The organism is Serratia sp. X10 (assembly GCF_017811775.1).
GTDB classification, from domain to species: Bacteria; Pseudomonadota; Gammaproteobacteria; order Enterobacterales; family Enterobacteriaceae; genus Serratia; species Serratia ureilytica.
Window position 1 is genome coordinate 740056 of sequence record NZ_JAEIOH010000002.1, and the last position, 226122, is coordinate 966177.

A 226122-nucleotide genomic window follows, 5' to 3' on the forward strand; every position below is an offset into this window, starting at 1 on the left:
TCTCCTTATAGTTCGTTTGGCGGTGAGTATAACATGTCGTTTGATAATGAGAATTGTTTGCTAATTGAGACGAAACCGCATGTGGGCTAGGCTTAAGGTTCACTCATCCTGAAAGGGGAGGCCATATGCCCTACCACAGCACGAACGACTTGCCGGACAACGTTAAGCATGTGTTGCCGGAACATGCACAGGCGATCTATAAAGAAGCGTTCAACAGCGCCTGGCAACAATACCGGGATCCCGATGAGCGGCGCGGTGATGACAGCCGGGAAGAGACGGCGCATAAGGTGGCCTGGGCGGCGGTCAAGCAAAGCTATCGCAAGGGCGACGACGAACGCTGGCATAAAAAGTAACGAATTATCACGCAGTAAAATCGCGCAGACATTATGTGGAGCCCGGCAATTAATATTATTGCTGCTCAGTACAAATACTTTTTCACTTTAACGCCGCTTTGTAACTTGATTGCACGTCAGGAAAAGAATAAGGTCATTCTTATAAGGCGCGGTGATTGAATTAATAAAAATCCGCAGCCGAAAATAAAACATCAAAGGTTCAGCAGTGGCGAGGGAAGGCGAGAAATCGTATTCCCGGGAGGTAATATAAGTGTTAACGCGAGATTTTCTGCAAAAAGCGGATTGCAAAACTGCATTCGGCGCTATTGAGGAGTCGTTGTTGCTGACGCCTGAACAGCGTGCAGCCTCGTTGGATTGCACCTTATCGCGCCGGCCGGATCACAGCCCCGTATGGATATTCGGTTACGGTTCGCTGATGTGGAACCCGGTTTTCGAATCGGAAGAAGTGCGGCCGGCCACGCTGCAGGGCTGGCACCGGGCGTTCTGCATGCGCTTGACCGCCGGGCGCGGCACGCTGCATCAGCCGGGGCGCATGCTGGCGTTGAAAGCCGGCGGCCACACCACGGGGCTGGCGTTTCGTTTGCCGGAAAGCAAGCTGCGTGAAGAGTTGGAGCTGCTTTGGAAGCGCGAAATGGTGACCGATTGTTACGTGCCCACCTGGTGCGAGCTGCAGTTGGATGGCGGTGAGAAGGTTACTGCGTTGGTGTTCGTGATGAACCCGCAGCATCCGCTGTTTGAAGAAGACACCAGCTACCAGGTGATCGCGCCATTGATCGCCAGCGCCAGCGGCCCGCTGGGCACCAACGCGCAATATCTGTTTGCGCTGGATAACGAGTTGAAACATCACGGCATGCAGGATGATTGCATCGGCGATCTGGTGCGCTGCGTACAGCAATGGCTGCAGCAGAACCGCACCGGCGGCATCGGCAGTGAGGCCACCGCCTGAGGCTGCTGCGGGAATGCGAACGGTGAGGGGCTCAGCATGCTGAGCCCTTTTTTATATCTAATGCCTATATTTAATAACTTTAATTTCCACAGCGATTGAAGGCATGTTTTTATTGTGGTTATCTATCCCGTTATTTTTAAAGTCATTAGCCGTTTTTTGTCAGTTTCCCACCCCACCTGCGAAGCAGAATGATCGACTTAGTATTAAATTGCATAAGTAAAGGTTATTTCTTATTTGTTCAGACTCGTCGGACTCCGTATCAATATGGCTAACGCTACTGGAAGAAACAGGGAGACGGGGATGAACTTTCAACAATTAAAAATTATTCGTGAATCGGCGCGCTGCAACTACAACCTGACTGAGGTCGCCAATACGTTATTTACCTCGCAGTCCGGCGTCAGTCGGCATATTCGCGAGCTGGAAGAAGAGCTGGGCATCGAAATATTCATTCGCCGCGGCAAACGGCTGCTGGGCATGACCGAACCCGGCAAAGAGCTGCTGGTGGTGGCGGAGCGCATTCTCAACGACGCCAACAACATCCGTCGCCTGGCGGACGTTTTCAGCAGCAACGACTCGGGGCAGCTGCATATCGCAACGACGCACACTCAGGCGCGTTACAGTCTGCCGGGAGTGATCAAAGAGTTTCGCGCGCTTTATCCGCGGGTGCGGGTGGTGCTCAATCAGGGCAGCCCTGAGGAGATCGTCTCGATGTTGGCCGCCGGAGAAGCCGATATCGGCATCGCCAGCGAACGGCTGATGAGTGACGAATCGCTGGCGGCGTTCCCTTACTACCGCTGGCATCACACCATCCTGGTGCCGGAAGGGCACGAGTTGACGCGTCAGCCGCAGGTGACGCTGGAGATGCTCAGCACCTTGCCGCTGATCACTTACCGCCAGGGCATTACCGGGCGCGCGAAGCTGGATGCGGCGTTCAAAGCGGCGGGCCTGACGCCGGACATCGCGCTCAGCGCGCAGGACTCCGACGTGATTAAAACCTACGTCGAGCTGGGGTTAGGCGTGGGCGTGCTGGCGGACATGTCGTATGAAAAAGAGCGCGATCGCGGGTTGGTCAGTCTCAACGCCGAGCATTTGTTTGAACCTAATACGGTATGGCTGGGCCTGAAACGCAGCCAGCTGCAGCGCAACTATGCTTGGCGCTTTATCCAACTGTGCAACCCGACGCTGTCGCTGACCGAAATAAAAGACAAGGTCTTCTCGTCGCAGCTGGACGCGGTGATTGATTACCAGATTTAACAGCGCGTCATTGCTCTGCCGGCTCGGATTGTTTTTGAGCTAATGCGGGATCAGTCGTCGGTACGTTCGATCAGATGACGTTTACTTTTTCTGAACGGGCCGATGGCTTCCCATTCCGGTAGTTCTTCGGGTGGACGAGGGTTGGCCATCTCCCAGCGATGGTACTGACGTAAAATCTCTATGGCGATGCGTTTTTGCTCTTGAATGGAGAGCGTCGGGTCGGTCAGATCCTTATTTTTCATTTTCGCTTCCTTTTTGCTCGTTATTTGTACGCACCTTATCACATTTGGCAGCGTATTTTTCCAGCGATTGTATGTACTTTTTTAGTGCGTTGAAGCTGGTTTTACATGTCATGGTACCGGGTATCACTTCAAAGGCTGCCTGACGGGTATACAGCGCCAACACGCGGTGATTAATGGCGTGGCTGATCAGCATGTCCGGCGGAGACGCCGGCGTCAGCCCCTGCTCTTGCAGGTTCAGGCCATACAGATACAGAGCCTGCAAGCAGTTGCGCAGCATATTGCCTTTCAGTGGATGTTGCGTTTCGCGCAAGGAGAAATTCTCCAGCGCGACAAGTTCGATAACGTTCTCCGCCTGGAGATAACGGCACAGACAAAAGCCTGCACGGCTCAGCGGGCTGGTTATTCGCCGGTAGACAAAAGCGAAACTTATGGGCATTTGAGCATGATATTTAAAGAGAGAGCGCCAATTTAACGTATGGCCGTTTTTTCTGCCTTTTTGCCAGCGCCGGTCTTGTACCGTCAGACGAGTCATAAAGAGATCCGACTCAAGCAGCACGCTGTTCATATCTGCCAATGTTTGCTCTATCGCTCTCTCATGTCGGAGTGAGAAGCCATTTTCTGATGGATGGTTTTCCATTTGCCCGTCCTTTGGGTGACCGAGCTCACGTTAATCACCCGATGAAACAGACTCAAACCTCGACTTTCATCGCTGCGAATCGCGCCGCAAAGACAATGGGCAATTGCTGTGAGGTGCCGAGAGAGTGCGATCGGCCGCGCAATCCTCGCTCTAATAATCAAAACCCCATCTATATACATAAAAAGAATATCTATAGTGATTTAAGTACCTTCAGCTGCCGATCGCGCTCGCATACACTCGCGAAATTATTATAAATTCCATCCGCTTGGAGAGTTTCAGATGAAAGCGCTCGTTCCTTCTTTGCTGTTTTTGGCCGTGGCGGCCAGCGTTGACGTACAGGCGGCGACGCCGGCCAACACGTTGGTGATCGCGCAGTCTATCGATGACGTGGTCAGCTTTGACCCGGCTCAGGGATTTGAGTTAACCACGGTGCAGTCGTTCAACAGCCTGTATCAACGTCTGATCCAGTCCGATCCGCACAATCCCGTCGATCTCAAACCGACCCTGGCCAGCCGTTGGCAGGCCGGCGCCGATAACCGCAGCCTGACCTTCAGCCTGCGCCCGGACGCCAAATTCGCCAGCGGCAACCCGCTGCGGCCGGAGGACGTGATCTTTTCGCTTTCACGGGTGGTGAAACTCAATCTCGAACCGTCGTTTATCCTGACGCAGCTGGGCTGGAACGCGAAGAACGTGGATCAACACCTGACCAAGGTGGATGACCATACGGTAAAAATCAGCTGGGATGAAAACGTCAGCCCGGCCTTCGTGCTCAGCCTGCTGTCGGCACCGGTATCCTCGATCGTCGACGCCAAAGAGGCGCTGGCGCACCAGCAGGGCGACGATCTGGGGCACCAATGGCTGAACAGCCACTCCGCCGGCAGCGGCCCTTACAAAATCCGCACCTACGTGCCGCACGAAGTGGTGGTGTTGGACGCGAACCCCGGCTCGCCGGAAGGGGCGCCGACGTTGAAAACCATCCTGATCAAAAACGTGCCCGATCCGGCCGCGCGCCGTTTGCTGATCGAGCAGGGCGATGCCGATATCGCCCGCAACCTGGGGGCGGACCAGATGGCGGCCCTGAAGGGCAAGGCGGGCGTCAAACCGTTGGCCATTCCTTACGCCTCGCTTTATTTCCTGCAGTTCAACGCCAAGGCGTCGCCGGCGCTCGGCAACCCGGCGTTTTGGGAGGCGGCGCGCTGGCTGTTCGATTACCAAGGCATCGCCGACGATCTGCTGAAAGGGCAGTTCCAGAGCCATCAGGCATTCCTGCCGGACGGTTATCTGGGGGCGCTCAAGGAGCAGCCATACAGCTTCAATCCGCAGAAAGCCAAAGAAATACTGGCCAAGGCGGGGCTGAGCAACGTCAGTTTCCGTCTGGACGTCAACAACCAGCCGCCGTACCTGGATATCGCCCAGGCGCTGCAGGCCAGTTTTGCTCAGGGCGGCGTGAAGGTCGAACTGGTGCCGGGCATCAGCTCGCAGGTCTCCACCAAGGTGAAAGCGCTTAACTACGATGCGACGCTGACCTCCTGGGGGCCGGATTACTTCGATCCCAACACCAACGCGGCCGCCTTTGCCTACAACCCGGAGGACGGCAGCAAGACGCTGGCCTGGCGAGCCAACTGGCAGATCCCGGCGCTGAGCAAGTTGACGCTGGCCGCCACAGCGGAAAACGACACCGCCAAACGGGTGGCCGACTATCAGCAACTGCAAAAACAGGTGCAGCAAAGCTCGCCGTTTGTCATCGGCCTGCAGGCGCGCAGCCTGATCGCGGTGCGTGACAACCTCAAGGGCTATGTGCAGGGCATCAACCCTGACATGGTGTTCTACAGCAAGGTCAGCAAGTAATGGCCGCTGAACTCTCCGCCTCCGCCGGGCTAGCCCGGCGGTATTGGCGCTGGGGCGGGCGGCTGCTCGGCGGCGTGCTGTCGCTGGCGTTAACGCTGCTCGGCCTGCTGCTGTTCACCTTTATGCTGTCGCACCTGGCGCCGATCGATCCGGCGCTGCAGGTGGCGGGCGATCACGCCAGCGAAGCCACCTATGCGCAGGTGCGTCATGACCTGGGGCTGGATCAGCCGCTGCCGGTGCAATTTTGGCGCTATCTGGTGCACCTGGCGCACGGCGATCTGGGCATTTCGCGCATTACCGCCCAGCCGGTGCTGAGCGATCTGTTGCGTACCTTCCCGGCGACGGTGGAACTGGCCACCTGCGCCATTATTCTCGGCGCGTTAGGCGGCATTACGCTGGCGTTCCTGGCGGTGCTCAAACCGGGGAGCTGGCTGGATAATGCGGCGCGGTTGCTGTCGCTGGTGGGTTATTCGGTGCCGATTTTCTGGTTGAGCCTGCTGGGGCTGCTGCTGTTCTACGCCACGCTGCACTGGTCGGCGGGGCCGGGGCGCCTGGATGACATTTACTTGTACAGCATGGAGCCGCGTACGGGTTTCGTGTTGATTGACAGCTGGCTGTCCGGCGATCGCGAGATGTTCAACAACGCCATCAGCCACCTGTGGCTGCCGGTCGTGGCGCTGGCGCTGCTGTCGATGGCGGGCATCACCCGGCTGCTGCGCGCGGCGATGCTGGAAGAGTGCAACAAGGAATACGTGACGCTGGCGCGCTCCAAAGGCGCCGGCCGCCTGCGGATTCTGCTGCGCCACGTGTTTCCCAACGTGCTGGGGACGCTGATCACCGTACTGTCTCTCTCCTATGCCAGCCTGCTGGAGGGCGCGGTATTGACCGAAACGGTGTTCGCCTGGCCCGGCGTCGGGCGCTATCTGACCTCGGCGCTGTTTGCCGCCGACACCCCGGCGATCCTCGGCGCCACGCTGCTGATCGGCACCTGTTTCGTGCTGTTGAATACCCTGGCCGATGCCTTGACCTATCTAGTGGATCCGCGAACCCGATGAGCCAATATCTCTCTGAACACGAACCGCAAAGCGAGCCGGCCGTCGGCTATCGCACCGGTCAGCGGCTGACCACGCTGACGCTCGGCGCGGCGCTGGTGGCGATCCTGATCGTCACCGCACTGCTGGCCCCGTGGCTGGCGCCTTTCGATCCCAATTTGCAGCATATCGAGCTGCGGCTGCTGCCGCCTTCCGCCACGCATTGGTTGGGCACCGACGGTTTCGGCCGCGACTTGCTCTCCCGCGTGATTTACGGCGCGCGGCCGACGCTGATTCTGGTGTCGCTGATTCTGGTGCTGACCATTCCTATCGGTCTGCTGGTGGGCATTTGCGCCGGTTATCTCGGCGGCTGGGCAGAACGCATTTTGATGCGTCTGACCGATATTTTCCTGTCGTTGCCGAGCCTGGTGATCGCGCTGGCGTTCGTGGCGGTGATGGGGCCGGGGCTGATGAACGGCGCGCTGGCGCTGGCACTGACCAGCTGGCCGGCCTTTGCCCGCCAGGCGCGGGCCGAAACGCTGGCGCTGCGCCGCAGCGATTATCTGGCGGCGGCGCGCATGCAGGGCATCAACGGGCTGCGGCTGATGGTCGGCCACATTTTACCTTTATGCCTGCCAAGCGCGGTGGTGCGCGCGGCGCTGAGCCTGGGTGGCATCATCCTGTCCGCCGCCGGCCTCGGGTTTCTCGGCATGGGCGTCGCGCCGCCGACCGCCGAATGGGGCTCGATGGTGGCCGAAGGCAGTAAAGTGATTTTCGATCAATGGTGGGTCGCCGCCGCACCGGGCGGGGCGATCCTGTTCGCCAGCCTGGCTTTTAACCTGCTGGGCGATGGCCTGCGCGATAAAATGGATCCTCGTCATGGGCACTGATAACACCTTATTGACCGTTGAACGTTTGGCGATCGGCTTGCCGGGGCCGCAGCCGGCGGCGCTGGTGAAGAATATTTCGTTCTGCATGGGGCGGGAGCGGTTGGCGCTGGTCGGTGAGTCCGGCTCCGGCAAATCGTTGACCGCGCGTGCGTTGATGGGGCTATTGCCGCTGCCGTTGCAGCTGCGGGCGCAGCGCCTGACGCTGGGCGACGAAGACTTGACGCGCCTGAGCGAGCGCCAGTGGAGCCGCCTGCGCGGCGACCGGGTGGCGATGGTGATGCAAGATCCCAAGCATGCGTTGAATCCCAATCAGCCGATAGGCCGTCAGGTGGAGGAGCCGCTGGTGTTGCATGCCAAGCTGAGCCGCGCCGAGCGGCGTGAGAAAGTGCTGGAGATGCTGGCGGCGGTGGGCTTGCCCGATCCGGTGGCGCTGTGTCGCCGCTATCCGCATCAGCTCTCCGGCGGGATGGGGCAGCGGGTGATGCTGGCCATCGCCCTGATCAACGATCCGCAGCTGCTGATTGCCGATGAACCCACCTCGGCGCTGGATCACCAGATGCGCGATCAGGTGCTGCAGCTGATAGAAAATCTGGTGGCGCAACGCAATATGGGGCTGATCCTGATCAGCCACGATCTGCAGCAGGTGGCGCACCACTGCGAGCGGGTACTGGTGATGTACAAAGGCGAGCTGTTGGATCAGCTGCCGGCAGCAGAGCTGGCGCAGGCCACGCACCCCTATACCCGCACGCTGTGGGCGTGTCGGCCGAGCCGCGAGACGCGCGGCAAGCCGCTGCCGGTGCTGGATCGCGCGTTGCTGGAGACATTGAAATGAGCGTGATTGCACTGGAGAACCTCAGCGTCAGCCATCGCCAGGGCTATGAACAGCGCACCGTGGTGCACGACGTTAACCTGCGTATCGAACCGGGCGAGTGCTTCGGCCTGGTGGGGCCTTCCGGCTGCGGCAAGTCCTCGCTGCTGTGGGTATTGGCCGGGCTGAACGACAGCTGGCGCGGCGGTTTTGAACTGCTCGGGCGGCGGCTGCAGCCGGGGCAGGCGTTTACCGGCGAACTGCGGCGTGAAGTGCAGATGGTGTTTCAGGATCCTTATGCTTCGCTTCACCCCAAGCACCGGCTGTTGCGCACGTTGTCGGAACCGCTCAACCTGCTGCAGGAAAGCGACATCGAACGCAAAATCAGCGCGGGCTTTCGCCAGGTAGGATTGGATCCGCGCCTGCTGGATCGCTATCCGCACCAGCTGTCGGGCGGCCAACGGCAGCGCGTGGCGATCGTGCGCGCCTTGCTGTTGCGGCCGAAGCTGCTGCTGCTGGATGAGCCGACCTCGGCGTTGGATATGTCGGTACAGGCGGAGATCCTCAACCTGCTCAACGAGCTGAAGCAGGCGGGCGATCTGACCCTGGTGCTGGTCAGCCACGATGCGAACGTCATCGATCACATGTGCGATCGCGCGGTAGCGATGGCGCACGGCCGTATCATCATTTAAACCTGTGCCCGCTAACGCGGCGGGCATATCCATCTTGGTAATAAATAAAGCAATTTATCGTCGTTCTTCTGTTAATTCTTACCCCCTACACTCGCAAAACAACGCAACCGCGTGATTGTGGAGAGTGTATCGATGAAACGGTTAATCCCAACCTTATTGTATGGCGCGCTGGCGACCGCTTTCGGCGCGCAGGCCGCCACCCCGCCGGATACCCTGGTGGTGGTCAGTTCGCTGGAGGGCATCATCAGCCTCGATCCGGCGGAGAGCTTTGAAACCGTCAGCTCGGCCAATCTGGTCAATCTCTATCAGCGCCTGGTGGCGCCGGATCGCGGTGCGCCGCAAAAGTTGGCGCCGGACGCCGCCGCCCGTTGGCAAGCGGGCGCCGATGGGCGCAGCCTGATCTTTACCCTGAAGCCGCAGCAACGTTTCGCTTCCGGCAATCCGCTGCGTCCCGAGGACGTGATTTACTCACTGGTGCGTGCGGTGAAGCTGAACAAGGCGCCGTCCTTTATTCTCGCTGAGTTTGGCTGGACGCCGGATAACGTCGAGCAGCAGCTGAAGAAGATCGGGGATAACCAGGTGCAGCTCAGTTGGTCGGCCAACATCGGTAGCGAGCTGGCGCTGCGGCTGCTGACGGCGAACGTGGCCTCGATCGTGGATGAGAAGCTGTTGAGCGAACACGCGCAGCAGGGGGACTTCGGGAACGCCTGGCTGCGCAACCATTCGGCCGGCGGCGGCCCGTATCGGGTGAATAACTATGTGCCGCATGAGGCGCTGCTGTTTGGCCGCAACGACTACGCGCCGTCGCCGGCCCGGTTGAAAACGGTGTTATTCAAGAACGTCAGCGACGCCGGCACCCGCCGTTTACTGTTGCTGAAGGGGGATGCCGACGTGGCCTACGATCTGGGCGCCGACCAGTTCGACTCGCTGCGCAAGGCGCCGGGCGTGCACATTGAGCAAGCCGATGCGCCCAAGGTGTATTACCTCGGTTTCAATACCGGCAGCAAAGACAACCCGGCGCTGGGCAATCCGGCGCTGTGGCAGGCGGCGCGCTGGCTGGTGGATTATCAGAGCATCGCCGAACGGTTGCTGAAAGGGCAATATCGCGTGCATCAGGCCTTCTTGCCGCAGGGATTGGACGGTGCGCTCAACGAGCGGCCGTTTAAGCTCGATGTGGACAAGGCCAAACAGATCCTGCGCGATGCCGGCATCGCTGAGGGCACAAGCATCAGCCTGATCGTCATCAACCAGCCGCCGTATACCGACATCGCGCAGGCGCTGCAGGCCAGCTTTGCGCAGGCTGGGCTGCGGCTGGACATTCATCCGGTGGTGGAGAGCGACCTGTGGGGCAAGATGCGCGGCCGCGATTTCCAGGCGATCTTCACCTATTGGGGCGCCGACTATCTGGATCCGAACACCAACGCCAGCGCCTTTGCCTATAATGTGCCGGGCGGGCCGAAGACCCTGGCCTGGCGCACCCAGTGGAGCATTCCCGCCATCAGCGCGGAAACGCGTGCGGCGGCTGCGGAAGGCGACAGCGCAGCGCGCAGCGCACGTTACGCCGCGCTGCAACGGGAACTGCAGGCCAGTTCGCCTTATGTGCTGGCGCTGCAGGGGCAAACGCTGGTGGCATTACGGGACAATGTTGAAGATGCCCGGGTGGATATCGCCAACAGCATGCTGTATCTGGATCGGGTGAATAAAACGCAGCCGTGAACGAAAAATGCCCCCTCGCCGCCGAGAGGAGAAGGGGGCCTGGCCGGTGTTAACGCGGCGAGCTCACCACGGCGTGCCGGCGAGATTCAGCTTATTGAGGATTGTCGGCAGGCTGTCGGTCACCAGCGCCTGCAGATCGCCGTACCAAAACTGCTGCACGCCGACCTGGTTGATATACAGATAGGACGCGATGCCCAGCGAGAAGCATAGCAACGTTAGCAGCACTCGGCTTACCGCGTCTTTCAGATTGCCGCATACCATCACCATAAAGATCAGCACGAAGATCATCATGTTGAATGAATAGCGGTTGGCCACCTCTTCAAAGCTGATGGTGGCGAAGAACACCGCGCAGTTATAAAGGAACATCAGGCGCACGGCATAGGCGGCTTGTACAAACTGAGGCGATGGCGTGCGGAACTTGTAGCGGGCGAATTGATACAGCGCCTCCACCACGCCGACGTACAGCAGCGTGATTTGGATTTTGCGCACCGGGTTATTACCGAAGTCGCCGCTGACGTAGGCTTCGGCGCGCGAGGCCACAAAGTCGTTGCCGACGACGGCGATCAGTTTAGGCATCAGCACCGCGCCGCCGAGGTAACAGGCGGCGAACAGCGCCAGCACCGGCAGGGTGCCCACGGTGCGCCAGCGCGCGGGCAGCAGCAGATAGGGCAGAAACAGGAAAGCGGAAAAATGGCTGAAGGACGCCATCACGATCCAGAGCAGCATGCGGCCGCGGTGCTGTTCCGACACGGCCAGCACCAGGAAAGAGAGCGCCAGCCCCTGCCGCAACAGGTTGCCGTACAGCCCCTGGAAATTGTACTGGCAGCAGAACAAAAACAGGATCACGGCAAAGTAAGTGCGCGACAGGCGGTAAACGCCCAGCGCCAGCAGCGAAAAGCTGATAAGGAAGAAGGCGGCGAATGCGCCATTACCGACGCCAAACCAGGTGGCAGTCAGTTTAAACAACAGGTGCGAGACAAAGTCGGTGCCGGAAAACTGCGCCAGCCAGTCCATCAGGCCGTAGCCGCTGTACTGCTGCATCTCAAGGTAGTAGTTCACCTTGTCGTTCATCACCGGCTCGAGGTTCTTCGTCGCCAGCGGCACCGCGGATATCACGGTCAGCAGCAGGAAGGCGGTGAGACTCAGCACGCGATCGGGTTGCTGGCGCAGCAGCATAAAGGCGGCGATCAAGCCGCTGCAAATCACCAACGATAAATAGGGGGCGAACCAAACGCCTGTGATGGCGACGGCGCCCAGCAGCAGCCATTGCACGGAAGAATGCGCCTGTTCGCTGTCGGGAAGGGCGGCGAGTGGCCTGACCGGGTTTTGCATGGGATGCTCCATGGCGTGATCCAGCTGGGGAACATAACACCGGGGTCTAAAGGGACACAGTGAGTTTTGGTGAAATAGGCAAAATTTCACCGGGTTATCATCCCTGGCCGGCAGCGGAAAAATGGCCGTCGGCGAGGCTGGGTAAAAACGGTGCGAAACGCGCAGAACCGCGTTCTGCCTCGATTTCATATGGGGTTGATGCTGTGAAATAAATGAAATTCCACTGCGGGCCAGGTGAACCGGGACCGGTCAGCAGGCATAGCCAGCCGGCCGCCGCTAACCCGATACCGAACGGTTGCGGCGTTCGCCAGGCACGGCGGTTGTGCAGGCCACGCGCCAACGCGACGCCCAATCCGAACGCCGCCGCCAGAAAGACCAGCAGCGGCAACATCGTCCAGCCGAGCCAGGCGCCCAGCGCCGCCAGCAGTTTGAAATCGCCCTGGCCGATGCCGTTACGCCGCCGCGTCAGCCGGTAGAGCGCATTGAGCAGCCATAACGCGCCGTAACCGGCGATGGCACCCAGCACGGCGTCTTCTAGCGGCGCCCAGCGAGCGTCAAGATTGCACAGCAGCCCGCCCCACAGCAGCGGCTGAGTCAGTCGATCCGGCAGCCACCGGTGGCGCCAGTCCAGCCAGGCCAGGGCGATCAGGATCGCTGTGGCCGGCGCTAACCCCCATCGAGGCGCTGCCGCCAGGCTCAGGGGCAGCGTCGCCAACGCCAGCCCCAGGGCCGTCAGCAGGGGCCCCTGAAGGCGCAACCTCTGCGGGCGGCCGTTGACGCCCTCCACGCGTTCCAGCCACGTGATGAGCGCGAAGGCAATCAGGCCCGCCGACAGCAGCGCGGTGAAAAACAGCGCGTGCCACAGTAAAGAAAGCAACATCCAGACTCCGTCAGGCGTAAAACAGACGGCTAAAATAACGGCAAAATGCTGATTTCATCAGGAGAAAACGCAGTTGGTTGTGAGGAATGCGCAGGCGTTCGCATCGCCAAGCTGCGTATTGCAGGGGTATACAATGCCCTGCGCGGTGGCGCGCAGCAGTGGCCGCTGCGCTTTTTATCGGCAAAATCGGCGCTAAAATGGCGTGAATTCAGCGGGCGACCGGAATGGGGCAGTAAACGGCATTCGGTGACGGCGTCACTCAGGCGTGATTGGGGTTTATCCTATTGTTTCTGCTCGTCAAGCCGTTAGGCTATGAGGATATAGGCGCCCCCGCCGGGCTGGGGGCGTGAGGTTTTTCAGCGCTGTCGCGGGAATGGCGGCGGCAAAGCAGTGGGTTGGCGTGCTCCAGGAAGGAGGGAAGCCAACGGTGTCATGAAAGACGTCATTCAGGCAGTACTCATCAAGACTAAAAAACGATCCTGGCGCCGACGCCAGACGGCGTGGCTGGCCGGGCCGCTGGTGTGGCTGGCCGGCGCGGCGCCCGCGTGTGCCGAATCCCCACCGGCGCCGGACAGCGTTATCTCTTCCGAACAGGCCGGCGCAGATCCGGCGGCGAACTTGCCCGAACTGGGCGGTGCGCCCGACGACGCCGCACGCGAGAAGCAGTGGGCCGAGATGGCCAAACAGCTCGGCGAAAAAGATCTGAACAACGTTTCACGTCAGCAGATGCGCAGCCGCGCTGAAGATTATTTGCTGGGCCAGGCGACCGACGCGCTGCAGCAACAGGCGCAAGAACTGTTGTCTCCGTTGGGAACCGCCCGGCTGTCGCTGAAGATGAACGGTGAGGGCGATTTTACCGGCAGCAACGGCCAGCTCTTCAGTCCGTTGTACGATGTCGACGGGTTGTTGACCTACAGCCAAATCGGCTGGCTGCAGCAAAGCGCTGGGGCGCTCGGCAATGTCGCACTGGGGCAACGCTGGATCGCCGGTGACTGGCTGCTGGGTTACAACACGGCGCTCGACAGCGATTTCGCCCGGCAACGCAATCGCGGCAGCGTGGGGGCGGAAGCCTGGGGGGACTACCTGCGTTTCTCCACCAACTATTACTATCCGCTGTCGGCGCTGTCGCAACAGCCCGGCGATGGGGTATTTTTCAGCCGTCCGGCGCGCGGTTACGACATCACGACGCAGGGCTATTTGCCGTTCTATCGCCAAATCGGCGGTTCGCTCAGCTATGAACAGTACCTGGGCGAGAATGTCGATCTGTTCGGCAGCGGCAAAAAACAGAACGATCCGCGCGCGATGCAGCTGGGGCTCAACTATACCCCGGTGCCGCTGGTGACGATGAAGGCGTTGCATAAGATTGGTGCGGGCGGGCAGAGCCAGGATCAGGTGGAATTGGCGCTGAGCTACCGGCTCGGGGTGCCGCTGGTCAAGCAGATTTCGCCGGAGTATGTGGCGCAGGCCAAGTCGCTGCGCGGCAGCCGCTACGATCCTGTCGAACGTAAAAACGTGCCGGTGCTGGAGTTCCGCCAGCGCAAGACGCTGCAGGTGTTCCTGGCCACACCGCCGTGGAGCCTGCAGGCGGGGGAAACCGTGCCGCTGGTGTTGGAAATCAAGGCGTTGCGCGGGATTTCTCACGTCAGCTGGCAGGGGGATACGCAGGCGCTGAGCCTGACGCCGCCGCACAATGCCAACGACCCGCAGGGCTGGACGGCGATCGTGCCGCCGTGGGATGACACCCCGGGCGCCGCCAACAGCTATCGGCTGTCGGTCACGCTGGAGGACGACAAACAGCAGCGCGTGACGTCCAACTGGATAGAACTGAAAGTGGCGCCGCCGCTGACGGCGACCGCCGGTGATGAAGCGGATCAGCTGCCGATCCAAACCCTGACGCCGCCGCCGATCCCGGCGCAAACCGGGCCGCTGTACGGCGACGATTAACCGTTTTTACCCTGCAGCACCCACACGGCGGCCTCGACGCGGGATTTAAGCTTCATCTTTTTCAGCAGGTGTTTGACGTGTACCTTGACGGTGCTTTCAGTGATGGTCAGGCGGCGGGCGATAAGCTTGTTCGGCAGCCCCTGGGCGATCAGCTTCAGGATATCCCGTTCGCGCGGCGTCAGTTGCTGAATATCGCGCTCGGCGCTTGGGCGGTTTTCCCGCAGGCTGGCGGCGAGGATCGGCGTCAGCGTTTCGCTGAGCACCATCTGTCCGGCCGCCGCCTGATGCAGCGCCTTCAGCAGATCCTCCGGCTCCATGTCTTTCAGCAGATAGCCGTCGGCGCCGCGCTTGAGCGCGCTGACGACGTCGTCTTCATGGTTGGATACGCTGAATACCACGATGCGCCCCGACAGGTCGGTCTGGCGCAGGCGATCCAGCGTTTCCAGCCCGTTGATGCCGGGCATGTTCAGGTCGAGCAGGATCAGATCCGGATCGTGCTGCTCCGCCAGCGCGACCCCTTGTTCACCGTTGCTGGCCTCGGCGATGACCTGCAGGCGAGCGTCCATGCCGATCAGCTGTTTTACGCCGTTGCGCAGCATGGGGTGGTCGTCAATCAGTAAGATGGTGGCGGCGGTTTCTGTCGTCATGATGTCTCCGTTAGTCGATGGCGTGGTTATCCGGCGTGAAGCTGACCCGCACCTCGGTGCCGCCGCCGCTGCGCGGTAAAATGTCGCAGCGGCCGTGCAGGCTCTTGGCGCGATCGCGCATGATGATCAAGCCGTAATGGTCGGGGCGAGAGGTCTCGGCCGGCAGGCCGCGTCCGTTGTCGCATACGCTCAGGGTCACTTCGCCGCGTTTATTGATGACCTGAATGCTTACCTCGCTGGCAGCGGCATGCTTAAGGATGTTGCTGAGCGCCTCGCGGGCGATCTGCAGCAGGTGTATGGCCTGATAGGCCGGCACCGTGCGCGGCCCCAGCTGATAATCGAGGCTGATGGTCAGGCCCAGTTTGGGGTTGAACTCCGCCACCGTCGATTGCAGCGCCGCCAGCAGACCCGGTTCGGTCAACTGCAGCCGGAAGGTGGTCAGCAGTTCGCGCAGTTGGCGATAAGCGCCGTTCAGCTCTTCACGCATCTGTTGCACCAGCGCCTGGCTGGCGGAAGAGAGCGTTTCCCCCTGCATCTGCAGACAGGCGATCTGCATTTTCAGGCACGAGAGCGATTGGGCGATGGAGTCGTGCAGCTCGCGGGCGATCGCCGCCCGCTCCTCCATCAGCATCAGCTGCTGCTGGTGGTCGACCTGACGTTCGATGGCCAGCACGCTGGTCAGCTGTTCCACCAGGGTATTGATCAGTTGGCGATGTTCATCGTTCAGCGGTTGCTGCGGCGCATGTTGCGCTACGATCACGCCGTAGTCGCCGAGCTTGTCGCTCAGGCTCCAGCTCAGCGACGGATTGTTGGGATGCTGGCGGTCACTGTCGTTCAGGCAGGCGCTGCACACCGGGTTATGGCAATGCTCCGGCCTTAGCGGTTGGTTGCCGCTCAGCTGCAGCAGCGGTTCCCGGCTGTCGTTTTCATACAGCCGTACCTGAATGGCGCGCAGCGGCGTCAGGGTTTGCAATTGGTTGAGCAGCGGCGTCAGGCGACTGCACAGCGGCTCGTTGGCGTGCAGCTGGCGGCTGGCGCGATAGAGGAAGCTCAGCACCTGATTTTTCTGCTGCAGGTCGGCGGTCTTCTCGGCCACGCGCTGCTCCAGCCCGCTGTAGGTGGCCGACAGCTCGTCGGACATGGTGTTCAACGCGCCGCCGAGCGACGCCATTTCATCCTGATGGCCGCGCTGCGCAAAGCGGCGGCTAAAATCGCCGCGGCCTACCGCCAAGGCCATCTCCACCAGTTGCCGCCAGGGATGCAGCAACCGGCGCCGCAGGTAGTAGGTGGTGCCGATCAACAGCAGCAGCGTCAGCGCGATAAAACCGGCCTGCACCAGCGTCACCATCAGCAGGCGGCGTTCGGTTTGCCTGTCGATATCCGACACCAGCTTATCCAACAACCGCACGAAGTGCGCGACCTGGGGCGAGGCGTCGGCCGGCTGCTGCGCGCTGCGCAGGCGAGGTTGCAGCGTCTGTTGCCAATAGTCGCGCAGGGCGTTGAAAGGCTGCGTCAACCCTTCCTGCTCCACCGAACGCTGCAGGTCGGGGCTGTTTTCGTCGCGCTCCAGTTCCCGGATCAGCGCTTCGTGCCGTTCATCCAGCGGCACCTGCGCCAGCAGCCGGTAGCTTTGCATGCGCAGCGAGCCGGCCTTGTTGATGGCGTGCGCGTTGCCCTGAATGCTTTGCGACATCCAGGCGGAAATCCCCATGCCGGCCACGCCCAGCATGCCCGACAGCAACATCAGCAGGGCGACCTGATTCACGATCGAAAGCGGGGCCAACAGGCGTTTCATAAGTGCGGATTCCTGGCGTTTGGCGCCGCTGAAGCTCAGGGGCGAAGGCGGCGATGGGGCTAAACAAGTCACGATTCAGCCGTATTTTTGATTATCCCTGCGCATAACCCCATACCTCGAATGAAGTACCCATTAGTTTCCAGGGGGGCGTTGAGACGGCAAGAAAACAAAAGTGATAGTGATTAGTTTGTTGATTTAAATAGATTTAATTTTTGGTTAGGGCGTACCCCTAAGGGGATGAGGGCGCCATTTCCGCCGCCAACTACTTGCATGCGGGTTGATATACATCAACTTTGCCGTCGGGGCCGCCCCCTAGGGTGTGCGGAATGATCCCCCGTGTCTGAGGTTTTTATGTCGCAACTTGCAACGCCTTCATCAAAGAAAACCGGTACGCTGATTCAGGACTGGCGCCCTGAAGACAGCGCTTTTTGGCAGCAGCGTGGCCAGCGCATCGCCACCCGCAACCTGTGGATTTCCATTCCCTGTCTGCTGCTGGCCTTTTGCGTCTGGATGCTGTTCAGCGCCGTTGCGGTTAACCTGAACAAGGTCGGCTTCAATTTTACCACCGACCAGCTGTTTCTTCTGACGGCGCTGCCGTCGGTCTCGGGCGCCATTTTGCGCGTACCGTATTCCTTCGTGATCCCGCTGTTTGGCGGCCGTCGCTGGACCGCCATCAGCACCTGTTTCCTGCTGGTGCCCTGCCTGTGGCTCGGGTTTGCGGTGCAGGACAGCAGTACGCCGTACAGCGTGTTCGTCATTATTTCCCTGCTGTGCGGTTTCGCCGGCGCCAACTTTGCCTCCAGTATGGCCAACATCAGCTTCTTCTTCCCGAAAGCGCGTCAGGGCGGGGCGTTGGGGCTCAACGGCGGGTTGGGCAATCTGGGCGTCAGCGTCATGCAGCTGGTCGCGCCGCTGGCGATTTCCTTCAGCCTGTTCGGCCTGTTTGGCGGCACGGCGCAAAACCAGGTGGAGGGGGGCCAGCTGTGGCTGGAAAACGCCGCCTGGATCTGGGTGCCATTCCTGCTGGTCGGCACGTTGGCGGCCTGGTTCGGCATGAACGATCTGGCGGCGGCCAAGGCATCGCTGCGTCAGCAACTGCCGGTGCTCAAGCGTGGGCATCTGTGGATGCTGAGCCTGCTGTATCTCGCGACCTTTGGCTCTTTCATCGGTTTCTCCGCCGGCTTCGCCATGCTGTCGAAGACGCAATTCCCCGACGTGGTGATCCTGCATTACGCGTTTTTCGGGCCGTTCCTGGGGGCGCTGGCGCGGCCGGTCGGCGGCGCGTTGTCTGACCGTTTCGGCGGTGTGCGGGTAACGTTGATCAACTTTGTGGTCATGGCCGTTTTTGCCGCGCTGTTGTTCCTGACCTTGCCGAGTGCGGGCGAGGGCGGGTCGTTCATCGCCTTCTACGGTATCTTTATGGTGCTGTTCCTCACTGCGGGGCTGGGTAGCGGATCGACTTTCCAAATGATCGCCGTTATTTTCCGCAAAATTACCGTCGATCGCGTTAAAGCGGCCGGCGGCAGCGATGAAAGCGCGCAGCGTGAGGCGGTAACCGATTCCGCCGCCGCGTTAGGCTTTATCTCGGCGATTGGCGCCGCCGGCGGCTTCTTCATTCCGCAGGCTTTTGGCACCTCACTGGCGCTGACCGGTTCACCTGCGGGCGCGATGAAAGTGTTCCTGGTGTTTTACATTTTGTGCGTCGTGATCACCTGGGCGGTGTATGGCCGCAAGAAAAAAGCCTGAGTGTCAAACGACTTTCTCTATCCCTCCCGACAGGGGAGGGATATTTCGTTCATACCGAAAGTTCTCTCTTCTCCTCCTCAGTGAAATTTTCTGCCTTTAGGTAAAATTCTCACCCCCGCTTGCCGTTTTTTTCTTTTTTTATAGTTATATCTCTCAATGTATGAATCCTTTCTCACAAAAGGTTTATATTATTCACGCGGTTTTTTCGTTTTGTTGAGCGTGTTCTTACTATTAAACAATTAATGCTTTTTCCAGCGTTTAAATGAAATTGCTTAGGAGAATACCTAATTGATGTGCGTATTATAAAATCAGCAATAGGGTTTTGTCTTAGATGCTGCGCCCGTTGGATGGAATGAAAGCCGGAGTTAAATCAGATAACTCTCATTCTGTTTTTTCCGTCTTTTTGTAGTCTATCTGACGTTCAGATTAGGTGGAAAAACAGAATGAATTCAGGGCGCGGAATGAAATTTCACAATTTCATTCGATTAACAATCAAGCAGCGCCGTTAGTTTTTTCTTTCTAAATCAAAGAGGTGCTAGTTTGAATTTTACGGTAGCCAGGAAAGAAATCCATGTTGCCAACAGGGAAATAGAGTCGTTTGGATAAACGGAACATCCTGAATAAGGCTTAATGTAAAAAATGAAATCAGAAAATTTTTATAAAAGCCAATATCCGATGAATGCAACCTGTTGAGTTTACATTTAATTTCTTGAACATTTTTTGATATTTCTATACAAAGTGTGCAGGACAGGCACGCTAAGGAAATTAAAAGTGAATCTTGATAAAAGAATAAAGATTAGGAATCTCGATGTTCTGACTCCTGCCGGGGAGAAATTCCGTCTGCGTTGGAAGGAGTATCAAATTCTTTCGCTGCTTGTCGCCAGATCCCCCGAGCTGGTTACCCGAACGGAAATTATAGAAAATATCTGGAAAGGAACCTATTGTTCAGATTCGACGATAAATCAAACAATTAAATCCATTCGTCAGAAAATTAGCGATTCGGAACACACGCTTATCAGAACCATTCCACGCTTGGGTTACAAGGTGGAAAATCAAGCGGCTTTTCACTTTATATCTGAAGATGAAGACTACGCCGATGATGATATATTAAACGGAAACAATGATATTGACGTTGATATTCAAGCGGAACTTTCTGAAAGTGAAAATGAATCGCCTGTAGCCAACGACGAGAAAATAGTTAAGCCGCGCAAATCGACCCTCGTTTCTGCGCCTGTTGCGGCGATGGATTCCTCTCAAGATCCGGCACATGAAAAGAAGTCGGTATCCGTGCGCCGCTTTTTCAGCGTGCCTGCCAGTCGCGTGGTGAAATACCTGACGGTGTTCGCCTCGTTACTGGTTATTTCACATTTTTCATATGTCCTGGGCAACCAAACCCGTCCGCCGGTGATCAATGATATTCAGAACAACACGCGCGTGGTGTTGACGCTGACGCTGAATAATCCCCATACCAACAGCCCGCAAACTTTGTTCTGTCTGTACCAGGGAGAGAACATGGATCAGGCCACCATCGAATGTGTCGATCCTAAGCAAGGCCAGCTGAAATTGCCGGTAAAATATGAGACCTCTTCCTCCACCGGTAAAGGTCGGATTAATCTCATATTGCCGAATAAAACCTTGCAATATCAAGTTGCTTACGATGTTAAAAATTAGCGCTGAATGAGGTTTTATCTATAGCGATAATTTTACATTTGATGAAATCTTTTATTTCATTATTTGTTATTTGAAAGCCAGGTTCGATTTGTCCAGTCTGGAACTCATTACCTAACGCGTATTAGCGCCTGTCCCAATCGGGTGACGGGAATAATGAGAACCTGCTGAGTGACAAATTATGGATAAGCGTAAAGTAGCTATTATCGGGGGTTCCGGTTTTATCGGAACACGCCTGGCGAAACGTCTCAGTAAGCGCGATGATCTGACATTGGTCATCGTCGATAAGCAACCCAGTGCACATTTTCCATCCCTTTATCAGTATGGCGATGTGACTCAACCCCAGACGTTGCAAGGACCGCTGGCGGGTTGTGACGCCATCATTAATCTGGCGGCGGAGCATCAGGACAATGTCGATCCCATTTCGCTCTATTATCAGGTCAATGTCGAAGGCGCACGTCATGTCTGCATGACCGCCTCTGCATTGAATATCCGCCAAATCATTTTCACCTCCTCGGTCGCCGTTTACGGGTTCGTCAAGCAGGAAACCGGCGAAGAAGGGCGTTTCGAACCTTTCAACCATTACGGCAAGTCCAAGCTCGAGGCGGAATATGTTTATGAGGCCTGGCGCAAGGCAGACGCCGCAAATAAATTGACCATCATCCGTCCGACGGTGGTGTTCGGCGAAGGCAACCGCGGCAACGTGTATAACCTGTTCCGCCAGATCGCCAGCGGCCGTTTCGTGATGATTGGCAGCGGCAATAATATGAAGTCGATGGCTTACGTCGAGAATATTGCTGCACGGCTGGAGCATGCGTTGGATCAGCAGTCCAGTTATCAGGTCAGCAACTATGTCGATAAACCGGACTTTACGATGAATCAGCTGGTCGACGTTATTTCCTCTTCATTGGGCAGAGAAAATAAGACGATTCGCATTCCTTACGCCTTGGGAATATGCGGTGCAACCGCATTGGATGTCGTGAGTAAAATAAGTCGCAAGAAATTCCCAATCAGTCGCGTCAGAGTGCAGAAATTCTGCGCCAGAACGCAATTTAAAAGCAATGTGCAGAATAATTTCGTGGCGCCGGTCGAACTTGATTTGGCAATCGAAAGAACCATTAAACATGAGTTTTCTGATAGATAACTTAATCGCACGCTGACGTTATTTCGATATTTTCGCTGACAAGCGGATAAATCTGCATTTTCAGGATTAGTGCATGCTGACTTATATCCTGGCCGGATCAATTTTGTTTTTGTTAATAGCGCATTGGGAGCTGTAACTCAAGGGCGGTAGCGTGCTTATTCGCTGGAGGAACGATGTTATATCAACTGAGCGTGATATTTGTGCTGGCGGTGGCGTGGGTGCTTATTGCCCGCCGCGCCGCCTTGGTGGTGGGGTTAGTGGATAAGCCCAATGCGCGCAAGCAACATCTGGGGCATATTCCGCTGGTCGGCGGCATCGCCGTGTACCTGACGCTGATGCTGATGACGCTGTGGCAACCCGCCTGGCTGCCCGAAAGCACGATCTACCTGCTGTGCATAACGGCGCTGGTGGTGTTGGGCGTGCTGGATGACCGCTTTGATCTGCCCGTGGCGCCGCGCGTCATGGTGCAGGGAGGGATCGCGCTGGCGATGATGCTGGCGGCAGGGATGCAACTCTCCTCGCTGGGTTATGTCTGGGGGCATCAGGAAGTGATGCTCGGCTATGGTGCGTTGCTGCTCACGCCGCTGGCGGTATGGGGAGCGATCAATGCCTACAACATGGTGGATGGCATCGACGGGCAGTTGGGCGCTTTGTCCTGCGTCACCTTCGTCGCGCTGGCCATCGTGTTCGGGCTGGGCGGCCGGGAAGACCTGGCGCTGTGGTGTCTGGGCATGATCGCCGCTCTGGCGGCTTATCTGCTGTTCAACCTGAGTCTGTTCGGTGCGCGCAGCAAGATCTTTATGGGGGACGCCGGCAGCATGGTGATCGGCTTCAGCGTGCTGTGGCTGGTGTTGCTGGCGACCCAGGGACCGCAGGCGGTGATGCGCCCGGTTACCGCGCTGTGGCTGATCGCCATTCCTCTGATGGACATGATGACGGTGATGGTGCGCCGCCTGCTGCGCCGCCAAAGCCCATTCAAAGCGGGGCGCGATCATTTGCACCATATTCTGATGCGTCGCGGACTGAATGCGCGCCAGGCGCTGGCGATGAGCACCATGCTGGCGGTGACGCTGGCCTGCATCGGCATCTGCAGCGAAGTGCTGAAACTGCAAGAGAGTTTGATGCTGGTGGCGTTTCTGCTCTGTTTTTGCGGCTATTTTGCCCTGTTGCGCGAGCCCCGTCAGGCGACGGTGTTCAGCGATAATCCGACCGTCGGCCGTTAATCCCCTTACGGGCTGCGGCGGCAGCCCGTTTATCACGGTACTTCCATGAATTTTCATTTGCCTCTTTTGATGCCGTTGGCCTTTACCTCCGTGCTGTTGAGCGGGTGTACGGTGATTCCCGGCTCACATTTACCTACCAGCGGAAAAGCCGTCGTCGTGCAGCAAGACGACGGTTTCGATTTGAATAATCAGGTACAGGTCTACCGCATGTCGCCGATGTTGCTGCAGAAAATGCGGCGCGTAGAACCGGTCGCCCGGCCGAACCCGGCGCTGGATCAGCGGCTGCAGAACTATCAATACCGTATCGGCGTCGGCGACGTGTTGAACGTCACCGTCTGGGATCACCCTGAGCTGACTACGCCGGCCGGGCAGTACCGCAGCGCCAGCGACACCGGTAACTGGGTCCATGCCGATGGCACGATTTTTTATCCCTATATCGGGCGAGTGGCGGTGGTGGGCAAAACCGTCACCGAAGTGCGCAGCCTGATCGCCGGCCGTCTGGCGCAGTATGTGGAAAGTCCGCAGGTGGATGTCAGCATCGCCGCTTTCCGTTCGCAGAAGGCTTATGTGACCGGTGAGGTGAAAACCTCCGGCCAGCAGGCGATCACCAACGTGCCGCTGACCATTCTGGATGCGATCAACGCCGCCGGCGGCCTGACGGAGAACGCCGACTGGCGCAACGTGGTGTTGACCCATCAGGGCAAGGATCGGGCTATCTCGCTGCAGGCGCTGATGCAGCGCGGCGACATCAGTCAGAACGCGTTGCTGCAGCCGGGTGACATCCTTTACGTCCCGCGCAATGACGAACTGAAAGTGTTCGTGATGGGCGAAGTGGGCAAGCAAGCGACGCTGAAGATGGATCGCAGCGGCATGACGTTGACCGAGGCCCTCGGCTCTTCCGAAGGGATCAGCCAGACGGTCGCGGATGCGACCGGGGTATTCGTGATCCGGCCGAGCGGCGGCAAAACGCCGCAGCGGCTGGCGACGCTGTATCAGTTCGATCTTTCCGACGCCAGCGCGCTGGCGATGGGCGCTGAATTTCAGCTGCAACCTTACGACGTCGTGTACGTCACTGCGGCGCCGGTCGCGCGCTGGAACCGTTTGATCAGCCAGCTGGTGCCGACCATCAGCAGCTTTAACGATCTCAGCGAGGCTACCTTGCGCGTGCGCAACTGGTAAATCCGCAGGATGAATAAGGAACAGAAGATGAAGAACAATGCGCTGTCCGTGATGGTGGCCGAACAAGATGAAAAGCTGGAGTGGGAGCGTCTGGTAGGGCCGCTTTGGGATAACCGCTGGCGGATCGCCGTCGTGACCGGCGTGGCCGGCGCGCTGGGTGTCGCCTATGCCCTGTTGGCGACCCCGGTGTATCAGGCCACGGCGGTGGTGCAGGTGGAGAAACAGCTGTCCGGCGACTCGCTGCTGCGCGAAACGCTGGACAGCTCTATGGGGCAGAATTCGGCGACGCAGGATGAAGTGACGCTGGCCAAGTCGCGCTACGTGCTCGGTAAAACGGTGGATGCCCTTGGTCTGACGGTGCGCGTCGAGCCGGACTATTTCCCGGTATTCGGTAAAGGTTTTGCCCGACTGAGCGGCGAAAAGGCGCCGGTGCTGGACATCACCACGTTGACGACGCCGCCGGAAATGGAGGGCGAAGCGCTGACGCTGACGGTGCGCGATGGGCAGCATTACGAGCTGAGCCATGACGGCGCCAAATTGTTCAGCGGCGCGGTCGGGCAGCCGGTGGCGCAGGGCGGATGGAACATGGCCGTCTCGGCGCTGGACGCGGCGCCGGGCGCCAGCTTCACGGTGGTCAAAGTCGCGCGTCAAAAAGCGGTAGACGATCTGCGCAAAAACCTTGACGTGGTGCCGGGCGGTAAAGACAGCGGCATCATGACCTTTACGCTGCCGAGCGAAGATCCGCTGCGCGCCGAGGCGGTGCTAAAGAACATCACCGACAACTACCTGCAGCAGAACGTGGATCGCAAAACGGAAGAGGCGCAGCGAATGCTGGCGTTCCTGCAAGAGCAACTGCCGCAAACGCAAACCTCGCTTAACAACGCCGAAACCCAGCTCAATCAGTTCCGTCAGCAAAACGACTCGGTGGATCTGTCGCTGGAAGCCAAATCGGTGTTGGACACGCAGGTGCAGCTCGAAGCGCAGCTCAATGAACTGACCTTCAAGGAAGCGGAGATCTCCAAACTCTATACCCGTGCGCACCCGGCTTACCGGGCGCTGCTGGAAAAGCGCGCCACGCTGGAAGCGGAAAAGGCGCGGCTGGGCAAACAGGTGCAGACGCTGCCGAAAATGCAGCAGGAGATCCTGCGTCTCACCCGAGATGTGCAGGTGGATCAGCAGGTTTACATGCAGCTGATGAACAAGCAGCAGGAGCTGAGCATTAGCAAGGCCGGTACGGTAGGCAACGTGCGCATCATCGATGAAGCGGAAACCGCCATTCGGCCGATCCAGCCGCAAAAGATGCTGATCGTGCTGTTGGCGCTGCTGCTGGGCGCCGGGGGCGCCGCCGCGGTGGTGCTGTTGCGTGCGGCCTTCCACCGCGGCATCAATGATATCGATACGCTGGAGAAGCGGGGCATCAACGTCTACGCCACCGTGCCGCTGTCGCCGTGGCAGGTGAAGCGCAACCGCGAGCAGCGTCATCTGTTGCCCAAATCCGGCGGCCGGCGCCTGCCGATCCTGGCGGTGGCCGAGCCGACGGATCTGTCGGTGGAGGCAATCCGCAGCCTGCGCACCAGCCTGCATTTCGCCATGCTGGAAGCCAAAAACAATATTCTGATGGTCTCCGGCGCCAGCCCGGAAAGCGGCAAGAGCTTCACCAGTACCAACCTGGCGGTGGTAGTGGCGCAGGCCGGGCAGCGGGTGTTGCTGATCGACGCGGATATGCGCAAAGGCTTTCTGCATCGCTGGCTGGCCGAGGATGGACATCGCGGTTTGTCCGACATGCTGGTGGGCGACGTGATGGCGGAACAGGCGGTGCGAAAAACCGCCATCGCCAACCTGGACTTCGTGCCGCGCGGCCAGGTGCCGCCGAATCCGTCCGAACTGCTGATGCATCGCCGCTTCGCCGACTTCCTGCGCTGGGCCGGGCAAAACTACGATCTGGTGCTGATCGATACGCCGCCGATTCTGGCGGTGACGGATGCGGCGATCGTCGGTCATCACGCCGGCACCTCGCTGCTGGTGGTGCGTTTTGAAGTGAACACCGTCAAGCAGATCGAAACCAGCATGCGCCGTTTCGAACAGAATGGGGTGGCGATCAAAGGCGTGATTCTCAACGGCATGGTGAAAAAATCCGCCGCTGATGCGGGTTACTACGCCTTCGCCTATCCGAGCCATCAGGAAGAAAAGGTGCCGTAAGCGCATGAAAGCGATGCTGATGAACTCTTTGTGGTTAATGCTGGAGCGGGTATCGCTGAGTCTGTCGGGGATTTTCGTTTCGGTGTACGTCGCGCGCTATCTCGGGCCGGCGCAATACGGTTTGATTAACTACTTGCTGTCGGTGATCGCCATCGCCGTGCCGCTGGTGCAGCTGGGGGCGGACGCGGTGCTGTTCAACCGCGTCGCCAAACGGCGCCGGAGCGGCATGCGGCTGATGCTGGCTTCGATGCGCATCCGCCGCCAGCTGTTTGCGCTGATCGCGCTGCCGCTGATGGCCTGGACGCTGTTGACGCAGGATCGCACCAACCAAATCATGATGCTGCTGATGTTGATCAGCGCGTATTTCTCCGTGCAGGACGTCTACAAAATCTATTACGACGCGCTGCTGAAGTCGAAGTTGAACACGTTGATCAACAACGTCGCGCTGTTGCTGTCGATCGTGATGCGGCTCGGCCTGGTGTACGCGCAATTGCCGCTGGTGTGGTTTGCGCTGCCCTATGTGCTGAGCAGCCTGCTGCCTTATGCGGTGCGCTGGGTGCTGTTCCGTCGCGAGCAGGCGCAGATGCCGGCGATCAGCGGCAGACACAAACGGCGCTACGGCCGCTACCTGTTCAGCGTCGGCTTGCCGCTGGCGATCTCCAGCCTGTCGATCGTCATTTATACGCGCATCGATCAGATCATGCTGGGCAACTATTTGGGAGAACACAGCGTCGGGCTTTACAGCGCCGCCATCACGCTGAGCCAGGGGTGGGTATTCGTGCCCATCGCGCTGATCATGTCGATGATGCCAGGCGTGGCGAATGCCGGTTCGGAGCAGGAACAAGAGGCGCGCATTCGCCAGCTGTATCTGATGGTGCTGGTGCTTTCGATGCCAGTGATCGCGGTACTGTCGCTGTTTCCGCAGCAGATAGTCGCGCTGATGTTCGGCGAAAGTTACCGGCAAACGGCGACCATTTTGGCGCTGTGCTCGGTGACATCGCTGTTCTCGGTGATGGGAACGGTGTCTTACCGCGCCATCGTGCTGTTCAGCGGCTATCGGTTCATCGCCATCAAAATGCCGCTGGCGGCGTTGGCCAACGTGGTGATGAATTTCATCCTGATCCCGCGTTACGGGATCATGGGCGCGGCGATATCGACGCTGATCACGGAGTTTATTTCATTCTTTGTGCTCAACAGTTTTTTCAGAGGAGGAAAAATTACGCGTTTGCAGGTGACTTGCTATCGGTGTTTTCCGCAATTAATAGGGAAGGTACGAGAAATATATGTTAAATAATCTGGTGAAAGGGTTATACCGACGTATGCCCGATGCAATATATCATCAGTTAAAATACGCAATGTTTTTCCGCAAGGTGCCGCATCTGGCTCATCCGGTTGGGTACAGCGAAAAACTGATGCGTAGGAAAGTTTATCCACTGGCGATATATACGCAGCTATCCGATAAATATCGGGTGAGAGAGTATATCGAACAGCTATGGGGTAAAGAGTATTTGATCGATCTTTACGCGCACGGCAAAGAGTTTACGGAAGAGATGTATCAGCAGTTGCCCGAGTCGTTTGTGATTAAAGCCAACCATGGCAGTGGGTATAACAAGTTGGTATTTGATAAAAGCCAAACCGGTTATAACGAACTGCGGGTGTTGACCAACAGTTGGCTGCGGCAAAGTTTTTATCAGGTTTATCGCGAGCGGCATTATAAAGATATTCCACCTTGCATCATGGTGGAAAGAATGCTGATCGACGAAGGGCAAATACCGAACGACATCAAGATCCACTGTTTTAATCTTGACGGTGAGGTGCGCTTCTTTATTCAGATCGATTATCAGCGCTTTATCGATCATCGCCGCGATTTCTTTGATGCGGACTGGAACCGCACCGAGATCCGCATGGGCGTGCCGAACAGCGACGTGCCGATGCCGCGCCCCAGCGGGCTCAAGGAGATGCTGCGGCTGGCGCGCCAGGTGGCGGAACAATTCTCGTACGTACGCGTCGATTTTTATCAGGTGCAGGATCGCATTTATTTTGGCGAGCTGACTTTCACCCCGGGGGCCGGATTACAACGGCTGATGCCAGAAACAATTGAACAAGAATGGGGAGGGTATTTTCATACGTAGCTGAAACAGGCCGTTGGCTGCGCGTACTCGACCCGAGGCGGGGGGATAACCGGGCAGGGATATGCTGCGATAACAAACTTTTTCTCTGGCATCAGGCTGTACTCGCCAGTTGATAATAGCTTTTGAGGTATTAAATGGACTTATCAATTGTTATTCCCGCTTTTAATAATTCAAATCATCTCGCCGCCACGCTGGCGCGCATGACCCATTATTGCGCCGGTTTTGATTATGAAATCATCGTGGTCGATTATTCATCGGAAGCCGGTGAGTCGGAAAAGATACACGGACTGTTGGCGGCGAATCATCGCGCCCGGCTGCATGAAAGCCGGGTGCGCGGCAATATCGCCATCGCCTGCAATATCGGTTTTCGCCTGGCGCGTTCTGAGGTGGTTTTTTTTCTGGAACCGGAAGATATGTTTGGCACCAATTATATCATCCGGCGCTTGAGACGGCATGAGGACACGCGGATCGATATCGTGTTCGGCAATTACACCACGGTCAACGACAAGAACGTGCGCAGCTACGTGTTTAATTATCAAGAGGGCGTGGCCGGGGAAGATTTCTTATTTATCGAGATGGGAGATATTCGCACCTCGACCATCAGCGTACGCAAGAAACAAGACCGGCGTTTTTTATTTCCGGAGTTTCTGGCCCGTTACCAGGACTGGGGGTTTTTGGTCAACGCCACCAACCTGGGCGCACGGGTGGTTCACGATCAGGGCGGTGGGGTGTTCATCCGCTGCGGCGATGAGGATCTGAACCGCTGCCGATTGAACATCGACGCCAGCGAACGCTTTATCGACACCTATCTGCAGGCCAGCGGCCGCTATATCAGCGGCTTTGCCAGTAAACACCTGCTGGCTTCGCTGTACAGCGAAGATCTGCAGGCTTTCAACTACTACTCATCGCGCATGGAGCGCCACACCCTGAGCGGCAAATTCAAGGCGATCAAGCTGTATGGCGACTGTCTGGCCAGGCTGGGACTGTTTCCATTGGGGGGGAGGCTGCTGCGCACGGCCCGCGAGGGATTACGGAGGTGACATGCAACCGCGGAAAATCGCAATTGTAATCGAAGACATCGGCGGCAAAGGCGGCACCGAACGGGTGGCCAGCAGCCTGGCCAATGCGCTGACCACCCGCTTCGGCCACCAGGTCGAACTGATATCCATCTGCGGGGATCGGGCGTTCTATCCGCTGGAGACGGCGGTGACGCTGCGCTTCATGCGCGGCAAGACGCTGCTCTGGCCGTGGCGCCTGGCGCTGTCCTTACGCCGCGGCCGCTATGACGCCATCATCACCGTCTCGATGGGGAAACTCTCGGTGATCATGGTGCCTTACCTGCGGCTGTTATGTCCCGGCAGCCGGTTGGTGCTGAGTGAACATGTCAGTTTCCACCAGTATCCGTGGCCGATGAAGTGGCTGAAGGTGCTGATCTACCGGCTGGGCGATCGCACCGTGCTGCTGACGCAAAAAGATCTGGCGAATATCGGCCGCTGGGTGCCCGCCCGCAAATGTCGGGTGATTGAGAACGTGTCGCCGTTTCCGCTGCGGGCGCCGCATCCGGAACAGCAACGGCCGGTGGCGCTGGCGGTCGGCCGACTGTGCCACCAGAAAGGCTTCGACCGGCTGATCGCCGCCTGGCGACAGGTGGCGCAGCAGGCGCCGGAGTGGCGGCTGCACATCGTCGGCGATGGCCCGGATCGGGCGGCATTGCAACGGCAGATCGCCGATTACGGGCTCGACGATCGGGTGCAGCTGCTGCCGGCCACCGCCGATATCGCCGGGCATTACCGGCAGGCGAGCCTGTTGCTGATGACCTCTCGCTACGAAGGCCTGCCGATGGTGCTGATCGAAGCCATGAGCTTCGGCCTGCCGCTGGTGGCTTTCGACTGTCTGACCGGCCCGGCGGAGCTGATCGACGATCGCGAAAACGGTTATCTGGTGGCGGACGGCGACGTCGACACCTTCAGTCAGCGCGTCCTGGCGCTGATCGGCGACGGCGAACTGCGTCGCCGCTTCTCCCACCGTGCGTTGGAAAAGGCGCAGCGGTTTGTGCCTGAACGTATTTACCCCCAGTGGCAAGAGCTTATCGTCTGAGGTAATCATCATGGAAAAAGTGTCCGTCATTATGCCGGCTTATAACGCCGCCGGTTTTATCCGCGAGTCGATCCTTGGCGTATTGAATCAAACTTATCAGGACTACCACCTGTATGTGATTGACGACGCCTCCACCGACAACACCGCCGAGGTGGTCAAGCCGTTCATTCACGATCGGCTGACCTACATCCGCAATAACGTCAATCAGGGGGTGGCCGAAACGCGCAACATCGCCATTGAGGCGGCGCGCGGCGACTACATCGCGTTTTGCGACAGCGACGATGTTTGGCACCCGAATAAGCTGGCCCGCCAGGTCGGCATCCTTAAAACCCAGCGTTACGACGTGGTCTGCTCGCACTATTACACCTTTGAGAATGACCTGGCGCAGGTGAAAAATTACCGCGGCGCCGGGGAGATCATCGCCTACCGCGACATGTTGAAAAGCAACTGGATCGGCAACCTGACCGGCATGTACAACCAGCGTCGGGTCGGCAAGGTCTACCAGCGCAAGGTCGGGCATGAAGACTACGTGATGTGGCTGTCTATTCTGGAGCGCGCGCGCAATCGCCTGGCGTACTGCATTCCGGAGCCGCTGGCGTTTTACCGGCTGTCCGCCAATTCGCTGTCCGGCAACAAGATCCGCGCGGCGGACTGGCAGTGGCAGATCTACCGTCGTCATCTGGGGCTCTCTTATCAAAAATCCTGCTACCTGTTCTTCTCCTACCTGTACAGCGCGGTGATGAAAAGACAATGACCAGCAAAATCTTGAACGCAGCCTGCGTGCTGATCGGATGCGGGCTGGCGGCTCAGGCCGGGGCGGCGGGCTGCGAGACCAATCTGCTGACCAACCCCGGCTTTGAGCAGGGACAGACGGGCTGGTCGCTGCCGCCGGCCAAGGTGGTCTCCGGCGGCCGCAGCGGCCGCGCCAGCCTGTACTACAGCAATCCTGACCCGGCGGAGTATCACCAGATGCTGCAAACGCTGCAGGTGAAAGCAGGGCAGACGATCGCGTTCGGCGTGTGGGTGCGCGGCGATAACCTGCGCGGCAAAGGCGATCAACCGGGCGCCGGGGTGTACGTCGAAAGCTATGACGCCAAGGGGCGCCACCTGGCCGGCAGCTACCCGCAAGGCCTGCTGGGCAGCAGCGGTTGGCAGCCGGTGGAGGGCAGCTTCACCGTGCCGGCAGAGGCCACCACCACCGTACTGGGGCTGTATATGCGCAAGGGCACTGCCGGCAACGCCTGGTTCGACGATGCTTACGTCTGCAGCCAGCCGACGGCGCCGGCGTTGTATCAGATGCGCGCCGGTGGGCAATCGGCCTCCAGCCTGATCGAAGTGCAGCAGCCTCAGGAAGTGCAGGTGGAAAGTACGCTGCTCGATAGCCAACGCACCGCCGTGCGGCAGGAGAGCCGCCGCTACCATGTCGCCGAGCGTCAGCGCGTAGAGTTCTCGCTGCCGGCCAACCTGGCCGCCGGCGAGTACCGCCTGCAGCAGCAGGTGACGGACGTGGCGTCGAAGCACAGCCGGAGCAGCGAAATGCCGGTCAGCATCGGCGAGGCGCCGCCGAAAGTGGCGCTGGACGAGCAGGGCTATACGCTGCGGCAGGGCAAGCGCTTCTTTCCGCTGGGCATCTACATGTACGGCAACATGGCGACCGATGAACATCTGGCGCGCATCCGCGACGCCGGTTTCAACACCGTGCTGAATTACAACTACGGCACAGGGCGCGACCCGTACGCCTATTTCCGCAAAACGCAGCAGTACGGGCTGCAGGTGATTTTCTCGCTGAAGGATTTCTACCCCGGCCTCGACTCTGCGCCGAAAACGCGCCTGAGCTACCCGCAGCTGACGGCGTCTTATGTGGAGAAGTTTAAAACTCAGCCGAACCTGCTCGCCTGGTACATCAACGATGAGCTGGCGCCGAAGTACGCGCCGCAGATAGAGCAGATGCATCTGCAGGTGAAGCAACAAGACCCTGACCATCTGACCTTTCAGGCGCTGAATCAGACCGGCGCGCTCAACGCCTATTTCAACAGTTCCGACGTGTTGGCCAGCGATCCGTATCCGGTCGGACGCGATGCCGATATGACGCGCACGCTGGAATACTCGCGCCTGACGGTGCAGGTGGCGCGTCAGGCGAAGGGCGCCTGGCTGGTGATGCAGATCATGGATCACGCCGCCTATGAGCCGCACCGCAAACCGCGCCAGCCGAGCGAAGCGGAGATCCGCAACCAGGCCTGGCTGGGGCTGATCGGCGGCGTCAAAGGGCTGCTGTTCTACTCCTATACCGACCTGTTCTACAAGCGCCGCAGCGGCGATTTCAACCAACAGGAATTCGACGGTATCTGGCAAGGGGTTGCCCGCGTGGCGCAACAGATCGACAGCTTCACGCCGTACCTGCTCTCGGGCGAAAGCGCGACGTTGTCCGGCAACAACACCGCCGTACCGGCGCGGCTGTTTATCGACGGCGAGCGCGGCCTGGTGCTGATCGCCAACCCGTACTATCGGCCGATGGCCGCCCGTTTTGACCTGCCGCCCGGCTGGCGCTGGCAGGGGCAGCCGCAGATCGACGCCAAATTGCCCGCGGTGGGCAGCAGCGCGCTGTGGGTGCAACGAGACACTAATCAATAAGGATACCCGTTCATGACTATCACGCTAAGCCTGATCGTCCCGGTGTATAAGGTGGAAGCCTACATCGAAGCGTGCCTGGAGTCGGTGCTGAGTCAATTGCCCGACTGGGCGGAAGTGATCCTCGTCGATGACGGCAGCCCGGACGGCTCCATCGCCGTCGCGCAAGAGGTGCTGTGCCGTTATCCGGCGTTGAAAACGCAGGTTAGCATCCTGCGCCAGGATAACCAGGGGTTGAGCGCCGCGCGCAACGCCGGGATCGCCCATGCCGAAGGCGAATATCTCGGTTTTCTGGACTCCGACGACGTGCTGTTGCCGGGCTATTTCAGCATTTTGGGGCGCCTGCTGGCGGATAACCCGCAGGTGGAGATCGTGGCGTTCAACGCCCAGCGCTTCTCGCGGCTGAAAAACGGCAAGATAGAACCGGATAGCCTGATGGCGATCGTGCCCGGCAACGCCGCGCCACAGGAGCGCGAGCCGCATATGGCGCTGCTGGCGGACAGTTTTAACCGCAGCCTGTGGTACGCCTGGGCGCGGATTTATCACCGTTCGCTGTTCAACGACGCCGCGTTTCCGGCGGGGCGCAACTTCGAGGATATCCAGCTGATCCCGCAGCTTTATCTGAAAGCGAACCGCATCGTGGTGTGCGATACGCCGTTGGTAGGATACCGCGCTAACCCCAACGGCATCACGCGCGCGCCGAAGCGGCGGGATTTGGACGATCTCGATTACGCCATCGAGCGCGCTGACAGCGGGCGTCGCCGCGAGGGGGGGAAGGGATTCCACTCGGTGCTGTTCGTCACCACGCTGAAGGCGCGCCTGCTGGTCGGGCTGGATTTCTTCGGCCTGCGCGACGCGCTGCGGGAAACCGCCGAGCTGAAACGGCGTTATGCCCGGCTGCGGGCGGAGGAGCGGCAAATGCTCAGCCGCAAGAACCGCCTGTTCTACCGCAGTCCGCTGGTCTACTACCTGATGGCCAGTCTCTACAACCGTTTCGGGTGAATCTGACCGTGCCCGAACGACGATAAACCCGCGTGGAAACCCATTATGAGTATCAAAGTCAGCGTCATTATTCCGACCTATGGCCGCAGCGAACTGCTGGCGCGCGCCATCGACAGCGTCCTGGCGCAAACCCATCAGCCGGTGGAGATCGTGGTGGTGGACGATAATCCGCCGGACCATCCGCAGCGCCAGGCCACCCGCGAACGGCTGGCCGGCTATATTGCCGCCGGGCAGATCGTCTATTGCCCGCGCGCGCGCAACGGCGGTGGGGCGCGCGCGCGCAACAGCGGCATCCTGCGCGCCACCGGGGAATACCTCACTTTTCTGGACGACGACGATTATTACCACCCGGAGAAGATCGCTCGTCAGCTGGCCTTTATGCAGCGCGGCGATTACCCCGTCAGCCTGTGCGATATGGATATTCTGCAGGACGGCCAAATCAGCGCCGAGCGCTATTACCGCGCCCGCTGCGACGGCCTGGAGGACTTCATGCTGGCCGGCGTCGCTTACACGCCGATGATCATGCTGCGCCGCGAGGCGGCGATCGCGGTGCGTGGGTTCTTCAATACCCCGCGTTATCAGGATCATATCTTCATTTATCGCCTGCTGGCGGCGGGCATGCGCATCGGTACGTTGCACGAGCGCCTGGCGGTGCATAACGATCACGACGGTGAGCGTATTACCTCCAGCCCGAAAGGCATCATCGGCTATCACAACAAAATGCAGTTCGAGCGCCGGTTGATGCCGCAGATTTCGCCGCGGGCGCGCAAGGTGATGCGGCTGCGCCACACCTGCATCACGTCGCGCATCATCACCGACAGCCGAAGCCGTCTCGGCGGCGTGCTGCACGGCATGAAGGGCATCATCTACGTCAACAGCGGGGTGATGGCCGGCGTTTACATGAAGAATATTCTGCGCAACGTCTTCTTCCGCGGCGTCCCTTTCTGAAACCTGACGCGGGGTTTTCCCCCGCGTCCTACCCCCAAATACCCCGTCTTGCCTCCCGCCCGTTCGCCTTTATCTTGAAATTCTGATTTATTCGTTTTAATTCAATCAATTAATCCTATTTCTCACTCCTATACTTTGGTGGTATTTCCCGCCCGGCGCGCGCGTCGCCGCCCGCTTTCTCTTGATCGCAATCAATTTGCCGTCGGTTGGCCGTCAGTAGGCTGGCGGCAGATTGAGCATGTCTTCTTATAACGACAAGAGCCTTCAGGAGCATTCCGGATGAGCAAATTTTTAGACCGTTTCCGCTATTTCAAGCAGTTGGCGGAGCCTTTTTCTGGCGATCACGGCCAGACCTTGAACACCAACCGCGACTGGGAAGACGGCTACCGCAGCCGTTGGCAGCATGACAAAGTGGTGCGTTCCACCCACGGCGTGAACTGCACCGGTTCCTGCAGTTGGAAGATCTACGTGAAGAATGGTCTGGTGACCTGGGAAACCCAGCAAACCGACTATCCGCGCACCCGCCCCGATCTGCCCAACCATGAACCGCGCGGCTGCCCGCGCGGCGCCAGCTACTCCTGGTACCTGTACAGCGCCAACCGGCTGAAATACCCGCTGATGCGCAAGCGGCTGCTCAAACTGTGGCGCGAGGCGAAAACGCAGCACAGCGATCCGGTCGAGGCCTGGGGATCGATCGTCGGCGATGCGGAAAAAGCCAAAAGCTACAAGGTGGCGCGCGGCCGCGGCGGTTTCGTCCGCTCCAGCTGGCAAGAGGTCAATGAACTGATCGCCGCCGCCAACGTCTATACCGCCAAAACCTTCGGCCCTGACCGCATTATCGGCTTCTCGCCGATCCCGGCGATGTCGATGGTGTCCTACGCCGCCGGTGCCCGCTACCTGTCGCTGATCGGCGGCGCCTGCCTGAGCTTCTACGACTGGTATTGCGATTTGCCGCCGGCTTCGCCGATGACCTGGGGCGAGCAGACCGACGTGCCGGAGTCCGCCGACTGGTACAACTCCTCCTACATCATCGCCTGGGGCTCCAATGTGCCGCAGACGCGCACCCCGGACGCCCACTTCTTTACCGAAGTGCGCTACAAGGGCACCAAAACCGTGGCGGTGACGCCGGACTACGCCGAAGTCGCCAAGCTGTGCGACCACTGGCTGAATCCGAAGCAGGGCACCGACAGCGCGATGGCGCTGGCGATGGGCCACGTGATGCTGAAAGAGTTCCATCTCGATCGCGAAGTCGGCTACTTCCGCGACTACGTGCGCCGCTATACCGACATGCCGATGCTGGTGCTGCTGGAACCGCGTGAAGGCGGCCATTACGCCGCCGGTCGCCTGCTGCGCGCCGCCGATCTGGTGGACGGATTGGGCCAGGAAAACAATCCCGAGTGGAAAACCGTTGCTATCGACGGCCGCAGCGGCGATCTGGTGGCGCCGCAGGGCTCCATCGGTTTCCGCTGGGGCGAGAAGGGCAAGTGGAACCTGGAGCAGCGCGAAGGCAAGTCGCAACAGGAAGTCGAGCTGCAGCTCAGTCTGCTGGGCATGCATGACGACGTTGCCGAGGTGGGCTTCCCGTACTTCGGCGGCGCCGACAGCGAACATTTCAACAGCGTGGCGCTGGACGAGATCCTGCTGCACAAGCTGCCGGTGAAACGCCTGCGGCTGGCGGACGGCAGCGAAGCATTGGTGACCAGCGTGTATGACCTGCTGCTTGCCAACTACGGCCTCGAGCGCGGGCTGGGCGACGCCAACTGCGCCGCCGACTATGACGAGGTCAAGGCTTACAGCCCGGCCTGGGCCGAGCAGATCACCGGCGTGTCGCGCCACAACATCATCCGCATTGCCCGCGAGTTCGCGGAAAACGCCGAGAAGACCCACGGCCGTTCGATGATCATCGTCGGCGCCGGCGTCAACCACTGGTATCACATGGACATGACCTACCGCGGCCTGATCAATATGCTGATCTTCTGCGGTTGCGTCGGCCAGAGCGGCGGCGGCTGGGCGCACTACGTCGGCCAGGAAAAACTGCGGCCGCAAACCGGCTGGCTGCCGCTGGCGTTCGGCCTTGACTGGCAACGGCCGCCGCGCCACATGAACAGCACCTCGTTCTTCTACAACCATTCCAGCCAATGGCGCTATGAAACCGTCAGCACCGATGAGCTGCTGTCGCCGCTGGCGGACAAATCGCGCTTCGGCGGCAGCCTGATCGACTTCAACGTGCGCGCGGAGCGCATGGGCTGGCTGCCGTCGGCGCCGCAGCTGGGCGCTAACCCGCTGCGCCTGGCGGAGCAGGCCCGTGCCGCCGGCCAGTCGCCGGTCGAGTTCACCGTTGACAGCCTGAAGAGCGGCGCGCTGGGCTTTGCCGCCGAGCAGCCGGACAATCCGCAGAATTTCCCGCGTAACCTGTTCGTCTGGCGCTCCAACCTGCTGGGCTCTTCCGGCAAGGGCCATGAATACATGCTCAAATACCTGTTGGGCACCGAGAACGGTATCCAGGGGAAAGATCTCGGCCAGCAGGGCGGCGTGAAGCCGCAGGAAGTGGAATGGCGCGAACAGGGCGGCGAAGGCAAACTGGATCTGGTGGTGACGCTCGATTTCCGCATGTCGAGCACCTGCCTGTATTCCGACGTGGTGCTGCCGACCGCCACCTGGTACGAAAAAGACGACATGAACACCTCCGACATGCACCCGTTCATTCATCCGCTGTCGGCGGCGGTCGATCCGGCCTGGGATTCGAAGAGCGACTGGGAAATCTACAAGGGCATCGCCAAAGCCTTCTCCGAGGTGTGCGTCGGCCATCTGGGCCAGGAAACCGACGTGGTGACCTTGCCTATTCAGCACGACTCCGCCGCCGAGCTGGCGCAGCCTTACGGCGTGCAGGACTGGAAGAAAGGCGAGTGCGAACTGATCCCCGGCAAAACCGCGCCGCACATCATCGCGGTGGAGCGCGATTATCCGGCCACCTACGAGCGCTTTACCTCCCTGGGGCCGTTGATGGACAAACTGGGCAACGGCGGCAAAGGCATCAGCTGGAACACCCAGACCGAGGTCGATTTCCTCAAGCAGCTTAACTACGTCAAGGCCGACGGCCCGGCGGCGGGGCGGCCGAAGATCGAGAGCGCGATAGACGCGGCGGAAGTGATCCTGTCGCTGGCGCCGGAAACCAACGGCCAGGTGGCGGTGAAAGCCTGGGAAGCGCTGAGCAACGTCACCGGCCGCGATCATCGGCATCTGGCGCTGAACAAGGAAGACGAGAAAATTCGTTTCCGCGACATTCAGGCGCAGCCGCGCAAAATCATCTCCAGCCCAACCTGGTCCGGCCTGGAAGACGAACATGTCTCCTATAACGCCTGCTACACCAACGTGCACGAGCTGATCCCGTGGCGCACCCTCAGCGGCCGTCAGCAGCTGTATCAGGATCACGAGTGGATGCGCGCCTTCGGCGAAAGCCTGCTGGCGTACAGGCCGCCGATCGACACCCGCGCCGCGCAGCCGCTGCTCAACAGCAAACCGAACGGCAACAAGGAGAAGGCGCTGAACTTCCTGACGCCGCACCAGAAGTGGGGCATCCACTCCACCTACAGCGACAACCTGCTGATGCTGACGCTGTCGCGCGGCGGCCCGATCGTCTGGCTGAGCGAAGACGACGCCAAAGATCTGGGCATCGCGGACAACGACTGGATCGAGGCCTTCAACGCCAACGGCGCGCTGACGGCGCGCGCGGTGGTCAGCCAGCGTATCCCGGCGGGGATGACCATGATGTACCACGCGCAGGAGCGCATCGTGAATCTGCCTGGCTCGGAGATCACCAGCCAACGCGGCGGCATCCACAACTCGGTGACCCGCGCCTGTCCGAAGCCGACCCACATGATCGGCGGCTATGCGCAGCTGGCCTACGGCTTCAACTACTACGGCACCGTCGGCTCCAACCGCGACGAGTTCGTGGTGGTGCGCAAGATGAACCGTATTGATTGGTTGGACGATGAAGGCAACGACTACGCGCAGGGCAGTCAGCAGGAGAACAACAAATGAAAATTCGTTCGCAAGTCGGCATGGTGCTGAATCTGGACAAGTGCATCGGTTGCCACACCTGTTCGGTCACCTGCAAGAACGTCTGGACCAGCCGCGAAGGCATGGAATACGCCTGGTTCAACAACGTGGAAAGCAAACCCGGCGTCGGCTATCCGCACGCCTGGGAAGATCAGGAGAAGTGGAAGGGCGGTTGGATCCGTAAAATCAACGGTAAGCTGGAGCCGCGCATGGGCAGCCGCGTCGGCGTGCTGGCGAAAATCTTCGCCAACCCGGACGTGCCGGCGCTGGACGACTACTACGAGCCGTTCGATTACGACTACCAGCATCTGCACACCGCCAAACAGGGCAAACACCAGCCGGTGGCGCGCCCGCGCTCGGTGATCACCGGCCAGCGCATGAACAAGATCGAAAGCGGCCCGAACTGGGAAGAGATCCTCGGCGGGGAATTTGAAAAGCGCTCGCAGGACAAGAACTTCGATAACCTGCAGAAGGCGATGTACGGCCAGTTCGAAAACACCTTCATGATGTATTTGCCGCGCCTGTGCGAGCACTGCCTCAATCCGGCCTGCGTCGCCACCTGCCCGAGCGGGGCGATCTACAAGCGCGGCGAAGACGGCATCGTGCTGATCGATCAGGACAAGTGTCGCGGTTGGCGCATGTGTCTGACCGGCTGCCCGTACAAGAAAATCTACTTCAACTGGAAGAGCGGCAAGTCCGAGAAGTGCATCTTCTGCTACCCGCGCATCGAAGCCGGGCAGCCGACCGTCTGTTCGGAAACCTGCGTCGGCCGCATCCGCTATCTCGGCGTGCTGTTGTACGACGCCGATCGCATCGAGCAGGCGGCGGCGGTGGAAAACGACAAGGATCTGTACCAGAGCCAGCTCGATATTTTCCTCGATCCGCATGACCCGAAGGTGATTGCTCAGGCGCTGGCGGACGGCGTGCCGCAGGGCGTCATTGAAGCCGCTCAGCAGTCGCCGGTGTACAAAATGGCGATGGACTGGAAACTGGCGCTGCCGCTGCACCCGGAATACCGCACGCTGCCGATGGTGTGGTACGTGCCGCCGTTGTCGCCGATTCAGTCGGCCGCCGACGCCGGCGAGCTGGCGCACAGCGGCGTATTGCCGGACGTCGAGAGCCTGCGCATTCCGGTGCAGTATCTGGCGAACCTGCTGACCGCCGGCGATACCGAGCCGGTGCTGCTGGCGCTGAAACGCATGCTGGCGATGCGCCACTACAAACGGGCGGAAACCGTCGACGGCGTGGTGGACACCAGCGCGCTGGAGCAGGTCGGTCTGAGCGAAGCGCAGGCGCAGGAGATGTATCGCTACCTGGCGATCGCCAACTATGAAGATCGCTTTGTGGTGCCGTCGAGCCACCGCGAACTGGCGCGCGAAGCCTTCCCGGAAAGCAAAGGCTGCGGTTTCAGCTTCGGCGACGGCTGCCACGGCAGCGACGGCAAGTTCAATCTGTTCAACAGCCGCCGTATCGACGCCATTGACGTGACCGCGAAAACCGCGCGGCCGGAGGATGCCTCATGATCAGTCTGAAAGTGATCGCCCGCCTGCTGGATTACCCGGAGCAGGCGCTGTTTGACCATCAGCAGGCGCTGATTGAAGCGCTGGAACCGGCCAGCGAGCTGGATCTGCACCACAGCGCGTTGCTGATTCTGTTTATCCGCCGCCTGTGCGCGCGCCCGTTGCTGGACGCGCAGGCCGACTATTGCGAGCTGTTCGATCGCGGCCGCGCCACCTCGCTGTTGCTGTTTGAGCATGTGCACGGCGAGTCGCGCGATCGCGGCCAGGCGATGGTTGACCTGATGGCGCAGTACCGCGCCGCCGGGCTGGAGATCGCCAGCCGCGAGCTGCCGGATTTCCTGCCGCTGTATCTGGAGTATCTGGCCAGCCGCAGCGCGGCGCAGGCGCGGGAAGGGCTGCAGGACATTGCGCCGATCCTGGCGCTGTTGGGCGCGCGCTTGCAGCAGCGCGAAAGCCCGTATGCGGTGCTGTTCGATCTGCTGTTGGCGCTGTCCGGCAGCGATGCGCAGGCGCAGGCGCTGAAGACGCAGGTGGCGCAAGAGGCGCGCGACGATACGCCGCAGGCGCTGGATGCGGTGTGGGAAGAGGAGCAGGTCAAGTTTCTCGGCGAGCAGGGCTGTGCCTCCGCCCAGCAGACGGCGCACCAGCGGCGCTTCGCTGGCGCGGTGGCGCCACAGTATCTGGACCTGACGGATGCGTTAACCGGAACCAAAGGACGCTAATCATGCAATTTTTGAATCAGTTCTTCTTCGACATCTATCCTTATCTGGCCGGCGCGGTGTTCCTGATCGGCAGCTGGCTGCGCTACGACTACGGGCAGTACAGCTGGCGCGCCGGCTCCAGCCAGATGCTGGATAAAAAGGGCATGCGGCTGGCGTCCAACCTGTTCCACATCGGCATTATCGGCATCTTCGCGGGCCACTTCCTCGGCATGCTGACGCCGCACTGGATGTATGAGGCCTTCCTGCCGATCGACGTGAAGCAGAAGCTGGCGATGATCGCCGGCGGCGCCTGCGGCCTGATGACGCTGATCGGCGGCGCGCTGCTGCTGAAGCGCCGGTTGACCAACCCGCGGGTGCGCGCCACCAGCAGCGTCGCCGACATCCTGATCCTGACATTGCTGGTGGTGCAGGTGTGCCTGGGGTTGCTGACCATTCCGTTCTCCGCCCAGCATATGGACGGCAGCGAAATGATGAAGCTGGTGGCCTGGGCGCAGGCGGTCGTGACCTTCCACGCCGGCGCTTCTGCGCACCTGGAAGGCGTGGCGCTGATCTTCAAGCTGCATATGGTGCTGGGCATGACGCTGTTCGTGCTGTTCCCGTTCTGCCGCCTGGTGCATATCTGGAGTGCGCCGGTAGAGTACCTGACCCGCCGTTACCAGCTGGTGCGCAACCGCCGCTGAGCCTGACCCCGCCGCCGCCGATCGCCAGCGGCGGCGCTATTCCGATAATTCCCCCGCCGTCTGCCCATTCTCGTCGCCTTGTCGTAAACTCACTATCTCAGTTATGTTACGTTTATGCTTCCGCCGACGGACGTCGGCCTGTGGTAGCCGATAACAAGAGATACCGCCTTGATGAAAGGCATTTTGGGACATAAAAACCGGGGATGATCCGTGTGGCCTTCGCGCCGTACGGGGGAATCGCTTTATGGATAGTCAGGTTAATCAATAACAATAATGACCACACAATTACGCTCACCCGAGCTGCTGCCTCTGAAAATCATCGCCACCGGGGCCGCGTTGCCGCCTAACCGCGTGGCGTCCTCTGCGCTCGACGCTCGGCTGGGGAAACCGGCCGGCTACGTTGAAAAACGCTCGGGCATCGTTTACCGCTATCACGCCGCCGACGATGCCAGCCAGGCCGAACTCGCCGCCGCCGCGCTGCAAGATGCGCTGGCTCGCCGCGCCATTCCGGCAGACTCGATCGATCTGCTGATCTCCGCCTCGGCGATTTCGGTGCAGGCGCTGCCGTGCACCGCCGCGCACATTCTCAAGGTGGCGGGACTGGCGCCGGGCACGCCGGGCTTCGACATCAACAGCAGCTGCGTCAGCTTTATCTCTGCGCTACAGGTGGCGGCGGGGCTGCTGAACGCCGGAACGTATCGACGCATCGCCATCGTCTCGGCGGATCTCGCTTCACGCGGCATCGACTGGCAGCACGAAGAGTCGTCGCTGATCTTCGGCGACGGCGCGGCCTGCGCCATCGTGGAGCGCGGCGACGGCGCCAGCGGCATCCTCGCCAGCCTGGTGGAAACCTACCCCGCCGGCAGCGAACTGTGCGAGATCCGCGCCGGCGGCACGCGTCGCAACCCGCGCGCCGGCATGTGTGAGCAAGACTTCCTGTTTCATATGCAGGGCAAGCCGCTGTTCCGCCAGGCGTCGGCGTTGATTGAGGGTTACCTCGATCGGCTGTTGAGCGCCAGCGGCCTGACTCTGGCGCAGATCGCCACCGTGGTGCCGCATCAGGCCAGCCATCTGTCGCTCGAACATATGCGCAAACGGCTGCACGTCTCCAGCGAGGCGCTGGTCGATATCTACCGCCATCATGGTAATCAGGTGGCGGCGTCTATCCCGACGGCGCTGCATGCCGCCGTGACCACCGGGCGCTTCAACCCCGGTCAGCCGGTGATGCTGATCGGCACCGCCGCCGGGCTGGCGCTGGCCGGCATGGTGTTGCTGCCATGAGGGTGCTGGTCACCGGGGCGACCAGCGGGCTGGGACGCAACGCGGCGCAGTGGTTGCTGGAGGCCGGACATCAGGTGCGCGCCACCGGCCGCGATGAACGGGCCGGCGAAGCGTTGCGTCAGCTGGGCGCCGAGTTTTGCGCGCTCGATCTGGCGCAGGCCACGCCGCAGCAGTGTCGGGAGCTGGTGACCGGCTGCGAATGGGTCTGGCACTGTGCGGCCAAGTCTTCGCCCTGGGGCGGCAAAGCGGAGTTTCACCGCATCAACGCCGCGGCGACGGAGAAGCTGGCGGAGGCGGCCGGGCGCTGCGGCGTGCGGCGCTTCGTGCATATCTCCACACCGGCAATCTACTTCGATTTTCAGCCGCATTACGATCTTGACGAGGGTTACCGCGCCCGGCGCTTCGCCAATCACTATGCCGCCAGCAAGTATGCGGCCGAGCAGCGCCTGTTGGCGCAGGCGAAGATCTATCCGCAAACCACCTACATTATGCTGCGGCCGCGCGGCCTGTTTGGCCCGCACGATCGGGTGATCGTGCCGCGGCTATTACAGCAGCTCGAACACGACCGCGGGGTATTGCGTTTGCCCGGCGGCGGACAGGCGCTGCTGGATCTGACCTTCGCCCCCAACGTGGTGCATGCGATGGATCTGGCCAGCCGGCAACGCGGATTGCCGTCCGGTGCCGTGTACAACATCACCAACCACCAACCGCAGCGGCTGGCGGAGATGCTGGATGCGTTGCTACGTCAGGAACTGGGGCTGAGTTATCGGCTGCAGGCCGTGTCCTATCCGCTGCTGCATACGCTGGCCGGCGGCATGGAGCTGTGGGCGGCGCTGAGCGGCAAGGAACCGCTGTTGACGCGCTACAGCGTGGCGGCGGTGCATTTTGACATGACGCTGAGCCAGACCCGTGCGATCGAAGAGTTGGGTTACCGGCCGCGTTATTCGATGGAAGAGGGCATTCGTCTGACCGGCGAGTGGCTGCGGCGGCAAGGAGGCGGGCAGCATGGCTAAGGTCACCGTTTTTGAAGTGGGCTATTGTACGCATATCGGCTGCATGGCGCTGCGCGGCGCCGGATTCCGGGTGTGCAAATTCCCGGCGCGCGCCTATCTGCTGGAGGTGGGGGAGCGCCGCTGGCTGTGGGATACCGGCTACGCGCGTTATTTTCAGCAGCACACGCAGTCGGGGCTGTTCAGCCTTTACCGCCGCATGACGCCGGTCTATTTCGATCCGACCGAGTCGTTGGCGCATCAACTGCGCGAAGCCGGTTACGCCGAGGGGGATATTCAGGCGCTGATCGTCTCGCATTTTCACGCCGATCACATCGCCGGGCTGCAGGATTTCAGCCAACTCGACTTTATTTGCTCCGGCGAGGGCTGGCAGCAAACCCGTGGGCTGCGCGGTTTCGCGGCGCTGAAGCGCGCCTTTATTCCCGGCCTGATCCCGGCGGATTTCGAGAGCCGTCTGCAGTTTATGGAGTCTTTTCCTGCGGTGGCGTTGCCCGCGCTGTTGGCGCCGTTCGATCGCGGTTACGCGCTGCCGGGCAGTGAAGGGCAGATCGTGCTGGTGCCGTTGCCGGGGCATGCGGCCGGCCATATAGGTGCCTTTATCCTCACCGACGCAGGCTGGACGCTGCTGGCCAGCGACGCCGCCTGGTCGCCGCAGAGTTATCAGACGCTGCGCGGGCCTTCGCGCCTGGCCAATCTGGTGATGGACGACGCGACGGCTTACACCCGCACCCTGGAGCGGCTCAACCAGCTGTGGGCGGGCGGCCAGGTCAACATTTTGCTGTGCCATGAGGGGGACCTGTGATCCCCTTCATGACCCTTTGGCACTATTTCCGCGCCCGGCGCCTGCGCTTTGGCGATCGTGCGGCGCTGGAGGCGCATCAGGCCCGACAGCTTGAGGGTTTTGCCCGCCGGGTGCTGAGCAAGAGTCCCTATTTTCAAGGCTTCAGCCGCCGGCCGTTCGCCGAATGGCCGCAGATGGACAAGGCGCTGATGATGGCGCAGTTCGACCGCATGAACACCGCCGGGCTGCGGCGCGATGCGGTGCTGGCCTGCGCGCAGCGCAGCGAGGCGGATCGCGATTTCACGCCGAAGATCGGGCGCTACAGCGTCGGATTGTCGTCCGGCACTTCCGGGCAGCGCGGCGTGTTTGTCGTCAGCCCGCGCGAACAGCAGGTGTGGGCCGGCGGCATGCTGGCGAAAATGCTGCCGGACGGGCTGTCGGCGGGCGAGCGCGTCGCGCTGTTTCTGCGCGCGGATAATAATCTCTATCACAGCGTGAACAACCGTTGGCTGAGCCTGGCGTTTTACGATTTGCTCGCGCCGTTCAGCGGCCACTTGCCGGCATTGGAACGGCAGGCGCCCAGCATCATCGTGGCCCCGGCGCAGGTGCTGCGCGCATTGGCGTTGGCGGTGCTGGCCGGGCAGGTGACGCTGCCGGTCAAAAAAGTGATCTCGGTCGCCGAGGTGCTTGAAGAACAGGATCGCCGCCTGCTGCTGCAGGTGTTTCCGGCGGTCGGCGAAGTGTATCAGGCTACCGAGGGGTTCCTCGCCGCCACCTGCGCGCACGGCACCTTGCACCTGAACGAGGAGTTTTTGCATATCGAGCCGCAGTGGATCGACGAACTGCGCTTCACGCCGCTGATCACCGACTTCACCCGCAGTACGCAGCCGATCGTGCGCTATCGGCTGGACGATGTATTGGTGCTGCGCAAGGAACCCTGCCCATGCGGGCAACCGACGCGGGCGATCGCCCGTATCGAGGGGCGGCGCGACGATCAGCTGATGCTGCCCGATGCGCAGCGGCAACCGCAGGCGGTGTTCGCCGATGCCTGCAGCCGAACGATCGCCAATGCGTTGCCGCTGACCAGCGATTACCGCCTGATCCAGCATGGCGAACGGCGGTTGGAGCTGATTGCCGATTGCAGCCCGGCGGCGTTGGCGCACTGTCAGGCGCAGCTGATGGCGCTGTTCGCTCGTCAGGGCATCGCCACCGATCGCCTCGAATGGCGGTTGACGGCGCAAGCGGTGCTGCCGCAGTTCGATCGCAAGCGGCGGCGCATCGTGCGCCGGGCGGAGGAGTCATGAAAAGCGCACTGTTCAGGCTATGGCACATGCTGCTGGGGTGGGGCACGGTCGGCGTGGTGTATAGCCTGACCGATCGCCTGCAGGGGGCGGGTACCCTGTTGCCGCCGTCGGCGCTTGATCGGGCGATCCCGTTCAGCCCCACGGCCATCTGGCTCTATCTGTCGTTCTTCCTCATCGTCCCGGCGGGCTATCTGCTGGCGCCGCTGCCGCGCATCAAATGGCTGACGCTGGCGATGCAGCTTACCGCGCTGGGCGCCGGGGCGGTTTATCTGCTGTGGCCGACCACCATGGCCTATCCGCAGAACGATGGCGTCGGGATCAGCGCGCAACTGCTGGCGGCGTTAACCCGGGTGGACTCACCGCAAAACTGCCTGCCTTCGTTGCATATGGCGCTGACGGTGCTGGCGGTGTGGGCGCTGAGCGACGGCGAATGCAAAGTGCGCACGGCGCTGTGGATGCTGTGGGGCGTGGCGATCGCGTTCTCGATTCTGCAACTGCGTCGGCATTTGTTTATCGATTTGGCCGGCGGCGCGCTGCTGGCGCTGTTCGCCGGCTGGCTGGCCCTGCGCATGAAAACCCTGCGCCGGCGCGTCGTTAAAGGAGAAATGGGATGAGCGATCTGGCATTGCCGATAGTGTTCATGCTGTTCATCGTGGTGGCCGAGGCGGTGGCGCTGCAGTGGGGGCGTCGCGAGCCGGTCAACTGGCACGATCTGGTGTTCAACCTGAATTCCGGCCATATCATGCTGTGGTTGTTCCGCGGGTTGGAGATCACCTGCTACGGCTACGTGGCCGCGCATTTCAGCCTGGGGTTGCTGGATGCCTGGCCGCCGCTGCTGATGTGGCTGTTCGCCCTGCTGGCGTGGGACTTCGGTTTCTACTGGCTGCACCGTCTGCACCATCGTTTCCGCCTGCTGTGGGCGGTGCACGTGGTGCACCATCAGGGCGAGCACTTTAATCTGTCGCTGGGGGTGCGCAACTCCTGGTATTCGTCGCTGACGTCGATCCCGTTCTTTTTGCTGCTGGCGCTGGCGGGGGTACCGCTGTCGGTGTTCGTTGTGGTCTCTATTTTTCATTACAGCATTCAGCTGTTTAACCACAATGCGCTGACGCCGAAGCTCGGCGTGCTGGAAAAAATCCTGGTCACGCCGGCGCATCATCGGGTGCATCACGTCAAGGACATGGCGTATTCCAATAAGAACTTCGGCGGCAGCTTTATCTTCTGGGACAAGCTGTTCGGCACCTTTTGCCCGGCATTGCCGAGCACGCCGTTCAGCTATGGCGTCGGCGGCGACAGGCCGTCCGCCAACCCGTTCTGGGCGAGCAATCTGCCGTTCCTGCGCTATTTGCGCCTGGCATGGCGCCCGGCGCCGGGCCGGCCACGCGAGCGCCGTTCGGCGCTCAGCGTCTTCAGCGGCGCCATGCTGTTGTTCTCGCTGGTGGTCGGTTACGTCTATCAATACGGTTACGGCTATAGCGACATCAGCTGGCCGCAAATGGCGCTGTTGGCGCTGCTGGCGTTGGGATCGGTGGCGCTGGGCGGCATGACGGAAGGGCGGCGGTGGGCGAGTGCCGTCTGGCTGCTGATCGCGCTGGGCATGCCGCTGCTGTTTATCGGCTATCTCGGTTGGCCGCAGCGCTATTGGCATATCGCCATGGCCGCCGTGGCGTTGCATGCCCTGTGCGTCGCGTTGGGCTGGGGAAGAGTAGCCGCACCGGCCGCCGTGGAGGAACCGCATGGCTGAATCATTGCCGCCGCTGCGTTTTCCCGCCGATGGCGAACAGGCCTTCCACCGCGATCTTAAGCGCGCGGCCCACGCCTGTCTGGCGGGCGATCATCGCTATGCCGATGCCGCGCGATTGGCCAAGGCCGCGCTGTTGCTGGCGTTGTGCGTCGGGTTTTACGCGCTGAGCCTGCTGCAGCATCAGCCCTGGGCGTTTTTCCTCTGCTATTTCCTGTTCGTGACCATGGGCATGCTGCTCAATGTCAACGTCAACCACGATGCTTCGCATAACGCTTTCCTGCGTGCGCCCTGGGCCAATCGGCTGGTGGGGCGGTTGGTGACGCTGCCGCTGGGCGTCGATCCGGACTACTGGCGCACGCGGCATGTGGATTACCACCACGTTTACGCCAACGTCGAACACTACGATCTGGATACCGAAGAGAACGGCTTTTTCCGCCAGACGCCGTTTCAGCGCTGGCGGCCCCATATGCGCTATCAGCATCTGTACTGGCCGCTGATCGCCGCGCTCTCGCTGCCCTATATCGCCTGGATTTTCGATTGGTCCGATCGGCTCGATAAAACGCCGCTGCGGGAAAAACGCGTGCTGGCGGGGCGCGGCGGTTGGGCGCTGTTCGTGCTGTGCAAGCTCGCGCATCTGGCGCTGGTGCTGGTGGTGCCGCTGGTCGTGGGCCACTTGCACGGCATCGGCTGGGGCTGGGTGTTGCTGGCTTACGCGCTCAGCCAGATGTGCGCCTCGCTGCTGGTGGTGTTCTTGCTGTTGGGCACCCATTGGGCGCAGGCCGAGTTTTACCCGGCGCCGACGGGCGACAGCATGCCGCACGGCTGGTATCGGCACAACTTCGCCACCGCCTGCGACTGGCAGCCCGAACCGCACTGGCTGGAGCATCTGACCGGCGGGCTGAACTATCACCTGACGCATCACCTGTTCCCCGGCTGGAATCACCGGCATTACCCAGCGCTGGCCGCCGCGGTGGCGGAAGTGGCGCAGCGGCACGGCATGGCGTACCGCTGCATCGGCTATCGCGAACTGCTGGCGCAACAACAGCGCTTCTTGCGCCGGATGGGACAGCCATGAAACCGCTGCGTCCGTTAGCCTATCGGCGCGACGACAACGGGTTGCACCGCGCGCTGATGCAGGCCGCCCAGCATTATCTGGCGACCCACGGCGATCACCGTTTCGCCGACGGCGGCATGCTGGCGAAGGTCGCGCTGCTGCTGGCGCTGTGCGGCCTGTGTTACGGGCTGAGCCTGCAGCAGCATAACGGCTGGGCGTTTTTCGCCTGCTACTTCGGTTTTATCTTTATCGGCATGTTCCTGACGGTGAACGTGGTGCACGATGCCTCGCACAACGCCTTTTTCCGCCGCCCCTGGGCCAACCGCTGGCTGAACGCACTGGTGAGCGTGCCGCTGGGGCTGGATCCCGACTGCTGGCGCGTGCGGCATGTGTTGTTCCACCATGCCCATAACAACATCGAACATTACGATCCCGATATCGACGCCAACGGCGTGCTGCGGCAAACGCCGTTCCAGCGCTGGCGACCCTTTATGCGCGCGCAGCGTTACTATTGGCCGTTGGTGGCGGCGCTGACTTTTCCGTACTACATCTGGCTGTTCGATTGGTTGGACAGGGCGGGCCGCACCCGCGTGGCGGCGCGCATGGCGCAGCAGGGCGTACGCGGCTGGATCGGGTTTCTGGCGGGGAAGGCGGCGCACCTGCTGCTGGCGCTGGCGATCCCATGTTGGCTGTTGCCGCCGGCGATCGGCATCGGGCAAATTCTGCTGGTCTATTTACTGAGCCAGATGCTTTCTTCATTGCTGTTCGTGATGTTGATCATCGGCACCCACTGGGCCAAGGCCAACTTTTATCAGGCACCGGCGCAGGGCGCGATGCCGCACGGTTGGTATCACCACGTGTTCGCCACCACGTTCGACTGGCAGACTCGGCCGCGCTGGCTGGGTTATTGGCTGGGCGGGGCGAATCTGCATTTGACGCATCATCTGTTTCCGCACTGGAGCCACCGCCATTACCCGGCGTTGAGCCGCATTATCGGCGAGGTGGCGCCGCGTTTCGGCATCGACTATCGCCTGCTGGAGCTGGAGGAGCTGTTGCGTCTGCAGCAACGCTTCCTCAGCGCGATGGGCCGCAAGCCGCACTAGCGTTGCATGCGAATTGTGCGAGGCGTTACGCAGTTCACTAATTGAACGACATTTGGCGTTCCAGTAGACTTTCCCTCGGTGAATCAACGACCACAGGAGGTGGAGCATGCGGAGTTTACCTATTCGGTTATCCAATGAAATCGACGACAGTCTGAACGATATCGCCCGGCGTCACGGGATGGCCAAAACCGACGTCATACGCCTGGTGTTTGCTTTAATGACGATTGCCGACCGTGAGTGGATGAAACAGGATGGTTCCCGCCTCGGTATCGTGCGTGAAAGCGACGAGGGGCTGGAGGCGGTCGCCGTGGTGGTGGGGATCTTTCCATGAAGCCGCAAAATGAGCGCCCGCAGCTCGATGCTGAAAGGTTGTATTTGGATCCGTCGTTGGTCTTCGACGAAATGGAGCGGTTGCGCCTGGCGCGCCAGGTACTGTGCGGGATATTCGCGGTCAGCGTGGGCGTATTCGCCGCCCACGCGTATTGGGACAAAAACGAAGCGCTCGGTCAAGTGTTCGAGCTGGTGAAGATCGGCGCCTTGCCGCTGGTCACGCTGGTGGTCTCTTTTTACTTTCCCAACAGCGCGTCCAGATAAGGCGTCACGTCAATGTGACTTCATGCCCGCCGCGGTCATCAGCAGGCGGAACAGCGAGGCAACCACGAACAGCCCCAGCACGCTGGCGCTCCAGATGATCACCAGCCAACCGATGCGTTTCCACCAGGGCGCCGGAGCGGCGGCTGCCGTTTTATCTTGCATAGCGTCCTCCTTCCTCAGTGATAGCCGTGTTCATGGCTGATCTTGCCGCGGAACACGTAGTAGCTCCAGAAGGTGTAGACCAGAATGATTGGGATGATGAACAGCGCGCCGACCAGCATAAAGCCGAGGCTCTGCGGCGGCGCGGCGGCGTCCCACAGGCTGATGGCCGGCGGGATCAGGTGCGGCCAGATACTGATGCCGAGCCCGCTCAGGCCGAGGAACACCAGCAGCAGCGTCAGCATGAACGGCGAGTAGTGCGCGCCGCGTTTCACTCCGCGCCGGATCCCCCAGGCGCTGAGCAGCACCAGCACCGGCACCGGCAGCAGCCAGAACAGGTTCGGCAGCGTAAACCAGCGCGCGGCGATTTCGGGGTGCGCGATCGGCGTCCAGATGCTGACCGCAGCCAGCACCAGCAGCAGGATGGCCAGCAGCGGCGTCGCCAGGTGATACATGCGCGCCTGCAGGTCACCGGCGGTTTTCATCACCAGCCAGGTACAGCCGAGCAGGGCGTAGGTCACCACCAGCCCCAGCCCGCAGAACAGCGCGAACGGCGTCAGCCAGTCCAGTGCGCCGCCGGCGTAGGTGCGGCCTTCGACCGGGAAGCCGTTGATCACGGCGCCCACCACCACACCCTGGCTGAAGGTGGCGAAGAGAGAGCCCCAGATGAACGCCTTGTCCCAGATATGGCGCTTCTCCGGCGTGGCCTTGAAGCGAAACTCGAAGGCCACGCCGCGGAAAATCAGCCCGATCAGCATCAACGTCAGCGGGATCGCCAGCGCGTCGAGGATCACCGAGTAGGCCAGCGGGAAGGCGCCAAACAGCGCCGCGCCGCCCAGCACCAGCCAGGTTTCATTGCCGTCCCACACCGGGGCGACGGTGTTCATCATCAGATCGCGGTCGTCGCTTGCTTTCACCCACGGAAACAGGATGCCGATGCCCAAATCGAAACCGTCCATCACCACGTACATCATGGTGCTGAACACGATGATGACAAACCAAATCAGCGGAAGATCGATGCCCATGTTCAGCTCCTGTCGTCCAGAGTGTCGTTGACCGCGGACAGCGGACGCGCCGGGCGGCCCTCGGTATTGTCTTCTTGGTGTTCATGCGGCTGCGGCCCTTTGCGGATCAGGCGCATCATGTAGGAGTAGCCCACGCCGAACACCGAGCAGTAGACGATGATAAACGCCAGCAGGCTGATGCTCATGTGCAGATCGCCATGCGCGGATACCGCATCCTTGGTGCGCAGCAGGCCGTACACCACCCACGGCTGGCGGCCGATCTCGGTGGTGAACCAGCCCGCCAGCAGCGCCAGCAGCCCGGAAGGACCCATCCACAGGATGAAGTACAGGAACGGACGCGACTGATAGAGCCCGCCGCGCCAGCGCAGCCACAGGCTCCAGACCCCGGCCAGGATCATCAGCATGCCCAGCCCGACCATGATGCGGAACGACCAGAACACCACGGTGGAGTTGGGGCGATCTTCCGGCGGGAACGATTTGAGCGCCGGCACCTGCTCGGTCAGGCTGTGCGTCAGGATCAGGCTGCCGAGGTAGGGCACCTCCAGCTTGAAGCGGGTCTCTTCACGCTGCATGTCCGGCCAACCGACCAGGATCAGCGGCGTGGCTTCGCCCGGCGGGTTTTCCCAGTGGCCTTCGATGGCGGCGATCTTCGCCGGCTGATGTTTTAGCGTATTCAGGCCGTGCGCATCGCCGATCAGCGCCTGCACCGGCGCGACGATCAGCGCCATCCACATCGCCATCGACAGCATCTTGCGCATCGCCGGCGTATCGCGGCCGCGCAGCAAGTGCCAGGCGGCGGACGCGCCGACGAAGAACGCCGAGGAGAGGAAGGCGGCGGTGGACATGTGCAACAGGCGGTACGGGAAGGACGGGTTGAAGATCACCTTCAGCCAGTCGACCGGCACCACCTGGCCATTGATGATTTCATGCCCCTGCGGCGTCTGCATCCAGCTGTTGGAGGCCAGGATCCAGAAGGTGGAGATCAGCGTGCCGAGCGCCACCATGCAGGTGGCGAAGAAGTGCAGCCCTGGGCCGACGCGGTTCCAGCCGAACAGCATCACGCCGAGGAAACCGGCTTCGAGGAAGAAGGCGGTCAGCACTTCATAAGTCAGCAGCGGCCCGGTAATGCTGCCGGCGAACTCGGAGAAGAAGCTCCAGTTGGTGCCGAACTGGTAAGCCATCACCAGCCCGGATACCACGCCCATGCCGAAGTTAACGGCGAAAATCTTTGACCAGAAATGATAAAGCTCACGATAGGCTTCATTGTGCGTTTTCAACCATAATCCTTCCAGCACCGCCAGGTAGCTGGCTAAACCGATGGTGATGGCGGGGAAAATGATATGGAAAGACACGGTGAAGGCGAACTGTATTCTGGCGAGTTCCAGTGCATCAAGACCCAGCATGGCGCCTCCTAGGGTTGAACATAAATTAACCTCTTGAGTATAGCTGTCATTTTTATGTGAAATACTTGGCGTTAAGTTAAGCACGGAGTACAGTACCTATAATAGTGACAGTTATTTTACTTTTTCATATAACAGTTAATGGTTATGACCCGATACGAGCAGCTTGCGCAGCAGATTAGAGAACAGATCCAGAACCGGGTGTGGCGGGCGGGCGACAAGCTGCCTTCGCTGCGCGAGAGCGGCAAACGCGCCGGATTGAGCCTGATGACGGTGGTGCAGTCTTATCAACTGCTGGAGAGCCAGGGGTGGATCGTCGCCCGGCCGCAGTCGGGCTACTATGTGGCGGCGCGTCCGCAGCCGCTGCCGCAGCCTTCGCGCGGCGAGAAACTGCTGCTGAGCGAGCAGGTGGACATCAACGCCTTTATTTTCGACGTGCTGCAGGCCTGCAAGGATCCGGACATCGTGCCTTTCGGTTCGGCATTTCCCGACGCCACGCTGTTCGCCCAGCCGAAGCTGGCGCGGGCGCTGAGCAGCGTAGCGCGCAAGTTCACGCCGCACAGTTCGCTGGTCAACCTGCCGCCGGGCAACGACGCGCTGCGGCGGCACATTGCCCAACGTTATGCGCTGAGCGGCATGCAGGTCGCGCCGGACGAGATCGTCATCACCGCCGGGGCGATGGAGTCGCTCAGCCTCAGCCTGCAGGCGGTGACCCAACCGGGCGACTATGTGGCGATCGAGTCGCCGGCGTTTTACGGCGCGCTGCAGGCGCTGGAACGGCTGCGGCTGAAGGCGGTGGCGATCGCCACGCATCCGCAGGACGGCATCGATCTGGACGCGTTGCAGCAGGCGGTGGAGCAGTATCCGATCAAAGCCTGCTGGCTGATGACCCACTTCCAGAACCCGCAGGGCGCCACCCTGCCGGAGGCCAACAAGCAGCGTCTGGTGGCGCTGCTGCGCGAACGGCAGATCTCGCTGATCGAAGACGACGTCTACGGCGAGCTGTACTTCAGCGCCGAACGGCCGCTGCCGGCGAAGGCGCTCGACAGCGGCGGCCAGATCCTGCACTGCTCGTCATTTTCCAAATGTCTGGCGCCGGGCTTTCGCGTCGGCTGGGTGGCGGCGGGGCGTTATGCGCAACAGATCCAGCGTTTGCAGCTGATGAGCACCGTTTCCACCAGCGTGCCGACCCAGATGGCGCTGGCGGATTATCTGTTGCACGGCGGCTACGACACCCATCTGCGGCGCCTGCGCCGCCTGCTGGCCCAGCGCCAAAGCGCAATGCGTCAGGCGATCGCCCACCATTTCCCGCCGACGGTGAAAGTCAGTCAGCCTGACGGTGGGTATTTCCTGTGGCTGGAACTCGATCCGGCGCTGTCGTCGATGGAGCTGTACCGGCGCGCACTCGCACGGGGCATCAGCATCGCGCCGGGGCGCATGTTCACCACCGGCGACCATTTCAACCACTGCTTCCGTCTCAACGCCTCGTTTGAATGGAATGACCGCTTTGAAGAGGCGATAAAAACCTTAGCCAAACTTATCCGGGGGCTGACATCGGCAGGCTGAACCGCACTTTGTTCAACGCTTCGCCCCAGAAAAATTCATAATGCTTTTTTCGGCAATGGAATGCCGGTTTCGTTGTTAGACAGCCCTCCAGCCGCCCATTACTCTGCGATAAATTTTGTCACATTTTTATCAACGGGTAGACGAGGGGCAGTGGGTGAGTGGAATAAAAAATAAGCTAAACAAACTGTTGCGCTATCGGCTGACGCCGCTGGCGTTGGTCTGCGCGCTGGGATTGAGCGCCGCCGCGCAGGCGGAAACGCTGGCCGAAGGCATTACGCCGGCCAGCGACGCCGCTCGTGTGCCGGCCGCCGCCAAACTGCGCAAAGATACCGTCGTGGCGGGCATCTCGGAGCCGCAGGGAATTTTCAACCCATATCTGTTCACCAACGGCTGGGACGAGAACGTGACCGACGTGATCTTCAGCCGGCTGATCGGCCTGGACAGCCAGGGCAAACCGGAAGGGCGCCTGGCGGAGTCCTGGCAGGTCAGCCCCGATAATCTGACCTACACCATCAAGCTGCGGCCGAATCTGGTCTACAGCGACGGCTCGCCGCTGAAGGCCGACGATATCGCCTTTACCCTGACGCTGCTGCACGACCCGGCCTATGACGGCGATACCGATATCACGCCGGCGCACATTCAGGGCGGCGCCGAGTATAAAAACGGCACCGCGGCCGGCATCAGCGGGCTGAAGGTGATCGACGATCGCACCATTCAGATCGTCACCACCCAACCGGGCGCGACTACGTTGCAACTGATTGGCGGGCCGGTATTGTCGCGGGCTTACTACGGCAAAGACTATCAGCGCGGCAAGCTCGACGGCGTGCGCGCCTTGAACGGCAAGCCGCTCGGCAACGGCCCCTACATTTACGACAAGTACGTGCCGGGGCAGGAAATCCGCTTCCACGCCAACCCGAACTTCTACCTCGGCCCGCCGCCGATGGCGCGCTTTATCTATCGCGTCACCAACCCGGCCACCAACTTCCAGCTGTTCCAGACCGGTGAGACCGACTACGACGCCTTTACCGCCAAGCCGGACGATATCGAACAGCTCAAGCTGCTCGGCTTCGCCAATATCAACCTTTACAGCTCGAGTGATTACAGCCGGGTTGATTTCAACCTCAGACGCCCGGCGCTGCAGGACAAGCGGGTGCGTCAGGCGCTGATCTACGGCCTCGATCGACAAAAACTGATCGCCGTGGTGTACCAGGGGTACGGCAAGGTCGCCAACCAGCCGATTTCGCCGATCTCCTGGGCTTACGACGCCAACGGCATCAATCCTTACGCTTACGATCTCGATAAGGCCAAAAAGCTGTTGGACGAGGCGGGCTGGCAGGTGGGCGCTGACGGCATCCGGCAGAAAGACGGTAAAAAGCTGGAGCTGACGCTGCTGGTGACCAAAAAACTGATCAACGACGCGCTGGTGCCGATCGCCAAGGATAACTACCGCCGGCTCGGCGTGGTGCTGAAACCGCAGGTATTGGATTTCAACGCGCTGCTGGCGCAGCGCAAGGCGGGCAATTACGACCTGGCGTCTCTCAGCACCAGCACGCTGAACGATCCGCACGACGGCGTACGCGACTTCATCAGCCGCGAGAGCGAGACCGGCTATCACAACCCGCAGGTGGATGCGCTAATCGCCAAAGCCAATGCCACGCTGGATATCGCGCAGCGTAAGCCGCTGTACCATCAGCTGTATCAGGTGCTGGCGGACGATCCGCCGGTGATCCTGCTCGGCAACCGCGAAATCTTGAGCGCCAGCAGCGCGCGCGTCACCGGCTTTAAACCGGATATCTACAACGGACTGGTCGGCAGCCTGCCGAACGTCAAACCGGCGCCGTAACGCCCCGATGCCGCCGCACCATTCCGGGCGGCGGCGATGGAATTCGCGATGAGAAATTTTATCCTGCGCCGTTTGTTGCAGACGATCCCGATGCTGTTGCTGGCTTCATTGCTGATTTTTTGCATCTTCGCCCTGGCGCCCGGCGACTTTATCGACGGCAATATCAACCTGACCGCACAACGCGCCGCCGAGCTGCGGGCGCTGTATGGGTTGGATCAGCCCTTGTTCAGCCGTTACCTGCATTGGCTTGGCCGGCTGTTGCAGGGCGATCTCGGCTTCTCGCTGCAGTATCAGATCCCGGTCAGCACGCTGCTGAACCAATACATCTGGAACTCGTTCCTGCTGGCGGCGGTGGCGATGGTGCTGTATTGGGGCATCGCGCTGGCGGTGGGGGTGATCTCGGCGATGAAACCCTATTCGCTGTTCGATCATCTGATCACCGTGGCGGTGTTCGCCGCCATGTCGTTTCCCACGTTTTTCCTTTGCCTGTTGCTGATCAAATGGTTCGCCGTCGATCTGCACTGGTTGCCGGCGGGCGGCATGCTGCGCACCGGCAGTGAGGCGAGCGGGTTGGCCTGGGCGCTGGAGGTGGCGGCGCACCTGCTGCTGCCGGTGCTGGCACTGGTGATGCTGCAGGCCGGCAGCCTGACGCGCTATTTTCGCGCCAGCATGCTGGAGGTGATCCGCATGGACTATATCCGCACCGCGCGCGCCAAAGGGCTCAGGGAAAAAACGGTGATCTTCAAACACGCGCTGCGCAATGCGCTGTTGCCGATCATCACCCTGCTGGGGTTCGAGCTGCCGGGATTGTTCTCCGGCGCGCTGATCACCGAAAAAATCTTCAACTGGCCGGGTGCCGGGCATATCCATATCGATTCGCTGGCGGCGCGCGATTATCCGGTATTGATGGGGTTCACGCTGTTTCTGGCGGCGCTGACCATTCTCGGCAATCTGCTGGCGGACATTCTGTACGCCTATGCCGATCCACGCATTCGCTTGAGGTAATACGATGTGGGTTACGCTGTTTTTCGGCCGCCGTCGCCGCTGGCGACAGGCGCAGCTGCCGGCGCTGGCGCAGCTGTCTCCGCCGCCCGCCGCGCAGGCTTGGCGCCGTCTGCGCCGCCACCGGCCGGCGATGATCTCGCTGGCGCTGCTGGTGCTGTTGGCGCTGCTGTGCCTGATTGGGCCGTCGCTGTCGCCGTGGCCTGACGACGCCGGCGATGTGCTGAACATCAATCAGGCGCCGAGCGGCGCGCATTGGTTGGGCACCGACTTTCTCGGCCGCGATATTTGCACCCGGCTGCTGCTGGCGGGGCGAATATCGCTGACCATCGGCCTGGTGTCGATGCTGCTGTCGGTGACGCTGGGCTACGTGCTGGGGGCGTTCGCCGGTTATCTGGGGGGCGTGGCGGATCGGCTGATCATGCGCTTCGCCGATCTGCTGATGACCATTCCCGGCCTGCCGCTGCTGATCATCATGGGGGCGATGCTGACCGAACTCGACGTGTCGCCGGACTACCGTATCTACATGGTGATGATCATGCTGAGCCTGCTGGGCTGGCCGTCGCTGGCGCGGCTGGTGCGCGGCCAGATCCTGTCGCTGCGCGAGCGGGATTTCATGCTGGCCACCGAAGTGCTGGGGCTCTCCATTCGGCGGCGCCTCTTCGGCCATCTGTTGCCTAATACCGTGCCGATTTTGGTGGTGGTCGCCACCATGGCGGTGGCCAACGCCATCCTCAGCGAGTCGGCGTTGAGCTACCTTGGGCTGGGCGTGGTGCCGCCGACGCCGTCGTGGGGCAACATGATGGACGCCGCCAATAGCCTGATCGACTTTCAGCGCCGTCCCTGGCTGTGGATGCCGCCGGGGCTGGCGATCTTCGTCACCGTGGTGGCGATCAATATCTTGGGCGACGGCCTGCGGGACGCGCTCGATCCGAAAATGAGCGGGGTAAAACGATGAGTCAACCGCTGGTGGCGTTCGACCGACTGTCGGTGTCGTTTCATGGCGAGCAGGGGCCGGTGCGGGCGGTGCAGCAGGTCAGCCTTGAACTGCAGGCCGGGCAAACGCTGGGGATCGTCGGCGAATCGGGCTGCGGCAAAAGCGTGACCGCCATGGCGCTGATGGGGCTGTTGCCGCAGCCGCTGGCGCAGGTAGACGGCGGTGAGATTCGCTTTGAAGGGCAAAACCTGCTGTCGCTGCGGGCACCCAAGATGGCGGATCTGCGCGGCAACCGGCTGGCGATGATCTTTCAAGAGCCGATGAGCGCGCTGAATCCGGTGTTGACCCTCGGCGAACAGCTGGTGGAGCCGCTGATCAGGCACTTGCTTCTGTCGCCGAAAGCGGCCTGGCGTCAGGCAATTCAAAGCTTGACGGAAGTGGGGTTGGCGCGCGCGGAGGCGCTGATGCGCTGCTACCCGCATCAGCTTTCCGGCGGTATGCTGCAGCGCGTGATGATCGCCATGGCGATCGGATGCCGGCCGGCGCTGCTGATCGCCGACGAACCGACTACGGCGCTCGACGTCACGGTGCAGGCGCAGATCCTGGCGTTGCTGCGCGAGCAGAGCCGGCGACACAACATGGCGATGATCTTGATCACCCACGATCTCGGGGTGATCGCCCAGATGGCCGATCGGCTGGCGGTGATGTACGCCGGGCGCGTCGTCGAGCAGGGAACAACCCGGGAAGTGCTGGACGAGCCGAGGCATCCCTATACGCAGGGGCTGATCGCCTCGCGGCCGGTGCCGGGGCAGCGGCGACGCCGCTTGTACTCCATTCCCGGTCAGGTGCCGGATCTGGCGCGGCTGCCGGAGCATTGCGCTTTCGCCGAGCGCTGCGCGCAGGCTACCGCGCGCTGCCGCGACGGCATTCCGCCGCTGTACGGCTCCCGTCAGCGTCAGTCCGCCTGTTTTCTCAATGCCGGAGGGCATCCGTATGTCGACTGAACCTTTGGTGGAGGTGAAGGGGTTAAAGAAATATTTCCCGCTGCGCGACGGGCTGTTCGGGCGTACCACCGGCCAACTGAAGGCGGTGGATGATGTCAGCTTCAGCATTCGCAAGGGCCGCATTTTCGGGCTGGTGGGCGAGTCCGGCAGCGGCAAAACCACCGTTGGCCGCACGCTGCTCGGCCTGCACGACAAAACCGCCGGCGAGGTGCTGTTCAAAGGTCAGGCGTTGGACGGCCTGAGCAAGGACGCGTTGCGCGCCCTGCGGCCGAAAATGCAGCTGGTGTTTCAGGATCCTTACAGCTCGCTGAATCCGCGTCTGCGCGTGGGCGACGCCATTGGGGAAGCGCTGTTGCAACACGGCCTGGCGAGCAAGGCGGAACTGCGCGAACGGGTGCTCGATACCCTGGCGATCTGCGGGTTGTCCTCACAGCATTACGGGCGGTTTCCGCATGAGTTTTCCGGCGGCCAGCGGCAGCGTATCGGCATTGCGCGCGCGTTGATCCTGCAACCGGAATTTATCGTCGCCGATGAGCCGATATCGGCGCTCGACGTGTCGATTCAGGCGCAGATCATCAATCTGTTTTCCGATTTACAGGAGCGGCAGGGGGTGACGCTGCTGTTTATCTCGCACGATCTCGGCGTGGTGGAGCATCTGTGCCAGGATGTGGCGGTGATGTATTTGGGGCAGATCGTTGAGAGCGCCGATCGCGATGCGCTGTTCCGCCAACCGCTGCATCCCTACACGCAGGCCTTGTTGGCGGCGGTGCCGACGCTGGATGCGCAACGCGCGCCGTCGTGGGTGGCCGGCGGCGAGCCGCCGAGCCCCGCTAACCCGCCGCGCGGCTGCCGTTTCCATCCCCGCTGCCCGCTGGCCACGGCGCAGTGCCGCGAACAGGCGCCGCAGCTGCGCAGCGTGGCGCCCGGTCATCAGGTGGCTTGCCACCTGGTCGGTTAGCGTCAGGACAGGTAGTGTTTCAACGCGCGCCCGGCCTGGTGGATCGCCGAATGCACCGCCGGGACGTGGGCGAGCGGGTTCAACAGGCCGTAGTCGTGGATTAGCCCGTTGTAGCGGGTAGAGGTGACCTCGACGCCGGCGGCGTCGAGCAGGCGCGCGTAAGCTTCGCCCTCATCGCGCAGCACGTCCAGCTCGGCGGTCTGCACCAGCGCCGGCGGCAAGCCCCGCAGCTGTTCCGGCGTAGCGTTGAGCGGCGAGGCGTAGATGTCTTTGCGCTGCGCCTTATCGGGCGCATAGCTGTCCCAAAACCACTTCATCATATTGCGGGTCAGGAAATGGCCTTCGGCGAATTGATGATAGGAATCGGTATCAAAATGGGCGTGCGTAACGGGCCACAGCAGGATCTGGCAACGCAATGCCGGTAGGCCTTTCTCTTTGGCCATCAGGCTGACCACCGCCGCCATATTGCCGCCGACGCTGTTGCCGACCACCGCCAGCCGTGAACCGTCGACGTTGATTTTTTCGCCATATTCGGCCACCCATTCCGTGGCGGCGTAAGCCAGATTGATCGCCTGCGGATAGTGCGCTTCCGGTGAGCGGGGGTAGTTGACGAACACCGCCGCCGCGCCGGAGCTGTAAACCAGATCGCGCACCAGCCGTTCATGGGTGGGAAAATCGCCCAGCACCCAGCCGCCGCCGTGAAAGAACATGAATACCGGCAATGTCTCCTTAACCCTGGCCGGTCGCACCAGCTGCAGCAGAATATCCTGGCCTTCTACGTGAATGGTTTTCTCGCTGATCTCCACCTCGCGCAGCGGCACGTCTACGCTGCGCTGCGCCGCTTCCAAAACTCTGCGCGCCTCTTTGGGCTTCATCTGCTCCATGGGTTTACCGCCGGCGGCATTCAGCGTCTCGAGAAACGCGCGGATGTCGTGTTGGGCGTGCGGCTGGCTGAGATCGACGGTTTTCTTGGGCATGGTGGCTCCTTGTGCGTAGAAGAGAAGGGGCGGTCAGGATCACAGTGTAGTCGTTGGCGCATAAAGCGGGAGCCGCGGCCGGCGGCGATCGGCGCGGTTTGTTTTCCGGGGCGCTGCCGATGGAATCGGCGCTTCGTCGCCGCATTGCCCGATCCTGGCGCAGCGCTGCACCGCATTGGGGCAAAAAGTGTGATGGCGAGCAAATCGGATGAAATTATTTTTGCGAGCGTGATCAGAAATCCTGAAGTTTTTCGCAATTGAATAGGATTTCGCGAGCAATGATGATTTTAGGCCTTATTTTTTAATTTATGCATTGCAAATGCATATAAAATGAATAAATATGCATTATAAGCCGTTGTTTTAACGTAAAAAATAGCAAAATCCGGCAAAAATCCCGTTTTGGCACGATAGCTGCTCTACACTCTTTATCAAACGACATGTATTTTAACTGCTCGTTAACATTTACTCCCCGCTCAGGGACCGGATAAGCGCCATAAATAGTGAAAAACCGATTTTATGTAACAGATTTGTTTCTAAATCAGCGGTGAGAGACAGCATTTTCTCCGCCGGGAAAGTCGGTTTTGAACAGCGGTTTTTTTGCATTGTGGCGGCCTAGCCGGGCTTGCGCGGTCCTTACAGTCAAAATTCAGCCTTTGCTGAGATTATGAGGTCACTATGGAACAGCCAATCGCAGTTACCCGCCAGTCTTTCGATGACTGGATGGTCCCGGTTTATGCCCCTGCCGATTTTATTCTGGTGCGGGGGGAAGGATCGCAGGTGTGGGATCAACAGGGTAAGTCTTACATCGATTTTGCCGGCGGCATCGCGGTTAACGCGTTGGGCCATGCGCACCCGGCGGTCAAGGCGGCGCTGGTGGAGCAGGCGGGCAAACTGTGGCATCTGGGCAATGGCTATACCAACGAACCGGTGCTGCGCCTGGCCAAAAAACTGATCGACGCCACGTTCGCCGACAAGGTGTTTTTCTGTAACTCGGGCGCAGAAGCCAACGAAGCGGCGCTGAAACTGGCGCGCAAACATGCGCACGACCAGCACGGCGCCGGTAAAGATCAGATTGTGGCGTTCAACAACGCGTTCCACGGCCGTACGCTGTTTACCGTGTCCGCCGGCGGCCAGCCAAAATATTCGCAGGACTTTGCGCCGCTGCCGGGCGGCATCACCCATACGCCGTATAACGATCTGGCCGCGGCGGCCGAGCTTATCAACGATCGCACCTGCGCGGTGATCGTCGAGCCTATCCAGGGCGAAGGCGGTGTGCTGCCGGCGGAAGCCAGTTTCCTGCAGGGGCTGCGTGAACTGTGCGATCGCCATAACGCGCTGCTGATCTTCGACGAAGTGCAGACCGGCGTCGGCCGCACCGGCCACCTGTATGCCTATATGCAGTACGGCGTGGTGCCGGACGTGCTGACCACCGCGAAAGCGCTGGGCGGCGGCTTCCCGATCGGCGCGATGCTGACCACCGATGCGCTGGCGAAAACGCTGGGCGTCGGCACTCACGGCACCACCTACGGTGGCAACCCGCTGGCGACGGCGGTGGCGGGGGAAGTGTTCTCCATCATCAATACCCCGGAAGTGCTGGAAGGCGTCAAGCAGCGCCACCAGTGGTTCATCGACGGGTTGAACGACATCAACCGTCAGTATCCGATCTTCGCCGAGATTCGCGGCGGCGGTTTGCTGATCGGCTGCCAACTGAAGAAAGACTATGCCGGCAAAGCGAAGCAGATCACCCAATTGGCCAACGAAGAAGGCGTTATCGCGCTGATCGCCGGCCCGGACGTGGTGCGTTTCACGCCGTCGCTGATCATCCCTGAGCAGGATGTGAAAGAGGGGCTGGCGCGATTCGCGCGCGCCGTGGCGCGCATTTGCAGCTAATCAGCGGGCTGCGCCTTCATCGGCGCAGCCTGATTCAGAAGAGGTTCGCATTATGATGATTATTCGCCCTATAGAGCGCCGCGATTTGGCGGATTTGCTGACGCTTGCCGGCAAATCCGGTATCGGTCTCACGTCGCTGCCGCAAAATGAAGATACCCTGTCGGCACGCATTGAGCGGGCGTTAAAAACCTGGCAAGGCGAACTTCCGCAAAGTGACCAGTGTTATTTGTTCGTGTTGGAAGACAGCGAGCGCCGGCAGGCGGTGGGGGTCTGCGCGATCGAAGTGGCCGTCGGCCTGGCGGAACCCTGGTACAGCTTCCGCGTCGGCACGCAGGTGCACGCGTCCAAACAGCTGAACGTCTATAAATCGGTGCCGACGCTGTTCCTCAGCAACGACCATACCGGGCATTCGGAACTGTGCACGCTGTTCCTCGATCCGGACTATCGTCACGGCGAGAACGGCAAGCTGCTGTCGAAGGTGCGTTTCCTGTTTATCGCCGCGTTCCGTGAACGCTTCTCCCGCCGTCTGATCGCCGAGATGCGCGGTTTCTCCGATGAAAACGGCCGTTCGCCGTTCTGGGAGAGCGTCGGCCACCGTTTCTTCTCCATCGAGTTCGCCAAGGCGGACTACCTGAGCGGCACCGGACAAAAGGCGTTTATCGCCGAACTGATGCCGAAACATCCGCTGTATGTCGATTTCCTGGCCGAAGACGCGCAGAAGGTGATCGGTGAAGTGCACCCGCAAACCCTGCCGGCGCGCCGCCTGCTGGAGGCGGAAGGCCTGAGCTATCAGGGCTACGTCGATATCTTCGACGGTGGCCCGACGCTGGAAGCCGAAATCGACCACATCCGTGCGGTGAAGCAGAGCCGCCTGGTCAAAGTGGTGCTGGATGACACGCCGATGCGCGCCGATGCGCCGGTCCATCTGGTCGCCAACGACAACTATCAGAATTATCGCGCACTGCTGGTCAATGCCGATCTGTATGACGATCGCCTGCATATCAACGCCGCCACCGCGGCGGCGCTGGGCGTCGAGCAGGGCAGCCCGGTGCGGGTACTCCCCCTTATTGCACAGGAGAAAGCATGATGTCCCATCCTGCACTGTTGATTAACGGCGTCTGGCGGCAGGGCCGCGGCGCGGAGTTCGGCAAGGCCGATCCGGTCGGCAATCAGCCGCTGTGGCGCGCCAACGCCGCCGACGCTGATGACGTCGCCGCCGCCTGCGAAGCCGCGCGCGCCGCATTCCCCGGCTGGGCGCGTACGCCGTTCGAGCAGCGCGAACAGCTGGTGAAACGCTTCGCCGCTTTGCTGGAAGAACATAAACAGTCGCTGGCGGAAACCATCAGCCGCGAGACCGGCAAACCGCGCTGGGAAACCCTGACCGAAATTCAGGCGATGATCGGCAAGGTGGGCATTTCACTGCAGGCCTATCAGGCGCGCACCGGTTTTAGCCAGACGGCGATGGCCGACGGCGCTTCGGTGCTGCGCCATCGCCCGCACGGCGTGCTGGCGGTGTTCGGGCCTTACAACTTCCCCGGCCATCTGCCGAACGGCCATATCGTGCCGGCGCTGCTGGCCGGAAACTGCGTGGTGTTCAAGCCGAGCGAACTGACGCCGCTGACCGCCGAGGAGACCCTGAAGCTGTGGCTGAAGGCCGGTCTGCCGGACGGGGTGATCAATCTGGTGCAGGGCGGCCGGGAAACCGGCGAGGCGCTGGCCGCCAGTGCGGATATCGACGGCCTGTTGTTCACCGGCAGCGCCGGCACCGGTTACCACCTGCATCGCCAATTGGCGGGGCAGCCGGAGAAGATCCTGGCGCTGGAGATGGGCGGCAACAACGCGCTGATCGTCGATGGTTTCGAGGATCGCGACGCGGCGGTCAACCTGGCTATCCAGTCGGCGTTTATCTCCGCCGGCCAACGCTGCACCTGTTCACGCCGCATTTTGGTGAAGCAGGGGGCGGAAGGCGACGCCTTTATCGCGCGTTTGGTTCAGGTGGCGGGCGAGCTGCGCGTCGGCCGTTGGGATGCCGAACCGCAGCCGTTCATGGGCGGCGTAGTGTCGGCGGCCGCGGCGGAAAACATGCTGAAAGCGCAGCAGCGCTTGCTGGCGCTGGGCGGAAAATCGCTGCTGGCCATGCGTCTGCTGGAGCCGGGCAGTTCGCTGCTCAGCCCGGGCATCATCGAGCTGACCGGCGTGGCCGGCGTGCCGGACGAAGAGTATTTCGGGCCGTTGACCACGATCGTGCGTTACCGCGATTTCGACGAGGCCCTGCGGCTCGCCAACCAGACGCGCTACGGCCTGTCGGTGGGATTGGTCTCGCCGCAGCGTGAGCTGTTCGAGAGGCTGCTGTTGGAAGCACGCGCCGGCATCGTCAACTGGAACAAGCCGTTGACCGGAGCGTCCAGCGCGGCGCCGTTCGGCGGCGTGGGGGCTTCCGGCAACCATCGCCCAAGCGCCTTCTATGCGGCGGACTATTGCGCCTGGCCGATGGCGTCGCTGGAAAGCGAAAGCCTGTCGCTGCCGGCGACGCTCTCGCCGGGCTTGTCGTTCCGTTAATCGTCTGCGGCGGCGTTATGGCGTCGCCGCAGGCCATCCCCAGGGGATAGCCATGTCAGGATATGAAGTCAATTTCGACGGTTTGGTGGGGCCGACGCACCACTATGCCGGGCTGTCGTTCGGTAACGAGGCCTCTACGCAGCATCAAAACAGCGTATCGAACCCGAAGCTGGCGGCGAAGCAAGGTCTGCTGAAAATGAAGGCGCTGGCCGATCTCGGTTTTCAGCAAGGGGTCTTGCCGCCGCAGGAGCGGCCACATTTGCCGATGCTGCGTCGCCTGGGCTTCAGCGGCAGCGATGAGGCGGTGCTGGCGCAGGCGATGCGTCAATCGCCGCGATTGCTGTCAGCGCTCAGCTCGGCGTCCTGCATGTGGACCGCCAATGCGGCCACGGTGTCCCCCTCGGCGGACAGCGCAGACGGCAAGGTGCATTTCACCGCCGCCAACCTGAACAATAAATTCCACCGCGCCATTGAAGCGGAAACGACCACCGACGTTTTGCGGGCGATGTTTAACGACGACCGGCATTTCGCCCACCATGAAGCGCTGCCGCAGGTGGCGTTGTTCGGGGACGAAGGGGCGGCCAACCATAACCGGCTGGGCGGCGATTATGCCAGGCGCAGCGTGCAGGTGTTCGTTTACGGTCGCCAGGAGTTTGGCGGCGAAACGGCGCCGGCGCGTTATCCTGCGCGCCAGACGCGCGAAGCCGGTGAGGCGATCGCTCGCCTGCACCAATTGGACGAGCAGCATACGGTCTTCGTGCAGCAAAACCCGGCGGTGATCGACCAGGGCGTGTTCCATAACGACGTGATTGCGGTCAGCAACCAGAACGTGCTGTTCCACCACCAGCAGGCGTTTTACCGCCAGCAACAGGCGCTGGATGAAGTGCGCCGCAAGATGGCGACGCTGGACAGCGAGCTGGTGGCGATCGAAGTGCCGACGGAGCGCGTCTCGGTGGCGGACGCGGTGGCGACTTATCTGTTCAACAGCCAAATTCTCACCAAGCCGAACGGCAAGATGATGATCGTGGTGCCGGAAGAGTCGCGCCAGCATGCCGGCGTGTGGCGTTATCTGAACGAGATGGTCGGCAGCGGCGGCCCGATCGATGAAATCCGCGTGTTCGATCTGCGCGAAAGCATGCGCAACGGCGGCGGCCCGGCCTGCCTGAGGTTGCGGGTGGCGCTCAACGATCAAGAGCTGCGGGCGGTGAACCCGCGCGTCATGATGAACGATCGGCTGTTCGCGACGTTGAACGAGTGGGTGGATCGCCATTACCGCGATCGCCTGACGCAGGATGACCTGGCCGATCCACTGCTGCTGCGCGAAGGGCGCGAGGCGTTGGATTCGCTGACGTCGATCCTCGGTCTCGGGTCCATCTATCCGTTCCAACGTTAAGGGAGGCTGCATGATCGATCTACTGCCCCTGACGCTGGAGGGGAAAGAACCCGCCGAATGGCAGGGCGAAACGCCGCAGCTGCGCTGGCGTTGGCTGGGGGAAGGGGTGTTGGAGCTCACGCCGCGGCAGCGTTATCGCCAGGCGTTGGTGGTGTCGGCGGGCGTACACGGCAACGAAACCGCGCCGATTGAACTGCTCAATCAGTTAATCGCCGATCTGTTGAGCGGCCGCTTGCCGCTGGCGGTGCGGCTGTTGGTGGTACTGGGCAACCCGGCGGCGATGCGGGCGGGCAAGCGCTATCTGCACAGCGACATGAACCGTATGTTCGGCGGCCGCTACCGCAACTTCGCCGCCAGCGGGGAAACCGCGCGCGCCCAGCAGTTGGAGCGCACGCTCGCCGCCTTTTTTGATGGCGAACAGGCGGCGCGTTTCCATTACGATCTGCACACCGCCATTCGCGAGTCGCATTTGCCGCGCTTTGGCATTTTGCCCTTCCAGAAGCATCCGTACAGTGAACCGATGCTAAAGCTGCTGGATGCCGCCGATCTGGATGCGCTGGTGGTACACAGCGCGCCGGGCGGGACTTTTAGCCACTATTCCAGCGAGCATCTCAATGCGGCGAGCTGTACGCTCGAGCTGGGCAAGGCGCGGCCGTTCGGCAGCAACGATCTGCAGCAGTTCGCCGCCATCGATCGCGCTCTGCGGGCGGCGGTCAGCGAGGGGCCGTTGCCGCAGCGCGCGGGCGAGGCGATCCGGGTATTCCGTGTGATGCACTCGTTGATCAAACACAGCGAGGATTTCAAGCTGCATCTGGATGATGACACCGCCAACTTCACCGAGTTGAAACCGGGGATGTTGCTGTGCGAGCAGCCGCAGGAGGAGTATCGCGTTGGCCAAGAGGGTGCGTGGATACTGTTTCCTAACCCCACTGTGGCGCTGGGCCTGCGCGCTGGCATGCTGTTAAGCGAAGTTTCCCGTTCTACGTTGTATTGATTTATCCTCGGCGGCGCCGTCAGCGCGCTGCCGTTTATTCCTTTCATTATTTTAATCTGCTATTTCCCGCTATTTAAATGGCCATACATCGAATTTTATTCGTCCCATAGGGATTTCTTTACGTGAATGAATAAAGGCCGTATTCAGCCGTTATCGGAAAGCCTTAATTGCCTGGTGACTTTGTTAAGATAAAAATGTGAAATAAGTAACGTTTTTAATAACCATGCTAATCTTGTTGTTACTTTTGAATCGTGCAGAAAGCACGCAAAACGAAACCAAAATGCACTAAATTGGTGCGTTGCACCGTTTTGGTTATAAGTTATGTGATAAAAATTTCTTATATTCAATGGGTTATCCGTTCTCTTTTTTGAAATATATGGTTACAAATAAACATGCTTTCTCCTCGTTGTTTCATGAACTTTTTGATTTTAAGTTTTGATTCATGATGCTAATGTCACATCACCCCAGCATTAGGGGAGCTCATAAAATACCAAAAGATAAAATCACAGCCCAAATTATAAATTGGGCGTGACGGGCAGGGTTCTAATTATAATATCTAGGAAAATAAATGATGAAACGCAGTGTATTAGCCTTAGCTGTCGCCCTCGGGGCGGTCACCTCCTTCGCCAACGCGGCTGAAATCTACAATAAAGATGGCAATAAACTCGACCTGTACGGCCGCGTTTCGGCCAAACACGTTTTCAGTAAAGATAAAAGTGAAGACGGAGATAAAACGTATGTTCGTCTGGGCTTTAAAGGCGAAACCCAGATCAACGATCAGTTGACCGGTTACGGCCAGTGGGAATACAACGTTCAGGCCAACCACGATGAAGCGCAGGGCACCACCGGCACCAAAACCCGTCTGGGCTTCGCCGGCCTGAAGTTCGCCAACTATGGCTCGTTCGACTACGGCCGTAACTACGGCGTGGTGTACGACGCCGAAGCTTATACCGACATGCTGCCGGAATTCGGCGGCGACTCCTACAGCTACACCGACAACTTCATGACCGCGCGCTCCAACGGCCTGGCGACCTACCGCAACCGTGACTTCTTCGGTTTGGTGGAAGGCCTGAACCTGGCGTTGCAGTATCAGGGCAAAAACAACGAAGACAAGCGCAGCGTAACCAAGCAAAACGGCGACGGTTACGGCATGTCTCTGGACTATCAGGACATCGGCGGCAGCGGCATCGGCGTTGCGGCGGCGTTCTCCGACTCCAGCCGCACCGGCGATCAGAAAGCGTTGCAGTACGGTAAAGGCGACAAGGCCACCGCCTGGACCACCGCAATCAAATATGACGCCAACCAGGTCTATCTGGCGGCCATGTATGCCGATACCCGCAACATGACGCCGATCAGCGTCAATGGCACTTCCGGCTTCGCCAACAAAACGCAGAACTTCGAAGTTGTGGCCCAGTACCAGTTCGAAAACGGTCTGCGTCCGTCTCTGGCCTACGTGCAGTCGAAAGGCAAGGATATTGAAGGGATTGGCGACGTCGATCTGGTGAAATACGTGGAAGTGGGCGCGACTTACTACTTCAACAAGAACATGTACACCTACGTCGACTACAAGATCAACCAGTTGAACGACGACAACAAACTGAAGCTGAACACCGACGACATCGTTGCCGTCAACCTGACCTACCGCTTCTAAGCTGCAATTCCATTACCCTCATCCTGTGTCGGGATCGGTAATCAGGCAGGGCGCAAGCCCTGCCTTCGTTTGTATCGCGCGCTCAGCCTTTTGGCGCCAACCCCACCAGCTCGATGGCTGAACGCAGCGCGGCAAACCGCTGCTGATCCTGCTCTCGCTCTATCTCTGTCACCAGCTGCGAAAGAATATTGCCGCCGGATACCTTTTTATGGTTTTTGATTAACTGCAATACTGCGTCGCCTAACGCCAGGCTAACGTTGCGCAGCAGAATTTCATATTGCTCGTTGGAATGAGCCGATGCTGACATGACCTTTCTCTGTCTTTCTTCTTCGGGAGCCGCAATTTAACAAAACAGCGGCCTTATGCCTCGGAGGAAAACGCCGTTTCCGATGAAATCAGAAATTCCTCAGCATCAGGCGGGGGGATCAAAAATCCGAGTATTCGCTGGCCGGCAACCAGAAGCCGTCAATAAATTCTTCCATGGGATAACAGCCGGCGTGACGCAGGTTCTGTTCCTTCATCGCCACCAGGCATTGCGGTTCGTCGCGCAATATGTCCACCACCATTTCACTGCAGCCGCCATCCAGATAACAGACAAACATCACCAATGCGTACATCTTGCAGCCTCCTTCGTCGAGCCGCCTTGTCTGCAACAGTGTAGGTAAAAAAGCGCGATTTTTCAGCATCATTGCGCGATTAAACGCCAACGAGGCGCCGCAGACGGCACTTTCGGAATTCTCCAGCCGTTTCTGGGGGCGAGAGCGGATGGCAGATCCTTTTGACGATGCTAAGCTTAACAAGCCTTACATCAACGCATCAGTGCAACCATCAAAAGGAGTGAATATGGGCTTGTTTAACTTTGTCAAAGAAGCGGGCGAAAAACTGTGGGACACAGTCACCGGCAATGCCTCCGCCGAAGATCAAAGCGCCAAACTCAAGGAGCATCTCGATAAGAGCGGCCTGCCGGGCACCGACAAAGTCGATGTGCAGGTGGTCGATGGGAAAGCGGTGGTGACCGGCGATGCCGTCAGCCAGGAGCTGAAAGAGAAGATTCTGGTGGCGATCGGCAACGTAGCGGGCATCAGCGGTGTGGAAGACAAGGTGGCGGTAGCGCAATCCGACGCCGAGAGCCGCTTCTATACCGTGAAGAAGGGCGATACGCTGAGCGCAATCTCCAAAGAGATGTACGGTAACGCCAATCTCTACAACAAAATTTTCGAAGCCAACAAGCCGATGCTGTCGAGCCCGGACAAGATCTATCCGGGACAGGTGCTGCGTATCCCGCAATAACGCCTCTGTCTCCCCTGGCCCGGCGATGTGCCGGGCTTTTTTTGCCTTCGCTATAAGCATCTCTTATTTCCCTTCCCCCTAAATAAAAGTTACACATACCGTGTGCCTGCGCTCGCCGGCCCGCGGCGGCGGTGTTGACCCTGGGGGGGAAAGTTGGTAGCGTCATGGCCCGGTTGCGGACTGAGCAGCCGAAGGGGGATTTCGCTCCTCCATTCTGAGGGGGTGTCTTGCCCCATCAAACAGCAATGCAGCAGTTGAACGAGTGAAAGCCGATTTAGTGAAACAGCAGCGTAACGCCTTGACGGATAAAAACTACAGAGAAACCTTGGGTGATGCGCAATTTGCGATCGTCGTTTTGGCGATTGCGTCCTGCTCACTGATCATTTTTACGTTGGCGGTCACGCTGTGGCTGACCTGACGTCATTAACTAGGGGAGAGAAAATGGAGCCCAATCTCCACGATGAAACCAAACTGTTGGCGATTATCGGCCTGCTGGTTTCTGTACTGCTGGTCGTGTCGATTCTCTTCGGAGTGACTTATTTCTCCGATCTCAGGCATGCCCACGACGATATCGATATTAAAAGCTGCTACATCAAAACACCTTAATCCGCGTGAGCGCGGCTTAGCGTCGTCGCTCTCCAGGGGGCGTTGTCCTGTGCTAAGCTGGGGCGATTATCCTTGGCGAATCGGCGCCATTCAGGAGGTCTTTGCGATGAGTCAGTCACGTCCTGCGCATTTTTCACCCTCACGCGAGTGCCCTGTCGTTGACGGCGCGCGCCAGATCCAACGCATTGCCGTGCGCAATGCCGAAGTGGGCGGTATTCCTATCAACCGCGCGTTGCCAACCCGGGAGCGGCGCACCGTCGGCGCCTGGTGTTTTCTCGATCACGCCGGCCCGACGGTATTCAACGGCACCGCGCCCGGCATGGATGTAGGGCCGCATCCGCACACCGGTCTGCAAACCTTTACCTGGATGATCGAGGGTGAGGTGCTGCACCGCGATAGCCTCGGCAGCGAACAGTTGATCCGGCCGGGGCAGGTCAACCTGATGACCGCAGGGCACGGCATCGCGCATACGGAACAGTCGGTGGGCGAGGACCGACGGCTGCACGCCGCACAATTGTGGATTGCGTTGCCGGCCGAATATGCCGACATGGCACCGCGATTCGATCATTATCCCGATTTGCCGCAGTGGCGGAATAACGGCGTGAATCACCGTTTGCTGGTCGGGGAATTTGGCGCTTATCGTTCACCGGTGTTTACTCTTTCGCCATTAATCGCCATTGATATGGAATGGCAAGAGGCGGCGACGGCGCAATTGCCGCTGCGCGATGATTATGAAATCGGCTTTTTGCCCCTAATTGGTGCATTTGAACTTAATGGTGAAACATTTTCACCTGACGCATTCGCCTATTTAGGCATGGGTAATAACTCTATTGAGTTAAATGCAGAGAAGGGCAGCCGGGGATTATTAATCGGTGGAGCGCCGTTAAATGAAGAGATCCTTATCTGGTGGAACTTCGTTGGCCATACCAAAGCGGAAATTATTCAGGCTCAGCGCGAGTGGGAGCAGGAAACGGATCGTTTTCCGGCGGTCAGCGGTTATTCCGGTGAGCGCATGGCCGCGCCACGCCTGCCGTGGAGCGAAGTTTGATAGCGTTAGGATATAATCACCGAGATTATTCGACTTATTTCGCTCTAATAACGCGCAATAAATGTGATCGCGGCTCCAGCTTCACGACAATATAAAGTTTCTCAACGAAATAGTGATCTGACGCATATAATGATAAATAGAAGAAGATTAGGATAATCCTCAGGAAGTCAGGTTGTCTCCCGTTAGTCTGATGTCAGTGAGGTCATTATGAGCCAAGTTCTTTATCGTGCAAGACTGTCCCATGTCGTGGTTGCCACGGCGCTGTTTTGGGTCTCTGTCGCGGCATTGTTGGTTGCCGTATTACACTAACCTCAAAAAATGACTCCTGCATAAACCCGCTTCGGCGGGTTTTTTTATCTTGGATGCTGAGCGATATTCATCCATCACTTATACTTGACGGCATTCCCATTTCGCTATTTGGATAATCATGAAGCTCTTTGCCGACATTGTTCTGCTGCTTATCGCGGCGCTCCACCTTTATATCCTGGTATTGGAAATGTTCCTGTGGCGCGCGCCGATCGGCAGGCGAGCATTCGGGACGACGGCAGAGTTCGCCGCAGCCACGCGGGTCTTGGCCGCCAACCAGGGGCTGTACAACGGTTTTCTGGCGCTGGGCCTGGTATGGGGCTATTGGCGTGAAGATGTGGCGCTGCAGCTGTTCTTTCTCGGCTGCGTGCTGGCGGCCGGCGTGTTCGGCGGGCTGACCGCCAGCCGCAAGATCCTGTGGGTGCAGGCGTTGCCGGCCGCGATCGCGCTGCTGGCGGTCTGGGGCGCGCGTTAACCCGCCGGTTGACGGCGGGCGAAAATCAGGCGGATTTTTGGTGAATGACGTGCAGCGGCGGATCGATGTGCAGATCGACGCTCAGATCCTGGCGGAAATCGTAAGGCGTGATATTAAAACGCTTTCTGAACATGTAGGTGAAGTGGGACTGTGAGCCGAAGCCAAAGTCCAGGGCGATATCGAAAATCGACGCTTCACTGCTGCGCAGTTGATAGACCGCGCCGGCCAGACGGCGTTCACGAATGTATTTGCCCAGCGAAATCCCTGTCGCTTCTTTGAACAGCTTCTGCATATGCCACAGCGAGTAGCCGGAGTACTCGGCCAGCTCTTCGAGATGGATCACTCGTCCGAGGTGAGTTTCGACCCATTTGCTGAGGGCGCAGACCAATGAGAGATGGTGTTCTTGTATCATCAGTGCGTCAGTGTGAGATCTACATAGCGGTGAAGTATACACAACTTGCCGCCGCGGACAAAAAACGCCGCCGATAACGGGGCATGATTCGGAAAAACCGTTGAACCGCCGCTTGTCAGCTGAAAGGAAAAACGGCTAATCTGAGACTGTCGCCGCCGCGGTGGGTGACGCGGAGAAGACCGCAGCAAGAACCGCCAAAACAGAGTCAGCCGTAACAACTCAACGTTGATGGGGTGATCGCATGTTAATGACAGTGATTATTACTCTGGTTGTAATCGTGGGCGTCGGCGCTTTTATGGCGACGCCGGTGATGAGCATGAAAAATGCGGAAGGTGTGGGAGGTGAAGAACCGTGAGAGCAAGCAGAGATGCACGCCGCAGAGCGGGGTGAGCGCTAATCGGGAAAGCCTGGGCCAGAAACCCGGGCTTTTTGTTGCCTGGCGGCTTAAACGTTTTTACGCTCGACGGTTTCCTCTCCCCAATAAAGCTGGTCGGCGGTGGTTTTGGCAAAAGCCTTTTCCAGCGCTTCATCGCTGCCTTCTTCCCAGATCTTCTGCGCCAACACTTCATCGTTGCCTGCCAGTTCAAAAATAGCTTCGGCAATTTCCACCGAAGTTTCACGCACTGTTGCCCAGGATTTCACATTGTGATTCGCCATAACTATCTCCTGTTGGTTGTGGCTTAGGTTACGGATGTTTTTATCACCGTCATGCTGCAAGTATAGGCTAATCTGCCGCGGGCTTTTGCCCGGCGGTGCGCAGAACGGGGAAAAAGGCGGGGAGGGCGGGCAATGGCGCAGGCGGCATGCTATTCTGTGCGGCGTTTGAATCAAGAGGGAAAGTTATTATGTCTGACATGCTGAGCAACGAGCAGGAATTGGCTTCCGATCTGGTCGCTTGCCAACTGGTCATTAAACAGATTCTGGACGTTATCGACGTGATTGCGCCGACCGAAGTGCGCGACAAGATGGCGGGCCAGCTCAAAAGCATCGATTTCTCCACGCATCCCGCCGGCGCCGATCCGGTGACCCGCAGAGCGATTGACAAGGCGATTGCGCTGATCGAGTTGAAGTTTACCCGCAATTGAGGCGGAGCCGCCGCAGAGCGACGGCGTCGGGCGGTGGCGGTTAATCCACCACCGTTTCGATTTTCTTGAACAGCGGGCAGTCGGCCACGCCGATGAAACCGTTGTCGCCATTGACGTACTGGGCGATCGCCACGTTGCGCGCCGTCAGGTATTTGCACTGCAATCCCAATCCGCCGACGTTCTTATTGCTGCCGATCAGCACGCCGTAGCCCGAGATCAAAAAGCCGCCGTAAATGACCGCCAATACCAGTACCCACTTAATCAGTCTGCTCATTGCGTTTCCTCGTTATCCCTGAGGGTTCATCTAGCCACGGCGCCAGCGCGAGGGCAAGGGTAACAGTCTGAAAACCGGGCGATAGCCAGAAATCTAAACGACAAGTTAAACTTCGTTTAACTTTGCTGTGATAACATGCGCGATAGACCATCCTGATAACAATGAGGCTGCTAAATTTGTTGCGAAAAAAAATCCTCGTGATAATGACGGCCGTCGCTGCCTGCCTGTTTTTCTACCTGTTGGCGCTGGACAGTTATTGCGACGATGGTGGAAATTTTGCGCTGGGCATCTGTTCGGTGACGCGCTTCGTACCCTGGTAAGCAATTTTTGGCAGGGATGTTCGCCCGGCCGCCGCGAGTGTTAAGATGGCGGCCTGAATTTCGCAGTAGATAGGGTTGTCCATGTACGATTTAGGTTTTGGCCAGAACGGCCTGTTGTCGTTGGCACTCGCCGCCGTGGCGTTGCTGGTGGGGCTCTGGGTTTGGTTCCTGGTGAACCGCGCCAGCGTGCGCGCCAACGAGCAGATTCGCCTGCTGCAGGAAATTGCCGAGCAGCAACGTCAACAAACGGCGCTGTTGAAGCGTTTGGCGCACAGCGCTCGCGCCGACGGCGGCGAGGCTGATGACGACGATCTCAGCCCCGCGCTGGATTTCAAAGGTTTTATCCCCGAACGTTGAACACTATGCCCCGGCCGGCGCTGCGCCGCCGGGGCGCTTCAGTAAAACACCATGCCCTGATACGGTTTTTCCCGGCATGCCGCCAGGCGGCTGGCCAGATCGCCGGCATGGATCTCCAACTGATGTCCATCAGGATCGAGAAAATAGAGCGACTCGCCCTCGCTGCGATTGCTTTTCCACTCTTCTGCGCCGCTCTGGCGCAGCCGCTCGCTGACCCGTTCAATGTGTTCCGGCGCGACGCTGAAGGCGTAATGGGTGTAATCACGCGCCCGTGGTGGCGTGCGGGCCTCATCCAACGACAGGCACAGCCACAACGCCCCCAACGACAGATAGGCGCCGCCTTGCCAGCGGGCGTGAGGGGTGAACCCCAACAGGTGACGGTAAAAATCGAAGCTGCGATCGAGATCGCTGACGGCGAGCGTCAGGTGGTTGAGGCCGGTCAACATGCGTGCGTTTCCTGGGCGCAAAACAGACGAAAAGTGTACGCAGAAGGGGAGAAAAGTTAAAGGGGGCGAAACATTAGTGCAGATAATGTGAAAACCGGCGGCGCTGTCATAAAACTGTCTTACAGACATCGTAATGTAGCGCGAACCTTACAAAAGATGGATAAAGCCGATGATTAAATGGTACGAAGAAAGCGATGCCGAAGTGAACCGCAGCATTGCGCTGCTGACCGGGGAGAACCCGGACAAGTGGTATCCCTACGGCGGTGTGAAAGGTAAAGATTACTGCAAGAATCCCTCCGACGCCTGGCCGATCATTTGCGCCAACAAAATCAGTCTGAACCCCGACAACCACAGCGACAGCCCACAGTGGCAGGCGCGCATGAGCACCCAGGGCGGTGAATGGCAGGCCGACAGCGCCAGCCCGCTGCGCGCGGCGATGATCTGTTTTCTGATGAGCCGACAGGCTAACTGATTCGCAAAAATACCGGTGATTGGTAAGAGTTTCTCCTTTTTCTAATAACAGAGCTGTCGTTGGCGGAGGCTGTTTATGAAGCGCATTATCAAAGGTGATAAAAACTTGTCTCATCTGGTGATTGCCCATGCGGCGATCGATCGTCATGCCGAAAGCTTCGGCCAGCGCCGTCAGGGCTGGCCCTCGACCTATCTGATAAAATATCAAAACGATCGCGTGGCGGTGGAAGTGGTTACGCGTCGCCAATCTTATGTCGCCACGCTGATGATCGGCGCGCGCAATCTGACCAAACTGTGCGGTATGCCTGGCTAAACGCCGCCGTTACCCGCTCCCGCGCAGTAAAAAATCGCGCTCCGTTCTGCCGTCTCGGGGCGCTATTCCTTGATGCTCACGGGGTTAAGTGTTAAAAAGCCGCCCGCAGATACATTTATTGATTGGTGAAATCTTGGCCGATAACGGCAAGGAGGTACGCCATATGAGGATAAGATGGGCGGTCAGCATCAGGATACCCCGCTAAAACGCGGATTAAAAAACAGACACATACAGCTTATTGCCCTCGGGGGCGCCATCGGCACCGGTTTATTTCTCGGCATTGCGCAAACCATTAAAATGGCCGGCCCCGCCGTGCTGTTGGGCTACGCCATCGGCGGTTTTATCGCGTTTTTGATCATGCGCCAGCTGGGCGAAATGGTGGTGGAGGAGCCGGTCGCCGGATCTTTCAGTCACTTTGCCTATAAATATTGGGGTGATTTCGCCGGCTTCCTTTCCGGCTGGAACTACTGGGCGATGTTCATTCTGGTCGGCATGGCGGAATTGACCGCCGTCGGCATCTACATTCAGTACTGGTGGCCAGAGATCCCCACCTGGGCGTCCGCCGCGCTGTTCTTTGTGTTGATCAATCTGATCAACCTGGTGAACGTGCGCCTGTACGGCGAAACCGAGTTTTGGTTCGCCATCATCAAGGTGGTGGCGATTGTCGGCATGATCGTGTTTGGCGCCTGGCTGTTGGCCAGCGGCAACGGCGGGCCACAGGCCAGCATCACCAACCTGTGGCAGCAGGGCGGCTTTATGCCGCACGGCTTCTCGGGGCTGGTGATGGCGATGGCGGTGATCATGTTCTCGTTCGGCGGGCTGGAGATGGTGGGCATCACCGCGGCGGAAGCCGCCGATCCGCGTCGCAGCATTCCTAAAGCGACCAATCAGGTGGTGTACCGTATTCTGATTTTCTATATCGGTTCGCTGACCGTACTGCTCTCGCTTTATCCGTGGGGGCAAGTGGTAGAGGGCGGCAGCCCGTTCGTGCTGATCTTCCATGCGCTGAACAGCAATCTGGTGGCGACGGTGCTCAACGTGGTGGTGCTGACCGCCGCATTGTCGGTCTACAACAGCGGCGTTTACGCCAACAGCCGCATGTTGTTCGGGCTGGCCAGCCAGGGCAATGCGCCGAAAGCGCTGACGCGCGTCAACAAGCGCGGCGTGCCGGTGCTGTCCATCGCACTGTCGGCGCTGATTACCTCGATCGGCGTGCTGATCAACTATCTGATGCCTGGCAAAGCGTTTGAGCTGCTGATGGCGCTGGTAGTGTCCACCCTGGTGATCAACTGGGTGATGATCTGCCTGGCGCACCTGAAATTCCGTGCGGCGAAGAACCGTCAGGGCGTCATTCCAAGCTTTAAGGCGCTGTGGTATCCGTTCGGCAACTATCTGTGCCTGGCGTTCCTCGGCCTGATTTTGGTGATTATGTATTTCAGCGAAGGGATCCGCATTTCGGTGTTGCTGATGCCGGTGTGGGTTGCAGTGCTGTGGGGCGGGTTCATGCTGACGCGCCGCAAAGGCGCCAAGCGTTAATCTGCGCGCGGAGGCGTATTGCGCCTCCGCGCTCTTCTCGTCAGCTGCGCGGCATAAAGGCGCGCCCCTCACCGTCACCCCGTCCCAGCAGTTTCCGGCACAGCAGCAGCAGGGTGCTGATGACGTCGATGGTCACCACGCTGAGCATCAGCAGGGTCAGCATGAAGAACCCGAGCAGCGAACCGCCAAGCAGCACCAGCGGTGCAGGCACGCGCACGCGGCGCAGCTTCATGGCGAAATACATTTTCCAGTATTGCTTCTGCGCCAGCAGCGCGCTGCGAATACGGCGCCCCAGGCCTGCGCCTGATTTGCGGGATGTCGAACGACTCATAACTTCTCCTTTTCTGTATGCCCTACAAGTCAATCACAAAGTTCTTAAGAGAGTCTTAACGGGCTCTTGGCGGCCCTGGCTGTCTCACCGAAGTGAGACAACAGCATACGGCAAAAGCTCCCTCAATGCAGCGCACGGCTGACGAAGTGCGAGCTTCATCGGGTTTGTTACACTGAAAGTCATGCCCGTGCAGGGCGCTGAGGGTCGGGAGAAGACGCTGGATGAAAAGAATCAACCGTTATTACGACGCGGCCAAGGCGCATCACACGCCGGAGGGATTTCGCAACCCGGAACCTTCGCGGCGTCAGGAGGGGGATCTTCAACGTTGGCAAGATGAGCGCAAGCGCCAGGGGTTGCCCAAGCCGCCGCAGCAGGGCTACGCGCAATTTACCGAACGCTGGTGGCAGCCGGCCGATCTCAGCGGCAGTGGCGACAGCGTCTGGTGGTTGGGGCATGCCTCGATGCTGCTGCGGTTGAGCGGGCGCTATATTCTGATCGATCCGGCGTTGTCCGAACGCGCATCGCCGCTGAGCTTTTACGGCCCGAAGCGCAGAACGCCGCCGCCGCTGACGGTGGAGCAACTGCCGGCGGTGGATGCGGTGCTGATCTCGCATAACCATTATGACCACCTTGACAGGCGCACGGTGCGGCAATTGGCGCGGCGTTTCCCTCAGGCCGAGTTCATCGTGCCGCTCGGCTTGAAGCGCTGGTTCCGCCGTTATCGGCTGAAGGTGCATGAGCTGGACTGGTGGCAGAGTCTGCCGTTGGGCGAGCTGACGGTCTACGCCACGCCGGCGCGGCACTGGAGCATGCGCACGCTGTGGGATCGCAATCGCTCGCTGTGGTGCGGCTGGGTGATCCACCATCCGGCGCTGCGGTTTTATTTTTCCGGCGACAGCGGCTATTCGGAACGGCTGGCGGAGATCGGTCAACGGCTGGGGCCGTTCGACGTGGCGGCGCTGCCCATCGGCGCCTATGCGCCGCGCTGGTTTATGCAGGAGCAGCATATGGATCCGCAGCAGTCGGTGACGCTGTACCGTCAACTGAATCAGCCGCGCGCCATTCCCATTCATTGGGGGGTGTTCGAATTGGCGGATGAATCGCTGGACGAGCCGCCGCAGCAGTTGAACCTGGCGTTGAGTGAGGCGGGGCTGGAGCAGCATCAATTCCATCCGCTGAAGATTGGCGAGCGCATCGCGTTGCAGGACTCACCGTCTGCGTTACCTCATCATCCGGCGGCGCTGCGGGATGAATAAAACCAACGGTTTGAAAGCGCGGCTGTAATTAGCCGAATTGATAAGCGCGGGTGGTGATTCAAATAACCCCCTTGTTTTCAGGATTTAATTCAACGTTGAACTTTCGTTATTGATAAGACTATTCCGGCTATTGAGGTTAATGATATTCGGATTATTTATGATGAACCCACCGGCAAGCGGGAGAGGTGCCGGCGCTTTGCATGTTTATGCATCCGTTGTGCAGAGCGGATGCGTCACCGCTGGCCCGTGCGCCGTGCTCGCCCGCGCCGTTTGGCGGCAGGGCTGAAAGCCGATGATGAATGGGCTTTCCGGCGGTAAATGGTCGGAGGAGCGATGAATAAATTGGCCCCCGTTCATCGATATTCAAATGTTGCATATCAAATTCCATAAAGATTCAAATTTTTTAACGCTATAAGCGGCAAAAAAGCGGAAATGACGAGACAGATAGGCGTCAATACGATGAAAGTTTTGTTAAAATGCCAGCAGAATGCGGGGTCTGGCGCAGTGATTTCGGCAAGCAGAAAATAGCCGATGCTTCAACATCTTTTGGCCTATTTAAGCAAATGTGGCTCTCGACCGTTTCAAATATGTGCGACATGTCGTTCAGTGATTAAAAATGGCTTGCCATCGCATACAGAGTATGTGATAACGCATCTGGGTAAAACGAGGTACAGTTCTGTATATGTGTGGCATTTTCAGTAAAGAAGTTCTGAGTAAAGACGTTAGCGTTGAATACCGCTTCTCTGCCGATCCTTATCTTAGTGCCTCAAGCAGTAACGACTCTAGTTTGTCTATGTAACGCCTACGGGCGGTTTAAACAATCCAAAGGAAATACTCAAGATGGCAAAGATCAAAGGTCAAGTTAAGTGGTTCAACGAGTCTAAAGGTTTCGGTTTCATCACCCCGGCTGACGGCAGCAAAGACGTGTTCGTACACTTCTCTGCAATCCAGGGTAACGGCTTCAAAACCCTGGCTGAAGGCCAGAACGTTGAGTTCGAAATCCAAGATGGCCAGAAAGGCCCATCTGCAGTAAACGTTACTGCTATCTAATCAGCGTCAGCTGTACAAAAAGCCCGCCTTCGCGCGGGCTTTTTCGTTTCCGTCATTCGGCGACGATGACGATGCCGGCGTACTGGTTGCGGCCTTTAATGCCCGGATGCGTCGGATCCTGTGCGCGCCGATGGCTGTTGCGGCGATAGCTGGTGTATTTGAAGCGCTGCGGCCGCTGCGGATCGACGTCCGGCGTGCAGATAGTGCAACTGCCTGAGCGGTCAACGGCGGCGAAGCCGAGCGTCGTCAGCTTGTATTCGGCGATCGCGGCCAGATCCAGATGCCGATAGTGCGGGCTGATCAGCGTAGCGGGCAGCGGCAGAAGCTGTTTAAAGTTTTCCACCAGCGCTTCGTCAACTTCGTAACAGCACGGGCCGGCGGCGGGGCCGATGGAGGCCACCCAATCGGCGGTGTCGCCGTCCTGGCGAATGCGGGCCGCCATCTGTTCCAGAATACCGTCCAGCAACCCGCGCCAGCCGGCGTGTACCGCCGCGATGGCGCCGCCGTCACGACGGCTGAACAGCACCGGCAGGCAATCCGCCGTCAGCACGCTGAGCAGAATGCCGGGCTGGCGCGTGTAGAAGCCATCGGCTTCACCGCACGCCTGAGCCGGTTGCAGCACATCGACGATGCGGGTGCCATGCACCTGCTTCTTTTCCGGCAATGTGGCGCTGTAGGGCAGCAGATGCCCTGGCAGCAGCGCGAGTTTACTGCCGAAGCCGTGCTGAATGTGGGGCACCGCATCGAGCAGCGCGGAACGATCGCTCATAAATTATTTTCACCTGCGTGAGAAAACAGACTCTCAGTGTAGCCAGCTTTTTCCCCGCTTGGCCAGGTGTTGTTGGCGATGAAAGCGAGCGGGGATGCGCCTTGCATCAAACCGGCACCTTCTTTAGACTAGCCGCGCCCTGTCTCTCTGGAAGCCCATTCATGTCTTATCAATGTCCCCTGTGTCATCAGCCGCTGCATTTTTCATCTCAACAATGGCGTTGCGACAGCAATCATCAGTTCGATCAGGCCAAAGAGGGCTACGTCAATCTGCTGCCGGTACAGCACAAGCGATCGAAACAGCCGGGAGACAGCGCGGAAATGATGCAGGCGCGGCGCGCGTTTCTCGACGGTGGGTATTATCAGCCGCTGCAAGCGCAGGTGGCCGAGTGGCTGGATGTGGCGCTGGCGGCCGATGCTGGCGCGTTATTGGACATAGGCTGTGGGGAAGGGTATTACACCGCCGCCGTGGCCTCACGGCTGGCCCAGGGGCGCAATATGGCGGTCTACGGGCTGGACGTCGCGAAGGTGGCGATCCGCTATGCCGCCAAACGTTATCCGGCGGTCTCGTTCTGCGTCGCCTCCAGCCACCGTTTGCCGTTCGCCGACGGGGCGCTGGATGCGGTCTTGCGCATCTACGCCCCTTGCAAGGCGCAGGAGCTGGCGCGGGTGGTGAAGCCGGGCGGCGTGGTGGTGACGGTTTCGCCGGGCCCGCGTCATCTGTACCAGCTGAAAGAGCGGGTGTACCAGCAGGTGCAGCTGCATGCCGAACAGGACGAACAGTTCGATGGGTTCGACTGCGAGCGCAAAGAGGCGCTGGCCTATACGATGACCTTGCCGGGCGCGCAGGCCGCCAACCTGCTGCAGATGACGCCGTTCGCCTGGCGCGCCACGCCGGAGGTGCAACAGCGGTTGGTCGAGGGCGGGGAGTTTGTGTGCGAGACGGATTTCGTCCTGGCGCTGTACCGACGTCGCGCTTAAAAAGCGCGGCGTCCAGAAACAAAAAAACCTGCCGCGGCAGGTTTTTTTGCAGTTCGGTCGCCTCAGGCCAGGTAGCCGAGGTGTTCCAGCAGGATGTTGACGCCGATACCTATCAGCACCACGCCGCCGAGGATCTCGGCGCGTTTGCCGAGCAGCGGGCCGATAAAGCGGCCGATCATCATGCCCAGCGTCGCCATGATCATGGTGGCGCAGCCGATGGCCATCGCGGTGTGCACGATATTCACCTGCAGGAAGGCCAGGCCGACGCCGATCGCCATGGCGTCGAGGCTGGTGGCGATGGCGGTGGCGACCAATAACCAGAAACCATGGCGTTTGACCTTCTCTTCTTCGTCGGGCCTGTTGCGCACCCCTTCGACGATCATGCGCATGCCGAGAATGAACAGCAGCGAGAAGGCGACCCAGTGGTCCCATTCCATGATGTATTGGCTGGCGAACAGGCCGATGGCCCACCCGATGAGCGGGGTGATCGCTTCCACCACGCCGAAGATCAGGCCGGTGCGGATCGCTTCGCGAAAACGGGGTTGATGCAGGCTGGCGCCTTTGCCGATCGAAGCGGCGAAAGCATCCATGGACATGCCGAAAGCGAGAATAAGCGTTGCTGAAAGGTTCATGTGAAATAGCCTCGGCCGGGTGGCTCCATATACACGTAACCCACCCCCAACCAAACGACGGAGTTACGTGTCTATGGTCTCGCCAACCTTACCTGGCTGCCCGCACCACGTTTCATACGGCGAAACGAGTATGTTGATACGGGCGTTCCTGGTATTTATTCTCCAGAAACCGGCTACTCCCCAATGACGGCGCAACCATACCATATTATTTCAGCCATCGACAACCTTATTTTTTGCCAATATCGGTTCTTAATTGAGACTTGTTTTCATTAATCTGAGTTCATGCGGGAATATAATGTAGCCGGGGGTAACAATGTTGCGGAAATAATAGTCAGAAAGGAATTGGCGCTGCCGATTAATTGTCCATAAGCAGCGCGGGGTTTGAGCGATAACGGAATGGGTTTATTTTTTATTCATTGATTATCAACGAAAAAGTGATAAATCCTCTCCAGGTCGTCCAGGTGAGTTACCTGAACCAACAGCCGGCGCTGTTCCAGGTCGATGGCCAGAATGCCATCCTCCGATAAATTCATGGCTTTAATGCGGTTATATTCGACAAACACATTGGCGAAGAAAAAACCGTGCGCTTTAAACACCATCTTGGGCGAGCGAATATAAGCGATATAGATGGCGAGCAGCGCCAAAGAAATAAGCAGGTAAGTGGTTAATGCCGCGCCGTTGGTGGTGACGTTGCGGTAAATCAGAATGGCGATCAGGCCGACGAAAATCAGGCTGTCGAGCCGGTTTCGGCGTTTAAGCGGCACTTTGAGCCGCGTTTTGCCTTTCAGCAGATCCATGCCGAATTCGTCGTACAGCGAATACAGCAACAGCAGGGCGATGAACAGCATCAGTACGCCGTCGGTCAGTGACATCTCTTGCTCCACACATAAAAAAACCGGGGGTTGCCCCCCGGCCGTTCCGAACGATTACAGGCCCAGCAGGCCAATCCAATAGCCAAAGATACCGATGACGAAGAAGCCGATGATGATCCACAGCGCGTTGACTTTCTTGCGCAGCAGCCACATGCAGGCGAAGGTCAACAGCAGCGGCACCAGGCCCGGCATCAGCTGGTCGAGGATAGTCTGCACCGTGGTGACGTTGGTATGCCCGGTCTGGTCGGTTATCTTGGACACCACCAGCGGGATATTCACGTGCGTCCACTTGTTGACCAGCGCCCCCATCACAAACAGGCCGAGAATGGACGCTCCTTCCGTCAGTTTTTGCAGGAAGCCGCCGCCCATGTCGTTGACGATATCCACCCCTTTACGGTAACCGTAGGCCACGCCGTAGTAGCGGGTCAGTAGGCGCACCAGGTTGAACAGCACGAAGAACAGGATCGGTCCGAGCAGGCTGCCGCTCATGGCGATGCCGGCGCCGAGCGCGGCGAACACCGGCCGCACGGTGCCCCAGAAGATCGGGTCACCGACGCCTGCCAGCGGCCCCATCAAACCGACCTTGATGCCGTTGATCGCGCCGTCGTCGATCGGTGCGCCGTTGGCGCGTTGCTCTTCCATCGCCATGGTCACGCCGAGTACCGGCGCCGCCACGTAAGGGTGCGTGTTGAAGAACTCGAGATGGCGTTTGATCGCCTGTTTGCGATCGTCATTGTTTTCCGGATACAGGCGACGGATCACCGGCACCATCGAGAAGCAAAAACCCAGCGCCTGCATGCGTTCGAAGTTCCATGACCCCTGGAACAGGTTAGAGCGCAGGAATACGCCGCGAATGTCGGCCGGCGTGAGTTTCTTTTGAGCAGTTGTATCAACCATTTCTCTCACCTATTCCTAGTCGAGTTCGTTATCGAGATCGTTCGCGTTAGCCGGGCCGGCCTGGACAACCTGAGATTTGTTGTATTTCGGGCTGAGCTGGATATACAGCACGGCCATCACCACGCCGATGACGCCGAGCGCCACCAGGTTGAAGTTGGTGAAGGCGGCGGTAACGAAACCGAGATAGAAGAACGGCATCAGGTAGCCGGCGCGCATCATGTTAATCACCATTGCGTAACCGACCACGACGATCATGCCGCCGGCGATGTTCAGGCCGCTGGTGACCACTTCCGGGATCGAGTTGAGCAGGGCGTGTACCCCGGCGGTGCCGACCGAAATGGCGACGATGACCGCAGGGATGGCGATACGCATCGCCTGCAGCAGCAGGGCGCCGATATGGATCCAGGTGATGGCGCGCAGGCTGCCGCGCTCCGCCGCGCTGTCCGCCGCGTGCTGGAAGGCCACGGTGAGGGTGCGCACGATGATGGTCAGCACCTGGCCGGCCGCCGCCAGCGGAATGGCCAGCGCGATACCGGCGCCGACGCTCTGCCCACCGGCGATGACCAAAATGGTCGAGATGATGGACGCCAGGGCAGCATCCGGCGCGACCGCCGCACCGATGTTCATCCAGCCGAGGGCGATCATTTCCAGCGTACCGCCGATGATGATGCCGGTTTTCATGTCGCCGAGGATGAAGCCGATAAGGGTACAGGCGACCAGCGGGCGGTGGAACTGGAACTCGTCGAGGACGGAACCCATCCCGGCGATACAGGCAACGATAAATATCAGCACAATCTGAAGAGTGGTGATCTCCATTGCACTTCTCCTATGACCAAAAAAGCTCTGAGTAAAATAATCAGCGGCTGGCGCCACTAATTGAGTTTGTTAATCAGGTCCATCATTTTTAGCCGGCTGTCGGACGAGACCTTACGCACCTCCAGCTCGATACCGCGGTCGTTCAGCTTCTTAAACGCTTCGATATCTTTTTCATCGACGGAAACGGCGTTGTTCACCTGGGTTTTTCCCTGACGGAACGCCATGCCGCCGATATTGACGGATTTAATCTCCACGCCGCCTTCCACCAGACGCCAAACGTCGGTCGGGTTGGTGAATAACAGCATCACGCGATCGTTGGCGTATTTCGGGTTGTTCCAGACGCGGATGGCCTTCGCCACGTCCACCACGTGAGCGGTGACGCCCGGCGGGGCAACCTGGGTCAACAAGGTCTTGCGCACATGGTCGGCGGCGACCTCATCGCTGACGACGATGATGCGGCTGACGTTGGTCTCTTTGGTCCAGCGGGTGGCGACCTGGCCGTGGATTAAGCGATCGTCGATACGCGCCAGGCCGATTTTCATGTGATCGTTCGGCCCCAACGGCGCCTGAGGAGCAGCGGCTTTCGGGGCGGGTGCTGCGGGTTTTGCGGGTTCTTCTTGCGGTTTTTTCAGCGCTTTCACGCCTTCACGGCCGGTTTCCAACGCCAGCGCCACCAGTTCATCGAAAGCGGGGTTATCGTCCCGCGCCATGAAGGTTTCCACCAGCATCGGAATGTTGACCCCGGTGACGACCTCATAGTTGTCTTTATCGACCGCAATGCGGCTGGCGGCGTTGAACGGGCTGCCGCCCCAGGTATCCACCAGGAACAGCACGCCGCCGCTGGTATCCAATCCACTGATTTTTTCGTTGTACTTGACGATTAACGTTTCGGCATTCTCACCGGGAACGAAGTCTATAAAGGCGACGTTGTCCTGCTCGCCCAATAGCATCTCCGCCGTTTTCAGCAGTTGTTCCGCTGCAGCCCCGTGTGTGCCGATGATAATAGCTATTGCCACTCGCTACCTCCTCGTTGAACTCCAGGCACGGTGTGTATCGTTCTTCCGTGCCGTCTTGGCAGTCACTTCCGCGGTTCAGATACATTATGGTAGAAAAAAAGAAACGCACGCCTAACATTTCTCACGCAGTTTCAAATGCCTGTGCGCGATACTTCACGAACGCGTCATTTATTTTAGTGAGTGAAAAAATATTTTTTGTGACGCTGCTCCGCTATTGAATGCTCGGATAAATCTTAACGGTCGTGGGCGAGATGACAGGGCGCAACCTTAAACCGCCGTTGAAAAAGCCGCTTTGTCCGCCAGAAAAATCCTGATACAGTAATTTCCTCTTTCATCACTAAGGAGTGAAGGGCCTCAGCCCTCCCTATGGACTGTCACCGAAGTTACTGTTTTTCCAGGTTTCACCCGCCACCTGCTGGCGTTACATATGCTGTTCGGCCGCTCGGCCACCACCCGGTAATCCCATCCCGTCACCTTGCTATTGTCGACTGCGCCCATGCAGCGGCGGCATCGTCACGTCTGAGCCTCCTGCGCTCATTCCCACTTTTCTCTGGAGTCTGATATGGAATTTTTAATGGACCCCTCTATTTGGGCGGGGTTGCTTACGCTGGTAGTGCTGGAAATCGTGCTGGGCATCGACAACCTGGTGTTCATTGCCATTTTGGCCGACAAGCTGCCGCCGAAGCAGCGTGATAAAGCGCGCATCATCGGCCTGTCGCTGGCACTGCTGATGCGTTTGGGCCTGTTGTCGGTGATCTCCTGGATGGTGACGCTGACCACGCCGCTGTTCAGCGTCGGCGATTTCAGCTTCTCGGGCCGCGATCTTATCCTGCTGTTCGGCGGGGTGTTCCTGTTGTTCAAAGCCACCATGGAGCTGCATGAACGGCTGGAAGGGCAGACGCACCAGGACGGCGCCAACCGCGGTTACGCCAAGTTCTGGGCGGTGGTGGTGCAGATCGTCATCCTCGACGCGGTGTTCTCGCTCGATGCGGTGATTACCGCCGTGGGCATGGTGAACGATCTGCCGGTGATGATGGCGGCGGTGGTGATCGCGATGGCGGTGATGCTGTTGGCGTCCAAACCGTTGACTAACTTCGTTAACGCGCATCCGACCATTGTGGTGCTGTGCCTGAGCTTCCTGCTGATGATCGGCCTGAGCCTGATCGCCGAAGGCTTCGGCTTGCATATTCCTAAAGGCTATCTGTACGCCGCGATCGGCTTCTCGATCCTGATTGAATTGTTCAACCAGATCGCGCGTCGCAACTTCATCAAGCATCAGGCGCGTCGCCCGATGCGCGAGCGCACCGCGGAAGCGATCATGCGCCTGATGGGGCAGCAGCGCGCGCAGCAGACGGACGATGCGGTCGCCTTGCCGCGGGATGAAACCTTTGCGGAGGAAGAGCGTTATATGATCAGCGGCGTGCTGACGCTGGCCTCGCGCTCATTGCGCAGCGTGATGACGCCGCGCACCGAGATTTCCTGGGTCGATTGCGAGCGCTCTCGCGAAGAGGTGCGCGAACAGTTGCTGGACACGCCGCACAGTCTGTTCCCGGTGTGCCGCGATTCGGTGGATGAGATTGTCGGCGTGGTGCGCGCCAAGGATCTGCTGGTGGCGCTGGAGCAGGGTGAAGATATCGCCGAGTTCGCCGCCCGCACGCCGCCGATCGTGGTGCCGGAAACCATGGACGTCATCAAGCTGTTGGCGGTGCTGCGTCGCGCCAAAGGGCGTCTGGTGGTGGTCACCAACGAGTTCGGCGTCGTGCAGGGGCTGGTGACGCCGCTGGACGTGCTGGAAGCGATTGCCGGTGAATTCCCGGACGAAGATGAAACCCCGGACATCGTGGCGGAAGGCGACGGCTGGCTGGTGAAGGGCGGGACCGACCTGCACTCGCTGGAACAGGCGCTGGCCTGCGATGACCTGGTGAGCCCAACCGCGGACTACGCCACCCTGGCGGGGCTGCTGTTGGCCCACTACGGCCAGATGCCGGTGGTGGGGGATACTATCGAGCTGAACCACCTGCGTTTCGATATCGTCGACGTCTCCGAATACCGCATCGAACTGGTGCGTGTCACCCGCGTCGTCGTTGACGAGCCGACGCAGTCGTAACCCGTTCGCCGGAGGCTCAGGCCTCCGGCGGATCCTCTTGTGCATGCCTGACGCGTGATTCGTACTGCTGCAACCACAACGGGAAAACGTGGATCGGCATCGGTTTGGCGAAATAATACCCCTGCAGGGCATTGACCTCGCGTGAGCGCAGGTAGTCAGCCTGTTCCGCCGTTTCTACCCCTTCAGCCACCAACTTCAGCTTCAGCCGCTGCGCCAGCGTAATGATGGTGTCGGTCACCGTGGCGTTTACCGCGTCGGTGCCGATGGCTGCGGTAAACCCGCGGTCGATCTTCAACACGTCCGGGCTGAGGTTTTTCAGGTAGCTCAGCGAACTGTGGCCGGTGCCGAAATCGTCGATGGCCAGCATGATACCCATGTCTTTCAGCGTCCGGATCTGGTCATGCTGGATGGCCGACAGCGCGGTGCGTTCGGTCAGCTCCAGCATCAGTGACGGCATCGGGTGCGCCGGCAGCCAAATCTGGCGGATATCGTCGATGATGTTGAGCGTTTTAAAATGTTCGGCCGCGACGTTGATGCTGATGTAGAACGACGGCCGCGGCGGGAACAGCTGCAGATTTTCCGTCACGGTGTTCATCAGATAGCGGGTCAGCGGAATGATCAGCTCATGCTGCTCGGCCAGCGGGATAAACACGTCGGGCGAAATCCACCCCTGCCGTTTCTTTTTCCAACGCAGCAGCATCTCGACGCCGGCGCAGCGGCCGGTATCGCTGTGAATGATCGGTTGGCAGTAAACGCGGAACTCCCGGTGGGTAATGGCATGACCGATGTGATAAGACAGGCTCATGCGGTTAGCGGTGAGCAGGTAGACCACATAGGCCGCCAGCAGGCTGATCAACAGCGCCAGAGGAATATGGCGCGGCAGTGCGGAAAACGCCAGCATGCCGACCTGCGGGCCGAACAGCGAAATCGAGAACGGGTATCGCTCGGAACCGGCGGTGTAACGCAGATCGTTGGTCAGGGTGTCACGGCGCAGGATTTCACGGCGTCCGTATTCCAGGCTGCTGTCGGCTACGTTCAGCACCATTCGCTGAACATAAGGCTCCTGCGGTTCGAGTAAAAAGTTCGATAACAGCTCGATATTGAAGACATGCAGCACGCCGCTGGTTCTATCGCCGGGGGAGGGTGTCCACATCACCAACGTGGGCAGTCCTTTGCTCACCGCCAACGAAGGGCGCAGCGCCAGCTTGACGTTGCTGTTGACGAAAATCGGCAGCACGGCGGCCAACTGATAATGACGGGCGCCAAACAGGCTGGAGCAGTAGATGATGCCATTTTTTACCAGCAGCATGGCGCGCAGCGCCTGATTTTGCGCGGCGCGAAAGCGCAGGGTCGATGAGACGTTCTCGCAGGGTTGTTCCAGCATGTCCATACTGCGTTCCGCCTGCAGCTGCGCGGGGGACAGCAGTTGGTCAATCTTGCCGACGGTGCGGGTGGCCAACGTTTGCTGGCTCTGCTCGATGCTTTTGACCTCTTGATAGTAACGGGTATACAGCGATACCAACAGAATAGCCACGCCCACCGCTCCGGCCAGCAGCCAACGGTAGTAACGATATTGGGACGCGGCGAGGTGGGTCATCAACATCCGGTAAATCCTTGTTCGGTAATCCAGCTCCGAGTCACGGTCAGGCTATAGATCCTTAAGTTGCGCTCGGCTAATTCTAGCCTGAGGTTATACAAGATTGATGGTAACTCAGTAAATTATTTCGATTTGGCAAAACAGAAGGTCAATTTGCAGGCTAACCGCCGGATCGATGAGAAAAATGCAGGATTTTTTCTGGTGACATTGTCACAAAAACGTTCAATGAATTGATTACCCATAAAAAACCCCGCCGGATGGCGGGGTTGTCGGTCAGTCGCATTGCACCTTGATAGCCAGGCCGCCGCGTGATGTTTCTCGATACTTGGCGTTCATGTCTTTGCCGGTTTCATACATGGTCTCGATCACCTTATCCAGCGAAACGCGCGGTTCGCTGGTGCGGCGCAGAGCCATGCGTGCGGCATTGATCGCCTTGACCGAGGCGATGGCGTTGCGCTCGATGCACGGCACCTGTACCTGGCCGGCGACCGGATCGCAGGTCAGACCCAGGTTGTGTTCCATGCCGATTTCCGCCGCCACGCATACCTGCTCAGGGCTGCCGCCCAGCAGTTCGGCCAGGCCGGCCGCCGCCATGGAGCAGGCAACGCCGACTTCACCCTGACAGCCGACTTCGGCGCCGGAAATGGAGGCGTTCATCTTGTACAGCGCGCCGATGGCGCCCGCCGCCATAAAGTAGCGGATATAGATGTCCGGGCTGACGGACTCGATGAAGTGATCGTAGTAAGCCAGCACGGCAGGCACGATGCCGCAGGCGCCGTTGGTCGGCGCGGTGACGACGCGGCCGCCGGCGGCGTTTTCTTCGTTAACCGCCAGCGCGAACATGTTGACCCAGTCGATCACGTTCATCGGATCGTTGGACAGCTTGTCCGACGCCACCAGCATGCGGCGCAGCGCGGAGGCACGGCGCGGCACGCGCAGCGGGCCCGGCAGCACGCCTTCGGTGTTCAGACCGCGATCGATACAGGCGCGCATGGTTTGCCAGACGTTACCGAAGTAGGTGTCGATCTCTTGCTTGCTGTGCAGCGCCAGTTCGTTCTGCATCACCATGCCGGACAGCGACAGCCCGGTATCGCGACAGTGGTCGAGCATTTCGCGCGCGGAATTGAACGGATAAGGCATTTGCAGTTCTTGCTCGGCGGCCTTGCCGAAGTTCTCTTCATCGACGATGAAGCCGCCGCCGATAGAGTAATAGGTCTTGCTGTACACTTCTTTATCGCCGGCGAAGGCGTGGACCTGCATGCCGTTTTCGTGCAGCGGCAGGTTGTCGCTGCGGAAGACCATGCCGCCGTCGCGCGGGAAATCGACTTCATGCAGGCCGTTGGCCAGCATCAGGCGTTGACGTTGTTCTACATCGCGAATAAAACCCGGAATGCTATCGATATCGACGGTGTCCGGCATGTTGCCGGCCAGGCCGAGAATGATAGCGATATCGGTATGGTGACCTTTGCCGGTCAATGAGAGTGAGCCGTAAACGTCTACGGCAACACGCGTGATAGAAGGCATCAGGCCTTTATTTACCAGATCGTCGACAAACTGTTTGCCGGCTTTCATCGGTCCAACCGTATGAGAGCTGGACGGGCCGATGCCGATCTTAAACATGTCGAAAACGCTAATCACGCTAAAACTCCTTAAAGAGACGTATTGTTATGGCTGCGGCGGTTAAAAACCGCGCAGGGAACAGCGATATTGTAAAAGGGCCGCGCGGGTTCGGCTGCCTTTTTCGCATGAAATTAAATAATCCGTGGTGTCGCTTTTTTTACTGATTACCCGGGGCGAACCCTTGTGCGGGGTATCCGCTTTCGCCCAAGCTCCATTAACGGTAATCGCGCCAGCTTTCCTTGCTGAACGCCGCCGGCTTAATCCCTGTTTCTACAGTGGTTTATCTCGGACGGTGGTATTTTACAGGTATTTCGTAAGGTTTAAGAGAGGATTTACAGTTTTTTTAAAACCATTCAACCGGAACGGTAGTTGAAAAAGCGATCAAATGAAGTGATTTCGATCGCTTTACCCGCAGCGGAGGCCGGTAACCGTGCCATATTGCGAGTCAGATCACGCAATGCCGGCTAAATACTGACTTGCTGCGCCAGACGGCGAATGATGGCGGCGGTCAGCCCCCAGATAAACTGGCTGTGGTACCAGGAAAGGTAAATCCGGTGCGTATGGCCGGCGCGATGAATGTCCAGCGGGTAGTAACGCGACAGGGTCAGCGCCTCCCGCAAAGGCATTTCAAACACGTCAGCCACTTCGCCTTCGTTGGCGCGGAACTGCACGTCCGGCGAGACCAGGCCGACGATAGGCGTGACCTGAAATCCGGTGCTGCTGTCGAGCGGCGCCATTTGGCCGAGTATGGTAACCGCCTGCGGCGGTATCGCCACTTCTTCCTGCGCTTCTCGCAGCGCCGTCACGATCGCCGACCCGTCTTCGGCGTCGGTTTTACCGCCGGGGAAGGCCACCTGGCCGGCATGTTTGCGCAGCGAGTCGGCGCGGCGGGTCAACAGCAGCGTCGGCTCGGGGCGGCAGACGATCGGGATCAGCACCGCGGCCGGGCGCACATTGTGCGAGATCTGCGCCGCCTGCGGCAGCTGCAGTTGGAAACGGCTGATAAAGGCGTGCAGTGAGGCCGGTGCATTTGGCGGGATCACGACTGGGCGCACTCCCCGAGCTGCGGCAGAATGCGGCCAACCTTGTCGAAGGTCTCCTGATATTCCGCCTGTTCCTGGCTGTCCGCCACGATGCCGCCGCCGGCGGAGCAATGGATGCGGCCGTTTTCGGTGACGAGCGTGCGAATAGTGATGTTGGTGTCCATGGTGCCGCAGGCGCTCAGGTAACCGATGCTGCCGCAATAGGCGTTGCGACGCTGCGGCTCCAGTTCTTCGATGATTTCCATCGCCCGCACCTTGGGCGCGCCGGTGATCGAGCCGCCGGGAAAGCAGGCGCGCAGCAGTTCGGTCGCCGAGGCGGTGTCCGGCAGGGTTGCGGTGATGGTGCTCACCAGGTGGTGTACCGCCGGGAATGGCTCCACGACGAACAGCTCCGGCACGCGCACGCTGCCGGGCTGGGCGACGCGGCCGATATCGTTGCGCAGCAGATCGACAATCATCAGATTTTCAGCGCGGTCTTTGGGTGAACCGGCCAAACGACGAGCCTGTGCGGCGTCTAGTTCCGCGTCCGCCAGCCGCGGCAGCGTGCCCTTGATCGGGCGGGTTTGGATGCGCTGCTGCTCCAGCCACAGGAAGCGCTCGGGAGAAACGCTCAGCACGCTGTTGTGCGGCAGACGCAAGAACGCGGAGAACGGCGCGCGGTTGCTGGCGCTCAATCGGCAAAACGCCTGCCATTCATCTCCCTGATAGTCTGCGGAGAATCGCTGCGCCAGATTGATTTGGTAACAGTCGCCGCTGCGCAGGTAGTGCTGAATGCGTTGGAACTTCTCGCCGTACTGCTGCCGGCTCATATTGGCGCGCCAGTCGCTCAGCAGCGTGAAAGGGCGTGCCGCAGGCGCGGTTTGGCTATTGAGCCAGCGCCAGCGCTGTTCCACGTCGCCATAGCTGAGCAGCGTCAGCGTTTGCAGCCGGTGGTCGGCGATCAGCGCCCAGTCATAAATGCCCACCGCCATGTCCGGCAAGGCGAGGTCGGCTTCGGCCAACTGCGGCAAGCTTTCCACCCGCCGCCCAAGATCGTAGCCGAACAGCCCCAGGGCGCCGCCCTGAAACGGCAGATCCGGATTAAAGGCCGGTTGCCAACCTTGCGCCACCATCTGCTGTTGCAACAACTCAAACGGATCTTGTTGCGACCGTATTGTTACGTCGTCACTTATGATTTCCGTGGTGGCGCCATGAGTCGTGAGAGTAATGCGCGGCTGCGCGACCAGAATATCGAAGCGGTTGTGCGGATGGTCGGCAAAGCCCGAGTGCAGCAGCATCGCCCAAGGCTGCGATGAAAGCGGGGCAAAAAGCGTCATCAGGGCGCTGCGATGGTAGGGCAAAGACTTTATGTTTGGGGCGGTTACGCTCATGAACGTCAATAAACCTGGCTGTGAAGACGGCAATATCTGGCGGCTAGTGTGCCATAGACGGCCATGGCATGCATGTTTTGCCATGCGAGACATGCAGCACACCTCACATAAACGACAGTTCAATAAACCTGAAATAAGGCATTTTTTGCGCCATTCATCTTACTTCTCTATGTTAAAAATTTAACGTCAAAATAACTGGAAGCATTTTTCATCGAGGGCGCAAGACCCGAGAAATATAAAGACAACTCGTTAATTTCACACTTTTATTGTTGCTCGCTGTTATTAAGCGGGCGATGCGAAACGGTTTTGCCTGCGTTTTTTAAGGTGGCCGTCTTGTGAAAGTTATTCCTTGTTATGGAAGGCTTTTCTTGCCGAAAGCATGAAAAGACAAACAAGATGAATCTTATTTAGCTCGCGGCGGAAATGTGAATGTTTGCGTCATATTTCGCTCGGGCGCTGAAGCGATTTCTATTTTTCAAAAAAATAAAATTATCATTTTGTTACATTATTATTGAAGAGCTGCCTATGTCGTTAATGCTGAGCGTCATCGTCCCGATGCACAATGCGGGAGAACTGTTAGAGCCTTTCCTGGCTTCGTTGCTTGCCCAACGAGAACAGCGGTTGGAGGTGATCATCGTTAACGATGGTTCCACCGACGGTTCGGGGGAGGTCGCCCACCGCTATGCGGCGGCGCATCCGCATATTCGGGTTATCGATCAGGCGAACGCCGGCGTTTCCAATGCGCGTAATGCCGGGCTCGCCGTTGCCCGAGGAAAATACGTGGCGTTTCCCGACGCTGACGATCTGTTGGCGCCGGAAATGTATTCCACGCTGCTGGAGCAGGCCGAACGGCACCAATTAGACGTGATGCAATGCAATGGCGAACGCTATTTTGCCAGCCAGGACGAATTGCAGCCGATTTTTCCTCAGGAGCGTTTACGCACCACTGATGTTATCACTGGCGTTCAATGGTTCGAACGCGCGTTGAAATCGCGAAAGTTTATTCACGTTGTGTGGTTGGCAATATATCGTCTCGATTTTATCCGCCAGCATCGGCTCTATTTTGAACCGGGCTTACATCACCAGGATATTCCCTGGACGACGGAGGTCATGTTTAATGCCAAGCGGGTCAAATATTTAAGCACGCCGCTGTATCGCCAACGGGTGCACGACAAGTCGATCAGCAATCGCCGCCGCACCGGCAAGGCTAACGTGGATTATCAGCGCCACTATATGAAAATCGTCGAAATGCTGGAGCGGCTCAACCTGCGTTATGCGAGCACCATCGCCATTCGGCCGGCGTTCCATTGGCAGATCACCCGTGAAGCGTTGGGGATTTGCCACAGCATTCGCCGTGAGCCGGATCCGGCCGCCCAGAGCCAGATTACCGAAGAATTCTATCAACGCGGCATCGACAGAGCGATGCTCGCCAATGCACGCGGCGTGAAGCAGGGGTGGCATGTCATGCTGTGGCGGCACCGTTTAAAGCAGTGGCGCAACGATAACGGCTGTTCACAGCCGGCCTGAGGCACAAGACGTTGGGATCCGCCGCGTTAGCGCGTATACTCCTTCTCCCTTTTGCCGGAGAGAACGACACATGCATGCAGGTATGCCATTACTGAGCCACGCGGAGCAGCAGGAAGCGGCGGATCGCATCCATCAGCTGATGGAACAGGGCATGAGCAGCGGTGAGGCCATTGCTCGCGTTGCGCAGGAAATTCGTGAGAAGCATCAGGGCGCTCATGTCGCGGTGCTGTTCGATGACGAAGACGAACAGCAGGATGCCGCGCCGGAGGCGTCGCGGGATGACGATGCTGAAGAAGACGAAGACTATTGATGTTATCGGGGCCGCGCAAGCGGCCCCGTCAGTTTTAGCGGTTGACCGCCACGGCGGCGGCGGCCTGTTTCGCCAGTTCCACCGCGAGTTCCGTGGTGTCCGCCGTCGCCAGCGCTACACCCAGGCGGCGCTGGCCGTCGATTTCCGGCTTGCCGAACAGACGCAGCTGGTTGTGCCCGCGCAGCGCGTTTTCCAATCCGCTGAAGCGCACATCAGTGCTGGTGAGCTGTGGCAGGATCACCGCCGAAGCGGAAGGGCCGAACTGGCGGATAGCGCCGATCGGCAAACCGAGAAACGCGCGCACGTGCAGGGCGAACTCAGACTGATCCTGTGAAATCAACGTGACCATGCCGGTATCGTGCGGGCGTGGCGACACTTCGCTGAAGATCACGTCGTCGCCACAGACGAACAGCTCCACGCCGAACAGCCCGAAGCCCCCCAGGGCCTTCACCACTTTCTCGGCGATAGCCTGGGCCCGGCTCAGCGCCGTAGCCGACATGCGTTGCGGCTGCCAGGATTCGCGGTAATCCCCATCCTCCTGACGGTGCCCGATCGGCTCGCAGAAATGCACGCCATCCACGGCGCTGATGGTCAGCAGCGTAATTTCAAAATCAAATCTTACCAGCCCTTCGACGATCACCCGGCCACCGCCGGCACGGCCGCCCTGTTGGGCGTAATCCCAGGCGCTTTGCAGCTGTTCGGGCGTGCGGATCAGGCTCTGGCCTTTGCCGGAAGAACTCATCACCGGTTTGACGATGCACGGGTAGCCGATATGCTCAACTGCCTGGCGGAAGGCGATTTCACTGTCGGCAAAGCGGTAGCTGGAGGTGGGAAGACCGAGCTCTTCCGCCGCCAGACGGCGGATGCCTTCACGGTTCATGGTCAGGCGTGTGGCTTCGGCACAGGGCACTACGCGGTGGCCCTGGCGTTCAAGCTCGACCAGCATGGCGGTGGCGATCGCTTCGATTTCGGGAACGATATAGTCCGGCCGCTCGTGTTCGATGACGGCTTTCAACGCGTCACCGTCCAGCATATTGATGACGTGGCTGCGGTGCGCCACATGCATGGCCGGCGCATCGGCGTAGCGATCGACGGCGATCACCTCCAGACCGAGGCGCTGGCATTCAATGGCGACTTCTTTACCCAGCTCGCCGGAGCCGAGCAACATGACGCGGGTGGCGGAAGGGCGCAGGGCGGTTCCAATCGTTAACATAGTTTCGTACCTGGATCGGTGAAAGTAAGCGGATTGATGATCGGCGGGCAGTATATACGAAAACGATTGCGCGCGCAGCCACCGCGCCGGTTTTGTTGCTAACTGGCTGTTTTTATAACAAACAGAAATATTTGCCCTGTATGAGCGATTATGCGTTAATAACCGACGGCGAAAGAAGGCCTACTTATCGAAAGGTTTTCGCGTCTCGTGCCGTCAAGGCAGGTTTATCAAGTAAAGGAAACACAAATGAGCAAGATTACTGGTCACGTTAAATGGTTCAACGAAAGCAAAGGCTTCGGCTTTATTACCCCTGCCGACGGCTCTAAAGATGTTTTCGTTCATTTCTCCGCTATCGTCAGCGATGGTTTCAAGACCCTGGCTGAAGGCCAGCAGGTTGAGTTCTCCATCCAGGACAGCCAACGTGGCCCAGCCGCAGCCAACGTCGTTGCGATTTAACGACTGGGTTGCCAAGAAACCCGCCGCCGGCGGGTTTTTTTATGCCCGTACCCCGTAACGCAGCCCATCTCTGTTATCATTTACCGCTGATTCGGCGCTTACCTGCGGGCGCGCCGCCATTCCATTCGTCATATAAGAGTTATCGCCGTGAGCACAGTTTCTTTTTCTTCCCTGCCGCTGCCAGCCGAACAGTTGGCCAACCTCAACGAACTGGGGTACGCCGAAATGACGCCGGTACAGGCCGCCGCATTGCCCGCCATCCTGCAAGGGCGGGACGTGCGCGCCAAGGCGAAAACCGGCAGCGGTAAAACGGCGGCCTTCGGCATTGGTCTGCTGAACCGTATCGTCGTCGGTCAGGTCGCCACGCAGGCGCTGGTGCTCTGTCCCACCCGCGAGCTGGCCGATCAGGTGAGCAAAGAGCTGCGTCGCCTGGCGCGTTTTACGCAAAACATCAAGATCCTGACGCTGTGCGGCGGCCAGCCGATGGGGCCGCAGCTCGATTCGCTGGTGCATGCGCCGCACATCGTGGTGGGGACGCCGGGCCGTATCCAGGAACACCTGCGCAAGAAAACGCTGCAGCTGGACGAGCTGAAGGTGCTGGTGCTGGATGAGGCCGATCGCATGCTGGACATGGGGTTCGCCGACGACATCGACGATGTGATCAGCTATACGCCGCCGCAACGTCAGACGCTGCTGTTTTCCGCCACGTACCCGGCAGGCATCGAGCGCATCAGCGCGCGCGTGCAACGCCAGCCGCTGAGCGTCGAGGTGGACGATGGCGAAGCGCAGACCTCCATCGAACAACGCTTTTATGAGACCACGCGCGATCAGCGCCCGGCGCTGCTGGTGTCGGCCATTCGCTATCATCAACCCGCGTCCTGCGTGGTGTTCTGCAATACCAAACGCGACTGTCAGACGGTGCTTGAGGCCCTGGAGGCCCGCGGCATCAGCGCGCTGGCGCTGCATGGCGATCTGGAACAGCGCGACCGCGACCAGGTGTTGGTGCGTTTCGCCAACCGCAGTTGCCGGGTATTGGTGGCGACCGACGTCGCCGCACGCGGGCTGGATATTAAAGAGCTGGAGCTGGTGGTCAACTACGAGCTGGCGTTCGATCCCGAAGTGCATGTGCACCGTATTGGCCGTACCGGTCGCGCCGGCATGAGCGGGTTGGCGATCAGCCTGTGCACGCCGCAGGAAATGGCGCGTGCGCACGCGATTGAAGACTATCTGCAGATGAGCGTCGACTGGTCGCCGGTGTCCGAGCTGAGCGGGGCGGCCAACGGCTCGCTGGAGGCGGAAATGGTGACGCTGTGTATCGACGGCGGCCGCAAGGCGAAGATCCGTCCCGGCGATATTCTCGGGGCGCTGACCGGTGATGCCGGGCTGACGGCGGCGGAAGTGGGCAAGATCGATATGTTCCCGGTGCATGCCTATGTCGCGATCCGCAAAGCCAGCGCGCGCAAGGCGCTGCAACAGTTGCAGCAGGGCAAAATCAAAGGCAAAAGCTGCAAGGTGCGGCTGCTGAAATAAGCCGCAGGCGGGCGGCGGTTTGCCTTCCCGCCACGATCTATTTATACTGTATATAATCACAGTAATTTGAGTATTTGAGGACGCACGCATGGCGGTTGAAGTTAAATATGTGGTGGTGAGAAACGGTGAGGAAAAAATGACTTTCGCGAGCAAGAAAGAAGCCGACGCCTACGACAAAATGCTGGATCTGGCGGACAACCTTGGGGAGTGGCTGCAGCAGGCGCCGCTGAACCTGGATGACGAACAGCGCGAAGGGCTGAGCTTCTTCCTGGCGGAAAACAAGGATGCGCTGGGTCTGATTCTGCGCGGCGCATCGCCGGCGGAAACCCTCAAGAAACCGGCGGAAAGCAAAGCGAAAAAAACGGCCTCTACCCCAAAAGAGGGATCTGCGTCAGAAAAGCAGGCGGCATAATGACTTATGTTGCGGTGTTGTGATGAAAAAGGATCTAAAATGAGCCGTGAAATAACTTTCTTCAGCCGCTTTGAGCAAGACATTCTGGCCGGGCGTAAAACCATCACCATTCGGGATGCCAGTGAATCGCATTTTGAACCGGGCGAGGTATTGCGCGTCAGCCGCAATGAGGACGGCGTATTTTTCTGCTTTATCGAAGTGCTGTCGGTAACGCCGGTGCGCCTGGATGCGCTGACGGAACGCCACGCACAGCAGGAGAACATGTCGCTCGGCGAACTGAAGCAGGTGATCAAGGAAATCTATCCGGGCCTGGATGCGCTGTTTGTCATTGAGTTCGTCAAACGGTAACCCTTTGCCGAAGCCCTGTTGTGAGCCAGGGATGGGCGCCCGGATAGCGCTAATCACAACGGGAGGACATATGAAAAAAACGGGTTTGGCTATCGCCTTGTTGGCCATGATGGGAGCATCGACGGCGTTGTGGGCGCAGGATCACGAACAGCGCGCCGCCAAGGTGGGGCAGTGTGCGGGCCTGCAGCCGGCGGATATCGCCGCCCAGGTCAAGCGCGACTTCTTGCAGAACCGCATTACGCGCTGGGAGTCGGACAAAAAGCTGCTGGGTACCGCAACGCCGATTGCCTGGGTTAGCCCGGATGCCATCAGCGGCAAGGATCAGGTATGGCAGGTGCCGTTGACGGTGCGTGGCACCAAGGCAGATAAAACCTACAACGTGACGCTCAACTGCAACACCGGCGAAATCGCCTACAGCGCCCCACAGTAACGCTTTCCCGGCAATAAAAAGCCCGCCGAGCGGCGGGCTTGATGTTCTCAGGCGGCGTCAGTCGCTGAACGGGATCACCAATTCACCCGGTTTCACTTCCAACCCTTTCGCCAGTTTTTTCGCCAGCGCTTCGGTTTTGCTGTTGTCAGGATTCAGCACATAAGCCGGCTTTTGGTCGAAGTAGGATTTCAGCGACTGGTTCAGATACGGCGTCAGCGCTTTCATCACCGTCTGCATTTTTTCCGGCTGCACGCTGTAATCGGTCAGCTCCATGTCCTTCAGGAAAATGGCGCCCTGCGCCCGGTCATAAACCGGCTGCGCCTTCAGCGTCAGCTTCAGATCCGCGGTCTGCGGGCCGAGAATCGACGTGATGTTGACCTTGGCGTCGCCGGAAAGGGTGACTTTACCCGGTTCGCTGCGGCCGATCTGGCTTTGCAACTGAGTCAGCACGATGTTGGCGTCCAGCAGGCCGGGCACGCCGATCTGCTTCTGATAGTCGTTATGTTTCTGCAGGTAATCATTCACTTCCTGCTCGCTCAGGGTGTACTGGGTCAGTTGATTGCAACCGGCCAATACGCCGGCGAACAGCAGGGCGGCTGCGCCCATCAGGATCTTCTTCATTAATGCCTCATTGCGACTGCTGGCGAAAAGTGCTGCAGATAATTGATTAATCATTATAAACGCTCCGCCTGCGCGTGAAAACGGCAGGCGGCGGTATGGCGGGAATAGTGCGCGTAAAACAGGGCGAGACCTATCGGATAACGCCGAAAGCGTCAGCGCCGTAATCGCAGCGCCAAGAGGATCACGCCGGCCAGGCAGGCTGCGCCTCCCAACAGCGGGAACAGCGGAATGCCCCACAGCCGCAGCGACGAATGCATCAGATAAGGTGCCAACCCCAGGGCAAAAGCGGCGGTGACGATGGCGATGGCCAGGGTGACGGCGCTGCGCTCCAGCGCTTTGCTCAACTGACCGAGGTTCTTGACGTTAATGTCGGCATTGAGCTGCCCGCGTTTCAGGCGGCGCACCAACAGCCGCAGGGTTTGCGGCAGCTCCTCTCCGGCGTCGAGCGCTTCCCCGCCCAGGGCCAAGAGCCGTTGGCGCACGGCGTCAGGGGCATAACGTTGCAGCACCGTTTGTTGCAGCATCGGTTTGAGCGTGGCGACGATGTCAAAGGCCGGATCCAGCCGGTGCAGCACGCCGTCGGCGGTGATTAAGGCCTTGAACAGCAGCACCAGATCCGGCGGCAGCGCCAGCTGGTGCTCACGCGCCATCACCAACAGGTCAGTGAGGGCTTTGCCGAGCGTCAGGGTGGCGGCGGCCTGTTTGTCGAGAAAGTTTTGCGCCGCCAGCTCCAGGTCCATCAGATCCAGCGGTTCGCTGTCCGACCAGGCGATCAGCGTGTTGACGATGCCTTCGGACTGACGATCGGCGATGGCCTGCAGCAGCAGGAGCAACTGGTTGCGCCGCCGTTCGGACAACTGACCCACCATGCCGAAGTCGATGAAGCCGACGCGATCGCCGCTCAGCGCCATCACGTTGCCGGGGTGCGGATCGGCGTGATACAGCCGGTGCTCCAGCACCATGCTCATAAAGGCGCGGGCGCCGCGCCGCGCCAGCAGCGGGCCGTCAAATCCCGCTTCCGCCAACTGCCGGGGGTTCTCCGGCGCGGTGCCGGGCAAGTATTCCTGCACTAACAGACGCGGGGAAGACCATTGCCAATAGATTTTCGGCACGACCACGTCAGGTTCATGCGCAAACATGCCGGCGACGCGATCGCAGTTATGCCCTTCATGGGTCAAATCCAGTTCATGATTGAGCGCCGTCGCCAGCGCTCTGACCATCTGCCGTGGTCGATAGCGCGCCAGCGCCTGACTCTGCTGCTCCACGGTTTCCGCCAGCGAGGCCAGCAGCCGCAGATCGGCGTGAATGGTTTTTGCCAGGCCGGGGCGCAGCACTTTCACCACCACCTGTTCGCCGCTGTGCAGGCGTGCGCGGTAAATTTGCGCCATCGACGCCGCGGCCAGCGGTGTGCGATCGAATTCGGCAAACAGCTGCTCGGGATCAGCGCCGAGATCGGCAACGATCTGCGGCGCCAGCATTTCCCATGGCAACACCGCCGCCTGGCTGTGCAGGCGATCCAGTTCGTCGGTCCAGGCCGGATCCAACAGGTCAGAACGCGTGGCCAGGATCTGGCCGAATTTGACGAAGGTTGGGCCGAGCGCCTCGAGCGCTTCGCGCAGCCGCTGAGGAAGGGGCTGCGCGTCCTGCCGAGCGGGCTCACCGCGGGCGCCACGCAGCAACGCCCCCAGGCCCAGCAGGCGCAGAACGTCTTGCAAACCATAACGAATTAGAACGGAAGTAATTTCCTTCAGCCGCGCCCGATCGCGAGCGGTGGCGAGCACCATTTTCAGCATCAGTACGCCATATCCTTTTTGTGACAGTCGAACGTTATTGTTCCATATCCAGCAGCAACGGCACTTCGCAGCGCAGCGCCATGCGGTTGCGGTAGGCTTCCACGTTGTCCGGCAGGGCAACCCCGGCGACGATCGACAATGAGCGCAGCAGCGGGAACAGATGAATATCGTCCTCAGAAAGCTCGCCGTTCACGGCGTCGGCGGAGACGATCAGCGATGACAGCGTTTGCAGGTCGGCCTCCAGTTCGGCGATCAGATCGGCGCTGTTGGCGAGATGCTCGGCGAAATCACCGATTGACGCCTGCTTTTTATCGATAAAGTAACGGCGGGCGCTTTCGGTGGCAAATTCTTCGAAATCGGCATGCGCAATACGCGGCAACAGCAATTTGGCCGCGTAACTGTCGACCCGGCGCAACCACTCGGCGATGGCCGGGTTGGTGCGGCCGGTCAGCACCGGTTTGCCGTCCAGGCCATCGACATAGCGCACGATATCCAGGCTTTCCGGCATCGCTTCGCCGTCGTCTTTGATCAGGATCGGCACCATTTTTTTGCCGATCAGATTGAACGGGGTCGTCTCATCGTCGTTGAGCAGCGTGACCAGGCGAATCGGCAGATGTTTCAGGCCGAAAATCATGCGGGCTTTAACGCAGAATGGGCAATGATCGTAAATGAACAGTTTCATGCTTGCTCCGGGTTGTCAGGTTTTAACAGCAATAGTTACCACAGCTTATCGAGGCTGTCTTGAAACGCGTGTGTTGGATGGTGCGTTATTGCGATATTGCCCGCGCAACAGGCGCGGGCGAGGGGGCTATTTCTTGACCGGTACCGAGTTGAGCACATCGATCAGGTGAATGCGGGCTTGTTCCAAATCGATCTGATCGCGTTCGTTGGCAGCGGTGACGACCTGCAGCTGTTTGATAATATCGTTTTTCAGGCCGGCGTCGCTGGCGAGGATATGCGCCAGCGCCTTTTCCACCAGAGTAGAGCGCGCATAAATCATGCGCAAGTTCAGTATCATATGTTCGAGTAGTTGCGGTAATTTGGCTTCTTCGCTCATGCCGACGGGCTCCTGTGGGTGTTTTTACTAACAGGATAGCAGCTGTTGCCGATTCGGCCGGATTTCTATGGCGTTAGCCGCCGCGCAGTATCACCGACGCGTTGCGCCGCGGGCTGAATTGCCAGTACAGCGCCAGCAGCGTGGCGAAGCCTACGGCGCCGAGCAGCAGCCAGGGCAGCTCCGGCATGTTCATCATCCGCCCGGTATCGTACATCCAGCCGCCGCCGGTATATCCCAACGCACCGCCCAACGCCAGCCCGAGGCGGCTGAAGCCCATGTAGCTGCCGCGCGCCCGCGGATCGGCCAGCGACGCGCTGAGCGTTTCGCGCGCCGGCTCGGCGATGATCGAGCCCAGATAGAAACTGCAGATCAGCGTGAACACGCCTTGCAGGCTGCTGGCAAGGCCGATCGGCAGCAGGCTGAGCGTCATCAGCAGCAGGCCCGCCATCAGGCGTTGTTCAAGCCGAAAATGTTTTTCACCCCAACGCGCCAGCGGATAGAGCAGCGACAGCGACAGCGCCGCTTCGATCGCGTACATCCATTTCACCGCCGCCGGTGAGCCAGCAATTTCATTGACCACGATCGGCAGCATCAGCATCACCTGTACCGCCAGCATATAGTAGCCGGTCAGCGTCAGGACATAGGTGAGGAAGCGGCGATCGCGCACGACCCGCAACATGCCTTCTTTCATCGGCACGCGCACGGTGGAGATGCGATAAGCCGGCAGTAACCAGGCGTTCCAGCCGGCGGCCAACACGAAGATCGCCGCCCCGACCCAGCAGACAAAGTGGAAATCGTATTGCAGCAGCCAACTGCCGATCAGCGCGCCGACTACCGCACCGGCGCTGTCCTGCATCATCAGCAGCGAGAAAAAGCGGCCGCGTTCGTGCGGCCGGGTCAGTTTGATCACCAAAGCGGTGCGCGGCGGATCGAACAGCGTGCCGCCGAGGGCGGACAGCGCGCAGGAGAACCACAGGATCCACGGCGCATCGGCCATCGCCATGGTGGCGAAACCGGCGGCGCGCAGCAGCATGCCGGTGACGATCATCGGCTTGGCGCCAAAGCGATCGGCGACCGCGCCGCCAAAGATGCCGAGCCCTTGTTGCAGCAACTGACGCAAACCCAGCGCGATGCCGACGATCAGCGCCGCCCATCCCAGCTGATCGACGAAGCGGATCGAAATAAGCGGGAACACGACAAAGAAGCCTAAAACCACCAGCAGGTTGTCGAGCAATAGAAAATATTTACCCAAGCTGCGCGCTTGCGACACCAGAGACATGCATCACCATGAGCAGTTAAGAGAGAGGGGGAAGGCAACCCCACCATTCTCTACCCAATTGCCGGACGGCGACAGTGGCGGAGTAGATAATATTTTTTTATCGTCAAGGTGTTACCTGAACTGCAAAATTGGCGGAAAAACGCGGTAAAACGCGTATTCGGCGATTTACTGAGCGGCCGGTATTTTACCTCGGGGGCGGCCTACGGTTATATTGAATGCAAGGGAGCGCGGTTCTGAGGCGCTATTGGCAACATAAAGTCATGGCCTCAGATCGGCGTCGGATAATTATCCACGACGCTTCCTAATAAATACTTCTTATCGAACCGTTTTGACCGCGGGGGAAATGATGTTCGGCTACCGCTCTGCATCGCCAAAAGTACGTCTTACTACCGACCGGATGGTGGTCCGTTTAGTGCATGAACGGGACGCCTATCGTCTGGCGGACTATTATGCCGAGAACCGGACCTTTCTCAAACCCTGGGAGCCGGTGCGCGATGAAAGCCATTGTTATCCGTCCGGCTGGCAGGCGCGCCTGGGGATGATCGCTGAAATGCAAAAGCAGGGCAGCGCCTACTATTTTATCCTGCTCGATCCGGAAGAGCAGGAAGTCCGCGGCGTGGCGAACTTCAGCAACGTGTTGCGCGGTTCGTTTCACGCCTGTTTCCTCGGTTATTCGCTGGGGGAGAAATGGCAGGGGCAGGGGTTGATGTTCGAAGCCTTGCAGTCCGCCATCCGCTATATGCTGCGCCAACAGCGCATGCACCGCATCATGGCCAACTATATGCCACATAACCAGCGCAGCGGCGCATTGCTGACGCGTCTGGGATTCGAACGCGAAGGTTACGCCAAAGATTACCTGCTGATCGACGGCAAGTGGCAAGACCACGTTTTGACGGCATACACCAATAAAGAGTGGCTACCCCCACGTTGAGGCCAAACGATGAAATATGAATTGAACGCCAAAGAGGCCCGGGTCATCGGCTGCCTGTTGGAAAAACAGGTGACGACGCCGGACCAATACCCGCTTTCGCTTAACGCCATTACCCTGGCCTGTAATCAAAAGACCAACCGCGAGCCGGTGATGGATCTGAGCGAAAGCGAGGTGCAGCAACTCCTCGATCTGTTGCTGCGCAAACATTTCCTGCGCACCCTCAGCGGGTTCGGCAATCGGGTTGTGAAATACGAGCAGCGGTTTTGCAATTCCGAATTTGGCCAGCTGAAGCTCTCTCCCGCCGAACTGGCGGTGATCGCCACCTTACTGCTGCGCGGCGCGCAAACGCCGGGCGAGTTGCGCACGCGCACCAACCGAATGCACGAGTTTAGCGATGTCAGCGAGGTTGAACAGGTGCTGCAGCAGCTGGCCACCCGGGAAGATGGCCCGTTTGTGGTGCGCCTGGCGCGTGAGCCCGGCAAGCGCGAAAGTCGCTTCATGCATCTGTTCAGCGGTCAGGTTGATGAGGCGCCGCCGGCGCTCGAGCCGGAGGCCGACGACGAATTGAGCGCCAGGGTCAGCGCGCTGGAAACTGAAGTGGCGGAGTTGAAACGGCAAATGCAGCAACTGTTGGCGAGAGAGACGAATGACTAAATTGCGTGTGGGTGTAGTGGGATTGGGCGGCATCGCGCAGAAAGCGTATCTGCCGATCCTTGGGCAGGCGGCGGACTGGACGCTGGTGGGCGGCTTTTCTCCCAATCAACAAAAGGCGCAGCCGATATGTGACAGCTATCGCATGGCCTGTTTCCCTCGTCTGGACAGCCTGGCCGAACAGTGCGACGCGGTCTTTGTCCACAGCAGCACCGCCAGCCATTTTTCGGTGATTGGCGAGCTGCTCAACCGTGGCGTGCATGTTTACGTCGATAAGCCGTTGGCGGAAACGCTGGAGCAGGGCGAGCAGTTGCTCGAGCTGGCCGAGCGGCGGGGCAAAACGCTGATGGTGGGATTCAACCGCCGTTTCGCGCCGCTTTATCAGCAGCTCAAGCAGCAAATGAACCATCCTGCTTCCATTCGCATGGATAAACACCGGGCGGACAGCGTCGGCCCTCAAGACCTGCGTTTTACCCTGTTGGATGATTACCTGCATGTGGTGGATACTGCTCTGTGGCTGGCTGGCGGGCGTGAGCAACTGCTGAGCGGCAGCTTGCGCGTTAACGCCGCAGGCGAAATGCTGTATGCCGAACACCACTTCGCCTGCGGAGACACGCAGGTGACGACCAGCATGCATCGCCGCGGCGGCAGCCAGCGCGAAAGCGTGCAGGCGGTGACCGACGGCGCGTTGTATCAGTTGACAGATATGCGTCACTGGCTGCGTGAAGATGTGCAGGGCGAGCTGGAGCAGCCGGTGCCGGGGTGGCAAAGCACGCTGGTGCAACGCGGTTTCGACGGGGCGGTGCGGCATTTCCTCAGCGCCGTCGCCAATCAGAGCGCGCCGGAAACCGGCGGCGAGCAGGCGCTGGTGGCCCAGCGGTTGGTCGAGCGTTTATTACGCGATAACTCTATGTAACATATGGCGGTAGCTATTCTTTTCCGGATGCGTAAACTGAGCCGATTGTTTCACTGACGCCTGCTGTTGCAGGCGTTGATATTTACGGTACCTATCAGACAACCACATGAACCTACTCAAATCCTTGGCTGCTGTCAGCTCGATGACGATGTTTTCGCGGGTGTTGGGCTTTGCCCGCGATGCGATCGTCGCGCGCGTGTTCGGGGCCGGCATGGCAACGGACGCCTTCTTCGTGGCGTTCAAACTTCCTAACCTGCTGCGTCGTATCTTTGCCGAAGGCGCATTTTCGCAGGCTTTCGTGCCGATCCTGGCGGAATATAAGAGCCAGCAGGGCGAGGAAGCGACGCGCACCTTTATCGCCTATGTCTCCGGGCTGTTGACGTTGGTGCTGGCGGTGGTGACGGTGCTGGGGATGCTGGCCGCGCCCTGGGTGATCTATATCACTGCGCCGGGCTTTACCGATACGCCCGACAAGTTTGCGCTGACGTCGGCGCTGCTGCGCATTACCTTCCCCTATATTCTATTGATTTCGCTGGCCTCGCTGGTGGGGGCGATCCTCAATACCTGGAACCGTTTCTCGATCCCGGCCTTTGCGCCAACGCTGCTTAACGTCAGCATGATTGGCTTCGCGCTGTTCGCCGCGCCGTATTTCCACCCGCCGGTGCTGGCGCTGGCGTGGGCGGTGGTGGTCGGCGGCGTGCTGCAACTGGGCTATCAGCTGCCGCACCTGCGCAAGATCGGCATGCTGGTGCTGCCGCGCATCAAATTGGGCGACGCCGGGGTCTGGCGGGTGATGCGCCAGATGGGGCCGGCGATCCTTGGGGTGTCGGTCAGCCAAATCTCGCTGATCATCAACACGATCTTCGCATCGTTCCTGGTGTCCGGCTCGGTGTCCTGGATGTACTATGCCGACCGCCTGATGGAGTTTCCTTCCGGCGTGCTGGGCGTGGCATTGGGCACCATCCTGCTGCCGTCGCTGGCCAAAAGCTTCTCGAGCGGCAACCACGACGAATATTCGCGCCTGATGGATTGGGGGCTGCGCCTGTGCTTTCTGCTGGCGCTGCCGAGCGCCATCGCGCTGGGTATTTTGGCCAAACCGTTGACCGTCTCGCTGTTCCAGTACGGCAAGTTCAGCGCCTTTGACGCGGCGATGACGCAACGCGCGCTGGTGGCTTACTCGGTGGGGCTGATGGGGCTTATCGTGGTTAAGGTGCTGGCGCCGGGCTTTTATTCGCGCCAGGACATCAAAACGCCGGTCAAGATCGCCATCATTACGCTGATCATGACGCAGGTGATGAACCTGGCGTTTATCGGTCCGCTGAAGCATGCCGGCCTGGCGCTGTCGATCGGTTTGGCGGCCTGCCTGAACGCCGCGCTGCTGTATTGGCAGCTGCGCAAGCAGAAAATCTTCCAGCCACAGCCGGGTTGGGCGCTGTTCCTCACCAAGCTGGTCATCGCGGTGCTGGTGATGTCGGCGGTATTGATTGGCGCGATGTGGCTGATGCCGGCCTGGGATCAGGGCAACATGCTGGAGCGTTTGCTGCGCCTGGCGGCGGTGGTGGTGGCCGGTGTGGTAGCCTACTTCGGCGTGCTGGCCGGGTTGGGTTTCCGCCCGCGTGATTTCGCGCGCCGGGTCGTCTGAGCCGAGTGAAAGCGTAAAAAAAAGGTCGCCACGGCGACCTTTTTGCTTTTCCGCGCGGCGCGGTTTACATGCGCTCGACGGTTTCGATGCCCAGCGTATCCAGGCCGGTTTTCAGCGTTTTGGCGGTCAGCAGCGCCAGCTTCAGGCGGCTCTGACGGGCTTCTTCGCTGTCGGCGTTGAGGATCTGGCAGTGCTCGTAGAAGCCGGAGAACAAGCCGGCCAGATCGTACAGGTAGCTGCACATGACGTGCGGCGTGCCTTCACGCGCGACGGCGGTGAGCACCTCTTCGAACTGCAGCAGGCGAGTGGCCAGCGCAATTTCACGCTCTTCGGTCAGGGTCAGCGGCAGCGTCAGGCTGCTTTCGTCAATTCCGGCGCGTTTGAATACCGAGGCCACACGGGTATAGGCGTATTGCATATAAGGCGCGGTATTGCCTTCGAAGGCCAGCATGTTATCCCAGTCGAAAACATAGTCGGTGGTGCGGCTTTTCGACAGATCGGCGTATTTCACCGCGCCGATACCGACCACGCGAGCGATGGCCTTCATTTCGTCTTCCGGCATGTCCGGATTTTTGCCGGCGATCAGCTGTTCGGCGCGTTCGATGGCTTCATCCAGCAGATCGGAGAGCTTCACGGTGCCGCCTGAGCGGGTTTTGAACGGCTTGCCGTCTTTGCCCAGCATCATGCCGAACATGTGATGTTCCAGCGAGACGGACTCCGGCACATAACCGGCTTTGCGCACGATGGTCCAGGCCTGCATCAGGTGCTGATGCTGGCGGGAATCGATGTAATACAGCACGCGATTGGCACCCAGGGTCTCGTAGCGATACTTGGCGCAGGCGATATCGGTGGTGGTGTAGAGGTAGCCGCCATCCTTTTTCTGGATGATGACGCCCATCGGGTCGCCGTCCTTGTTCTGGTATTCGTCGAGGAACACCACGGTGGCGCCTTCGCTTTCCACCGCCAGCCCTTTGGCTTTCAGATCGGCGACGATGCCCGGCAGCATCGCGTTATACAGGCTTTCGCCCATCACGTCGTCTTCGGTCAGCGTGACGTTCAGGCGGTTATAGGTCAGCTGGTTTTGCGCCATGGTGATGTCGACCAGCTTGCGCCACATTTTCAGGCAGTATTGATCGCCGCCCTGCAGCTTCACGACGTAAGCGCGTGCGCGCTCGGCGAACTCGGCGTTTTCATCGTAATGCTTCTTGGCTTCGCGGTAGAACTGCTCGAGATCGGACAAGCCCATATCGCTGGCGTTTTCATTCTGCATTTTTTCCAGGTAGGCAATCAGCATGCCGAACTGGGTGCCCCAGTCGCCGACGTGGTTGGCGCGGATCACTTTATGGCCCAGAAACTCCTGAGTACGCGCGGCGGCGTCGCCGATGATGGTGGAGCGCAGGTGGCCGACGTGCATTTCTTTCGCCACGTTCGGCGCGGAATAGTCGATAACGATGGTTTGCGGTTCAACCGGCGCAATGCCCAATTTCGGTGCGTTCAGCACCTGGTCGGCCTGGCGGGCGACCCAGTCGCTGTTCAGGAAGATATTGATAAAGCCGGGGCCGGCGATTTCCACTTTACTGGCGACGTCGCCGAGATCCAGCAGTTGCACCACTTTTTCCGCCAGCTGACGGGGCGGCATGCCCAGCTTTTTGGCGACTGACATCACGCCGTTGGCCTGGTAATCACCAAACTGCGCCTTGGCGGATGGGCGGACCTGCGCTTCGCAATCGGCTGGCGCGCCAGCGGCGATCAGCGCCTGGCTGACTTTATCTGAAAGAAGAACCTGAATATTCACCGGGTTACCTTAATGACGAACGAGGGGCCGAAACCAGCCCCCGAGGGATTCAACGGTGGTGGCCAACGGCGCGCGGGCGGCGGCGACCTCCACAAAACAGCCTGCAATTGTAACCGATCTGAGGGAGCCCGTCAGCAGTTGGCGCGACCGCAGCGATGAAACAGTTGCGGAGGCGCGCGTTATTGCCGTGGGGGTAAAAGATGGACAGCCGAGAGAAGATATACGGTGGAAAAAATGAGGGGCTAGCGTTTTTTATTGCGGCGACCGGAATCCAGCGTATTGGTGCTGCGAGATTTAAAATGACGGTAGATGGCGTATACGGCGATAATTATCAACACCAAGGATATCGTCAGCAATAACATAATGTTCATCTCTAATTTAAATTTCCTCCAAAGTAGCCGAGTTGAGTGGGTGAATCAATTGCCCGGCATTAAATTAAGATAATCCTTACTTTTTCATCGTTTTTTGTACGGAATTCTCTTTGTTTACAATTGGTTAAGCTTCTGGCTTTGTGTGATTTATATAAGTGGGCGAGGTTTGATTAAGCGAAAAAAATCAATCGACTTAGCCCGCAGGTAGAGGAGGGCTTTGTGCAAAATAACTTAAATCTTACTGTCATAAGGAAATGATATGATGGTCTGCGAAAAATCCTATTTTTACTTGGTTGCCGAATTAATGAGCTGCCATCTTAATAAGCGCTGGTTTTTTCGTCCTCCATCCAGAACCGAAAATTATGCTGTACTGCCGCTGAAAAAGCTCGCCACTCTGGCGAGCGCCGTCGCCACCGTGTAAATTACGGCGTTTAACTTTGCGCTCGTTGTTTTGAGGTTTCTATGACCAATCCCTTGCAGGCCATTGCCGAGCTTGACGATCTGAGGCTCGACCTGCCGCGTTTCGAGCAGGCGTTGCAACAATTCGCCGCCAGACTGCAGCTTGACCTGTCCTCGTTTACCGCCGATCACATTTCCCTGCGCTGTCACCAGAACGCTACCGCCGAACGCTGGCGCCAGGGATTGATGCAGTGCGGGACACTATTGTCCGAATCGATGATCAACGGGCGGCCTATCTGCCTGTTTGATTTACAGCAGCCGCTGGCCGTGGGGCCGTGGCGGATAGATTGCGTCGAGCTGCCGTATCCCGGGGAGAAACGGTATCCGCATGAAGGGTGGGAACATGTCGAGCTAGTGCTGAGCGGCGATCCGCAGACGTTGCACGCCCGCGCGTTGAGCCATCTTGCTGATGAAGCGTTGCTGGCGCCGGGGATCAAACTGAAGCAAAGCTCGCCAAAAGGCGAGGGCGAGCGGTTGCCGAACCCGACGCTGGCCATCACCGATGGAACGGTCACGATCAAGTTTCATCCTTACTCCATTCGGGACATTGTCGCCAGCGAGCAAGGCTAGTCGAACAGCGTGGCGCAGGCCCGCGCCATGCGATCGAGCGCTTCATCGAGCAGCGCCCGCCGGCAACCGAAGTTCAGTCGTACAAAGCGCCGATCGCCGAAATCCAAACCGGCGCTTAATCCAACGCCCGCGCGTTCGAAGAACTGATGCGGATTGTCTACCGGCAATGCGCCGCAGTCGATCCAGGCCAAATAGGTGGCTTCAATCGGCAACAACTTCAATCCCGGCATGGCGTTGATGCGCTCTGTCACCCGATCGCGATTGGCGCGCAGATAAATCAACTGCTCGTCCAGCCAGGGTTGCCCGTATTGATAGGCCGCTTGGGCAGCAACCAGCGCCAGCAGATTGACCTCCGGCACGATGCCGCTGCGCGCGCGTTTCAGCTTTTGTCGCAGCGCCTCATTAGGGACGATCGCCATCGAGGCGCCCAGCCCGGCGAGATTAAACGCCTTTGACGGCGACATCAGCGTCACGCTGCGCTGGGCCGCGTCTTCGTTCAGAGTGGCGAAAGGAATATGCCGTGCGCCGGGTTCAAGCAGCAATTCGCAGTGGACTTCATCCGAACAGACGATTAAATCGTGCTCGCGGGCGAACTGATGGTGCTGCGACAGCTCTTCTCGACGATAAACGGTGCCACCGGGATTTTGCGGGTTGCACAGCAGCAGGAGCTTCTCATTGCCGCTGAGCTGCCCATGCAGCGCGGAAAAATCCAGCACCCAACGTTGGCCTGTTGCCGCCAGCGGTACCGAGAGGTGCTTGCGCCCGGCGAATTTGGCCGCTTTGCGAAATGGCGGATAAATGGGGCTGGGCGCGAGCGTGCTCTGATGTTGTTCGGTGAAGGCGCGTACGCACAGGTTCAAGCCGCACACCAGGCCGGGCAGGAAAAGGATCCATTCAGGCTTGATGTGCCAGCGGTAGCGCTCTACCATGCGGCGGGTAAAAACCTCAAGAAGATCGGGGGATGGGTGCGTGTAGCCGAACACGCCGTGCGCCACGCGCCGCTGCAAGGCTTCGATGACCGCCGGCGGGGAGGCGAAGTCGCTGTCGGCGACCCACAGCGGAATGATGTCGCGGTCGCGATATTTATCCCACTTAACGCTGTCACTGTGACTGCGGTCTACCCATTGATCAAAATTGAATGCCATAGTTACAACCCTGAGCCGGTTTATGCCTAAGCATGAGCCTACGTGAGAAATGAAGAAATGAACAATTGCCGCCGTATGTTGGCCGTTATCTGGGGGTGACAATGATAAAACTGGAAGTTTGTTGCTTTAGCGTCGACTGCGCGCTAACGGCCGAACGGGCGGGCGCCGATCGTATCGAGTTATGCGCCAGCCAGAGCGAGGGCGGATTGACGCCGAGTTATGGCACGCTGCGTTTGGCGCGGGAACGGGTTTCGATTCCGGTTCATCCGATCGTACGCCCTCGCGGTGGTGATTTCTGTTATGGCGCGGTGGATTTCGAAGTGATCAAGCAGGATATCCGCCAGATCCGCGAGTTGGGATTCCCCGGCGTGGTCGTCGGCATGCTGGACGAAGAAGGGCATATCGATCTGCCGCGCATGCGCGAGGTAATGACGTTGTGCGAGGGGATGGCCGTCACTTTCCATCGCGCATTCGACATGTGCCAAAACCCGATGGTGGCGCTGGAGCAACTGACCGACCTGGGCGTGGCGCGCATTCTGACTTCCGGTCAACAGCAGAGCGCGGAACTGGGCCTGCCGCTGCTGCGTGATTTGCGTCAGGCCAGCCAGGGCCCGGTGATCATGGCGGGCGCTGGCGTGCGTCTGAGCAATTTGCACAAGTTTGTCGATATCGGCCTGGATGAATTGCACAGCTCTTCCGGCCATCTGGTGCCATCGACCATGCGTTACCGCAAGGCGGGGGTCACCATGTGTTCCGATAATGAGTTTGATGAATTTAGCCATTATTGCGTGGATGGCGAAATGGTGGAGGCGATGAAAAACGCGCTGGCCTTGGTTGACCCCTTGGCGCAAAGCGCATAAACACGCAGCTAACCGCGTTTGATAACCGGTTTCCGGGCCGTAAGACCCCTTTGCGTGTCGCTGAGCCTTCGGCGATCACGCAAGTACCAGGCCCCGGCGTTTTGCCGGGGCTTTTTTTATTTCACACTGATGCCAGACGGTAGTTCGCGCATTACGTAAAGAGTCTATACGATTTGTTTATGAATTGATTAGGTTAATTCATCATGTACCGTGCATTACGAAATATGACTCTGCTTCATTTCGTGTATGTTCTCATACGGCGTTCGGAAAACGCATTGTAAGGGAAATATTTGCGCCGTGATGATAATCCGCGCTGCTTTGGTCTCGTGAAACTTGAATTCGCCTGCGGTGTCGGTGGAAGGGTGATGTTTTCGAATACGGGCCAGGAACTCATCGAAATACTCAAGATTATCTGTATTCAAGACGGCATTGGTTCATTCGTAAAATCAATTGTTAATATTAATTGCGGTGTCAGCTAAATGGTTTTATGGGCGATGAAGAGATGTTCGTCTCAGACTGAACCAGGGCTGATTCGTAAGGGTATAGATATTTCACGGGCTTTTTCCCCCAGATAAACGTACTCATCACCACAACCATCGATGAAGTGTTCTGTCAGGTGCGTTCGGAGTATGAAAAGCCCATAATATTAAGTAAACATTAATTTTCCTGTATAAAGTATATAGAAGCGTATATCAGCATTAGAATCTGTTTATCTGTGAATTCAATCCAATAAATTAGTCAATAAACCCAATGAGCTTGCTATTTTTAGAAAAAACATCTGATAGATTCCATAGGCACACCTATAGCCGAATGAAAACTTCATGTTGCAGGTTTATGTGGGTTTGGCGTTTTACATAATTTTGATTGCGTGCAAAATAATTGCTAAAAACCATCGTTTGCGCTTGTGTTTTTTCATTGGGGTAATTAGATTTTGAATAAACGCGCCGGGCGTTCGAGGCATTAAAATTAATAAGTGCTTCCTCACTCAGTATTGGGTAAGTCAAAAATAGTATTTCTGAAATCTTTGTAGCTCCATATAAAACCGGCGACAAGATGAACGCCTCCCGGGACGGGAAGGCGATACATTGCTTTCTGCGATAAGTTGGGTTTCTGAATCTGGTAAATTTGTGCAAATATGGATATCTAAACATGCTTTCCAACTCTCTTTCTATCGAATCACTGCATATGCAGTTTAAAACCCTGCGCCAGCAGCTGGCGACAGGACAATTTAGCCCGCTGGAGGCATTTTTCGACGATGCCGCTGCTGAGTGGCTGGATACCCCGCGTCGCGCCTATGGTTACGGCTGGTATATGACGCGCTTTATCGAGGGGCCGTTGTCGTTGCCGTTGCCGTTGCCGGATATGCTGGCTCAGTTGCAGGCATGGTGCGAGAGTTCGCCGGCGTCATATCATGCGCACCTGCTCTACGGCCAAGCCTGGGAGTGTGCGGCCGAAAAGATACGTACGACATATTGTGCAGACTATGTGGAGCAGGCCCAATGGGCTGGCGCGCAGATGGCGCGCGACCACGGGCTGGCGGCCTACCTACGGGCCATCGCCCTGCATCCAAGACCGGCCATGGCACTGCATCGCATGATGCGTTTGTGCGCCTATCTGGGAGAGCCGAGATGGCTTCTCGACCTCGCGCAAGGCTTGGTTCCGATTGGCCATGCCGCGTTTCAGGCGCAATGGCATCCAAAAACCTGGGAAGATGGCCTGGCACTGTTCAGAGAGTATGGTGACGGCCTGGCGGACATTCCAGAAGCGCTTCCGCCAGGCTTGCCGCCGCGTGCGCCGGGGGAACTGGAGGACGGCAAGACTTACTGGCTTCGCCTTGCGCTGGCGGCTCGCCCCGGCGACAGCGATGTGTTGGGAGATTATCTGTACTTTCTCTACCCGCGTTGGGGGGGAAGCCATGCCGAAATGGACGCCTTTATCGAAGGTCCTGTCTGCGCCAGTTTGAGCGAGCGGGAGCGCGACGAGTTGCGTTTCGACCAGGCGTTAGACTATCTCGGCTCCCGGGCGTACCCGGATACAGACGACACCGAGCGTCTCAACGCATTCGCCGAGGAGTTCGAGCGCTGCATACAACTTGATCTTTCGCCGTTGAGCCGGGGGCGAGCGCTGTGTAAGTATGCTGATTTTCATTGCTCGCTGGCTCGCAGCGAAGATGGCGGTGAGGTGTCTTGGGATCGAGCCCGGCTGCAACGTGCCTACGACCTGCTCACCGAGGCCATGGCATCCGTTCCCGCCGCAGTTGACCTCACCGAGGCGGCCTACCCGAACACGCTGTATATCCTGCAGGCCTGCCTATGGTTCAACCGCATGCCCGATACTCAGGACCTTTTGAGGCAAGTCCTGGATCGTGCCGTTCGCTGGGGCAACGACTGCGAGGCCCAACTGCTCGCCGCCATCGGCAGTCGGTTCGGGCTTTTCGGTATCGAGCCGGGTGCTTATGACCATACCGAGCTTATCGATCGGGCGTTGGCGTCAACAGAGTCGATGATCAACATCACCCAACTCGGCTCTAATCTTTGGGATTATGTTCCTCAAGAAGCCGTGATGTTCCTGTGGCAGGAGTGTATCGCGCGTGGTAATGGCGATGGTTACATGGGCATGAGCGAGCTGTATGCCGGCAAGATAGACCCTGCATTCACTCCCATCGACGAAGCACTCTCATTCCAGTGGTTGCGTCAGGCCGCCGAGGCGGGGCATCACATCGCCCGCTGCAATCTGGTGTATAAGCTTACCGCCGATGACCAACCATTGAACGCTGCGCAGTATGCGCAGTGCAAAGAATGGATTGAAGATGTCTGGGAGAACTCTGCGCGGGGCTCCCGGCTTGAATCTGCGGCGGCGGTGAACCTTGCCAGGTTGATGATGTATGGCGATATCGAAGAGGATCGCCGTGCTAGTCTGGATAAGGTCCTTGCCTGGATGTGGGCTGAAGACGATGAGCACGACCAGCGTGTAGCTGCGCACAGCTATGCAATTGCTTTTTTGGAGGGCAGGGGCTGTGCACCGAATCGATACCTGGCGAAAATCTGGATTGATCGCGCCTTGGCGATTTCTCCCGATGATGAGCGCTATCTCAGCCTGGCGGACAATATCTATCGGCGCGGCACTTTCCTCGGCGCCTGGCGGGCTGCACTCGATTTTCGCAGGGATCGTGGGCGCATCGATGACCGTGTACGTCATTTGACCTTCGGCAGAGGAGAGCTTGATTTTGCCTGATAAGTCCCTGGGGAATGGCGCAGATAGCTCGCCGTCGCTTACCAAATCGCTTGAATTGACACATTGGCGAGAGCGCTTGCGCGTTTGGTGTTGGTTGGCCATCGGATATGTAGCCATTGCTGGACTGGCGCTGCTTCCCATCCTGGCTTTGCTGGGATTGGCCCTGTACGTGTTCCCATGGTTGCAAGGGGCTGCAATGGCGCTATTGATCTTGGTGGTCATTTTCTATGGCATCGCGTTCTTTCGGGCGCTGCAGCGGCCCGCTGAATATGGCTTAGAAGAAGCGCTGGCGCTGCGAAAACAGGATGCTCCTGGGTTGTATGCCCTGATAGATTCGGTTCGCGATTGTATTGGCGGCCCGAAGCTGAGCAGGGTAATCCTGTCCAAACGATTGAACGCGAGTATCTCGCAGCGCGCGTCTTTTCCTTGGTTAGGTAAGACTCAGCAGACGATGGAAATCGGGCTGCCTCTGTTGTGTCTGCTGCCTGTCGGGCAGGTCGGCGCGATCATCGCTCATGAGTTCGGCCATCTGATGGGAAAACATGGATTGCTCAATAAGCGCATTCAAGACTTGCGTCAGCTACTGATCCGACTTGAGGAAAATCTTGCTGAGTTCGGCGAGTCTTCATCGCTCTATTGGCGTTGGTTTCATCGAGTTTCCTGTTCTTGCCTGCATCTATTTCTGCGTTGGTATGTTCCTCGCCTCGACGCCAGGTCATTCGCCGTCCAGCGGGCAGGCGAGTATGTGGCCGATCAGGTGGCTACCCGTTGGCGTGGCGGGCGGACCATCATTCAGGCGCTATATTCGCTGGAGTTAGCCGGATGCTATCTGCACCAGGAATTTTGGCCTCTTCTATGGGCCGAAGCCAGATACTCGTCCATGCCATGCGGAGCCCCTTTTTCTCAACTCACCTCGGGGAAAGGCATCGGCGACTTGGGGCCGGAACAGGCCACGGAATGGATTTATCACGCCTTGCGTGCGCCCACCGGCGAGGAAGATACGCATCCGTCGTTGCACGATCGAGTGTCCCGACTGGGCGCAAATACTAGAACCTTGAGAGGCTGCTCTCTTATTGGTGGCGTTCCTCATCAGTTGTTTTCCGAGCCATTCCTACAGGATGCGGCGGCGAAGATGGATGCGCAATGGTTGAAGAATGCGGAGCCGGACTGGGCACACCACCACCAAGACTGGAAAGAAACTGTTGCTGCGTATGAATCCCTGCGCTTACGGGCCACAACCCAGCGCTTGTCGGCCAGGGACTGGCTGGCCATGTCGGACAAGAGCAGACGGTTGGGTGCTCACTCTTGGGTGGAAGAGTTGCAACAGGCGCATGCGCTGGCGCCCGACAATCCCGATGTGCTCTATGCTATCGGCCTGGCGCGTCAGGAACAGGGCCGGCTTGAGGTGGCCGCTGAATATCTGCAGCAGGCGATTGAGCAGGATCCGATGGAAACGCTGCGCTGCTCGCGCGCGTTGACGCGCCTGAGCCTGGCGCGTGGCGACATGCTGACCGCAGCACGGCATCGCCTGCGCGCCGATGCCGCCGCCAGGCTCCAGAAGGACATCGACACGGAGTTTGGCACGGTTTATGAAGGCGATGATCTCGCGCACCATGGGCTGCCCTTGTACCGCATTCGTCAGGTAGAACGGGATCTGAGAGCCATTTCCCACTACGCCGAGCAGAAATGGCTGGTCAAAAAGCAGTCGCGTATCGACGGTGGATTCAGCCGGTATGTACTCGTCGTGGTGACCGGAGTCCGGGGGTGGCGGTATGTGTTGGATCGCCTGCTGATGCGTGGTGGTCGCCGACAGGAAATCTGCCAAAGAATGGCTGCCAACCTCAGCCCGAACCTGCCAACGGTGCCTCTTTGGCATTTTTGCACGGCAGAGACTCCACTCGCCCAAAGGTTGGCAAAGAGTGAAATGCTTCCTTTGAAGTAGTTGCCTCTGATCTAAGCGGGTACGAGACGCGAAAGTCGTCACTCGGAGGAAGCAGAAGCAGCCAGGCTTCCATTCGAGACTGTAGCCCTTGTCTGGTTGTGAATCTCGGCGGTGTGACGTGGTTGCGCTTTGGGTTTATGACCGTGAGATTCCAGTGAAAGTAATTGCAATAGCACTGTTGTGTGGATTCTGCGCTCTTAAAAGTACATCGAAGATGGCGTGTCGGCGTCCTGATATGCGTTACCGCGTCTCATGACCGTTCAGTGCAACCGATAACGCAGGTGCCCGGCGATGCAAGCGTGTTCGCAACCTTGAGCATATCTTAAGAGCGGAAGTTTTTTTGTGTCTTGCAAAGACCCCCTGCCGGTTTCAACGACGTTTTGCAGCCGAACAGGCCCCATCTCTTCTTGCGCTCGTCATGCCCTGCTGATAAGTTTGTGAGTTAAAATCCTTTAAATATCATAATATTAAATGATTTTTTTTGTATGTATTGATGCGGTGAATTATTGGCGTCATGCCTCTCAACGCTGCGTCTGCGTTTTCATGTCCGAACACAGCCTGGCTGATGGCCGGAACATCACAGCACCAATGAGGAGAGCCGTCGGCGCAGCCACAGAGCACGTCGACGGCGGACTTTACAAGGAGATAACGATAATGACCCGAACGGCACACTGTTTGACCGCTGCGCTTTTGCTGACCTTGGCCCTGACCGGCTGCCAGACCACCAAGCGGCCTGTTTCTACCTTAAGTAAGCCCCCCAGCGCAGAAGAAATTGCGGAGCAAGACAAACGGCAACGTGAGGCCGAACGCATGCAGCAGTGCCAGCGCGAGCTGGATGCCATGCGCGGCATGGATAACGAAAAATACCAAAAATTCAAACGCGAATTCGATACCTTGATGGGCGGCGCCGCGCAATATGCCGGGGTACGCCAACGGGTCAACACGGGAACGCAGGAAACCGTTGACGCCCTGTATCGTTATCGCACCAGCCGTCTGTGCGCAGACATCAGTTCTGCCATGATGACCGGTCTGGCTGAGCGTGGAGAGCGCACCCAATGACCCCGCGTGCGAGAAAGGCGTTACTGAGCCTGATGATACCGTTGGCGTTTGCGCCGGCGGTGGCCGCTGCGGATGACGATGTGCCGGCGTTATTGCAGTTTGCCGAGCGCTACCAGCGGCAGGATGCACCGGCAGCGGAGGCTGATGCCGCCGTCACGCAACCCCAGGCTCCCCAGAAGTCGGCATCCCGGCCGGTTCAAACGCGTGAGGCGACGGCGCAGAAGAAGCAGCTGGCGCAGTGGCAAAAGGCGCTGCGCGAGAAAGATGCCCGACTGGAGCAACAGCAGGCTTCCATTCAATCACTGCAGCGGGAACTGACCGCGTTGCGCGTTGCGTCCTCCCTGGCGGCTGCCGATAAACCGGTGCCGGCGCCCGATCTGAGCGCGTTGAGCGACTTTGCCAGCGGCGTGCGGCAGGCGCTCAACCTGACGCCGCAAGAGCGTAAGGTTCAGGCACAAATCGCCGAGGCGCAAGCGGCGTTAGCGCGGCAAAAACAGCAAACCGAGGAGCGAGATCGGCGCATCGCCTTGCTGGAGCAACGGCTGGCGGCATTGCCAAAACAGGGCGATAACGCGCGGCAACAGATCTGGCAGGAGAAACTGGCGGCGGCGCAGGCCGCCAACGATAAAGCGCGCCAGCGTTATGAGCAGGACAAAAAAGCGGCCGCCGCTGAACTGGAACAGCAGAAGGCTGAAGCCGCCAAGGCGCTCGGGGCGCTGCAACAGCAGCTGGCGCAGTTGCAAAAAGAGCAGGAAAGCAAACGGCAGCAGGGTGGGCAACAGGAGAAAAGCCTGAAGACGGCGCTGGAGCAGCAAAAGACCGAGGCCGCCAAAGCGACAGAGGAACTTCAGCAGCAGCTGGCAACGCTGCAAAAAGAGCGTGAAAGCCAACGCCAGCAGGCCGAGCAGCAAGAGAAAAAACTGAAGATGGCGCTGGAGCAGCAAAAGACCGCGGCCGCCAAAGCGACGGGGGAACTTCAGCAGCAGCTGGCAGCGCTGCAAAAAGAGCGTGAAAGCCAACGCCAACAGGCCGGGCAGCAAGAGAAAAACCTGAAGATGGCGCTGGAGCAGCAAAAGACCGAGGCCGCTAAAGCGACGGGCGAGCTTCAGCAGCAGCTGGCAGCGCTGCAAAAAGAGCGTGATGACCAACGCCAACAGGCCGAACAACAAGAGAAAAGCCTGCAGGCGGCGTTGGCAAAGCAGGCGATAGACGCCGCCAAAGCGACGGGCGAGCTTCAGCGGCAGTTGGCAACGCTGCAGGAAAAAAACAAAACGCAAACCGAGCAGGCTAAGGCGCTGGAACAGCGTCTGGCGGCGCTGACGGCGGAAAGCGCGCAGGCAGTGCAGCAACGGGATACCGCGTCGCAACAGGCTGATAAAGCGGCGATGGAGCTGGCGGCCGCGCATCAGGCGCAGCAAGCCTTGCGTGAGGAACTGGACGGGCTGAGAGCGCGGGCCAAATGGCTGCCGGATAGGCAAGCGCTGAAGAAAAAACCGGAGCAACAGAGCTACGCCGCCGGTGTCGCTTTGGGGCGCGATATTCAAACGATGCTGGCGGAGCGTAAAAATTGGGGCATCACACCTGATAAAACCGTGCTGCTGGCGGGCGTGATCGATACCTTCAACGGCCATTACCAGTTGAGCGATGCGCAGTTGACCAGCGCACTGGAGGAGTCGGAAAAAGCGGTGAACGAGGCTAGAAGCCAGGCTGCGAAGACGCAGACCAGCAAGGGTGAGGCGTTCGTCGCCGAGTTTAAAAAGAAGAAGGGCACGCGGAAGTCGCCTTCCGGTTTCTGGTATCGCATCGATTATGCGGGTGATGAAGCCATTACGGAAAACGCGCGGGTGGATATCGTGGTGAAAGAAAGTTTAACCGACGGTCGCGTGATTCAGGATATGGATCGCAGTGGGAAGGTGATGTCCCAGCCGCTCTCCGCTTATCCGCCGCTGTTCCGTGAGGCGATCGGGCATCTGAAAAATCACGGTTCGCTGACGATGGTGGTGCCGCCGGCGTTGGCGTACGGTGAAACAGGGTATGCGCCGCAGATCCCACCGAACGCGACGATGGTGTATGAGCTGCGGATTGTCGATGTCAGCAACGGCTAAATTGGGGCCGGCACAGGCCGGCCCGATTAGCGAGCGCTAGGGTTTTTTGGCGGTCAGCACAGCGCGCAGCGGCGCCGGATAGCCTTCGATCGTTTTGCTGCGATCGTTCGGATCGAGGAATTCGGCCAACGACTCGCTGGTCATCCAGTCGGTGCGGCGCTGCTCTTCGAGGCTGGTGACGCACATATCGGCGATCTTCACGTCGATGAAGCCACACTTCTCCAGCCAGCATTTCAGCGCTTCGGCGGAAGGGATGAAATACACGTTGCGCATCTGTGCATAACGATCGCCCGGCACCAGCACCTGGTGACGGTCGCCTTCCACCACCAGCGTTTCCAGCACCAGCTCACCTTCAGGCACCAGCTGATTTTTCAGTTGGTACAGGTGATCGAGCGGCGAGCGGCGATGATACAGCACCCCCATCGAGAACACGGTGTCGAACGCCGCCAGATCCGGCAACTGCTCAATACCGAGCGGCAGCAGATGGGCGCGCTGATCGCCGCCCAACAGTTTGCGCACCGCTTCAAACTGGCACAGGAACAGCTGCATCGGATCGATGCCTACGGCGAAGTGTGCGCCGGCGCCGATCATGCGCCACAGGTGATAGCCGCTGCCGCAGCCGACGTCGAGAATGGTGCGGCCGGCCAGCGGAGAAATGTGCGGCAGTACGCGATCCCATTTCCAATCAGAATGCCATTCGGTATCGATATCGATGCCATACAGCGAGAAGGGCCCTTTGCGCCACGGCATCAGGGTGCGCAGCATTTTCTCGATGCCTTCAAGCTGGCCCGGCGACAGCCCCGGCTCCATCTCGGCGCGCACGCCGTGCAGCAGATCGAGACGGGTGGGAGTCAGCGTCGGCAAATGCTCCACCGAGTTGAACCACTGCTTGAATTTGCCGTGCAGCGATTCGCGCTGCCAGGCGCTCAGCTGAGCGGGCAGCGTATCCAGCCAATGGCTGAGTGGGCTCTTGGCAATGCGCTGATAGAAGTCACCAAACTCGATCATTGCGCATCCCCCGCTTTCAGGGCGATCAGCGAACCGAAGTTGAAGCACTGGAACCACACTTCGGCATGCTCGAATCCGGCCTGTTGCAGACGCGCCTTGTGCGCTTCCACTGAGTCGGTCAGCATCACGTTTTCCAGCATGCTGCGTTTTTGACTGATCTCCAGCTCGCTGTACCCGTTGGCGCGCTTGAAATCGTGGTGCATGTTGAACAGCAGCTCGCCGACTTCGGCGTCTTCAAAGCTGAATTTTTCCGACAACACCAGCGCACCGCCCGGGCGCAGGCCGCGATAGATTTTCTCCAGCAGGCGCAGGCGATCGGCCGGTTCGAGGAACTGCAGCGTAAAGTTCAGCACCACCATCGAGGCGTCTTCGATGTCGATGTCGCGAATATCGGCTTCGATGACGTCTACCGGCGTGTCGGCGCGGAAGGCGTCGATATGGCGGCGGCAACGTTCCACCATCGCCGGCGAATTGTCGACGGCGACGATAGTGCAGCCGGGCACCCTGATATTCCGCCGCATCGACAGCGTCGCCGCGCCCAGCGAGCAGCCCAGGTCATACACCCGGCTGTCGGGTTGCACAAAACGTTCGGCCAGCATGCCGATCATCGAGATGATGTTGGAATAGCCGGGAACGGAGCGTTGGATCATGTCGGGAAACACTTCGGCGACGCGTTCGTCGAAGGTCCAGTCGCCCAGTTTGGCGATGGGGGCGGAGAAAAGAGTATCGCGGTTTGGCATAGCGGCAAATCAGTTCAGAATTCGAAGCTGCGTAGTCTAACAGAAAAGCGTAAAAAAGCGGAGCGGAAGCAGGCGGCGCGGCCGCCTGATGATAAAACGGGATCAATGCAGGCTGAAAATCAAATCCCAGGGCAGATAGAAGATATTTGCCAGCACCATCAACAACAAAGAGATGTAGGTCGCGGCCATGCCCGAACGACGCCAGCGAACCTCGCGGTTGCGCAAACCGTAGTAATGCACCAGTCGCCCGGCCATCAGCATCAGGCCGCAGAGGTGAATCATCCAGATTTCCGCGCCGTTCATCTCCATAATCACCAGCAATACGGCAGCGATAGGAATGTATTCAACGGCGTTGCCATGTACGCGGATGGCGGTCTGTAATTCGTAAAAACCGCCGTCGCCGTAGGCTACGCGGTACTGCATCCTTAATCTGACTACGTCATAAGAGAGTTTGATCAACAACAATGCGCCGAGCACCACATAAAGCGCGCTTACCATTTTTCACTCCGTTCCCTAACCAAAACTGGCAGCCAGCATCATAGCCGTCATTGTATTCACTGTCGCGGGGAAATATTTGATGTTATTGGTCAGATTAATAGGTCAAAACAGTGCATCCTGTTCCGGCCAGTCTGGCGGCGCAGGCAAATCGGGGATCGCCAGGCGCAGCTGCTGCCAAATTTTTTGCGCTTGCTGGGGCGAATCGCCGTTGTCCGGCGTATGAATAAACAGATACGGTTGATGCTGTTGCTGCCACAGCGGCAGTTTTTGCTGCCAGGCTTCGAACCAGCGCAGGTTGTCGGCCAATTGGTCGCCGCCGATAAAGCGCACCAGCGGTTGGCCGGCGGTGACCAGCGCGTGCACCGGCAGCTTCGGTTTTTTCTGCTGGGCATCGCGCACGGCGGCGGTATTGGGGGCGGCGTGATGCACCGGGCGACTGTCGAGGATCACCCGATTGATGCCGCGCTGATGCAGCCCCTGATTCAACGCGCGCTCTTCTTCGCCTTTGGCGAAAAATGCCGGATGACGCACTTCGACGCCGTAAGTGAACTCCTGCGGCAGGCTTTCGAAGAACTGCCACATGCGCGGCAACTCATCGGGGCCGAAGGCGGCGGGCAACTGCAGCCACAATTGCCCGATGCGTTGATGCACCGGGCTCAGGCAGTGGTAAAACGCCTGCAGCTCGGCGGCGCAGTTGCGCAGGGCGGCTTTGTGGCTGATGTCCGACGGGAATTTGAAGCAAAAGCGAAAATCGTCGCCGGTCATGTCGCGCCAGCGCTGCACGATTTCCAGCTTCGGCAGCGCATAGAAGGTGGTGTTGCCCTCCACGCAGTTGAAGTAGCGGCTGTAATCCGCCAAGTCGCGCAGCCCGATACGGTTCCAGGCTGCATGTTGCCACTGTGGCAGTCCGATGTAGATCACGGCATCGTCTTCCTTTACTTGTGCTTGGCTTATCAGGCTACAACTTAACGTTACCGGTCGAGCGCGGCAAGAATTTCGCCGGTGTCGCGCACCCGCGCCAAACGCGGGAAGATGTGTTCGAACGCGAAACGGTGCATTTCCGCGTTCTGCGCGCTGCAGACGTCTTCGGCGATCACCAGCTCATAGCCGTGTTCCCAGGCGGCGCGGGCGGTGGATTCCACGCCGATATTGGTGGATATGCCGCCCAAGACTACGGATTTGATGCCGCGACGGCGCAGCTGCAAGTCCAGATCGGTGCCGTAGAAGGCGCCCCATTGGCGCTTGGTGATCAGAATATCGCTGTCGCAGACCGCCAGCGGCGTGGGGAACTCCCACCAGGTGGCCGGTAAACCGCCGGCGGGCGCGGGAGCCGGCTTGTCTACCGGCTGTTTCAGCGCCTCGGCGAAGGAGTCTGACCAACCGACGCGCACCAACAGCACCGGCGCGCCCAGCATGCGAAAACGCGCGGCCAGCAGGGCGGCGTTCGCCACCACCTGGTCGGCGCCGTGCGGGCCGCCGGCGTAGGGCAGAATGCCGTTTTGCAAATCGATCAACACCAGAGCGGTGGTTTGGGCGTCAAGTTTCAGCATGGATTTCATCTCGTTGCGAAGTGGATAAAAACTGTTCGGCGCGTCGGGCGAGCTGCGTTCGGCGCAAAACCGGGGGAGAATCAGGCTACGTGAAAAAACTGTCGCAGGTTAATGGGAAATTTGTTAACCGATGTGTTGATTCGAACAAAAACGCGCCATTTAGTGCAGTAACAATGCTGTGTTCGCACTTATCGGGCGGATGAATTTCCTTTATAATGACTCCCTTTTTTCAACACTCTTTAATCCAACGACCTATGCCGATTTATGAATATGCATGTGGTGCTTGCAACCATCGGTTAGAGAAATTGCAAAAATTTTCCGATGCGCCGCTGGCAGACTGCCCGGCGTGTGGGCAGCCCGCGTTGACCAAGTTGATTTCATCTTCCGGTTTCCAGCTTAAGGGCACCGGCTGGTATGCGACGGATTTTAAACCGGGTAACAAGTAGAATTTATCAGATAACAGCCGCGCGACAGGGGCGCAGTAGCCCGGCGCGGCATCGGCTGTGTAAAAGGATAGCGTATGCGTACTGAATATTGCGGGCAGTTGAATCTGTCCCACGTGGGCCAGGAAGTCACTCTGTGTGGTTGGGTCAATCGTCGTCGCGATCTCGGCGGCCTGATCTTTATTGATATGCGCGACCGCGAAGGCATCGTGCAGGTGTTCTTCGATCCGGACGAAAAAGTGGCGTTCGACAAGGCCTACGAACTGCGCAATGAGTTCTGCATCCAGATCGTCGGCACCGTGCGTGCGCGTCCGGACAGCCAGATCAATAAAGATATGGCCACCGGCGAAGTGGAAGTGTTTGCCCACGCGCTCGAGATCATCAACCGCTCCGAGCCGCTGCCGCTGGACTCCAATCAGGTCAACAGCGAAGAAGCGCGCCTGAAATACCGCTACCTGGATCTGCGTCGCCCGGAAATGGCCGAGCGTCTGAAGACCCGCGCCAAAATCACCAGCTTCGTGCGCCGTTTTATGGACAGCCACGGCTTCCTCGACATCGAAACGCCGATGCTGACCAAAGCGACGCCGGAAGGCGCCCGCGATTACCTGGTGCCGAGCCGCGTGCACAAGGGCAAATTCTACGCGCTGCCGCAGTCTCCGCAGCTGTTTAAACAGCTGCTGATGATGTCCGGCTTCGATCGTTACTATCAGATCGTCAAATGCTTCCGTGACGAAGACCTGCGTGCGGACCGTCAGCCTGAATTTACCCAGATCGACGTCGAAACCTCCTTCATGACCGCCGACCAGGTGCGTGAAGTGATGGAGAAACTGGCGCGTGAACTGTGGCTGGACGTGAAGGGCGTGGATCTGGGCGATTTCCCGGTCATGACCTTCGCCGAAGCGATGCGTCGCTTTGGTTCCGATAAGCCGGACCTGCGTAACCCGCTGGAGCTGGTGGACGTGGCCGACCTGGTCAAGGACGTCGAGTTCAAAGTATTCTCCGGCCCGGCCAACGACGCCAAAGGCCGCGTGGCGGCGATCCGCGTACCGGGCGGCGCACAGCTGACCCGCAAGCAGATCGATGAGTACGGCGCTTTCGTCAACATCTACGGCGCGAAAGGCCTGGCCTGGCTGAAGGTCAACGACCGCGCCGCCGGCATGGAAGGCGTGCAGAGCCCGATCGCCAAATTCCTCAGCGCGGAAGTGCTGGAAGCTGTTCTGGCGCGTACCGACGCGCAGACCGGCGACATCCTGTTCTTCGGCGCAGACAGCTTCAAGATTGTCACCGATGCGATGGGCGCGCTGCGCCTGAAGCTGGGGCGCGATCTGGGGCTGACCCAACTCGACAGCTGGGCGCCGCTGTGGGTGGTCGACTTCCCGATGTTCGAAGAAGACGAAGAGGGCGGCCTGGCGGCGATGCACCACCCGTTCACCTCGCCGCGCGACATGAGCCCGGAAGAGCTGGCCGCAGCGCCGGTCAACGCTATCGCCAACGCTTATGACATGGTCATCAACGGTTACGAAGTGGGCGGCGGTTCGGTGCGTATTCACCGCAGCGAAATGCAGCAGACGGTATTCAGCATTCTGGGCATCGACGAACACGAACAGCGCGAGAAGTTCGGCTTCCTGCTGGACGCGCTGAAGTACGGCACGCCGCCGCACGCCGGCCTGGCCTTCGGCCTGGACCGTCTGGTGATGCTGCTGACCGGCACCGACAATATCCGCGACGTGATAGCCTTCCCGAAAACCACCGCGGCGGCCTGTCTGATGACCGACGCCCCGAGCTTCGCCAACCCGGCGTCGCTGCAGGAGCTGGCGATCAGCGTGGTAAAGAAAGCCGGTGCGGAACAAGAGAGCGAGTGATGAGTTATAAGCGCCCTGAATCTATCCTGGTAGTGATTTACGCGAAATCCAGTGGTCGGGTGCTGATGTTACAGCGGCGCGACGATACCGAGTTCTGGCAGTCGGTCACCGGCAGTCTGGAGCAGGATGAGTCGCCGCCGCATGCCGCGCGGCGTGAGGTCATGGAAGAAGTCGGCATCGATATCGAAGCAGAGCACCTGCCGTTGTTCGATTGCCAACGCTGCGTGGAGTTTGAACTCTTTGTCCATTTGCGACATCGCTATGCGCCGGGAACCACGCGCAATAAAGAGCACTGGTTCTGTCTGGCGTTGCCCGAGGAGCGCGATCCGGTGATTACCGAGCATCACGCTTACCAATGGCTTGAGGCGGCCGAGGCCGTGAAGTTGACCAAGTCGTGGAGCAATCAGCAGGCGATTGAAGAGTTCGTGATCAATTCAGTCCAGTAGTTTTTTTCGGAGATTTTTTATGGCAGGTCATAGTAAGTGGGCCAACACAAAGCACCGTAAAGCGGCGCAGGACGCCAAGCGCGGTAAAATTTTCACCAAGATTATTCGTGAGCTGGTCACTGCCGCGAAGCTGGGCGGCGGCGATCCGGATTCCAACCCGCGTCTGCGCGCGGCGATGGACAAGGCGCTGTCGAACAACATGACGCGCGACACCATGAACCGGGCGATCGCGCGCGGCGTGGGCGGCGATGATGATACCAACATGGAAACCATCATCTACGAAGGCTACGGCCCTGGCGGCACCGCCGTCATGATCGAATGCCTGAGCGACAACCGTAACCGCACCGTGGCGGAAGTGCGTCACGCCTTCACCAAATGCGGCGGCAATCTGGGTACCGACGGTTCCGTGGCTTACCTGTTCACCAAGAAGGGCGTGATCACTTACGCACCGGGCCTGGATGAAGACAGCGTGATGGAAGCGGCGCTGGAAGCCGGTGCGGAAGACATCGTGACCTATGACGATGGCGCCATCGACGTGTTCACCGCCTGGGAAAGTCTGGGCGCGGTGAAAGACGCGCTGACCGCGGCGGGCTTCGAAGCCGAAGCGGCGGAAGTGTCGATGATCCCATCGACCAAGGCCGACATGGATGCGGAAACCGCGCCTAAGCTGCTGCGCCTGATCGATATGCTGGAAGACTGCGACGACGTGCAGGAAGTTTACCATAACGGTGAGATCTCCGACGAAGTGGCGGCGACGCTGTAATCCGGTAAAACGGGCGCCGCCGTCAGGCGGCGCCGTGCATGCAAGGTGGATGTAGATATGGCGATCATACTCGGTATCGATCCCGGCTCACGCGTCACCGGCTATGGCCTTATCCGCCAGCAGGGGCGCCAGTTGAGCTATATCGCCAGCGGCTGCATCCGCACGGTGGTGGACGACATGCCGACGCGGCTGAAGCTGATTTACGCCGGCGTCAGCGAGATCATCACCCAGTTTCAGCCCGACTTCTTCGCCATCGAACAGGTGTTTATGGCCAAGAACCCGGATTCGGCGCTCAAGCTCGGCCAGGCGCGCGGTGTCGCGATCGTCGCGGCGGTGAATCAGAATCTGGAAGTGTTCGAGTATGCGGCGCGGCAGGTCAAACAAACCGTGGTCGGCACCGGCGCAGCCGAAAAGGCGCAGGTGCAGCACATGGTGCGCTCGCTGCTCAAACTCTCGGCCAATCCGCAGGCGGACGCCGCCGACGCCCTGGCCATCGCCATCACCCACTGCCACCTCAGCCAGAACGTGCTGCGGATGAGCGAAGGGCGGCTTAACCTGGCGCGCGGGCGTTTGCGCTGACGCGAAGCGATGATTGCTCAGGCTGGATATTCATCCAGCCTTTTTTATGTTATAAGCTTTACCAGCAACGGCATGGCAGGGCGCCATGCCCGGTCATTCTGCAGGAGGGTAAATGATAGGTCGTCTCAGAGGAAATATTCTGGAAAAGCAGCCGCCGCTGGTGTTATTGGAGGCGAACGGCGTGGGCTATGAAGTGCACATGCCGATGACCTGCTTTTACGAGCTGCCGGAACTGGGGCAAGAGGCCATCGTGTTTACCCACTTCGTGGTGCGCGAAGATGCGCAGCTGCTGTACGGTTTCAACGATAAGCAAGAGCGCGCGCTGTTCCGCGAGCTGATCAAGGTCAACGGCGTCGGGCCGAAACTGGCGCTCGCCATCCTGTCCGGCATGTCCGCGCAGCAGTTCGTCAGCGCGGTGGAGCGTGAAGAGATCACCGCGCTGGTCAAGCTGCCGGGGGTGGGCAAGAAAACCGCCGAACGCCTGGTGGTAGAGATGAAAGACCGCTTCAAAGGGCTCAACGGCGATCTGTTCAACAGCAGCGAGATCAGCTTGCCGTCCGCCGCTGAGAAAGCGCCTGAGGCGGATGCGGAGGCCGAAGCGGTCTCGGCATTGGTGGCGCTGGGCTATAAGCCGCAGGAAGCCAGCCGCATGGTCAGCAAAATTGCCAAACCGGGTGCCGACTGCGAGACCCTGATCCGCGACGCGTTGCGCGCTGCTTTGTAAGGCCGCTAAGAGGTAGATAATGATTGAAGCCGATCGCCTGATCTCCGCCGAACCGCTCAACGAGGAAGACGTCCTCGATCGCGCCATTCGTCCCAAGCTGTTGACCGAATACGTGGGCCAGCCGCACGTACGCGAGCAGATGGAGATTTTCATCCAGGCGGCCAAGCAGCGCGGCGACGCGCTCGACCACCTGCTGATCTTCGGTCCGCCGGGGCTGGGGAAAACCACCCTGGCCAACATCGTGGCCAACGAAATGGGCGTGAATTTGCGTACCACCTCCGGCCCGGTGCTGGAGAAGGCCGGCGATCTGGCGGCGATGCTGACCAACCTTGAACCGCATGACGTGTTGTTCATCGATGAGATTCACCGTCTGTCACCGGTGGTGGAAGAGGTGCTGTATCCGGCGATGGAAGACTATCAGCTGGATATCATGATCGGCGAAGGGCCGGCGGCGCGTTCGATTAAGCTCGATCTGCCGCCGTTTACCTTGGTGGGGGCAACCACCCGCGCCGGTTCGCTGACGTCACCGCTGCGCGATCGCTTTGGCATTGTCCAGCGGCTGGAGTTTTATCAGGTGGCCGATCTGCAGCACATCGTCTCGCGCAGCGCCGGCTGTCTGGGGCTGGAGCTGTCCGACGAGGGGGCCCATGAGGTGGCTCGTCGCGCGCGCGGCACGCCGCGCATCGCCAACCGTCTGTTGCGCCGTGTGCGCGACTTCGCCGAAGTGCGCGCCAACGGCGTGATCAGCGGCGCGGTGGCGGCGCAGGCGCTCGATATGCTCAACGTCGATGCCGAAGGCTTCGACTATATGGATCGCAAACTGCTGTTGGCGATTATCGACAAGTTTACCGGCGGCCCGGTCGGGTTGGATAACCTGGCTGCGGCGATCGGCGAGGAGCGCGAGACCATCGAAGACGTGATCGAACCGTTCCTGATCCAGCAAGGCTTTATCCAGCGCACGCCGCGCGGCCGTTTGGCGACGCAGCACGCCTACCGGCACTTTGGTCTCGAACGCGAAGAGTAAGTTTTTAATCCGCCAATAAGAAAGGGCCGCAGATGCGGCCCTTGTCATATCCCGGCTTTAATCAAGCCTGCTGTTTTTTAAACAGGCTCAGCGTGAACAGCACGGCGGCGCAGAGCACCACCGAAGGGCCGGCCGGCGTATCGTAAAACGCCGAGAAGGTCAGGCCGCCGGTAACCGCCACCATCCCGAGCAGCACCGCGATGCCCGCCATCTGCTCCGGCGTGCGCGCGAAGCGGCGAGCGGTGGCCGCCGGAATGATCAGCAGCGAGGTGATGATCAGCGCGCCGACGAATTTCATCGCCAGACCGATGGTCAAGGCGGTGACCAGCATCAGCACGGTGCGCGCCCGCGCCAGATTGACGCCGTCGACGTGCGCCAGCTCAGGGCTGATGGTCATCGACAGCAGATCGCGCCACTGCCACCACAGCACCAACAGCACCACGGCGACGCCGCCGGCGATCATCACGATGTCGCTCAGCGTGACCGACAGCAGATCGCCGAACAGGTAGGCCATCAGATCGACCCGCACGTTGGACATCAGCGCCACCACCACCAGCCCCAGCGACAGCGCGCTGTGGGCCAGAATGCCGAGCAGCGTATCCACCGAGAGCTGCGGGCGGCGCTCCAGCCACACCAGGGCCAGGGCCAGCAGCAGCGTAATGGCGATCACCGCATAGAAAGGATTGATGTCCAGCAGCAGACCGAAGGCGACGCCGAGTAGCGAGGCGTGCGCCAGGGTATCGCCGAAGTAGGACATCCGGCGCCAGACCACAAAAGAGCCCAGCGGCCCGGCGGCGCCGGCCAACAACACCCCGGCCAGCCAGCCGGGAAGTAACAGTTCAATCATGCTTCGCGGCTCCCGGTTTTCTTCAAGACAATCCTTCCCTGCAGGTCGTGACGGTGGTTGTGATGGTGGCGATACACGGCCAGCTGCTCTGCGCCGCGGTTGCCGAACATGGCGATGAATTCGGGATGCATCGAGACCACCTCCGGCGCGCCGGAGCAGCAGATGTGCTGATTGAGGCACAACACCTCGTCGGTTTTCGCCATCACCAGATGCAGATCGTGCGAGACCATCAGCACGGCGCACCCCAGCTCCTTGCGCAGCTGATCGATAAGATCGTACAGCGCCAGTTGGCCATTGACGTCCACCCCTTGCGTGGGTTCGTCCAGCACCAGCAGTTGCGGTTTATTCAGCAGCGCTCGCGCCAGCAGCACGCGTTGGTTTTCACCGCCGGAGAGTTTTTGCATGGGCTGGTCGAGCAGGTGGGCGGCGTGCACGCGTTTGAGCGCTGGCAGAATATCGGCTTTCTTTACGCCCGGCTTCAGGCGCATAAAGCGGCTGACGGTCAATGGCAGGGTAGCGTCGAGGTGCAGCTTTTGCGGCACGTAGCCGATGCGCAGATCGGGCTCACGCTCCAGCGTGCCGGCGGTCGGTTTTACCAACCCCAGCACAACGCGCACCAGCGTGGATTTACCCGCGCCGTTCGGGCCCAGCAGGGTGAGAATACGGCCGGGCTGCAGGCTGAGGGAAATATTCGACAGCACCTTGCGGCTGCCGAAGGCGACGGAGATATTTTTTAGCGTTATCAGTGTAGACATCTCGAGATTACAGGTTGCAGAACGAAGCGAATGTTATAATATCACGCCTTGTTGATGAAAACGATGGGATTACTGATGATGGCACAGAAAAATAAATGGCTGCAGCGCACGCTGCTGGCCAGCGCATTCTTGATGGCCGGTCCGCTGAGCAGCGCTTCCGCGGCGGTGGTGACGACGATTCGTCCGCTGGGCTTTATCGCTTCGGCTATCGCCGACGGCGTGACGCCGACCGAGGTGCTGCTGCCGGATGGCGCTTCGCCGCACGACTTCGCGCTGCGGCCTTCCGATATTCAGCGTTTGCGTTCTGCCGACCTGGTGCTGTGGGTCGGACCGGACATGGAAGCGTTCCTGACCAAGGCGCTGGTGCCTATCTCGGCAACCCGCAAACTCGCCATCAGCGAACTGCCCGCGGTGAAGCCGCTGCTGATGAAAGGCGAAAATGACGACGATCATGATCATGCAGGCGAGGCGCATAACCATGCTGATGACGATCATGGGCATCATCACGGCGAGTACAATATGCACGTTTGGCTGTCGCCGGAGGTGGCAAAAGTGACCGCGATCGCGATTCACGACAGATTGTTGGAACTTATGCCGCAAAATAAGGACAAATTAGACGCAAACCTGCGCCAGTTCGAGAATCTGCTGACGCAAACTGACAAAAATGTTGGTAACATGCTTACGCCTGTGCAAGGTAAGGGTTATTTTGTTTTTCATGATGCTTACGGCTACTTTGAGAAACACTACGGTTTGAGTCCGCTGGGCCATTTCACCGTCAATCCCGAAATTCAGCCTGGAGCACAGCGCCTACACCAAATTCGAACACAGTTGGTTGAGCAGAAAGCGGTATGCGTTTTTGCTGAGCCACAATTCAGGCCGGCCGTAATCAATGCCGTCGCCAAGGGTACCACTGTGCGTTCCGGAACGCTGGACCCGCTGGGCATCGGCATCGCGCTGGGGAAGGACAGCTACGGGAAATTCCTGACACAGCTGTCAAGCCAGTACGTGAGCTGCCTGAAGTAAGCTTATGAGGATAATATCGAGTGCAGCAGATAGTCCGAACTATCGCTCTGGCGTATAACAACCTGCCACGGCCCCACCGCGTCATGCTGGGGTCGCTGACAGTCGTCACATTGGCCGTCGCTGTTTGGCGGCCTTTTGTTTACCACCCAGAACACAATCCCATCGCCAAGAGCGTCGAGTTAGAATCCAGCCAGATGCGGTCATTGCTCCCCGAAGCTAGTGAACCGATAGATGCCGACCAACCCACCCCCGATGACGAAATCCCGCAGGATGAGCTGGATCAGAAGGATGCCGGCGATGATGGCGTGCATGAATATGTGGTTTCCACCGGCGATACCCTCGGCAGCATTCTGACGCAGTACGGCATCGATATGTCGGATGTCACGCTGCTGGCTTCGCAAAACCGCGATCTGCGCAACCTGAAGATCGGCCAACAGCTGTCGTGGACCGTAAACGAAGCGGGCGATCTGCAGCAGTTGACCTGGGAGGTTTCTCGTCGCGAAACCCGCACCTACGATCGCGTCGGCAACAGCTTCAAAGAGTCGAAAGAGGCGCAGCAGGGCGAATGGCGCAACAACGTGATCAGCGGCCGCGTTAACGGCAGCTTCGTCAGCAGCGCCGGCGACGCCGGGTTGAGCCGTAACGAAATCAATGCGGTGATCAAGGCGCTGCAATGGCAGCTCGATTTCCGCAAGCTGCGCAAGGGCGACCAGTTCTCCGTGCTGATGTCGCGCGAACATTTCGACGGCAAGAAATCGCAAAGCCAACTGTTGGGCGTGCGTCTGCGCACGGGCGGCAAAGATTACTATGCGATCCGCGCCGAGGACGGCAAGTTCTACGATCGCCAGGGCTCTGGCCTGGCGCGCGGCTTCATGCGTTTCCCAACCATGAAACAGTTCCGCATCTCCTCCAACTTCAACCCGCGCCGGGTTAACCCGGTGACCGGCCGCGTGGCGCCGCACAAGGGCGTCGATTTCGCCATGCCGGTCGGCACGCCGGTGCTGGCGGTCGGCGACGGCGAGGTGGTGATCGCCAAGCGCAGCGGCGCAGCGGGCAACTATGTGGCGATCCGCCACGGTCGCCAATACACCACGCGCTACATGCACCTGAAAAAGCTGCTGGTGAAACCGGGCCAGAAGGTGAAGCGTGGCGATCGCATAGCGCTCTCCGGCAACACCGGCCGTTCCACCGGGCCGCACCTGCACTTTGAACTGTGGACCGGTCAACAGGCGGTGAACCCGCTGACGGCCAAGCTGCCGCGTTCCGAAGGCCTGAGCGGCAAAGACCGCAGCGATTATCTGGCGCAGGTGAAGGAAGTGGTTCCTCAGCTGCAACTGGATTAACGTCCCCCTTATTCCGGCGCTCCGGCGCCGTTAATTTCATCGGCCTGATTGCGGGCCGATGCTGTTTTATCTGGGCGGTTCGCGGTTGTTAATTGCAAAATTGGTGATGGCAATTATGATTAGCCGAATTGCTAAGCGAAGAGCATGTGCATGCAAAACGAGAAGAAATCGAACGTAGAGTTCATCCCGCAGTTTCAAAAAGCCTTTTTATATCCGCGCTACTGGGGCGTATGGCTGGGAACCGGCCTGATGGCCGGCGTTTCGCTGGTGCCTGCGCGCCTGCGCGATCCGGTGCTGGGAGCGATCGGCACACTGGCCGGCAAGCTGGCGAAAGGGGCGCGTCGTCGTGCCCGCATCAACCTGCTGTATTGCTTGCCGGAACTGCCGGAAAGCGAGCGTGAGCACATTATCGACCAGATGTTCGCCTGTGCGCCGCAGTCGATGGTGCTGATGGCGGAACTGGCCTGCACCAAACCGGAAAAAGTGCTCAAGCGCGTGCGTTGGCACGGTGAAGAGGTGTTGGACAAGATCCGCGCGGAAGGGCGCAACGTGATTTTCCTGGTGCCACATGGCTGGGCGGTGGATGTGCCGGCGATGTTGATGGCCGCGCGCGGTCAACCGATGGCGGCGATGTTCCACAATCAGCGCAATCAGCTGATCGACTACCTGTGGAATGCCGTGCGTCGTAAATTCGGCGGTCGCATGCACGCGCGCAATGATGGCATCAAACCGTTTATCAGTTCGGTTCGCCAGGGATATTGGGGTTACTATCTGCCCGACCAGGATCACGGCGCTGAGCACAGTGAGTTTGTCGACTTCTTCGCCACCTATAAGGCGACGTTGCCGGCGGTCGGGCGGTTGATGAAAGTGTGTCGTGCGGCGATCGTGCCGTTGTTCCCGGTGTACGACGGCAAAACCAGCATGCTGGATATTTATATTCGCGAGCCGATGGACGATCTGGCCGAAGCGGACGATCCGCGCATTGCCCGCCGCATGAACGAAGAGGTGGAGAATCTGGTGGGCCCGAACCCGGAGCAGTACACCTGGATCCTCAAACTGTTGAAGACGCGCAAGGAAGGGGAGATTGAACCCTACTCGCGCGACGATCTGTATCGCTAATCCTATCTACCGCTAACGCCGGCCGGGTCTCACCCGACCGGCGTCACTTCAGATGTGCACCATACAGCCGCGCGCCCGCAGGATGTCAATGACGTTGGGCGTGTGGGTGAAATCATTCCAGCGCAGATCCAGCTTGCGCAGCCGGCTCAGTTCGCCGAGGCTTTCCGGCAGATCGCTCAGTCGGTTGGCGCGCAGATCCAGACTTCTCAGCGCCGTGAGCTCACCGATATTTTCCGGCAGGCGCGTCAGCTGATTAAAACGCAGGTTCAGCTCGCTCAATCGCGGCAGGCGGCAGAAGGCTGCCGGCAGTTCGGTGATGGCATTGTTGGCCGCATCGAGTATCTCAAGCTCGCCGAGCAGAGCCATTTCCGCCGGCAGCGTGGTCAGGGCATTTTTCATGATATGCAACTCGCGCAGCGCGCGCAGCTGCCCGATTTCGGCCGGCAGGCTGCGGATGCGATTGTTGTATAAACGCAGCTCCTGCAATGCCGCCAGCCTCGGTATTGCCTGCGGCAAGGCGGTCAGCCGGTTATCGGTCGCGTTGAGGTAAACCAACTGCTGCAGCTGCGCCAGCGCACGCGGCAGGTCGCTAAAGCCGTTATCGCTCAGATAGAGGTATTTCAGCCGGTGCAGTTGCCCCAACGTTTCGGGCAGTTCGCTCGCGCGGTTGTGACCAAAATCGAACATCTCGAGCTGTTGCAACTGACCTATCTCCGGGGGCAGATGCTCGAGCTGATTGCAAGAGATGTTCAGCACCTGCAGGTTGCGATGCCGGAATAGGGAAGTAGGGAAGACCGTCAGCCGATTGTCGTACAGGCTTACCTTGCGCAGCGCGTGGCCGGCAAACAGCGATTCGTCGAGCTGCGTCAGGCCGCGTCCATCGAGCTCGAGCTCATCGCAGGTCGAGGCGGGATTGTGCTGGTGGAGCATGGCGTTCTCCGTCGTAATGGCAGTGTCAGAGCAAAAAAAATGCCGGCCTGTGTGGGCCGGCCGGCATTTCGTCTGCGGCGTGAATTACTCGACGCGCAGGATACGGCTGGTATTGGTGGTGCCGACGGTTTCCATCACGTCGCCCTGGGTGACGATCACCAGATCGCCGGAGACCAGGAAGCCTTTGTCGCGCAGGCGATTGACGGCTTCGTTGGCGGCGATCACGCCATCTTTATGGCTGTCGAAATACACCGGCGTCACGCCGCGATACAGTGCGGTCAGGTTAAGCGTGTGCTCATGCCGCGACATGGCGAAGATCGGCAGGCCGGAGCTGATGCGTGACATCATCAGCGCGGTGCGGCCGGACTCGGTCATGGCGATCAGCGCGGTGACGCCTTTCAGGTGGTTGGCCGCATACATCGAAGACATGGCGATCGCCTCTTCGATATTGTCGAACTGCACGTCCAGACGGTGTTTGGAAACGTTGATGCTCGGGATCTTCTCGGCGCCCAGACAAACGCGCGCCATCGCCGCCACGGTTTCCGCCGGGTATTGGCCGGCAGCGGTTTCCGCCGACAGCATGACGGCGTCGGTGCCGTCCAGCACGGCGTTGGCCACGTCCATGACTTCGGCGCGGGTCGGCATCGGGTTGGTGATCATCGACTCCATCATCTGAGTCGCGGTGATCACCGCGCGGTTCAGAGTACGGGCGCGGCGGATCAGTTTCTTCTGGATCCCGACCAGCTCCGGATCGCCGATTTCGACGCCCAGATCGCCACGGGCGACCATCACCACGTCGGAGGCGAGAATGATGTCGTCCATCGCTTCGTCGCTGCAGACCGCTTCGGCGCGCTCAACCTTGGACACGATCTTGGCGTTGCAGCCTGCGTCGCGCGCCAGGCGGCGAGCATAGTTCAGGTCTTCACCGGTGCGCGGGAAGGAGACCGCCAGGTAGTCGACGCCGATCTTGGCGGCGGTGACGATGTCCGCCTTGTCTTTTTCGGTCAGCGCTTCGGCCGACAGGCCGCCGCCGAGTTTGTTGATGCCCTTGTTGTTGGACAACGGGCCGCCAACGGTGACTTCGGTAAACACTTTCATGCCCTGAACTTCGAGCACTTTCAGCTGAACGCGGCCGTCGTCGAGCAGCAAGACGTCGCCCGGCACGACGTCGGCAGGCAGGCCTTTATAGTCGATACCGACTTTTTCTTTATCGCCTTCGCCTTTTGACAGGTTGGCGTCCAGCAGGAATTTATCGCCCACGTTGAGGAAGATTTTGCCTTCCTTGAAGGTGGAAACGCGGATTTTCGGCCCTTGCAGATCGCCGAGGATAGCGACGTGACGTCCCAGTTTAGCGGCGATTTCGCGAACTTTGTCTGCGCGAGCCTGGTGATCTTCCGGGCTGCCGTGGGAGAAGTTAAGCCGAACTACGTTGGCGCCGGCGGCAATGATCTTTTCCAGATTATTGTCGCGGTCTGTAGCCGGACCCAGGGTGGTAACGATTTTGGTTCTTCTGAGCCGTCTGGACATGTATTACTCCGTTGACTGGTGAAGCAAATATTGGTGTCGCGATAACGTCGGATAACGAAACCAGGCGTGAAATGTAATTTTACAACACTGATATTTCACCCGGGTTACCCGCATGAGCGTATTAACAGGGTACAGCCTCTGATGTCGCCATTCAAATGTCTGTTGAACGGCGACTTTTTTCTTCGTCGGGTTACGAGTCAAAACTGTTGGGAATGACTACGCCTTTATCAAAGCGCGATTCTTTGAGCGCTTCTTTGACCCGCTTCAAGTTATCTCTGAATTTAGCCCCTCTGCGCAAGGTAAATCCGGTGGCGAGCACGTCAATGAGCGTTAATTGCGCGATCCGCGACACCATCGGCATGTAAACGTCGGTGTCTTCAGGCACGTCGAGCAGCAACGCGAGGCTTGCCGCTTGGGCGAGCGGGGTATCGCGCGAGGTGACAGCCAGTACCGTGGCGTCGTTTTCTCGCGCCAGGTGGGCCATCTCCACCAGGTTCTTGGTGCGGCCGGTGTGAGAGATCAACACCACTACGTCGCCCTCGCCGGAGTTCATGCAGCTCATGCGCTGCATGACGATGTCATCGAAGTAGACCACCGGAATATTGAAGCGGAAAAATTTGTTCATCGCGTCGTGGGCCACGGCGGCGGAGGCGCCCAGACCGAAGAAAGAGATCTTTTTTGCCTGGGTGAGCAGGTCAACCGCACGATTGATTGCGGCAATATCCAAATTTGCCTTTACTGTATCCAGGCTGGCCATCACCGATTCGAAGATCTTGCTGGTGTAGGAATCGACGCTGTCATCTTCCTCGACGTTGCGGTTCACGTAGGGCGTGCCGTTAGCCAGGCTTTGGGCGAGATGCAGTTTGAAGTCGGGAAAGCCTTTGGTATCAAGGCGACGGCAAAAACGGTTAACGGTGGGTTCGCTGACGTCGGCCATGCGCGCCAGCGTGGCGATGCTGGAGTGAATGGCGGTCTGCGGGGAGGCCAGGATCACCTCGGCGACTTTCCTTTCAGATTTGCTCAGGAGCTCCAGATGGCTCTGGATTTTGTCCAGCGTATTCATATAACGAGAGTCACTCATGGTTTTATCCCTGTGGCTTTCAAGCAACAGCGCCGAATTTCGCCCGTGTTCGCCGTGCAAGCAGACGCCAAACGAGCGGCTGTAACCTGAAATCGATAGGGTATGTCGATTGCAAACAAAGGAGAAATCAATGCCGGTTTAGTGAAAATATACTACGTGCTGGTAACCGTTGGCAGTCTCGACAGGGCGTATGCAGGCTTTTTTCACCAGAATATGACCTGTGTCTAACTTTCATAATGGTAACAGAGCGTCAAAAAAGACGAAAAATTACAGTTTTGCCCGCCTGTGAGGGCGCCGGCGCGCAGTGGCGCTACCACTGAGATCTTAACGTCTTTTTTCTGCTTCTGCGCTGGGTTTGCTGGCCGTAGTCAAACAGAGTACATTAGTAATGTAAGAAAATTACAAATATCCTGCAACGAGGAGATGAACATGGCGGTAACCTCTACAGCCCAGGCGTGTGACCTGGTTATTTTCGGCGCGAAAGGTGATTTGGCGCGCCGTAAGCTGCTGCCTTCCCTGTACCAGTTAGAGAAAGCCGGACACATCCACCCGGATACGCGGATCATCGGCGTTGGCCGCGCGGAGTGGGATAAAAAAGCCTATACCGAAGTGGTCAAGGAAGCGCTTGGCACCTTCATGAAGGAAAAACTGGATGACGAACTCTGGGCTACGCTGAGCGCGCGCCTGGACTTCTGTAACCTGGACGTCAACGACAGCAAGAACTTTACCAAACTGGGTAAAATGCTGGATCAGAAGCACCGCACCACCATCAACTACTTCGCCATGCCGCCAAGCACCTTCGGCGCCATCTGCAAAGGGTTGGGCGAAGCCAAGCTGAACCATGAGCCGGCGCGCGTGGTGATGGAGAAACCGTTGGGCACCGATCTGGCGTCTTCCCGCGTGATCAACGATCAGGTGGCGGAGTTCTTCAACGAGTCCCAGGTCTACCGCATCGACCACTACCTCGGCAAAGAGACGGTGTTGAACCTGTTGGCGCTGCGTTTCGCCAACTCGCTGTTCGCGTCCAACTGGGACAACCGCACCATCGATTCGGTGCAGATCACCGTGGCGGAAGAGGTGGGCATCGAAGGGCGCTGGGGTTACTTCGATCAGGCCGGCCAAATGCGCGACATGATCCAGAACCACCTGCTGCAGATCCTGACCATGATCGCCATGTCGCCGCCGGCGGATCTGACCACCGACCGCATCCGCGATGAGAAGGTGAAAGTGCTGCGTTCGCTGCGCCGCATCGATCAGACCAATGTACGGGAAACCACCGTGCGCGGTCAGTACACCGCCGGTTTCGTTCAGGGCAAGAAAGTGCCGGGGTATCTGGAAGAAGAAGGGGCGAACAAGAGCAGCAGCACCGAGACCTTCGTTTCCATCCGCGTGGACATCGACAACTGGCAGTGGGCCGGGGTGCCGTTCTATCTGCGTACCGGTAAACGTCTGCCGACCAAATGCTCGGAAGTGGTGGTGTACTTCAAGAATCCGCCGCTTAACCTGTTCAGCGACTCTTATCAGCAGCTGCCGCAAAACAAGCTGACCATTCGTTTGCAACCGGACGAAGGCATCGAAATTCAGGTATTGAACAAGGTGCCGGGGCTGGATCACAAGCACCGCCTGCAGACTACCAAGCTGGATCTGAGTTTCTCGGAAACCTTCAACCAGGAGCACGTGGCGGATGCCTACGAGCGCCTGCTGCTGGAGACCATGCGCGGCATTCAGGCGCTGTTCGTGCGCCGTGATGAAGTGGAAGAGGCCTGGAAGTGGGTCGACTCCATCATGGACGCGTGGAAAGCCGACAACGAAGCGCCTAAGCCTTATCAGGCGGGCACGTGGGGGCCGGTGGCCTCGGTGGCGATGATCACCCGCGACGGCCGTTCCTGGAACGAGTTCGAGTAATGCGCAATGCCGGCAGCCCGTCTGCCGGCTTTTTTTTGCCTGCGATCTGCGCGTGGGCCACATCACTTACGGTACGGCCGGACGTTCGCGCGTTTGCGCGGAGCCCTGTGGCAGGGGCGTGCCATTGTTAACCGCGAGTAATGGAGAAATAACGATGAAAAACTGGAAAACCAGCGCCGAACAGATCCTGACGGCGGGACCGGTGGTGCCGGTTATCGTGATCAACACGCTGGAACAGGCGGTTCCGCTGGCGAAAGCGCTGGTTGCCGGCGGCGTGCGAGTGCTGGAGGTGACGTTGCGCACCGCCTGTGCGCTGGAGGCGATTCGCGCTATCGCTAAAGAGGTGCCGGAGGCGATCATCGGCGCCGGTACGGTGATCAATCCACAGCAGCTGCGGGAGGTGACCGAGGCGGGGGCGCAGTTCGCCATCAGCCCGGGGTTGACCGAAGCCTTGCTGCAGGCGGCGACGGCGGGGTCAATCCCGCTTATTCCGGGCATCAGCACCGTATCTGAACTGATGCTGGGCATGGATTACGGCCTGCGCGAATTTAAATTCTTCCCGGCGGAAGCCAACGGCGGCGTGAAGGCGCTGCAGGCGATCGGCGGCCCGTTCCCGCAGGTGCGCTTTTGCCCGACCGGCGGCATTACGCCGAACAATTACCGCGATTATCTGGCGCTAAAAAGCGTGCTGTGCATCGGCGGCTCCTGGCTGGTGCCGGCCGATGCGCTCGAAAGCGGCGACTACGCGCGCATCACTGAACTGGCGGGCAGCGCCGTCAGCGGCGCCGCGTTGTAACCCGCGCCAGGCCTGGGGTTGGCGCTTATTTGCTCACCCGCGGATATCGCAAGGCTCAACGCTCTGTTGGGCCTTTTTTAATTTTTATCGCGATTAACTTTCTTATTTTTAACCCGTTTTTTTCTGCTTTTTTATGAAAACGGCAGTTTGCTTTCTTATTTTGGCTGTGGTAAAAATATCTCAGTTGAAAATTTTACTTTTATGAGGATATTGGGCAAATCGCACGGTGTGCGGCTGATAATAGAGAACTATTATGATGACTATTAACGGAACTACCCTCAGAACCTCTACGTGCCAACTCTTCCTGTCTGCGATCCTTGCCAGTGAGCATCACTGGTGCAGCGAGCTATAGCGTCTTTCTCCCTTAACCGGTGCTGGTAGCGGGCTTGCGCCTTCGCTCTACCGTTCAGCCGGACAAACATTCTTTTTGCGTTTGGGTCAGTTTATCCCCAGGGATCTCTGCGTCTTGCGCGCCGTGCTGCGGCCGTTCGACGAGATAAATCGGGATAAATATGCCTTGGCGCGCGTTATTCGCCGTTTGGGAGAAAAATTATGATTTATTGGATCTTTTTAGGTTTGGCCATCATGACCGAAATCATCGGCACCTTGTCGATGAAATACGCCAGCGTCAATGGCGGCATGATTGGGCATATCGTGATGTACGTGATGATCACCGCGTCTTATGTGTTGCTGTCAGTAGCGGTAAAACGCGTGGCGTTGGGCGTGGCTTATGCGCTGTGGGAAGGTATCGGCATTCTGTTCATTACCCTGTTCAGCGTGCTGTGGTTCGACGAGCCCATTTCCGCGCTGAAGGTACTGGGTCTGGCTACGCTGATCGCCGGTATCATGCTGGTGAAATCCGGTACCCGCAAAGAGCGAAAACAGGTCAGCCCGCGAGGTGACAACCATGCAACAGTTTGAGTTGTACCACATTGGGTTCCTGGGATTGGCCATCGTGCTGGAAATCATCGCCAACATCTTCCTGAAGATGTCGGACGGCTTCCGTAAAATTTGGTTGGGGCTGTTGTCGCTGCTGTCGGTACTCGGCGCGTTCAGCGCCCTGGCGCAGGCGGTAAAGGGCATCGATCTGTCAATCGCTTACGCGTTATGGGGCGGTTTCGGTATCGCCGCCACCATCGCTGCGGGCTGGATCATGTTCGGCCAGCGGTTGAACGCCAAAGGCTGGATTGGTCTGGCGCTGCTGTTGACGGGGATGGTGATCCTCAAACTGTCCTGATAGCGGGCAATAAAAAAACCGCAGGCATAGCCGCCTGCGGTTTTTTTTTCGTCTGCGCGTGGCTTACAGCGCGGCGATGATTTTGATTTCCACCTTGTACTTCGGATTCATCAGCTGAGCCTGCACGGTGCAGCGCACCGGCGCGCTGCCGGCGACCACCCAGGCGTCCCAGGCGGCGTTCATCGCGGCGAAGTCGGCGGTATTGGCCAGGAAGATGGTGGCATCCAGAATACGGCTTTTGTCCGACCCTACGCGTTCCAGCAGCACGTCGATGGCGGCAAGGGCGTTGGCGGTCTGCGCGGTCGCGTCATCGTCCAGATTTTCCGGCACGCTGGTGTAGTAAACGGTCTCGTTGTGCACCACGGCTTCGGACCAGCGCTTATCGGGATCAATTCTTTCAATATTCATTTGCTTATCTCCATATCATCGTCCCGCTAAGGGTAGCACAGCCGGTGATGAAAAAGCGCGGCGATAAAGTGGGTGGTAGCCGGGCGGCAGGCTTGGCATAATCACCGCTGAATGACACCGGCAGAGAGACAGCGTGACAGACGATTTTGCAACAGACGGCGCATTGGCGCAGGCTATCAAGGGATTCAAACCGCGTGAGCCGCAGCGGCAGATGGCGCAAGCCGTTACCGAAGCGATCAATTTCAAGCAGGAACTGGTGGTGGAAGCCGGCACCGGCACCGGCAAAACCTTCGCTTATCTGGCACCGGCGCTGCGTGCCGATCGCAAAGTGATCATCTCCACCGGTTCGAAAGCGCTGCAGGATCAGCTGTATGCGCGCGATCTGCCCACCGTCGCCAAGGCGCTGAAGTACAAAGGCAAGCTGGCGCTGCTGAAGGGGCGCTCCAACTACCTGTGTCTGGAGCGTCTTGAGCAACAGTCGATGGCCGGCGGGGAGCTGGCGGGGCAGACGTTGATCGATCTGGTGCAATTGCGCAAATGGTCGTCGCAGACCAAAGAGGGTGATATCAGCACCTGCAGCGAAGTGGCGGAAGACAGCTTCGTCTGGCCATTGGTGACCAGCACCAATGATAACTGTCTCGGCAGCGACTGCCCGCTGTATCAGGATTGCTTCGTGGTCAAAGCGCGCCGCCGCGCGATGGATGCGGATGTGGTGGTGGTGAACCATCACCTGTTCCTGGCGGATATGGTGGTGAAAGAGGGCGGTTTCGCCGAGTTGATCCCAGAGGCGGAGGTGATGATTTTCGATGAGGCGCACCAAATCCCCGACATCGCCAGCCAGTATTTCGGCCAGCAGCTCACCAGCCGCCAACTGCTGGATCTGGCGAAGGACATCACCATCGCCTACCGCACCGAGGTGCGCGATGCCGCCCAACTGCAAAAAAGCGCCGACCGTCTCAGCCTGAGCACGCAAGATTTCCGTCTGAATCTGGGGGAGCCGGGTTTTCGCGGCAACCTGCGGGATGTGCTCGGCGAACCGAACGTGCAGCGCGCTTTGTTGCTGCTCGATGACGCGCTGGAGCTGTGTTATGACGTCATGAAATTGTCGCTGGGGCGTTCGGCGCTGCTGGATGCCGCCTTTGAGCGCGCCACGCTGTACCGCGCGCGTCTCAAACGCCTCAAGGCGGTGACGGAACCGGGCTACAGCTATTGGTATGAGTGCAATTCGCGCCACTTCGTGTTGGCGTTGACGCCGCTGACGGTGGCCGACCGTTTCCGCGAAATGCTGGACGAGAAGCCGGGCAGTTGGATCTTTACCTCGGCCACGCTGTCGGTCAACGATCAGTTGGGTCACTTCACAGAACGGCTGGGGCTGACCAAGGCCAAAACGCTGCTGTTGCCGAGCCCGTTCGACTATGCCAAACAGGCGTTGCTGTGCGTGCCGCGCTTTTTGCCTTCGCCGAATCAGCCCGGCGGGGCGCGCCAGCTGGCGCGCATGCTGCGCCCATTAATTGAAGCCAACAACGGCCGCTGCTTCTTCTTGTGCACGTCGCACCAGATGATGCGCGAGCTGGCGGAAGAGTTCCGCGCCACGATGACGCTGCCGGTCTTATTGCAAGGGGAAACCAGCAAAGGGCAGCTGTTGGCACAGTTCGTCGCCGCCGGTAACGCGCTGTTGGTGGCGACCAGCAGCTTCTGGGAAGGGGTGGACGTGCGTGGCGATGCGCTGTCGTGCGTGATCATCGATAAGCTGCCGTTTACCTCACCGGACGATCCGCTGCTGAAGGCGCGCATTGAAGATTGTCGCCTGCGCGGCGGCGATCCGTTCAATGACGTGCAGTTGCCGGATGCGGTCATCACCCTGAAACAGGGGGTGGGCCGTTTGATCCGCGATACCGACGATCGCGGCGTGCTGGTGATCTGCGATAACCGTCTGGTGATGCGTCCTTATGGCGAGGTGTTCCTCAATAGCCTGCCGCCCACGCCGCGCACCCGCGATCTGAAGCAGGCGATCGCCTTCCTGCAGGCCGCCGAGACGTCGGCTACGTGAAAGATGAAGGGCTTACGGGGCTGTGCTACAATGCGCGCCCTGTATGAAAAACCCAGTTTTATTCCCGCCAGAGGTTGGCATGTCCACGCGAATTTTAGCGATCGATACCGCGACGGAAGCCTGTTCCGTCGCCGTCTGGAATCAAGGCGAAATCCACGCCCTGTTTGAGCTGTGCCCACGCGAGCATACGCAACGTATTTTACCTATGGTGCAGCAGGTGCTGGCGGAATCTGGCCTGGCGCTCAACCAGCTCGATGCGCTGGCCTTCGGCCGCGGCCCCGGCAGTTTTACCGGGGTGCGCATCGGCATCGGCATCGCTCAGGGCCTGGCGCTGGGCGCCGATCTGCCGATGATTGGCGTCTCCACGCTGCAAACCATGGCGCAGGGCGCCTGGCGCGTCAGCGGCGCGGAGCGTGTGCTGGCGGCGATCGATGCGCGCATGGGCGAGGTCTACTGGGGGCAGTTCGAACGTCAGGCCGACGGCCGTTGGTTGGAAAGCGAAGGCGAGGCGGTGCTGTCGCCGGCGCAGGCGCTCGAGCGCGCACAGCGCCTGCAGGGCGAGTGGGCCCACGTCGGCACCGGCTGGCAAACCTACCCCGATCTGGTCAACGGTTCCACGCTGAGCGTGCGCGACGGCCAGATGCTGTTGCCGCAGGCGGAAGACATGCTGCCGCTGGCGCTGCACGCCTGGCAACAGGGGCTGGCGGTGGCGGTGGAAAACGCCGAGCCGACCTACCTGCGCAATGAAGTGACCTGGAAAAAACTGCCGGGCCGCGAGTAATCGGGCGTTATTGTGCTGATGTTGATGCCGGGCGATGAAGGCCTGCAACTTGAACGCTGAAACGCGGTCAAAGTTACAGGCATTTCAGGAGATTGCGACCATGTTAATCCGCACTGCAAGTAAAAAGCTGTCGCTGCTGGCCGTCGCCTGCGGCGCGCTGGTTCTGACCGGGTGCGTCACCGTACCGGATGCGATCAAAGGCTCCAGCCCTTCGCCGGTGACTCAGCTTTCCTCGGTACAAAATGCACCGAACCTGTTTACCGGCGCGGAAGCCCGCTTCGGCGGCACCGTGGTGAACGTCGCCAACGAACAAGGGCGCACGCTGCTGGAGATCGCGGCGGTGCCGCTCGACAGCGGTGCGCGGCCGATACTGGGTGAACCGTCGAACGGCCGCTTGCTGGCCACGGTGAATGGCTTCCTCGAACCGGTCGATTTCAAAGGCCAACTGGTGACCGTCGTCGGCCCTATCACCGGCCTGAAAGAGGGGCGGATCGGCATGACGCCATATCGCTTCGTAACGATGAACGTGACCGGTTTCAAGCGCTGGCATCTGGTACAGCAGGTGGTGATGCCGCCTGCGCCGATGGGCCCTTGGGGCTGGCGCGGTGGCCCGTGGGGACCCGGCTGGGGCGCAGGCTATGGCTGGTACAACCCCGGCCCGGCACAGGTGCAAACCATCGTAACCGAGTAACATACGCTTGATGTGAACTAATTTGACAGGGCGGCTCAGGCCGCCCTTTTGTTTTTTGGGATAAGGAATATCCGACAATTAGTGACGTACATCGCAACCTGAGTAATGTTTAAAACCCGAACTGGTCTGCTGAGTTAAAATATTGTTATGGTTAGGCTGCGAGTTTGAGGGCTGCGATGATAATTAGTAATGATTTCAGGAGTAATACCTTGGATAAGGTCTGGTTAAAACGGTATCCGGCAGATGTGCCCGCAGAGATTGATGCCGATCGCTATTCGTCGTTGATCGAAATGTTTGAGCATGCCGTGCAGCGCTATGCCGATCAGCCCGCCTTTATCAATATGGGCGAGGTGATGACCTTCCGCAAACTGGAAGAACGCAGCCGGGCTTTCGCGGCTTACCTGCAAAATGAGCTGGGCCTGAAGAAGGGCGACCGCGTCGCGCTGATGATGCCTAACCTGTTGCAATACCCCATTGCCCTGTTCGGCATTCTGCGCGCCGGCATGGTGGTGGTCAACGTCAACCCGCTGTATACCCCGCGCGAGCTGGAGCACCAGTTGAACGACAGCGGCGCCAGCGCCATCGTCATCGTCTCCAACTTTGCCCATACGCTGGAAAAAGTGGTGTTCAACACCCAGGTCAAACACGTGATCCTGACGCGCATGGGCGATCAGCTGTCGGCCGCCAAGGGCACGTTGGTCAACTTCGTGGTCAAATACGTTAAGCGTCTGGTGCCGAAATACAACCTGCCGGACGCCATTTCCTTCCGCAGCGCGCTGCAGCGCGGCCGCCGTTTGCAATATGTAAAACCGGACATCATTAATGCCGATCTGGCTTTCCTGCAGTACACCGGCGGCACCACCGGGGTGGCGAAGGGGGCGATGCTGACGCACCGCAACATGCAGGCCAACCTTGAGCAGGCCAAGGCCGCCTATTCGCCGCTGTTCCGTGAAGGGCAGGAGCTGGTGGTGACGGCGCTGCCGCTGTATCACATTTTCGCGCTGACGGTGAACTGCCTGCTGTTTATCGATCTGGGCGGGCGCAATTTGCTGATCACCAACCCGCGTGACATTCCGGGGTTGGTGAAAGAATTGGGCAAATACCCGTTTACCGCCATGAGCGGGGTAAATACGCTGTTCAATGCGTTGCTGAACAACGAAGACTTCCACAAGCTCGATTTCTCTACGCTGCGTTTCTCGGTCGGCGGCGGCATGTCGGTGCAAAAATCGGTGGCCGAGAAGTGGGAGAAAACCACCGGCAAACACCTGCTGGAAGGTTACGGCCTGACGGAGTGCGCGCCGCTGGTGGCCGGCAACCCTTACGATCTTAAACACTACAGCGGCAGCATCGGTCTGCCGGTGCCGTCGACGGACATTCGGTTGGTGGACGACAACGGCCATGACGTGCCGCCGGGCGAGCCGGGCGAACTGTGGGTCAAAGGGCCGCAAGTTATGTTAGGCTATTGGCAGCGTCCGGATGCCACCGACGAAGTGCTGAAAGACGGCTGGCTGGCGACCGGTGATGTGGTGACCGTGGACGATCAGGGATTTGTGCGCATCGTCGACCGCAAGAAAGACATGATCCTGGTCTCGGGTTTCAACGTGTATCCGAACGAGATTGAAGATGTGGTCAGCCAGCACCCGAAAGTGCTGGAATGTGCGGCAATCGGCGTGCCCAGCGAGGCCTCCGGCGAAACGGTGAAGATCTGCGTGGTGAAGAAAGACGCCTCGCTGACCAAGGAAGAGCTGTTGACCCATTGCCGACGCCACCTGACCGGGTATAAAGTGCCTAAAATTGTTGAGTTCCGCGATGAACTGCCGAAGTCGAACGTCGGCAAGATTTTGCGGCGAGAATTGCGCGATGAGCAAAAAGCACCTAAGCCGGCCGATGCCGCTTAGGTTTCGCTCTCGCGTCAGCCTATCAACAACGCCGGTGAATGCCGGCGTTGTTGTGTTTGAATCCTACAAGAGAATGATGTTTTGAATTATCAGTTGATCACTACCGATGCCGGATTGCAGCAGGTCTGCGAGCAGGCGAGAAAGCATGCCCAGATAGCGCTGGACACCGAGTTTGTCAGAACGCGCACCTACTATCCGCAGCTGGGCCTGATCCAGCTCTACGACGGTGAACAACTCTCCCTTATCGATCCTTTGCCGATCAAGCAGTGGCAGCCGTTTGTCGACCTGCTGGCCGACACCGCCGTGGTGAAATTCCTGCATGCCGGCAGCGAAGATCTTGAAGTGTTTCTCAACGCCTTTAAAACGCTGCCGACGCCGATGATCGACACCCAGATCCTGGCGGCCTTTACCGGCCGGCCGCTCTCCTGCGGCTTTGCGACGCTGGTGGCGGAGTACATGAAGGTTGAGCTGGACAAAAGCGAGTCGCGCACCGACTGGCTGGCGCGCCCGCTGACCGAAAGACAGTGCGTGTATGCGGCCGCCGACGTGTTCTACCTGCTGCCGATGGCCAAACAGCTGGTGCAGGAGACTGAAGAGGCCGGCTGGACCGCTGCGGCCAATAACGAGTGCTTGCTGCTGTGCCAACGCCGTAGCGAGGCGCTGGCGCCGGAAGTGGCCTATCGCGAAATCAGCAATGCCTGGCAGCTGCGACCGCGCCAGCTGGGGTGTCTGCAGAAGCTGGCGGAATGGCGGCTGCGCCAGGCGCGCGAGCGCGATCTGGCGGTGAACTTCGTGGTTCGCGAGGAGAACCTGTGGCAGGTAGCGCGCTTTATGCCGTCTTCGCTGGGAGAACTGGATTCGCTGGGCCTGAGCGGGCCGGAGATCCGTTATCACGGCAAAACGCTGTTGGCGCTGGTGGCGGAGGCCGAAGCCTTGGACGAAGCCGAGTTGCCGGCGCCGTTGGCCAACCTTATCGATCAGCCGGGCTACAAGAAGGTGTTTAAGGACATCAAGGCCGCTATCGCCACCGTCAGCGAGCAAAGCGGGTTGAGCAGCGAGCTGCTGGCATCCCGTCGCCAAATTAACCAATTGTTGAACTGGCATTGGAAACTGAAGGACGGCGAGAGTCGCCCTGAATTAATCAGTGGCTGGCGCGGTGATTTATTAATGGCGCCGTTGCAGGAGATCCTGAAAGATTATTAATCGCTGGTTATCACCAGGGCAGGGTAGGGAAACTCTGCTCGGGTGAATATAGGCAGGAAATAATGCGTTGAATGTAAATCTGGCCAGAATTTACTTTAAACGAGGTGGCGGCAAAGTTAATTGGGAATTGTCCCAAAGGGAAAAATCGATTTTTTGCTGCCGATAATGCTTAATAACTGGATGCACATACAGTTACCCCCTGCATAAAATATACAGGGGGTAATTAATGCGTCGCAATCATTTAGCTGCTTCTTCCGATTCCGGTAATGTCACGTTAAGTTCAAGTACCGAAATATCGTCCCCTTTCTGCTCGAACTGCACATGCAGCATTTCAGGATCGATCTGAATGTATTTGCAAATAACCGCCAGAATATCGCGTTTCAAATCAGGCAGATACGGGGGCTCACTGTCCCCGCGACGACGCTCTGCGACGATAATCTGCAGCCGTTCCTTGGCTATATTGGCTGTCTGTTTTTTGCGGGACAGAAAGAAGTCTAATAAGGCCATGGTTTATCCCCCAAAAAGGCGTTTCAGGAAACCCTTCTTCTCTTCTTCAATGAAGCGGAATGGGCGTTCTTCCCCCAACAAGCGGCAAACGGTATCGTCATACGCCTTACCGGCGTCTGACTCGGCATCCAGAATGACAGGCTCACCCTGGTTGGAAGCACGCAGTACGGACTGGTCTTCCGGGATCACACCCACCAGTGGAATGCGCAGGATTTCCAGCACGTCTTCCATGCTCAGCATATCGCCACGGCTGACGCGGCCCGGGTTGTAACGGGTCAGCAGCAGGTGTTCCTTGATAGGCGATTCGCCTTTCTCGGCGCGGCGCGATTTGGAGGAAAGGATGCCCAGGATACGGTCGGAGTCGCGTACCGAAGAGACTTCCGGGTTGGTGGTGATGATAGCTTCGTCGGCGAAATACAGCGCCATCAGCGCACCGGTTTCGATACCGGCCGGTGAGTCGCAGACCACGAAGTCAAAATCCATCTCGCCGAGATCGTTGAGGACTTTCTCAACGCCTTCACGGGTTAACGCGTCTTTGTCGCGTGTCTGCGAAGCCGGCAGGATATAGAGGTTTTCAGTGCGTTTGTCTTTGATCAACGCCTGATTCAGCGTGGCGTCGCCCTGAATCACGTTCACGAAATCATAAACTACCCGACGTTCGCAGCCCATGATCAGGTCAAGATTACGCAGGCCGATATCGAAATCGATCACGACGGTTTTCTTGCCTTTCTGGGCCAGGCCGGTAGCGATGGCCGCGCTCGAAGTGGTCTTGCCAACGCCCCCTTTACCCGATGTAACAACAATAATGCGTGCCATGAAATGGATTCCTTGTCAAAAGGGCTTAATTTAAAGGTTGTATGGTTAAAGCGTTATCCAACAGGCTGAGTCGTACGGCCTGCCCGACGTAATCGGACGGGATTTGGTCGCTCAACCAGTACTGCCCTGCGATAGAGACTAGCTCAGCCGCCAGGTGGGTGCAAAAAATCTGACATTGCGTGTCGCCTGACGCGCCTGCCAGCGCGCGACCGCGCATCATGCCGTAGACATGAATGTTGCCGTCGGCAATCAGTTCGGCGCCGGCGCTGACGCTGCTGGTCACGATAAGATCGCAGTTGCGGGCGTAAATCTGTTGGCCGGAACGGACAGGGGTGCTGATGATACGCGTTTTGGCGGGGGCGTTATCCGCCACCACGGGCGCAGGTGCAGGCTCCGGCGCCGCCATTTTCTGGCCTCTGCCTTCGCTCAGCAACGGCAGCCCGGCACGGGCTATCGCGCGCTTTTGACGCTCATCTCTGCAACCGCTGATACCCACAACGCGCAGACCTGCTGCCGCGACAGCCTGTTGAAGTTCTTTCCAGTTCGCATCGCCATCCAGCGTTGCGACGTTGATAACAACAGGGGCGTTTTTCAAAAAAGCGGGCGCTTGCTCAACTTTTTCCTGTAACGCCTGGCGTATTACCTCGGGCTGCGAATTATGCAAATGAACAACCGATAGGGTAAAACTGCTGCCTTTTAGCTCAATTGGCGATTGTGACATCTATCCTGACTCAGTCTCAGCAACTTTAAATCCCCGGAATACCACTCGGGGTGCGATATTCCGATGTACTATAAGCATGTTATAGTCAGAGTTATATCCAGGCAAGACGCTCCCTCAATTAAATAGAGTTAAAAAAATGCTTTGTGTGATCTATAGAAGCCCGAAACGCGATCAAACTTATCTTTATGTCGAAAAAAAAGACGATTTCTCTCGTGTGCCGGAAGAACTGATGAAAAGTTTCGGCGTGCCGCAATTCGCCATGATGCTTTCACTCGATGAACGCAAGAAATTGGCCTCGGCGGATATCGAAAAGGTGAAACAGGCGCTGAAAGACGAAGGTTATTACCTGCAGTTCCCGCCGCCGGTGGAAAACCTGCTCAATCAGCATTTGGCGGGCGACAAGGCCTGAGACCGCCGCCACGGTCAGGGGAGGCATGATGACACGTTCGGCGAGAAGTACCGCGTTGGCCGTTTGGCTGGCGCTGGGCGGGGCGATGGTGCCGGGCGCACCGCAGGCGGCGCAGGAGACGACGCTGGCGACCAGCGGGCGCGATCCGGCGCAGTTCCCGGCGTATGTCGAGCAACTGAAGCGCCGGGCGCGGGAACAGGGCATCAGTCAGGCCACCCTTGACCGGGCTTTTGCGCAAATCCACTTCGTCGATCGGGTGATCAAGGCCGATCGCAATCAGCCGGAGCAGAAGGTAACCCTGGACGATTACCTGCGGCGGGTGATGTCGCCCGCCAAGGTGCGGCAGGGGCGTGAACTGTACCGGCTGCGCCATGCGCAATGGCTGCGGGCCAGCGAACGCTATCGGGTGCCGGGGCGCTATATCATCGCGCTGTGGGGCATGGAGAGCGCCTATGGCAAGATCCAGGGACGGGAGGACGTGGTGTCCGCGCTGGCGACGCTGGCGTTCGAAGGGCGCCGCGAGGCCTTTTTCAGTCAGGAGCTGCTGGCGGCGTTGCAGATAGTCGAACAGGGGCACGTTGGCGATACGCCGCTCAAAGGGTCCTGGGCCGGCGCAATGGGGCAATGTCAGTTTATGCCAAGCTCGTTCCTGCGTTATGCGGCGGATGGTGACGGTGACGGGCGCATCGATATCTGGAATAACATTGACGATGTTTTCGCGTCCACGGCCAGCTACCTGTCCAAAGAGGGCTGGCAGCCCGGCATCGGTTGGGGGCGCGAGGTCAAACTGCCCGCCGGCTTCAATCGGGCCGAACTGGGTCTGAAAGACGCGCAGGCGCGCAGCGTCAACGACTGGCAGAAACGCGGCGTGCGCCGTGCGGATGGCCGCGCGTTGCCGCACGCCGTGCAGCGCGGCTGGATCATCGCGCCGGATGATCTGCAGGGGCGGACGTTCCTGGTCTATGATAATTTCCGCACCCTGATGCACTGGAATCGCTCTTACTATTTCGCTATCGCCGTGGGTATGATGGCGGACGCGATCGGACATTGATTCGGCACCAATAATCGGCTTGGCGCGCCAAGCCTCTACAGTTTGGGAGAAGCGGTATGTATCAACATAGAGACTGGCAGGGTTCGTTGCTCGATTTCCCGGTGAACAAGGTGGTCTGCGTCGGCAGCAACTACGCCGATCACATCAAGGAAATGGGCAGCGCGGTGTCCGTCGAGCCGGTGGTGTTTATCAAACCGGAAACGGCGCTGTGCGATATCCGCCAGCCGGTGGCCATCCCTAAAGAGTTTGGTTCAGTACACCATGAGGTCGAGCTGGCGGTACTGATCGGCACGCCGCTGAAACAGGCCAACGAAGACCGTGTGGCGCGGGCGATCGCCGGTTACGGCGTGGCGCTCGATCTGACGCTGCGCGATCTGCAAGCCGGTTTTAAAAAGGCCGGTCAGCCGTGGGAAAAGGCCAAGGCCTTCGACGGTTCTTGCCCGATGTCGGGGTTTATCCCGGTGGCGGAATTCGGCGATCCGCAAAACGCCGAGCTGTCGTTGACCGTTAACGACCAGCTGCGCCAGCAGGGCAATACGCGCGACATGATCACGCCGATCCTGCCGCTTATCAGCTACATGAGCCGTTTCTTCACGCTGCGCGCCGGCGACATCATCCTGACCGGCACGCCGCAGGGCGTGGGCCCGATGGCCTCCGGCGACATGCTGAAAATCAGTCTGAACGGTAAAGCGCTCAGCACCCGGGTGATCTGATCGCTGTTCGCCGCCGGCATCGTCGGCGGCAAAACTTGCATCTCGCGGCTAAAATGTCTATATAGTCCCCCCTCGAACCTGTGCGCAGGTGAGTTATCCATTTACCGAAACCGGACGCTAACATGTCACAACTCGCTTTTTGGCAACAGAAAACGCTGGCGGAAATGTCAGAACAAGAGTGGGAATCGCTGTGCGACGGGTGCGGGCAATGCTGTTTGAATAAGCTGATCGACGAAGATACCGACGAGATTTATTTTACCAACGTAGCCTGCAACCAGCTCAACATCAAATCCTGCCAATGCCGTAACTACGAGCGGCGCTTCGAGCTGGAAGAGGACTGCATCAAATTGACGCGTGAAAACCTCACCACCTTCGATTGGTTGCCGCCAACCTGCGCCTATCGTCTGATCGGTGAGGGCAAGCCGCTGTTCCCTTGGCATCCGTTGCTGAGCGGCTCCAAGGCGGCGATGCACGGTGAACGCATCACCGTGCGGCATATCGCGGTGCGCGAGAGCGAAGTGGTGGACTGGCAGGACCATATCCTCAACAAGCCGGACTGGGCCAGATAACGCCGGGCCCTTGCGCAGCAAGACGCGTTTTCATGCAAGAGGGCGGCGTGTCAGGACAGGCCGCCCTCTGCAATTGCGCTAACCGGCAGGCGTGAGGTTATGGCATAAGCCGTCACTTCACTCTTTTTTGTCACGGCGGCGCCAGTTGGCCAGATTTTTCAGCGGCTGCTTCACGTAAGGGCTGGCTTTAATCAGGCTGAACAGCAGTTTATTTACCGCCGTTCCCACTTTGTCCATCGGCCGGTCGATATCGAGAAACAGCACCGCACGCAGTTCGTCGGTATCATTGCGCACCTCGTGTTCATAAGAGTCATCAAACAAAATGACCTTGCCTTCATCCCAGTGCAGGATCTGATCGTCGACGCGGATCCAGAGCTTTTCCCGATCCTTTGGCACGATCAATCCCAAATGCGCGCGCACCACGGCACGAGTCGGGCCTTTGTGGGGGACGATGTGATAGTGCGGCTTAAGGATCGAAAACATGGCGGTGCGCATGCCGGGGATCTCGCTGACCGCCTGTGCGGTGTGCGGGCAAATGGCGCAGTTCTCATCAACGCGCTGCCCGTAGACAAATAGTCCGAAGGTTTTCCAATTATCCCCTTTGGAGATGCGTTTCTGATCCGGTGATATTTGGTGGAACGCGGGGATGTCCTCCGGGTGCTCCAGTAACCGATCCAACTCCTGGCGAATGGCTGTCCAACGGGCTTCCAGCGCCGTCACCCAATTAAATTCATGATTACCGATCCGCGGCGTGGTGGAGATGAGCGAATGGCGAGTCTGAAATTCGCCGTTCCAGCGCAGGAATTTTTTCCCTGCTTTGAGCAGCATGCGCCGCAGGAACGGGCGCTGAGACGTGGTGGGAAAGGTGCTATCCGGCATAAATCGTGTCCTTGATGTCATTGGCCTACTGCATTCAGCATAAGGAAAGAATCACGAAAGATTTTAATCATTAGTGCGCGAACGGTGGCCGATGAGTGATACCGTGCAGAGTTAAATTTGAATGATTTATTTAAAGGCAGCGGGGACTGACGGTTTGGGGGAAGGAAAAAAGCCCCTGCAAAGATGAGGGGCAAGACACACAACAACACCAGGGAAATCGGTAGTACTCACTTTGCCGATACTATAAGGATTTTATGGGCAAAGTTCACCAAAATATTGTGCTCTGAATGTGACAAAGGCGCAGTCGTTCATAAATAACGGTAATTTATTGTCGCCCGAAAGCCGAGAGGATTGCGCCGACATCGCCTGTTTTTGCCTGCCGGTATCACAGAAGTTTAATGTTATGTAAATTACGCGCGTAATCGAGCCAGGATGCTTCTTTTTAAACGATAAGTTGGGTAATTTGGCCGCTCTCCCGCAAGTTCGAGAGCATAACAATGAAAATGGTCCGTCTGTTTGCCGTAGCTGGGGCACTGATCGTGCTCGTTTACTTCCTTACACATACCTGAAATGGGGTCATCTCTGAATTTGACAGTAATACCCTAAAAAAACGGCGCCCTGAGGCGCCGTTTTTTGTTTGTTGACCTATCAGCGGCCGAACAAATCGCGGCGGCGTGGGCGAACAAATTGCGCGATCAGCACAATCAGCGCCACCAGCAGATAGGCGCCGAAGATGCCCACCAGCCACTGTGGCATTTCCAGGGTCAGGAACTGCCATTGACGCACGGAACAGTCACCGGAAGCGTGGAACACCGCCGGCAGCCATTTATCCAGCGGCAGCCAGGACGGGAAGCTGACGAAGAAATCGCAGGTATTGAACGGCGAGGGGTGCAGTTGGATCATGGTGTGCTTCCACGCCAGCTGTACGCCTTCCCAGGCGCTGTAGATCCACAGCAAGATCGCCGCGTAGCGCAGCGGGGTTTTCGGCGCGATAGCGCCCACCAGCGAGGCGCCGAGGATGCCGAACAGCGCGCAACGCTCGTAAATACACATGACGCAGGGCTGCAGCAGCATGACGTGCTGGAAATAGAGCGCGACCAGTTCCAACACCAACGCTGTTAGGGCCATCAGCAGCCAGGCACCGCGTCCTTGTGAACAGCGGTTAAAGAATTGCAACATATCTAGATTCTTCCATGCAGTAAGCAATTGAACCGGCAGTGTAAACCAATTCCCCCTCGCTGCCAGCCACCTGGGCCGGTTTCAGCGTAAAAATAGTCGGTTTACCCTGCCGGCGCCGCATCAGTGGCCGATGGCGTCGACAGGCGGTAGCGTCAGCCAGTGCCACTGTGTCAACAGTTCGGTCGCCGGCTCCAGCGTGAACTGTACGCACAGCAGGCCGACCACGGTCAATACGATCGTATAAGGCAGGGCCATCCACACCATGCGGCCATACGACAGACGCACCAGCGGCGCCAAGGCCGACGTCAAAAGGAACAGGAACGCCGCCTGGCCGTTAGGGGTCGCGACCGAAGGCAGGTTGGTGCCGGTATTGATGGCGACCGCCAGCAGTTCGAACTGTTTCAGCGCAATGGCGCCGGTTTCCAGCGCGGTGCGCGCTTCGTTGATGTAAACCGTGCCGACGAACACGTTGTCGGAAACCGACGACAGCAGACCGTTGAACAGGTAGAACAGCGAAAGCTGAGAGGCGGGCTCGGCGCGCAGCACAAACTGGATCACCGGGCTGAACAGGTGCTGTTCGATGATCACGGCCACCACGGTGAAAAACACCGTCAGTAGGGCGGTGAACGGCAGCGCTTCCTGGAACGCTTTGCCGATGGCGTGTTCATCGTTCACGCCGCACAGCGAGGTGGCGAGAATGATGACCGACAGGCCGATCAACCCGACCTCGGCCAGGTGGAAGGCCAGCGCCAGCACCAGCCAAACGCCGATCAGCGCCTGCATCACCAGCTTGAGGCGTTCTTGCTTGCTGCGGCCCGCGGTGGCCTTGCGGTCATACTCTTTCAGCACCTCGCGCACAGCGTCCGGCAACTGCACGCCGTAGCCAAACAGACGAAAACGCTCTACCAGCCAGCAGACCAGCAGGCCGCATGCCAGCACCGGCAAAGTGACCGGCGCCATCCGCAGGAAGAAGTCGATAAAGCCCCAGCCCGCGCTTTTGGCGATGATCAGGTTCTGCGGCTCGCCCACCATGGTCATGACTCCGCCGAGCGCGGTACCGACGCCGGCGTGCATCAGCAGGCTGCGCAGAAAGGCGCGGAATTGCTCCAGCGTTTGCTTGCGCTCTTCGCCGGTGAAATCGCTGTCATCGCCGATGTCGCCGTCAGAGCGGTTCGACGTCACATTGTGATAGATGGAATAGAACCCCGTGGCGACGCTGATCACCACCGCCACGACCGTCAGCGCATCGAGGAAGGCGGAAAGGAAGGCGGCCGCCAGGCAGAACGCCAGCGACAGCAGCGTTTTCGAGCGGATATTGAGCAGCAGCTTGGTGAACACGAACAGCAGCAGTTGCTTCATAAAATAGATGCCGGCCACCATAAAGACCAGCAAAAGCAGCACGTCCAGATTATGTTCGATTTCCTGCGAAACCTGCGTCGGGCTGGTCATGCCGATGGCCACGGCCTCCAACGCCAGCAGGCCGCCCGGCAGCAACGGGTAGCACTTCAACGCCATCGCCAAAGTAAAGATGAACTCGATCACCAACAGCCAACCCGCGAGAAACGGGCTGGCGAAAAAGAACACCAGCGGGTTGATCGCCAGGAAAATGAGAATGGTCAGTTTGTACCAGTCGGGAGATTGCCCCAGGAAGTTTTTGAGCAGGGCGCTGCGCAGGGTTGTTTCCATTGTCCTTTATGCATCCTTAAATCAGTCGTAGCACGTACCCTAACAATGCGGCGGGGGCGGGCGCAACCGGAGCTTGTTTTACGGCGGCAAATTTCTCAGGGCCGGTGTTTTTGCGCGTTTTTTGCCACTTTATGCACACTTTCGTTTATTGTTTTTCGCTCACGCTATGTCATGTCTGTGTGATCTGGTATGATGAGCTGATTACTTTTACTGATTTTATCGTCGCAACGGAACGTCAAACACATGGTCATAAAGGCGCAGAGTCCTGCCGGTTTCGCGGAAGAGTACATTATTGAGAGTATTTGGAATAATCGCTTCCCCCCTGGCTCTATTTTGCCCGCGGAGCGTGAGCTTTCGGAGTTGATTGGCGTCACGCGCACCACGTTACGTGAAGTGTTGCAACGTCTTGCCCGCGATGGCTGGTTGACCATTCAGCATGGTAAACCGACCAAAGTGAACAATTTCTGGGAAACGTCCGGCCTCAATATCCTTGAGACCGTGGCTCGTCTCGATCACAAAAGCGTCCCGCAGCTGATCGATAACCTGTTGTCCGTGCGTACCAATATCGCGTCGATCTTTATTCGCGCTGCGGTGCGCAATCATCCTGATCAGGCGCAGGAAGTGCTGGCGAAAGCCGCCGAGGTGGAAGATCAGGCGGATGCCTTCAATGTCCTGGACTATGAGATCTTCCGTGGTCTGGCGTTCGCTTCCGGCAACCCGATCTATGGCCTGATTTTCAACGGCCTGAAAGGGCTGTACACCCGCGTGGGCCGTTACTACTTCTCCAACCCGGAAGCGCGCAAGCTGGCGCTGACCTTCTACAGCAAGCTGTCTACGCTTTGCCATGAGAAGCTGTACGACCAGGTGATGGACACCGTGCGCAACTACGGTAAAGAGAGCGGGGCGATTTGGCAGAGCATGCAGGGCACCATGCCGAGCGATCTGACCGAAGCGCGCCGCTGATGCCGTGCGAATGACATAGTAAGGGCGCCGTGTTGGCGCCCTTTGTCGTTATGGCGGTTACAGCGGTGTAGGCCGCGGCGGGCAGCGGTCGAGCAATTCCACGCTGCCGTCTTCGTTTTGCTGCTCGAGGATCACGTCGAAGCCCCACAGGCGATGCAGGTGCTTCAACACGTCGCGGCGGCTCTTATCAAGCGGCGCGCGCTCCTGCGGGATGTAGCGCAGCGTCAGCGAACGGTCGCCGCGCAGGTCTACGTTCCAGATCTGAATGTTCGGCTCGTGGTTGCTCAGATTGTATTGAGCCGACAGCTCCTGGCGGATTGCCCGGTAGCCCGCTTCGTTATGGATCGCGGCAATTTCCAGGTAGTTGTTGCGATCATCGTCCAGCACGGTAAACAAGCGGAAGTCGCGCATCACTTTGGGCGACAGGAACTGGCTGATAAAGCTCTCATCCTTAAAGTCGCGCATGGCGAAGTGCAACGTGTCCAACCAGTCTTTACCGGCGATGTCCGGGAACCAGTAGCGATCTTCCTCGGTCGGCGATTGGCAGATGCGCTTGATGTCCTGGAACATGGCGAAGCCCAGCGCGTACGGGTTGATGCCGTTATAGTACGGGCTGTTGTACGGCGGCTGATAAACCACGTTGGTGTGGCTATGCAAAAACTCCAGCATGAACCGCTCGGTCACCCGGCCTTCGTCGTAAAGATGGTTAAGGATGGTGTAGTGCCAGAAGGTCGCCCACCCCTCGTTCATTACCTGGGTCTGTTTTTGCGGGTAGAAATATTGGCTGATTTTGCGCACGATGCGCAGCACCTCACGCTGCCACGGTTCCAGCAGCGGTGCATTCTTCTCGATAAAATAGAGGATATTTTCCTGCGGTTCGCTCGGATATCGGCGCGCCTGTTCAGGCGACTCTTCGCGCTCGACGCGTGGCAGGGTCTTCCACAGCGTATTCACCTGGCTTTGCAGATACTCTTCGCGGCTTTTCTGGCGCGCTTTTTCTTCCACCAAAGAGATTTTTTGCGGGCGTTTGTACCTGTCGACCCCGTAGTTCATCAGTGCATGGCAGGAGTCCAGTAGCCGTTCCACTTCTTCGACGCCATAGCGTTCTTCGCACTGGCTGATGTAGTGGCGAGCAAACAGCAGGTAATCGACGATGGAGCTGGCGTCGGTCCAACTGCGGAACAGGTAGTTATTCTTGAAGAACGAGTTGTGGCCATAGCAGGCGTGCGCCATCACCAGCGCCTGCATGGTGATGGTGTTCTCCTCCATCAGGTAGGCGATGCAGGGATTGGAGTTGATGACGATTTCATACGCCAGCCCTTGCTGGCCCTGTTTGTAGCGCTGCTCGGTTTCGATGAATTTTTTGCCGAAGGACCAATGGGTATAGTTGATTGGCATGCCGACGCTCGAATAGGCGTCCATCATCTGTTCTGAGGTGATCACCTCGATCTGATGGGGGTAGGTGTCGAGCCGGTAATGCTTGGCGATGCGATCGATCTGCTCCAAATACACCTGCAGCAGTTCGAACGTCCAGTCCGGTCCATCGCTCAGACGTTTATCATCCTTAACCTTGTCATGTGTTGAAGTAGTCATCAGCGCACCCTCATTATTCACGGGCCTTGCTCAAACGGCAGACCCTGTAACAAGCATAGTTCAAGTCATAATTAACCATTGCAAATCAGTGAAATAAAAATGCCGGTACGCAAAGGGGCGAACGGCGGTCGATCCGGCGCCCGTCCCGGCAGAAGGCGGTGCAACACCGCGCATCTTCTCCGAGTATAGCCCTGCGGCAGGGGCGTGCAACACATTGCCTGCTGTGCGACAGGGATTGATAATTGTTATGTTATATTGTAACTTTTCATTTTTCTCAATAACGGACAAGGAGCGCGTTTTGACGAGGCATTTGGGCAAATTGGCAGTGGCGCTGGCGGCGCTGTTCATCAGTGGGCAAACGTTGGCTCACGGGCATCATTCACATGGCAAGCCGCTGACGGAAGTGGAAAAAAAGGCGGAGGGAGGCGTGTTCGACGATAAGGACGTCAAAGATCGCGACCTGGCTGATTGGGAGGGCGTATGGCAATCCGTGTATCCGTATCTGATCAATGGGGATCTTGACCCGGTGTTCAAGAAGAAAGCGGCACAGGATAAGAGCAAAACCTTCGCAGAGGTGAAGGCGTATTACCGCAAAGGTTACGCCACCGATGTGGATACCATTGGCATTGAGAACGGTGTCATGGAATTTCACCGTGGCGACCAATCCAGCGCCTGTCAGTACAAGTACGCCGGGCATAAGATCCTGACGTATGTCTCCGGTAAGAAAGGCGTGCGTTATCTGTTCGAGTGCCAGGATGCCGACAGCCAGGCGCCGAAATTCGTACAGTTCAGCGATCACATTATCGGGCCGCGCAAATCGGCGCATTTCCATATCTTTATGGGCAACACGTCGCAGGAGGCGTTGCTGAAAGAGATGGATAACTGGCCGACCTACTACCCGTTCCAGCTGCAGACCAAAGAAGTCGTGGACGAGATGCTGCATCATTGATGCTTCTCCCTTCTGCAACCACAAGCCCGCACGCGTGGGCTTGTGGTCAGTCGAACGGACTGCTTTGCAGGCAATCGTCCGTGACGTCCATTTCAAATAGCGTTTCATCCGCCAATAAAGTGGCGCGCATGCGATCCCGAGCCGCTCGGTACCGTTCATCCAACTGAATATCACCGGCGTTTTCCCATGCCGAGCGGCTTGGCCACTGCGCATAGCCGATATATTTGCCGTTCATCTCCCGATGCAGGCGCGAGCCCAGGCTGCCGCGTTGCTGATAGATGCCCTGCGTCAATTCAAGCCAGGCCTGGCGAAAAGCGTGTTCGTGTTCGGTTTTGACTGAGAACTGATAGAGAGCGATGAACATGCGAGGTTCTCCTGAATAGCGACAGTATGAACTCTGGGTGCGGCTGAGGGCTTGAACGTTCATATCGTGCTGCAGCGAAAACAAGCTGGCGCTACAGTGAGCGTCGCTTTATTCCAACAGTAAAAACAAGGCTATTAAGGGCTGAAAATTTACGCGATTTTTCTGCTGCAGCGGGTGGTGCCGTTATTTGCCAGTTGTTTTGGTATTTTTTGCTTTTGTGGTTTTTTATTCTATTTATAGGTTGGCTGGTATTTTTATATTCTGTTAAATCAATGTTGCTTATCACGCCAATTTTCCATGCCATCAATGATAGCAATGCTAGCGAATCAGAGGTGACCTCGCGCCATAAACCCCCTTAAACCGTATCTTATCGCTATTTTCTGGCGGCTATTGCAAATGCGCGGGCCATCGACGATAAATTAATTGTGAATATTGTCACGTTTGATGACGAAGTTGTTGGACGGATTTTTTCACTGAGTTAATTTCCTGTTAGCAGAAGATTGTGCTTTGTGAAGCCTTGGGCTGGAGTCAGCGATGCGAGTGGTAATTTTAGGTAGTGGAGTGGTGGGCGTAGCCAGTGCCTGGTATTTGGCGAAGGCCGGGCATGAGGTGACGGTGATCGATCGTCAGCCCGGCCCGGCACTGGAAACCAGCGCGGCGAACGCCGGGCAGATTTCACCGGGCTATGCCGCTCCCTGGGCGGCGCCGGGCGTGCCGCTGAAGGCCATTAAGTGGATGTTCCAACGCCATGCGCCGCTGGCGATCCGTCTCGACGGCAGCAGCTTCCAGCTGAACTGGATGTGGCAGATGCTGAAAAACTGCAACACCGAACACTACATGACCAACAAAGGCCGCATGGTGCGCCTGGCGGAATACAGCCGCGACTGCATCAAGGCGCTGCGGCAGGAAACCGGCATCCAGTACGAAGGCCGTCAGGGCGGCACGCTGCAGCTGTTCCGCACCCAACAACAGTTCGAAAACGCCGCGAAAGATATTGCGGTATTGGAAGATGCCGGGGTGCCTTACCGATTGCTGGAAGCCGGCCAACTCGGCAGCGTTGAGCCGGCGCTGGCGCAGGTGGCGCACAAGCTGACCGGCGGCCTGCAGTTGCCGAACGACGAAACCGGCGATTGCCAACTGTTTACGCAACAGTTGGCGAAGATGGCTGAGCAGGCGGGCGTGACCTTCCTGTTCAACCGCAGCGTCGACCGTCTGTTGGTGGAGGGGGACAAGATCGCCGGCGTACAGTGCGGCGAGGAAGTGTTCAAGGCCGATGGCTACGTGGTGGCGTTCGGTTCGTACTCCACGGCGCTGCTGCGCGGCCTGGTGTCTATTCCGGTTTACCCGCTGAAGGGCTATTCGCTGACGATCCCTATCGTCGATGAGGCGGCGGCGCCATTCTCTACGGTACTGGATGAGACGTATAAAATCGCCATCACGCGCTTCGACCAGCGCATTCGCGTCGGCGGCATGGCGGAGATCGTCGGTTTCAATACTCAGCTGGAGCAAAAGCGGCGAGAAACGCTGGAGATGGTGGTACGCGATCTCTACCCGAACGGCGGCAGAGTGGAAGACGCGACGTTCTGGACCGGGCTGCGCCCGATGACGCCGGACGGCACGCCGATCGTCGGCCGCACCTCGTTGAAAAACCTGTACCTCAACACCGGGCATGGCACGCTCGGCTGGACCATGGCCTGCGGTTCCGGGCAGTTGTTGTCCGATCTGATGTCCGGCATTACGCCGGCGATCCCTTCCGATGACCTGGCGGTGGCGCGTTACAGCGCCGGATTTCGCCAGCAACACGCGGTTCCGCTGAACGACGTGCATCCCGCACGTTAATCGTCGACGCTGTCATAGACTTTTTCGGCCACGCGCAGGCGCGCGTGGCCGCTGTACGCTGCCCCAAGGAGAAGCGATGCCCCGTCCGATAACCGCCACGATGCATCTCGGCGCAATTGAAAACAACCTGCAGGTGGTGCGCCGTTTCGCCCCCGGCGCCAAAGTCTGGGCGGTGGTCAAGGCCAACGCCTATGGCCACGGCATCAAGCACGTTTGGCGCAGCATGGCGCAAACCGACGGCTTCGCCATGCTGGATCTGGCCGAAGCGGTGTTGCTGCGTGAGTCCGGTTGGCAGGGGCCTATCCTGTTGTTGGAAGGCTTTTTCCAGCGGCAGGATCTGGCCTTGCTCGATCGTTATCGCCTGACGACGGCGGTGCACAGCGACTGGCAACTGGCGGCGATCGCCGACGCGAAGCTGAACGCGCCGCTTGATGTCTATCTGAAAGTGAACAGCGGCATGAATCGGCTGGGGTTTGCGCCCGAGCGCCTGCATGAGGTGTGGCGCAGGGCGCAGGCTGTCGCCAATATTGCCGAGCTTACGCTGATGAGTCACTTCGCCACCGCCGACGGGCCGGAAGGCGTAACTCAACAGATGGCCACCATCGAGGCGGCGGCTGCCGATGTACCGCTGCCGCGTTGCCTGGCCAACTCGGCCGCTACGCTGTGGCATCCTGCGACCCACGGCAGCTGGGTGCGCCCTGGGATCATTCTCTATGGCGCTTCGCCGAGCGGGTGCTGGAACGATATCGCATCGACGGGGTTGCAGCCGGCGATGACGCTGAGCAGCGAGATCATCGGCATTCAGCAGCTGAAGTCTGGCGATCGCGTGGGCTACGGTGGCCGTTACAGCGCCGCCGGCGCGCAGCGTATCGGCGTGGTGGCCTGCGGTTATGCCGACGGCTATCCGCGTCATGCGCCGACCGGAACGCCGGTATGGGTCGATGGCGTGCTGACGCGCACCCTGGGGACGGTATCGATGGATATGCTGGCGGTGGATTTGACGCCCTGTCCGCACGTTGAACTGGGCGCCGAGGTGGAGCTGTGGGGAAAACGCCTGCCGGTGGACGAGGTGGCCACGGCGGCAGGGACGTTAGGCTATGAACTGTTGTCGGCATTGGCGGCACGGGTGCCGGTCGTTACCGAAGCCTGAGCCGCGGCTCAGGCGACTTTTCTGATCTGTCCTTTAATCTGCTTGCTGAGCCGCCGCGCGTGCAGCGCCAGCAGGCAGCCCGCCAGCATGACCAAGGCCAGCGACAGCTTCGGTTGCAGCGGCAACGCCATCGCCACCAGACCCAGCGCGGCGCCGCCGGCCATCTGCACGAAACCGACCAGTGCGGACGCGACCCCGGCTTCATTGGAGTACGGTTCCAGCGCATAGCTGGTGGCCGGGCCCATCACGAACGCCAACCCGGCGCAGGCGCTGGCGACCGGCAGCATATACGCCAGCCAGTGCGCTTGCGCCGCCGCGGGAAGCCACATGACGCCCAGCAGCAGGCCCAGGCAACCCAGCCCCATCAAAATGCCGCCGGTCGCCAGACAAACCGGGCGACCGACCTTGTGGATGATGCGGTTAGCGAAGAAGCTGACCAACATGATCCAGAAGCCGTTGGCGCCGAACACCAACGAGAATTGCAGCGGAGTCAGGCCCGCGGTGCCCATCAGCACGTTAGGCGCCAGAGAAACGTAGGTCAGCGCCATGCCCATCGCCCCGGAGTTCACCACCGCAAAAGAGAGGAAACGCCGTTCGCTGAGGATGCGCGCGTATTGACGCACCGGCAGCCCTTTGACCGGCACGGTGTCGGCGGGGCGAGTTTCCGGCAGACGCAGCGCGATGAGCACCAACACCAGCAGCGCGTAACCGGCCAGGAACCAAAAGGGCGCGCGCCAGCCGAAGGCTTCGGCGAGCAGGCCGCCGAGCAGCGGCGCCAATGCCGGGATGATGTTCAGCGTGCCGTTGAGAAAGCCGAAGGCGCGGGCGGCGTCGTCGCCATTCAGCCGATCGCGCACGCCGCTGAAGGCGACGACGGCGGTGCAACAGACCGCAACCCCTTGCAACAGGCGCGACGCGATGAAGACCGTCGGGCTGGTGGCCAGCGCCGCCATTGCCGCGCCGATCGTGTAGAGAATAATGCCGGCCAGCGCCACCGGTTTGCGGCCATAGTTATCCACCAACGGACCGGCGATGATTTGACCGAGGCCGAGCACCAGAATAAACAGCGAAATGGTGGATTGGATCAGCGCTTCACTGCTGCCCAGGCCGACGGCGATGGCGGGAATGGTGGGCAGATAGAGATCGATGCCCAATGGGCCGAGCAGCACCAGGCTGAGAAGCAGAAACAGGAACTTTTGCATAGCAGGAAAGGCACGTCCGAGTGACAAAGAGGGCTAGAGTAGAGATTCTGGCGGCAAATGAAAAGGGGCAAAGCGGGTCAGCGCTGCGCTCCCGGGCGGAGATAAAGCGCCGAGACGGTATCGGCCACATAACGGGCCTGATGGCGGGCGTCATCCAACGCACGATGCGGCATGCCTTCGAACGGACGGGTCTTTTTCGGGTTAAAGCCGTGCAGTTCCGCCAGCGTGATCACCGTGCGCACATCCTGGGTATCCCAAAATTTCCACGGACAGGGCATCTCCAACTGCTGGAAGGCGTGTTCGAGGATCGCGCAGTCGAACTCTTTACCGTTGCCCCAGACCTTTACCGTATCGGTGCTGTTCATATGGATAAAACGGCTGAGACTGCTCAGCACGCGCTTGAGGCTCTCTGTGCCGCCGAAGGCGAGCTTGCGCGCTTCATCGGATTGTTTCGCCCACCAGGCAACCGTGTCCAGGCTTATGGTTCGCCCCGGCTGATCTTTCTGGCTGCTGACGGCGGCCTCGAATTCGGCGCCAAGTTCCCCGGTGCGGGGATCGAAAAACACCGCCGCGACCACCAAAATCACGGCGCTGGGTTTTATATCCAGGGTTTCAATGTCTAACATCAGATGGTGCATCGGCGTTTCCGGTGGTTGGCGTGGTGGCTTAATGTTACTACAGAACGTGCGCCGATGCGGCCAGTGCGCACATGAAATCCTTTTAAAGCGCCTCGTTCAGGTTATGATGCTGGAGATACTCTTGTCAGGTTGGTCGCTATCGGTGAGAACGCTTATCTTTATTTTGTGCATGGTTGGCTACTTGCTGCTGCTGGGCTACCTTAGCGTGTTCGTCACGGACAAGATCTGTGAGAAGGCAGGCAACTACACCAAAATATGCCGCATCGTAGACATTTCAGAGCCCCATATCCCCAGATAGCACCGCGCTTAGCCGAGATAATCGGTGGTGATCAGCGGGGTCAGGATCGCCGCCAGCGCCGCGAGCGTCGTCCATTGCCGCCAGCCTAGGCGAGCCAGCCAGTCATGCCGCTGTGGCGGCGTGGCCAGCTGCCCGACGGCCACGGTGCCGGTCAGCAGCAGCGTCAGAATCAGCAGCACCAGGCCACGGCTCACCAGCGTGAACTCAATGTGCAGCACATTGGCGTAATACAGGCGCATCAGGATAAAATAGCCCAACAAGATCCAGGCGAAAACGACGTTTTTCTTGAGCACCTGTTGCAACATCAGCGCGAGAAACAGGCTGTGAAACAGCGATAGCAGCGGGGCTTCGATCGGATGCCGAACGCAGACGTTGTAGACCGCCATGTAAATGTTGAAAACCAGCAGGATATAGATCACGTAAATATACCAGCCGTAGATCACTTTGAGTTTTTTGGCGCTCGGCGGCAGGGAGAGTGCGTCCGGTTTCATTAGGGCCTCCTGATGACGCCACGCAAACGCTGCAGTTGAAGGCGGCGCGTCGGCATCGTAATTTATAATCCACAGGGTATATATCACCCGAGCGCTAAATGAGAATTAAACGCTGAACCGGCTTTATTCCCGCGTTTGCGCGGAACTATTTTTGGCCCGCAGGGTCGATTGGCGAGCGATCGCCAGGCGATTCTCGCACTGAGATGAAGCAAGCAATACGCTGATATGAAAGATTATAAAAACACGCATGGCACCAGGCTGCTGATGATATTCACCCTGGCGTTTTACATCCTGTTGCCGCCTGTGCTGACCGCCTGCGTCTTCACCCGTTTCAATCTTAATCCCTTCGCGATCGTCAAATTCTTGCACTTTAATCCGTTCTTCGCCGATCGGGGCATACCCGGTTATCAGACTTTCCTCTACCTGCTGATGCTTTGGTTGGCGGGGAATATTTTACTGTGGCTGATGGTATGGGGCGCGGGGCGGCTGTACCGCCGTTGGCGATCGCTGCGCGGCGAATAGTCTACCCCAAGTAAAACGTTACGCGGGGAAATGGCCTTTCATTTAACAATGCGCCGTATCGTCACTTGTTTCGCCGGTGAGGGGGCAGCGTCGTCGGCTGACCCATTCCATTAGCACGGCTGTTTAAAAGCATCCGTGGCGGCACAGCCTGTTAGGGCGTTAGAACAGCGAAAACAGCAAGACGACCGGCAGACTCAACGGCCAGGTTAACCCGATGGTCAGCGCGCTGATGCAACGAATTTTGACGGTGTCCCTGCTTACCAGGTAGGTGAAAATCATTGAAACTAACAGACCAATAAAATAACAGTATTGCGTTGCAACCCACAGCGACGACATGAAACTCGATCCCAGTTGTATTTTTACGCGCGAATTTTAGGAGCTTGGCGGGCGATAATCAATGACCGAAGGCCGTTAATTCATGCCTTTATCCATAAGAATGCATAATTTATTTCTATAAAGAATGTAAGGTTATTAACGGCTTTATGTTTATTACGAAAAGAAATCAACAACATAGTTACCGGTAACATTTTAAGATTGTCAGCCTGATTTCAGGCGGGAACGGTGTGAAGAAGGAAAATAGTCATTCAGACGTCCGGAAACGCGACGAGGTTATCACTCATAAAGTTTATTGATGTTTTAGTGGGCGAGCAGACGAAGGCGAGATCGCGTTGCGCCGGCGAGCTTTGGGTTCTTTTTAGCTGTCGGCGGGCGAATGATGGGATAGAAACATGCGGGGAGAGGGGTTTTTAGCGCATCGTCCGGATGCGCTGCCGGTCAGCCAGGAAGGGGGGGTTGGTGTTGCTGTAGGTTTAATGAATGTTAAGACCGTAGACGAACAGCCACGAAAACAGCAGCGCCAGCAGGCATGTCATCAATACGATGGAGATCATTTCCTTCACAACTTCATTCCTTTTCCCGGTGAACCAAATTTACTTGTCTTTGTTTTTGCGTGGGATTTTAGATCGGTATGGGTAAAAATCCTAGTTTTAATCCCGTTTTTTGCACTGCCGCTACGGCGTACGCCGCCTCGGCAAGTCATGACGACGCCTGTAAATCGAGCGCCTTAACCCGTCGTAGCTATTGCCGAATGCCGCAGTGCTAACTATATAAATGGAGATCGCGCGACGTCGCCGGCTGCAAGGCGCGTCCCTGTAGGGCGGCTGTTGATCTGTCTACAGCGCCTCCAAATGAGATTAAGAGGTCGGCAATGAGCACAAAACCAACCATCGTGCTGGTGCACGGATTCTGGGGCGGCGCCGCGCACTGGAGTAAGGTGATTATCGAGTTGTCGCGCAGGGGCTATTCGGCGATTCACGCGGTGGAAATGCCGCTGACCTCACTGGCTGAGGATGCGGAACGGGCGCGCAAGATGGTCGCGCAGCAAGCGGGACCGGTATTGTTGGTGGGGCACTCTTACGGTGGCGCGGTGATCACGGAAATGGGCAACCAGCCTAACGTGGTCGGCCTGGTCTACATTGCCGCGTTTGCGCCGGATGCCGGTGAAAGCCCCGGTGGCATTACGCAAGCGCATCCTCCTGCGGCAGTCGCGAATCTGATTCCGGACAGCGACGGTTATCTGTGGATTAAGAACGACAAGTTTCACGAAAGCTTTTGCCAGGATCTTACCGCCGACGAGGCTCTGGTGATGGCGGCGACGCAGAAGGCGCCATTGGCCGATACCTTCGGCAATCCCCTCGGTGAGCCCGCCTGGAAACATAAACCGTCGTGGTATCAACTCTCCAGCGACGACCGCATGATAGCGCCGGAGAACCAACGGCGTATGGCGCAGCGGCTGCAGGCTAAGAAAGTGATGGTGCTGAAGGCCAGTCATGCCTCGCTGGTTTCCCATGCCGATGACGTGGCGGGATTGATTGACGAAGCGGCCGGTTCAAAATAAAACCCGGGCAGAAACGCGCTTCGGGCCAAAAAAGAGGCACTTTGCGGCAACGGAGTGCTTCGCTTCACATTAGGGATAAGCGCTGATATCGCTGCCGGAGTTTATTATTAACAGCATAATCAACACCACGACGGCGGCAATAATGGCGTAGATTTCCGCCTTGCGCATATCGATCTAGCGCCCGTTAACGCCGATCATTTCTATTGCTGCGCGATGCAATTTTTGAAAATACTCGTCGTGCTGTTGTTCAACTTCCTGAATAAGACTGGCCAGCAGATTCTGTTTGGTGATCGGTTTGTTGGCGATGAGCACCAGCAGCACGCTTTTGCCGAGCAGACAGCAGATTTGCTTATGGTATTCATCAACATCATTCTTGTTGAGGCCATAGAGGGTGTAATCGATCATGGTGTCTAACCTGCTGACAGGTAAATTGCCCGCCGAAGCGGGCTGAGAAGCCATAGAAAATAAAATGAGTCAAATTTCGCTTAGGGTAGAACCCGATGCGTGTGTTAACGATAACTGAATGGGAATATTCCCATCAAGACGCATGAGGGAGGATATGAAGGTTTAGGAATAACCTCAGAAGAAAGAGCGGAAACGGGCGGCCATCACGGCGTTCTTATTTGTCTGTCAAAGCGTTCGTTCTCTCTACATTATTTTTTTCGACCCGTGCATCCACTTGGAGAACCTCATACGTATATCAGGAATGAGCAACACTTACGCTCAGCTTACGGAGAGGACTTCATCATGAAAACACTTATCGTTACTCTGGTTACCGGCTCATTACTTTTCGGCGTCGCCACTTACGCGGCGAGTGGGGACACGTCATCCGTAATGGTTGGCGGCGCGGCGATGTACCCCTCAAAAAACATTGTGCAAAATGCGCTGAACTCAAAAGATCACACAACGCTGGTCGCGGCCGTTAAGGCCGCCGGCTTGGTGGATACTTTACAAGGCAAAGGTCCTTATACTGTTTTTGCGCCCACGAATGCCGCATTCGCCAAATTACCGGCCGGCACCGTTGAAAATCTGTTAAAACCCGAAAATAAAGCGCTGTTAAGCAGTGTATTAACCTACCACGTTGTGGCTGGCAACTACGACATGCGGGCGTTGGAAAGAAAAATTGAGCAGGGCGGCGGACGGGCGGAACTCAAAACCGTCAACGGTCAGTCGCTATGGTTTATGAATAATGGCCCGCATAATATTCAGATCAAAGATGCTAAAGGCGACGTCGCCAACATCAGCACCTATGATGTGCGGCAGCAAAACGGTGTAATCGACGTTATTGATACCGTGCTAATGCCCAAGTAAGGCCTATACTCGGAATGGGCAAAGCTTAACCGCTTTAGGGATGGTATGGATCACTCGTTGAAAGAAAACCAGGTAATGTGCTTAAAGGCGATCGCTAATGGCGATCGCCGAGCATTTGAACGCTTGTACAGATCGACATCCGCAAGTTTATTCGCCATTGCGCTACGCATGTTACGTAATCGCCAGTGGGCGGAAGAGGTTCTGGTCGACGGCTTTCTTACCGTGTGGCAGCGTGCCGGAGATTATGATCCGACCTTGAGTTCGCCTATGACATGGCTTACTCACATTATAAGGAACCGATGTATAGATGGATTGCGTAGCCGGCACGGACGCCATATCGGACTGGAAGAAGAATATAGCGATCAAATCCCTCAGTCGGAAAATGAAAGCCAGGGTGATGAGGGGGAGCTGGCTAAAAAGTTAAATGACTGTTTGAAGCATCTGACGTCTGAACAACGGCAAAGTATTGCTTTGGCATATTATCAAGGGATGTCGCACGCGGATATCGCTGATTGGTTGCAGCAACCGCTTGGTACGGTAAAAAGCTGGGTCCGCAGGGCGCTAGCACATCTAAAGGATTGCCTGGGCCTATGAACAGACGCGAAAGTGATGACATGTTGGCTGCAGAATATGCTCTTGGCACGCTCAGAGGGAATGCTCGGCTGCATTTTGAGCGCCGTCTGAAAACGGACAACATTTTGGCGACCCAGGTTGGAAAGTGGCAAAATATGTTGTCGGGGTTGGATATCGATATAACGCCAATACCGCCCCCTGAAAGCGTTTGGAAAAAAATTGAATTAAATCTGCCTCAATACGCTTCGCCCCGACGGCGCGTGCGAAACTATATTGCATGGGGGCTTGCTGCGGGATTGGGCGCATTGAGCCTGAGCTCGTGGTTTTATTGGCGTGCGCCAGAGCTGAAACCGTTAGTGGTCCTGAACGGAACGCATCAAGGGACGTGGGTCGTTAGTTCAGACGGTCAAAGAAAAATTGTACGTATAACCCCCTTAGGCTTGGCCGCTATTCCGGATGGGAAAAGTCTTGAGCTGTGGCTGATTCCCGTTGGGCATAAGCCCGTTTCAATTGGACTCGTGAACGTGAAAGGCGTGAGCCAGTTTTATTTGGCAGATGCAGATTTAGTTAAAGGAACAACGATTGCCATTAGCCTGGAGCCATTAGGCGGCTCACCGAGCAAGCAACCGACCGGCCCCGTGTTGTATTCAGGTGAGTTGGTTCTATGATTGACGTCGGATGCGGATGCATCCCGCAGAAATAGCATTTGAATTCGTTGAGAATAAAAACGGCCGGGCAGATATTCTCCGGCCGTTTTTATGATTATGCGGTCTGTTTGCGGAACAGTTCGCGGAATACCGGATAGATATCGTCCGGTTCGCGGATATGCTGCATGGCGAAGTTGTCGAATTTCGCTTGCAGATCTTCGTATTCGCGCCACAGCGTTTGGTGAGCGCGGCGAGTGATTTCGATGTAGCTGTAGTAACGCACCATCGGCAGGAGCTTCTTCGCCAACAGCTCATGGCACAGCGGTGAATCGTCTGCCCAGTTGTCCCCGTCAGACGCCTGCGCGGCGTAGATATTCCACTGCGCCGGATCGTAACGCTCTTCGACCACGTCGTTCATCAGTTTCAATGCGCTGGAGACGATGGTGCCGCCGGTTTCCTGCGAATAGAAGAACTCCTGCTCGTCCACCTCTTTCGCCTGGGTGTGATGGCGAATATAGACTACCTCGACGTTTTTGTAGGTTCGGCTCAGGAACAGATAAAGCAGAATGTAAAAACGTTTGGCCATGTCTTTGGTGGCCTGATCCATCGAACCGGATACGTCCATCAGGCAGAACATCACCGCCTGGCTGGAGGGCTCCGGCCGGCGCTCGTAGTTTTTGTAACGCAGATCGAAGGTGTCGATAAACGGCACGCTTTCGATTTTCTTGCGCAGTTCGGCAATCTCTTTGCGCAGCCGCTCTTCTTCCAGCAGTTGCACCGGCTCGGTGTTTTCCAACTGGGTCAGCGCGTCTTCCAGTTCGTGCAACGCGCGCCTTTTACCGGCGGTCATGGCAGTACGCCGCGCCAGCGAGTTTTGCAGCGAACGCACGACGCTGATGTTGGCCGGCACGCCGTTGGCGGTATAGCCGGCGCGGTGGGTTTTGAACTCGGTCAGCTGCTTGTACTGATTCTTTTTCAGGTTGGGCAGGGCGAGATCCTCGAACAAAAGATCGAGGTACTCGTCTTTGGATATCTGGAAGACGAACTCATCCTGGCCTTCACCGTCCTGGCTGGCGTTGCCCTGGCCGCCGCCACCGCCTGCGCCGCCTTGAGGCCGTTCGACGCGATCGTTCTGCACGAAGTGGTCATTGCCCGGGTGAACGCGATGGCGCGTGCCGCCGCGCCCCTGATGGAACATCGGTTCGTTGATATCGTCAGTGGGGATAGAGACTGACTCCCCGCTGTCTACGTCGGTGACCGAACGCTTGTTGATGGCTTCGGCAATCGACTGTTTGATTTGCGACTTGTAACGGCGCAAGAAGCGCTGGCGGTTCACCGTGCTCTTGTTTTTGCCGTTCAGCCGCCGGTCAATGAAATAGGCCATACTTCCCCCAAACGACGTTGCCAACTCTTCATGTCCCGGCCGCGGCAGCGCAAGGTGCCAGCCCCTCCGTGGGCTGCGCTGCAACGTCCATGACTGTGGACATGGCCCTGATAATGCCGCTTACCTGAGGCATTATGAGGATTTTCTGACCCGCAGATACCATTCACACAGCAGGCGCACCTGCTTGCGGGTATAGCCTTTCTCCATCATGCGATCGACGAAGTCGTCGTGTTTTTTCTGCTCGTCCGTCGATGTTTTGGCGTTGAACGAAATCACCGGCAACAGTTCTTCGGTATTGGAGAACATCTTTTTCTCAATCACGGTGCGCAGCTTCTCGTAGCTGGTCCAGTTCGGGTTGCGGCCGTTGTTGTTAGCGCGGGCGCGCAGCACGAAGTTCACGATTTCGTTGCGGAAATCTTTCGGGTTGCTGATGCCGGCCGGTTTTTCAATTTTCTCCAGTTCGGCGTTCAGGGACTCGCGGTCGAACAGCTGGCCGGTGTCGGGATCGCGATACTCCTGATCCTGGATCCAGAAGTCGGCATAGGTGACGTAGCGGTCAAAAATGTTCTGTCCGTATTCCGAGTAGGATTCCAGATAGGCGGTCTGGATCTCTTTGCCGATAAACTCGGCGTATTTCGGGATCAGATAGCCTTTCAGGTGCTCCAGGTATTTCTCCGCCAAATCCTGCGGGAACTGTTCGCGCTCGATCTGCTGTTCCAGCACATAGAACAGGTGCACCGGGTTGGCTGCCACCTCGGCGTGATCAAAGTTGAATACCCGCGAGAGGATTTTAAAGGCGAAACGGGTGGAGAGGCCGTTCATGCCTTCGTCAACCCCGGCGTAGTCGCGGTATTCCTGATAGGACTTGGCTTTCGGGTCGGTATCTTTGAGGCTTTCGCCGTCATACACGCGCATCTTCGAGTAGATGCTCGAGTTTTCGGGCTCTTTCAGCCGCGACAGCACGCTAAAGCGCGCCAGCGTTTCCAGCGTGCCCGGCGCGCATGGCGCATGGGTCAGCTCACTGTGATCCAGAAGCTTGTCGTAAATTTTGATCTCTTCCGACACGCGCAGGCAGTAAGGCACCTTGACGATATACACGCGGTCGAGGAACGCTTCGTTGTTCTTGTTGTTACGGAAGGTCACCCACTCGGATTCGTTGGAGTGCGCCAGAATAATGCCGCTGAACGGCAGGGCGGAGATGCCTTCGGTGCCGTTGTAGTTGCCTTCCTGGGTTGCGGTCAGCAGCGGATGCAGCACTTTGATCGGCGCTTTGAACATCTCGACGAATTCCATAATCCCCTGGTTGGCGCGGCACAGGGCGCCGGAATAGCCGTAGGCGTCCGGGTCGTTCTGCGCGTGGTTCTCCAGTTTACGGATGTCCACTTTACCGACCAGCGCCGAGATGTCCTGGTTGTTCTCATCGCCCGGTTCGGTTTTGGCGATGGCGATCTGTTCCAGAATGGAAGGGCGCACTTTCACCACTTTAAACTTGGTGATATCGCCACCGAACTCATGCAGGCGCTTCGCCGCCCACGGCGACATGATGGTGCCGAGATAGCGACTTGGTATATTGAACTCTTTTTCCAGGATCGTGGCATCTTCCTGCGGATTGAACAGGCACAGCGGATGATCGTTGACCGGGCTGCGTTCGCCGTTGGCGCTGAGGGTGTAGATGGGCACGCGTTGCATCAGCGCTTTCAGACGTTCCGCCAGCGAGGACTTGCCGCCGCCCACCGGGCCCAGCAGGTAAAGGATCTGTTTCTTCTCTTCCAGGCCCTGAGCGGCGTGTTTCAGGTAAGAGACGATCTGTTCGATGGCCTCTTCCATGCCGTAGAACTCTTCGAAGGCCGGATAGCGTGCGATCACGCGGTTGGAGAACAGGCGCGACAGGCGTGATTCCAGCGCAGTGTCGACCATCACAGGTTCACCGATAGCCATCAGCAGACGTTCGGCCGCGTTGGCATAGGCACTGCGATCTTGCCGGCAAATGGTAAGAAATTCCTGCAGTGTGAACTCTTCGTCCTTGGCAGCTTCGTAGCGCTGGCGATAGTGGTCAAATATGTTCATGATGCCCGTCCTTTCGTTATTAGCACAGGTTAAAGAGAGCGTGTGATAGTGTTCTGGCTCCCGAAAGATGAGAATACGCCTAAGTACAGCAACCCGTATGCCAACTTGGTGCGCTTATTATCGCGAGTTGCGCTGTATGCCACTGGGCTCAGGATAAATTCACCTTCTGATTTAAGCTTAGTTTGCTTGCCGGAAAATTTCCTGCCGTAGAAAAAGCTTTTTTTAAGTCATATCAATGACTCAGTTATTGCCGGGATAACCAAATGCCTTGTCTGGCGCGGCCTGCGGCATGAATCGTCATCGTTCCGCCATGATTAATTCATAATTCCGCTATAAGTTATTCGATCTTGGTCGTTTTCTATTGTAAAGATTAGGCGCGTAACTAAATTTTCACATAAACTATTGCGGCTATTAACCCTGTAATTTATGGAAAAAGAACCAGTGAAGATTTCAAAACTCAAAACGCTAGCAATTATCGCTTCCGCAATGGTTTGTGCGCAAAGTGCTCAGGCGGGAACCTGGTCACTCGGCGCTGCCGCGCTGGTTAGCCCGGACGCGTATCGTGGTTATCAGGACCGCGTTTATCCGGTGCCCGTCATCGACTATGAAGGTGACGACTTCTACTTCCGTACTCTGACCGCCGGTTACTACCTGTGGAAAGATCAGGAAAACCAGCTGAGCATCATGGGCTACTACACGCCATGGGGTTACCGTCCGGGCGACAGCGACGACGATCGCATGAAGCGTCTCGACAAGCGCCGTGGCACGCTGATGGCCGGCCTGGCCTATTCACACAACGCCGAGTGGGGCACCATTCGCACTACCTTTACCGGCGACACGCTGAACAACAGCAACGGGCTGGTGGGCGACGTGGCCTATCTGTACAAGTTTGATCTGGACGCGCTGACGCTGGTACCGGGCGTAGGCGTGATGTGGAACAGCAAGAACCAGAACAAATATTACTACGGCGTCAGCGCCAATGAATCGCGTCGCAGCGGCCTTGACAGCTACACCCCGGGCGATAGCTGGGCGCCGTACCTCGAGCTGAGCGCCAATTACCAGATCAACAAGAGCTGGAACGCCTTCTTCGTCGGCCGCTATGTGAAGTTGTCGGATGAAGTGAAAGACAGCCCGATGGTGGATAAATCTTACACCGGTTTGTTGATGACGGGCGTGAGCTACACCTTCTAATCACGCATTGCACGATTATCGTGCATGGCGTGCATCAAAAAGGGGCGCTGGCGCCCCTTTTGCACATCTGTAGTGCGCCGCCGCGCTCAGTGTATTAGGCCTTCTTGCGGCTGCGGAAGGTGACGCCCAATCGAGCAGGTTGTTCGCCGGCGGCGATCAGCGGTTTGCTGACGCGCCCGGTCTCTACGCAAACCATGGTCTTGTAACCGTCGTTCGGCATGTCCCCCATGCTGCAAGAGAGCTCTACGCCGGGGTTCCAGGCGATAACGTCGCTCATATGGTGGTGGTGAACCTCGATGGTGCGAGCGAGCGCCGGATCGCGGATCAGGCTGAAGGCCTCGGGGCAGGTATAGACGCGGTCGGTTTGGCCGACGAAGGTCACTTCGCCGGTCTGACGCGCTTCGGCGCCGCCCGCCACCTTATCGATATACGGCTCGCCCAAGCCCGCTACGCTGACCCGATCGATATCGCCAACCTGGAAGTAGCTGTGCAGCGCCGCCGTGGCTTGATAATCGCCGTGCGACTCCAGTTCGATCTCGCACTCTTCACCCAGCTTGAAGCGAGCGATCAGCGTGAAGGCGTGCGGCCACAGTTTGCGGGTCTGCTCATTGTCTTTCAGCGTAAAGGTCAGGATGACGCCGTTGTCATCTTCATCGTGCGCCGTCAGGCTCCAGGGCTGGTTGCGGGCAAAGCCGTGGGAGGGCTGCGCCACCGGGCCGAACCAGGGCCAACAGATCGGCACGCCGCCGCGGATGGCCTTGCCTTTGGCGAAAGGCGTGTTGTTGCTGAGCCAAATCACCGGCTGCTCACCGCTAGGCTGCCAGGCCAGCAAATGCGCGCCCTGCAGCGCGACCGCCGCGCGCACTTTCGGGTGCGACACCACAACCACGCCCAGCTCATCGAGTTGGCGCTGGCTGATATAAGGAGAAATCTGTTCGGAAACGGGCAGGGTGAAAATTTTCTCGTTCATTTCATTACCTTATTGTTTGCCGGAGAGACAAATAAAAAAGGGCGACAAAAATGTCGCCCTTATTATCAGCTTAACATCATGCCATTACTTGGAGATGTGAGCGATCAGATCCAGAACCTTGTTGGAATAACCGGTTTCGTTGTCGTACCAGGAAACCAGTTTCACGAAGTTGTCGTTCAGTGCGATACCGGCTTTGGCATCGAATACGGAAGTCAGCACTTCGCCGTTGAAGTCGGTGGAAACCACGTCGTCTTCAACATAGCCCAGAACGCCTTTCATCGAGCCTTCAGCGGCGTCTTTGATGGCTTTCTTGATTTCTTCGTAGGTAGCCGCTTTTTCCAGACGCACGGTCAGGTCAACAACGGATACGTTAGGAGTTGGTACGCGGAACGCCATACCGGTCAGTTTGCCTTTCAGCTCTGGCAGAACCACGCCAACCGCTTTCGCTGCGCCGGTAGAAGAAGGGATGATGTTCTGGGATGCGCCGCGGCCGCCGCGCCAGTCTTTGTGGGACGGGCCATCAACGGTTTTCTGAGTAGCGGTGGTCGCGTGAACGGTGGTCATCAGGCCTTCAACGATACCGAAGTTGTCGTTGATGACTTTAGCCAACGGCGCCAGGCAGTTGGTGGTGCAAGAGGCGTTGGACACGATGTCCTGGCCGGCATATTTGTCAAAGTTAGCGCCGCGCACGAACATTGGGGTCGCATCTTTGGATGGGCCAGTCAGAACGACTTTCTTAGCGCCAGCGGTGATGTGTTTACGTGCGGTTTCGTCGGTCAGGAAGATACCGGTCGCTTCAGCAACCACGTCAACGCCCACTTCGTTCCACTTCAGGTTAGCCGGGTCTTTCTCTGCGGTAACACGGATGGTTTTGCCGTTAACAACCAGGTGGCCGTCTTTAACTTCTACCGTACCGTTGAAACGGCCGTGAGTAGAGTCATACTTCAGCATGTAAGCCATGTACTCTGCGTCCAACAGGTCGTTGATTGCAACGATCTCGATGTCAGAACGCTCTTGAGCAGCACGGAAAACAATGCGACCGATACGGCCAAAACCGTTGATACCTACTTTGATAGTCATATATTCCACCAGCTATTTGTTAGTGAATAAAAGGTTGGTTGTAAAATTACAAAAACCTTACCCAGCGTCAAGCGGAATCGTGTCAATACTTGCGGCAAGTCAAACCGGAAGGGTGGTTTTGCACGCTTATTGCACAGTCCATTTGCGCTCGGCCTCATCCGTTATATGGGGACAAGCCGCCAAGTATAAAGTCAGCATACGCAAGATGTGTGATCGCTATCACATATCATCGTGACGTGGCCTTTATGGGCTACAGTTTAGGCCAAAAACCCCTGCAGTGGTGTTAATTTTTTGTTATTATTAATCATTGTTTTCGTTGACATTATCCACATTCAGAGATAAGCACAAATGGCTAAAGAGACAACCCCCGCTCATCCGGTCACGGAACTGAATGAAATCCAACGTTATGTCACGCAACAGCGTGGCACCGAAGCGCCGTTTAGCGGCAAATTGCTGCACAACAAGCGTGAGGGCGTGTACCATTGTCTGTGCTGTAATCAGCCGCTGTTTTATTCCGAAACCAAATACGATTCCGGCTGCGGCTGGCCCAGCTTTTACGAGCCGGTTTCCGCCGATGCAATCCGTTATCTTGATGATAATTCAAATAATATGCATCGTGTTGAAATCCGCTGCGGCCACTGCGACGCGCACCTGGGGCATGTATTCCCCGATGGCCCGCAGCCGACCGGTGACCGTTACTGCGTCAATTCCGCCTCGCTGAGTTTCACCGATGGCGAAAATGGCGATCAAACGGCCGGTTAAGTGGTAATTTAACCAACAAAATCGATTCAGCTAATTATTCTTCCGTAAGCGAGAAGGGCCCTGATGGACGTGAAAGATCTGATTGCGGCGATGACGCCCGAGATATACCAACGCCTGGTGCAGGCGGTTGAACTGGGCAAATGGCCGGATGGCGTGGCGCTGACGCCGGAGCAAAAGGAAAACAGCCTGCAGGCGGTGATGCTGTGGCAGTCGATGAACAACGTCGATCCGCAGCATATGAGCATAGGCACCGACGGGCAGATCGTGATGAAGAGCAAACAAGAGCTGAAGCAGCAGTTCGTTGCCGAGCCGCTGGTGAAACTCAAGCTGCAGTAAGGCTCCACCCCTAAAACGGGGCGATGTCGCCATCGCCCCGTCGATTCAACGTTTCTCGCCCTTTATGCCCAGCGATTCCGCCAGCTGCTGCGCCAGCCGGTTGTTGTCATCTGCGCCGTATTCCCAGAACATCGCACCGCCCAATCCTTGGCTTTTGATGTAATCGGCCTTGATGGCCACCGAACGTGGGTTCTCGTACGAGATGGCGAACAGCGGCTTGCCCTCGGCGGATTGCAGCGTCAGGTATGGCACTTTGGCGTCGTCATCCCAGTGCTCGCGGAAACGCTGCTGCGGATCGTTGAGCAATTTGTTGACGATATCGCGGTATTTAAAATAAGTGTCTTTGCTGAGATCCAATCCCAGCGTGCGGAACAGGGCGATTTCTCGCGCGCTGAAGTAAGGCTGCGTCACCGGATGGTTGGCGGCGTCCGGCTTGTCCCAATCGATGCCCGCTTCGGTCGCCCGTTTCGGCACCCGGCCGTAGAAACCGATCCCGAGGTTCATCTGCGCCGGTTTCAGACCGGCGGCCAGATAATGCTTTACCACGTTATCGGCGCTGTAGCGATCGGCGGCGGCTACGGTTGGCCAACGCGTTGAATCGTACAGGTTGGCATTGAAGTACTGCGTGCCGTAAGCCATGTCGTAGGTCATCAGATTGATGTAATTGAGATAGGGCGCAATATTTTTTACATCGACCCATTCACGTGGGCTTTTGACGTTGGCGCCGACGGCGATGGTCAACAGTTTGCCTTTACCCAGCGTCTGGTGAAGTTCTTTCAGCAGCAGGGTGAAGTTGTCGCGGTCTGCCGGTTGGCTTTCCACCAAACCCCAGGCGCCGTTTACCGGGTATTCCCAGTCCAGATCGATCCCATCCAGCCGGTACTGCTCGATCACCTGCAACGCGGAGCGAATGAAAATCGCCCGGTTTTCCGCGGTGGCGGCGGCGCCGGAGAAACCGCGTGCGCCCCAGCCTCCGACCGACAACAGCACTTTCAGCTCGGGGTTCTGTTTGCGCAGCACCGGCAGACGTTGCAGATCGGCCGTGACTTTCGGCGACAGGTAGATCTGGTGGCGGCGAGCGGGGTCTTTCAGCGCCGCATTGGTTTCGTCTTTCTCGTCGTTGTAGATCAGGCCGAACGAATAGTTGAGGTGGGTGATTTGCGTCACGTCCAGCTTGTCGATGTCGCCACCGGGGCCGGCGGTGACGTCGCCGCCGCCGTTGAAGTAGCCGACGGAGAGATAGGCCGCCTGAGCCGTGCCGGTACCGGCGATAGCCAACTGCACCGCTGCCAGCAAAGGCAGCAGTTTTCGGGTTATTTTCATGTTTGTCTCCTTGGGATCGGCAAGGCCGACCGTACCGCCAGTAGCGGTCACAATAAAGCCGGGCTCAGCGGGCCCCGGATGCGTATAACCGATTGACGCCAAAAGCGTCGCAGCCATAACAGCAAAAGCGCCTGCCGGTCACAAGCGGCTGGAGGAGGAGAAGAACAGCATTGTGAGCGGCGTCGATATTTCCGCCGCCGCCCAAAGAAGGCGCCGATAGCGCCCGTCAGGATTTAATTGGCGAGAAATTGTGACAGGGTAACCAGTTGAGCGCCGGCGCGCGCCATCTCCTGCAGCGCCCGCTCACTGTCGTCCGGCTGCAGATTCACGCCGCGGCAGCCGTCGACGATCACCTGCGTCGGATAGCCGGCAGCCAGCGCATCCAGCACGCTGAACTTCACGCAATAGTCGGTCGCCAGACCCATGATCGCCAGCCGCTGAATGCCCTGCGATTGCAGCCAGCCGTGCAGTTCGGTCTGCGCCCGGTGGCCGTTATCGAAGAAGGCGCTATAGCTGTCGATGTCCGTATCCTGCCCTTTGCGAAAGACGGCATTGATGTGTTGCCGCTGCAGTTGAGGATGAAAATCGGCGCCGAGGCTCCCTTGCACGCAGTGCACCGGCCACCACACCTGCGGCAAGCCTTCCAGCTCACCGAGGGTGCCGACTTGCGCATCGGAGTTCACCGCAAAGCTGCGGTGATTGGCGGGATGCCAGTCCTGGCTGGCCACCACCGGTTCGCCGCGCGCCAGGCAGGCGGCGATCGCCTGATTGGCGACCGGGATGACGGCGTCGCCCTCCGTGACCGCCAGCGCGCCGCCGGGGCAGAAATCATTTTGCAGATCGATCAACAACAGGGCCGTTTTCATCGCCGCTCCAAAGATCGGTAGGTTAACCGTTGATGCTCAGCTCGCCGCGCAGATCTTGCTGCATCAGGGCGCGGATTTGTTCCGGCGTCAGCGGCTGGCTCAACAGATAGTGCAGCTTGGTCAGAGCGGCTTCCACCGTCATGTCGAAACCGCTGATCACCCCGGCGTGCGCCAGCGCGTTGCCGGTGGCGTAGCCTTCCATATTGACGCGCCCGGAGATGCACTGCGTCAGGTTGACCACTACGATGCCGCGTTCGGAAGCCGCACGCAACTCGTCGATCAGTTCGGCCTTTTGCGGCGCGTTGCCGACGCCGTAGGAGCGCAGGATCAGCGCCTTGACCGGCTGCAGCAGGAAGTTGCGCACCACCGCGCCGGAAATGCCCGGATAGATGGTGACGACGCCGATCGGTTGCGGCGTGATGTCATGTACCTGCAGCGCGCCGTTGCAAACCGGGCTGTCGATGCCGTGCTGGCGACGAATGTGGATACCGGCTTCCAGCAGCGGCGGCAGGTTGGGTGAAGCGAAAGCGTCGAAGCCGTCGGCGTGCGCTTTGGTGGTGCGGTTGCCGCGGAACAGCTTGTTGTTGAAGAACAGGCTGACTTCGTTCACCGGATGGTTGGCCGCCAGGTACAGTGCATTCAGCAGATTGGTTTGGCCATCGGAGCGCAGCTCCGCCAGCGGAATCTGCGAGCCGGTGACGATCACCGGTTTGGCCAGATTCTCCAGCATGAAGGAGAGCGCCGAGGCGGTGAACGCCATGGTATCGGTGCCGTGCAGGATCACGAAGCCGTCGTAGCGATCGTAGTTCTGCTTGATGTCGTCGGCGATGTGCTGCCAGTCTTCCGGCGTCATATCCGAGGAATCGATGAGCGGCGCGTATTCATGAATGGTGAAATCCGGCATCTCCGGCCGATGGAATTCCGGCATCAGCGCCAGCTGACGCTGCAGGTGGCCGGAAACCGGAATATAGCCGTGCTCGGAACGCTGCATGCCGATGGTGCCGCCGGTGTAGGCGACGTAAATGGATTTCTTTTGCATGGTTATGATTTTAACAAAGATAAGATGGGCTGAATTATAGGGACATGGCGGCAGAAAAAAAGCCCGGCGGAGGCCGGGCTGCAGAATTATTTGTTAGCGGACTTCTCCGCAGGTCAGACAGATCGCGTAACGGTTCTGCGGATCGTTCAGGTTATTGAACAAGCCCGGCTGCTCTTTCACCGCATTGGCGACCGAGGCCAGCGGGGCAGGCAGCATGGCCTGAATCGCCGCCGGCAGCATGGCGTGAATGGAAACGCCGAACTGGCTGAGCACCATATCGCTCAGGCTCGGGGTGTCGACGAACCAGTCGAGCTGCCATTGTTGCAGTTTCGCCAGCTCAGCGGCTTTCTTCACCGCATCGTCGAAATCGCCCAACTGATCGACCAGGCCGTTGGCCTTGGCGTCGCTGCCGAGCCACACGTGGCCCTGCGCGATTTGGTCAACCTGCTGCGGAGTCATTTTGCGTGATTTGGCGACCAGATCGAGGAAGTTCTTATACCCGTTTTCGATATTCAACTGCATCATCTGCGAGAACTCCTGCGGCAACGCCTTGGTGACCGCGATATCGGCCAGTGGCGATGTCGCCACGCCGTCGGTGTGTACGCCCAGCGTATCCAGGGTTTTCTCGTAGGTATTGATGATGCCGAAAATGCCGATGGAGCCGGTCAGCGTGCTCGGGCTGGCGATGATGTAATCGGCCGGCGTCGAGACCCAATAGCCACCCGACGCGGCCATGCCGCCCATCGACACCACCACCGGTTTGCCGGCGGCGCGCACGGCGGCCAGCTCGGAGCGGATCACTTCGGACGCGCTGACGCTGCCGCCAGGGCTGTTGACGCGGAACACCACGGCTTTGACGGCCGGATCCAGACGGGCCTGACGCAGCTCGGCGGCGGTGGTGTCGCCCCCGACGTTGCCCGGCGTCTGCGGGCCGTCCATGATGGCGCCGTTGGCGAACACCACGGCGATCTTGCCGCCCTGGTTGGCGTCCGGCTTCGGCTGGTAGTCGTAGATGCTGATGGCGTTGAAATCGTTCGCCTGTTTGTCCCAGCCGAAGGTTTTGACCAGCTGATTTTCGATCGCGGTGCGCGACGCCAGCTCGTCCACCAGCTTATTGTCCAGCGCATAGCGGGCGGTGTCGCCGCCTGCCGCCTGCAGGCCGCTCAGCACGCCGGCGGCGCCGGGGAATAGCTGCTGCGGCGTCAGCTGCCGGTTGGCCGCCACGGTTTCCAGATAGTTCTGCCACAGACCGCCAATCCAGCGGCTGTCCGCTTCGCGCGCCGCCGGTGACATGTCGTCGCGGATCAGCGGTTCGACCGCCGATTTATAGGTGCCGACGCGGAAGATATTGGTGGTGACCTTGAGCATGTCCAGCAACGACTTGTAATACAGGTTGTTGGTGGCGAAACCGTGCAGATCGACCGCGCCCTGCGGCGACAGGTAGACCTTGTTGGCGTAGCTGGCCAGGTAGTATTGCGTTTGATTGTAACTGTCGCCGATGGCGAAGATCGGTTTGCCGCTGTCGCGGAACTCGCGCAGCGCTTTGCCGATATAGCGCAGCGACGGCTGATCGGCGCCGGCGAAGTCATTCAGCTGCAACACCATGCCGGTAATGTTTTTGTCGTCTTTGGCCTTGCGGATGCTGTCGACTACATCGAACAGCGAGTTTTCCTGCAGGCGGCTGCTGGAGGCGCCCAACAGTTCGCGGCCCCATTGCCGCACCCGGTTGTTTACCGAAGGCTGATCGACCACCACGCCGCTTAAATCGACCAGCAGCGCACCGCGCGCCGGGGCCGTCGAGGTGGAGGAACTTTGGAAGGACAGATAGATGCCGACCCCAACCAGGATCAGCAGGACCAGGAACAGGTTAAGGATAAGTTCCCTGATAAAATTCAGCAGACGCCATGTCCACCGGAAAATGCCGGCAATAATTTGCCACAATGTGCGCATGTGCTCTCCAACAAGAGTCGAGAATGTTCCGCTATCCTAATGAGCGGCCGGGTAAATGTCAGCTTTAAATCGTGGCACACAGACGCTATCGCCGAGGCTGTAACTCGCCGTTTAGCTATGTTAACGTGGCCGGAATGAAAATTGTTATCAGGAGTTTACGATGGATGCTCTGGATCTTTTATTGAATCGTCGCTCGGCTTCGCGCCTGGCGGAACCGGCGCCGGCGGGGGAAGTGCGCCAAAACATCATCAACGCGGGCCTGCGTGCGCCCGATCACGGCGCGCTGCAGCCGTGGCGTTTCGTGATGATCGAGAATCAGGGCCTGGAGCGCTTCAGTCAGCTGCTGCAGGCGGCGGCGAAGCAGGATCAGTTGGATGAGGCGGCGATCGAAAAAGCCACCAAGGCGCCGTTCCGCGCACCGCTGATCATCACCGTCATCGCGCATTGCACTGAAGAGACCAAGGTGCCGCGCTGGGAGCAGGTAGTTTCCGCCGGTTGCGCCGTGCAGGCGATGCAGATGGCGGCGCTGGCGCAGGGCTTTAACGGCATCTGGCGCACCGGCGCCTGGACCGAGCATGCGCTGGTGCGTGAAGCCTTCGGTTGCCGAGAGCAGGACGAGATCGTCGGTTTCCTCTATCTGGGCACGCCGCAGCTGAAGGCCGCCACTAAAGTAACGCCACCGGACAGCACGCCTTTCGTCAGCTATTTCTAAGTATTATCCGACGGGGCGCGGCGAAAATGCGCCAAACCCCGCAAAATTGCATGGTTTCTGAGCAGGCCGTTCGCTTATCGGCGGCATGCTCTTATCAATCCCCTCGGCAAGCGCTACCCTATGTTATCTTGAGTGCCGTTATCGAAGGGAGTGGACTATGACATCGCCAGCGATCCGTTTAACCCAGTACAGCCATGGCGCTGGCTGCGGCTGCAAAATCTCACCGAAAGTTCTCGAAACCATCCTGCACAGCGAGCGGGAGAAATTTGTCGATCCGCGTCTGCTGGTCGGCAATGAAACCCGCGACGACGCGGCGGTATATGACATCGGCAACGGCGTCGGCATTATCAGCACCACCGACTTCTTCATGCCTATCGTCGACGATCCGTTCGATTTCGGCCGCATCGCCGCCGCCAACGCCATCAGCGACGTGTACGCCATGGGCGGCAAACCGATCATGGCGATCGCCATTCTCGGCTGGCCGATCGCCAAACTGCCGCCGGAGGTGGCGCAGCAGGTGATCGACGGTGGGCGTTTCGCCTGCCAGCAGGCGGGGATCGCGCTGGCCGGCGGCCACTCCATCGATGCGCCTGAACCTATCTTCGGCCTGGCGGTCACCGGCGTGGTTAATACCGAGCGGGTGAAGAAGAACAGCGCCGCGCGGGCCGGGGCTAAACTCTATCTGACCAAGCCGCTGGGCATCGGCGTGCTGACGACCGCCGAGAAGCAAAGCAAGCTGCGCCCCGAGCATCAGGGGCTGGCGACGGACGTGATGTGCCGCCTGAACAAACCGGGCGCCGACTTTGCCGAGGTGGCGGGCGTCACGGCGATGACCGACATCACCGGCTTTGGCCTGCTGGGCCACCTGAGCGAGGTATGCCAGGGCTCCGGCCTGCAGGCGACGGTCTGGTTCGATCGGGTGCCGAAGCTGCCGCACGTTGAGGCGTATATTGCCGAGGGCTGCGTGCCGGGCGGTACCGGGCGCAACTTCGACAGCTATGGCCATCTGGTGGGCGAGATGAGCGATCTGCAGCGCCAGTTGCTGTGCGATCCTCAGACCTCCGGCGGTTTGCTGTTGGCGGTATTGCCGGAGGCGGAAGCGCAGGTGCTGGCGATTGCCGAACAGCATGGCATTACGCTCAACGCCATCGGCGAGCTGCATGTGGCATCGGCCGATAAGCCGCTGATCGAGGTCGTGTAGTGTCCAACATGCAAGGAAGGCCGGACAGCGACGATTACCAACGCATTTTCCTGCAGGACGTGCCGCTGATTGACGTGCGCGCGCCGATCGAGTTTCAGCAGGGCGCCTTCGCTCAGGCGCTGAACCTGCCGCTGATGATCGACAGCGAGCGGCAGGCGGTGGGCACTTGCTATAAACAGCATGGGCAGCAAGCGGCGATCGCGCTCGGCCACAGTCTGGTGAACGGCAAACTGCGCGAACAGCGCACCGCCGCCTGGCTGGCGGCCTGTGCGCAGCGGCCCGAAGGCTATCTCTATTGCTTCCGCGGCGGTCTGCGCTCACAGCTGGTGCAGCAATGGCTGCATGAGGCCGGCGTCGAGTACCCGCGTATCATTGGCGGTTATAAGGCGCTGCGCAATTATTTGCTTGGCGTGCTGGCGCAAAGCGCGGCATTGCCGATGGCCCTGGTGGGCGGCAATACCGGCAGCGGCAAGACGTTGCTGGTCAACGAACTGGCCGACGGCGTCGATCTAGAAGGCGCGGCGCGCCATCGCGGTTCATCTTTTGGTCGAACGCTGGCGGGCCAGAGCTCGCAGATCGATTTTGAGAATCGTCTGGCTGTGTTATTGCTGAAAAAACAGCATGGTGGCAGCCGCCGTTGGGTGCTGGAAGACGAAGGGCGGATCATCGGCAGCAACAATCTGCCGTTGCCGTTGTTCAATGGGATGCAGCAGGCGCCGGTGGCGGTGATCGACGATCCGTTCGACATTCGCCTGGCGCGTTTGCAGGCGGAATATATCGACGGCATGCGCGCACAGTTCGAACAGGCCTATGGTATGGAAGAGGGCTGGCGACAGTACGACGACTATCTGCACCACGGCCTGTTCGCCATACGCCGCCGCCTGGGGTTGGAACGCTTCCAGCAGCTGACGCAGCGGCTGGAAGCGGCGCTGCGGGCACAGCGGCTCAGCGGCCAGGGCGAGGCGCACCGCGAGTGGCTGGCGCCCCTGTTGCAGCAGTACTACGATCCGATGTATTGCTATCAGTTGGAAAAGAAAGCCCAGCGGATTGTCTTCCGTGGGAACTATGCAGAAGTAAGAGAATTCTTGATGACGTTCAGCCAGAAAAACGGTGAATAATGCGACTGTTCATAGCCGAGAAACCGAGTTTGGCGCGCGCCATTGCCGACGTCTTGCCCAAGCCGCATCGCCGCGGCGACGGGTATATCGCCTGCGGCAACAATGATGTGGTGACCTGGTGCGTCGGCCACCTGCTGGAGCAGGCTCAGCCTGACGCTTATGACAGCCGCTATGCGCGCTGGTCGTTGGCGGATCTGCCGATCATTCCCGAAAAATGGCGGTTGCAGCCGCGGCCTTCGGTCAGTAAACAGCTCAACGCGATTAAAAAGTTGCTGCTTGAAGCCGATGAAGTGGTTCACGCCGGCGACCCGGATCGCGAAGGGCAGTTGCTGGTGGATGAGGTGCTGGACTACCTGGATCTGACACCGGAAAAACGCCAGAACGTGCGCCGCTGTCTGATCAACGACCTCAACCCGCAGGCGGTGGAGCGCGCGGTTGAACGCCTGCGCGACAACCGTGACTTCATCCCATTGTGCGTGTCCGCCCTTGCGCGCTCACGCGCCGACTGGCTGTACGGCATCAATATGACCCGCGCTTATACGCTGCTGGGCCGCAACGCCGGTTATGACGGCGTGTTGTCGGTGGGCAGGGTGCAGACGCCGGTGCTGGGGTTGGTGGTGCGGCGCGATGAAGAGATCGAAAACTTCGTGCCGAAAGACTTCTTTGAGGTCAAGGCGCACATCGTCACGCCGAAAGAAGAGCGTTTCGTGGCGCTGTGGCAGCCCAGCGAGTCGTGCGAGCCTTATCAGGACGAAGAGGGGCGTTTGCTGCACCGGCCGTTGGCGGAGCATGTGGTCAAGCGCATCGAAGGCCAGCCGGCGCTGGTCACGTCTTATAACGATAAACGGGAATCAGATACCGCGCCGCTGCCGTTTTCGCTCTCCACGCTGCAGATCGAAGCGGCCCGGCGTTATAACCTCAGCGCCCAACAGGTGCTGGACGTTTGCCAGCGGTTGTACGAAACCCATAAATTGATCACCTATCCGCGTTCCGACTGTCGCTATCTGCCGGAAGAGCATTTCGCCGGCCGTCACGCGGTGCTGAACGCCATCAGCGTGCACCAGCCTGAGTTGTATCCGCAGCCGGTGATCGACAGCGATCGCCGCAACCGCTGCTGGGACGATAAAAAAGTCGATGCGCACCACGCCATTATTCCCACCGCCCGTGCTGGCAAGGTCAACCTGACGCAGGATGAGCGGAACGTGTATGGGCTGGTGGCGCGCCAGTATCTGATGCAGTTTTGTCCGGATGCGGTATTCCGCAAATGCGTGATTGAGCTGGATATCGCCGGCGGCAAATTTATCGCCAAGGCGCGTTTCCTGGCGGAAGCCGGTTGGCGTACGCTGCTGGGCAGCAAGGAGCGCGACGAGGAAAACGAAGGCGCACCGCTGCCGGTGGTGGCTAAAGATGATGAGCTGCTGTGTGAGCGTGGTGAGGTGGTGGAGCGCCAGACGCAGCCCCCGAGGCCGTTTACCGACGCCAGTCTGTTGTCGGCTATGACCGGCATCGCGCGCTTCGTACAAGATAAAGCGCTAAAGAAAATCCTGCGGGCGACCGATGGTTTAGGTACGGAAGCGACGCGAGCGGGGATCATCGAATTGCTGTTCAAACGGGCGTTTCTGTACAAGAAGGGACGCTATATTCACTCCAGCGAAACCGGGCGCGCGTTGATTCACTCGCTGCCGGATCTTGCTGCGCGTCCTGATATGACGGCCAACTGGGAGGCAACGCTGACGCAAATCAGCGAGAAATCCTGCCGTTATCAGGACTTTATGCAGCCGTTGGTCGGCACGCTGCAAGAGCTGATTTATCAGGCCAAGCAGAGCCGGGCGAGCATGGCGTTTCGTGGGTTGCCGCCGCCGCCTTCCAGCGGAGGCAAAAAACGCAGGAAAAGCGCCGGCAAGGCGCAGGAGAAGAGTGAATGAAGCGTGGACTCAATGGGGTGCTGGCTGCCGCTGCCCTGGCTTACTGCGGCCTGGCGGCCGCCAACCGGGGCGATGTGGACGTGGTGTTGCCGGTTTCGCCGGAGATCTGGGGGACGGCCAAAAGCGGCGCCAATTCGCCGCAACCCTGCAACCGCTGTTGCGTCTACCAGAATCAAAACTATTCCGAAGGCGCGGTGCTCAAAGTCGAAGGAGAAGTGCTGCAGTGCGTGCGTGAGCCTAACACTATCGGCACCAACCCCTTGATTTGGGTGCGATTGAAGAAGTGACTATGTAACTATCGCCGCGCTCAGCGCGCATCGCCTAGCGCGGCGATATAGTCGGCCAGCAGTGGAATGTCGGCCGGGGCCAGGGTATATTCCTGCGCCTGTTGCGGCGTGACCCACACCAGCGCTGAGTGAAAGCGCTGTTGCAGTTCACCGGAGAACTTTGCGACTCGCCAAGCGTGTAGTCGGATGAGGCGTTCGCCTTGCTGCCACTGATTGCTGCCCACATAGTCGCCGATACGGGCGCAAATCCCCAATTCTTCATCCAGTTCGCGTGCCAGCGCCTGCGGTTGGCTTTCACCCGGCTCAACTTTGCCGCCGGGAAACTCCCACAGACCGGCCTGATCGCTGCCTGCGCCACGCTGGGCCAGCAAAATACGCCCATTTTGTTCCAGAATGGCGGCTACCACGTCGATAATTTTCATTGGCTTCACTGAGTAAAACCCCGGCGGGCGCCGGGGGGATGGGATTACAGCGTAAATTCCGCCCAGACCGGCGCATGGTCGGAAGGTTTCTCCATGCCGCGGGTTTGGTAATCGATGCCGGTGGCGATGCAGCGCGAAGCCAGTGGGGTGCTGGCCAGCAGCAGATCGATACGCAGGCCGCGGTTGTCGTCGAACCCTTTGGAACGGTAGTCGAACCATGAGAACTCGTCGTTGCGCCCCGGGTTGGCGTGGCGGTAGGTATCGACCAGGCCCCAGTTCAGCAGGCGGTCCATCCATTCACGCTCTTCCGGCAGGAAGGAGCATTTACCGGTGCGCAGCCAGCGTTTGCGGTTCTCTTCGCCGATGCCGATATCGTAATCGCTGGGGCTGATATTCATGTCGCCCATGATCAGCACCGGGGATTCCGCCGATAGCTGCTGCTCCAGGTAGTTTTGCAGATCCTGATAAAAGCGTGTTTTAGCCGGGAATTTGATCGGGTGGTCGCGGCTTTCACCTTGCGGGAAGTAGCCGTTGATCACCGTCAGCGTGCCCTGCGGCGTAGCCAGATCGGCCATGATGATGCGACGCTGCGCGTCTTCTTCATCGGTCGGGAAACCGCGGCGCACGGCCAGGGGCTCCGCTTTGGTCAGCAGCGCCACGCCGTAATGGCCTTTTTGCCCGTGATAGAACACGTGATAGCCGTGCTGGCTGACTTCTTCCAATGGGAACATGTCATCGTGAACTTTGGTTTCCTGCAGACCGATCACGTCGGGCTGGTGCTGTTCGATAATTGCCGCCAGCTGATGCGGACGCGCGCGCAGTCCATTGATATTAAAAGAGACAAACTTCATGAGCGGTGCCGTTTTCACGAGAAAAATGTGCTGTGATAGTAGCAGAGTTTGGCGGGAAATGTAACGCAGTCAGCGGCGAGCCCGCTGACTGCGCAGCCGGCCTTATTTCGCCCAGCGGTCGTAATTTTTGGGTTGATAGTCGTCAAACTGTTGCAGCAGCGTTTGCGCCGATTCGCTGATGTGCAGCGTACCGAGATAGTCGTGGCGCATGAAGCCCTGATCGGCGACGTGTTCGAGGAACTGGCTCAGTGGGCGGTAGAAACCGTTGACGTTCAGCAGGCCGACCGGTTTGTTGTGATACCCGATTTGCCCCCAGGTCCAGATTTCAAACAGCTCTTCCAGCGTGCCGATGCCGCCGGGCAGGGCGATAAAACTGTCCGCCAGCGCCGCCATACGGGCTTTGCGCGTATGCATGTCTGGCACCACTTCCAATTCAGTCAGGCCGCGATGCGCCGTTTCCGCTTCAACCAGGCGCTCGGGGATAATGCCGACAGCTTCACCGCCCGCCGCCAACACCGCGTCCGCCACAATCCCCATCAGTCCTTTTTTGCCGCCGCCGTAGATTAAACGGCGCCCCTGTGCGGCCAGCAATTGCCCCAGTTGGCGAGCCTGCTCGGCATAAGCGGGATTGACACCTTCGCTGGCGCCACAAAAAACGCAAATATTGTTTCGCATCCACCTGTTCCTTACTGCACTAAAGAAGCCAGTGGTATAGCGAATTGTCGGCCGGAGTTCAAGTTACGGGCGTAGGAGAGAAATAAAACGTCTGGATGAAAGCGGTTAATAAGGGGAGATAACTTGATTTATTGATACGAGAACATTGGATACAACGTGTTTTAAGTAGGGTTTGGATTTTTCTGCAAGGGATGGTGGTGGGGGAAGGATGATTCGTCGCTGCGCGACTCACCCTGCGGGCCGCGCTGAAGCGCGTTGTCTCACTGCGTGAGACTCGAACCTTGTCGAAGCTTCTCATCCTTCCCCTGTGCGGAGCATTATGGAGGCGATGTGCTTTTAACTCAGTTTTGGGATTTTCTGCAAGAGATGGTGGTGGGGGAAGGATTCGAACCTTCGAAGTCAGTGACGGCAGATTTACAGTCTGCTCCCTTTGGCCGCTCGGGAACCCCACCATGGTATTCATGGATTTAAAAATTGTTGTTCTGGTTTTATCCAGAAGAAACCTGGCCGGTTTCCTTAACTGCGTCTTCGCTCCTGGCGGAGAAAAGATGGTGGTGGGGGAAGGATTCGAACCTTCGAAGTCAGTGACGGCAGATTTACAGTCTGCTCCCTTTGGCCGCTCGGGAACCCCACCATATACATGGCTATTTAACTGGCCTTGCTTGCGAGAGCGCTGTCTCGGTAAGCGGGGCGCATCATATCAAATGAAGCGGATGTGTAAAGCATTGAAATGCAGAAAATGAATCGTTTGCCGTTTTTTTATTCTTGGCGGTGCATCCCTGAACGAAATGCACCGATTTATTGAACGATTACAGAATAACGGTGCGATTGCCGTAGACGAAGACGCGCTGCGCCAACACCTGATACAGGGCTCGGCTGAGCACGTTTTTCTCTACATCGCGGCCGGCGCGCATCATATCCTCGGCGGAATAGGTGTGATCGACGTGGATCACGTCCTGCATGATGATCGGGCCTTCGTCGAGATTGTCGTTAACGTAGTGAGCCGTGGCGCCGATGATTTTCACTCCGCGTTCGTAGGCCTGGTGATAAGGCCGCGCACCGATAAACGCCGGCAGGAACGAATGGTGAATGTTGATCACCTGATTCGGATAATGTTGCACGAAGGCCGGCGTCAGCACGCGCATATATTTGGCCAACACCACGTAATCCGGCTGATATTGATCGATCTTGGCCGTCATTTCGCGGTCGTGCTGTTCGCGCGTCAATCCTTCGTGGCTCACCAGATGGAAAGGAATATCGAAACGCTCCACCAGCGTTTGCAGCGTGTCGTGGTTGCCGATTACGGCGGCGATCTCAACGTCGAGGCCGCCATAGGCGCTTTTCATCAACAGATCGCCCAGGCAGTGCGCCTCTTTGGTGACCAGCACCACGATGCGACGGCGCCCGGTGCTGTGCAGTTCACGCAGCGAACCTTCCGGCAGGGCGCTGTCCAGATCGGCCAGCAGCGTGTTGTCGTTGAAAATGCCTTCCAGCTCGGTGCGCATGAAGAAACGCCCGGTGCGGTGATCGACGAACTCATTATTCTGGACGATATTGAGCTCGTGCTTGTAACAGATGTTGGTGATCTTGGCGATCAGCCCTTTGGCGTCCGGGCAGATGGTGCGTAACACTTTTCGTTGTACATTTTGGTGTGGCATGGGTTTGAGGATCCTGTCTGATACTGAACGGCCTGTCTGCGCAGGCGTTAACGTGAAGCGCGGCCGGTTAGCGCCCGCAGCACTTCTTATATTTTTTCCCGGAGCCGCAGGGACATATCGCATTTCGGCCGGGCTGGGGTTTGCTGCCGTCGATATAATACCAACGTTGATCGCGACGAAGGAAGCGTGAGCGCTCATGCATCGCCTGGGGCTCGCCGCTTTCGCCATCGGTGAAGCGGGCGATGAATTCGACGAAGCCTTCGTCCGGCTCATGGCCGGTTTGCTCCTCGACGATCGTCAAGCCCAGCCATTCGGTGTTTTTGAAACTGTCGACGATCGCAGTGCGCCATGCTTCGGCGCCGCAGTCGGGGTGCCAGGTGGCGATCAGATAGTCGACGTTATGATTCACGTAGGCGGTGAAGCGTGAACGCATCAGTTGGCCGGGCGTCGGCGCCGGCTGACTGCCGCTGATAAAAGGGGCGCAGCACGCGTTATACGCCAGTCCGCTGCCGCATGGGCATGATTCGGGCAAAATAACTCCTGAGAAAACGAGGCTGAAAATGAATTTAGCGCATATGTTACCTAACAATATTCGTCAGTGACAATCTACCCTGAAAGCAGAGAACACCTTTTACCGAGAGGATGGCGCTATGCGGCAAATCAAGATCGGACTGGCGCTGGGAGCGGGCTCGGCTAAAGGCTGGGCGCACATCGGCGTGATCAATGCGTTAAAGAAACTGGGGATTGAGGTCGATATCGTTGCCGGCTGCTCTGTCGGCGCGTTGGTGGGGGCGGCATTCGCCAGTCACCGTTTGCCGGTGATGGAGCAGTGGGTGCGGTCGTTCAGCTATTGGGACGTCATTCGTCTGATGGATTTTTCCTGGCAGCGCGGCGGTTTGTTGCGCGGCGATCGGGTGTTCAATGCCGTCGGGCAACTGTTGAAGATCAATGATATTGCCGAATGTGCGCTGAAGTTCGGCGCCGTGACGACCAATCTCAGCACCGGCCGCGAACTGTGGCTGACCGAAGGCGATATTCATCAGGCGGTGCGCGCTTCTTGCAGCATGCCAGGCCTATTGGCGCCAGTGTGGGCCGACGGCTATTGGCTGGTGGACGGCGCGGTGGTCAATCCGGTACCGGTGTCGCTCTGCCGGGCCCTGGGCGCCGATATTGTCATTGCGGTCGATCTGCAGCATGACGCGCATCTGATGCAGCAGGATCTGTTCTCGATACGCGGCGAGGACGAAAGCCTGGACGATACGCCTGCGGAGACCTGGCGCGGGCGCCTGCGGGAGCGTGTCGGCAGAATGCGCAAGCGCAAACCGACGACGGCGCCGACGGCGATGGAGATTATGAGCGCATCGATTCAAATGCTGGAAAATCGCCTGAAGCGCAACCGGATGGCGAGCGATCCGCCGGACGTTTTGATCCAGCCTTTTTGCCCGCAAATCTCAACGCTGGATTTCCACCGCGCCGATGAAGCGATCGCGGCGGGGTTGCTGGCGGTTGAAAAACAACTGGATCGGTTGTTGCCGTTGATAAAAAATAGATAATTCTCGGTTCTTGGTTGGCAATGCGCGGTTGGTCTGTTTCAGACGAGCATAAGTGACCTTTTTGAGCCACTATTACACTATGGAAAGGGACGAGGCTCGGCTGATGGCATTACCACTCACTCACAAGCGTATCTTGATCGTTGAGGACGAACAGGTTTTTCGTTCCGTGCTGGTCGGTTATCTGACCTCGCTGGGCGCTGAAACCGGCGAGGCGACCAACGGTTTACAGGCGCTGAGTGCCGTCGATGACTTCAAGCCGGATCTGATTCTGTGCGATCTCGCAATGCCGGAAATGGGCGGCATCGAATTCGTTGAACACCTGCGTCTGCAGGGGCTGCAGATCCCGGTGCTGGTGATCTCGGCTACCGACAAGATGGCGGACATCGCCAAGGTGCTGCGTTTGGGCGTACAGGATGTGCTGCTGAAGCCGCTGACCGATCTCAATCGCCTGCGTGAGGCGGTGCTGGCGTGTTTATACCCCAATATGTTCACCTCCCAGGCGATTGAAGAGGTTGAGCTGTTTCAGGATTGGGACGCGCTGAGCAAGAATCCTTCCGAAGCCGTCAAACTGCTTAAGCAATTGCAGCCGCCGGTGCAGCAAACCATTGCGCATTGCCGGATCAACTATCGCCAGTTAACCACGGGCGAAAATCCCGGGCTGGTGCTGGATATCGCGGCATTGTCAGAAAAAGACCTGGCGTTCTATTGCCTGGACGTCACGCGCGCCGGTGATAATGGCGTATTGGCGGCGCTGCTGTTGCGCGCATTATTTAATGGGTTGCTGCAAGACCATCTGGCTAATCAACAACATCGCCTGCCGCAAATGTCGGCATTGTTAAAGCAGGTTAATCAATTATTGCGGCAGGGGAAATTAGACGGCCAATTCCCGCTGTTGCTGGGATATTATCATGCCGAAAATAAAAACCTGATTCTGGTTTCCGCCGGGCTGCATGCCAACGTCAATACCGGCGACAATCAAATTCAGCTGAGCAACGGCGTGCCGTTGGGCACGCTGGGCGCCACCTACATGAACCAGATCAGTCAACGCTGTACGGCCTGGCAATGTCAGGTATGGGGCAGCGGCGGCCGATTGCGGCTGATGCTCAGCGCCGAATAATGGACGTTGATCGGCGATATCTTAAGCTATTCACTTATCGGTAATTAAACCGTTTATTTTTTCTCCCGATTATCAGAACGGGTAATAGTCCTAAATGTTTTCTATTTGTGTTCTGGTTAATGCCAGGCGCGCATAAGCTGGTATACTCCGAAGGTTTTTTTTATATCGATCCCAAGCTCATAAAATGAGCGCTTCAGCTTTAAGAGAGGAAATAATGCCTGCTGTAAATCGCAAAGTCAGAAAAGCCGTGATCCCGGTTGCAGGCTTGGGTACGCGGATGTTGCCGGCCACCAAAGCCATTCCGAAAGAAATGTTGCCGCTGGTTGATAAACCGCTGATCCAATACGTCGTCAATGAGTGCATTGCGGCAGGGATTAACGAGATTGTGCTGGTCACCCACTCCTCCAAGAACTCGATCGAAAACCATTTTGATACCAGTTTCGAACTGGAAGCGATGCTGGAAAAACGCGTCAAGCGTCAACTGCTCGATGAAGTGCAGTCAATCTGCCCGAAGGGCGTTACCGTGATGCAAGTCCGCCAGGGGAATGCCAAAGGCTTGGGGCACGCGATTATGTGCGCCTACCCGATGGTGGGTGATGAGCCGGTCGCGGTGGTGTTGCCGGATGTGATCCTTGACGAATACAGCGCCGATCCGAAAAAAGACAACTTGCACGACATGCTGCAGCGCTTCGAAACCACCGGCATCAGCCAGATCATGGTTGAACCTGTGCCGCATAAAGATGTTGGCAACTACGGCGTAGCCGACTGTAAGGGCGTCGAATTGCATCCGGGCGAAAGCGCGCCGATGGTCAGCGTGGTCGAGAAGCCGTCGCCGGAGAAAGCGCCTTCCAACCTGGCGATTGTCGGTCGTTATGTGCTGTCCGCCGATATCTGGCCGCTGTTGGCGAAAACGCCTCCGGGCGCCGGCGACGAAATTCAGCTGACTGACAGCATCGAAATGCTGATGCAGCAGGAAACGGTGGAAGCGTATCACCTGAAAGGCGTGAGCCATGACTGCGGTAACAAACTGGGTTACATGCAGGCCTTCGTGGAATACGGTATGCGCCATGCCAGCCTGGGCAAAGAATTTTCTCAGTGGCTGCAACAGGTTGTTGCCGCTGACAAGAAGTGATTGAGTGATCTTTCGTCTTAATTTGAAAAACTAGGATTTTCACATGAAAGTAACAGTTTTTGGTATTGGTTATGTGGGGCTGGTGCAGGCCGCCGTACTGGCTGAAGTAGGCCATGACGTTATGTGTATTGACGTCGATGAGCGAAAAGTCGAAAACCTGAAAAAAGGGAATATCCCGATTTTCGAACCGGGTCTGACGCCGCTGGTGCAGCAAAACTATGAGGCCGGCCGTCTGCATTTCACCACCGATGCCAAAGCGGGCGTGGCGCACGGGACTATCCAGTTCATTGCCGTCGGCACGCCGCCGGATGAAGACGGTTCCGCCGACCTGAAGTATGTCACCGCGGTGGCGCGCACTATCGCCGAGCACATGACCGATCGCAAAGTGGTGATCGACAAATCCACCGTACCGGTCGGTACGGCGGACAAGGTGCGTCAGGTGATGGCTGAAACGCTGGCGAAACGCGGCAGCAACGTGCCGTTTGACGTGGTATCCAATCCGGAATTCCTGAAGGAAGGCGCGGCGGTGGCAGACTGCATGCGTCCTGAGCGCATCGTGATCGGTACCGACAATAAAGATGTGATCGAGCCTATTCGCGAGCTGTACGAACCGTTTAACCGCAATCACGATCGTATGATCATGATGGATATCCGCAGCGCGGAGCTGACCAAATATGCCGCTAACTGCATGCTGGCGACCAAGATCAGCTTTATGAACGAAATGTCCAACCTGGCGGAAATGCTGGGCGCGGACATTGAGAAAGTGCGTCAGGGCATCGGTTCCGACTCACGCATCGGCTATCACTTCATCTACCCGGGTTGCGGCTACGGCGGCTCTTGCTTCCCGAAAGATGTCCAGGCGCTGATCCGTACGGCGGAGCAGATCGGTTACCAACCGAAGCTGTTGCAGGCGGTAGAGCAGGTCAACTATCAGCAGAAAGACAAGCTGAACAGCTTTATCAACGACTACTTCGGCGGCGATCTGAAGGGCAAAACCTTCGCGCTGTGGGGACTGGCGTTCAAGCCGAATACCGATGACATGCGTGAAGCTTCCAGCCGCGTGCTGATGGAACAGCTGTGGGCCGCCGGCGCCACCGTTCAAGCCTACGATCCGGAGGCGATGAACGAAGTTCAGCGCATCTATGGACAGCGTGACGATTTGAAGCTGGTGGGCACCAAAGAGGCTGCATTGCACGGCGCCGATGCGTTGGTGATCTGCACCGAATGGCAGAACTTCCGCGCGCCGGACTTCGATGTGATCAAGGGCGCGTTGAAGCAGCCGGTGATCTTCGATGGCCGTAACCTGTACGATCCGGAGCGTTTGGAAAATCGCGGCTTTACCTATTACGCAATTGGCCGCGGCGCCTCGATTAAACCGGTTATTTAAGGAGTGAGCATGAAATTCCTGGTTACAGGCGCCGCAGGGTTTATTGGCTATCACGTTGCAGAGCGTTTGTTGACCGCCGGTCATCAGGTTGTCGGCATTGATAACCTGAATGATTATTATGACGTGGGCCTGAAAATGGCCCGTCTGGATCGACTGGCGGATAAGCCGGGATTCCGCTTTATCAAGCTGGATTTGGCCGATCGTGAAGGCATGGCGGCATTGTTTGCCGAGCATCAGTTCCAACGAGTCATTCATTTGGGGGCTCAAGCCGGCGTACGTTATTCGCTGGTCAATCCGTTGGCTTATGCAGATGCCAACCTGATCGGTCATTTAAACGTTTTGGAAGGCTGCCGCCATAATAAGGTTGAGCATTTACTTTACGCCTCCTCCAGCTCGGTATATGGCCTGAATCGCAAGCTGCCGTTCGCCACCGAAGATTCTGTCGATCATCCGGTGTCACTGTATGCGGCGACTAAAAAAGCCAACGAGCTGATGTCACACAGCTATTCCCATTTATACGGTCTCCCGACGACCGGACTGCGGTTCTTTACGGTATATGGTCCCTGGGGGCGCCCGGATATGGCGCTGTTCAAGTTTACCAAAGCCATATTGGCCGGGGAGAGCATCGACGTATATAACCACGGTGAAATGCACCGAGATTTTACTTACATCGATGACATCGCCGAGGCGATAGTGCGGTTGCAGGCGGTTATTCCGCAGGCGGATCCGTCATGGACCGTTGAACAAGGATCGCCGGCAACCAGTTCAGCGCCGTATCACGTTTATAATATCGGCAATAACACCCCCGTTAAACTGATGGAATATATCAGCGCTCTGGAGCAGGCATTGGGGGTGACGGCCCGTAAGAATATGCTGCCGATGCAACCGGGCGATGTGATGGATACCAGCGCGGATACGGAAGAGCTTTATCGTGACATTGGCTTTAAACCGGAAACCAGCGTTGAAGAGGGCGTGAAGCGCTTTGTTGACTGGTATAAGGCATTCTATCAGGTTCAATAATTGAACGCGGATAAATGCGATAGAAGGGGCCTTTGGGTCCCTTTTTTTCGCTGCGATCTCATGTACGGCGCAAAAGCGAATTAGGATATTTACTAAAAGGAGAGAGGAATGACGGGAGCAGGGTTATACGCTCTAAAAATGAAAAGGCCCCCCGCAGGGGGCCTTTCAGATACGGACTGAATCGCTATTACAGCAGGAAATCATCCAGAGATTTACCTTGCTCTTCGATTGCTTTCTTAATCACCGCAGGAGTACGGCCTTGGCCGGTCCAGGTTTTCAGTTCGCCGTTTTCGTCTTTATATTGGTATTTAGCTGGACGTGCTGCACGTTTTGCTTTGCCGGCAGCCTTGTTGGCAGCCATGGTTTGCAGCAGTTCATTTGGATCGATACCGTCAGCAATCAGCATTTCGCGGTATTGCTGCAGTTTACGAGTGCGTTCTTCGATTTCTGCTTGAGCCTGGCTGTCTTCTTCGCGACGTTCGTTCACAACAACTTCCAGTTTCTCGAGCATTTCTTCCAGCGTTTCCAGTGTGCATTCTCTTGCCTGGGCGCGCAGAGTGCGGATGTTGTTCAAAATCTTTAATGCTTCGCTCATTGTCCTAGTCTCAAATTATATTGGTGGGGGGCGTCTCGATAATAATAGAGTGCTCTTTTCTTTTCTGCAATAGCCAAATTGGCTTGAATACTCAAATTTACCTTTAAAAAAACCGTTAATCGGATCAGTCCGACTAATAATAGGAAGGGCTGTTAACTATTACCCTTGGCACGCTTAAGTCAAAATTTCAGCAGAAAGGCTTTAAAAGGCGCGTATCACAAGGCTTTCATCGATAAGTTATCGTAGTAATTTATATCAATATTACAATGAGTTCTGTGGGCTTAATCACGCCACGGCAGGTCAGACATTGTAAACAATAGGGGTATATAGGTAAAGATTGCGTCAGTTAACCTTGGCGCGTCGGCGCAGGTGATTAAATGCCCGGAATTGGGCTCGTGTATAATAGACGGGGGCTCCGCCGCGGCTGCAGCGCCAGCGACAGGGAATGGGCAAGTCGGCATTAATGGGCAAATCACCGGGCTTAACCATTAGCAAGAATTAATAGTGATGACAGGCATACATTATCCTGTAAATAGCTGTAAAAAGAACGGGCCGACAGAACGATATGTTTCGCTTGAAAGCGCATTATTACGGCGAACGCAATATTCGTTCGCTTTGGGCTGAGCCGGGGGGCGGGTTATGGTACACTTACCGTCCTAATCAACATTTTGAATATTTCTTATACCATCGGAGTTGCGGGGCCATGGCTCAACTTTATTTTTATTACTCTGCGATGAATGCCGGCAAGTCCACCGCGCTGCTACAGTCTTCATATAACTATCAAGAGCGCGGTATGCGCACGCTGGTGTTCACCGCGGAGATTGATCACCGCTTTGGCGTAGGCAAAGTCAGTTCGCGCATTGGTTTATCCTCGCAGGCCCAGCTCTATAACAACGACTCGATGCTGTACGCCATGATCCAGCAAGAGCATCAACAGCAACCGGTGCATTGTGTGCTGCTGGATGAAAGCCAATTCCTGACCAAAGCGCAGGTTGAGCAATTATGCGATGTGGTGGACCAACTGGACATTCCCGTATTGTGTTACGGCTTGCGTACCGATTTTCTCGGCGAGTTGTTTACCGGCAGCCAATATTTGCTGGCCTGGGCCGATAAACTGGTGGAATTGAAAACCATCTGTCACTGCGGGCGTAAAGCCAACATGGTGTTGCGGTTGGATGAGAATGGCAAGGCGATGCACGCCGGCGAGCAGGTGGTGATTGGCGGTAACGAGAGCTATGTCTCCGTCTGTCGCAAGCATTATAAAGAGGCGATTCACTCCCTGGAGTAGGGGAGAAAATGCCGCCAGCGCCCGCTGAGGCGTTTTGGCGGCGGGATAAGAAAAAACGCGCGCCAGGCGCAATAAAAAACCCGCCATTCGGCGGGTTTTTTCATCGGTTCACGGAACCGTTATTTCTTGGACTTCTTTACCGCGGTTTTGGCTGCGACCGGTGCAGCTGCTTCCTCTTCCACCGTTTCGCTGAATTCGCGGCCATAGAAGGTATCCAGCATGATTTGCTTGAGTTCGGCAATCAGCGGATAGCGTGGGTTGGCGCCGGTGCATTGGTCGTCGAAAGCGTCTTCCGACAGCTTGTCGACTTTCGCCAGGAAGTCGGCTTCCTGCACACCCGCCTCACGGATGGAGGCTGGGATGCCCAACTCGGTTTTCAGCTCGTCCAGCCAGGCCAGCAACTTCTCAATCTTCTGCGCGGTGCGGTCGCCCGGCGCGCTCAGGCCGAGGTGGTCGGCGATTTCAGCGTAGCGGCGGCGCGCCTGAGGGCGGTCGTACTGGCTGAAGGCCGTCTGCTTGGTCGGGTTGTCGTTCGCGTTGTAACGAATGACGTTGGAAATCAGCATCGCGTTAGCCAGGCCGTGCGGAATGTGGAACTCCGAACCCAGTTTGTGTGCCATAGAGTGACAAACCCCGAGGAAGGCGTTGGCGAAAGCGATACCGGCGATGGTGGCGGCGTTGTGCACGCGTTCACGGGCAACCGGGTTCTTCGCGCCTTCTTTATAGCTGGCCGGCAGATACTCTTTCAACAGTTTCAACGCTTGCAGCGCCTGGCCGTCAGAGTATTCGTTCGCCAGCACCGACACGTAGGCTTCCAGCGCGTGGGTCACCGCATCCAGGCCGCCGAAGGCGCACAGGGATTTCGGCATGTTCATCACCAGGTTGGCGTCGACAATCGCCATGTCCGGGGTCAGCGCATAGTCGGCCAGCGGGTATTTCTGCCCGGTGGCGTCGTCGGTCACGACGGCGAATGGTGTGACTTCCGAACCGGTGCCTGACGTCGTGGTGATAGCGATCATCTTCGCTTTGACGCCCATTTTCGGGAACTTGTAGATACGCTTGCGGATGTCCATGAAGCGCAGCGCCAGATCCTCGAAGTGGGTTTCAGGATGTTCGTACAGCACCCACATGATTTTCGCGGCGTCCATCGGCGAGCCGCCGCCCAGCGCGATGATGACGTCCGGTTTGAAGGAGTTCATCTGCTCGGCGCCTTTACGCACGATGCTCAGCGTCGGATCGGCTTCCACTTCGAAGAACACTTCGGTTTCGATGCCGTGTGACTTGAGAACCTTGGTGATCTGGTCAGCATAGCCGTTGTTGAACAGGAAACGGTCGGTCACGATGAAGGCGCGTTTCGCCCCGTCGGTCGCCACTTCTTCCAGCGCGATTGGCAGCGAGCCACGGCGGAAGTAGATCGATTTCGGAAGTTTATGCCACAACATGTTTTCTGCTCGCTTCGCTACAGTTTTCTTGTTGATCAGGTGCTTAGGTCCGACGTTTTCAGAGATGGAGTTACCACCCCAGGAACCGCAACCCAGCGTCAGCGAAGGCGCGAGTTTAAAGTTGTACAGGTCGCCGATACCGCCCTGAGACGCCGGGGTGTTGATCAGGATGCGAGCCGTTTTCATTTTATCGCCGAAGTAGGCGATGCGAGCCGTTTGGTTATCCTGGTCGGTGTACAGGCAGGAGGTATGGCCGATACCGCCCATGGCGACCAGTTTTTCGGCTTTGGCGACGGCGTCTTCGAAGTCTTTGGCGCGGTACATCGCCAGCGTTGGCGACAGTTTTTCATGGGCGAAAGGTTCGGACTCGTCGACCAGCTTCACTTCGCCGATCAGCACTTTGGTGTTGGCCGGCACTTTAATGCCCGCCATCTCGGCGATTTTCGGCGCGGATTGCCCGACGATGGCCGCGTTCAGGCCGCCGTTTTTCAGGATGATGTCCTGCACCGCCTTCAGTTCTTTGCCCTGCAGCAGATAGCCGCCGTGGGAAGCGAAGCGCTCGCGTACCGCATCATAGATAGCGTCAACGACGATGACCGACTGTTCGGAAGCGCAGATAACGCCGCTGTCGAAGGTTTTGGACATCAGGATAGAGGCGACCACGCGTTTGATGTCTGCGGTCTCGTCCACCACGACCGGCGTGTTACCGGCGCCTACGCCGATTGCCGGTTTGCCGGAGCTGTAGGCGGCTTTCACCATGCCCGGGCCACCGGTGGCCAGGATCAGGTTGATGTCAGGGTGGTGCATCAGCTGGTTGGACAGCTCGACGGTAGGTTGGTCGATCCAACCGATGATGTCTTTCGGCGCGCCGGCGGCGATAGCGGCTTGCAGCACGATGTCGGCGGCTTTGTTGGTGGCATTCTTCGCACGCGGGTGCGGCGAGAAGATGATGCCGTTGCGGGTTTTCAGGCTGATCAGCGCTTTGAAGATCGCGGTAGAAGTTGGGTTGGTGGTAGGAACGATACCGCAAATCAGGCCGATAGGTTCGGCGATGGTGATGGTACCGAAAGTGTCATCTTCAGACAGGATGCCACAGGTTTTTTCATCTTTATAGGCGTTGTAGATGTACTCGGAAGCGAAGTGGTTTTTGATCACTTTGTCTTCGACGATACCCATTCCGGATTCTTCGACGGCCATTTTGGCCAACGGGATACGGGCATCAGCAGCGGCGAGGGCGGCAGCGCGGAAGATTTTATCCACTTGCTCTTGAGTGAAGTTGGCATATTCGCGCTGGGCTTTTTTGACACGTGCGACAAGCTCGTTCAGTTCAGCGACATTCGTTACAGCCATAATGCTCTCCTGATAATGTTAAACTCTTTCAGTAAATAAGCCGTGCGAGCCACTAGTATAGTCGTAACGGGGATAAGCGGTGATGAGAATACCGGGGTCCTCCCGCGTTATTTCTTCGCATGCTGCTGATTTGCTTAAAGAGCTTTACCCTACGCCAACCGGAGGGGCAGGCAGTGAGGAGAACGGAACCGGCGATGCTGCAGCCTACTTTGTTCTACTCCCTGACTACGACTAAGAGCTTACCCACTGTTGAGTAGTTGATTTGTGATCTAAATCATGAAAAGTGCAAGCTGACACCTTTCAGCTTGGTGTTTTTGAGAGTGATTCTCAATAACTGTGATCGGTGACTCTTTTTTCAACATAAAAAATCAAAAGGCCATACATCACTTTAACAAAGGGCATTTGTTTTGTTGCCTAACTTGCTGGCAGTCAAAAATGCTGCTCTGGCCGGATGGATTACCCGCGGCAATTCCATTACATTAGCGCGCATAGTCAGCACACCTTTACAGCAATTAACGCGGAGCCATCTGTGGGCCAATCTCTGTTGGATCTTTCCGGCTTTATCAAGTTCTTTGTCGGTCTGTTTGCGCTGGTCAACCCGGTGGGCATCTTGCCGGTGTTTATCAGCATGACCAGCTACCAGGCGGAAGCGGGGCGCAATAAAACCAACCTGACCGCCAACCTGTCGGTTGCCATCATTCTATGGACATCGCTGTTCCTGGGTGAAGGGATCTTGCGGATGTTCGGCATCTCCATCGATTCGTTCCGCATCGCCGGCGGTATTTTGGTGGTGACCATCGCCATGTCGATGATCAGCGGCAAGCTGGGAGAAGACAAGCAGAACAAACAGGAGAAATCGGAGAGCGCGATCCGCGAAAGCATCGGCGTGGTGCCGTTAGCGCTGCCGTTGATGGCGGGGCCGGGGGCGATCAGTTCCACCATCGTGTGGAGTTCTCGTTATCACAATTGGCAAAGCCTGCTCGGCTTTACGGTGGCGATCGCCTTATTCGCTTTTTGCTGCTGGTTATTGTTCCGCGCCGCGCCGCTGTTGGTGCGTTTGCTTGGGCAGACCGGCATCAACGTGATCACCCGTATCATGGGCCTGTTGCTGATGGCGCTCGGGATCGAATTTATCGTTACCGGCATTAAGGCGATATTCCCCGGCCTGTTGTAATCGCTCTCGCTTGGCCGCGCCTCTGTCTTTGAGCGCGGCTAAAATTAATTTTAAAAGTTAAATTATTTATTGGTTCGCATTATTATAGTGCACAAGATGAATAAAATTTATGCCATTGCACTCTTATGTTGCATAAATCTCATGTTGCTGCTTAAAAAAAACGCTAAGCGTTATTTCAGACACTTTTCTTTCCCCATTTCCGCGCGTTTTCTCCTCGTTAAACGGTAAAGCTGTTGTTAAATTAATCACATCATTCTGTGGGGCTTGTCTCACTTTCATCCAGGTGTTATTAGTGATTAACCGCCTGTAGGCAGGTGTTTGTTCTTTGAATGGCTAGTTTGTTAACTGAATGTTTCTTTGTGCGGCGACGGGATTGCATCGACAGTTTCAAATGAAACTAATTTTGAGTTTTATCCTTTAAAATCAAGGTTATTTTTATGTTTTCCCTTGCCCTTCATCACAAGGGCTGGATCGGGATTGGTGCGATAAAAGAGAATTGCTTAACATTTTTGTAAAATTTATTGGCTATGGAATTTGGCTTCTGCTAATTTCCGAGCAACTTTCCCGTGGTCAATTAACTGAAATGCGCCATAAAAACGGGAATGATTTTTGCTGGTATCCGTTTATTTAGAATTCTTATAAACACTTCACAAACTTCGATAAGCGATGCTTGTCGGTGAAAAGGAGCCTCGATTATGCAGCAAACCCTGAAGCGCACTTCTTTGACCTTGTTGATTAGCGGCGCGTTGAGCGTCATTGCCGTAAATAGCAGTTTGGCGGCGGAGGTTCCGGCCGGCGTCCAATTGGCGCAGCAGCAGAATATTGTCATCAACAACGGCAGCGAAGTGGCTTCATTGGATCCGCATAAGGTCGAGGGCGTACCCGAAAGCAATATCATTCTTAACCTGCTGGAAGGGCTGGTGAGCACCGACGCCAACGGGCATGTGGTACCGGCGGCAGCGGCGAGTTGGGAAAACCAGGATTATCGGCAGTGGACCTTCCACCTGCGCCCCGGCGCGGTGTGGAGCGACGGCAGCCCGGTCACCGCGCAAGACTTCGTCTACAGTTGGCAGCGCCTGGCCGATCCGAAAATCGCTTCGCCCTACGCCAGTTACCTGCAGTACACCAAAGTCGAGAATATCGACGACATCCTGACCGGCAAAAAGAGCCCGCAAACGCTCGGCGTCAAGGCGCTGGACGATCAAACGCTGCAGGTGACCCTGAGCGAACCGGTGCCGTATTTCATCAGCATGCTGAGCCACACGTCGCTCAAACCGGTCAAACGCGCGGTGGTGGAGAAATTCGGCGACAAATGGACGCTGCCCGCTAACTATGTCGGCAACGGCGCTTACCGCCTGAAAGAGTGGGTGGTGAACGAGCGCATTGTGCTGGAGCGCAGCCCGAGCTACTGGAATAACAAGCAGACGGTGATCAACCAGGCGACCTTCCTGCCGATCGCTTCTGAAGTCAGCGACGTCAATCGCTTCCGCAGCGGCGAGATCGATATCACCAACAGCGCCATTCCGCCGTACCTGTACGTCAAAATGAAGCGCGAAGTGCCCGATCAACTGCACGTTAACCCTTATCTGTGCACTTTCTATTACGAACTCAATAACCAGCGGGCGCCGTTCACCGATCCGCGGGTGCGTGCGGCGGTGAAGATGACGCTGGATCGCGACATTATCGCCAACAAAATCATGGGCCAGGGGCAGATCCCGGCCTACAGCTTCACGCCGACCTTCACCGAAGGCGCCAACTTCACGCAGCCCGCGTGGGCCGGCTGGAGCCAGGAACAGCGCAACGCCGAAGCCAAAAAACTGCTGGCGGAAGCGGGTTACAGCGCCGCCAAGCCGCTGAAATTCTCGCTGCTGTACAACACCTCCGATCAAAACAAACAGCAGGCGATCGCCGCCGCATCGATGTGGAAGAAGAACCTCGGCGCCGACGTCACGCTGCGCAACCAGGAGTGGAAGACCTCGCTGGAAAGCCGCCATCAGGGGCAGTACGACGTGGCGCGCGCCACCTGGTGCGGGGATTACAACGAGCCGAGCGCCTTCCTGAACCTGGTGCTGTCCAACAGCAGCATCAACACCGTGTTTTACAAGAGCCCGGCGTTCGACGCCATCATGGCCGCCACGCTGAAGGCGCCGGATGAAGCCGCGCGCGCCGCGCTCTACCAACAGGCGGAAACGCAGTTGGACAAAGACTCCGCATTGATTCCGGTGTATTACCGCGTCAGTGCGCGTTTGATCAAACCGACGGTAGGCGGGTTCACCGGCAAAGATCCGCTGGACTATACCGACGTTAAAAATCTGTACATCATCAAGCAGTAAAAGGGGTATTCCTCACGCTGAACCGCAGGGGAATATGGGGAAGGCCCGCCGCCGCATTCGTTCCGCAGCGGCGGGAAAACAGAGTCCGCTTACGGGCAACGCAGGTTCCACGAAGAGCCTGTGATAATAAAAAACTGGAGTCGATAAGTATGACCAACATCACGAAGAAAACCCTCATTGCCGCCGGCGTCATCGCCGCACTCGGCATCACAGCAACCACCTCCGCCTTCGCGGCCGACGTTCCTGCAGGCGTGCAACTGGCCGACAAGCAAGAAATCGTCAAAAACAACGGTTCCGAAGTGCAGTCGCTTGACCCGCATAAAATCGAGGGCGTGCCGGAAAACAACGTGACCCGCGATCTGATGGAAGGCCTGGCGAACAACAGCCCGGACGGTTCCATCGTGCCGGGCGTCGCGGAAAGCTGGGATAACAAGGATTTCAAAGTCTGGACCTTCCACCTGCGTAAAGACGCCAAATGGTCCAACGGCAAGCCGGTGACGGCGCAAGATTTCGTATACAGTTGGCAGCGCGTGGTGGATCCGAAAACCGCGTCGCCTTACGCCAGCTACCTGCAGTACGCCCACGTAGAAAACGTCGATGACATCATCGCCGGTAAAAAAGACAAGTCGACGCTGGGCGTGAAGGCTATCGACGACCACACCTTCCAGGTGACCCTGAGCGAGCCGGTGCCTTATCTGGTTGAAATGACCCCGCACTACGCCATGAAACCGGTCTATAAGGACGCGGTAGAGAAGTTTGGCGAGAAGTGGACGCTGCCGGCCAACTATGTCAGCAACGGCGCTTACAAACTGAAAGACTGGATTGTCAACGAACGTATCGTACTGGAACGTAACCCGGAATATTGGGATAACGCCAAAACCATCATCAATAAAGTGACGTTCCTGCCTATTTCGTCGGAAGTGACCGACGTTAACCGCTACCGCACCGGTGAAATCGACATGACCTACAACAACATGCCGATCGAACTGTTCCAGAAGTTGAAGAAAGAGATCCCGAAAGAGGTGCACGTCGATCCTTATCTGTGCACCTACTACTACGAAATCAACAACCAGAAGGCGCCGTTCACCGATGCGCGCGTGCGTGAAGCGCTGAAGCTGGGCATGGACCGCGACATTATCGTCAACAAGGTGAAAAACCAGGGCGATCTGCCGGCCTACAGCTTTACGCCGCCATACACCGACGGCGCCAAGCTGACCCCGCCGGAATGGTTCGGCTGGACGCAGGAAAAACGCAACGAAGTGGCGAAGAAACTGCTGGCGGACGCCGGCTACGGCCCGGGTAAACCGCTGACCTTCTCCCTGCTGTACAACACCTCCGACTTGCACAAGAAGCTGGCGATCGCCGCCGCCTCCATCTGGAAGAAAAACCTGGGCGTGGACGTGAAGCTGGTGAACCAGGAGTGGAAAACCTTCCTGGATACCCGCCATCAGGGGACCTATGACGTGGCGCGCGCCGGCTGGTGTGCCGATTACAACGAGCCGAGCTCGTTCCTGAACATGATGCTGTCCGACAGCAGCAGTAACACCCCGCACTACAAGAGCGCCGAGTTCGACAAGCTGATGGCCAACGTGTTGACCGCGAAGACCAAAGACGAGCGCGCCGATCTGTATCAGAAAGCGGAAGTGCAGCTGGATAAAGATTCCGCCATCGTTCCGCTGTATTACTATGTGAACGCCCGTTTGGTGAAACCTTACGTCGGTGGCTACACCGGCAAAGACCCGCTTGATAACGTGTACGACAAAAACCTGTACATCATCAAGCATTGATACGGTAAGAGCCGGCGGCGCAGCCGCCGGCCCATGTTGAGAATAATAAGCCGTCATCAGGCTGTCGCACAGGGTTAGGGCAATGCTGAAATTTATACTTCGTCGCTTGTTGGAAGCGATCCCGACACTATTTATCCTTATTACCATCTCATTCTTCATGATGCGCCTCGCGCCCGGCAGTCCATTTACCGGGGAACGCGCATTGCCGCCGGAAGTCATGGCGAATATCGAAGCCAAATACCATTTGAACGACCCGATCTGGAAACAGTACGGTCATTATCTGGCGCAGCTTGCGCAGGGAGACTTCGGCCCGTCCTTTAAATACAAGGACTATTCGGTCAACGATTTGGTGGCCAGTTCTTTCCCGGTGTCCGCCAAGCTCGGCCTGGCCGCGTTTCTGTTGGCGGTGGTGCTGGGCGTTAGCGCCGGCGTGATCGCGGCGTTGAATCAAAACACCAAATGGGACTATACGGTCATGGGGTTCGCCATGACCGGGGTGGTGATACCCAGTTTCGTGGTGGCGCCGCTGTTGGTGCTGATCTTCGCGATTACGTTGAAATGGCTGCCGGGCGGCGGCTGGAACGGTGGCGCGCCTAAGTTCATCATCTTGCCGATGGTGGCGCTGTCGCTGGCCTATATCGCCAGCATCGCCCGTATCACGCGCGGCTCGATGATTGAAGTGCTGCACTCCAACTTCATTCGCACCGCGCGCGCCAAAGGTTTGCCGATGCGCCGCATCATTTTCCGCCACGCGCTGAAGCCGGCGCTGCTGCCGGTACTGTCCTACATGGGCCCGGCGTTCGTCGGGATCATCACCGGCTCGATGGTGATCGAAACCATCTACGGTCTGCCGGGGATCGGCCAGCTGTTCGTTAACGGCGCGCTGAACCGCGACTACTCCCTGGTGTTGAGCCTGACCATTCTGGTGGGCGCTCTGACCATTCTGTTCAACGCGATAGTCGATGTGCTGTATGCGGTCATCGATCCGAAAATCCGTTATTAATCTGGAGCACGCGAATGATGTTGACTAAAAAGAACAGCGAAGCTCTGGAGCACTTCAGCGAGAAGCTGGAAGTGGAAGGGCGCAGCCTGTGGCAAGACGCGCGTCGGCGCTTTATGCACAACCGCGCGGCGGTCGGCAGCCTGTTTATTCTGGCGCTGATCACGCTGTTTGTGGTGCTGGCGCCGATGCTGTCGCAATTTGCTTACGACGATACGGATTGGGCGATGATGTCCGCCGCGCCGAGCATGGAATCGGGGCACTACTTCGGCACCGACTCCTCCGGGCGTGATCTGCTGGTGCGCGTGGCGATCGGCGGGCGCATCTCGCTGATGGTCGGCGTAGCCGCCGCGCTGGTGGCGGTAGTGGTGGGTACCCTGTATGGCGCGATGTCCGGCTATCTGGGCGGTAAGGTCGACTCGGTGATGATGCGCCTGCTGGAGATCCTCAACTCCTTCCCGTTCATGTTCTTCGTTATCCTGCTGGTGACCTTCTTTGGTCAGAATATCCTGCTGATCTTCGTGGCGATCGGCATGGTGTCGTGGCTGGATATGGCGCGTATCGTGCGCGGGCAAACCCTTGGCCTGAAGCGCAAGGAGTTCATTGAAGCGGCGCTGGTGTGCGGCGTCTCCACGCGCAACATCGTGCTGCGGCATATCGTGCCTAACGTGCTCGGCGTGGTGGTGGTGTATGCCTCGCTGCTGGTGCCGAGCATGATCCTGTTCGAATCCTTCCTCAGCTTCCTGGGGCTGGGCACGCAGGAGCCACTGAGCAGCTGGGGCGCATTGCTCAGCGACGGCGCCAACTCAATGGAAGTTTCACCGTGGTTGCTGCTGTTCCCGGCGGGTTTCCTGGTGGTCACTCTGTTCTGTTTCAACTTTATCGGCGATGGCCTGCGTGACGCCCTCGACCCGAAAGATCGTTAAGGAGTGCAACCATGAGCACCATTGAACATCCTGAGCTGCAAACCGCCGCCGGCGTCAAAGCGTCGCCGCTGCTGGACGTGAAAGACCTGCGCGTCACGTTTTCCACTCCGGACGGCGACGTGACGGCGGTGAACGATCTGAACTTCGATCTGCGCGCCGGTGAAACGCTGGGCATCGTCGGTGAATCAGGCTCCGGCAAATCGCAGACCGCGTTCGCCCTGATGGGGCTGCTGGCCAGCAATGGCCGCATCGGCGGCTCGGCCAAATTCAACGGCCGTGAAATCCTCAACCTGCCGGAAAATCAGCTCAACAAGCTGCGGGCCGAGGAAATCTCGATGATCTTCCAGGACCCGATGACCTCGCTGAACCCTTATATGCGCGTTGGCGAACAGCTGATGGAAGTGCTGATGCTGCATAAGAAAATGAGTAAAAGCGAAGCCTTCGACGAGTCGGTACGCATGCTCGACGCGGTGAAAATGCCGGAAGCGCGCAAGCGCATGCGCATGTACCCGCACGAGTTTTCCGGCGGCATGCGCCAGCGCGTGATGATCGCCATGGCGCTGCTGTGCCGGCCGAAGCTGCTGATCGCCGATGAGCCGACCACCGCGCTGGACGTGACCGTCCAGGCGCAGATCATGACGTTGCTCAACGAGCTGAAACGCGAGTTCAACACCGCCATCATCATGATCACCCACGATCTGGGCGTGGTGGCCGGCATCTGCAACAAGGTGCTGGTGATGTACGCCGGCCGCACCATGGAATACGGCAGCGCGCGCGAGGTGTTCTACCAGCCGAGCCACCCGTATTCCATCGGTCTGTTGAACGCGGTGCCGCGTCTCGACGCCGAAGGCGAGGCGTTGCTGACCATTCCCGGCAACCCGCCGAACCTGCTGCGGTTGCCGAAAGGCTGCCCGTTCCAGCCGCGCTGCCCGTACGCCATGGAACAGTGCGCGAGCGCTCCGCCGTTGGAGCAATTTGGGGAAGGGCGCCTGCGCGCCTGCTTTAAACCGGTGGAGGCGTTGGTATGACAGCGGTAACCGACAAGAAAGTGCTGCTCGAAGTGGCCGATCTGAAAGTGCACTTCGACATTCATGACGACAAGCAGTGGTTCTGGCAGCCGCCGAAAACCCTGAAGGCGGTCGACGGCGTTACGCTGCGGCTGTTCGAAGGGGAAACCCTGGGCGTGGTCGGCGAATCCGGCTGCGGCAAATCCACCTTCGCGCGCGCCATCATCGGCCTGGTGAAGGCCACCAGCGGGCGCGTCGCCTGGCTGGGTAAAGATCTGCTGGGCATGAGCGACGCCGACTGGCGCAAAACCCGCAGCGATATCCAGATGATCTTCCAGGATCCGCTGGCTTCGCTCAACCCGCGCATGACCATCGGCGAAATCATCGCCGAGCCGCTGCGCACCTACTACCCGAAAATGCCGCGTCAGGAAGTGAAGGACAAGGTCAAGGCGATGATGCTGAAGGTCGGCCTGCTGCCTAATCTGATCAACCGTTATCCGCACGAGTTCTCCGGTGGCCAGTGCCAGCGTATCGGCATCGCGCGCGCGCTGATCCTCGAACCGAAGCTGGTGATCTGCGACGAGCCGGTCTCCGCGTTGGACGTGTCGATTCAGGCGCAGGTGGTGAACCTGCTGCAGCAGCTGCAGCGCGAAATGGGGCTGTCATTGATCTTTATCGCCCACGATTTGGCGGTGGTGAAGCACATTTCCGATCGCGTGCTGGTGATGTATCTGGGCCATGCGGTGGAGCTGGGCACCTATGACGAGGTGTACCACAACCCGCAGCACCCTTACACCAAGGCGCTGATGTCGGCGGTGCCGATTCCGGATCCGGACAAGGAGAAGGAAAAGCAGATCCAGCTGTTGGAAGGGGAGCTGCCTTCGCCGATCAACCCGCCGTCCGGCTGCGTGTTCCGTACCCGCTGCCCGATCGCCGGGCCGGAGTGCGCCAAAACGCGTCCGCTGCTGGAGGGCAGTTTCCGCCACGCGGTTTCCTGCCTGAAGGTCGATCCGCTGTAATGCGCCGCTAAGCCGGCAACAAAAAGCCCCGCTGACTGAGCGGGGCTTTTTTTATCCGAGACGCCAGCGGCGAATCACTCTTTCCACAGAATGTGGCACAGCTTGTGGTCTTTCTCGCGGCAGATCAGCACGCGGGCGAACACGTCATTGATCGGCTCGCCGTCGCTGTCCGCCAGACCGATCACCACTTCGGCGAAGAAGTCCGGGTTCAGGTCGTAATCCACGTGCTCGCTCCAGTCTTCGGAGGGATCGTACAGTTCTGCGCCGCCGCGCTCTTCAAACTGCAGATTGAACAGCAGAATATCCGCCGGATCCAGATTGTCGCCGGCCAATTCGAGGAAGATGTCGTAGGCCTGTTCCAGCGTTTCGTCTTCGGTAAGGCGGTTATTCAAATCCATAAAAAAATCCTGATAACAAATGATTTGGCGCTATTAAAGCACGCTCGCCGCGGCTTTTACAGCAACGGGCTGAAAAAGTAGAACAGGCGCTCGACCAGGCGGTGCCAGAACGGCCGCTTCAGCCACTCTTTAGCGTTCAGCAGCTTGGAGCGAGCGATGTAATCTTCCTGCACGCAGGCCAGATCGCTGCCGAAGCCGTCATCGTCGATCACCAGGGTGATTTCGAAATTCAGCCACAGGCTGCGCATATCCAGATTGACGGTGCCGACCAGGCTGAGCTGGCCGTCGACCAGCACGCTCTTGGTGTGCAGCAGGCCGCCTTCGAACTGATAGATTTTCACGCCGGCTTCCAGCAGCTCGGAGAAGAACGCCCGGCTGGCCCAGCGCACCATCATCGAATCGTTGTCGCGCGGCACGATGATGCTGACCTCGACGCCGCGCAGAGCGGCGGTGCAGATGGCGTGCAGCAGATCGTCGCTCGGCACGAAGTACGGCGTGGTCATGATCAGCTGTTCGCGCGCGGAATAAACCGCGGTCAGCAGCGCCTGGTGGATCATTTCCTCGGGGAAGCCGGGGCCGGAGGCGATCACCTGAATGGTGTGGCCGCTTTCCTGCTCGAACGGCATGATGTTGACGTCCGGCGGCGGCGGCAGAATGCGCTTGCCGGTTTCAATTTCCCAGTCGCAGGCGTAGACGATGCCCATGGTGGTGGCCACCGGGCCTTCCATGCGCGCCATCAGATCGATCCATTGACCGACGCCCGCATCCTGTTTGAAATAGCGTGGATCGACCATGTTCATGCTGCCGGTATAGGCGATGTAGTTGTCGATCAGCACCACCTTGCGGTGCTGACGCAGATCCATGCGGCGCAGGAATACGCGCAGCAGGTTGACCTTCAGCGCTTCGACCACTTCGATGCCGGCGTTGCGCATCATCGCCGGGTAGGGGCTGCGGAAAAATTGCAGGCTGCCGGCGGAGTCCAGCATCAGACGGCAGTGTACGCCGCGCCGCGCGGCGGCCATCAGCGATTCGGCCACCTGATCGACCAGGCCGCCGGGCTGCCAGATATAGAACACCATTTCGATGTTGTGGCGTGCCAGCTCGATGTCGCGGATCAGCGCTTTCAGCGTGTCGTCGGTGGTGGTGAGCAACTGCAGCTGGTTGCCCTTGACGCCATCGATGCCCTGGCGGCGGTTGCACAGCTGGAACAGGGGTTCGGCGACTTTACTGTATTCGGTGGCGAAGATGCGGCGGCTCTCTTTCAGCTCTTTCAGCCAGCGCGCGGTCGACGGCCACATGGCCTTGGCGCGCTCGGCCCGGCGCTTGCCCAGATGCAGCTCGCCGAACGATAAATAGGCGACGATGCCGAACAGCGGCAGAATATAGATAACCAGCAACCAGGCCATGGCAGAGGGAACCGCACGGCGTTTCATCAAAATGCGCATCGTCACGCCGGCGATCAGCAGCCAGTAGCCGAACACCATGAGCCAACTGATTACGGTATAAAATGTTGTCATAAAGGCGAAAAATCCCGTTCGCAAACCACCAATGATGAGTGTACGCACAGATCGGTCAAGGCGAAACCTTTTATCGGCGCTTATGTTACATAAATATGATGAAGTTAAGGCACTTGCCGAAATCGAAAGGGCGGCTTTTAGCGGCGCGGCGCCTGCGATGTCGCCGATAACGGCGACTTGGATCGCGGGCTGAAAGGGCTATAATGCCCGCGGTTGGCATTAGACGAACGAGTGACGGAATTATGAGACGCAGTAGAAATGAAGTGGGCCGTTGGCGAATGTTGCGGCAGAGCCAACGCCGTCGGCATCGTTGGCTGGAGCGCCAGTCTTGCAGCAATCGCCATATTATCCGGGTGCGCCGTCGCCTGGACGATCAGCATCGGCGCGCGCTGCTGTTTGCGGTATCCTGCGAGTGGTAAAACGAAAACAGTCCCGTGAGGGACTGTTTTGTTATGGCGCCTGGGTTTATTTGCCGAGGTAGGCGTTGAGCATCCAGACCTGTTTTTCCTGCTCTTTGATGTAATCGCTCATCAGCGACGCGGTGCCTTCGTCGCCGGCGTCCGCCGCGACCGTCAGCAGTTCACGCTGCTGCTGCAGCAAGATTGAATACCCTTCCAACAGGCCGCGCAGCGTGCCCTTATCATCGGTCACGTTGGTGTGTTCCTTGATATCGGCGGTTTTCAGATAGTCGCTGTAAGCGTGGCGCGGCTGCGAGCCCAGCGTCAGAATGCGTTCCGCCAGCTCATCCACCTTGGTCAGCAGATCGTTGTAAGTTTCTTCGAATTTCGCGTGCAGCTCAAAGAATTGCGGGCCGGTAATATTCCAGTGATAGCCGCGCACGTTCATATACAGCACCTGATAATTCGCCAACAGCGCGTTTAGCGCTTCGGCGAGTTTTGCCGATTGTTTACTGTCGAGGCCGATATGGGTTTTCGCTGCTTTCTTCGCCGTTGCCATAATAATCTTCTCCTGATTATTCGTTCCAAGGGTAGACAGAATCAATTTCCATAGCTGTTACAGTAACCGGATTTATCGCAGGGTTAAACACGATAGCAGGCATCATTGTCATCGCTCAAACCGATGACGATAAATCCGTCGAGCAAATTGCCGAATCAGTTTACGCAGGATCCGCAGGCGAAAAAAGCCGCTTTTATCGGTTACTTGCGCAGCGCCAGTTTTACCACGCCGGCGCCCAGCGCCATTAACAGCGCGGCGGCGATCAGCACCATGATAAACGCGCGATCGAAGGCCAAACGCGCCAACTGCGTCAACTGCTGTGCGCGATCGGCCGCCATCCCGGCCGCCAGGCGCAACGCCTCGTCGATGCTGTCGTAGGCCAACTCGCTGACCGGCAGCTCCGCCGGCAGCGCCAGACTATGGCTGTAGACCGCCGTCATCAACCCGCCGAGCAGCGTCACGCCCAGCACGCCGCCCAGCTCGTAGGAAACGTCCTCGATCGACGCCGCCATGCCGGACTTCTCCTCCGGCGCGTTCAGCATGATGGCGGTAGAGGCCGCGGTGATCACGCCGCCGAGGCCGAAGCCCACCAGCGCCAGGCTCACCAGCTGCAGCGCTATGCCGCTCTGATACAGCAGGGCGAGGGCGGCGATGCCGAAGGCGGTCAGGGCGAAACCGCCGAGGATGATGCTGCGTTCGCCATAGCGCGGCAACAGTAAACCGGCCATCGGCCCCGCCAGCGCCGAGGCCAGCGGGATCGGCAAGATGAACAGCGCCGCCTGCAGCGGACTGAGGCCGAGCACCAGCTGCAGGCGTTGGCTGAGCACCAGCTCGACGCCGATCAGGGCCACCATCGACAGCAGCGCCACGCCGATGCCGCCGGCGAACAGCCGGTTGCGGAACAGGGAGAAATCGATCATCGGGTGGGCGCTGCGCTGCTGGCGACGCACGAACAGCGCCAGGAACAGGATGCCGATCAGGGCCGCTGCGAGCAACGCGCTGACGTCAGGCGCCGGCTTACTCAGTTCCTTCAGCGCATAGATAGCGCCGACCAGGCCGATCATGATCTGCACCGAGCCGACGATATCGGCGGGGCGTGGGTTATCGCCGCCGCAGCGGGGGATCAGTTTCCACGCCAGCGGCCAGACCAGCAACACCACCGGTACGTTGATCAGGAACACCGATCCCCACCAGAAATACTCCAGCAGCAGGCCGCCGACCACCGGGCCGATGGCCGCGCCGCCGGAGGCCACCGAGGCCCAGATGCCGATCGCCAGCGCGCGCTCGCGTTCGTCGGTAAAGACGTGGCGCACGATGGACAGCGTGGCGGGCATCATCATCGCCGCGCCAACGGCGAGGAACACCCGTGCGGCGATCAGCCACTCGGCGGTGGGCGAAAAGGCGGCGCACAGCGAAGCGACGGCAAACACCGGCAGCCCGGTGAGAAACAGCCGCTTATGGCCGACGCGGTCGCTCAGCATGCCGGCGCCGGGCAGCAGCCCGGCGACCACCAGCGGGTAGGCGTTGACGATCCACAGTTTCTGCGAGGCGCTGGCGTCCAGCGCCTGGGTTAAACGTGGCAGCGCGGTATAGAGCACCGTCATGTCGATAACAATCAGGAAAAGGGCGCTGGCGACCATCGTCAGGATCAACCAGCGATTCTTGGCGTACATAAGTCATAATCCAGTTTACGTGGGCGGCGCGAAGGCGCCGCCATTGCGGTAACCCTCCGGCGGCGCCGGGTGGTATACTGGTTGATAATATATATCCATACGTTCGTATTGAAAAGAAGGGTTTCTTAATGGGACGTCAACGCAGCATCGATCGCGACAAGGTTTTGGACACCGCCGAAGAGATCGTCGCCACCCAGGGCGCCGCCGGTTTGACCATCGACGCCGTCGCCAAAGCGATGGGGATCTCCAAGGGCGGGGTGCAGTATTGCTTCGGCAGCAAAGACGCCCTGATCGACGCCATGTTCGATCGCTGGGGCAGCGCCTATGAAACGCTGTTCGCGGAGATCGCCGGCGACGATCCTTCGCCGCAGACCGGCGTGCGGGCACATATGTTGGCTACCCAAAGTTCGGATCAGACCGCCAGCGCCAAGGCCGCCGGATTGATGGCGACGCTGATTCAAACGCCGGAGCATCTGGCGAGCACGCGCGAATGGTACCGCAGCCGCATCGCCGGGCTGGATTTGACTACTGAAGAGGGCAAGCGCGCGCGGCTGGCGTTTCTGGCCACCGAAGGCGCCTTTATGCTGCGTTATTTCGGTTTGATGGATATCGGCCAGGCGGAATGGGAAACGATGTTCGCCGATATGCAGGCGTTGATTTTAACGGGCAGCGCCTATCGCACTGATAGCTAGTAAAGCGTGCGGCGAAAGGCGTATGTTTATCGCACAAGATATTCCCTCGAAGAACTTTTTAGCCAGCCCCTCCGTGCTGGCTTTTTTTTGCCTGCGGCAAGCTTCGGAGCAAAGGCCCCCTGAGTGCAGGGGGCGCCGGACATTACTTGCGCGCGTCCAACAGTTGCTGGGCATTCTCTGCGGTGACGATGGTCCACGGAATGTAGTAATGCTTCTGCGTGCCGCCTTCCCATTTCAGATCCTTGGCGTATTGTTTCCAGATATCCGACTGTGGTTGATAGCTTTCACCTTTCACGGCGCGCAATGCGACGTCGATGGAACCCTGCATCTGGCCTTTGGCGTCTTGCAGGATGGAGACCATTTCACCGGCCTGCACCGCATGAATCGCGTCGGAAACGCCGTCCACGCCAGCGATCGCGAAGTCCTTAACATTCAGGCCGGCGCCTTTAATCGCTTCAATCGCGCCCAGCGCCATCTCGTCGTTCTGGCCAATCACGCCGTTGATTTTACCCCGATGTTTCTGCAGCCAGTTTTCCATCAGCGGCTGCGCTTCAGCGCGCGACCAGTTGGCCGTTTTGCGTTCAAGTACGGTGACCTGGCCGGCGCCGCACTCGGCAATCGCTTTGTCATTGCCCTTGCCGCGCTGGATCTCGCCGCTGCCGCCTTTCGGGCCTTCGATAATCACCACGTTCACCTTATGGTTCTTGCAGTCGAGTTTGTCCAGTACGGCTTTGGCTTCCAGATACCCGCCCAGCTCGTCATTAGACACCACTTCAGACGTCATCGCGTCCGTGTTCAGGCGCGCGTTGGTGACCACTACCGGAATTTTGGCTTCGTTGGCATTAGTGACGATATCGATATTGGCCTCAAAATCCATCGGGTTGACGATAATGGCATCGGCGCGCGTCTGGATAGCGGTGGCGGCCTGATCGTTTTGCACCGAGGCATCATAACGCCCATCGTAGAAGGTCAGCACGGCTTCGCCGCTTTTCACCGCCGGGTGTTCTTTCCCGAACCGTTCCATCAATTGCACGAACTCGGCTTTGTTGCCGTACATCAATACCGCGATTTTAACCGGGGCGGCCTGAGCAGCCGACAGGCTGCCGAACAGCATGGCAGAGGCAAACAACGCTATCTTGGTCTTATTCATGGTTTTCTCCTGGTAGAGTTGGGTCTGATGTTATTAATCGCGCTGTTGCTTACGCGAGGGGTCGAGCAAGACGGCAAGAACGATCAATGCGCCTTTGATAATTTGTTGGTAATACGATTGCACGCCAAGTAGATCGAGGCCGTTATTCATCACCCCGATGATCAGCACGCCGAAGAAGGTGCCGACCAGCGTACCGACGCCGCCCGCCATGCTGGTGCCGCCGATCACCACCGCGGCGATGGCGTCCAGCTCATAGCCTGCGCCGGCGTTGGTTTGCGCCGAACCGGTGCGCGCGGTGAGGATCAAACCGGCGATGCCGGCCAGCGCGCCGCACAGCGTATACACCAGTATCTTGATACGAGTGACGTTAATCCCTGAGGTGCGTGCGCTTTTCGGGTTGCCGCCGACGGCGTAGATGTAGCGCCCGAAGAGGGTTTTATTCAGCACCAGCCAGGCGAGGGCGAACAGCACGATGAAGATGATGACCGGCACCGGAACGCCGCCGAGGTAGCCATTGCCTAACCAGCGGAAATCGCTGTTCAATTGCGAAACCGGATTGCCGTTGGTAGTCAACATGGTTAAACCGCGCGCCGCAGAGAGCATGCCCATGGTGACGATAAACGGTTGCAGCCGGTAGCGAGCCAACACGGTGCCGTTCACCAGGCCGCAGACGATGCCGATGCCCAGCGCCACAATCAGCGGTGCCATGACGGCGGTCGCGGTATCGCCGATAGCCAATCCGCTATTGTTGGTGGCGAAGCGGGCGGCGACGATGCCGCTTAACGCCAGCACCGAACCCACGGAGAGATCGACGCCTGCGGTGATGATGACGAAGGTCATGCCGATTGCCAGAATGCCGTTGATCGAGACCTGGCGCAGGACGATCAGGGTGTTTTCATTGCTGAGAAAATAATTGCTGCTCCAGGCCCCCTGGGCGACCTGATATTCGCCAATCAGCGCCACGATCAGGCACAGCGCGAAGAAGGCGATGATAATGCCGTATTTGTGCATACGGCGCTTATTGCGGGTGAAAAATGACATTCCTGGTGATAAGGAGTGGGCGCTGCTCATTTGTTTTTCTCTCTCTGTTAAACCGCAAGTTTCATCAGTGCTGCCTGAGTCGCATCGGCTGCCGAAAGCTCGCCGGCCAACTGCCCGTCACGAAACACCAGGATGCGATCGCTCATGCCGATAATTTCCGAAAGCTCGGAGGAAACCATGATGATCCCTTTGTTTTGCAAGGCGAACTCCGACATAAATCGATAGATCTCTTTCTTGGCGCCGACGTCGATACCGCGCGTCGGCTCGTCGAGCAGCAAAACCTCCGGATCCAACAGCGCCCAGCGGCCCAGCACCACTTTTTGCTGGTTGCCGCCGCTCAGGTTGCCCACGGGCTGTTCGCCATCGTGGGTTTTAACGTTAAAGCGCTGGATCATGTCGCGGGTTCG

Annotated in this window: 222 protein-coding genes, 2 tRNA genes, 1 other RNA gene and 1 riboswitch (1 of these 226 only partly in view); of the genes, 140 read left to right on the forward strand and 85 right to left on the reverse strand. The window is 58.5% G+C overall.

What is annotated here, in order from left to right; genetic code table 11:
* The first annotated feature begins 125 nt into the window (after positions 1–125).
* The 3 genes from chaB (at position 126) to cbl (ending at position 2553) form a co-directional block, all read left to right on the forward strand.
* On the forward strand, positions 126–353 hold the full coding sequence (chaB, locus tag J9788_RS08905) for a putative cation transport regulator ChaB (protein WP_033643458.1): 228 nt from the start codon (positions 126–128) through the stop codon (positions 351–353).
* Positions 354–603: 250 nt separating this feature from the next.
* Entirely contained in the window at positions 604–1299 is a 696-nt protein-coding gene (locus J9788_RS08910; protein WP_033643457.1) for a gamma-glutamylcyclotransferase, read from the forward strand.
* Positions 1300–1599: 300 nt separating this feature from the next.
* On the forward strand, positions 1600–2553 hold the full coding sequence (gene cbl, locus J9788_RS08915) for an HTH-type transcriptional regulator Cbl (protein WP_033634950.1): 954 nt from the start codon (positions 1600–1602) through the stop codon (positions 2551–2553).
* Between the two features lie 50 nt (positions 2554–2603).
* Here cbl and J9788_RS08920 read toward each other — a convergent pair whose 3' ends face one another.
* Both J9788_RS08920 and J9788_RS08925 read right to left on the reverse strand, forming a co-directional pair.
* Positions 2604–2795: a hypothetical protein gene (locus tag J9788_RS08920; protein ID WP_033643456.1), complete on the reverse strand. Its 192-nt coding sequence runs from the start codon at positions 2793–2795 to the stop codon at positions 2604–2606.
* Positions 2785–3432 (reverse strand): hypothetical protein, encoded by a 648-nt coding sequence (locus J9788_RS08925; protein ID WP_182264275.1) that lies wholly within the window; start codon positions 3430–3432, stop codon positions 2785–2787. Before J9788_RS08925 ends, J9788_RS08920 begins: the two co-directional genes overlap by 11 nt.
* Positions 3433–3711: 279 nt before the next feature.
* Between J9788_RS08925 and J9788_RS08930 the strand changes: the two genes are divergently transcribed.
* The 6 genes from J9788_RS08930 to J9788_RS08955 all read left to right on the forward strand — a co-directional run bounded on the left by J9788_RS08930 (position 3712) and on the right by J9788_RS08955 (position 10417).
* Entirely contained in the window at positions 3712–5280 is a 1569-nt protein-coding gene (locus tag J9788_RS08930) for an ABC transporter substrate-binding protein (protein ID WP_046896613.1), read from the forward strand.
* Complete coding sequence (locus J9788_RS08935) at positions 5280–6335, forward strand: ABC transporter permease (RefSeq protein ID WP_182264276.1); 1056 nt, start codon at positions 5280–5282, stop codon at positions 6333–6335. Before J9788_RS08930 ends, J9788_RS08935 begins: the two co-directional genes overlap by 1 nt.
* Positions 6332–7201: an ABC transporter permease gene (locus tag J9788_RS08940; RefSeq protein ID WP_046687287.1), complete on the forward strand. Its 870-nt coding sequence runs from the start codon at positions 6332–6334 to the stop codon at positions 7199–7201. Before J9788_RS08935 ends, J9788_RS08940 begins: the two co-directional genes overlap by 4 nt.
* Positions 7191–8033 carry an ABC transporter ATP-binding protein gene (locus J9788_RS08945; RefSeq protein WP_182264277.1) on the forward strand — a complete coding sequence of 281 codons (843 nt, stop codon included), beginning with the start codon at positions 7191–7193 and terminating at the stop codon, positions 8031–8033. Before J9788_RS08940 ends, J9788_RS08945 begins: the two co-directional genes overlap by 11 nt.
* Positions 8030–8701: an ABC transporter ATP-binding protein gene (locus J9788_RS08950; protein WP_182264278.1), complete on the forward strand. Its 672-nt coding sequence runs from the start codon at positions 8030–8032 to the stop codon at positions 8699–8701. The genes J9788_RS08945 and J9788_RS08950 overlap by 4 nt, the downstream gene beginning before the upstream one ends.
* A 132-nt stretch (positions 8702–8833) precedes the next feature.
* Positions 8834–10417 carry an ABC transporter substrate-binding protein gene (locus J9788_RS08955; protein ID WP_182264279.1) on the forward strand — a complete coding sequence of 528 codons (1584 nt, stop codon included), beginning with the start codon at positions 8834–8836 and terminating at the stop codon, positions 10415–10417.
* A gap of 63 nt (positions 10418–10480) precedes the next feature.
* Here the strand turns inward: J9788_RS08955 and J9788_RS08960 are convergent, their stop codons facing one another.
* On the reverse strand, positions 10481–11749 hold the full coding sequence (locus tag J9788_RS08960; protein WP_046896618.1) for an EpsG family protein: 1269 nt from the start codon (positions 11747–11749) through the stop codon (positions 10481–10483).
* A 97-nt stretch (positions 11750–11846) separates the two neighbouring features.
* Positions 11847–12629 (reverse strand): A24 family peptidase, encoded by a 783-nt coding sequence (locus J9788_RS08965; RefSeq protein WP_182264280.1) that lies wholly within the window; start codon positions 12627–12629, stop codon positions 11847–11849.
* Between the two features lie 432 nt (positions 12630–13061).
* On the opposite strand from J9788_RS08965, the gene J9788_RS08970 reads away from it, so the two are divergent.
* The gene (locus J9788_RS08970) at positions 13062–14573 is read left to right on the forward strand and encodes a YchO/YchP family invasin (protein WP_046896619.1); all 1512 of its coding nucleotides are present in this window, start codon (positions 13062–13064) and stop codon (positions 14571–14573) included.
* Here the strand turns inward: J9788_RS08970 and narL are convergent.
* Together narL and narX are read right to left on the reverse strand one after the other, a co-directional pair.
* Positions 14570–15220 carry a two-component system response regulator NarL gene (narL, locus tag J9788_RS08975; RefSeq protein ID WP_033643446.1) on the reverse strand — a complete coding sequence of 217 codons (651 nt, stop codon included), beginning with the start codon at positions 15218–15220 and terminating at the stop codon, positions 14570–14572. The genes J9788_RS08970 and narL overlap by 4 nt on opposite strands.
* A gap of 10 nt (positions 15221–15230) precedes the next feature.
* On the reverse strand, positions 15231–17015 hold the full coding sequence (gene narX, locus J9788_RS08980; protein ID WP_046896620.1) for a nitrate/nitrite two-component system sensor histidine kinase NarX: 1785 nt from the start codon (positions 17013–17015) through the stop codon (positions 15231–15233).
* 351 nt (positions 17016–17366) lie between these two features.
* Here narX and J9788_RS08985 point away from each other — a divergent pair, with 351 nt between their 5' ends.
* The 28 genes from J9788_RS08985 (at position 17367) to J9788_RS09120 (ending at position 50833) form a co-directional block, all read left to right on the forward strand.
* Positions 17367–18761 (forward strand): NarK family nitrate/nitrite MFS transporter, encoded by a 1395-nt coding sequence (locus tag J9788_RS08985; RefSeq protein WP_182264281.1) that lies wholly within the window; start codon positions 17367–17369, stop codon positions 18759–18761.
* 771 nt (positions 18762–19532) lie between these two features.
* A complete protein-coding gene (locus J9788_RS08990; RefSeq protein WP_182264282.1) occupies positions 19533–20432 on the forward strand; it encodes a helix-turn-helix domain-containing protein in 900 nt (299 codons plus the stop codon).
* Between the two features lie 178 nt (positions 20433–20610).
* Positions 20611–21573, forward strand: coding sequence for an NAD(P)-dependent oxidoreductase (locus J9788_RS08995; RefSeq protein WP_046896623.1), 963 nt, complete (start codon positions 20611–20613; stop codon positions 21571–21573).
* Between the two features lie 173 nt (positions 21574–21746).
* Complete coding sequence (gene wecA, locus J9788_RS09000; protein WP_182264283.1) at positions 21747–22796, forward strand: UDP-N-acetylglucosamine--undecaprenyl-phosphate N-acetylglucosaminephosphotransferase; 1050 nt, start codon at positions 21747–21749, stop codon at positions 22794–22796.
* Positions 22797–22841: 45 nt separating this feature from the next.
* Entirely contained in the window at positions 22842–23975 is a 1134-nt protein-coding gene (locus tag J9788_RS09005) for a polysaccharide export protein (RefSeq protein ID WP_089191921.1), read from the forward strand.
* A gap of 27 nt (positions 23976–24002) precedes the next feature.
* Positions 24003–26174, forward strand: coding sequence for a polysaccharide biosynthesis tyrosine autokinase (locus J9788_RS09010; protein WP_046896625.1), 2172 nt, complete (start codon positions 24003–24005; stop codon positions 26172–26174).
* A gap of 4 nt (positions 26175–26178) precedes the next feature.
* On the forward strand, positions 26179–27468 hold the full coding sequence (locus J9788_RS09015) for a flippase (RefSeq protein ID WP_033643437.1): 1290 nt from the start codon (positions 26179–26181) through the stop codon (positions 27466–27468).
* On the forward strand, positions 27458–28306 hold the full coding sequence (locus J9788_RS09020; protein ID WP_046896727.1) for an ATP-grasp fold amidoligase family protein: 849 nt from the start codon (positions 27458–27460) through the stop codon (positions 28304–28306). Before J9788_RS09015 ends, J9788_RS09020 begins: the two co-directional genes overlap by 11 nt.
* 134 nt (positions 28307–28440) lie before the next feature.
* Positions 28441–29346 carry a glycosyltransferase family 2 protein gene (locus tag J9788_RS09025; protein ID WP_046896626.1) on the forward strand — a complete coding sequence of 302 codons (906 nt, stop codon included), beginning with the start codon at positions 28441–28443 and terminating at the stop codon, positions 29344–29346.
* A 1-nt stretch (position 29347) separates the two neighbouring features.
* Positions 29348–30403, forward strand: coding sequence for a glycosyltransferase family 4 protein (locus tag J9788_RS09030; protein WP_182264284.1), 1056 nt, complete (start codon positions 29348–29350; stop codon positions 30401–30403).
* Between the two features lie 10 nt (positions 30404–30413).
* Positions 30414–31157 carry a glycosyltransferase family 2 protein gene (locus J9788_RS09035; RefSeq protein ID WP_046896628.1) on the forward strand — a complete coding sequence of 248 codons (744 nt, stop codon included), beginning with the start codon at positions 30414–30416 and terminating at the stop codon, positions 31155–31157.
* A complete protein-coding gene (locus J9788_RS09040; RefSeq protein WP_182264285.1) occupies positions 31154–33034 on the forward strand; it encodes a carbohydrate-binding protein CenC in 1881 nt (626 codons plus the stop codon). The genes J9788_RS09035 and J9788_RS09040 overlap by 4 nt, the downstream gene beginning before the upstream one ends.
* Before the next feature lie 12 nt (positions 33035–33046).
* On the forward strand, positions 33047–34033 hold the full coding sequence (locus J9788_RS09045; RefSeq protein WP_046896630.1) for a glycosyltransferase family 2 protein: 987 nt from the start codon (positions 33047–33049) through the stop codon (positions 34031–34033).
* A gap of 45 nt (positions 34034–34078) precedes the next feature.
* Positions 34079–34981: a glycosyltransferase family 2 protein gene (locus J9788_RS09050; protein WP_046687282.1), complete on the forward strand. Its 903-nt coding sequence runs from the start codon at positions 34079–34081 to the stop codon at positions 34979–34981.
* A 279-nt stretch (positions 34982–35260) separates the two neighbouring features.
* On the forward strand, positions 35261–39022 hold the full coding sequence (locus J9788_RS09055; protein ID WP_182264286.1) for a nitrate reductase subunit alpha: 3762 nt from the start codon (positions 35261–35263) through the stop codon (positions 39020–39022).
* Positions 39019–40563: a nitrate reductase subunit beta gene (gene narH / locus J9788_RS09060; protein ID WP_182264287.1), complete on the forward strand. Its 1545-nt coding sequence runs from the start codon at positions 39019–39021 to the stop codon at positions 40561–40563. The genes J9788_RS09055 and narH overlap by 4 nt, the downstream gene beginning before the upstream one ends.
* Positions 40560–41282 (forward strand): nitrate reductase molybdenum cofactor assembly chaperone, encoded by a 723-nt coding sequence (gene narJ / locus J9788_RS09065; protein ID WP_182264288.1) that lies wholly within the window; start codon positions 40560–40562, stop codon positions 41280–41282. The genes narH and narJ overlap by 4 nt, the downstream gene beginning before the upstream one ends.
* Before the next feature lie 2 nt (positions 41283–41284).
* The gene (narI, locus tag J9788_RS09070; protein ID WP_033643426.1) at positions 41285–41962 is read left to right on the forward strand and encodes a respiratory nitrate reductase subunit gamma; all 678 of its coding nucleotides are present in this window, start codon (positions 41285–41287) and stop codon (positions 41960–41962) included.
* A 273-nt stretch (positions 41963–42235) separates the two neighbouring features.
* Positions 42236–43243 carry a 3-oxoacyl-[acyl-carrier-protein] synthase III C-terminal domain-containing protein gene (locus J9788_RS09075; RefSeq protein ID WP_182264289.1) on the forward strand — a complete coding sequence of 336 codons (1008 nt, stop codon included), beginning with the start codon at positions 42236–42238 and terminating at the stop codon, positions 43241–43243.
* Complete coding sequence (locus J9788_RS09080; RefSeq protein ID WP_182264290.1) at positions 43240–44256, forward strand: NAD(P)-dependent oxidoreductase; 1017 nt, start codon at positions 43240–43242, stop codon at positions 44254–44256. The genes J9788_RS09075 and J9788_RS09080 overlap by 4 nt, the downstream gene beginning before the upstream one ends.
* The gene (locus J9788_RS09085) at positions 44249–45055 is read left to right on the forward strand and encodes an MBL fold metallo-hydrolase (protein WP_182264291.1); all 807 of its coding nucleotides are present in this window, start codon (positions 44249–44251) and stop codon (positions 45053–45055) included. Before J9788_RS09080 ends, J9788_RS09085 begins: the two co-directional genes overlap by 8 nt.
* Positions 45052–46338, forward strand: coding sequence for a F390 synthetase-related protein (locus J9788_RS09090; protein WP_182264292.1), 1287 nt, complete (start codon positions 45052–45054; stop codon positions 46336–46338). Before J9788_RS09085 ends, J9788_RS09090 begins: the two co-directional genes overlap by 4 nt.
* A complete protein-coding gene (locus tag J9788_RS09095) occupies positions 46335–46952 on the forward strand; it encodes a phosphatase PAP2 family protein (RefSeq protein ID WP_182264293.1) in 618 nt (205 codons plus the stop codon). Before J9788_RS09090 ends, J9788_RS09095 begins: the two co-directional genes overlap by 4 nt.
* Positions 46949–48082 carry a sterol desaturase family protein gene (locus tag J9788_RS09100; RefSeq protein WP_182264294.1) on the forward strand — a complete coding sequence of 378 codons (1134 nt, stop codon included), beginning with the start codon at positions 46949–46951 and terminating at the stop codon, positions 48080–48082. The genes J9788_RS09095 and J9788_RS09100 overlap by 4 nt, the downstream gene beginning before the upstream one ends.
* The gene (locus J9788_RS09105; RefSeq protein WP_046896640.1) at positions 48075–49157 is read left to right on the forward strand and encodes an acyl-CoA desaturase; all 1083 of its coding nucleotides are present in this window, start codon (positions 48075–48077) and stop codon (positions 49155–49157) included. Before J9788_RS09100 ends, J9788_RS09105 begins: the two co-directional genes overlap by 8 nt.
* Positions 49154–50239 (forward strand): acyl-CoA desaturase, encoded by a 1086-nt coding sequence (locus J9788_RS09110; RefSeq protein ID WP_033650912.1) that lies wholly within the window; start codon positions 49154–49156, stop codon positions 50237–50239. Before J9788_RS09105 ends, J9788_RS09110 begins: the two co-directional genes overlap by 4 nt.
* A 106-nt stretch (positions 50240–50345) precedes the next feature.
* A complete protein-coding gene (locus J9788_RS09115) occupies positions 50346–50570 on the forward strand; it encodes a hypothetical protein (RefSeq protein WP_182264295.1) in 225 nt (74 codons plus the stop codon).
* Entirely contained in the window at positions 50567–50833 is a 267-nt protein-coding gene (locus J9788_RS09120) for a hypothetical protein (protein WP_046896641.1), read from the forward strand. Before J9788_RS09115 ends, J9788_RS09120 begins: the two co-directional genes overlap by 4 nt.
* 9 nt (positions 50834–50842) lie before the next feature.
* Here J9788_RS09120 and J9788_RS09125 read toward each other — a convergent pair whose 3' ends face one another.
* The 3 genes from J9788_RS09125 to J9788_RS09135 are packed head-to-tail and all read right to left on the reverse strand — an operon-like array spanning position 50843 to position 53420.
* Positions 50843–50995, reverse strand: coding sequence for a DUF2474 domain-containing protein (locus J9788_RS09125; protein WP_004934619.1), 153 nt, complete (start codon positions 50993–50995; stop codon positions 50843–50845).
* A 14-nt stretch (positions 50996–51009) separates the two neighbouring features.
* A complete protein-coding gene (cydB, locus tag J9788_RS09130) occupies positions 51010–52017 on the reverse strand; it encodes a cytochrome d ubiquinol oxidase subunit II (RefSeq protein ID WP_046896642.1) in 1008 nt (335 codons plus the stop codon).
* A 2-nt stretch (positions 52018–52019) separates the two neighbouring features.
* A complete protein-coding gene (locus J9788_RS09135; RefSeq protein ID WP_004934615.1) occupies positions 52020–53420 on the reverse strand; it encodes a cytochrome ubiquinol oxidase subunit I in 1401 nt (466 codons plus the stop codon).
* Between the two features lie 144 nt (positions 53421–53564).
* Between J9788_RS09135 and J9788_RS09140 the strand changes: the two genes are divergently transcribed.
* The 6 genes from J9788_RS09140 (at position 53565) to J9788_RS09165 (ending at position 60727) form a co-directional block, all read left to right on the forward strand.
* Positions 53565–54983 carry a PLP-dependent aminotransferase family protein gene (locus tag J9788_RS09140; RefSeq protein ID WP_046896643.1) on the forward strand — a complete coding sequence of 473 codons (1419 nt, stop codon included), beginning with the start codon at positions 53565–53567 and terminating at the stop codon, positions 54981–54983.
* A 154-nt stretch (positions 54984–55137) separates the two neighbouring features.
* On the forward strand, positions 55138–56826 hold the full coding sequence (locus J9788_RS09145) for an ABC transporter substrate-binding protein (RefSeq protein WP_033650918.1): 1689 nt from the start codon (positions 55138–55140) through the stop codon (positions 56824–56826).
* 48 nt (positions 56827–56874) lie between these two features.
* Positions 56875–57831, forward strand: coding sequence for an ABC transporter permease (locus tag J9788_RS09150; protein WP_046896728.1), 957 nt, complete (start codon positions 56875–56877; stop codon positions 57829–57831).
* 4 nt (positions 57832–57835) lie between these two features.
* Complete coding sequence (opp4C, locus tag J9788_RS09155) at positions 57836–58786, forward strand: oligopeptide ABC transporter permease (protein WP_046896645.1); 951 nt, start codon at positions 57836–57838, stop codon at positions 58784–58786.
* A complete protein-coding gene (locus tag J9788_RS09160) occupies positions 58783–59769 on the forward strand; it encodes an ABC transporter ATP-binding protein (RefSeq protein ID WP_046896646.1) in 987 nt (328 codons plus the stop codon). Before opp4C ends, J9788_RS09160 begins: the two co-directional genes overlap by 4 nt.
* Entirely contained in the window at positions 59759–60727 is a 969-nt protein-coding gene (locus tag J9788_RS09165; RefSeq protein WP_046896647.1) for an ABC transporter ATP-binding protein, read from the forward strand. The genes J9788_RS09160 and J9788_RS09165 overlap by 11 nt, the downstream gene beginning before the upstream one ends.
* A 2-nt stretch (positions 60728–60729) precedes the next feature.
* Here the strand turns inward: J9788_RS09165 and J9788_RS09170 are convergent, their stop codons facing one another.
* The gene (locus J9788_RS09170; RefSeq protein ID WP_046896648.1) at positions 60730–61704 is read right to left on the reverse strand and encodes an alpha/beta hydrolase; all 975 of its coding nucleotides are present in this window, start codon (positions 61702–61704) and stop codon (positions 60730–60732) included.
* A gap of 675 nt (positions 61705–62379) precedes the next feature.
* Here J9788_RS09170 and J9788_RS09175 point away from each other — a divergent pair.
* The 6 genes from J9788_RS09175 (at position 62380) to ompC (ending at position 70191) form a co-directional block, all read left to right on the forward strand.
* Positions 62380–63594 carry an aspartate aminotransferase family protein gene (locus J9788_RS09175; RefSeq protein ID WP_015378175.1) on the forward strand — a complete coding sequence of 405 codons (1215 nt, stop codon included), beginning with the start codon at positions 62380–62382 and terminating at the stop codon, positions 63592–63594.
* Positions 63595–63646: 52 nt separating this feature from the next.
* Positions 63647–64681, forward strand: coding sequence for an arginine N-succinyltransferase (gene astA / locus J9788_RS09180; RefSeq protein WP_004934585.1), 1035 nt, complete (start codon positions 63647–63649; stop codon positions 64679–64681).
* Entirely contained in the window at positions 64681–66153 is a 1473-nt protein-coding gene (gene astD, locus J9788_RS09185; RefSeq protein WP_046896729.1) for a succinylglutamate-semialdehyde dehydrogenase, read from the forward strand. Before astA ends, astD begins: the two co-directional genes overlap by 1 nt.
* A 52-nt stretch (positions 66154–66205) precedes the next feature.
* The gene (astB, locus tag J9788_RS09190; protein WP_033650923.1) at positions 66206–67546 is read left to right on the forward strand and encodes an N-succinylarginine dihydrolase; all 1341 of its coding nucleotides are present in this window, start codon (positions 66206–66208) and stop codon (positions 67544–67546) included.
* Positions 67547–67556: 10 nt separating this feature from the next.
* Positions 67557–68540, forward strand: coding sequence for a succinylglutamate desuccinylase (gene astE, locus J9788_RS09195; RefSeq protein WP_046896650.1), 984 nt, complete (start codon positions 67557–67559; stop codon positions 68538–68540).
* 568 nt (positions 68541–69108) lie between these two features.
* On the forward strand, positions 69109–70191 hold the full coding sequence (gene ompC / locus J9788_RS09200) for a porin OmpC (RefSeq protein ID WP_046896651.1): 1083 nt from the start codon (positions 69109–69111) through the stop codon (positions 70189–70191).
* 82 nt (positions 70192–70273) lie between these two features.
* Here ompC and J9788_RS09205 read toward each other — a convergent pair whose 3' ends face one another.
* The gene (locus J9788_RS09205; RefSeq protein WP_033643403.1) at positions 70274–70498 is read right to left on the reverse strand and encodes a biofilm development regulator YmgB/AriR family protein; all 225 of its coding nucleotides are present in this window, start codon (positions 70496–70498) and stop codon (positions 70274–70276) included.
* A gap of 118 nt (positions 70499–70616) precedes the next feature.
* Entirely contained in the window at positions 70617–70808 is a 192-nt protein-coding gene (locus J9788_RS09210; protein WP_004934567.1) for a YebW family protein, read from the reverse strand.
* A 226-nt stretch (positions 70809–71034) separates the two neighbouring features.
* Here J9788_RS09210 and lysM point away from each other — a divergent pair, with 226 nt between their 5' ends.
* The 5 genes from lysM (at position 71035) to J9788_RS09235 (ending at position 73916) form a co-directional block, all read left to right on the forward strand.
* Complete coding sequence (gene lysM / locus J9788_RS09215) at positions 71035–71481, forward strand: peptidoglycan-binding protein LysM (protein WP_016927389.1); 447 nt, start codon at positions 71035–71037, stop codon at positions 71479–71481.
* Positions 71482–71743: 262 nt separating this feature from the next.
* Positions 71744–71899: a hypothetical protein gene (locus J9788_RS09220; protein WP_162882310.1), complete on the forward strand. Its 156-nt coding sequence runs from the start codon at positions 71744–71746 to the stop codon at positions 71897–71899.
* Between the two features lie 23 nt (positions 71900–71922).
* Complete coding sequence (locus tag J9788_RS09225) at positions 71923–72087, forward strand: hypothetical protein (RefSeq protein ID WP_162837199.1); 165 nt, start codon at positions 71923–71925, stop codon at positions 72085–72087.
* 106 nt (positions 72088–72193) lie between these two features.
* The gene (locus tag J9788_RS09230) at positions 72194–73135 is read left to right on the forward strand and encodes a pirin family protein (protein WP_046896653.1); all 942 of its coding nucleotides are present in this window, start codon (positions 72194–72196) and stop codon (positions 73133–73135) included.
* A gap of 427 nt (positions 73136–73562) precedes the next feature.
* Complete coding sequence (locus tag J9788_RS09235) at positions 73563–73916, forward strand: DUF1304 domain-containing protein (RefSeq protein WP_042784760.1); 354 nt, start codon at positions 73563–73565, stop codon at positions 73914–73916.
* 25 nt (positions 73917–73941) lie between these two features.
* Here the strand turns inward: J9788_RS09235 and J9788_RS09240 are convergent, their stop codons facing one another.
* Complete coding sequence (locus tag J9788_RS09240) at positions 73942–74328, reverse strand: helix-turn-helix domain-containing protein (RefSeq protein WP_004927697.1); 387 nt, start codon at positions 74326–74328, stop codon at positions 73942–73944.
* Positions 74329–74772: 444 nt separating this feature from the next.
* On the reverse strand, positions 74773–74985 hold the full coding sequence (locus J9788_RS09245) for a YccJ family protein (protein WP_004927694.1): 213 nt from the start codon (positions 74983–74985) through the stop codon (positions 74773–74775).
* A 188-nt stretch (positions 74986–75173) separates the two neighbouring features.
* Between J9788_RS09245 and J9788_RS09250 the strand changes: the two genes are divergently transcribed.
* The gene (locus J9788_RS09250; RefSeq protein ID WP_046896655.1) at positions 75174–75413 is read left to right on the forward strand and encodes a DUF2766 family protein; all 240 of its coding nucleotides are present in this window, start codon (positions 75174–75176) and stop codon (positions 75411–75413) included.
* A gap of 40 nt (positions 75414–75453) precedes the next feature.
* Here J9788_RS09250 and J9788_RS09255 read toward each other — a convergent pair whose 3' ends face one another.
* Positions 75454–75687: a YobH family protein gene (locus J9788_RS09255; protein WP_038877047.1), complete on the reverse strand. Its 234-nt coding sequence runs from the start codon at positions 75685–75687 to the stop codon at positions 75454–75456.
* A 161-nt stretch (positions 75688–75848) separates the two neighbouring features.
* On the opposite strand from J9788_RS09255, the gene J9788_RS09260 reads away from it, so the two are divergent.
* The gene (locus J9788_RS09260) at positions 75849–76007 is read left to right on the forward strand and encodes a PhoP/PhoQ regulator MgrB (RefSeq protein ID WP_004927688.1); all 159 of its coding nucleotides are present in this window, start codon (positions 75849–75851) and stop codon (positions 76005–76007) included.
* Between the two features lie 81 nt (positions 76008–76088).
* Positions 76089–76364: a YebO family protein gene (locus tag J9788_RS09265; protein ID WP_046896656.1), complete on the forward strand. Its 276-nt coding sequence runs from the start codon at positions 76089–76091 to the stop codon at positions 76362–76364.
* A 38-nt stretch (positions 76365–76402) separates the two neighbouring features.
* On the opposite strand, the gene fos is transcribed toward J9788_RS09265, so the two are convergent.
* Positions 76403–76810, reverse strand: coding sequence for a fosfomycin resistance glutathione transferase (fos, locus tag J9788_RS09270; protein WP_046896657.1), 408 nt, complete (start codon positions 76808–76810; stop codon positions 76403–76405).
* Between the two features lie 169 nt (positions 76811–76979).
* On the opposite strand from fos, the gene J9788_RS09275 reads away from it, so the two are divergent.
* The 3 genes from J9788_RS09275 (at position 76980) to J9788_RS09285 (ending at position 79130) form a co-directional block, all read left to right on the forward strand.
* Positions 76980–77282, forward strand: a complete 303-nt coding sequence (locus J9788_RS09275) for a phage protein NinX family protein (RefSeq protein ID WP_033643391.1) — start codon at positions 76980–76982, stop codon at positions 77280–77282.
* 75 nt (positions 77283–77357) lie between these two features.
* Positions 77358–77594 (forward strand): DUF4060 family protein, encoded by a 237-nt coding sequence (locus J9788_RS09280; protein ID WP_025303167.1) that lies wholly within the window; start codon positions 77358–77360, stop codon positions 77592–77594.
* Positions 77595–77768: 174 nt separating this feature from the next.
* On the forward strand, positions 77769–79130 hold the full coding sequence (locus J9788_RS09285; protein WP_033643390.1) for an amino acid permease: 1362 nt from the start codon (positions 77769–77771) through the stop codon (positions 79128–79130).
* A 40-nt stretch (positions 79131–79170) separates the two neighbouring features.
* Here J9788_RS09285 and J9788_RS09290 read toward each other — a convergent pair whose 3' ends face one another.
* Entirely contained in the window at positions 79171–79461 is a 291-nt protein-coding gene (locus J9788_RS09290) for a hypothetical protein (protein WP_033643389.1), read from the reverse strand.
* A gap of 221 nt (positions 79462–79682) precedes the next feature.
* On the opposite strand from J9788_RS09290, the gene J9788_RS09295 reads away from it, so the two are divergent.
* The 3 genes from J9788_RS09295 to cspE all read left to right on the forward strand — a co-directional run bounded on the left by J9788_RS09295 (position 79683) and on the right by cspE (position 81767).
* Positions 79683–80717: an MBL fold metallo-hydrolase gene (locus J9788_RS09295; RefSeq protein ID WP_046896659.1), complete on the forward strand. Its 1035-nt coding sequence runs from the start codon at positions 79683–79685 to the stop codon at positions 80715–80717.
* Positions 80718–81399: 682 nt separating this feature from the next.
* Positions 81400–81516, forward strand: coding sequence for a DUF2627 domain-containing protein (locus tag J9788_RS09300; RefSeq protein ID WP_002211058.1), 117 nt, complete (start codon positions 81400–81402; stop codon positions 81514–81516).
* Positions 81517–81557: 41 nt separating this feature from the next.
* Positions 81558–81767, forward strand: a complete 210-nt coding sequence (gene cspE / locus J9788_RS09305) for a transcription antiterminator/RNA stability regulator CspE (protein WP_002221949.1) — start codon at positions 81558–81560, stop codon at positions 81765–81767.
* A gap of 52 nt (positions 81768–81819) precedes the next feature.
* On the opposite strand, the gene pgeF is transcribed toward cspE, so the two are convergent.
* The gene (gene pgeF, locus J9788_RS09310) at positions 81820–82536 is read right to left on the reverse strand and encodes a peptidoglycan editing factor PgeF (protein ID WP_182264296.1); all 717 of its coding nucleotides are present in this window, start codon (positions 82534–82536) and stop codon (positions 81820–81822) included.
* Between the two features lie 161 nt (positions 82537–82697).
* On the opposite strand from pgeF, the gene rlmA reads away from it, so the two are divergent.
* Positions 82698–83516 carry a 23S rRNA (guanine(745)-N(1))-methyltransferase gene (rlmA, locus tag J9788_RS09315; RefSeq protein WP_182264297.1) on the forward strand — a complete coding sequence of 273 codons (819 nt, stop codon included), beginning with the start codon at positions 82698–82700 and terminating at the stop codon, positions 83514–83516.
* A 62-nt stretch (positions 83517–83578) separates the two neighbouring features.
* Here rlmA and mntP read toward each other — a convergent pair whose 3' ends face one another.
* The 5 genes from mntP to manX all read right to left on the reverse strand — a co-directional run bounded on the left by mntP (position 83579) and on the right by manX (position 87749).
* Positions 83579–84148: a manganese efflux pump MntP gene (gene mntP, locus J9788_RS09320; protein WP_025159822.1), complete on the reverse strand. Its 570-nt coding sequence runs from the start codon at positions 84146–84148 to the stop codon at positions 83579–83581.
* A gap of 7 nt (positions 84149–84155) precedes the next feature.
* Positions 84156–84342, reverse strand: a riboswitch (yybP-ykoY riboswitch).
* A gap of 219 nt (positions 84343–84561) precedes the next feature.
* Positions 84562–85020, reverse strand: a complete 459-nt coding sequence (locus tag J9788_RS09325; protein ID WP_182264298.1) for a DUF986 family protein — start codon at positions 85018–85020, stop codon at positions 84562–84564.
* Positions 85021–85074: 54 nt separating this feature from the next.
* Entirely contained in the window at positions 85075–85917 is an 843-nt protein-coding gene (locus tag J9788_RS09330) for a PTS mannose transporter subunit IID (protein WP_033634889.1), read from the reverse strand.
* A gap of 15 nt (positions 85918–85932) precedes the next feature.
* The gene (locus J9788_RS09335) at positions 85933–86733 is read right to left on the reverse strand and encodes a PTS mannose/fructose/sorbose transporter subunit IIC (RefSeq protein ID WP_033634888.1); all 801 of its coding nucleotides are present in this window, start codon (positions 86731–86733) and stop codon (positions 85933–85935) included.
* Between the two features lie 56 nt (positions 86734–86789).
* Positions 86790–87749, reverse strand: a complete 960-nt coding sequence (gene manX / locus J9788_RS09340) for a PTS mannose transporter subunit IIAB (protein ID WP_089194865.1) — start codon at positions 87747–87749, stop codon at positions 86790–86792.
* A 562-nt stretch (positions 87750–88311) separates the two neighbouring features.
* Here manX and J9788_RS09345 point away from each other — a divergent pair.
* Entirely contained in the window at positions 88312–89856 is a 1545-nt protein-coding gene (locus tag J9788_RS09345) for a TerC family protein (RefSeq protein ID WP_046896663.1), read from the forward strand.
* Positions 89857–89872: 16 nt separating this feature from the next.
* Here J9788_RS09345 and J9788_RS09350 read toward each other — a convergent pair whose 3' ends face one another.
* The 4 genes from J9788_RS09350 to pabB all read right to left on the reverse strand — a co-directional run bounded on the left by J9788_RS09350 (position 89873) and on the right by pabB (position 95486).
* Positions 89873–91459 carry an EAL domain-containing protein gene (locus J9788_RS09350; protein WP_046896664.1) on the reverse strand — a complete coding sequence of 529 codons (1587 nt, stop codon included), beginning with the start codon at positions 91457–91459 and terminating at the stop codon, positions 89873–89875.
* A gap of 267 nt (positions 91460–91726) precedes the next feature.
* Positions 91727–93091 carry an L-serine ammonia-lyase gene (gene sdaA / locus J9788_RS09355; protein ID WP_033650934.1) on the reverse strand — a complete coding sequence of 455 codons (1365 nt, stop codon included), beginning with the start codon at positions 93089–93091 and terminating at the stop codon, positions 91727–91729.
* A gap of 446 nt (positions 93092–93537) precedes the next feature.
* Entirely contained in the window at positions 93538–94116 is a 579-nt protein-coding gene (locus J9788_RS09360; protein WP_094142750.1) for a CoA pyrophosphatase, read from the reverse strand.
* A complete protein-coding gene (pabB, locus tag J9788_RS09365) occupies positions 94113–95486 on the reverse strand; it encodes an aminodeoxychorismate synthase component 1 (RefSeq protein ID WP_182264299.1) in 1374 nt (457 codons plus the stop codon). Before pabB ends, J9788_RS09360 begins: the two co-directional genes overlap by 4 nt.
* Before the next feature lie 525 nt (positions 95487–96011).
* Here pabB and J9788_RS09370 point away from each other — a divergent pair.
* Both J9788_RS09370 and J9788_RS09375 read left to right on the forward strand, forming a co-directional pair.
* Positions 96012–97013, forward strand: coding sequence for a glycosyltransferase (locus J9788_RS09370; RefSeq protein ID WP_046896665.1), 1002 nt, complete (start codon positions 96012–96014; stop codon positions 97011–97013).
* Positions 97014–97083: 70 nt separating this feature from the next.
* The gene (locus tag J9788_RS09375; protein WP_033643378.1) at positions 97084–97323 is read left to right on the forward strand and encodes a YoaH family protein; all 240 of its coding nucleotides are present in this window, start codon (positions 97084–97086) and stop codon (positions 97321–97323) included.
* 34 nt (positions 97324–97357) lie between these two features.
* Here the strand turns inward: J9788_RS09375 and purT are convergent, their stop codons facing one another.
* The gene (gene purT, locus J9788_RS09380) at positions 97358–98536 is read right to left on the reverse strand and encodes a formate-dependent phosphoribosylglycinamide formyltransferase (RefSeq protein ID WP_182264300.1); all 1179 of its coding nucleotides are present in this window, start codon (positions 98534–98536) and stop codon (positions 97358–97360) included.
* Between the two features lie 246 nt (positions 98537–98782).
* Between purT and cspC the strand changes: the two genes are divergently transcribed.
* From cspC to yebF, 5 genes are all read left to right on the forward strand, one after another.
* Positions 98783–98992 carry a cold shock-like protein CspC gene (gene cspC, locus J9788_RS09385; RefSeq protein ID WP_004927572.1) on the forward strand — a complete coding sequence of 70 codons (210 nt, stop codon included), beginning with the start codon at positions 98783–98785 and terminating at the stop codon, positions 98990–98992.
* 147 nt (positions 98993–99139) lie between these two features.
* Positions 99140–100522, forward strand: a complete 1383-nt coding sequence (gene dbpA / locus J9788_RS09390; RefSeq protein WP_182264301.1) for an ATP-dependent RNA helicase DbpA — start codon at positions 99140–99142, stop codon at positions 100520–100522.
* 88 nt (positions 100523–100610) lie between these two features.
* Positions 100611–100934, forward strand: coding sequence for a YebG family protein (locus tag J9788_RS09395; protein ID WP_182264302.1), 324 nt, complete (start codon positions 100611–100613; stop codon positions 100932–100934).
* 39 nt (positions 100935–100973) lie between these two features.
* On the forward strand, positions 100974–101282 hold the full coding sequence (yqfB, locus tag J9788_RS09400; protein WP_004927562.1) for a N(4)-acetylcytidine aminohydrolase: 309 nt from the start codon (positions 100974–100976) through the stop codon (positions 101280–101282).
* Positions 101283–101352: 70 nt separating this feature from the next.
* The gene (gene yebF / locus J9788_RS09405; protein WP_182264303.1) at positions 101353–101712 is read left to right on the forward strand and encodes a protein YebF; all 360 of its coding nucleotides are present in this window, start codon (positions 101353–101355) and stop codon (positions 101710–101712) included.
* Between the two features lie 57 nt (positions 101713–101769).
* On the opposite strand, the gene J9788_RS09410 is transcribed toward yebF, so the two are convergent.
* From J9788_RS09410 to mdtH, 5 genes are all read right to left on the reverse strand, one after another.
* Positions 101770–102333 (reverse strand): lipoprotein, encoded by a 564-nt coding sequence (locus J9788_RS09410; protein WP_016927416.1) that lies wholly within the window; start codon positions 102331–102333, stop codon positions 101770–101772.
* Positions 102334–102485: 152 nt separating this feature from the next.
* Positions 102486–104126, reverse strand: a complete 1641-nt coding sequence (locus J9788_RS09415; protein ID WP_182264304.1) for an AarF/ABC1/UbiB kinase family protein — start codon at positions 104124–104126, stop codon at positions 102486–102488.
* A gap of 34 nt (positions 104127–104160) precedes the next feature.
* Complete coding sequence (gene grxB, locus J9788_RS09420) at positions 104161–104808, reverse strand: glutaredoxin 2 (RefSeq protein ID WP_182264305.1); 648 nt, start codon at positions 104806–104808, stop codon at positions 104161–104163.
* Between the two features lie 126 nt (positions 104809–104934).
* Positions 104935–105183 carry a hypothetical protein gene (locus tag J9788_RS09425; RefSeq protein WP_033643371.1) on the reverse strand — a complete coding sequence of 83 codons (249 nt, stop codon included), beginning with the start codon at positions 105181–105183 and terminating at the stop codon, positions 104935–104937.
* A gap of 73 nt (positions 105184–105256) precedes the next feature.
* Positions 105257–106462: a multidrug efflux MFS transporter MdtH gene (gene mdtH, locus J9788_RS09430; protein WP_046896671.1), complete on the reverse strand. Its 1206-nt coding sequence runs from the start codon at positions 106460–106462 to the stop codon at positions 105257–105259.
* Positions 106463–106808: 346 nt separating this feature from the next.
* Here mdtH and rimJ point away from each other — a divergent pair, with 346 nt between their 5' ends.
* The 4 genes from rimJ to murJ all read left to right on the forward strand — a co-directional run bounded on the left by rimJ (position 106809) and on the right by murJ (position 110602).
* Positions 106809–107393, forward strand: a complete 585-nt coding sequence (rimJ, locus tag J9788_RS09435) for a ribosomal protein S5-alanine N-acetyltransferase (protein ID WP_033644290.1) — start codon at positions 106809–106811, stop codon at positions 107391–107393.
* 9 nt (positions 107394–107402) lie between these two features.
* A complete protein-coding gene (locus tag J9788_RS09440; RefSeq protein ID WP_094142743.1) occupies positions 107403–108047 on the forward strand; it encodes a YceH family protein in 645 nt (214 codons plus the stop codon).
* Positions 108040–108960: a Gfo/Idh/MocA family protein gene (locus J9788_RS09445; protein WP_182264306.1), complete on the forward strand. Its 921-nt coding sequence runs from the start codon at positions 108040–108042 to the stop codon at positions 108958–108960. The genes J9788_RS09440 and J9788_RS09445 overlap by 8 nt, the downstream gene beginning before the upstream one ends.
* A gap of 106 nt (positions 108961–109066) precedes the next feature.
* Positions 109067–110602: a murein biosynthesis integral membrane protein MurJ gene (gene murJ, locus J9788_RS09450; RefSeq protein ID WP_182264307.1), complete on the forward strand. Its 1536-nt coding sequence runs from the start codon at positions 109067–109069 to the stop codon at positions 110600–110602.
* A gap of 64 nt (positions 110603–110666) precedes the next feature.
* Here the strand turns inward: murJ and argS are convergent, their stop codons facing one another.
* Positions 110667–112397: an arginine--tRNA ligase gene (gene argS / locus J9788_RS09455; RefSeq protein WP_182264308.1), complete on the reverse strand. Its 1731-nt coding sequence runs from the start codon at positions 112395–112397 to the stop codon at positions 110667–110669.
* 200 nt (positions 112398–112597) lie between these two features.
* Here argS and J9788_RS09460 point away from each other — a divergent pair, with 200 nt between their 5' ends.
* The 3 genes from J9788_RS09460 to J9788_RS09470 all read left to right on the forward strand — a co-directional run bounded on the left by J9788_RS09460 (position 112598) and on the right by J9788_RS09470 (position 113797).
* Positions 112598–112756 carry a hypothetical protein gene (locus J9788_RS09460; protein ID WP_182264309.1) on the forward strand — a complete coding sequence of 53 codons (159 nt, stop codon included), beginning with the start codon at positions 112598–112600 and terminating at the stop codon, positions 112754–112756.
* A 271-nt stretch (positions 112757–113027) separates the two neighbouring features.
* Positions 113028–113189, forward strand: coding sequence for a hypothetical protein (locus J9788_RS09465; RefSeq protein WP_161796296.1), 162 nt, complete (start codon positions 113028–113030; stop codon positions 113187–113189).
* 41 nt (positions 113190–113230) lie between these two features.
* Positions 113231–113797, forward strand: coding sequence for a VOC family protein (locus J9788_RS09470; protein ID WP_033643364.1), 567 nt, complete (start codon positions 113231–113233; stop codon positions 113795–113797).
* Here the strand turns inward: J9788_RS09470 and J9788_RS09475 are convergent.
* A complete protein-coding gene (locus J9788_RS09475) occupies positions 113794–114942 on the reverse strand; it encodes a MalY/PatB family protein (protein WP_182264310.1) in 1149 nt (382 codons plus the stop codon). The genes J9788_RS09470 and J9788_RS09475 overlap by 4 nt on opposite strands.
* 101 nt (positions 114943–115043) lie before the next feature.
* Between J9788_RS09475 and cutC the strand changes: the two genes are divergently transcribed.
* The 5 genes from cutC to J9788_RS09500 all read left to right on the forward strand — a co-directional run bounded on the left by cutC (position 115044) and on the right by J9788_RS09500 (position 124142).
* The gene (gene cutC / locus J9788_RS09480; RefSeq protein WP_182264311.1) at positions 115044–115802 is read left to right on the forward strand and encodes a copper homeostasis protein CutC; all 759 of its coding nucleotides are present in this window, start codon (positions 115044–115046) and stop codon (positions 115800–115802) included.
* Between the two features lie 1149 nt (positions 115803–116951).
* Positions 116952–119036, forward strand: coding sequence for a DUF4034 domain-containing protein (locus J9788_RS09485; RefSeq protein WP_182264312.1), 2085 nt, complete (start codon positions 116952–116954; stop codon positions 119034–119036).
* On the forward strand, positions 119029–120978 hold the full coding sequence (locus tag J9788_RS09490) for a M48 family metallopeptidase (protein ID WP_182264313.1): 1950 nt from the start codon (positions 119029–119031) through the stop codon (positions 120976–120978). The genes J9788_RS09485 and J9788_RS09490 overlap by 8 nt, the downstream gene beginning before the upstream one ends.
* A 654-nt stretch (positions 120979–121632) precedes the next feature.
* A complete protein-coding gene (locus J9788_RS09495) occupies positions 121633–122037 on the forward strand; it encodes a hypothetical protein (RefSeq protein WP_046896678.1) in 405 nt (134 codons plus the stop codon).
* Positions 122034–124142: an FKBP-type peptidyl-prolyl cis-trans isomerase N-terminal domain-containing protein gene (locus J9788_RS09500; protein ID WP_227414455.1), complete on the forward strand. Its 2109-nt coding sequence runs from the start codon at positions 122034–122036 to the stop codon at positions 124140–124142. The genes J9788_RS09495 and J9788_RS09500 overlap by 4 nt, the downstream gene beginning before the upstream one ends.
* A 36-nt stretch (positions 124143–124178) precedes the next feature.
* On the opposite strand, the gene cmoB is transcribed toward J9788_RS09500, so the two are convergent.
* The 5 genes from cmoB to J9788_RS09525 form a co-directional block, all read right to left on the reverse strand.
* The gene (cmoB, locus tag J9788_RS09505; protein WP_182264314.1) at positions 124179–125150 is read right to left on the reverse strand and encodes a tRNA 5-methoxyuridine(34)/uridine 5-oxyacetic acid(34) synthase CmoB; all 972 of its coding nucleotides are present in this window, start codon (positions 125148–125150) and stop codon (positions 124179–124181) included.
* Positions 125147–125890, reverse strand: coding sequence for a carboxy-S-adenosyl-L-methionine synthase CmoA (gene cmoA / locus J9788_RS09510; RefSeq protein WP_033650946.1), 744 nt, complete (start codon positions 125888–125890; stop codon positions 125147–125149). The genes cmoB and cmoA overlap by 4 nt, the downstream gene beginning before the upstream one ends.
* 102 nt (positions 125891–125992) lie before the next feature.
* A complete protein-coding gene (locus J9788_RS09515) occupies positions 125993–126388 on the reverse strand; it encodes an MAPEG family protein (protein WP_004932387.1) in 396 nt (131 codons plus the stop codon).
* A 102-nt stretch (positions 126389–126490) separates the two neighbouring features.
* Positions 126491–127306 carry a DUF72 domain-containing protein gene (locus J9788_RS09520; RefSeq protein ID WP_094142917.1) on the reverse strand — a complete coding sequence of 272 codons (816 nt, stop codon included), beginning with the start codon at positions 127304–127306 and terminating at the stop codon, positions 126491–126493.
* A 53-nt stretch (positions 127307–127359) separates the two neighbouring features.
* The gene (locus tag J9788_RS09525; RefSeq protein ID WP_094142736.1) at positions 127360–127938 is read right to left on the reverse strand and encodes a hydrolase; all 579 of its coding nucleotides are present in this window, start codon (positions 127936–127938) and stop codon (positions 127360–127362) included.
* Positions 127939–128192: 254 nt separating this feature from the next.
* Between J9788_RS09525 and J9788_RS09530 the strand changes: the two genes are divergently transcribed.
* The 7 genes from J9788_RS09530 to ruvB all read left to right on the forward strand — a co-directional run bounded on the left by J9788_RS09530 (position 128193) and on the right by ruvB (position 133779).
* Positions 128193–128384 (forward strand): FmdB family zinc ribbon protein, encoded by a 192-nt coding sequence (locus J9788_RS09530; RefSeq protein ID WP_033632845.1) that lies wholly within the window; start codon positions 128193–128195, stop codon positions 128382–128384.
* Between the two features lie 74 nt (positions 128385–128458).
* The gene (gene aspS / locus J9788_RS09535; protein ID WP_182264315.1) at positions 128459–130243 is read left to right on the forward strand and encodes an aspartate--tRNA ligase; all 1785 of its coding nucleotides are present in this window, start codon (positions 128459–128461) and stop codon (positions 130241–130243) included.
* Complete coding sequence (nudB, locus tag J9788_RS09540) at positions 130243–130689, forward strand: dihydroneopterin triphosphate diphosphatase (protein WP_004932373.1); 447 nt, start codon at positions 130243–130245, stop codon at positions 130687–130689. Before aspS ends, nudB begins: the two co-directional genes overlap by 1 nt.
* A 19-nt stretch (positions 130690–130708) precedes the next feature.
* Positions 130709–131452, forward strand: a complete 744-nt coding sequence (locus J9788_RS09545) for a YebC/PmpR family DNA-binding transcriptional regulator (RefSeq protein ID WP_004932370.1) — start codon at positions 130709–130711, stop codon at positions 131450–131452.
* A gap of 57 nt (positions 131453–131509) precedes the next feature.
* Complete coding sequence (gene ruvC, locus J9788_RS09550) at positions 131510–132031, forward strand: crossover junction endodeoxyribonuclease RuvC (RefSeq protein WP_004932367.1); 522 nt, start codon at positions 131510–131512, stop codon at positions 132029–132031.
* A gap of 112 nt (positions 132032–132143) precedes the next feature.
* The gene (gene ruvA / locus J9788_RS09555; protein WP_033643353.1) at positions 132144–132755 is read left to right on the forward strand and encodes a Holliday junction branch migration protein RuvA; all 612 of its coding nucleotides are present in this window, start codon (positions 132144–132146) and stop codon (positions 132753–132755) included.
* A gap of 19 nt (positions 132756–132774) precedes the next feature.
* Positions 132775–133779, forward strand: coding sequence for a Holliday junction branch migration DNA helicase RuvB (gene ruvB, locus J9788_RS09560; protein WP_046896686.1), 1005 nt, complete (start codon positions 132775–132777; stop codon positions 133777–133779).
* A 61-nt stretch (positions 133780–133840) separates the two neighbouring features.
* Here the strand turns inward: ruvB and znuB are convergent, their stop codons facing one another.
* Positions 133841–134626 carry a zinc ABC transporter permease subunit ZnuB gene (gene znuB, locus J9788_RS09565; RefSeq protein WP_033643351.1) on the reverse strand — a complete coding sequence of 262 codons (786 nt, stop codon included), beginning with the start codon at positions 134624–134626 and terminating at the stop codon, positions 133841–133843.
* On the reverse strand, positions 134623–135381 hold the full coding sequence (znuC, locus tag J9788_RS09570) for a zinc ABC transporter ATP-binding protein ZnuC (protein WP_004932357.1): 759 nt from the start codon (positions 135379–135381) through the stop codon (positions 134623–134625). Before znuC ends, znuB begins: the two co-directional genes overlap by 4 nt.
* Positions 135382–135459: 78 nt before the next feature.
* On the opposite strand from znuC, the gene znuA reads away from it, so the two are divergent.
* The 3 genes from znuA to lpxM all read left to right on the forward strand — a co-directional run bounded on the left by znuA (position 135460) and on the right by lpxM (position 138866).
* The gene (znuA, locus tag J9788_RS09575) at positions 135460–136404 is read left to right on the forward strand and encodes a zinc ABC transporter substrate-binding protein ZnuA (RefSeq protein WP_182265089.1); all 945 of its coding nucleotides are present in this window, start codon (positions 135460–135462) and stop codon (positions 136402–136404) included.
* Positions 136405–136424: 20 nt separating this feature from the next.
* Positions 136425–137747, forward strand: a complete 1323-nt coding sequence (gene mepM, locus J9788_RS09580) for a murein DD-endopeptidase MepM (RefSeq protein WP_046896687.1) — start codon at positions 136425–136427, stop codon at positions 137745–137747.
* Positions 137748–137897: 150 nt separating this feature from the next.
* Positions 137898–138866 carry a lauroyl-Kdo(2)-lipid IV(A) myristoyltransferase gene (gene lpxM / locus J9788_RS09585; RefSeq protein ID WP_042785718.1) on the forward strand — a complete coding sequence of 323 codons (969 nt, stop codon included), beginning with the start codon at positions 137898–137900 and terminating at the stop codon, positions 138864–138866.
* Between the two features lie 48 nt (positions 138867–138914).
* On the opposite strand, the gene J9788_RS09590 is transcribed toward lpxM, so the two are convergent.
* The 3 genes from J9788_RS09590 to J9788_RS09600 all read right to left on the reverse strand — a co-directional run bounded on the left by J9788_RS09590 (position 138915) and on the right by J9788_RS09600 (position 142386).
* A complete protein-coding gene (locus J9788_RS09590; protein WP_182264316.1) occupies positions 138915–139796 on the reverse strand; it encodes a leucine-rich repeat domain-containing protein in 882 nt (293 codons plus the stop codon).
* An 84-nt stretch (positions 139797–139880) separates the two neighbouring features.
* Positions 139881–141323, reverse strand: a complete 1443-nt coding sequence (gene pyk / locus J9788_RS09595) for a pyruvate kinase (RefSeq protein ID WP_019452801.1) — start codon at positions 141321–141323, stop codon at positions 139881–139883.
* 190 nt (positions 141324–141513) lie between these two features.
* Positions 141514–142386 (reverse strand): MurR/RpiR family transcriptional regulator, encoded by an 873-nt coding sequence (locus J9788_RS09600; RefSeq protein WP_046896690.1) that lies wholly within the window; start codon positions 142384–142386, stop codon positions 141514–141516.
* Between the two features lie 447 nt (positions 142387–142833).
* Between J9788_RS09600 and zwf the strand changes: the two genes are divergently transcribed.
* From zwf to mdtI, 4 genes are all read left to right on the forward strand, one after another.
* The gene (gene zwf / locus J9788_RS09605) at positions 142834–144309 is read left to right on the forward strand and encodes a glucose-6-phosphate dehydrogenase (protein WP_033643346.1); all 1476 of its coding nucleotides are present in this window, start codon (positions 142834–142836) and stop codon (positions 144307–144309) included.
* Between the two features lie 154 nt (positions 144310–144463).
* On the forward strand, positions 144464–145105 hold the full coding sequence (locus J9788_RS09610) for a bifunctional 4-hydroxy-2-oxoglutarate aldolase/2-dehydro-3-deoxy-phosphogluconate aldolase (protein WP_182264317.1): 642 nt from the start codon (positions 144464–144466) through the stop codon (positions 145103–145105).
* 552 nt (positions 145106–145657) lie between these two features.
* Positions 145658–146026: a multidrug/spermidine efflux SMR transporter subunit MdtJ gene (gene mdtJ, locus J9788_RS09615; protein WP_004932327.1), complete on the forward strand. Its 369-nt coding sequence runs from the start codon at positions 145658–145660 to the stop codon at positions 146024–146026.
* A complete protein-coding gene (gene mdtI, locus J9788_RS09620) occupies positions 146013–146342 on the forward strand; it encodes a multidrug/spermidine efflux SMR transporter subunit MdtI (RefSeq protein WP_016927446.1) in 330 nt (109 codons plus the stop codon). The genes mdtJ and mdtI overlap by 14 nt, the downstream gene beginning before the upstream one ends.
* Before the next feature lie 63 nt (positions 146343–146405).
* Here the strand turns inward: mdtI and J9788_RS09625 are convergent, their stop codons facing one another.
* Positions 146406–146750 carry a RidA family protein gene (locus tag J9788_RS09625; protein ID WP_182264318.1) on the reverse strand — a complete coding sequence of 115 codons (345 nt, stop codon included), beginning with the start codon at positions 146748–146750 and terminating at the stop codon, positions 146406–146408.
* 133 nt (positions 146751–146883) lie between these two features.
* On the opposite strand from J9788_RS09625, the gene J9788_RS09630 reads away from it, so the two are divergent.
* The 5 genes from J9788_RS09630 (at position 146884) to rnd (ending at position 153373) form a co-directional block, all read left to right on the forward strand.
* A complete protein-coding gene (locus J9788_RS09630; protein ID WP_046896691.1) occupies positions 146884–148800 on the forward strand; it encodes an ATP-dependent DNA helicase in 1917 nt (638 codons plus the stop codon).
* Between the two features lie 79 nt (positions 148801–148879).
* On the forward strand, positions 148880–149581 hold the full coding sequence (gene tsaB, locus J9788_RS09635) for a tRNA (adenosine(37)-N6)-threonylcarbamoyltransferase complex dimerization subunit type 1 TsaB (RefSeq protein ID WP_033643345.1): 702 nt from the start codon (positions 148880–148882) through the stop codon (positions 149579–149581).
* Between the two features lie 100 nt (positions 149582–149681).
* On the forward strand, positions 149682–150272 hold the full coding sequence (locus J9788_RS09640; protein ID WP_021503867.1) for a Slp family lipoprotein: 591 nt from the start codon (positions 149682–149684) through the stop codon (positions 150270–150272).
* A 209-nt stretch (positions 150273–150481) separates the two neighbouring features.
* Positions 150482–152170, forward strand: coding sequence for a long-chain-fatty-acid--CoA ligase FadD (gene fadD, locus J9788_RS09645; protein WP_033643344.1), 1689 nt, complete (start codon positions 150482–150484; stop codon positions 152168–152170).
* A gap of 81 nt (positions 152171–152251) precedes the next feature.
* Positions 152252–153373: a ribonuclease D gene (rnd, locus tag J9788_RS09650; protein WP_046896693.1), complete on the forward strand. Its 1122-nt coding sequence runs from the start codon at positions 152252–152254 to the stop codon at positions 153371–153373.
* A gap of 237 nt (positions 153374–153610) precedes the next feature.
* On the opposite strand, the gene minE is transcribed toward rnd, so the two are convergent.
* From minE to minC, 3 genes are read right to left on the reverse strand one after another with little or no spacing between them, the layout of a single operon-like run.
* Positions 153611–153880, reverse strand: a complete 270-nt coding sequence (minE, locus tag J9788_RS09655; protein ID WP_004932303.1) for a cell division topological specificity factor MinE — start codon at positions 153878–153880, stop codon at positions 153611–153613.
* A gap of 3 nt (positions 153881–153883) precedes the next feature.
* Positions 153884–154696 carry a septum site-determining protein MinD gene (gene minD, locus J9788_RS09660; protein WP_004932300.1) on the reverse strand — a complete coding sequence of 271 codons (813 nt, stop codon included), beginning with the start codon at positions 154694–154696 and terminating at the stop codon, positions 153884–153886.
* 25 nt (positions 154697–154721) lie between these two features.
* Positions 154722–155417 carry a septum site-determining protein MinC gene (minC, locus tag J9788_RS09665; protein ID WP_033650952.1) on the reverse strand — a complete coding sequence of 232 codons (696 nt, stop codon included), beginning with the start codon at positions 155415–155417 and terminating at the stop codon, positions 154722–154724.
* 136 nt (positions 155418–155553) lie between these two features.
* Here minC and J9788_RS09670 point away from each other — a divergent pair, with 136 nt between their 5' ends.
* From J9788_RS09670 to J9788_RS09685, 4 genes are all read left to right on the forward strand, one after another.
* Positions 155554–155826 (forward strand): YcgL domain-containing protein, encoded by a 273-nt coding sequence (locus J9788_RS09670; protein WP_004932294.1) that lies wholly within the window; start codon positions 155554–155556, stop codon positions 155824–155826.
* A 28-nt stretch (positions 155827–155854) separates the two neighbouring features.
* On the forward strand, positions 155855–156877 hold the full coding sequence (locus J9788_RS09675) for a lytic transglycosylase domain-containing protein (protein ID WP_182265090.1): 1023 nt from the start codon (positions 155855–155857) through the stop codon (positions 156875–156877).
* A 56-nt stretch (positions 156878–156933) separates the two neighbouring features.
* Positions 156934–157590, forward strand: coding sequence for a fumarylacetoacetate hydrolase family protein (locus tag J9788_RS09680; RefSeq protein ID WP_046896694.1), 657 nt, complete (start codon positions 156934–156936; stop codon positions 157588–157590).
* A gap of 122 nt (positions 157591–157712) precedes the next feature.
* Complete coding sequence (locus tag J9788_RS09685) at positions 157713–158159, forward strand: YcgN family cysteine cluster protein (RefSeq protein ID WP_025159803.1); 447 nt, start codon at positions 157713–157715, stop codon at positions 158157–158159.
* A gap of 117 nt (positions 158160–158276) precedes the next feature.
* Here the strand turns inward: J9788_RS09685 and J9788_RS09690 are convergent, their stop codons facing one another.
* The 3 genes from J9788_RS09690 to nhaB form a co-directional block, all read right to left on the reverse strand.
* A complete protein-coding gene (locus J9788_RS09690; protein ID WP_182264319.1) occupies positions 158277–159038 on the reverse strand; it encodes an aspartyl/asparaginyl beta-hydroxylase domain-containing protein in 762 nt (253 codons plus the stop codon).
* A 648-nt stretch (positions 159039–159686) separates the two neighbouring features.
* Entirely contained in the window at positions 159687–160217 is a 531-nt protein-coding gene (dsbB, locus tag J9788_RS09695) for a disulfide bond formation protein DsbB (protein ID WP_004932277.1), read from the reverse strand.
* Positions 160218–160337: 120 nt separating this feature from the next.
* Complete coding sequence (gene nhaB, locus J9788_RS09700; protein ID WP_182264320.1) at positions 160338–161903, reverse strand: sodium/proton antiporter NhaB; 1566 nt, start codon at positions 161901–161903, stop codon at positions 160338–160340.
* A gap of 243 nt (positions 161904–162146) precedes the next feature.
* Between nhaB and fadR the strand changes: the two genes are divergently transcribed.
* Positions 162147–162866, forward strand: coding sequence for a fatty acid metabolism transcriptional regulator FadR (gene fadR / locus J9788_RS09705; protein ID WP_182264321.1), 720 nt, complete (start codon positions 162147–162149; stop codon positions 162864–162866).
* A gap of 57 nt (positions 162867–162923) precedes the next feature.
* Here fadR and J9788_RS09710 read toward each other — a convergent pair whose 3' ends face one another.
* Positions 162924–164459, reverse strand: coding sequence for a SpoVR family protein (locus tag J9788_RS09710; protein WP_182264322.1), 1536 nt, complete (start codon positions 164457–164459; stop codon positions 162924–162926).
* 298 nt (positions 164460–164757) lie between these two features.
* On the opposite strand from J9788_RS09710, the gene zinT reads away from it, so the two are divergent.
* On the forward strand, positions 164758–165408 hold the full coding sequence (zinT, locus tag J9788_RS09715; RefSeq protein WP_033650955.1) for a metal-binding protein ZinT: 651 nt from the start codon (positions 164758–164760) through the stop codon (positions 165406–165408).
* A 46-nt stretch (positions 165409–165454) separates the two neighbouring features.
* Here zinT and J9788_RS09720 read toward each other — a convergent pair whose 3' ends face one another.
* Both J9788_RS09720 and J9788_RS09725 read right to left on the reverse strand, forming a co-directional pair.
* Positions 165455–165772 (reverse strand): antibiotic biosynthesis monooxygenase, encoded by a 318-nt coding sequence (locus J9788_RS09720; protein WP_182264323.1) that lies wholly within the window; start codon positions 165770–165772, stop codon positions 165455–165457.
* A gap of 91 nt (positions 165773–165863) precedes the next feature.
* Positions 165864–166058, reverse strand: a complete 195-nt coding sequence (locus tag J9788_RS09725) for a hypothetical protein (protein WP_182264324.1) — start codon at positions 166056–166058, stop codon at positions 165864–165866.
* Positions 166059–166306: 248 nt separating this feature from the next.
* On the opposite strand from J9788_RS09725, the gene J9788_RS09730 reads away from it, so the two are divergent.
* Both J9788_RS09730 and dadX read left to right on the forward strand, forming a co-directional pair.
* Positions 166307–167611 carry a D-amino acid dehydrogenase gene (locus J9788_RS09730; protein WP_182264325.1) on the forward strand — a complete coding sequence of 435 codons (1305 nt, stop codon included), beginning with the start codon at positions 166307–166309 and terminating at the stop codon, positions 167609–167611.
* Positions 167612–167687: 76 nt separating this feature from the next.
* Positions 167688–168761 (forward strand): catabolic alanine racemase DadX, encoded by a 1074-nt coding sequence (gene dadX, locus J9788_RS09735; RefSeq protein WP_182264326.1) that lies wholly within the window; start codon positions 167688–167690, stop codon positions 168759–168761.
* Between the two features lie 8 nt (positions 168762–168769).
* On the opposite strand, the gene J9788_RS09740 is transcribed toward dadX, so the two are convergent.
* The 3 genes from J9788_RS09740 to J9788_RS09750 form a co-directional block, all read right to left on the reverse strand.
* Positions 168770–169963: a multidrug effflux MFS transporter gene (locus J9788_RS09740; protein WP_182264327.1), complete on the reverse strand. Its 1194-nt coding sequence runs from the start codon at positions 169961–169963 to the stop codon at positions 168770–168772.
* 77 nt (positions 169964–170040) lie between these two features.
* Positions 170041–170601 (reverse strand): 3'-5' exonuclease, encoded by a 561-nt coding sequence (locus J9788_RS09745; protein ID WP_033643325.1) that lies wholly within the window; start codon positions 170599–170601, stop codon positions 170041–170043.
* 306 nt (positions 170602–170907) lie between these two features.
* Positions 170908–171390, reverse strand: a complete 483-nt coding sequence (locus tag J9788_RS09750; RefSeq protein WP_033643322.1) for a hypothetical protein — start codon at positions 171388–171390, stop codon at positions 170908–170910.
* Positions 171391–171615: 225 nt separating this feature from the next.
* On the opposite strand from J9788_RS09750, the gene J9788_RS09755 reads away from it, so the two are divergent.
* Entirely contained in the window at positions 171616–171912 is a 297-nt protein-coding gene (locus J9788_RS09755) for a hypothetical protein (RefSeq protein WP_046898896.1), read from the forward strand.
* A gap of 159 nt (positions 171913–172071) precedes the next feature.
* Here the strand turns inward: J9788_RS09755 and J9788_RS09760 are convergent, their stop codons facing one another.
* Positions 172072–172248, reverse strand: a complete 177-nt coding sequence (locus tag J9788_RS09760) for a GhoT/OrtT family toxin (RefSeq protein ID WP_033634815.1) — start codon at positions 172246–172248, stop codon at positions 172072–172074.
* Between the two features lie 871 nt (positions 172249–173119).
* On the opposite strand from J9788_RS09760, the gene J9788_RS09765 reads away from it, so the two are divergent.
* On the forward strand, positions 173120–173809 hold the full coding sequence (locus J9788_RS09765) for an alpha/beta hydrolase (protein WP_033643320.1): 690 nt from the start codon (positions 173120–173122) through the stop codon (positions 173807–173809).
* Positions 173810–173983: 174 nt separating this feature from the next.
* Here J9788_RS09765 and J9788_RS09770 read toward each other — a convergent pair whose 3' ends face one another.
* Positions 173984–174214 carry a hypothetical protein gene (locus J9788_RS09770; RefSeq protein WP_033643319.1) on the reverse strand — a complete coding sequence of 77 codons (231 nt, stop codon included), beginning with the start codon at positions 174212–174214 and terminating at the stop codon, positions 173984–173986.
* Positions 174215–174556: 342 nt separating this feature from the next.
* Between J9788_RS09770 and J9788_RS09775 the strand changes: the two genes are divergently transcribed.
* The 3 genes from J9788_RS09775 to J9788_RS09785 are packed head-to-tail and all read left to right on the forward strand — an operon-like array spanning position 174557 to position 176361.
* Complete coding sequence (locus J9788_RS09775; protein ID WP_033650960.1) at positions 174557–175120, forward strand: fasciclin domain-containing protein; 564 nt, start codon at positions 174557–174559, stop codon at positions 175118–175120.
* A 45-nt stretch (positions 175121–175165) separates the two neighbouring features.
* Entirely contained in the window at positions 175166–175714 is a 549-nt protein-coding gene (locus J9788_RS09780; RefSeq protein WP_046898898.1) for an RNA polymerase sigma factor, read from the forward strand.
* Positions 175711–176361: an anti-sigma factor domain-containing protein gene (locus tag J9788_RS09785; protein WP_046898899.1), complete on the forward strand. Its 651-nt coding sequence runs from the start codon at positions 175711–175713 to the stop codon at positions 176359–176361. The genes J9788_RS09780 and J9788_RS09785 overlap by 4 nt, the downstream gene beginning before the upstream one ends.
* A 94-nt stretch (positions 176362–176455) precedes the next feature.
* Here J9788_RS09785 and J9788_RS09790 read toward each other — a convergent pair whose 3' ends face one another.
* Together J9788_RS09790 and yeaG are read right to left on the reverse strand one after the other, a co-directional pair.
* Positions 176456–177724, reverse strand: a complete 1269-nt coding sequence (locus J9788_RS09790; RefSeq protein WP_046898900.1) for a YeaH/YhbH family protein — start codon at positions 177722–177724, stop codon at positions 176456–176458.
* Between the two features lie 132 nt (positions 177725–177856).
* Positions 177857–179791, reverse strand: coding sequence for a protein kinase YeaG (gene yeaG / locus J9788_RS09795; RefSeq protein WP_016927472.1), 1935 nt, complete (start codon positions 179789–179791; stop codon positions 177857–177859).
* Between the two features lie 426 nt (positions 179792–180217).
* Here yeaG and J9788_RS09800 point away from each other — a divergent pair, with 426 nt between their 5' ends.
* Entirely contained in the window at positions 180218–180982 is a 765-nt protein-coding gene (locus J9788_RS09800; RefSeq protein WP_025303095.1) for a MipA/OmpV family protein, read from the forward strand.
* A gap of 94 nt (positions 180983–181076) precedes the next feature.
* Here J9788_RS09800 and J9788_RS09805 read toward each other — a convergent pair whose 3' ends face one another.
* Positions 181077–181952, reverse strand: coding sequence for a D-hexose-6-phosphate mutarotase (locus J9788_RS09805; protein ID WP_046898902.1), 876 nt, complete (start codon positions 181950–181952; stop codon positions 181077–181079).
* Between the two features lie 84 nt (positions 181953–182036).
* Positions 182037–183032 carry a glyceraldehyde-3-phosphate dehydrogenase gene (gene gapA, locus J9788_RS09810; RefSeq protein WP_004932222.1) on the reverse strand — a complete coding sequence of 332 codons (996 nt, stop codon included), beginning with the start codon at positions 183030–183032 and terminating at the stop codon, positions 182037–182039.
* Positions 183033–183380: 348 nt separating this feature from the next.
* Between gapA and msrB the strand changes: the two genes are divergently transcribed.
* The gene (gene msrB / locus J9788_RS09815) at positions 183381–183794 is read left to right on the forward strand and encodes a peptide-methionine (R)-S-oxide reductase MsrB (protein ID WP_182264328.1); all 414 of its coding nucleotides are present in this window, start codon (positions 183381–183383) and stop codon (positions 183792–183794) included.
* Between the two features lie 63 nt (positions 183795–183857).
* On the forward strand, positions 183858–184130 hold the full coding sequence (locus J9788_RS09820) for a YeaC family protein (protein ID WP_182264329.1): 273 nt from the start codon (positions 183858–183860) through the stop codon (positions 184128–184130).
* Between the two features lie 45 nt (positions 184131–184175).
* Here the strand turns inward: J9788_RS09820 and J9788_RS09825 are convergent, their stop codons facing one another.
* From J9788_RS09825 to sppA, 4 genes are all read right to left on the reverse strand, one after another.
* The gene (locus tag J9788_RS09825) at positions 184176–185453 is read right to left on the reverse strand and encodes a glycoside hydrolase family 18 protein (RefSeq protein ID WP_046898903.1); all 1278 of its coding nucleotides are present in this window, start codon (positions 185451–185453) and stop codon (positions 184176–184178) included.
* A gap of 233 nt (positions 185454–185686) precedes the next feature.
* A complete protein-coding gene (gene pncA / locus J9788_RS09830; RefSeq protein ID WP_089191889.1) occupies positions 185687–186319 on the reverse strand; it encodes a bifunctional nicotinamidase/pyrazinamidase in 633 nt (210 codons plus the stop codon).
* 22 nt (positions 186320–186341) lie between these two features.
* Positions 186342–187358 (reverse strand): asparaginase, encoded by a 1017-nt coding sequence (ansA, locus tag J9788_RS09835; RefSeq protein ID WP_033643312.1) that lies wholly within the window; start codon positions 187356–187358, stop codon positions 186342–186344.
* Between the two features lie 93 nt (positions 187359–187451).
* Entirely contained in the window at positions 187452–189308 is a 1857-nt protein-coding gene (sppA, locus tag J9788_RS09840; protein ID WP_033643311.1) for a signal peptide peptidase SppA, read from the reverse strand.
* A 160-nt stretch (positions 189309–189468) separates the two neighbouring features.
* Here sppA and J9788_RS09845 point away from each other — a divergent pair, with 160 nt between their 5' ends.
* From J9788_RS09845 to J9788_RS09865, 5 genes are all read left to right on the forward strand, one after another.
* Complete coding sequence (locus tag J9788_RS09845) at positions 189469–190020, forward strand: NAD(P)H nitroreductase (RefSeq protein WP_004932204.1); 552 nt, start codon at positions 189469–189471, stop codon at positions 190018–190020.
* Positions 190021–190177: 157 nt separating this feature from the next.
* Positions 190178–191221 carry a selenide, water dikinase SelD gene (selD, locus tag J9788_RS09850; protein ID WP_046898905.1) on the forward strand — a complete coding sequence of 348 codons (1044 nt, stop codon included), beginning with the start codon at positions 190178–190180 and terminating at the stop codon, positions 191219–191221.
* A gap of 8 nt (positions 191222–191229) precedes the next feature.
* Entirely contained in the window at positions 191230–192339 is a 1110-nt protein-coding gene (gene mnmH, locus J9788_RS09855; RefSeq protein ID WP_182264330.1) for a tRNA 2-selenouridine(34) synthase MnmH, read from the forward strand.
* Positions 192339–194264: a DNA topoisomerase III gene (locus J9788_RS09860; RefSeq protein WP_046898907.1), complete on the forward strand. Its 1926-nt coding sequence runs from the start codon at positions 192339–192341 to the stop codon at positions 194262–194264. Before mnmH ends, J9788_RS09860 begins: the two co-directional genes overlap by 1 nt.
* Positions 194261–194551 carry a DUF1496 domain-containing protein gene (locus J9788_RS09865; protein ID WP_046898908.1) on the forward strand — a complete coding sequence of 97 codons (291 nt, stop codon included), beginning with the start codon at positions 194261–194263 and terminating at the stop codon, positions 194549–194551. The genes J9788_RS09860 and J9788_RS09865 overlap by 4 nt, the downstream gene beginning before the upstream one ends.
* Positions 194552–194571: 20 nt before the next feature.
* Here J9788_RS09865 and J9788_RS09870 read toward each other — a convergent pair whose 3' ends face one another.
* From J9788_RS09870 to J9788_RS09905, 8 genes are all read right to left on the reverse strand, one after another.
* Positions 194572–194973: a pyrimidine (deoxy)nucleoside triphosphate diphosphatase gene (locus J9788_RS09870; protein WP_182265091.1), complete on the reverse strand. Its 402-nt coding sequence runs from the start codon at positions 194971–194973 to the stop codon at positions 194572–194574.
* A 44-nt stretch (positions 194974–195017) separates the two neighbouring features.
* A complete protein-coding gene (xthA, locus tag J9788_RS09875; protein ID WP_046898910.1) occupies positions 195018–195824 on the reverse strand; it encodes an exodeoxyribonuclease III in 807 nt (268 codons plus the stop codon).
* A 102-nt stretch (positions 195825–195926) separates the two neighbouring features.
* Positions 195927–196499, reverse strand: coding sequence for a TIGR00730 family Rossman fold protein (locus tag J9788_RS09880; protein WP_004932190.1), 573 nt, complete (start codon positions 196497–196499; stop codon positions 195927–195929).
* 192 nt (positions 196500–196691) lie between these two features.
* Positions 196692–196818: non-coding RNA, RtT sRNA (locus tag J9788_RS09885), on the reverse strand.
* 48 nt (positions 196819–196866) lie between these two features.
* Positions 196867–196951: transfer RNA gene (locus tag J9788_RS09890), tRNA-Tyr, on the reverse strand.
* Between the two features lie 97 nt (positions 196952–197048).
* Positions 197049–197133 (reverse strand) — tRNA-Tyr (locus tag J9788_RS09895).
* Between the two features lie 175 nt (positions 197134–197308).
* A complete protein-coding gene (gene purU, locus J9788_RS09900) occupies positions 197309–198157 on the reverse strand; it encodes a formyltetrahydrofolate deformylase (protein WP_004932187.1) in 849 nt (282 codons plus the stop codon).
* Between the two features lie 67 nt (positions 198158–198224).
* Entirely contained in the window at positions 198225–198689 is a 465-nt protein-coding gene (locus J9788_RS09905) for a YchJ family protein (RefSeq protein WP_046898911.1), read from the reverse strand.
* A gap of 118 nt (positions 198690–198807) precedes the next feature.
* Between J9788_RS09905 and rssA the strand changes: the two genes are divergently transcribed.
* From rssA to J9788_RS09930, 5 genes are all read left to right on the forward strand, one after another.
* The gene (gene rssA, locus J9788_RS09910) at positions 198808–199710 is read left to right on the forward strand and encodes a patatin-like phospholipase RssA (RefSeq protein ID WP_046898912.1); all 903 of its coding nucleotides are present in this window, start codon (positions 198808–198810) and stop codon (positions 199708–199710) included.
* Positions 199711–199813: 103 nt separating this feature from the next.
* Complete coding sequence (rssB, locus tag J9788_RS09915; RefSeq protein ID WP_004932178.1) at positions 199814–200827, forward strand: two-component system response regulator RssB; 1014 nt, start codon at positions 199814–199816, stop codon at positions 200825–200827.
* A 214-nt stretch (positions 200828–201041) separates the two neighbouring features.
* Positions 201042–201959, forward strand: a complete 918-nt coding sequence (gene galU / locus J9788_RS09920; protein WP_033650221.1) for a UTP--glucose-1-phosphate uridylyltransferase GalU — start codon at positions 201042–201044, stop codon at positions 201957–201959.
* Between the two features lie 43 nt (positions 201960–202002).
* Positions 202003–203346 (forward strand): UDP-glucose/GDP-mannose dehydrogenase family protein, encoded by a 1344-nt coding sequence (locus J9788_RS09925; RefSeq protein WP_042784706.1) that lies wholly within the window; start codon positions 202003–202005, stop codon positions 203344–203346.
* 9 nt (positions 203347–203355) lie between these two features.
* On the forward strand, positions 203356–204366 hold the full coding sequence (locus J9788_RS09930; RefSeq protein ID WP_182264331.1) for an NAD-dependent epimerase: 1011 nt from the start codon (positions 203356–203358) through the stop codon (positions 204364–204366).
* A gap of 187 nt (positions 204367–204553) precedes the next feature.
* On the opposite strand, the gene hns is transcribed toward J9788_RS09930, so the two are convergent.
* Entirely contained in the window at positions 204554–204961 is a 408-nt protein-coding gene (gene hns, locus J9788_RS09935) for a histone-like nucleoid-structuring protein H-NS (protein WP_004932170.1), read from the reverse strand.
* Positions 204962–205664: 703 nt separating this feature from the next.
* On the opposite strand from hns, the gene J9788_RS09940 reads away from it, so the two are divergent.
* Positions 205665–206249 (forward strand): thymidine kinase, encoded by a 585-nt coding sequence (locus J9788_RS09940; RefSeq protein ID WP_033650224.1) that lies wholly within the window; start codon positions 205665–205667, stop codon positions 206247–206249.
* A gap of 119 nt (positions 206250–206368) precedes the next feature.
* On the opposite strand, the gene adhE is transcribed toward J9788_RS09940, so the two are convergent.
* Positions 206369–209041 (reverse strand): bifunctional acetaldehyde-CoA/alcohol dehydrogenase, encoded by a 2673-nt coding sequence (gene adhE, locus J9788_RS09945; RefSeq protein WP_046898916.1) that lies wholly within the window; start codon positions 209039–209041, stop codon positions 206369–206371.
* A gap of 529 nt (positions 209042–209570) precedes the next feature.
* On the opposite strand from adhE, the gene J9788_RS09950 reads away from it, so the two are divergent.
* The 7 genes from J9788_RS09950 to oppF all read left to right on the forward strand — a co-directional run bounded on the left by J9788_RS09950 (position 209571) and on the right by oppF (position 218287).
* Positions 209571–210215, forward strand: coding sequence for a YchE family NAAT transporter (locus J9788_RS09950; RefSeq protein WP_015378089.1), 645 nt, complete (start codon positions 209571–209573; stop codon positions 210213–210215).
* Between the two features lie 695 nt (positions 210216–210910).
* On the forward strand, positions 210911–212548 hold the full coding sequence (locus tag J9788_RS09955) for an ABC transporter substrate-binding protein (protein WP_046898917.1): 1638 nt from the start codon (positions 210911–210913) through the stop codon (positions 212546–212548).
* A gap of 149 nt (positions 212549–212697) precedes the next feature.
* Complete coding sequence (gene oppA / locus J9788_RS09960; RefSeq protein WP_046898918.1) at positions 212698–214335, forward strand: oligopeptide ABC transporter substrate-binding protein OppA; 1638 nt, start codon at positions 212698–212700, stop codon at positions 214333–214335.
* 82 nt (positions 214336–214417) lie between these two features.
* The gene (gene oppB / locus J9788_RS09965) at positions 214418–215338 is read left to right on the forward strand and encodes an oligopeptide ABC transporter permease OppB (protein ID WP_004932150.1); all 921 of its coding nucleotides are present in this window, start codon (positions 214418–214420) and stop codon (positions 215336–215338) included.
* Positions 215339–215352: 14 nt separating this feature from the next.
* Positions 215353–216261 carry an oligopeptide ABC transporter permease OppC gene (oppC, locus tag J9788_RS09970; protein WP_033643297.1) on the forward strand — a complete coding sequence of 303 codons (909 nt, stop codon included), beginning with the start codon at positions 215353–215355 and terminating at the stop codon, positions 216259–216261.
* An 11-nt stretch (positions 216262–216272) separates the two neighbouring features.
* Positions 216273–217289: an ABC transporter ATP-binding protein gene (locus J9788_RS09975; RefSeq protein WP_182264332.1), complete on the forward strand. Its 1017-nt coding sequence runs from the start codon at positions 216273–216275 to the stop codon at positions 217287–217289.
* A complete protein-coding gene (gene oppF / locus J9788_RS09980; protein ID WP_019452737.1) occupies positions 217286–218287 on the forward strand; it encodes a murein tripeptide/oligopeptide ABC transporter ATP binding protein OppF in 1002 nt (333 codons plus the stop codon). Before J9788_RS09975 ends, oppF begins: the two co-directional genes overlap by 4 nt.
* A 74-nt stretch (positions 218288–218361) precedes the next feature.
* Here the strand turns inward: oppF and J9788_RS09985 are convergent, their stop codons facing one another.
* Positions 218362–218685, reverse strand: a complete 324-nt coding sequence (locus J9788_RS09985) for an HI1450 family dsDNA-mimic protein (protein WP_004932139.1) — start codon at positions 218683–218685, stop codon at positions 218362–218364.
* A 56-nt stretch (positions 218686–218741) separates the two neighbouring features.
* Entirely contained in the window at positions 218742–220202 is a 1461-nt protein-coding gene (gene cls, locus J9788_RS09990) for a cardiolipin synthase (protein ID WP_033643295.1), read from the reverse strand.
* 242 nt (positions 220203–220444) lie between these two features.
* Between cls and J9788_RS09995 the strand changes: the two genes are divergently transcribed.
* Positions 220445–220621 (forward strand): YciY family protein, encoded by a 177-nt coding sequence (locus J9788_RS09995; RefSeq protein WP_025159792.1) that lies wholly within the window; start codon positions 220445–220447, stop codon positions 220619–220621.
* A 46-nt stretch (positions 220622–220667) separates the two neighbouring features.
* On the opposite strand, the gene J9788_RS10000 is transcribed toward J9788_RS09995, so the two are convergent.
* Entirely contained in the window at positions 220668–221159 is a 492-nt protein-coding gene (locus J9788_RS10000; RefSeq protein WP_019452735.1) for a Dps family protein, read from the reverse strand.
* 200 nt (positions 221160–221359) lie between these two features.
* Complete coding sequence (gene smfY / locus J9788_RS10005; protein ID WP_182264333.1) at positions 221360–222832, reverse strand: multidrug efflux MFS transporter SmfY; 1473 nt, start codon at positions 222830–222832, stop codon at positions 221360–221362.
* A gap of 128 nt (positions 222833–222960) precedes the next feature.
* Between smfY and J9788_RS10010 the strand changes: the two genes are divergently transcribed.
* Positions 222961–223524: a TetR/AcrR family transcriptional regulator gene (locus tag J9788_RS10010; RefSeq protein WP_042784698.1), complete on the forward strand. Its 564-nt coding sequence runs from the start codon at positions 222961–222963 to the stop codon at positions 223522–223524.
* A 142-nt stretch (positions 223525–223666) separates the two neighbouring features.
* Here the strand turns inward: J9788_RS10010 and J9788_RS10015 are convergent, their stop codons facing one another.
* The 3 genes in view from J9788_RS10015 to J9788_RS10025 are tightly spaced (at most 33 nt apart) and all read right to left on the reverse strand, a layout consistent with a single transcriptional unit that may run on beyond the window.
* Entirely contained in the window at positions 223667–224674 is a 1008-nt protein-coding gene (locus tag J9788_RS10015) for a substrate-binding domain-containing protein (protein WP_182264334.1), read from the reverse strand.
* Positions 224675–224707: 33 nt separating this feature from the next.
* The gene (locus J9788_RS10020; RefSeq protein WP_033650230.1) at positions 224708–225745 is read right to left on the reverse strand and encodes an ABC transporter permease; all 1038 of its coding nucleotides are present in this window, start codon (positions 225743–225745) and stop codon (positions 224708–224710) included.
* Between the two features lie 17 nt (positions 225746–225762).
* A protein-coding gene (locus J9788_RS10025; protein WP_370576329.1) for a sugar ABC transporter ATP-binding protein crosses the window boundary here: on the reverse strand, positions 225763–226122 show its 3' end. It continues 1149 nt past the right edge of the window; 360 of the gene's 1509 nt are visible here — the last part of the coding sequence; its start codon lies off the right edge, out of view; it ends in the stop codon at positions 225763–225765.

Excerpts from the sequence above, each read along its gene's own strand:
- J9788_RS09345 (WP_046896663.1), top strand. The coding sequence starts at position 88,312 with ATGGAATTTTTAATGGACCCCTCTATTTGGGCGGGGTTGCTTACGCTG.
- J9788_RS08970 (WP_046896619.1), top strand. The coding sequence starts at position 13,062 with ATGAAAGACGTCATTCAGGCAGTACTCATCAAGACTAAAAAACGATCC.
- fos (WP_046896657.1), bottom strand. The coding sequence starts at position 76,810 with ATGTTGACCGGCCTCAACCACCTGACGCTCGCCGTCAGCGATCTCGAT.
- J9788_RS09730 (WP_182264325.1), top strand. The coding sequence starts at position 166,307 with ATGCGAGTGGTAATTTTAGGTAGTGGAGTGGTGGGCGTAGCCAGTGCC.
- J9788_RS09275 (WP_033643391.1), top strand. The coding sequence starts at position 76,980 with ATGATTAAATGGTACGAAGAAAGCGATGCCGAAGTGAACCGCAGCATT.
- J9788_RS09415 (WP_182264304.1), bottom strand. The coding sequence starts at position 104,126 with ATGCTGAAAATGGTGCTCGCCACCGCTCGCGATCGGGCGCGGCTGAAG.
- J9788_RS09235 (WP_042784760.1), top strand. The coding sequence starts at position 73,563 with ATGAAGCTCTTTGCCGACATTGTTCTGCTGCTTATCGCGGCGCTCCAC.
- J9788_RS09210 (WP_004934567.1), bottom strand. The coding sequence starts at position 70,808 with ATGTACGCATTGGTGATGTTTGTCTGTTATCTGGATGGCGGCTGCAGT.
- J9788_RS09530 (WP_033632845.1), top strand. The coding sequence starts at position 128,193 with ATGCCGATTTATGAATATGCATGTGGTGCTTGCAACCATCGGTTAGAG.
- oppF (WP_019452737.1), top strand. The coding sequence starts at position 217,286 with ATGACAGCGGTAACCGACAAGAAAGTGCTGCTCGAAGTGGCCGATCTG.
- J9788_RS09225 (WP_162837199.1), top strand. The coding sequence starts at position 71,923 with ATGGAGCCCAATCTCCACGATGAAACCAAACTGTTGGCGATTATCGGC.
- J9788_RS09880 (WP_004932190.1), bottom strand. The coding sequence starts at position 196,499 with ATGCGAAACAATATTTGCGTTTTTTGTGGCGCCAGCGAAGGTGTCAAT.
- J9788_RS09085 (WP_182264291.1), top strand. The coding sequence starts at position 44,249 with ATGGCTAAGGTCACCGTTTTTGAAGTGGGCTATTGTACGCATATCGGC.
- J9788_RS09465 (WP_161796296.1), top strand. The coding sequence starts at position 113,028 with ATGATGGTCTGCGAAAAATCCTATTTTTACTTGGTTGCCGAATTAATG.
- narI (WP_033643426.1), top strand. The coding sequence starts at position 41,285 with ATGCAATTTTTGAATCAGTTCTTCTTCGACATCTATCCTTATCTGGCC.
- J9788_RS09865 (WP_046898908.1), top strand. The coding sequence starts at position 194,261 with ATGAAGCGTGGACTCAATGGGGTGCTGGCTGCCGCTGCCCTGGCTTAC.
- mdtH (WP_046896671.1), bottom strand. The coding sequence starts at position 106,462 with ATGTCTCTGGTGTCGCAAGCGCGCAGCTTGGGTAAATATTTTCTATTG.
- gapA (WP_004932222.1), bottom strand. The coding sequence starts at position 183,032 with ATGACTATCAAAGTAGGTATCAACGGTTTTGGCCGTATCGGTCGCATT.
- J9788_RS09470 (WP_033643364.1), top strand. The coding sequence starts at position 113,231 with ATGACCAATCCCTTGCAGGCCATTGCCGAGCTTGACGATCTGAGGCTC.
- cbl (WP_033634950.1), top strand. The coding sequence starts at position 1,600 with ATGAACTTTCAACAATTAAAAATTATTCGTGAATCGGCGCGCTGCAAC.
- J9788_RS09350 (WP_046896664.1), bottom strand. The coding sequence starts at position 91,459 with ATGTTGATGACCCACCTCGCCGCGTCCCAATATCGTTACTACCGTTGG.
- J9788_RS09025 (WP_046896626.1), top strand. The coding sequence starts at position 28,441 with ATGGACTTATCAATTGTTATTCCCGCTTTTAATAATTCAAATCATCTC.
- J9788_RS09105 (WP_046896640.1), top strand. The coding sequence starts at position 48,075 with ATGGCTGAATCATTGCCGCCGCTGCGTTTTCCCGCCGATGGCGAACAG.
- J9788_RS09175 (WP_015378175.1), top strand. The coding sequence starts at position 62,380 with ATGGAACAGCCAATCGCAGTTACCCGCCAGTCTTTCGATGACTGGATG.
- ansA (WP_033643312.1), bottom strand. The coding sequence starts at position 187,358 with ATGCAAAAGAAATCCATTTACGTCGCCTACACCGGCGGCACCATCGGC.
- J9788_RS09545 (WP_004932370.1), top strand. The coding sequence starts at position 130,709 with ATGGCAGGTCATAGTAAGTGGGCCAACACAAAGCACCGTAAAGCGGCG.
- J9788_RS08935 (WP_182264276.1), top strand. The coding sequence starts at position 5,280 with ATGGCCGCTGAACTCTCCGCCTCCGCCGGGCTAGCCCGGCGGTATTGG.
- lpxM (WP_042785718.1), top strand. The coding sequence starts at position 137,898 with ATGCAAAACGAGAAGAAATCGAACGTAGAGTTCATCCCGCAGTTTCAA.
- cls (WP_033643295.1), bottom strand. The coding sequence starts at position 220,202 with ATGACAACATTTTATACCGTAATCAGTTGGCTCATGGTGTTCGGCTAC.
- J9788_RS09790 (WP_046898900.1), bottom strand. The coding sequence starts at position 177,724 with ATGGCCTATTTCATTGACCGGCGGCTGAACGGCAAAAACAAGAGCACG.
- J9788_RS09160 (WP_046896646.1), top strand. The coding sequence starts at position 58,783 with ATGAGTCAACCGCTGGTGGCGTTCGACCGACTGTCGGTGTCGTTTCAT.
- J9788_RS09720 (WP_182264323.1), bottom strand. The coding sequence starts at position 165,772 with ATGTTCATCGCTCTCTATCAGTTCTCAGTCAAAACCGAACACGAACAC.
- J9788_RS09775 (WP_033650960.1), top strand. The coding sequence starts at position 174,557 with ATGAAAACACTTATCGTTACTCTGGTTACCGGCTCATTACTTTTCGGC.
- J9788_RS09015 (WP_033643437.1), top strand. The coding sequence starts at position 26,179 with ATGAAAGCGATGCTGATGAACTCTTTGTGGTTAATGCTGGAGCGGGTA.
- J9788_RS10015 (WP_182264334.1), bottom strand. The coding sequence starts at position 224,674 with ATGAATAAGACCAAGATAGCGTTGTTTGCCTCTGCCATGCTGTTCGGC.
- rssB (WP_004932178.1), top strand. The coding sequence starts at position 199,814 with ATGGCATTACCACTCACTCACAAGCGTATCTTGATCGTTGAGGACGAA.
- nudB (WP_004932373.1), top strand. The coding sequence starts at position 130,243 with ATGAGTTATAAGCGCCCTGAATCTATCCTGGTAGTGATTTACGCGAAA.
- J9788_RS09410 (WP_016927416.1), bottom strand. The coding sequence starts at position 102,333 with ATGAAGAAGATCCTGATGGGCGCAGCCGCCCTGCTGTTCGCCGGCGTA.
- J9788_RS09805 (WP_046898902.1), bottom strand. The coding sequence starts at position 181,952 with ATGAACGAGAAAATTTTCACCCTGCCCGTTTCCGAACAGATTTCTCCT.
- J9788_RS09010 (WP_046896625.1), top strand. The coding sequence starts at position 24,003 with ATGAAGAACAATGCGCTGTCCGTGATGGTGGCCGAACAAGATGAAAAG.
- J9788_RS09395 (WP_182264302.1), top strand. The coding sequence starts at position 100,611 with ATGGCGGTTGAAGTTAAATATGTGGTGGTGAGAAACGGTGAGGAAAAA.
- yebF (WP_182264303.1), top strand. The coding sequence starts at position 101,353 with ATGAAAAAAACGGGTTTGGCTATCGCCTTGTTGGCCATGATGGGAGCA.
- J9788_RS09610 (WP_182264317.1), top strand. The coding sequence starts at position 144,464 with ATGAAAAACTGGAAAACCAGCGCCGAACAGATCCTGACGGCGGGACCG.
- J9788_RS09995 (WP_025159792.1), top strand. The coding sequence starts at position 220,445 with ATGAGACGCAGTAGAAATGAAGTGGGCCGTTGGCGAATGTTGCGGCAG.
- tsaB (WP_033643345.1), top strand. The coding sequence starts at position 148,880 with ATGTCCACGCGAATTTTAGCGATCGATACCGCGACGGAAGCCTGTTCC.
- J9788_RS09985 (WP_004932139.1), bottom strand. The coding sequence starts at position 218,685 with ATGGATTTGAATAACCGCCTTACCGAAGACGAAACGCTGGAACAGGCC.
- J9788_RS09075 (WP_182264289.1), top strand. The coding sequence starts at position 42,236 with ATGACCACACAATTACGCTCACCCGAGCTGCTGCCTCTGAAAATCATC.
- J9788_RS09055 (WP_182264286.1), top strand. The coding sequence starts at position 35,261 with ATGAGCAAATTTTTAGACCGTTTCCGCTATTTCAAGCAGTTGGCGGAG.
- J9788_RS09125 (WP_004934619.1), bottom strand. The coding sequence starts at position 50,995 with ATGCAAGATAAAACGGCAGCCGCCGCTCCGGCGCCCTGGTGGAAACGC.
- J9788_RS09095 (WP_182264293.1), top strand. The coding sequence starts at position 46,335 with ATGAAAAGCGCACTGTTCAGGCTATGGCACATGCTGCTGGGGTGGGGC.
- ruvB (WP_046896686.1), top strand. The coding sequence starts at position 132,775 with ATGATTGAAGCCGATCGCCTGATCTCCGCCGAACCGCTCAACGAGGAA.
- J9788_RS09205 (WP_033643403.1), bottom strand. The coding sequence starts at position 70,498 with ATGTCAGCATCGGCTCATTCCAACGAGCAATATGAAATTCTGCTGCGC.
- rlmA (WP_182264297.1), top strand. The coding sequence starts at position 82,698 with ATGTCTTATCAATGTCCCCTGTGTCATCAGCCGCTGCATTTTTCATCT.
- J9788_RS09370 (WP_046896665.1), top strand. The coding sequence starts at position 96,012 with ATGTCGTTAATGCTGAGCGTCATCGTCCCGATGCACAATGCGGGAGAA.
- cutC (WP_182264311.1), top strand. The coding sequence starts at position 115,044 with ATGATAAAACTGGAAGTTTGTTGCTTTAGCGTCGACTGCGCGCTAACG.
- J9788_RS09800 (WP_025303095.1), top strand. The coding sequence starts at position 180,218 with ATGGAAAAAGAACCAGTGAAGATTTCAAAACTCAAAACGCTAGCAATT.
- chaB (WP_033643458.1), top strand. The coding sequence starts at position 126 with ATGCCCTACCACAGCACGAACGACTTGCCGGACAACGTTAAGCATGTG.
- J9788_RS09005 (WP_089191921.1), top strand. The coding sequence starts at position 22,842 with ATGAATTTTCATTTGCCTCTTTTGATGCCGTTGGCCTTTACCTCCGTG.
- oppC (WP_033643297.1), top strand. The coding sequence starts at position 215,353 with ATGATGTTGACTAAAAAGAACAGCGAAGCTCTGGAGCACTTCAGCGAG.
- J9788_RS08930 (WP_046896613.1), top strand. The coding sequence starts at position 3,712 with ATGAAAGCGCTCGTTCCTTCTTTGCTGTTTTTGGCCGTGGCGGCCAGC.
- ruvC (WP_004932367.1), top strand. The coding sequence starts at position 131,510 with ATGGCGATCATACTCGGTATCGATCCCGGCTCACGCGTCACCGGCTAT.
- J9788_RS10020 (WP_033650230.1), bottom strand. The coding sequence starts at position 225,745 with ATGAGCAGCGCCCACTCCTTATCACCAGGAATGTCATTTTTCACCCGC.
- J9788_RS09425 (WP_033643371.1), bottom strand. The coding sequence starts at position 105,183 with ATGAGCGAAGAAGCCAAATTACCGCAACTACTCGAACATATGATACTG.
- J9788_RS09680 (WP_046896694.1), top strand. The coding sequence starts at position 156,934 with ATGTATCAACATAGAGACTGGCAGGGTTCGTTGCTCGATTTCCCGGTG.
- J9788_RS09335 (WP_033634888.1), bottom strand. The coding sequence starts at position 86,733 with ATGGAGATCACCACTCTTCAGATTGTGCTGATATTTATCGTTGCCTGT.
- J9788_RS09150 (WP_046896728.1), top strand. The coding sequence starts at position 56,875 with ATGAGAAATTTTATCCTGCGCCGTTTGTTGCAGACGATCCCGATGCTG.
- J9788_RS09020 (WP_046896727.1), top strand. The coding sequence starts at position 27,458 with ATGTTAAATAATCTGGTGAAAGGGTTATACCGACGTATGCCCGATGCA.
- J9788_RS09260 (WP_004927688.1), top strand. The coding sequence starts at position 75,849 with ATGAGGCTGCTAAATTTGTTGCGAAAAAAAATCCTCGTGATAATGACG.
- yqfB (WP_004927562.1), top strand. The coding sequence starts at position 100,974 with ATGAGCCGTGAAATAACTTTCTTCAGCCGCTTTGAGCAAGACATTCTG.
- J9788_RS09250 (WP_046896655.1), top strand. The coding sequence starts at position 75,174 with ATGTCTGACATGCTGAGCAACGAGCAGGAATTGGCTTCCGATCTGGTC.
- J9788_RS09165 (WP_046896647.1), top strand. The coding sequence starts at position 59,759 with ATGTCGACTGAACCTTTGGTGGAGGTGAAGGGGTTAAAGAAATATTTC.
- J9788_RS09285 (WP_033643390.1), top strand. The coding sequence starts at position 77,769 with ATGGGCGGTCAGCATCAGGATACCCCGCTAAAACGCGGATTAAAAAAC.
- J9788_RS09245 (WP_004927694.1), bottom strand. The coding sequence starts at position 74,985 with ATGGCGAATCACAATGTGAAATCCTGGGCAACAGTGCGTGAAACTTCG.
- J9788_RS09330 (WP_033634889.1), bottom strand. The coding sequence starts at position 85,917 with ATGGTTGATACAACTGCTCAAAAGAAACTCACGCCGGCCGACATTCGC.
- rimJ (WP_033644290.1), top strand. The coding sequence starts at position 106,809 with ATGTTCGGCTACCGCTCTGCATCGCCAAAAGTACGTCTTACTACCGAC.
- J9788_RS09640 (WP_021503867.1), top strand. The coding sequence starts at position 149,682 with ATGTTAATCCGCACTGCAAGTAAAAAGCTGTCGCTGCTGGCCGTCGCC.
- astA (WP_004934585.1), top strand. The coding sequence starts at position 63,647 with ATGATGATTATTCGCCCTATAGAGCGCCGCGATTTGGCGGATTTGCTG.
- J9788_RS09460 (WP_182264309.1), top strand. The coding sequence starts at position 112,598 with ATGGACAGCCGAGAGAAGATATACGGTGGAAAAAATGAGGGGCTAGCG.
- rssA (WP_046898912.1), top strand. The coding sequence starts at position 198,808 with ATGCGGCAAATCAAGATCGGACTGGCGCTGGGAGCGGGCTCGGCTAAA.
- pncA (WP_089191889.1), bottom strand. The coding sequence starts at position 186,319 with ATGAAAACGGCCCTGTTGTTGATCGATCTGCAAAATGATTTCTGCCCC.
- minE (WP_004932303.1), bottom strand. The coding sequence starts at position 153,880 with ATGGCCTTATTAGACTTCTTTCTGTCCCGCAAAAAACAGACAGCCAAT.
- xthA (WP_046898910.1), bottom strand. The coding sequence starts at position 195,824 with ATGAAGTTTGTCTCTTTTAATATCAATGGACTGCGCGCGCGTCCGCAT.
- cmoB (WP_182264314.1), bottom strand. The coding sequence starts at position 125,150 with ATGATCGAGTTTGGTGACTTCTATCAGCGCATTGCCAAGAGCCCACTC.
- J9788_RS08940 (WP_046687287.1), top strand. The coding sequence starts at position 6,332 with ATGAGCCAATATCTCTCTGAACACGAACCGCAAAGCGAGCCGGCCGTC.
- galU (WP_033650221.1), top strand. The coding sequence starts at position 201,042 with ATGCCTGCTGTAAATCGCAAAGTCAGAAAAGCCGTGATCCCGGTTGCA.
- J9788_RS09755 (WP_046898896.1), top strand. The coding sequence starts at position 171,616 with ATGAAAGATTATAAAAACACGCATGGCACCAGGCTGCTGATGATATTC.
- J9788_RS09230 (WP_046896653.1), top strand. The coding sequence starts at position 72,194 with ATGAGTCAGTCACGTCCTGCGCATTTTTCACCCTCACGCGAGTGCCCT.
- J9788_RS09870 (WP_182265091.1), bottom strand. The coding sequence starts at position 194,973 with ATGAAAATTATCGACGTGGTAGCCGCCATTCTGGAACAAAATGGGCGT.
- J9788_RS09255 (WP_038877047.1), bottom strand. The coding sequence starts at position 75,687 with ATGAGCAGACTGATTAAGTGGGTACTGGTATTGGCGGTCATTTACGGC.
- J9788_RS09685 (WP_025159803.1), top strand. The coding sequence starts at position 157,713 with ATGTCACAACTCGCTTTTTGGCAACAGAAAACGCTGGCGGAAATGTCA.
- pabB (WP_182264299.1), bottom strand. The coding sequence starts at position 95,486 with ATGAGCGTAACCGCCCCAAACATAAAGTCTTTGCCCTACCATCGCAGC.
- J9788_RS09110 (WP_033650912.1), top strand. The coding sequence starts at position 49,154 with ATGAAACCGCTGCGTCCGTTAGCCTATCGGCGCGACGACAACGGGTTG.
- ruvA (WP_033643353.1), top strand. The coding sequence starts at position 132,144 with ATGATAGGTCGTCTCAGAGGAAATATTCTGGAAAAGCAGCCGCCGCTG.
- cmoA (WP_033650946.1), bottom strand. The coding sequence starts at position 125,890 with ATGCCAAACCGCGATACTCTTTTCTCCGCCCCCATCGCCAAACTGGGC.
- zwf (WP_033643346.1), top strand. The coding sequence starts at position 142,834 with ATGGCGGTAACCTCTACAGCCCAGGCGTGTGACCTGGTTATTTTCGGC.
- J9788_RS09035 (WP_046896628.1), top strand. The coding sequence starts at position 30,414 with ATGGAAAAAGTGTCCGTCATTATGCCGGCTTATAACGCCGCCGGTTTT.
- J9788_RS08965 (WP_182264280.1), bottom strand. The coding sequence starts at position 12,629 with ATGTTGCTTTCTTTACTGTGGCACGCGCTGTTTTTCACCGCGCTGCTG.
- purT (WP_182264300.1), bottom strand. The coding sequence starts at position 98,536 with ATGTTAACGATTGGAACCGCCCTGCGCCCTTCCGCCACCCGCGTCATG.
- hns (WP_004932170.1), bottom strand. The coding sequence starts at position 204,961 with ATGAGCGAAGCATTAAAGATTTTGAACAACATCCGCACTCTGCGCGCC.
- adhE (WP_046898916.1), bottom strand. The coding sequence starts at position 209,041 with ATGGCTGTAACGAATGTCGCTGAACTGAACGAGCTTGTCGCACGTGTC.
- J9788_RS08920 (WP_033643456.1), bottom strand. The coding sequence starts at position 2,795 with ATGAAAAATAAGGATCTGACCGACCCGACGCTCTCCATTCAAGAGCAA.
- J9788_RS09100 (WP_182264294.1), top strand. The coding sequence starts at position 46,949 with ATGAGCGATCTGGCATTGCCGATAGTGTTCATGCTGTTCATCGTGGTG.
- znuB (WP_033643351.1), bottom strand. The coding sequence starts at position 134,626 with ATGATTGAACTGTTACTTCCCGGCTGGCTGGCCGGGGTGTTGTTGGCC.
- mdtI (WP_016927446.1), top strand. The coding sequence starts at position 146,013 with ATGCAACAGTTTGAGTTGTACCACATTGGGTTCCTGGGATTGGCCATC.
- J9788_RS09485 (WP_182264312.1), top strand. The coding sequence starts at position 116,952 with ATGCTTTCCAACTCTCTTTCTATCGAATCACTGCATATGCAGTTTAAA.
- J9788_RS08955 (WP_182264279.1), top strand. The coding sequence starts at position 8,834 with ATGAAACGGTTAATCCCAACCTTATTGTATGGCGCGCTGGCGACCGCT.
- J9788_RS09785 (WP_046898899.1), top strand. The coding sequence starts at position 175,711 with ATGAACAGACGCGAAAGTGATGACATGTTGGCTGCAGAATATGCTCTT.
- J9788_RS09860 (WP_046898907.1), top strand. The coding sequence starts at position 192,339 with ATGCGACTGTTCATAGCCGAGAAACCGAGTTTGGCGCGCGCCATTGCC.
- J9788_RS09600 (WP_046896690.1), bottom strand. The coding sequence starts at position 142,386 with ATGAATACGCTGGACAAAATCCAGAGCCATCTGGAGCTCCTGAGCAAA.
- dadX (WP_182264326.1), top strand. The coding sequence starts at position 167,688 with ATGCCCCGTCCGATAACCGCCACGATGCATCTCGGCGCAATTGAAAAC.
- J9788_RS09325 (WP_182264298.1), bottom strand. The coding sequence starts at position 85,020 with ATGTCACTGACCGACGGCGTACTGATGCTGTTCATCGCCCTGCTGTTG.
- J9788_RS09080 (WP_182264290.1), top strand. The coding sequence starts at position 43,240 with ATGAGGGTGCTGGTCACCGGGGCGACCAGCGGGCTGGGACGCAACGCG.
- J9788_RS09955 (WP_046898917.1), top strand. The coding sequence starts at position 210,911 with ATGCAGCAAACCCTGAAGCGCACTTCTTTGACCTTGTTGATTAGCGGC.
- wecA (WP_182264283.1), top strand. The coding sequence starts at position 21,747 with ATGTTATATCAACTGAGCGTGATATTTGTGCTGGCGGTGGCGTGGGTG.
- J9788_RS09710 (WP_182264322.1), bottom strand. The coding sequence starts at position 164,459 with ATGACTACTTCAACACATGACAAGGTTAAGGATGATAAACGTCTGAGC.
- J9788_RS09300 (WP_002211058.1), top strand. The coding sequence starts at position 81,400 with ATGTGTGGCATTTTCAGTAAAGAAGTTCTGAGTAAAGACGTTAGCGTT.
- selD (WP_046898905.1), top strand. The coding sequence starts at position 190,178 with ATGACATCGCCAGCGATCCGTTTAACCCAGTACAGCCATGGCGCTGGC.
- narH (WP_182264287.1), top strand. The coding sequence starts at position 39,019 with ATGAAAATTCGTTCGCAAGTCGGCATGGTGCTGAATCTGGACAAGTGC.
- yeaG (WP_016927472.1), bottom strand. The coding sequence starts at position 179,791 with ATGAACATATTTGACCACTATCGCCAGCGCTACGAAGCTGCCAAGGAC.
- J9788_RS09820 (WP_182264329.1), top strand. The coding sequence starts at position 183,858 with ATGGACGTGAAAGATCTGATTGCGGCGATGACGCCCGAGATATACCAA.
- msrB (WP_182264328.1), top strand. The coding sequence starts at position 183,381 with ATGGCTAAAGAGACAACCCCCGCTCATCCGGTCACGGAACTGAATGAA.
- pyk (WP_019452801.1), bottom strand. The coding sequence starts at position 141,323 with ATGTCCAGACGGCTCAGAAGAACCAAAATCGTTACCACCCTGGGTCCG.
- J9788_RS09445 (WP_182264306.1), top strand. The coding sequence starts at position 108,040 with ATGACTAAATTGCGTGTGGGTGTAGTGGGATTGGGCGGCATCGCGCAG.
- J9788_RS09825 (WP_046898903.1), bottom strand. The coding sequence starts at position 185,453 with ATGAAAATAACCCGAAAACTGCTGCCTTTGCTGGCAGCGGTGCAGTTG.
- J9788_RS09740 (WP_182264327.1), bottom strand. The coding sequence starts at position 169,963 with ATGCAAAAGTTCCTGTTTCTGCTTCTCAGCCTGGTGCTGCTCGGCCCA.
- mntP (WP_025159822.1), bottom strand. The coding sequence starts at position 84,148 with ATGAACCTTTCAGCAACGCTTATTCTCGCTTTCGGCATGTCCATGGAT.
- cspC (WP_004927572.1), top strand. The coding sequence starts at position 98,783 with ATGAGCAAGATTACTGGTCACGTTAAATGGTTCAACGAAAGCAAAGGC.
- purU (WP_004932187.1), bottom strand. The coding sequence starts at position 198,157 with ATGCCACACCAAAATGTACAACGAAAAGTGTTACGCACCATCTGCCCG.
- J9788_RS09770 (WP_033643319.1), bottom strand. The coding sequence starts at position 174,214 with ATGATCGATTACACCCTCTATGGCCTCAACAAGAATGATGTTGATGAA.
- J9788_RS09375 (WP_033643378.1), top strand. The coding sequence starts at position 97,084 with ATGCATGCAGGTATGCCATTACTGAGCCACGCGGAGCAGCAGGAAGCG.
- grxB (WP_182264305.1), bottom strand. The coding sequence starts at position 104,808 with ATGAAACTGTTCATTTACGATCATTGCCCATTCTGCGTTAAAGCCCGC.
- nhaB (WP_182264320.1), bottom strand. The coding sequence starts at position 161,903 with ATGGAAACAACCCTGCGCAGCGCCCTGCTCAAAAACTTCCTGGGGCAA.
- J9788_RS09290 (WP_033643389.1), bottom strand. The coding sequence starts at position 79,461 with ATGAGTCGTTCGACATCCCGCAAATCAGGCGCAGGCCTGGGGCGCCGT.
- J9788_RS10010 (WP_042784698.1), top strand. The coding sequence starts at position 222,961 with ATGGGACGTCAACGCAGCATCGATCGCGACAAGGTTTTGGACACCGCC.
- J9788_RS09925 (WP_042784706.1), top strand. The coding sequence starts at position 202,003 with ATGAAAGTAACAGTTTTTGGTATTGGTTATGTGGGGCTGGTGCAGGCC.
- J9788_RS09115 (WP_182264295.1), top strand. The coding sequence starts at position 50,346 with ATGCGGAGTTTACCTATTCGGTTATCCAATGAAATCGACGACAGTCTG.
- cspE (WP_002221949.1), top strand. The coding sequence starts at position 81,558 with ATGGCAAAGATCAAAGGTCAAGTTAAGTGGTTCAACGAGTCTAAAGGT.
- mdtJ (WP_004932327.1), top strand. The coding sequence starts at position 145,658 with ATGATTTATTGGATCTTTTTAGGTTTGGCCATCATGACCGAAATCATC.
- lysM (WP_016927389.1), top strand. The coding sequence starts at position 71,035 with ATGGGCTTGTTTAACTTTGTCAAAGAAGCGGGCGAAAAACTGTGGGAC.
- J9788_RS08925 (WP_182264275.1), bottom strand. The coding sequence starts at position 3,432 with ATGGAAAACCATCCATCAGAAAATGGCTTCTCACTCCGACATGAGAGA.
- smfY (WP_182264333.1), bottom strand. The coding sequence starts at position 222,832 with ATGTACGCCAAGAATCGCTGGTTGATCCTGACGATGGTCGCCAGCGCC.
- znuC (WP_004932357.1), bottom strand. The coding sequence starts at position 135,381 with ATGTCTACACTGATAACGCTAAAAAATATCTCCGTCGCCTTCGGCAGC.
- J9788_RS09845 (WP_004932204.1), top strand. The coding sequence starts at position 189,469 with ATGGATGCTCTGGATCTTTTATTGAATCGTCGCTCGGCTTCGCGCCTG.
- cydB (WP_046896642.1), bottom strand. The coding sequence starts at position 52,017 with ATGGGCATCGATCTTCCGCTGATTTGGTTTGTCATCATCGTGTTCAGC.
- J9788_RS10000 (WP_019452735.1), bottom strand. The coding sequence starts at position 221,159 with ATGGCAACGGCGAAGAAAGCAGCGAAAACCCATATCGGCCTCGACAGT.
- J9788_RS08950 (WP_182264278.1), top strand. The coding sequence starts at position 8,030 with ATGAGCGTGATTGCACTGGAGAACCTCAGCGTCAGCCATCGCCAGGGC.
- J9788_RS09050 (WP_046687282.1), top strand. The coding sequence starts at position 34,079 with ATGAGTATCAAAGTCAGCGTCATTATTCCGACCTATGGCCGCAGCGAA.
- narL (WP_033643446.1), bottom strand. The coding sequence starts at position 15,220 with ATGACGACAGAAACCGCCGCCACCATCTTACTGATTGACGACCACCCC.
- J9788_RS09525 (WP_094142736.1), bottom strand. The coding sequence starts at position 127,938 with ATGCTGAAACTTGACGCCCAAACCACCGCTCTGGTGTTGATCGATTTG.
- astE (WP_046896650.1), top strand. The coding sequence starts at position 67,557 with ATGATCGATCTACTGCCCCTGACGCTGGAGGGGAAAGAACCCGCCGAA.
- J9788_RS09500 (WP_227414455.1), top strand. The coding sequence starts at position 122,034 with ATGACCCCGCGTGCGAGAAAGGCGTTACTGAGCCTGATGATACCGTTG.
- J9788_RS09745 (WP_033643325.1), bottom strand. The coding sequence starts at position 170,601 with ATGCACCATCTGATGTTAGACATTGAAACCCTGGATATAAAACCCAGC.
- astD (WP_046896729.1), top strand. The coding sequence starts at position 64,681 with ATGTCCCATCCTGCACTGTTGATTAACGGCGTCTGGCGGCAGGGCCGC.
- astB (WP_033650923.1), top strand. The coding sequence starts at position 66,206 with ATGTCAGGATATGAAGTCAATTTCGACGGTTTGGTGGGGCCGACGCAC.
- fadR (WP_182264321.1), top strand. The coding sequence starts at position 162,147 with ATGGTCATAAAGGCGCAGAGTCCTGCCGGTTTCGCGGAAGAGTACATT.
- J9788_RS09940 (WP_033650224.1), top strand. The coding sequence starts at position 205,665 with ATGGCTCAACTTTATTTTTATTACTCTGCGATGAATGCCGGCAAGTCC.
- J9788_RS08960 (WP_046896618.1), bottom strand. The coding sequence starts at position 11,749 with ATGCAAAACCCGGTCAGGCCACTCGCCGCCCTTCCCGACAGCGAACAG.
- mnmH (WP_182264330.1), top strand. The coding sequence starts at position 191,230 with ATGCAAGGAAGGCCGGACAGCGACGATTACCAACGCATTTTCCTGCAG.
- murJ (WP_182264307.1), top strand. The coding sequence starts at position 109,067 with ATGAACCTACTCAAATCCTTGGCTGCTGTCAGCTCGATGACGATGTTT.
- J9788_RS09265 (WP_046896656.1), top strand. The coding sequence starts at position 76,089 with ATGTACGATTTAGGTTTTGGCCAGAACGGCCTGTTGTCGTTGGCACTC.
- minD (WP_004932300.1), bottom strand. The coding sequence starts at position 154,696 with ATGGCACGCATTATTGTTGTTACATCGGGTAAAGGGGGCGTTGGCAAG.
- J9788_RS09780 (WP_046898898.1), top strand. The coding sequence starts at position 175,166 with ATGGATCACTCGTTGAAAGAAAACCAGGTAATGTGCTTAAAGGCGATC.
- J9788_RS09170 (WP_046896648.1), bottom strand. The coding sequence starts at position 61,704 with ATGCCCAAGAAAACCGTCGATCTCAGCCAGCCGCACGCCCAACACGAC.
- narX (WP_046896620.1), bottom strand. The coding sequence starts at position 17,015 with ATGAAACGCCTGTTGGCCCCGCTTTCGATCGTGAATCAGGTCGCCCTG.
- J9788_RS09625 (WP_182264318.1), bottom strand. The coding sequence starts at position 146,750 with ATGAATATTGAAAGAATTGATCCCGATAAGCGCTGGTCCGAAGCCGTG.
- J9788_RS09280 (WP_025303167.1), top strand. The coding sequence starts at position 77,358 with ATGAAGCGCATTATCAAAGGTGATAAAAACTTGTCTCATCTGGTGATT.
- pgeF (WP_182264296.1), bottom strand. The coding sequence starts at position 82,536 with ATGAGCGATCGTTCCGCGCTGCTCGATGCGGTGCCCCACATTCAGCAC.
- J9788_RS09515 (WP_004932387.1), bottom strand. The coding sequence starts at position 126,388 with ATGGTAAGCGCGCTTTATGTGGTGCTCGGCGCATTGTTGTTGATCAAA.
- opp4C (WP_046896645.1), top strand. The coding sequence starts at position 57,836 with ATGTGGGTTACGCTGTTTTTCGGCCGCCGTCGCCGCTGGCGACAGGCG.
- J9788_RS09135 (WP_004934615.1), bottom strand. The coding sequence starts at position 53,420 with ATGCTGGGTCTTGATGCACTGGAACTCGCCAGAATACAGTTCGCCTTC.
- sppA (WP_033643311.1), bottom strand. The coding sequence starts at position 189,308 with ATGCGCACATTGTGGCAAATTATTGCCGGCATTTTCCGGTGGACATGG.
- J9788_RS09760 (WP_033634815.1), bottom strand. The coding sequence starts at position 172,248 with ATGTCGTCGCTGTGGGTTGCAACGCAATACTGTTATTTTATTGGTCTG.
- J9788_RS09930 (WP_182264331.1), top strand. The coding sequence starts at position 203,356 with ATGAAATTCCTGGTTACAGGCGCCGCAGGGTTTATTGGCTATCACGTT.
- J9788_RS09140 (WP_046896643.1), top strand. The coding sequence starts at position 53,565 with ATGACCCGATACGAGCAGCTTGCGCAGCAGATTAGAGAACAGATCCAG.
- aspS (WP_182264315.1), top strand. The coding sequence starts at position 128,459 with ATGCGTACTGAATATTGCGGGCAGTTGAATCTGTCCCACGTGGGCCAG.
- J9788_RS09475 (WP_182264310.1), bottom strand. The coding sequence starts at position 114,942 with ATGGCATTCAATTTTGATCAATGGGTAGACCGCAGTCACAGTGACAGC.
- narJ (WP_182264288.1), top strand. The coding sequence starts at position 40,560 with ATGATCAGTCTGAAAGTGATCGCCCGCCTGCTGGATTACCCGGAGCAG.
- J9788_RS09040 (WP_182264285.1), top strand. The coding sequence starts at position 31,154 with ATGACCAGCAAAATCTTGAACGCAGCCTGCGTGCTGATCGGATGCGGG.
- znuA (WP_182265089.1), top strand. The coding sequence starts at position 135,460 with ATGGCACAGAAAAATAAATGGCTGCAGCGCACGCTGCTGGCCAGCGCA.
- J9788_RS09670 (WP_004932294.1), top strand. The coding sequence starts at position 155,554 with ATGCTTTGTGTGATCTATAGAAGCCCGAAACGCGATCAAACTTATCTT.
- minC (WP_033650952.1), bottom strand. The coding sequence starts at position 155,417 with ATGTCACAATCGCCAATTGAGCTAAAAGGCAGCAGTTTTACCCTATCG.
- J9788_RS09120 (WP_046896641.1), top strand. The coding sequence starts at position 50,567 with ATGAAGCCGCAAAATGAGCGCCCGCAGCTCGATGCTGAAAGGTTGTAT.
- J9788_RS09750 (WP_033643322.1), bottom strand. The coding sequence starts at position 171,390 with ATGAAACCGGACGCACTCTCCCTGCCGCCGAGCGCCAAAAAACTCAAA.
- ompC (WP_046896651.1), top strand. The coding sequence starts at position 69,109 with ATGATGAAACGCAGTGTATTAGCCTTAGCTGTCGCCCTCGGGGCGGTC.
- J9788_RS09495 (WP_046896678.1), top strand. The coding sequence starts at position 121,633 with ATGACCCGAACGGCACACTGTTTGACCGCTGCGCTTTTGCTGACCTTG.
- J9788_RS09240 (WP_004927697.1), bottom strand. The coding sequence starts at position 74,328 with ATGATACAAGAACACCATCTCTCATTGGTCTGCGCCCTCAGCAAATGG.
- J9788_RS09765 (WP_033643320.1), top strand. The coding sequence starts at position 173,120 with ATGAGCACAAAACCAACCATCGTGCTGGTGCACGGATTCTGGGGCGGC.
- J9788_RS09690 (WP_182264319.1), bottom strand. The coding sequence starts at position 159,038 with ATGCCGGATAGCACCTTTCCCACCACGTCTCAGCGCCCGTTCCTGCGG.
- J9788_RS08985 (WP_182264281.1), top strand. The coding sequence starts at position 17,367 with ATGTCGCAACTTGCAACGCCTTCATCAAAGAAAACCGGTACGCTGATT.
- J9788_RS09440 (WP_094142743.1), top strand. The coding sequence starts at position 107,403 with ATGAAATATGAATTGAACGCCAAAGAGGCCCGGGTCATCGGCTGCCTG.
- oppB (WP_004932150.1), top strand. The coding sequence starts at position 214,418 with ATGCTGAAATTTATACTTCGTCGCTTGTTGGAAGCGATCCCGACACTA.
- J9788_RS09295 (WP_046896659.1), top strand. The coding sequence starts at position 79,683 with ATGAAAAGAATCAACCGTTATTACGACGCGGCCAAGGCGCATCACACG.
- oppA (WP_046898918.1), top strand. The coding sequence starts at position 212,698 with ATGACCAACATCACGAAGAAAACCCTCATTGCCGCCGGCGTCATCGCC.
- J9788_RS08995 (WP_046896623.1), top strand. The coding sequence starts at position 20,611 with ATGGATAAGCGTAAAGTAGCTATTATCGGGGGTTCCGGTTTTATCGGA.
- dsbB (WP_004932277.1), bottom strand. The coding sequence starts at position 160,217 with ATGTTGCAATTCTTTAACCGCTGTTCACAAGGACGCGGTGCCTGGCTG.
- J9788_RS09675 (WP_182265090.1), top strand. The coding sequence starts at position 155,855 with ATGACACGTTCGGCGAGAAGTACCGCGTTGGCCGTTTGGCTGGCGCTG.
- J9788_RS09590 (WP_182264316.1), bottom strand. The coding sequence starts at position 139,796 with ATGCTCCACCAGCACAATCCCGCCTCGACCTGCGATGAGCTCGAGCTC.
- J9788_RS08945 (WP_182264277.1), top strand. The coding sequence starts at position 7,191 with ATGGGCACTGATAACACCTTATTGACCGTTGAACGTTTGGCGATCGGC.
- J9788_RS09030 (WP_182264284.1), top strand. The coding sequence starts at position 29,348 with ATGCAACCGCGGAAAATCGCAATTGTAATCGAAGACATCGGCGGCAAA.
- J9788_RS09975 (WP_182264332.1), top strand. The coding sequence starts at position 216,273 with ATGAGCACCATTGAACATCCTGAGCTGCAAACCGCCGCCGGCGTCAAA.
- J9788_RS09045 (WP_046896630.1), top strand. The coding sequence starts at position 33,047 with ATGACTATCACGCTAAGCCTGATCGTCCCGGTGTATAAGGTGGAAGCC.